The organism is Clostridium pasteurianum BC1 (assembly GCF_000389635.1).
Lineage (GTDB): Bacteria > Bacillota > Clostridia > Clostridiales > Clostridiaceae > Clostridium_I > Clostridium_I pasteurianum_A.
In genome coordinates this window covers 1326445-1557130 of sequence record NC_021182.1, presented here as the reverse complement: position 1 = coordinate 1557130, position 230686 = coordinate 1326445, and the positions used below count along the sequence as shown (strand labels likewise).

201 protein-coding genes, 21 tRNA genes, 8 pseudogenes and 1 other annotated feature (1 of these 231 cut by a window edge) are annotated in these 230686 nt (G+C 30.8%); of the genes and pseudogenes, 47 read left to right on the top strand and 183 right to left on the bottom strand.

Annotated features, from left to right (window positions below; genetic code table 11):
- The 3 genes in view from bioA to CLOPA_RS07205 are tightly spaced (at most 16 nt apart) and all read right to left on the bottom strand, a layout consistent with a single transcriptional unit that may run on beyond the window.
- On the bottom strand, nucleotides 1-466 hold the 5' portion of the coding sequence (gene bioA, locus CLOPA_RS07215; protein WP_015614782.1) for an adenosylmethionine--8-amino-7-oxononanoate transaminase. 881 nt of this gene lie to the left of the window's left edge; 466 of the gene's 1347 nt are visible here — the first part of the coding sequence; the start codon lies at nucleotides 464-466; the stop codon falls past the left edge of the window.
- A gap of 16 nt (nucleotides 467-482) precedes the next feature.
- The gene (gene bioD, locus CLOPA_RS07210) at nucleotides 483-1202 is read right to left on the bottom strand and encodes a dethiobiotin synthase (protein ID WP_015614781.1); all 720 of its coding nucleotides are present in this window, start codon (nucleotides 1200-1202) and stop codon (nucleotides 483-485) included.
- Nucleotides 1203-1217: 15 nt separating this feature from the next.
- On the bottom strand, nucleotides 1218-1772 hold the full coding sequence (locus CLOPA_RS07205; protein ID WP_015614780.1) for a biotin transporter BioY: 555 nt from the start codon (nucleotides 1770-1772) through the stop codon (nucleotides 1218-1220).
- A 244-nt stretch (nucleotides 1773-2016) separates the two neighbouring features.
- On the opposite strand from CLOPA_RS07205, the gene CLOPA_RS24235 reads away from it, so the two are divergent.
- Nucleotides 2017-2190, top strand: a complete 174-nt coding sequence (locus tag CLOPA_RS24235) for a YmaF family protein (protein ID WP_015614779.1) — start codon at nucleotides 2017-2019, stop codon at nucleotides 2188-2190.
- Nucleotides 2191-2397: 207 nt separating this feature from the next.
- Here CLOPA_RS24235 and CLOPA_RS07200 read toward each other — a convergent pair whose 3' ends face one another.
- Together CLOPA_RS07200 and CLOPA_RS07195 are read right to left on the bottom strand one after the other, a co-directional pair.
- Nucleotides 2398-2703 (bottom strand): NUDIX hydrolase, encoded by a 306-nt coding sequence (locus tag CLOPA_RS07200; protein WP_278246052.1) that lies wholly within the window; start codon nucleotides 2701-2703, stop codon nucleotides 2398-2400.
- Nucleotides 2704-2796: 93 nt separating this feature from the next.
- Entirely contained in the window at nucleotides 2797-3201 is a 405-nt protein-coding gene (locus CLOPA_RS07195; RefSeq protein ID WP_015614777.1) for an NUDIX hydrolase, read from the bottom strand.
- Nucleotides 3202-3666: 465 nt separating this feature from the next.
- Here CLOPA_RS07195 and bioF point away from each other — a divergent pair, with 465 nt between their 5' ends.
- The 4 genes from bioF to CLOPA_RS23640 all read left to right on the top strand — a co-directional run bounded on the left by bioF (nucleotide 3667) and on the right by CLOPA_RS23640 (nucleotide 8483).
- Entirely contained in the window at nucleotides 3667-4836 is a 1170-nt protein-coding gene (bioF, locus tag CLOPA_RS07190) for an 8-amino-7-oxononanoate synthase (RefSeq protein ID WP_015614776.1), read from the top strand.
- 1 nt (nucleotide 4837) lies between these two features.
- Nucleotides 4838-5572, top strand: a complete 735-nt coding sequence (locus CLOPA_RS07185; RefSeq protein WP_015614775.1) for an alpha/beta fold hydrolase — start codon at nucleotides 4838-4840, stop codon at nucleotides 5570-5572.
- A 130-nt stretch (nucleotides 5573-5702) separates the two neighbouring features.
- The gene (gene bioC, locus CLOPA_RS07180; protein WP_015614774.1) at nucleotides 5703-6539 is read left to right on the top strand and encodes a malonyl-ACP O-methyltransferase BioC; all 837 of its coding nucleotides are present in this window, start codon (nucleotides 5703-5705) and stop codon (nucleotides 6537-6539) included.
- Between the two features lie 819 nt (nucleotides 6540-7358).
- Entirely contained in the window at nucleotides 7359-8483 is a 1125-nt protein-coding gene (locus CLOPA_RS23640) for an IS4 family transposase (protein WP_015614406.1), read from the top strand.
- Nucleotides 8484-8741: 258 nt separating this feature from the next.
- Here CLOPA_RS23640 and CLOPA_RS07170 read toward each other — a convergent pair whose 3' ends face one another.
- From CLOPA_RS07170 to CLOPA_RS07155, 5 genes are all read right to left on the bottom strand, one after another.
- Nucleotides 8742-9218 carry a DNA/RNA nuclease SfsA gene (locus CLOPA_RS07170; RefSeq protein WP_015614773.1) on the bottom strand — a complete coding sequence of 159 codons (477 nt, stop codon included), beginning with the start codon at nucleotides 9216-9218 and terminating at the stop codon, nucleotides 8742-8744.
- Nucleotides 9173-9424, bottom strand: coding sequence for a hypothetical protein (locus tag CLOPA_RS24865; RefSeq protein WP_172638601.1), 252 nt, complete (start codon nucleotides 9422-9424; stop codon nucleotides 9173-9175). Before CLOPA_RS24865 ends, CLOPA_RS07170 begins: the two co-directional genes overlap by 46 nt.
- Nucleotides 9425-9492: 68 nt before the next feature.
- Nucleotides 9493-9849, bottom strand: coding sequence for a rhodanese-like domain-containing protein (locus CLOPA_RS07165; protein ID WP_015614772.1), 357 nt, complete (start codon nucleotides 9847-9849; stop codon nucleotides 9493-9495).
- A 16-nt stretch (nucleotides 9850-9865) separates the two neighbouring features.
- Entirely contained in the window at nucleotides 9866-10267 is a 402-nt protein-coding gene (locus CLOPA_RS07160) for a MarR family winged helix-turn-helix transcriptional regulator (RefSeq protein WP_041711335.1), read from the bottom strand.
- A 420-nt stretch (nucleotides 10268-10687) separates the two neighbouring features.
- Complete coding sequence (locus tag CLOPA_RS07155; protein WP_015614770.1) at nucleotides 10688-10867, bottom strand: Spo0E family sporulation regulatory protein-aspartic acid phosphatase; 180 nt, start codon at nucleotides 10865-10867, stop codon at nucleotides 10688-10690.
- Nucleotides 10868-10992: 125 nt separating this feature from the next.
- Here CLOPA_RS07155 and CLOPA_RS07150 point away from each other — a divergent pair, with 125 nt between their 5' ends.
- Entirely contained in the window at nucleotides 10993-11241 is a 249-nt protein-coding gene (locus CLOPA_RS07150; RefSeq protein ID WP_015614769.1) for a helix-turn-helix domain-containing protein, read from the top strand.
- 169 nt (nucleotides 11242-11410) lie between these two features.
- Here CLOPA_RS07150 and CLOPA_RS07145 read toward each other — a convergent pair whose 3' ends face one another.
- Together CLOPA_RS07145 and CLOPA_RS07140 are read right to left on the bottom strand one after the other, a co-directional pair.
- A complete protein-coding gene (locus CLOPA_RS07145) occupies nucleotides 11411-12592 on the bottom strand; it encodes an MFS transporter (protein ID WP_015614768.1) in 1182 nt (393 codons plus the stop codon).
- Nucleotides 12593-13056: 464 nt separating this feature from the next.
- A complete protein-coding gene (locus CLOPA_RS07140) occupies nucleotides 13057-13851 on the bottom strand; it encodes an amidohydrolase family protein (RefSeq protein WP_015614767.1) in 795 nt (264 codons plus the stop codon).
- Nucleotides 13852-14005: 154 nt separating this feature from the next.
- Here CLOPA_RS07140 and CLOPA_RS07135 point away from each other — a divergent pair, with 154 nt between their 5' ends.
- Nucleotides 14006-14335 (top strand): winged helix-turn-helix transcriptional regulator, encoded by a 330-nt coding sequence (locus CLOPA_RS07135; RefSeq protein WP_015614766.1) that lies wholly within the window; start codon nucleotides 14006-14008, stop codon nucleotides 14333-14335.
- Between the two features lie 1165 nt (nucleotides 14336-15500).
- Here CLOPA_RS07135 and CLOPA_RS07130 read toward each other — a convergent pair.
- From CLOPA_RS07130 to CLOPA_RS26625, 15 genes and pseudogenes are all read right to left on the bottom strand, one after another.
- Nucleotides 15501-15731, bottom strand: a complete 231-nt coding sequence (locus CLOPA_RS07130; RefSeq protein WP_041710825.1) for a hypothetical protein — start codon at nucleotides 15729-15731, stop codon at nucleotides 15501-15503.
- 153 nt (nucleotides 15732-15884) lie between these two features.
- The gene (locus CLOPA_RS26770; RefSeq protein ID WP_431602574.1) at nucleotides 15885-16037 is read right to left on the bottom strand and encodes a transposase; all 153 of its coding nucleotides are present in this window, start codon (nucleotides 16035-16037) and stop codon (nucleotides 15885-15887) included.
- 467 nt (nucleotides 16038-16504) lie between these two features.
- Entirely contained in the window at nucleotides 16505-17653 is a 1149-nt protein-coding gene (locus CLOPA_RS07120; RefSeq protein WP_242834313.1) for a radical SAM/SPASM domain-containing protein, read from the bottom strand.
- A 284-nt stretch (nucleotides 17654-17937) separates the two neighbouring features.
- Entirely contained in the window at nucleotides 17938-18165 is a 228-nt protein-coding gene (locus CLOPA_RS07115) for a hypothetical protein (protein WP_015614763.1), read from the bottom strand.
- Nucleotides 18166-18278: 113 nt separating this feature from the next.
- The gene (locus tag CLOPA_RS07110; protein WP_015614762.1) at nucleotides 18279-18506 is read right to left on the bottom strand and encodes a hypothetical protein; all 228 of its coding nucleotides are present in this window, start codon (nucleotides 18504-18506) and stop codon (nucleotides 18279-18281) included.
- Nucleotides 18507-18686: 180 nt separating this feature from the next.
- Nucleotides 18687-19373: pseudogene (locus tag CLOPA_RS07105) on the bottom strand (Tn3 family transposase); the annotation flags it as partial.
- Between the two features lie 27 nt (nucleotides 19374-19400).
- Nucleotides 19401-20408 (bottom strand): HoxN/HupN/NixA family nickel/cobalt transporter, encoded by a 1008-nt coding sequence (locus CLOPA_RS07100; protein WP_015614761.1) that lies wholly within the window; start codon nucleotides 20406-20408, stop codon nucleotides 19401-19403.
- Nucleotides 20409-20615: 207 nt separating this feature from the next.
- Nucleotides 20616-20735 carry a hydrogenase formation protein HypD gene (locus CLOPA_RS24220; RefSeq protein ID WP_242834312.1) on the bottom strand — a complete coding sequence of 40 codons (120 nt, stop codon included), beginning with the start codon at nucleotides 20733-20735 and terminating at the stop codon, nucleotides 20616-20618.
- A gap of 149 nt (nucleotides 20736-20884) precedes the next feature.
- Nucleotides 20885-22372 carry a 4Fe-4S dicluster domain-containing protein gene (locus CLOPA_RS07095; RefSeq protein WP_041711331.1) on the bottom strand — a complete coding sequence of 496 codons (1488 nt, stop codon included), beginning with the start codon at nucleotides 22370-22372 and terminating at the stop codon, nucleotides 20885-20887.
- Between the two features lie 100 nt (nucleotides 22373-22472).
- Nucleotides 22473-23249, bottom strand: a complete 777-nt coding sequence (locus CLOPA_RS07090) for an AAA family ATPase (protein ID WP_015614759.1) — start codon at nucleotides 23247-23249, stop codon at nucleotides 22473-22475.
- A 16-nt stretch (nucleotides 23250-23265) separates the two neighbouring features.
- Nucleotides 23266-23439 (bottom strand): hypothetical protein, encoded by a 174-nt coding sequence (locus CLOPA_RS25515; RefSeq protein WP_015614758.1) that lies wholly within the window; start codon nucleotides 23437-23439, stop codon nucleotides 23266-23268.
- Nucleotides 23439-25361 (bottom strand): anaerobic carbon-monoxide dehydrogenase catalytic subunit, encoded by a 1923-nt coding sequence (cooS, locus tag CLOPA_RS07085; RefSeq protein ID WP_015614757.1) that lies wholly within the window; start codon nucleotides 25359-25361, stop codon nucleotides 23439-23441. Before cooS ends, CLOPA_RS25515 begins: the two co-directional genes overlap by 1 nt.
- Before the next feature lie 32 nt (nucleotides 25362-25393).
- The gene (locus CLOPA_RS07080) at nucleotides 25394-25858 is read right to left on the bottom strand and encodes a 4Fe-4S dicluster domain-containing protein (RefSeq protein ID WP_015614756.1); all 465 of its coding nucleotides are present in this window, start codon (nucleotides 25856-25858) and stop codon (nucleotides 25394-25396) included.
- A 267-nt stretch (nucleotides 25859-26125) separates the two neighbouring features.
- Nucleotides 26126-28063, bottom strand: coding sequence for a sigma 54-interacting transcriptional regulator (locus CLOPA_RS07075; protein WP_015614755.1), 1938 nt, complete (start codon nucleotides 28061-28063; stop codon nucleotides 26126-26128).
- A gap of 201 nt (nucleotides 28064-28264) precedes the next feature.
- A pseudogene (locus CLOPA_RS26625) lies at nucleotides 28265-29662 on the bottom strand (Tn3 family transposase); the annotation flags it as partial.
- Between the two features lie 14 nt (nucleotides 29663-29676).
- Between CLOPA_RS26625 and CLOPA_RS07060 the strand changes: the two are divergent.
- The 3 genes from CLOPA_RS07060 (at nucleotide 29677) to CLOPA_RS24200 (ending at nucleotide 30816) form a co-directional block, all read left to right on the top strand.
- Nucleotides 29677-29856 (top strand): hypothetical protein, encoded by a 180-nt coding sequence (locus tag CLOPA_RS07060; protein ID WP_051115618.1) that lies wholly within the window; start codon nucleotides 29677-29679, stop codon nucleotides 29854-29856.
- 67 nt (nucleotides 29857-29923) lie between these two features.
- Nucleotides 29924-30178 (top strand): hypothetical protein, encoded by a 255-nt coding sequence (locus tag CLOPA_RS24205; protein ID WP_207637902.1) that lies wholly within the window; start codon nucleotides 29924-29926, stop codon nucleotides 30176-30178.
- Nucleotides 30139-30816 carry a tyrosine-type recombinase/integrase gene (locus tag CLOPA_RS24200; protein ID WP_080648286.1) on the top strand — a complete coding sequence of 226 codons (678 nt, stop codon included), beginning with the start codon at nucleotides 30139-30141 and terminating at the stop codon, nucleotides 30814-30816. The genes CLOPA_RS24205 and CLOPA_RS24200 overlap by 40 nt, the downstream gene beginning before the upstream one ends.
- 113 nt (nucleotides 30817-30929) lie before the next feature.
- Here CLOPA_RS24200 and CLOPA_RS07050 read toward each other — a convergent pair.
- From CLOPA_RS07050 to CLOPA_RS06935, 24 genes are all read right to left on the bottom strand, one after another.
- A tRNA-Arg gene (locus CLOPA_RS07050) sits at nucleotides 30930-31006 on the bottom strand.
- Between the two features lie 78 nt (nucleotides 31007-31084).
- A tRNA-Gly gene (locus tag CLOPA_RS07045) sits at nucleotides 31085-31158 on the bottom strand.
- Nucleotides 31159-31165: 7 nt separating this feature from the next.
- Nucleotides 31166-31241: transfer RNA gene (locus CLOPA_RS07040), tRNA-Pro, on the bottom strand.
- 9 nt (nucleotides 31242-31250) lie between these two features.
- Nucleotides 31251-31326, bottom strand: a tRNA-Lys gene (locus CLOPA_RS07035).
- A gap of 162 nt (nucleotides 31327-31488) precedes the next feature.
- Nucleotides 31489-31563, bottom strand: a tRNA-Gly gene (locus tag CLOPA_RS07030).
- A 63-nt stretch (nucleotides 31564-31626) separates the two neighbouring features.
- A tRNA-Leu gene (locus CLOPA_RS07025) sits at nucleotides 31627-31710 on the bottom strand.
- Between the two features lie 5 nt (nucleotides 31711-31715).
- Nucleotides 31716-31791, bottom strand: a tRNA-Lys gene (locus CLOPA_RS07020).
- 10 nt (nucleotides 31792-31801) lie between these two features.
- Nucleotides 31802-31876 (bottom strand) — tRNA-Gln (locus CLOPA_RS07015).
- 7 nt (nucleotides 31877-31883) lie between these two features.
- Nucleotides 31884-31959, bottom strand: a tRNA-His gene (locus CLOPA_RS07010).
- 5 nt (nucleotides 31960-31964) lie between these two features.
- Nucleotides 31965-32041: transfer RNA gene (locus CLOPA_RS07005), tRNA-Arg, on the bottom strand.
- A gap of 7 nt (nucleotides 32042-32048) precedes the next feature.
- A tRNA-Gly gene (locus CLOPA_RS07000) sits at nucleotides 32049-32122 on the bottom strand.
- A gap of 7 nt (nucleotides 32123-32129) precedes the next feature.
- A tRNA-Gly gene (locus tag CLOPA_RS06995) sits at nucleotides 32130-32204 on the bottom strand.
- A 65-nt stretch (nucleotides 32205-32269) separates the two neighbouring features.
- A tRNA-Leu gene (locus CLOPA_RS06990) sits at nucleotides 32270-32353 on the bottom strand.
- A gap of 5 nt (nucleotides 32354-32358) precedes the next feature.
- Nucleotides 32359-32434, bottom strand: a tRNA-Lys gene (locus CLOPA_RS06985).
- A gap of 10 nt (nucleotides 32435-32444) precedes the next feature.
- Nucleotides 32445-32519 (bottom strand) — tRNA-Gln (locus tag CLOPA_RS06980).
- 7 nt (nucleotides 32520-32526) lie between these two features.
- Nucleotides 32527-32602, bottom strand: a tRNA-His gene (locus CLOPA_RS06975).
- A gap of 5 nt (nucleotides 32603-32607) precedes the next feature.
- Nucleotides 32608-32683, bottom strand: a tRNA-Lys gene (locus tag CLOPA_RS06970).
- A gap of 13 nt (nucleotides 32684-32696) precedes the next feature.
- Nucleotides 32697-32773 (bottom strand) — tRNA-Arg (locus CLOPA_RS06965).
- 7 nt (nucleotides 32774-32780) lie between these two features.
- Nucleotides 32781-32854: transfer RNA gene (locus CLOPA_RS06960), tRNA-Gly, on the bottom strand.
- A gap of 4 nt (nucleotides 32855-32858) precedes the next feature.
- Nucleotides 32859-32934, bottom strand: a tRNA-Pro gene (locus CLOPA_RS06955).
- Between the two features lie 110 nt (nucleotides 32935-33044).
- Nucleotides 33045-33515 (bottom strand): metallophosphoesterase, encoded by a 471-nt coding sequence (locus CLOPA_RS06950; RefSeq protein WP_015614754.1) that lies wholly within the window; start codon nucleotides 33513-33515, stop codon nucleotides 33045-33047.
- 15 nt (nucleotides 33516-33530) lie between these two features.
- Nucleotides 33531-34127 carry an XTP/dITP diphosphatase gene (locus CLOPA_RS06945; protein ID WP_015614753.1) on the bottom strand — a complete coding sequence of 199 codons (597 nt, stop codon included), beginning with the start codon at nucleotides 34125-34127 and terminating at the stop codon, nucleotides 33531-33533.
- On the bottom strand, nucleotides 34124-34873 hold the full coding sequence (gene rph, locus CLOPA_RS06940; RefSeq protein ID WP_015614752.1) for a ribonuclease PH: 750 nt from the start codon (nucleotides 34871-34873) through the stop codon (nucleotides 34124-34126). Before rph ends, CLOPA_RS06945 begins: the two co-directional genes overlap by 4 nt.
- Before the next feature lie 167 nt (nucleotides 34874-35040).
- A complete protein-coding gene (locus tag CLOPA_RS06935) occupies nucleotides 35041-36021 on the bottom strand; it encodes an AIR synthase family protein (protein WP_015614751.1) in 981 nt (326 codons plus the stop codon).
- A 91-nt stretch (nucleotides 36022-36112) separates the two neighbouring features.
- Here CLOPA_RS06935 and CLOPA_RS06930 point away from each other — a divergent pair, with 91 nt between their 5' ends.
- Nucleotides 36113-37705, top strand: coding sequence for a hypothetical protein (locus CLOPA_RS06930; RefSeq protein ID WP_015614750.1), 1593 nt, complete (start codon nucleotides 36113-36115; stop codon nucleotides 37703-37705).
- 357 nt (nucleotides 37706-38062) lie between these two features.
- Here the strand turns inward: CLOPA_RS06930 and CLOPA_RS06925 are convergent, their stop codons facing one another.
- From CLOPA_RS06925 to CLOPA_RS06875, 11 genes are all read right to left on the bottom strand, one after another.
- A complete protein-coding gene (locus CLOPA_RS06925; protein WP_015614749.1) occupies nucleotides 38063-39709 on the bottom strand; it encodes a peptide ABC transporter substrate-binding protein in 1647 nt (548 codons plus the stop codon).
- Nucleotides 39710-40061: 352 nt separating this feature from the next.
- Nucleotides 40062-41492, bottom strand: a complete 1431-nt coding sequence (gene gatB, locus CLOPA_RS06920) for an Asp-tRNA(Asn)/Glu-tRNA(Gln) amidotransferase subunit GatB (protein WP_015614748.1) — start codon at nucleotides 41490-41492, stop codon at nucleotides 40062-40064.
- A 14-nt stretch (nucleotides 41493-41506) separates the two neighbouring features.
- Nucleotides 41507-42967: an Asp-tRNA(Asn)/Glu-tRNA(Gln) amidotransferase subunit GatA gene (gene gatA, locus CLOPA_RS06915; RefSeq protein ID WP_015614747.1), complete on the bottom strand. Its 1461-nt coding sequence runs from the start codon at nucleotides 42965-42967 to the stop codon at nucleotides 41507-41509.
- 101 nt (nucleotides 42968-43068) lie between these two features.
- Complete coding sequence (gene gatC, locus CLOPA_RS06910) at nucleotides 43069-43356, bottom strand: Asp-tRNA(Asn)/Glu-tRNA(Gln) amidotransferase subunit GatC (RefSeq protein ID WP_015614746.1); 288 nt, start codon at nucleotides 43354-43356, stop codon at nucleotides 43069-43071.
- A 610-nt stretch (nucleotides 43357-43966) separates the two neighbouring features.
- Complete coding sequence (locus CLOPA_RS06905; protein ID WP_015614745.1) at nucleotides 43967-44242, bottom strand: hypothetical protein; 276 nt, start codon at nucleotides 44240-44242, stop codon at nucleotides 43967-43969.
- A gap of 246 nt (nucleotides 44243-44488) precedes the next feature.
- Nucleotides 44489-46483 carry an NAD-dependent DNA ligase LigA gene (gene ligA, locus CLOPA_RS06900; RefSeq protein WP_015614744.1) on the bottom strand — a complete coding sequence of 665 codons (1995 nt, stop codon included), beginning with the start codon at nucleotides 46481-46483 and terminating at the stop codon, nucleotides 44489-44491.
- A 136-nt stretch (nucleotides 46484-46619) separates the two neighbouring features.
- Nucleotides 46620-49997, bottom strand: coding sequence for a UvrD-helicase domain-containing protein (locus CLOPA_RS06895; RefSeq protein ID WP_015614743.1), 3378 nt, complete (start codon nucleotides 49995-49997; stop codon nucleotides 46620-46622).
- Between the two features lie 260 nt (nucleotides 49998-50257).
- On the bottom strand, nucleotides 50258-50596 hold the full coding sequence (locus CLOPA_RS06890; RefSeq protein ID WP_015614742.1) for a YerC/YecD family TrpR-related protein: 339 nt from the start codon (nucleotides 50594-50596) through the stop codon (nucleotides 50258-50260).
- A 66-nt stretch (nucleotides 50597-50662) separates the two neighbouring features.
- Nucleotides 50663-51379, bottom strand: a complete 717-nt coding sequence (locus tag CLOPA_RS06885; RefSeq protein WP_015614741.1) for a pseudouridine synthase — start codon at nucleotides 51377-51379, stop codon at nucleotides 50663-50665.
- A gap of 15 nt (nucleotides 51380-51394) precedes the next feature.
- Nucleotides 51395-52102 carry a lytic transglycosylase domain-containing protein gene (locus CLOPA_RS06880; protein ID WP_015614740.1) on the bottom strand — a complete coding sequence of 236 codons (708 nt, stop codon included), beginning with the start codon at nucleotides 52100-52102 and terminating at the stop codon, nucleotides 51395-51397.
- A gap of 103 nt (nucleotides 52103-52205) precedes the next feature.
- Nucleotides 52206-54212 (bottom strand): triple tyrosine motif-containing protein, encoded by a 2007-nt coding sequence (locus tag CLOPA_RS06875; protein WP_015614739.1) that lies wholly within the window; start codon nucleotides 54210-54212, stop codon nucleotides 52206-52208.
- A gap of 166 nt (nucleotides 54213-54378) precedes the next feature.
- On the opposite strand from CLOPA_RS06875, the gene pulA reads away from it, so the two are divergent.
- A complete protein-coding gene (pulA, locus tag CLOPA_RS06870; protein ID WP_015614738.1) occupies nucleotides 54379-56532 on the top strand; it encodes a type I pullulanase in 2154 nt (717 codons plus the stop codon).
- A gap of 95 nt (nucleotides 56533-56627) precedes the next feature.
- Here the strand turns inward: pulA and CLOPA_RS06865 are convergent, their stop codons facing one another.
- The gene (locus CLOPA_RS06865; protein WP_015614737.1) at nucleotides 56628-57059 is read right to left on the bottom strand and encodes a YaiI/YqxD family protein; all 432 of its coding nucleotides are present in this window, start codon (nucleotides 57057-57059) and stop codon (nucleotides 56628-56630) included.
- Nucleotides 57060-57583: 524 nt separating this feature from the next.
- Between CLOPA_RS06865 and CLOPA_RS06860 the strand changes: the two genes are divergently transcribed.
- Together CLOPA_RS06860 and CLOPA_RS06855 are read left to right on the top strand one after the other, a co-directional pair.
- Nucleotides 57584-57856, top strand: coding sequence for an STAS-like domain-containing protein (locus CLOPA_RS06860; RefSeq protein WP_015614736.1), 273 nt, complete (start codon nucleotides 57584-57586; stop codon nucleotides 57854-57856).
- A 306-nt stretch (nucleotides 57857-58162) separates the two neighbouring features.
- The gene (locus tag CLOPA_RS06855; RefSeq protein WP_015614735.1) at nucleotides 58163-58477 is read left to right on the top strand and encodes a hypothetical protein; all 315 of its coding nucleotides are present in this window, start codon (nucleotides 58163-58165) and stop codon (nucleotides 58475-58477) included.
- Between the two features lie 248 nt (nucleotides 58478-58725).
- Here the strand turns inward: CLOPA_RS06855 and CLOPA_RS06850 are convergent, their stop codons facing one another.
- On the bottom strand, nucleotides 58726-59076 hold the full coding sequence (locus tag CLOPA_RS06850) for a nicotinamide mononucleotide transporter (RefSeq protein WP_015614734.1): 351 nt from the start codon (nucleotides 59074-59076) through the stop codon (nucleotides 58726-58728).
- Between the two features lie 517 nt (nucleotides 59077-59593).
- Between CLOPA_RS06850 and CLOPA_RS06845 the strand changes: the two genes are divergently transcribed.
- Nucleotides 59594-59773, top strand: coding sequence for a DUF1737 domain-containing protein (locus CLOPA_RS06845; protein ID WP_015614733.1), 180 nt, complete (start codon nucleotides 59594-59596; stop codon nucleotides 59771-59773).
- Nucleotides 59774-60064: 291 nt separating this feature from the next.
- On the opposite strand, the gene CLOPA_RS06840 is transcribed toward CLOPA_RS06845, so the two are convergent.
- Complete coding sequence (locus tag CLOPA_RS06840) at nucleotides 60065-60406, bottom strand: TM2 domain-containing protein (protein WP_015614732.1); 342 nt, start codon at nucleotides 60404-60406, stop codon at nucleotides 60065-60067.
- A 590-nt stretch (nucleotides 60407-60996) separates the two neighbouring features.
- Here CLOPA_RS06840 and CLOPA_RS06835 point away from each other — a divergent pair.
- Both CLOPA_RS06835 and CLOPA_RS06830 read left to right on the top strand, forming a co-directional pair.
- Nucleotides 60997-61191, top strand: a complete 195-nt coding sequence (locus CLOPA_RS06835; RefSeq protein ID WP_015614731.1) for a hypothetical protein — start codon at nucleotides 60997-60999, stop codon at nucleotides 61189-61191.
- Between the two features lie 52 nt (nucleotides 61192-61243).
- Nucleotides 61244-61528 carry a hypothetical protein gene (locus CLOPA_RS06830; protein ID WP_015614730.1) on the top strand — a complete coding sequence of 95 codons (285 nt, stop codon included), beginning with the start codon at nucleotides 61244-61246 and terminating at the stop codon, nucleotides 61526-61528.
- A gap of 215 nt (nucleotides 61529-61743) precedes the next feature.
- Here CLOPA_RS06830 and guaA read toward each other — a convergent pair whose 3' ends face one another.
- From guaA to CLOPA_RS06810, 4 genes are all read right to left on the bottom strand, one after another.
- The gene (gene guaA / locus CLOPA_RS06825) at nucleotides 61744-63276 is read right to left on the bottom strand and encodes a glutamine-hydrolyzing GMP synthase (RefSeq protein ID WP_015614729.1); all 1533 of its coding nucleotides are present in this window, start codon (nucleotides 63274-63276) and stop codon (nucleotides 61744-61746) included.
- Nucleotides 63277-63395: 119 nt separating this feature from the next.
- Nucleotides 63396-64850 (bottom strand): IMP dehydrogenase, encoded by a 1455-nt coding sequence (gene guaB, locus CLOPA_RS06820; protein ID WP_015614728.1) that lies wholly within the window; start codon nucleotides 64848-64850, stop codon nucleotides 63396-63398.
- Nucleotides 64851-65539: 689 nt separating this feature from the next.
- On the bottom strand, nucleotides 65540-67171 hold the full coding sequence (groL, locus tag CLOPA_RS06815) for a chaperonin GroEL (protein ID WP_015614727.1): 1632 nt from the start codon (nucleotides 67169-67171) through the stop codon (nucleotides 65540-65542).
- 54 nt (nucleotides 67172-67225) lie between these two features.
- On the bottom strand, nucleotides 67226-67513 hold the full coding sequence (locus CLOPA_RS06810; protein WP_015614726.1) for a co-chaperone GroES: 288 nt from the start codon (nucleotides 67511-67513) through the stop codon (nucleotides 67226-67228).
- A gap of 408 nt (nucleotides 67514-67921) precedes the next feature.
- Between CLOPA_RS06810 and CLOPA_RS06805 the strand changes: the two genes are divergently transcribed.
- Entirely contained in the window at nucleotides 67922-68590 is a 669-nt protein-coding gene (locus tag CLOPA_RS06805) for a TIGR01906 family membrane protein (RefSeq protein WP_015614725.1), read from the top strand.
- Between the two features lie 158 nt (nucleotides 68591-68748).
- Here the strand turns inward: CLOPA_RS06805 and CLOPA_RS06800 are convergent, their stop codons facing one another.
- From CLOPA_RS06800 to CLOPA_RS06755, 11 genes are all read right to left on the bottom strand, one after another.
- Entirely contained in the window at nucleotides 68749-69627 is an 879-nt protein-coding gene (locus tag CLOPA_RS06800) for a DNA-3-methyladenine glycosylase family protein (RefSeq protein ID WP_015614724.1), read from the bottom strand.
- 126 nt (nucleotides 69628-69753) lie between these two features.
- Nucleotides 69754-70155: a C-GCAxxG-C-C family (seleno)protein gene (locus CLOPA_RS06795; RefSeq protein ID WP_015614723.1), complete on the bottom strand. Its 402-nt coding sequence runs from the start codon at nucleotides 70153-70155 to the stop codon at nucleotides 69754-69756.
- A gap of 201 nt (nucleotides 70156-70356) precedes the next feature.
- The gene (gene gltA, locus CLOPA_RS06790; RefSeq protein ID WP_015614722.1) at nucleotides 70357-71739 is read right to left on the bottom strand and encodes an NADPH-dependent glutamate synthase; all 1383 of its coding nucleotides are present in this window, start codon (nucleotides 71737-71739) and stop codon (nucleotides 70357-70359) included.
- Entirely contained in the window at nucleotides 71732-72637 is a 906-nt protein-coding gene (locus CLOPA_RS06785; RefSeq protein ID WP_015614721.1) for a sulfide/dihydroorotate dehydrogenase-like FAD/NAD-binding protein, read from the bottom strand. Before CLOPA_RS06785 ends, gltA begins: the two co-directional genes overlap by 8 nt.
- A 306-nt stretch (nucleotides 72638-72943) precedes the next feature.
- Complete coding sequence (locus CLOPA_RS06780; RefSeq protein ID WP_015614720.1) at nucleotides 72944-73792, bottom strand: 3-hydroxybutyryl-CoA dehydrogenase; 849 nt, start codon at nucleotides 73790-73792, stop codon at nucleotides 72944-72946.
- A gap of 141 nt (nucleotides 73793-73933) precedes the next feature.
- Nucleotides 73934-74947: an electron transfer flavoprotein subunit alpha/FixB family protein gene (locus CLOPA_RS06775; protein WP_015614719.1), complete on the bottom strand. Its 1014-nt coding sequence runs from the start codon at nucleotides 74945-74947 to the stop codon at nucleotides 73934-73936.
- Between the two features lie 22 nt (nucleotides 74948-74969).
- Entirely contained in the window at nucleotides 74970-75752 is a 783-nt protein-coding gene (locus tag CLOPA_RS06770) for an electron transfer flavoprotein subunit beta/FixA family protein (RefSeq protein ID WP_015614718.1), read from the bottom strand.
- A gap of 18 nt (nucleotides 75753-75770) precedes the next feature.
- Nucleotides 75771-76910, bottom strand: a complete 1140-nt coding sequence (locus CLOPA_RS06765) for an acyl-CoA dehydrogenase (RefSeq protein WP_015614717.1) — start codon at nucleotides 76908-76910, stop codon at nucleotides 75771-75773.
- Between the two features lie 13 nt (nucleotides 76911-76923).
- A complete protein-coding gene (locus tag CLOPA_RS06760) occupies nucleotides 76924-77712 on the bottom strand; it encodes a short-chain-enoyl-CoA hydratase (RefSeq protein ID WP_015614716.1) in 789 nt (262 codons plus the stop codon).
- A 188-nt stretch (nucleotides 77713-77900) separates the two neighbouring features.
- Complete coding sequence (locus CLOPA_RS24860) at nucleotides 77901-78170, bottom strand: hypothetical protein (protein WP_015614715.1); 270 nt, start codon at nucleotides 78168-78170, stop codon at nucleotides 77901-77903.
- 44 nt (nucleotides 78171-78214) lie between these two features.
- Entirely contained in the window at nucleotides 78215-78847 is a 633-nt protein-coding gene (locus CLOPA_RS06755) for a redox-sensing transcriptional repressor Rex (protein ID WP_041710823.1), read from the bottom strand.
- 182 nt (nucleotides 78848-79029) lie between these two features.
- Between CLOPA_RS06755 and CLOPA_RS06750 the strand changes: the two genes are divergently transcribed.
- Nucleotides 79030-80943: an ABC-F family ATP-binding cassette domain-containing protein gene (locus CLOPA_RS06750; protein ID WP_015614713.1), complete on the top strand. Its 1914-nt coding sequence runs from the start codon at nucleotides 79030-79032 to the stop codon at nucleotides 80941-80943.
- Between the two features lie 201 nt (nucleotides 80944-81144).
- Here CLOPA_RS06750 and CLOPA_RS06745 read toward each other — a convergent pair whose 3' ends face one another.
- Both CLOPA_RS06745 and CLOPA_RS06740 read right to left on the bottom strand, forming a co-directional pair.
- Nucleotides 81145-81915, bottom strand: coding sequence for a LytR/AlgR family response regulator transcription factor (locus tag CLOPA_RS06745; protein ID WP_015614712.1), 771 nt, complete (start codon nucleotides 81913-81915; stop codon nucleotides 81145-81147).
- Nucleotides 81908-83596 (bottom strand): LytS/YhcK type 5TM receptor domain-containing protein, encoded by a 1689-nt coding sequence (locus CLOPA_RS06740; RefSeq protein ID WP_015614711.1) that lies wholly within the window; start codon nucleotides 83594-83596, stop codon nucleotides 81908-81910. The genes CLOPA_RS06745 and CLOPA_RS06740 overlap by 8 nt, the downstream gene beginning before the upstream one ends.
- 271 nt (nucleotides 83597-83867) lie before the next feature.
- Between CLOPA_RS06740 and CLOPA_RS06735 the strand changes: the two are divergent.
- A pseudogene (locus CLOPA_RS06735) lies at nucleotides 83868-85677 on the top strand (carbon starvation CstA family protein).
- Between the two features lie 161 nt (nucleotides 85678-85838).
- On the opposite strand, the gene CLOPA_RS06730 reads toward CLOPA_RS06735, so the two are convergent.
- The 4 genes from CLOPA_RS06730 to CLOPA_RS06715 form a co-directional block, all read right to left on the bottom strand.
- The gene (locus CLOPA_RS06730; protein WP_015614710.1) at nucleotides 85839-86174 is read right to left on the bottom strand and encodes a single-stranded DNA-binding protein; all 336 of its coding nucleotides are present in this window, start codon (nucleotides 86172-86174) and stop codon (nucleotides 85839-85841) included.
- 139 nt (nucleotides 86175-86313) lie between these two features.
- Nucleotides 86314-87180 (bottom strand): YitT family protein, encoded by an 867-nt coding sequence (locus CLOPA_RS06725; RefSeq protein WP_051115616.1) that lies wholly within the window; start codon nucleotides 87178-87180, stop codon nucleotides 86314-86316.
- A gap of 140 nt (nucleotides 87181-87320) precedes the next feature.
- Nucleotides 87321-88343, bottom strand: coding sequence for a tRNA (adenosine(37)-N6)-threonylcarbamoyltransferase complex transferase subunit TsaD (gene tsaD, locus CLOPA_RS06720; protein WP_015614708.1), 1023 nt, complete (start codon nucleotides 88341-88343; stop codon nucleotides 87321-87323).
- 169 nt (nucleotides 88344-88512) lie between these two features.
- Nucleotides 88513-89226, bottom strand: coding sequence for a nuclease-related domain-containing protein (locus CLOPA_RS06715; RefSeq protein WP_041711324.1), 714 nt, complete (start codon nucleotides 89224-89226; stop codon nucleotides 88513-88515).
- A gap of 500 nt (nucleotides 89227-89726) precedes the next feature.
- Here CLOPA_RS06715 and CLOPA_RS06710 point away from each other — a divergent pair, with 500 nt between their 5' ends.
- Together CLOPA_RS06710 and CLOPA_RS06705 are read left to right on the top strand one after the other, a co-directional pair.
- Complete coding sequence (locus CLOPA_RS06710; protein ID WP_015614706.1) at nucleotides 89727-90347, top strand: RusA family crossover junction endodeoxyribonuclease; 621 nt, start codon at nucleotides 89727-89729, stop codon at nucleotides 90345-90347.
- A gap of 13 nt (nucleotides 90348-90360) precedes the next feature.
- Nucleotides 90361-92163, top strand: coding sequence for a MutS-related protein (locus CLOPA_RS06705; RefSeq protein WP_015614705.1), 1803 nt, complete (start codon nucleotides 90361-90363; stop codon nucleotides 92161-92163).
- A gap of 139 nt (nucleotides 92164-92302) precedes the next feature.
- Here the strand turns inward: CLOPA_RS06705 and CLOPA_RS06700 are convergent, their stop codons facing one another.
- The 13 genes from CLOPA_RS06700 to CLOPA_RS06645 form a co-directional block, all read right to left on the bottom strand.
- Nucleotides 92303-92668 carry a PTS glucitol/sorbitol transporter subunit IIA gene (locus CLOPA_RS06700; RefSeq protein WP_015614704.1) on the bottom strand — a complete coding sequence of 122 codons (366 nt, stop codon included), beginning with the start codon at nucleotides 92666-92668 and terminating at the stop codon, nucleotides 92303-92305.
- A gap of 112 nt (nucleotides 92669-92780) precedes the next feature.
- Nucleotides 92781-93812 (bottom strand): PTS glucitol/sorbitol transporter subunit IIB, encoded by a 1032-nt coding sequence (srlE, locus tag CLOPA_RS06695; RefSeq protein ID WP_015614703.1) that lies wholly within the window; start codon nucleotides 93810-93812, stop codon nucleotides 92781-92783.
- Between the two features lie 17 nt (nucleotides 93813-93829).
- Entirely contained in the window at nucleotides 93830-94375 is a 546-nt protein-coding gene (gene srlA / locus CLOPA_RS06690) for a PTS glucitol/sorbitol transporter subunit IIC (RefSeq protein WP_015614702.1), read from the bottom strand.
- Nucleotides 94376-94427: 52 nt separating this feature from the next.
- Nucleotides 94428-94805, bottom strand: coding sequence for a transcriptional regulator GutM (locus CLOPA_RS06685; protein WP_015614701.1), 378 nt, complete (start codon nucleotides 94803-94805; stop codon nucleotides 94428-94430).
- Nucleotides 94806-95187: 382 nt separating this feature from the next.
- A complete protein-coding gene (locus tag CLOPA_RS06680) occupies nucleotides 95188-96009 on the bottom strand; it encodes an SDR family oxidoreductase (protein WP_015614700.1) in 822 nt (273 codons plus the stop codon).
- Between the two features lie 397 nt (nucleotides 96010-96406).
- Nucleotides 96407-97759 (bottom strand): glucose-6-phosphate isomerase, encoded by a 1353-nt coding sequence (locus tag CLOPA_RS06675; RefSeq protein ID WP_015614699.1) that lies wholly within the window; start codon nucleotides 97757-97759, stop codon nucleotides 96407-96409.
- A 595-nt stretch (nucleotides 97760-98354) separates the two neighbouring features.
- Complete coding sequence (adhE, locus tag CLOPA_RS06670; RefSeq protein ID WP_015614698.1) at nucleotides 98355-100961, bottom strand: bifunctional acetaldehyde-CoA/alcohol dehydrogenase; 2607 nt, start codon at nucleotides 100959-100961, stop codon at nucleotides 98355-98357.
- Between the two features lie 389 nt (nucleotides 100962-101350).
- On the bottom strand, nucleotides 101351-102505 hold the full coding sequence (locus CLOPA_RS06665; RefSeq protein WP_015614697.1) for a mannitol-1-phosphate 5-dehydrogenase: 1155 nt from the start codon (nucleotides 102503-102505) through the stop codon (nucleotides 101351-101353).
- Nucleotide 102506: 1 nt separating this feature from the next.
- The gene (locus CLOPA_RS06660) at nucleotides 102507-102947 is read right to left on the bottom strand and encodes a PTS sugar transporter subunit IIA (RefSeq protein WP_015614696.1); all 441 of its coding nucleotides are present in this window, start codon (nucleotides 102945-102947) and stop codon (nucleotides 102507-102509) included.
- Nucleotides 102944-104995, bottom strand: a complete 2052-nt coding sequence (locus CLOPA_RS06655; protein WP_015614695.1) for a BglG family transcription antiterminator — start codon at nucleotides 104993-104995, stop codon at nucleotides 102944-102946. The genes CLOPA_RS06660 and CLOPA_RS06655 overlap by 4 nt, the downstream gene beginning before the upstream one ends.
- A 15-nt stretch (nucleotides 104996-105010) precedes the next feature.
- On the bottom strand, nucleotides 105011-106783 hold the full coding sequence (locus tag CLOPA_RS06650; protein WP_015614694.1) for a PTS mannitol-specific transporter subunit IIBC: 1773 nt from the start codon (nucleotides 106781-106783) through the stop codon (nucleotides 105011-105013).
- A 306-nt stretch (nucleotides 106784-107089) separates the two neighbouring features.
- Entirely contained in the window at nucleotides 107090-107257 is a 168-nt protein-coding gene (locus CLOPA_RS24195) for an SDR family oxidoreductase (protein WP_080648285.1), read from the bottom strand.
- A gap of 21 nt (nucleotides 107258-107278) precedes the next feature.
- Nucleotides 107279-107650: a pyridoxamine 5'-phosphate oxidase family protein gene (locus CLOPA_RS06645; RefSeq protein WP_015614693.1), complete on the bottom strand. Its 372-nt coding sequence runs from the start codon at nucleotides 107648-107650 to the stop codon at nucleotides 107279-107281.
- Between the two features lie 140 nt (nucleotides 107651-107790).
- Between CLOPA_RS06645 and CLOPA_RS06640 the strand changes: the two genes are divergently transcribed.
- Together CLOPA_RS06640 and CLOPA_RS06635 are read left to right on the top strand one after the other, a co-directional pair.
- The gene (locus CLOPA_RS06640) at nucleotides 107791-109212 is read left to right on the top strand and encodes a PLP-dependent aminotransferase family protein (RefSeq protein WP_015614692.1); all 1422 of its coding nucleotides are present in this window, start codon (nucleotides 107791-107793) and stop codon (nucleotides 109210-109212) included.
- 250 nt (nucleotides 109213-109462) lie between these two features.
- Entirely contained in the window at nucleotides 109463-110518 is a 1056-nt protein-coding gene (locus CLOPA_RS06635) for an IS4 family transposase (RefSeq protein WP_051115615.1), read from the top strand.
- Between the two features lie 385 nt (nucleotides 110519-110903).
- Here the strand turns inward: CLOPA_RS06635 and CLOPA_RS06630 are convergent, their stop codons facing one another.
- Nucleotides 110904-111317: a CGGC domain-containing protein gene (locus CLOPA_RS06630; protein WP_015614691.1), complete on the bottom strand. Its 414-nt coding sequence runs from the start codon at nucleotides 111315-111317 to the stop codon at nucleotides 110904-110906.
- A gap of 242 nt (nucleotides 111318-111559) precedes the next feature.
- Entirely contained in the window at nucleotides 111560-112792 is a 1233-nt protein-coding gene (gene chrA, locus CLOPA_RS06625; RefSeq protein WP_015614690.1) for a chromate efflux transporter, read from the bottom strand.
- Between the two features lie 275 nt (nucleotides 112793-113067).
- Between chrA and CLOPA_RS06620 the strand changes: the two genes are divergently transcribed.
- Nucleotides 113068-114474, top strand: coding sequence for a PLP-dependent aminotransferase family protein (locus CLOPA_RS06620; protein ID WP_015614689.1), 1407 nt, complete (start codon nucleotides 113068-113070; stop codon nucleotides 114472-114474).
- A 502-nt stretch (nucleotides 114475-114976) separates the two neighbouring features.
- Here CLOPA_RS06620 and CLOPA_RS06615 read toward each other — a convergent pair.
- The 7 genes from CLOPA_RS06615 to CLOPA_RS06585 all read right to left on the bottom strand — a co-directional run bounded on the left by CLOPA_RS06615 (nucleotide 114977) and on the right by CLOPA_RS06585 (nucleotide 121575).
- On the bottom strand, nucleotides 114977-115378 hold the full coding sequence (locus CLOPA_RS06615) for a hypothetical protein (RefSeq protein WP_015614688.1): 402 nt from the start codon (nucleotides 115376-115378) through the stop codon (nucleotides 114977-114979).
- A 97-nt stretch (nucleotides 115379-115475) separates the two neighbouring features.
- Entirely contained in the window at nucleotides 115476-115682 is a 207-nt protein-coding gene (locus CLOPA_RS06610; protein ID WP_015614687.1) for a helix-turn-helix domain-containing protein, read from the bottom strand.
- Nucleotides 115683-115804: 122 nt separating this feature from the next.
- Complete coding sequence (locus tag CLOPA_RS06605; protein WP_015614686.1) at nucleotides 115805-116029, bottom strand: helix-turn-helix transcriptional regulator; 225 nt, start codon at nucleotides 116027-116029, stop codon at nucleotides 115805-115807.
- 221 nt (nucleotides 116030-116250) lie between these two features.
- Nucleotides 116251-116856: a response regulator gene (locus CLOPA_RS06600; protein WP_015614685.1), complete on the bottom strand. Its 606-nt coding sequence runs from the start codon at nucleotides 116854-116856 to the stop codon at nucleotides 116251-116253.
- 5 nt (nucleotides 116857-116861) lie between these two features.
- Nucleotides 116862-118694 carry an ATP-binding protein gene (locus CLOPA_RS06595; RefSeq protein ID WP_015614684.1) on the bottom strand — a complete coding sequence of 611 codons (1833 nt, stop codon included), beginning with the start codon at nucleotides 118692-118694 and terminating at the stop codon, nucleotides 116862-116864.
- Nucleotides 118695-118697: 3 nt separating this feature from the next.
- On the bottom strand, nucleotides 118698-119675 hold the full coding sequence (locus tag CLOPA_RS06590) for an alpha/beta fold hydrolase (RefSeq protein WP_015614683.1): 978 nt from the start codon (nucleotides 119673-119675) through the stop codon (nucleotides 118698-118700).
- Nucleotides 119676-120138: 463 nt separating this feature from the next.
- Nucleotides 120139-121575 carry an isoform II gene (locus tag CLOPA_RS06585; protein WP_015614682.1) on the bottom strand — a complete coding sequence of 479 codons (1437 nt, stop codon included), beginning with the start codon at nucleotides 121573-121575 and terminating at the stop codon, nucleotides 120139-120141.
- Between the two features lie 600 nt (nucleotides 121576-122175).
- Here CLOPA_RS06585 and CLOPA_RS06580 point away from each other — a divergent pair.
- Entirely contained in the window at nucleotides 122176-122745 is a 570-nt protein-coding gene (locus CLOPA_RS06580) for a transposase (RefSeq protein ID WP_051115614.1), read from the top strand.
- 60 nt (nucleotides 122746-122805) lie between these two features.
- Here the strand turns inward: CLOPA_RS06580 and CLOPA_RS06575 are convergent, their stop codons facing one another.
- Nucleotides 122806-123690 carry a LysR family transcriptional regulator gene (locus tag CLOPA_RS06575; RefSeq protein ID WP_015614680.1) on the bottom strand — a complete coding sequence of 295 codons (885 nt, stop codon included), beginning with the start codon at nucleotides 123688-123690 and terminating at the stop codon, nucleotides 122806-122808.
- A gap of 185 nt (nucleotides 123691-123875) precedes the next feature.
- On the opposite strand from CLOPA_RS06575, the gene CLOPA_RS06570 reads away from it, so the two are divergent.
- The gene (locus CLOPA_RS06570; protein ID WP_015614679.1) at nucleotides 123876-124544 is read left to right on the top strand and encodes an epoxyqueuosine reductase; all 669 of its coding nucleotides are present in this window, start codon (nucleotides 123876-123878) and stop codon (nucleotides 124542-124544) included.
- Between the two features lie 57 nt (nucleotides 124545-124601).
- Here CLOPA_RS06570 and CLOPA_RS06565 read toward each other — a convergent pair whose 3' ends face one another.
- From CLOPA_RS06565 to CLOPA_RS06555, 3 genes are all read right to left on the bottom strand, one after another.
- Nucleotides 124602-124991: a hypothetical protein gene (locus CLOPA_RS06565; RefSeq protein WP_041710822.1), complete on the bottom strand. Its 390-nt coding sequence runs from the start codon at nucleotides 124989-124991 to the stop codon at nucleotides 124602-124604.
- A 149-nt stretch (nucleotides 124992-125140) separates the two neighbouring features.
- Complete coding sequence (locus CLOPA_RS06560) at nucleotides 125141-126070, bottom strand: alpha/beta hydrolase (RefSeq protein WP_015614678.1); 930 nt, start codon at nucleotides 126068-126070, stop codon at nucleotides 125141-125143.
- Between the two features lie 26 nt (nucleotides 126071-126096).
- The gene (locus CLOPA_RS06555) at nucleotides 126097-126573 is read right to left on the bottom strand and encodes a MarR family winged helix-turn-helix transcriptional regulator (RefSeq protein WP_015614677.1); all 477 of its coding nucleotides are present in this window, start codon (nucleotides 126571-126573) and stop codon (nucleotides 126097-126099) included.
- Nucleotides 126574-126624: 51 nt separating this feature from the next.
- Here CLOPA_RS06555 and CLOPA_RS06550 point away from each other — a divergent pair, with 51 nt between their 5' ends.
- The gene (locus CLOPA_RS06550; protein ID WP_051115613.1) at nucleotides 126625-127041 is read left to right on the top strand and encodes a MarR family transcriptional regulator; all 417 of its coding nucleotides are present in this window, start codon (nucleotides 126625-126627) and stop codon (nucleotides 127039-127041) included.
- 61 nt (nucleotides 127042-127102) lie between these two features.
- Here CLOPA_RS06550 and CLOPA_RS26765 read toward each other — a convergent pair.
- From CLOPA_RS26765 to CLOPA_RS25915, 9 genes and pseudogenes are all read right to left on the bottom strand, one after another.
- A pseudogene (locus CLOPA_RS26765) lies at nucleotides 127103-127318 on the bottom strand (helix-turn-helix domain-containing protein); the annotation flags it as partial.
- A 67-nt stretch (nucleotides 127319-127385) separates the two neighbouring features.
- Nucleotides 127386-128150 (bottom strand): hypothetical protein, encoded by a 765-nt coding sequence (locus tag CLOPA_RS06540; protein ID WP_015614675.1) that lies wholly within the window; start codon nucleotides 128148-128150, stop codon nucleotides 127386-127388.
- A complete protein-coding gene (locus CLOPA_RS06535) occupies nucleotides 128147-129073 on the bottom strand; it encodes an ATP-binding cassette domain-containing protein (protein WP_431602568.1) in 927 nt (308 codons plus the stop codon). The genes CLOPA_RS06540 and CLOPA_RS06535 overlap by 4 nt, the downstream gene beginning before the upstream one ends.
- Nucleotides 129074-129092: 19 nt before the next feature.
- Entirely contained in the window at nucleotides 129093-129263 is a 171-nt protein-coding gene (locus CLOPA_RS26760; protein ID WP_431602573.1) for a PLDc N-terminal domain-containing protein, read from the bottom strand.
- Nucleotides 129264-129425: 162 nt separating this feature from the next.
- Nucleotides 129426-129623: a hypothetical protein gene (locus tag CLOPA_RS06525; protein WP_015614672.1), complete on the bottom strand. Its 198-nt coding sequence runs from the start codon at nucleotides 129621-129623 to the stop codon at nucleotides 129426-129428.
- On the bottom strand, nucleotides 129616-130068 hold the full coding sequence (locus tag CLOPA_RS06520) for a hypothetical protein (protein WP_015614671.1): 453 nt from the start codon (nucleotides 130066-130068) through the stop codon (nucleotides 129616-129618). Before CLOPA_RS06520 ends, CLOPA_RS06525 begins: the two co-directional genes overlap by 8 nt.
- Complete coding sequence (gene sigY, locus CLOPA_RS06515) at nucleotides 130061-130597, bottom strand: RNA polymerase sigma factor SigY (protein WP_015614670.1); 537 nt, start codon at nucleotides 130595-130597, stop codon at nucleotides 130061-130063. The genes CLOPA_RS06520 and sigY overlap by 8 nt, the downstream gene beginning before the upstream one ends.
- 229 nt (nucleotides 130598-130826) lie before the next feature.
- Nucleotides 130827-131252 carry a GNAT family N-acetyltransferase gene (locus tag CLOPA_RS06510; RefSeq protein ID WP_015614669.1) on the bottom strand — a complete coding sequence of 142 codons (426 nt, stop codon included), beginning with the start codon at nucleotides 131250-131252 and terminating at the stop codon, nucleotides 130827-130829.
- 275 nt (nucleotides 131253-131527) lie between these two features.
- A pseudogene (locus tag CLOPA_RS25915) lies at nucleotides 131528-131620 on the bottom strand (DUF255 domain-containing protein); the annotation flags it as partial.
- Nucleotides 131621-131692: 72 nt separating this feature from the next.
- On the opposite strand from CLOPA_RS25915, the gene CLOPA_RS26440 reads away from it, so the two are divergent.
- The gene (locus CLOPA_RS26440) at nucleotides 131693-131821 is read left to right on the top strand and encodes a hypothetical protein (protein ID WP_015614668.1); all 129 of its coding nucleotides are present in this window, start codon (nucleotides 131693-131695) and stop codon (nucleotides 131819-131821) included.
- A 188-nt stretch (nucleotides 131822-132009) separates the two neighbouring features.
- Here the strand turns inward: CLOPA_RS26440 and CLOPA_RS06505 are convergent, their stop codons facing one another.
- From CLOPA_RS06505 to CLOPA_RS06490, 4 genes are all read right to left on the bottom strand, one after another.
- Nucleotides 132010-132726, bottom strand: a complete 717-nt coding sequence (locus CLOPA_RS06505; RefSeq protein WP_015614667.1) for an ABC transporter permease — start codon at nucleotides 132724-132726, stop codon at nucleotides 132010-132012.
- Nucleotides 132723-133565, bottom strand: coding sequence for an ABC transporter ATP-binding protein (locus CLOPA_RS06500; protein WP_015614666.1), 843 nt, complete (start codon nucleotides 133563-133565; stop codon nucleotides 132723-132725). The genes CLOPA_RS06505 and CLOPA_RS06500 overlap by 4 nt, the downstream gene beginning before the upstream one ends.
- Entirely contained in the window at nucleotides 133565-134359 is a 795-nt protein-coding gene (locus CLOPA_RS06495) for a MerR family transcriptional regulator (protein ID WP_015614665.1), read from the bottom strand. The genes CLOPA_RS06500 and CLOPA_RS06495 overlap by 1 nt, the downstream gene beginning before the upstream one ends.
- Before the next feature lie 125 nt (nucleotides 134360-134484).
- Nucleotides 134485-135102, bottom strand: coding sequence for a TetR/AcrR family transcriptional regulator (locus tag CLOPA_RS06490; protein ID WP_015614664.1), 618 nt, complete (start codon nucleotides 135100-135102; stop codon nucleotides 134485-134487).
- Nucleotides 135103-135489: 387 nt separating this feature from the next.
- On the opposite strand from CLOPA_RS06490, the gene gatC (CLOPA_RS06485) reads away from it, so the two are divergent.
- Genes gatC (CLOPA_RS06485) through gatB (CLOPA_RS06475) form a run of 3 tightly spaced genes read left to right on the top strand, consistent with a single transcriptional unit; the run spans nucleotide 135490 to nucleotide 138709 of the window.
- A complete protein-coding gene (gatC, locus tag CLOPA_RS06485) occupies nucleotides 135490-135777 on the top strand; it encodes an Asp-tRNA(Asn)/Glu-tRNA(Gln) amidotransferase subunit GatC (protein WP_015614663.1) in 288 nt (95 codons plus the stop codon).
- A 26-nt stretch (nucleotides 135778-135803) separates the two neighbouring features.
- Nucleotides 135804-137264 (top strand): Asp-tRNA(Asn)/Glu-tRNA(Gln) amidotransferase subunit GatA, encoded by a 1461-nt coding sequence (gene gatA, locus CLOPA_RS06480; RefSeq protein WP_015614662.1) that lies wholly within the window; start codon nucleotides 135804-135806, stop codon nucleotides 137262-137264.
- Between the two features lie 14 nt (nucleotides 137265-137278).
- A complete protein-coding gene (gatB, locus tag CLOPA_RS06475; protein WP_015614661.1) occupies nucleotides 137279-138709 on the top strand; it encodes an Asp-tRNA(Asn)/Glu-tRNA(Gln) amidotransferase subunit GatB in 1431 nt (476 codons plus the stop codon).
- Nucleotides 138710-138913: 204 nt separating this feature from the next.
- Here the strand turns inward: gatB (CLOPA_RS06475) and CLOPA_RS06470 are convergent, their stop codons facing one another.
- Nucleotides 138914-140296 carry a L,D-transpeptidase family protein gene (locus CLOPA_RS06470; protein WP_041710819.1) on the bottom strand — a complete coding sequence of 461 codons (1383 nt, stop codon included), beginning with the start codon at nucleotides 140294-140296 and terminating at the stop codon, nucleotides 138914-138916.
- A 1330-nt stretch (nucleotides 140297-141626) separates the two neighbouring features.
- Here CLOPA_RS06470 and CLOPA_RS06460 point away from each other — a divergent pair.
- Nucleotides 141627-141977, top strand: coding sequence for a YrdB family protein (locus tag CLOPA_RS06460; RefSeq protein ID WP_015614658.1), 351 nt, complete (start codon nucleotides 141627-141629; stop codon nucleotides 141975-141977).
- A 159-nt stretch (nucleotides 141978-142136) separates the two neighbouring features.
- On the opposite strand, the gene CLOPA_RS06455 is transcribed toward CLOPA_RS06460, so the two are convergent.
- Entirely contained in the window at nucleotides 142137-143612 is a 1476-nt protein-coding gene (locus CLOPA_RS06455) for a protein adenylyltransferase SelO (protein WP_015614657.1), read from the bottom strand.
- A gap of 622 nt (nucleotides 143613-144234) precedes the next feature.
- Between CLOPA_RS06455 and CLOPA_RS24185 the strand changes: the two are divergent.
- A pseudogene (locus tag CLOPA_RS24185) lies at nucleotides 144235-144622 on the top strand (IS66 family transposase); the annotation flags it as partial.
- 145 nt (nucleotides 144623-144767) lie between these two features.
- Here the strand turns inward: CLOPA_RS24185 and CLOPA_RS06445 are convergent.
- From CLOPA_RS06445 to CLOPA_RS06320, 25 genes and pseudogenes are all read right to left on the bottom strand, one after another.
- The gene (locus tag CLOPA_RS06445) at nucleotides 144768-145826 is read right to left on the bottom strand and encodes a PDDEXK nuclease domain-containing protein (RefSeq protein ID WP_015614656.1); all 1059 of its coding nucleotides are present in this window, start codon (nucleotides 145824-145826) and stop codon (nucleotides 144768-144770) included.
- Between the two features lie 126 nt (nucleotides 145827-145952).
- Complete coding sequence (locus tag CLOPA_RS06440) at nucleotides 145953-146552, bottom strand: hypothetical protein (RefSeq protein WP_015614655.1); 600 nt, start codon at nucleotides 146550-146552, stop codon at nucleotides 145953-145955.
- A gap of 1237 nt (nucleotides 146553-147789) precedes the next feature.
- Complete coding sequence (glmS, locus tag CLOPA_RS06430) at nucleotides 147790-149619, bottom strand: glutamine--fructose-6-phosphate transaminase (isomerizing) (RefSeq protein ID WP_015614653.1); 1830 nt, start codon at nucleotides 149617-149619, stop codon at nucleotides 147790-147792.
- 577 nt (nucleotides 149620-150196) lie between these two features.
- Nucleotides 150197-152803, bottom strand: a complete 2607-nt coding sequence (adhE, locus tag CLOPA_RS06425) for a bifunctional acetaldehyde-CoA/alcohol dehydrogenase (protein WP_015614652.1) — start codon at nucleotides 152801-152803, stop codon at nucleotides 150197-150199.
- Nucleotides 152804-153250: 447 nt separating this feature from the next.
- Nucleotides 153251-154036, bottom strand: a complete 786-nt coding sequence (locus CLOPA_RS06420; RefSeq protein WP_278246050.1) for a sugar-binding transcriptional regulator — start codon at nucleotides 154034-154036, stop codon at nucleotides 153251-153253.
- Between the two features lie 153 nt (nucleotides 154037-154189).
- Entirely contained in the window at nucleotides 154190-155410 is a 1221-nt protein-coding gene (locus CLOPA_RS06415) for an IS256 family transposase (protein ID WP_015614553.1), read from the bottom strand.
- 65 nt (nucleotides 155411-155475) lie between these two features.
- Nucleotides 155476-155700, bottom strand: coding sequence for a sigma factor-like helix-turn-helix DNA-binding protein (locus CLOPA_RS06410; protein WP_051115612.1), 225 nt, complete (start codon nucleotides 155698-155700; stop codon nucleotides 155476-155478).
- A gap of 315 nt (nucleotides 155701-156015) precedes the next feature.
- Nucleotides 156016-156847, bottom strand: a pseudogene (locus CLOPA_RS06405) (MurR/RpiR family transcriptional regulator).
- Between the two features lie 357 nt (nucleotides 156848-157204).
- Nucleotides 157205-158467 (bottom strand): zinc-binding dehydrogenase, encoded by a 1263-nt coding sequence (locus CLOPA_RS06400; protein ID WP_015614651.1) that lies wholly within the window; start codon nucleotides 158465-158467, stop codon nucleotides 157205-157207.
- Between the two features lie 105 nt (nucleotides 158468-158572).
- Nucleotides 158573-159412, bottom strand: a complete 840-nt coding sequence (locus tag CLOPA_RS06395; protein WP_015614650.1) for a mannose/fructose/sorbose PTS transporter subunit IID — start codon at nucleotides 159410-159412, stop codon at nucleotides 158573-158575.
- A 29-nt stretch (nucleotides 159413-159441) separates the two neighbouring features.
- Nucleotides 159442-160275, bottom strand: a complete 834-nt coding sequence (locus CLOPA_RS06390; RefSeq protein ID WP_015614649.1) for a PTS mannose/fructose/sorbose transporter subunit IIC — start codon at nucleotides 160273-160275, stop codon at nucleotides 159442-159444.
- Between the two features lie 29 nt (nucleotides 160276-160304).
- Complete coding sequence (locus tag CLOPA_RS06385; RefSeq protein WP_015614648.1) at nucleotides 160305-160778, bottom strand: mannose/fructose/sorbose PTS transporter subunit IIB; 474 nt, start codon at nucleotides 160776-160778, stop codon at nucleotides 160305-160307.
- A gap of 1 nt (nucleotide 160779) precedes the next feature.
- Nucleotides 160780-161205, bottom strand: coding sequence for a PTS sugar transporter subunit IIA (locus CLOPA_RS06380; RefSeq protein ID WP_015614647.1), 426 nt, complete (start codon nucleotides 161203-161205; stop codon nucleotides 160780-160782).
- Nucleotides 161206-161239: 34 nt separating this feature from the next.
- Nucleotides 161240-162061, bottom strand: coding sequence for an SDR family oxidoreductase (locus tag CLOPA_RS06375; RefSeq protein ID WP_015614646.1), 822 nt, complete (start codon nucleotides 162059-162061; stop codon nucleotides 161240-161242).
- Between the two features lie 446 nt (nucleotides 162062-162507).
- Nucleotides 162508-163467, bottom strand: a complete 960-nt coding sequence (gene pfkA / locus CLOPA_RS06370) for a 6-phosphofructokinase (protein ID WP_015614645.1) — start codon at nucleotides 163465-163467, stop codon at nucleotides 162508-162510.
- A 269-nt stretch (nucleotides 163468-163736) separates the two neighbouring features.
- Nucleotides 163737-164018: a DUF503 domain-containing protein gene (locus CLOPA_RS06365; protein WP_015614644.1), complete on the bottom strand. Its 282-nt coding sequence runs from the start codon at nucleotides 164016-164018 to the stop codon at nucleotides 163737-163739.
- A 99-nt stretch (nucleotides 164019-164117) separates the two neighbouring features.
- Nucleotides 164118-164783 (bottom strand): HAD family hydrolase, encoded by a 666-nt coding sequence (locus CLOPA_RS06360; RefSeq protein ID WP_015614643.1) that lies wholly within the window; start codon nucleotides 164781-164783, stop codon nucleotides 164118-164120.
- 134 nt (nucleotides 164784-164917) lie between these two features.
- Complete coding sequence (locus CLOPA_RS06355; protein WP_015614642.1) at nucleotides 164918-165157, bottom strand: hypothetical protein; 240 nt, start codon at nucleotides 165155-165157, stop codon at nucleotides 164918-164920.
- A 97-nt stretch (nucleotides 165158-165254) separates the two neighbouring features.
- Nucleotides 165255-165497, bottom strand: coding sequence for a hypothetical protein (locus CLOPA_RS06350; protein ID WP_015614641.1), 243 nt, complete (start codon nucleotides 165495-165497; stop codon nucleotides 165255-165257).
- A 52-nt stretch (nucleotides 165498-165549) separates the two neighbouring features.
- Complete coding sequence (locus tag CLOPA_RS06345) at nucleotides 165550-165885, bottom strand: hypothetical protein (RefSeq protein ID WP_015614640.1); 336 nt, start codon at nucleotides 165883-165885, stop codon at nucleotides 165550-165552.
- Nucleotides 165886-166005: 120 nt separating this feature from the next.
- Nucleotides 166006-166371 carry a hypothetical protein gene (locus CLOPA_RS06340; protein ID WP_015614639.1) on the bottom strand — a complete coding sequence of 122 codons (366 nt, stop codon included), beginning with the start codon at nucleotides 166369-166371 and terminating at the stop codon, nucleotides 166006-166008.
- Between the two features lie 55 nt (nucleotides 166372-166426).
- On the bottom strand, nucleotides 166427-166909 hold the full coding sequence (locus CLOPA_RS06335; RefSeq protein ID WP_015614638.1) for a hypothetical protein: 483 nt from the start codon (nucleotides 166907-166909) through the stop codon (nucleotides 166427-166429).
- A gap of 161 nt (nucleotides 166910-167070) precedes the next feature.
- Nucleotides 167071-167442: a hypothetical protein gene (locus tag CLOPA_RS06330; protein ID WP_015614637.1), complete on the bottom strand. Its 372-nt coding sequence runs from the start codon at nucleotides 167440-167442 to the stop codon at nucleotides 167071-167073.
- Between the two features lie 51 nt (nucleotides 167443-167493).
- A complete protein-coding gene (locus CLOPA_RS06325; RefSeq protein WP_015614636.1) occupies nucleotides 167494-167685 on the bottom strand; it encodes a hypothetical protein in 192 nt (63 codons plus the stop codon).
- 159 nt (nucleotides 167686-167844) lie between these two features.
- Complete coding sequence (locus tag CLOPA_RS06320; protein ID WP_015614635.1) at nucleotides 167845-168174, bottom strand: hypothetical protein; 330 nt, start codon at nucleotides 168172-168174, stop codon at nucleotides 167845-167847.
- 375 nt (nucleotides 168175-168549) lie between these two features.
- Here CLOPA_RS06320 and CLOPA_RS06315 point away from each other — a divergent pair, with 375 nt between their 5' ends.
- Entirely contained in the window at nucleotides 168550-169302 is a 753-nt protein-coding gene (locus CLOPA_RS06315; RefSeq protein ID WP_015614634.1) for a YdcF family protein, read from the top strand.
- Nucleotides 169303-169528: 226 nt separating this feature from the next.
- The gene (locus CLOPA_RS06310; RefSeq protein WP_015614633.1) at nucleotides 169529-169816 is read left to right on the top strand and encodes a hypothetical protein; all 288 of its coding nucleotides are present in this window, start codon (nucleotides 169529-169531) and stop codon (nucleotides 169814-169816) included.
- Between the two features lie 151 nt (nucleotides 169817-169967).
- Here the strand turns inward: CLOPA_RS06310 and CLOPA_RS06305 are convergent, their stop codons facing one another.
- The gene (locus CLOPA_RS06305; protein WP_015614632.1) at nucleotides 169968-170717 is read right to left on the bottom strand and encodes an ATP-binding protein; all 750 of its coding nucleotides are present in this window, start codon (nucleotides 170715-170717) and stop codon (nucleotides 169968-169970) included.
- 331 nt (nucleotides 170718-171048) lie between these two features.
- On the opposite strand from CLOPA_RS06305, the gene CLOPA_RS06300 reads away from it, so the two are divergent.
- Nucleotides 171049-171729 (top strand): Crp/Fnr family transcriptional regulator, encoded by a 681-nt coding sequence (locus CLOPA_RS06300; protein ID WP_015614631.1) that lies wholly within the window; start codon nucleotides 171049-171051, stop codon nucleotides 171727-171729.
- Between the two features lie 63 nt (nucleotides 171730-171792).
- Here the strand turns inward: CLOPA_RS06300 and CLOPA_RS06295 are convergent.
- Nucleotides 171793-173384, bottom strand: a pseudogene (locus CLOPA_RS06295) (AAA family ATPase).
- A 475-nt stretch (nucleotides 173385-173859) separates the two neighbouring features.
- Between CLOPA_RS06295 and cls the strand changes: the two are divergent.
- A complete protein-coding gene (gene cls / locus CLOPA_RS06290) occupies nucleotides 173860-175320 on the top strand; it encodes a cardiolipin synthase (RefSeq protein WP_015614630.1) in 1461 nt (486 codons plus the stop codon).
- A gap of 210 nt (nucleotides 175321-175530) precedes the next feature.
- Here the strand turns inward: cls and CLOPA_RS06285 are convergent, their stop codons facing one another.
- Nucleotides 175531-176766 (bottom strand): DNA polymerase Y family protein, encoded by a 1236-nt coding sequence (locus tag CLOPA_RS06285; RefSeq protein ID WP_015614629.1) that lies wholly within the window; start codon nucleotides 176764-176766, stop codon nucleotides 175531-175533.
- 589 nt (nucleotides 176767-177355) lie between these two features.
- On the opposite strand from CLOPA_RS06285, the gene gpmA reads away from it, so the two are divergent.
- Nucleotides 177356-178165 (top strand): 2,3-diphosphoglycerate-dependent phosphoglycerate mutase, encoded by an 810-nt coding sequence (gene gpmA / locus CLOPA_RS06280; RefSeq protein ID WP_015614628.1) that lies wholly within the window; start codon nucleotides 177356-177358, stop codon nucleotides 178163-178165.
- A gap of 36 nt (nucleotides 178166-178201) precedes the next feature.
- On the opposite strand, the gene CLOPA_RS06275 is transcribed toward gpmA, so the two are convergent.
- The 8 genes from CLOPA_RS06275 to CLOPA_RS06240 all read right to left on the bottom strand — a co-directional run bounded on the left by CLOPA_RS06275 (nucleotide 178202) and on the right by CLOPA_RS06240 (nucleotide 185074).
- Nucleotides 178202-179344: an ABC transporter permease gene (locus CLOPA_RS06275; protein WP_015614627.1), complete on the bottom strand. Its 1143-nt coding sequence runs from the start codon at nucleotides 179342-179344 to the stop codon at nucleotides 178202-178204.
- Between the two features lies 1 nt (nucleotide 179345).
- Entirely contained in the window at nucleotides 179346-180464 is a 1119-nt protein-coding gene (locus tag CLOPA_RS06270; protein ID WP_015614626.1) for an ABC transporter permease, read from the bottom strand.
- 11 nt (nucleotides 180465-180475) lie between these two features.
- On the bottom strand, nucleotides 180476-181411 hold the full coding sequence (locus CLOPA_RS06265) for an ABC transporter ATP-binding protein (protein WP_015614625.1): 936 nt from the start codon (nucleotides 181409-181411) through the stop codon (nucleotides 180476-180478).
- Between the two features lie 51 nt (nucleotides 181412-181462).
- Nucleotides 181463-181978, bottom strand: a complete 516-nt coding sequence (locus tag CLOPA_RS06260) for a hypothetical protein (RefSeq protein ID WP_015614624.1) — start codon at nucleotides 181976-181978, stop codon at nucleotides 181463-181465.
- Nucleotides 181979-182461: 483 nt separating this feature from the next.
- Nucleotides 182462-183082, bottom strand: coding sequence for a response regulator transcription factor (locus CLOPA_RS06255; RefSeq protein WP_015614623.1), 621 nt, complete (start codon nucleotides 183080-183082; stop codon nucleotides 182462-182464).
- 48 nt (nucleotides 183083-183130) lie between these two features.
- Complete coding sequence (locus tag CLOPA_RS06250; RefSeq protein WP_015614622.1) at nucleotides 183131-183481, bottom strand: DUF6483 family protein; 351 nt, start codon at nucleotides 183479-183481, stop codon at nucleotides 183131-183133.
- A gap of 66 nt (nucleotides 183482-183547) precedes the next feature.
- On the bottom strand, nucleotides 183548-184651 hold the full coding sequence (locus CLOPA_RS06245) for a sensor histidine kinase (RefSeq protein WP_015614621.1): 1104 nt from the start codon (nucleotides 184649-184651) through the stop codon (nucleotides 183548-183550).
- Nucleotides 184652-184675: 24 nt separating this feature from the next.
- A complete protein-coding gene (locus CLOPA_RS06240) occupies nucleotides 184676-185074 on the bottom strand; it encodes a DUF1284 domain-containing protein (protein ID WP_015614620.1) in 399 nt (132 codons plus the stop codon).
- 230 nt (nucleotides 185075-185304) lie between these two features.
- Here CLOPA_RS06240 and CLOPA_RS06235 point away from each other — a divergent pair, with 230 nt between their 5' ends.
- From CLOPA_RS06235 to CLOPA_RS06225, 3 genes are all read left to right on the top strand, one after another.
- Nucleotides 185305-185769, top strand: a complete 465-nt coding sequence (locus CLOPA_RS06235) for a DUF4342 domain-containing protein (protein ID WP_015614619.1) — start codon at nucleotides 185305-185307, stop codon at nucleotides 185767-185769.
- 475 nt (nucleotides 185770-186244) lie between these two features.
- Nucleotides 186245-186928, top strand: coding sequence for a response regulator transcription factor (locus CLOPA_RS06230; protein WP_015614618.1), 684 nt, complete (start codon nucleotides 186245-186247; stop codon nucleotides 186926-186928).
- Entirely contained in the window at nucleotides 186921-188486 is a 1566-nt protein-coding gene (locus tag CLOPA_RS06225) for a sensor histidine kinase (protein ID WP_015614617.1), read from the top strand. Before CLOPA_RS06230 ends, CLOPA_RS06225 begins: the two co-directional genes overlap by 8 nt.
- Here the strand turns inward: CLOPA_RS06225 and CLOPA_RS06220 are convergent.
- From CLOPA_RS06220 to CLOPA_RS06195, 6 genes are all read right to left on the bottom strand, one after another.
- Complete coding sequence (locus CLOPA_RS06220; RefSeq protein WP_015614616.1) at nucleotides 188476-189186, bottom strand: 4'-phosphopantetheinyl transferase family protein; 711 nt, start codon at nucleotides 189184-189186, stop codon at nucleotides 188476-188478. The genes CLOPA_RS06225 and CLOPA_RS06220 overlap by 11 nt on opposite strands.
- Nucleotides 189187-189390: 204 nt before the next feature.
- A complete protein-coding gene (locus tag CLOPA_RS06215; protein WP_431602567.1) occupies nucleotides 189391-191154 on the bottom strand; it encodes an AMP-binding protein in 1764 nt (587 codons plus the stop codon).
- A 167-nt stretch (nucleotides 191155-191321) separates the two neighbouring features.
- The gene (locus tag CLOPA_RS06210; protein ID WP_041711316.1) at nucleotides 191322-200717 is read right to left on the bottom strand and encodes a type I polyketide synthase; all 9396 of its coding nucleotides are present in this window, start codon (nucleotides 200715-200717) and stop codon (nucleotides 191322-191324) included.
- Between the two features lie 128 nt (nucleotides 200718-200845).
- Nucleotides 200846-202006, bottom strand: coding sequence for an MFS transporter (locus CLOPA_RS06205; RefSeq protein ID WP_015614613.1), 1161 nt, complete (start codon nucleotides 202004-202006; stop codon nucleotides 200846-200848).
- 347 nt (nucleotides 202007-202353) lie between these two features.
- The gene (locus tag CLOPA_RS06200; protein WP_041710818.1) at nucleotides 202354-208188 is read right to left on the bottom strand and encodes a non-ribosomal peptide synthetase; all 5835 of its coding nucleotides are present in this window, start codon (nucleotides 208186-208188) and stop codon (nucleotides 202354-202356) included.
- Nucleotides 208189-208230: 42 nt separating this feature from the next.
- Nucleotides 208231-208935, bottom strand: a complete 705-nt coding sequence (locus CLOPA_RS06195; protein WP_015614612.1) for a thioesterase II family protein — start codon at nucleotides 208933-208935, stop codon at nucleotides 208231-208233.
- A 719-nt stretch (nucleotides 208936-209654) separates the two neighbouring features.
- Between CLOPA_RS06195 and CLOPA_RS06190 the strand changes: the two genes are divergently transcribed.
- Both CLOPA_RS06190 and CLOPA_RS06185 read left to right on the top strand, forming a co-directional pair.
- The gene (locus CLOPA_RS06190) at nucleotides 209655-210269 is read left to right on the top strand and encodes a nitroreductase family protein (RefSeq protein ID WP_015614611.1); all 615 of its coding nucleotides are present in this window, start codon (nucleotides 209655-209657) and stop codon (nucleotides 210267-210269) included.
- Nucleotides 210270-210450: 181 nt separating this feature from the next.
- Entirely contained in the window at nucleotides 210451-210870 is a 420-nt protein-coding gene (locus CLOPA_RS06185; RefSeq protein ID WP_015614610.1) for a universal stress protein, read from the top strand.
- A 211-nt stretch (nucleotides 210871-211081) separates the two neighbouring features.
- On the opposite strand, the gene ilvN is transcribed toward CLOPA_RS06185, so the two are convergent.
- From ilvN to CLOPA_RS06165, 4 genes are all read right to left on the bottom strand, one after another.
- Entirely contained in the window at nucleotides 211082-211357 is a 276-nt protein-coding gene (ilvN, locus tag CLOPA_RS06180) for an acetolactate synthase small subunit (RefSeq protein WP_015614609.1), read from the bottom strand.
- Nucleotides 211344-213026: a biosynthetic-type acetolactate synthase large subunit gene (gene ilvB / locus CLOPA_RS06175; protein ID WP_015614608.1), complete on the bottom strand. Its 1683-nt coding sequence runs from the start codon at nucleotides 213024-213026 to the stop codon at nucleotides 211344-211346. The genes ilvN and ilvB overlap by 14 nt, the downstream gene beginning before the upstream one ends.
- A gap of 156 nt (nucleotides 213027-213182) precedes the next feature.
- Nucleotides 213183-213476, bottom strand: a binding site (T-box leader).
- Nucleotides 213477-213570: 94 nt separating this feature from the next.
- Nucleotides 213571-214920: an ATP-binding protein gene (locus CLOPA_RS06170; RefSeq protein ID WP_015614607.1), complete on the bottom strand. Its 1350-nt coding sequence runs from the start codon at nucleotides 214918-214920 to the stop codon at nucleotides 213571-213573.
- Between the two features lie 390 nt (nucleotides 214921-215310).
- Entirely contained in the window at nucleotides 215311-215784 is a 474-nt protein-coding gene (locus tag CLOPA_RS06165) for a hypothetical protein (protein ID WP_015614606.1), read from the bottom strand.
- A gap of 130 nt (nucleotides 215785-215914) precedes the next feature.
- Here CLOPA_RS06165 and CLOPA_RS06160 point away from each other — a divergent pair, with 130 nt between their 5' ends.
- The gene (locus tag CLOPA_RS06160; RefSeq protein ID WP_015614605.1) at nucleotides 215915-216643 is read left to right on the top strand and encodes a BclA C-terminal domain-containing protein; all 729 of its coding nucleotides are present in this window, start codon (nucleotides 215915-215917) and stop codon (nucleotides 216641-216643) included.
- 296 nt (nucleotides 216644-216939) lie between these two features.
- Here CLOPA_RS06160 and CLOPA_RS06155 read toward each other — a convergent pair whose 3' ends face one another.
- From CLOPA_RS06155 to CLOPA_RS06145, 3 genes are read right to left on the bottom strand one after another with little or no spacing between them, the layout of a single operon-like run.
- Entirely contained in the window at nucleotides 216940-218022 is a 1083-nt protein-coding gene (locus CLOPA_RS06155; RefSeq protein ID WP_015614604.1) for an ABC transporter ATP-binding protein, read from the bottom strand.
- Nucleotides 218023-218076: 54 nt separating this feature from the next.
- A complete protein-coding gene (locus tag CLOPA_RS06150; RefSeq protein WP_015614603.1) occupies nucleotides 218077-219921 on the bottom strand; it encodes an ABC transporter permease in 1845 nt (614 codons plus the stop codon).
- The gene (locus CLOPA_RS06145) at nucleotides 219875-220948 is read right to left on the bottom strand and encodes an ABC transporter substrate-binding protein (RefSeq protein WP_015614602.1); all 1074 of its coding nucleotides are present in this window, start codon (nucleotides 220946-220948) and stop codon (nucleotides 219875-219877) included. The genes CLOPA_RS06150 and CLOPA_RS06145 overlap by 47 nt, the downstream gene beginning before the upstream one ends.
- Nucleotides 220949-221165: 217 nt before the next feature.
- Here CLOPA_RS06145 and CLOPA_RS24855 point away from each other — a divergent pair, with 217 nt between their 5' ends.
- Nucleotides 221166-221312: a hypothetical protein gene (locus CLOPA_RS24855; protein WP_155241874.1), complete on the top strand. Its 147-nt coding sequence runs from the start codon at nucleotides 221166-221168 to the stop codon at nucleotides 221310-221312.
- A 371-nt stretch (nucleotides 221313-221683) separates the two neighbouring features.
- On the opposite strand, the gene CLOPA_RS06140 is transcribed toward CLOPA_RS24855, so the two are convergent.
- The 4 genes from CLOPA_RS06140 to CLOPA_RS06125 form a co-directional block, all read right to left on the bottom strand.
- A complete protein-coding gene (locus CLOPA_RS06140; protein ID WP_015614601.1) occupies nucleotides 221684-222418 on the bottom strand; it encodes a YiiX/YebB-like N1pC/P60 family cysteine hydrolase in 735 nt (244 codons plus the stop codon).
- Between the two features lie 95 nt (nucleotides 222419-222513).
- Nucleotides 222514-223698 (bottom strand): macrolide family glycosyltransferase, encoded by a 1185-nt coding sequence (locus CLOPA_RS06135; RefSeq protein WP_015614600.1) that lies wholly within the window; start codon nucleotides 223696-223698, stop codon nucleotides 222514-222516.
- A gap of 464 nt (nucleotides 223699-224162) precedes the next feature.
- A tRNA-Leu gene (locus tag CLOPA_RS06130) sits at nucleotides 224163-224245 on the bottom strand.
- A 131-nt stretch (nucleotides 224246-224376) separates the two neighbouring features.
- Nucleotides 224377-225741 carry a VanW family protein gene (locus tag CLOPA_RS06125; protein WP_015614599.1) on the bottom strand — a complete coding sequence of 455 codons (1365 nt, stop codon included), beginning with the start codon at nucleotides 225739-225741 and terminating at the stop codon, nucleotides 224377-224379.
- Between the two features lie 205 nt (nucleotides 225742-225946).
- Here CLOPA_RS06125 and CLOPA_RS06120 point away from each other — a divergent pair, with 205 nt between their 5' ends.
- Complete coding sequence (locus tag CLOPA_RS06120) at nucleotides 225947-226990, top strand: M42 family metallopeptidase (protein WP_155241981.1); 1044 nt, start codon at nucleotides 225947-225949, stop codon at nucleotides 226988-226990.
- 207 nt (nucleotides 226991-227197) lie between these two features.
- Here the strand turns inward: CLOPA_RS06120 and CLOPA_RS06115 are convergent, their stop codons facing one another.
- The 3 genes from CLOPA_RS06115 to CLOPA_RS06105 form a co-directional block, all read right to left on the bottom strand.
- The gene (locus tag CLOPA_RS06115) at nucleotides 227198-229168 is read right to left on the bottom strand and encodes an HD domain-containing phosphohydrolase (RefSeq protein WP_015614597.1); all 1971 of its coding nucleotides are present in this window, start codon (nucleotides 229166-229168) and stop codon (nucleotides 227198-227200) included.
- A 61-nt stretch (nucleotides 229169-229229) separates the two neighbouring features.
- Complete coding sequence (locus tag CLOPA_RS06110; protein ID WP_015614596.1) at nucleotides 229230-230042, bottom strand: TPM domain-containing protein; 813 nt, start codon at nucleotides 230040-230042, stop codon at nucleotides 229230-229232.
- Between the two features lie 8 nt (nucleotides 230043-230050).
- Nucleotides 230051-230620 carry a LemA family protein gene (locus tag CLOPA_RS06105; RefSeq protein ID WP_015614595.1) on the bottom strand — a complete coding sequence of 190 codons (570 nt, stop codon included), beginning with the start codon at nucleotides 230618-230620 and terminating at the stop codon, nucleotides 230051-230053.
- Nucleotides 230621-230686 lie beyond the last annotated feature (66 nt).

Sequence of the window (230686 nt, the reverse complement as noted above, 5' to 3'; positions counted from 1 at the left end):
CAGATAAGGCTCCTATGGTTTCTCCATGATAAGCATCCGTTAAAGCTGCAAATCTTACCTTTTTACTTTTCCCTGTTTGCTGATGATACTGAAAACTCATTTTTAAGGCTATCTCCACCGCAGATGATCCATTGTCTGAAAAGAATACTTTTTTTAATCCCTCTGGTGCAACATCAGTTAACTTTTCGGACAATTCAATGGCAGGCTTATTTGAAAAGTGAGCAAAAATAACGTGTTCAATTTCATTTAATTGTTTTTCAATAGCTTTATTTATCCTAGGATTACTGTGTCCAAAAATGTTTGTCCACCATGAACTTATGCAATCCAAGTAAGATTTACCCTCTACATCATATAAATAGCATCCTTTTCCTCTCTCTATTACTATTGGAGGTAATTCCTCATAATCTTTCATTTGAGAACAGGGATGCCATATGTATTTTAAATCTTTTTTCTGAAATTCATTCATATCTTTTACCTCCATATTACCTCATACAATTAATTATTTCTTTTGTATTAAATACTTCTTCTGATAATTTTTTTACTTTTTCTTGTAATTTATCACCATTTCCATCAATGAGAGGCATAACTCCCAATACAGGAATACCTGCCATGGTTCTTATCATATAAATATTGTCATTACATAATTGTGTATCTTCATATTTATTAATTATTATGCCTTTTATTTTTATACCCACACTTTCTAAGTATTTAACAGTTAAAACAGTATGGTTTATAGTTCCTAGTTCTGCACTTGCAACCAAAATTACATCCATATCCATTGTCTTTATCAAATCATCTAGGTTATATATTTTGTTTCCTACACAACTAATGGGACAAATTATTCCCCCACTGCCTTCACATATTATATAATCATACTTACTTTTTAATTTTTTATATTTATCTTTCACTACATTTATATCAATGGGATTATTTTCAATCTTTGAAGCTAAAAAAGGTGATACTGCTGTTTTATAAATATAACCTGTTAAATCTTCATATTTCTCATTAATACCACTGATGTCACATACAAACTTTGTATCTGCTGGAATTAAAGTTTCACCCTCCACTTCAGCTCCACTTAGTGCTGCTTTATAATAACATGTATTGTATCCACTTTTGCGTAAGAGATATACTAGTGCACCTGTAACTAAAGTTTTACCTATATCTGTATCCGTTCCTACCACATATATACTTTTACTCATTTCCTCATTCCTCCATTAATATTTGAATTCTTGTCCAAATTTTACTACCCGCTTTAATTTTAGTGATACTGCGGATGCCGCCATGCTGACCAAGAGATCTCCTCCTACACAGATAACAAAACCATAAAATATAGCCCATTTAATGGTTTTTATGTTACCCATATACAAATTATAAATTATGTATAAGTGTATAACTCCAAATAAATATACAAAAAATAGTCCACTTAATACGCATAATAATACCTTTATAAAATTGATTTTTTTAATTATACTTGTTAACTTTCCTATTACATACGCAGCAACTATAAAACCTATTAAATATCCAAAAGTAGGTTTAAATATGTAGTACAATCCCCCTCCTTCAGTAAAAACTGGAACACCTATAAGTCCAATAATTACATATAAAATCTGAGATAGTGCCCCCAGTTTAGGTCCAAGTATTATTCCCGCTATGGCACAAAATAAAAATTGAAGTGTAAAGGGAACATAGGGTATTGGTATTTTTATAAATGCTCCTATAGCAGTTAAAGCGGCAAATATTGATACCATAATAATTTCACGTACTTTCAATTTCATAACCTCCTAAATTTTATATTGTCAACCATATTTTTAATATAAGTTAACAATATAAAATTACAATAGTATCTAGATTTTGTCAATGTAAAATTTTAGCTGAATCAAGCAATGATTTTAACAAATGCAAGCATCTCATATGTTGTTTTCTTTATATATTTTGAAAATTTATTAGTTATAAGTATCACAATAAATTCGCCTTCATATTATGTAGTACCTCAAATAATATGAGGTGAAGTTTATGTCTAAAAGTAAGAAAAAACAAACCCATGATCATGAATTCTTAGTAAGCACTATGTTAGCTGAATTAACCACAGATCCTCATAATCATAGATTCGCCGAAGTTTCTAGTCAAAATTTTGAATTAGAAAATGGACATCATATTCATTTGATTAAAGTAAGAACAGACTTTTAGGCCCAATACCAGCAAACGTGTCATGAAGTGAAAAGTGACTTCAATAAATTGGATAAAATAAACCTTTAATTTACTATAAAAGTTATGAAAATTATTGTTTTTTTATGATCTTTGTAATTTTAATAATAAAATTAGAATCCTGTAATGTTCTTATTAAATTATATTTACCACTTACATAATCCTTAATTTGTTCTTTTCTATGTGGAATCATAAAAAAGGTAATCTATTTAATTTAAACCAATTTATTTTACTTATTTCATCTCCAGTTTTAATTTCTTTTCCACCAGTAATACTTCCTAAAAATATATGTTGGATATCATTAAATTGTATTCTATGATATTCACCTATTTTTTTATAGATATTTATTATATAACCTGTTTCCTCAATAACTTCTCTTACGGCACACTGAGTTGGATTTTCATCATCATTTAATCTACCACCCAGTAAATCCCAAGCTGGAATATCTTCTCTTTTAACAAGTAAAATTCTATCTTTATTTTCATTAAGCATTATAGTAAATGCACCCTGTGTAATTATAATTAATCCTCATTTATTACTTATGAATTTAATATATTTCTCTACAACTTCTATATCTGGTGGATTTATTTAAATTGGTAGTTTATCAAGTGCAAAGAATTGTAAAAACATACTTTCTTTATTATCCATACATAATTGACCACTATATACGCTTGTTGTAAATACAGTGACAACATTATATACTTCATCTCTATTAGGATATACATAGTGCTGTCTTTCACCTGAAAAAACGCCAAATAATTTTAAATCTTTTAAACTTATTAACAAACCTGTTTCTTCTTTCACTTCCCTAATAGCAGTTTCTTCAACTTTTTCCCCTAATTCTATTGATCCACCAGGTAAACCCCATTTTTTATTGTCAGTTCTTAATTGAAATATAATTTTGTTGTTATCATTTATAATTATACATGCTCCACATTGTATAAGTGGCCTTTGACCGACTATTTTTCTTAGTTTAAGTATATAATTATTCATAAATCTCTCCATTTTATTTAATTCATCATATCCTACTAGTCCGTATTAACTATATATTAGATAATACCATATAATTGATTAAGCGTTAAATTATAACAATAGAAAATTTACTATCAAATTATATATTTCTAAAATTCGCTATAACTATTGATCTTACTAAATTTATCAACTATTCTCTTCTAAAAGAAACTAAATGTATCTATAACTTTTGTGGGAAAAGTGTGGGAAAATTTAGATTAGCCATTGATTAGATAAGTCAACTTTTAATTTAAATAGAGTTATGCTTAAAAATAATATATGATTAAATCTTTATTTAAAATCACCTTTCATTTCTTCGTACTTTTTATTTGTTAACTAATAATCATTTACCGGTTGACAATTCTTTAATATTAGTTTATCTTTATAAAATAGATATCATAAAAAGATTTAATAAATTATGTATTTGATTTGTAGGAGAATTAAATTATGAACTATATAACAGAAAAACTTAGAAAAATCAAAGAAAAAGGATTATATAGAGAACTTAGATACATTGAAACATCACAATCCCCTAGGGTTAAAATTGAAGGAAAAGATTTCATACTTTTAGGTTCAAATAACTATTTAGGTCTTTGTGATGATTTTAGGTTAAAAAAAGCTGCCATTAATGCAATCAATTTATATGGTGTTGGTTCGGGTGGCTCTAGGTTAACTACAGGAAGTTTCGATATACATAAAGCTTTGGAGGAAAAAATAGCATTTTTTAAAGGTGCTGAAGCAAGTTTAATTTTTAATACAGGATATATGGCTAATGTAGGTATTATTACGGCCTTATGTAATAAAAGCTGGGTAATTTTTGGTGATAGATTAAATCATGCAAGTATTATTGACGGATGCCGTTTAAGCGGTTCAAAACTTATTAGATACAAGCATTGCGATATGAACGATTTACTAAACAAAATAAATAAGTATAAAGGAAGTAACAATTTAATTGTAACAGATGGTGTATTTAGTATGGATGGAGATATAGCTCCATTGCCAGACATTGTAAAAATTGCAAAAGAACACAGTATAATGACAATGGTAGATGATGCTCATGCTACAGGTGTTTTAGGTAAAAATGGATCTGGTACATCTTCCTATTTTCAATTACATAATAAAATTGATATTATGGTGGGAACATTAAGTAAAGCTGTTGCTTCGGAAGGAGGATATGTAGCTGGTAAAAAAGATTTAATTAATTACTTAAAAAACTGCGCCAGAAGCTTTATCTATTCTACAGCTTTATCGCCTAGTACTATCGCTGTTTCTATCAAAGCATTAGAAATTATTGAAAAAGATGAGGGAAGAAGAGTTAATTTATTAAAAATGTCTAGCTGGTTTCAAAATGAACTTAAAACAGCAGGCTTTGATGTAATGAAAACAGAAACTCCCATTATTCCTATTATGATTGGTGAAGCAGATAAAGCTGTTGAATTTAGTAAAAGCTTATTAAATGAAGGTATATATATACCAGCTATTCGTCCCCCTTCTGTGCCTAAAGGTACAAGCCGTTTAAGACTCTCTTTGATGGCAACCCATACAAAGCAAGATTTAGAAGAAGTATTAATAAAAATGAAATTTATTGGGAAAAAATTAAATATTATTGGAGGTTAATATGAATAAGCCATATTTAATTATGCTGCCTGGTTGGGGAATGAAAAGTTCTGTTTTTGAAAAAATCAATGAGTTTTTATCAATGAATTTTCAATTAATATCTATTGAATGGGATAACATTCATTCAATAGATGAATTTAAACAAAGGATAATAAAAGTTATAGAACAAAAACAACTTACCTATTTTTCTTTATTAGGATGGTCATTAGGATCATTGGTCGCTCAAGAGATCGCACTGGATGCTTCTTGGAATATTAATAACGTAATTCTAATTGGAGGTACAAGCTGTTTTGTTCAACATAAAGAAGATGAATACAATATAGGTTGGAATAAAAGAATTGTAGAAAGAATGAAGTTTCAGCTTAATAGAAATCCTAAAGAAACATTACTTAATTTTAATAGTGCTATGTTTTCAAAAGTAGAAAAGCAAAAGAAATATGATATTCAATTTCTACGGATTATAAAAGATAGCATTGAAGATCAATCCATAAACTCTTTAATATTAGGACTAGATTATTTAATAGAAAAAGATTTAAGAAATAGATTAGTAGACATAAATATACCTTTATTAATAATTCATGGTGAAGAAGATAGTATATGTCCTTTAGAATCTGCCGTATATATAAAAAACATGGTAAGTCATTGCCATATAAAAATAATAAAACAGGCAGGACATATTCCATTCTTTACAAATGCTAGTGATTGTTACAATGCTATATGTGAATTTATCCTATAACTAATCGTCACAAATGTCTTTTTTATACAAACTGTAGGTATTATAACTCTTTCACTTTAACAAGTAAGAACTGTAGTATAAATCAAAAGTAATGTTAATTTTCTAAGGGAATAAAGGAAGGTAAATATATATGATTGATAAACAACAAGTAAAACTTCATTTTAGTAAAAATGCTTCAAATTATAATCAATATACTCATGTACAAAAAAATATGAGAGATATTTTAATAGATTTTATGCTGCAGAGTAATAAAGATAACCTTAAAATTAAAAATATTTTAGAAATTGGTTGTGGGACAGGATATCTAACTACTGCATTAGTAGATCTTTTCCCTCTTGCACATATAACTGCTGTTGATATTGCACCTGGAATGATTGCTGAAATAAAGTCTAAATTTAAAAATGACTCTATAGATTTTATTTGTGGAGATATAGAAGAGATAGACATTAATACTACTTATGATATTATTATTTCGAATGCCACATTTCAATGGTTTAATCATATGCCACTAACACTAAGGAAATTATATAACTCATTAAATAAAAACGGTATACTTTGCTTTTCTACATTTGGCCGTTATACCTTTAATGAATTAAATGAATGTTTTGAAAAAGCAAAACAAACAATGTCCATAAAAGAGCCCATATATTCCGGACAGTCTTTTCATAGTTTAAATGAATTGCATACAATGTGTAAAAATACTATAAGAAATAAAAATAGCAATAATGAAATTTTAGTAGAAAGCAAAGAACTATTTGAATATGAGTATTTTAATGATTGTAGAGATTTTTTTTATTCCATTAAGAAAATTGGTGCCAATAATAGTAATAAAGATGGCAGATGTACTTCACCAGCTTTTATGAGAAAAGTAATTAATCTTTATAATAAAAATTTCAGAGAAAATAATAGAGTGAAAGCTACTTACCATTGCTTATTTTATAAAATGATAAAAGAGAGTGTAAAATAATGTGTAAAAAGAATTAATCTAATCTTATCCATGATACATAAATAGGCCTACAAGTAAATATCCAATTCAAGCAAAATTAAGATAAAGAACATACTTTAAAGAAAAACACAAAAAATTAAATGATTTATTTGTATAGTTTTTTATATCTATCTATAACTTTTGTGGGAAAATAAGAATACAAGCAAATTCACATTTCTGCAAATTGGCTTGTATCAAGGCTTTTGGTGCACCCAGGGGGACTCGAACTCCCGACCTTCAGATTTGTTTTAATAGCTTTTTATTTTTCTGCACTTTCCTATAAATGTTGATATTACTACATTTCCTTACTTATACTTTCTAATCAAAACTATAGCTATCTGAAACTTTTGTGGGAAAAGTGTGGGAAAGTTTCAATAAGCTTATTGGTTGAATAAGCTAGCTTTCAATTTAAATAAAGTGATACTTGTTTTATTTGATATTTCTTCGTACTATTAGAAAAATCCGAGCTAACTTGCTCTTTAATTTAAGTCCTAAATTATAATTGGATATCGTATTTTAAGCTCAATATGATTAATAATTTTTTACATTTAGAGCCATTTATTAAGAGCTATATATATATTCGATGCCTTCAGGTCTATACATAGTAAAACAAGTCAAATAGTTTCGAAATTCATCATTATCTAAAAATTTACAGGTATGTCTCCTGACGTAAGGACAGTAAAAAGAGAAAAATTAACATGGAATAAAGTAACATGAAAAAAAGGATAGAAAAAACATAGCCAAGCCCTAAAATATAAGTTAAATTCGGACAAACAAACTTATAAAAAAGGAGAATTGGCTATGCTTAACAATCAAGAATATATTACCGCAGAATTAGGAAAAATGCTATATGAGATTTTACCCATATCATCCAAGAAACTAAAAAATTTAGTATATATTGTTTTGGGAATATTGTTATCAAAATCAGTTATAATCTCAGAAATATCAGAAAAGCTAAAGGATTACTATACAGAAGCCAATGAAGAAAGTAAAATAAAAAGAATTTATAGATTTTTTTCAAGTTCAACAATAAAGTCAGACTACCTATATTATAATTTTATCGATGAAATTATGATAAATTATATAAAAAGAAGTACCACTAATAAACTGGTTGTAATATTTGACCATACAACACTGGAAGATAAATTTTTAATACTTAAATTTTCGCTGAAAGTGGGAAAAAGAGCAGTTCCACTATGGTATAAAATATTTGAATATAATGAAAAAGATAATAAAAATTTCAAACATATAAAACAGGGAATAGAAGAGATTAAGGATCTTATAAGTTCATATAATTATGAAGTTGTATTGCTGGCAGATAGAGGTTTTAAGAGTATAGATTTATTTAAGTTTATAAATAAAATAGGATGGAAATATTGTATAAGATGTACCAATGATATGCTTGTAAATATAGAAGGGAAAGAAAAAATAAAATACCTTAGAGATATAAAAACTCTAAAAAAAGGCGTAAAAAAGTTTAATGGAATTTTACTAAGTGCTGAAAAATATAGATGCAATTTAGCAGTTTGTAAGGCAGAAGAAGCAGCGGATACCTGGTATATAGTAACCAATCTTGATAGTAAGAATGCTGTTAATGAATATAAGAAAAGATTTATTATAGAAGAAATGTTTAGAGATTTAAAATCCAGTGGCTTCAATATGGAAGATACATGGACAAACAGTCTTATATATTTTGAAAACTTATATTTATGCTTATGTATAGCATATACATGGATGATAATATTAGGAGCAGATTGTTCTAAGAATAAGAAGAGTAAGATAATAGGCGCAACTAAAAAGATAAGAAATAAAATAGTTAGAATATACAGCTTATTCAGCAGTGGATTGACATGGTTTAACAGATGTTATGATTCTAATAGAAAAAAATATGCCTTAAAATTTAATTTGATACTTTATGACATCTAATATGGCAAAAAAAGTAAATATATTCTTTAATAGTAAGGCACCAGTATACCCATTCTCTATTACATTAATTTCATGTTTATGATTATATTATCTTTATAAGCATATTATTGCATTATTACTATTTGGAAATATAATCTTGTAAATGATTTTTATGTTTATTATTCTTATTTAATGCAATTCACTGTCCGTAAGTCAGGGGTGGAGGGAGCATTCGTGTCATGTACTGAAAAGTAAATGTTATAATTTGGTATATGATATTTATAAAAATATAAAAAAAGGCAGTACTGCCTTTTTTAGTTGAGGTGTTTTTACTTCGAGGTAGGTGCTTTCTACCAAGAAATCCAGTCTTGAATTACCAAGCTTTTGTTCGCGAATAGCATTATGACCATTGGCAACAATTTTGCTTAATTGTCCGGTTTTTAAAAAATGTTCTACATATCTGTTTACCGCATTTTGATTAATGCCAATCCACGTTTTGGTCGAATCTGTCGGTAGCTCTAATGATATAGCTTCCACAGTATAGGGTGTTTTTCTCTTTTCGTCCTTCCCTCTAGACAGCAGACAAGGAATATCTTTGAATATGATGTTCCCAATGCGTCCGGTGGAAGGGCAATGACATTTATAAATCGTATTATCTATTTCAACATCCATTATAAAGCGGTTTGGTCTACTTTTTATTATTCCCTCAATTAAAGGTGTTTCAAAGATGTAGCTTTGATTATCACTAAACGACATTGTTTAACCACCACCTTAGCTTTTTTAATAACATAAAAACGTCTAAACTCCATTTCACCAAATACTGCAAGACCTGCATAAGGCGCATAAGTACCAGCATTTATAACAGCTTTAATCATAGAATCTGATGGAATGGCGGTTACTAATAATCTAATCCAGATAGCTGCTGCAATTATCATTGGAAATATTATCCGTTTGCATATCACACCAATACTAGTCATGCATGGCCAGCTCTATCGAAGCCCATTAGTTACGCTAGAGCTGGCCATGCATGTTATAATGTTGTTACAGGCAGGTTAAGAGATTGCCATGCAGCTATTCCGCCGGTTAATTCTTTTACAGTATATCCGTTCTTAACAAGTTCTACGCTTGCCTTTTTCGCCAGATTACACCAGATGTCCCAGCAGTAAACAACAATAACTTTATCTTTCGATAAATCACCAAGTCTGTTCTTAATATCCTTTTCAGGTATTTCAACTGCTCCGGCTATTTTTACTTTTTTTAAGTGTTGTGGTGCGTTGCGGACATCTACAACTATGAAACCGTCTGGCTGTGCTTTAGACGCAGCAATGAAGTCCATTGGACTTATGGTAATTTCCAAAATATTTTCTAGGTATTCGAGGTTTGTCATTATAATCATCCTTTCGTTAATTCCAAGCTTTTACCAACTTGGTAAAAATACTTTTTAAATTTTGTAATTCTTCGTCAGTTAAAGCAGAAAGAACTCCCCTTTCACAGTCAACTAATGTAGGCCAAAGCTCTCTAAGCATCTGCTCTCCTTTTGAGGTAAGTTCTAGGTTATACGTTCTGCGATCAACCGCATTTTTTACACGTGTTAAGCAACCAAGTGCTTCAAGATGGTCAACTCTTTTAACCATAGTAGTCCTATCAATGTGCAAAACTTCACCAACTTGCTGCTGAGTAGAATTAGACATAGAGGTTACAACTGTCATAAGACCAAACTCTTTTGAATCAATTTGATAGGAATTTAATTCTACATTAAACTTATCTATCATCTGTTCGGTAACTTTGCCGAATAGAAAACCCATACTATCGAAAATACTAAACAGAGTATCACCTACTTTCAAACATATAATCACCATATGATATTATATCAGTATTGTCAATTTTAAGTTATGAAATTGCTAACGTTTTATCCGTCACTTAAGGTACGTTTTACCATAGCTAATTCTATATTATGTCATAATTTCTTACAACTCCGTATCAACTATATATAAGATAATACCATATTATTGAGTGGGTGGTAAATTATAATTGCTAAAATTAAAGAATATGAATTTTACACAATTACAATTGTGTTCAGTTAACAAAATAAGCGTAAAGCCTTTATATTTTAAAGTTTTGAGCTTATTTCTTATATTTAAAACTAAATTTGCAAAAATAAGTTTAGTATATCATAAATAAATTAACATTATGTATAAAATAAGGATTTATTTAGTCTTAATAGACTATTGCTTAAATTTAAATGCTCTAATATACTGAACTATTGCAATATCAAGTTCTTCACTAATATACAAAATTTCCTCATTATTAAGATTATATAAATTATTATCAATGCATTTGTTAAGTTTTTCTTTTAAAACTTCTATTCTTCTCTTAATTTTTAATCTATATTCCAGATTTTCCACCAGATCATTCCCTAAATATATTTCTTACAATGTTTAAATGTTCATCTTTAGCAACATTATAACAATATAAAAATGTAAAATCAACTTAAAAAGTTAATCTTTAGCACATAGGATGGTGTACTACCTTGAAAATTTATTGGTATAATGGAAGTAAAAATATAATTGGCACTAGAGTTAAAAAAGCTCGGAAAATGAGTAAACCTACTTTAACTCAAGAAAATTTAGCAGCAAAACTTGACCTTATGAACATTAAACTTGATAGAATAGCTCTTTCAAGAATTGAATCAGGAGATAGATTTGTATCCGATTATGAAGTTGTAGCTCTTGCCAAAGCCTTAGGTGTTTCTTTAGATTGGCTTCTATTAGGTAAATAAGATTAATTATATTATCTAATATATTCATGATGATAACAACCTACTTAATAAGCATAGTCCACCATAAATTACATTAGTGTAATAGTTATACTCAATTCAATCTATAAGAATAGAATGAATTAACTATAAAAATTTGTCCAATATTAGTTATAATATTTTAAAGTATTCTCTAATTAAATTTAATTTTAAGAGTAATGAGATTAAATATCAATATTCCAATAAGAAAAACAATCCAAATACTTTGATATCCTCCTTTAAGAAGTAACCAACTACTAAATAAACTACCTAATCCTCCCCCTCCAAAAAGTCCTAAGCCTATTAATCCAGAAGGAAGTCCTTTATTTTCTGACATAACGTCAAAAGCCAACGTAGCTAATGTAGATTGAATGCAAATATATCCTAATCCCAAAAAAATTGTGGCTATCAAAGCAACTTGCCAGTAATGAAAAAAATATAAAAATAAAGTTGTAATTAAAGCAAATATTTCTCCTGTTAATACTACATTCTTTTCCCCAAACTTTTTACTGAACTTGCCAACTTGTGAGCCTCCAATTAAGCAAGCAAATCCATAAAACATTATTATTAATCCACATTGTAAATAATCTAAGCCTATATTTTCATGTAGAAATGAACCTAAATAAGAATATAACCCTAGTAATAAAAAACCAGAAATTAAAGCTAATGGAAAAATTACTTTTCCTTTAGATGAAAATAATGCTAATTTAACTTGAATAAAAAAATTCTGTTTTTTATTAGTTGTAGTTTTTGAATCTTTAGACAAATTTTTAAATAAGAGTATATCTGAACATATAGCTACTAAACTAAAAAAGATAAATGCCCCACGCCAGCTAATATATTTAGTAATTAATCCTCCTAAGCCTGCACTTAAGCCTTGTCCCAAGAAAACAATCCCCATAAATCTACCCACATATACTTGTCGATTTGAAGTAGGAACAGTATCACCAATTAAAGCTAATGATACAGCTATGATACCAGCAGCAAAGAACCCTGTAATTGCACGAAAAATGCATAATACTAATAGTGAATTAGCAAATGCACTTCCTACTGTTCCTATAGCAAGTCCGCACACAATAAATTTTAATACATTGACTTTACTCCAACGGTCACTAAAAAAACCATAAACAGGCTGCATAATTCCGTATGGTATCATATATGTGGTTAATACAGAACCAGCAATAGAAATTGATATGCTGAACTCTGAGGCAATTGGAGAAAGAGCGGGTGAAACAAACCAGTTATCAGCTGCCGAAACAAATCCAGCTAACCCTAATATCAAAACTAATATATTATATTTATGACCAATATTAACTTTATTACCTGTATTAATCATTATAATTTAATATCTCCCTTTTAATAACACATGATTAATTATAAAATTTACTTTTCTTAAGATTACTAGTCTGTATTAATTATATATTAAATGATACCATATAATTGATTAAGTGGTAAATTATAATAACGAAAAATTACAATCAAATTATATATTTCTAAAATTCGCTGTAACCATAGGTCTTACTAAATTTATAAGCTACTCTTCTAAAAGAAACTAAATGTATCTATAACTTTTGTGAGAAAAATGTGGAAAAATTTAAGCTAATTTATTACTTGGATAAGCTAGTTTTTAGTTTGGAATTATATCAATCCTCTTTAAATAAAGGTAAAACAAAATAGTAAAATAATATATAAAAAGAATTGATTTAACTTCAGTATTCTATCATTACTTAATATTATTTTATTTCTTCAAAGTTCTACTTGAATATAAAGATTTAGGTAAAATATTATAAAAATAATATTTTATAATTTTAACAGTTTCAGTATGTTACCACCTAGAACTTGCTCCGATACCTTTTTATCTGGACTAATCATTTCAATCATTTTTCTAAATAGTTGAGGATTACCATAAGGAGCATCTGAACTAAATAATGTACGTTCAGGTAATTCTTTAATTGCCATTGTAGGCGCTAAAATTGTATACATAGCTGATAAATCCAAATAAATATTATTATTTTCTTTAGCAAATTTTATTACATCAATCCAGTGTATACCTCCCATATGCCCCAGTATTAATGGAACTTTGGGATATTTCTTAGCTAGCTGTATGAGTTCTATAATGTCATCAAAATTTAAAGGATAAAAAGTATGGACCCATATAGGTAGATGTCCTAGTTCGTTTGAAGCTTGAAAAATTATTGCTAGATTTTTTACTTGACCAGACGCTGGTGAAAATTCTCCTAACCCATAAAAATTATTTTTAACTATATTACTATTTATCCAGTCCGATGTTTTATTATAGTTTAAAGACAATGGTACCAGTCCAAAACCTATAAACTTTGATGGATTTCTATCTATAACTTTCTTTAATATTGCTGTAGTACTTTTAATATTTTCAATTCTTTCATTTACTGAAACACTACTTCCTAATATATTGTTTAAGGTGGACAATTCTTTTTCTAATGATTTTAAATCATTAGCTTTTTCAGGATGTGGTGTTGTAGAAAACAATATAGTTTTATCTACTCCAGCTTCATCCATTATTAATATTTGTCTCTCTGTTGGTAATATTACATGAGCATGACTATCAATTATCATTTAAAACATCCCTTTCCTTATTTAGTGATTCTTTTCTGTTCTATTTGAAAGCATAGCACTAACAACAATACAGTTAAAGTACGCACAAATTTGAAATGTAGTATAGTAAATGATACTATAAAGTTAATACTTAAAAATTTTAGGGAGAGTTAAAATGACAAAATCAAAAAATTTAACAACAGAATGTCCTATGGACATAACTATAAATATATTAAGCGGTAAATGGAAAATATCAATTCTTTGGCATTTGATAAGAGGAGTAGCTAGGTTTAACGAATTACAAAGATTATTAAATGGTATTTCTCAAAAGACATTAACACTTCAATTAAGAGAATTAGAAAGAGACGGAATAATTTATAGAAAAGTTTATCCAGAAAGCCCTCCAAAAGTTGAGTATGAACTTAGTAAACTTGGTGAAAGTATAAAACCTATTCTAAATTTAATGTGTGAATGGGGAAAAAATTACAAAAAAATTTCTAACTAAATTTAACAGTCCAATACAGCAATTGTATAATACTGTTAAACTTCTGAACCTACAACCAATGGTTTTGTTTAAAAGCATATAATAGATTTCTATAATTTGCTGTAACTGTTGGTATTACTAAGTTTACTAAGTTTATTAACTATTGCTCTCTGTCAGAAACTAAAGGTTTCTAAAACTTGTGTGGGAAAAGTGTGGGAAAATTTTAATCAGTTTATTGGTTGAATAGAGTAGCTTTTTATGTCTTATATTAAGTTCAAAATATACTATCTAAATATAATGCATATGCTTAAATTTTAAATTACCCATTATGAACTAATGTGAGGTCATAATTAACGTTTATAGATTTTCAAATTTAAAAGCCTTATCTAATCCTTATCTTAATTTTTTCAACTGTTATGAATTAATTACAAAACTATAAATTTGTAATGTAGTGATAATTATTAACTGACATTAATCTCTTTAAAATACTTAAGTGTATACATAAAACTAATGCCTTATATAAGCATCTGTAACTTTAGCTACATAATCATCAATCCCCGAATTTGCTAAAACTATTATAGATTGCTTATTAGTCCCTGATATCTTCGCACAAAATTCCTCTACTCCATCTCTATTCCTAATTCCTTGGCTGTAACAAGTTGTCTTTCTAGAGATTGATCTTTACTACTTACCCTTGCATAAAAAAACTTCTCATTTTAGTTTATCCCTTTAAAATGGTTTATAATAAAATAATTATATATTTTAAATCTCTACTGAATATTTTTGAAGAGCTTGTACATAATTGTAGAAGATGTAATTAAAAAAATATTTTTAGAGAGGTAACTAAAATGAAAACGATTGTTGTTAAAACTTCAAGCAAAAAGCCAACCAAGAAAAAAAATAACGACAAATATTTAATCTGTGTTGGTAAAAACTTTTAAGCTATAGTTTTTTTAAATTTCTTACATTTTATTACTAGTTTTATTTTTTATAAAACCTTGTTTTACGCCGGCTCCACGTGTTTATTTAATTCAGCTAAATATATGATTTTATTATATTATTTGAATTCATTTTTGCAAATTTTCCTTTCCAAAATAAAAAAACAAGAGCAAAGCCTTATGTATCAATGCTTTGCTCTTATTTATTCAATTTCACGCAATTACTATTGTGTTGATTTGGCCGTGTATTAATCCTCTATTTTTGACTTTTCATATAATTTATTAAGTACATAAAAAGATGGACTAAAAAAACCTATCATTCCAATTCCAATAATTTCTGAATAACCAACTTGATTACACTGCGGACCGTTATCTGTTCTTATTACAGGCTTTTTAGATCCTTCTTCAAACAGGTTTCTTTTTATCAAACACTTTCTAGGTAATGCGGTAGCATCCTTAGTTTCGTAGTGTAAACCCATGTGGTAATCAATAATACTTCTGTCGAAGACGTCGATTAAGCTCAGTAAGTAGAAAAACTTATCCTATCCTTGAATGTAGCCGCATTTTATATCCATTTCCAATAACTGGTTTGAACCTGGTATAGTTCTCTTTATCTTAGGCTTAATAAATCTTTAGTCTTTAAGTATACCAAATTCCTTACAAAACCTATAAACTTTCTTATGATTAATTATAAGGTAATAATATTTTCTTAAATGATATGTTATTTTTATATATCCATATTTAACAGCATATCCTTCAATTGAATCCATAATAAACTCTTTGATCTCATCATCACATATCTTTTTATTTTCCTTATTTGCGCTGTATACCTTAGGCTTTCCGCCTTTAGGTTTTGTTTTTTTTGCCTTCTACACTTAAGTTATAGTAATATGTTGGCTTACCAAGCTTAACTACCTTCAGTACGAAAACTACGTTATATCCTTGTTCTATATATTTTTTAGCTATTTCTACTTTATCTTTAGTTGAGAGCTTGCTCTTTTTATTAAGTCTTTAAGAATTGCTATTTCTAAATCTTTTTCTCCTAATAATTTCTTAAGTTGATCATTTTCTTTTGTTACTTCTGTAAGCTCACCCTCAAGCTCTTTTTCTCCCTCAACTAGAGCCTTTCTTCCTTGCTTAATCTTAATCTGCTCCTTATTCTTAGATTGTTTTATCCATGTAAATTAATTTGATTTTAACCGAACTTCTTAAGCGAAAAGATAACTAGATTCCATTGACACACGATTGAAATCTAAGTTCTATTACTCTCCAGTTTTTCAATGTTAACTTCCTTAAACATATTTATAAGATTGTAAAAATATATCTGTTTATTATATTCGCAAAAATAGTCTTCCCCTAACACCTCGTTATTTAGCCAAAAACTATTGGCTCTGCAGCCTCCTCCACAAATATGACGAATATCACAATCCTTACAACCATCTATCATATCAATTTTAAGATTTCGAAATTTATTAAGTATTTCTGAAGTATGATAGATACTTTCTAAAGAATCATTTCTTACATTTCCACAACAAAAATTAGAATGATGCAACATCTGGCATGGGTAGACATCCCCGTCTGGAGAAACACTTAAGATCGATGTTCCAGCACCACATATATGGTTCTTTTCGCCAAATTTAAGAACATTACCAATAGATAAAATACTGGACTTATCAGACGAAGGCAAATCAGCTATATATTCTATAAATTCTTCTGGTGAAAATGCCAGCGATGCCAGATTTCTACCTTTTCCAATCTGAAGCATAGGAGTAAATTGAAACCCAACATCAGGAAATGTTTTCTTGATGTTTAAAATATCGTAAAAATTTTTCTTTGTAACGGTTGCTGCCAACCTCACTTTTACATTATACTTCAACAGTAAAGTCACTGCATCACTTACCGCTTTGAAATGTCCTTTTTTTCCTCTCAACCAGTCATTCATTTCTTCATTGGTAGAATCTAAACTCATTTGTATTGTGTCAAATGTACTAGCATATAATGAAGCATTATCTTTATTAATCAGTGTGCCATTTGTCTGGAGTGTATTTTTAATATTCATTTCTTTTGAATAATTTGCAATTTCTATTAGGTCTGGGAATAAACATGGTTCCCCTCCTGTATAAACAATGCTAGGATTCTTATTAGATATCTCCTTGAATGACGAGATAATTTCCATTATATAATTTTTGTTTAGGGAAACTGATGAACCATCCAGATCACGAAAACAATATAAACAATTAGAATTACATTTACTGGTTAATACAATGTATAATGTTGATACTCGAGATGGTATTTTAAGTTCTTTACTTTCAGTCGGATAATTTGAAGCAATATTTTTAGCAAATTGGATACATATTTCTCGTAGGGAATCTGGAATACAAATATCTATCTTATGTAGCAATTCATAAACTGTTGATTTCCCATCTAACAATTTAAGTGCTAAAAGCTGACTTGCAGATAATTTGAACCAAAAATTAACTTCGGGTTGGATAATAAAGTAATTATTTTCATTTTTGTATATCTTGAATGAAGTATAATGAGGTAAGATTAAATTTCCAAACTGTTTTATGATAATACATCTCCCTTTCTATCACCCGTATCGATATTTGATAAAGTAAATTAGTTCATAAAAGTAGACTTAGTATTAGTTAAAATAAACTACTAAGTCTACAAAAAGCTTTTAATTCATTCCAACTTGCTGCCGCCTCCGCCTCCACCTCCACAACTCGTTGTATCACCGCATTTGCACTTGCACTCCGATGTTAAAGCAGATTCATTTGTATTTTTATCAATCGTAAATGTAGTTAAATTACTATTTAAATCATTATGTTTTTTATCATCAGCAGTTTCATTTTTATATTCCTTCTCAAGATCTCCTACTTCTGTCATAGTGATTATTTTCTTTTTATTCATGCGTTAACCTCCATTTGTTATTTATTTTGTGTCAAAACTAAGAAAATATGTATTTTTTACATAAAAAATAAAATTTATCTGTTTTTCTGCTAAGTCTACAAAGAGCTTTTAATTCATTCTAAACTATTACCAGCAGTGCCAGTACCTGAACAATTTGAGGTAACGCCGCATGTACACGAACACTTTGGGTCTATAGCAGATTTATTTGTATTTTCATCAATCATAAATATAGTTAAATTACTATTTAAATCATTATGTTTTTTATCATCAGCAATTTGATTTTTATATTCCTTCTCAAGATCTCCTACTTCTGTCATAGTGATTATTTTCTTTTTATTCATGCGTTAACCTCCATTTGTTATTTATTTTGTGTCAAAACTAAGAAAATATGTATTTTTTACATATGAACTTTGATTTAATCACTACACGGGGTAATACCAGCGAACGTGTCACTAGGGGCAAAGTAGAAATCTACTCTAATTAAATACAGATATAAAGTAGATTTCTATATTATAATTCTATTATGATTGTACTGAGATTTTATAGGTATCTATTGGAATTCTTACATTCATATCTAGATCAAAATTTCCATATGGATTTACATGATTATAAATTAATGGAGTTAAAGCTCTAAAATCTTCTGTAGCCATCATATCGAACCATTTCTTTTCGGATAATACTTGCTGTATCATTAGTGTGTTTACATATACTAAGCAATTTTGTAAGAGATGAAGGCTTAATACTGAAAGTTCTTGATCTTCAATTCTGTTTGTTGATATTTCACCACTTTTACCATAGAAAATAAATGAATTAGCTGAGTTCCAGTTTTCAACCACATTAAGGCCCTCATGTATTTCTATTCTCAAATTCTCCGAATTTAAGTACTCACAAAGAAATATAGTCTTTATAGCTTTTCCTAATTCAGCAAGAGCAAGGTATGTAGGATGCTTTAAATTATTTCTAGTAAATCTTTTTAATATAGCTTCTGTCTCAGCAGTTCCAAGCCTTAACGCAGTTGCATATTTTATCATTTGATCGTACTGCTGTCTTATAAGTTCCCAATTTATAGGTCTTGTTAGCACTGGCTGTAAGTTAGGATATGCTTCACTCATTCCAGTATCTGGTCTATATAATTTTTGTGAATGAATTGCTTTAATTCTAGGCATTAGATTAAAACCTAACAAATGACAGAAAGCAAAAGCAATTTGGATTTTTTATGCTTACCACTCTTAAAGCTATGCATTTTCAAAACGAAACATCTTCCAAATCACGTAGGACACTCCCCATGATATAATAAATAAACCTACTAGTAAATATCCAATCCCAGCGAACTCAAGATTTTGTATCCATTTCCAAATTCCACTATTCAAGCCCAATTTAGGTGTCAATATCTGAGCTAATTCAATAAACCCTATACATAATGCTGCTACAATAGACAATCCAGTAACTGATAAATTATAATAAATTTTACGTAAAGATGTTGAAAATGCCCAATTATATGCAGTAGTCATAAATACTCCATCGGCAGTATCCATTAAGCTCATTCCTGCAGCAAAAATAATAGGTAAAGATATTATCATGGAAAATGGAACAGCTTGGGTAGCTGCATTTGCTGAAATAGCTAGAAGTGCTACCTCAGAAGCAGTATCAAATCCTAAACCAAATAGAAAACCAAGTGGATATACATGCCAACTCTTATTAATGAAGCGATACAATGATCCGAAAAAACGTGAAACAAATCCGCGTTTTAATAAAAGCTGATTCATATGTTCTTCATTAACTTCCCCCTTATGTACTCCAATAAAAAGTTTGTAAATATCAAACCATATATATAGGTTTAATATCCCTATAAGCATAAGGAAAGTACCTGATACAGTAGTACCAATCATACTACCTATCACTTTTATATGAGGGATGTTGTATTGAGCCCATTTCATTGAAAACGCAGTCAATATTGACATAATAAACACTACAGATGAATGTCCAATGGAAAAGAAAAAACCAACACCTGTAGGTTCTTCTTTTTGTTGTACTAATTTACGAACAGTATTATCAATGGAAGCAATATGATCTGCATCAAAAGCATGTCTTAATCCAAGTGTATAGGCTAAAAATGCCAATCCAACTATCTGAGGGTATTTATAGACATTAGATAATAAAAGTACTACTCCTATAATATGCAATAGTACCACTATAGTCCCATAAGGAAGCCATTTAGGATGTTTTTTTAACGGGAATTTCATTTTAAACTCCTCCTCTCTCATTAATTTATGATATTAAATTATATCAATTCTTTAGCTGCATAAGTCACAAATTTTACAATAAACTCCAAATTTCCATTAAAAAGCCTTCTCTAGTTAGATACAGCGGTTTAGCATCACTCATAGCTAAATCATTTACCGTGCTGCTAACTACAAGTTTTCCAATACTCATCCTTTAAAAATATATAGTTAACTGTTATACCTATAATAAGCCGCACAGGTGCCTTCTGAAGATACCATACAAGAACCTACAGGATTTTCTGGTGTGCACGCTTTTTTGGGGTAGTAACTGCAAAACGAGGATTTTATACGTTAAGACATATATTACCAAAACACCGATATATTCAAAGAACTTTTTAGTATTAATTCTAAGTCAGAATGTTTTGATAAAATATATTTTTGGTAATAACTGTCTTAACGTATATTTTCCGCGTTTTGCGAGCACTACCCCATATATCTTATCTTTCTAAGTTTATCCCTTTATATTCTTCTAATACTTTATTAGCTGATACACTCTTAATGGTTGATTGTTGATTTATTTTTGTAAATGGTATTTTAGCTTTCATCACTGGTACAATTTTAGCAGTTCCATTTATACACCCTCCTTCACACATCATACCTTCAATAAAGTTTCCTTGCAATTTTTGAGCCTTAGCCATAATTAAAGTCTTTTTAATCTCTGCTCCACCTGAAACTTTAACTGAATTAAAGTTTACTTCAATGCCTTTTTCTTTTACATAGCTTTCTATAGCAGCAGTTAATCCACCAGCCATAGCAAATCCTCTACCAAATATAGAACCATCCTCCACGGTTATATCTTCACAAGAAGAAGGGTCTACTTCAAATGCATCAAATAAAGCTACTAATTCTTCAAATGTTAATACATAATCAACAGCATCTTTTATTGAATCTATTATTGCTTCATTTTTCTTAGCAGTACACGGTCCTATAAATACTACTTTTGCATCCTTATCTTTAGCTTTTACATATCTACCTGTTGCTACCATTGGTGAAACAGTTCCTGAAATTCTTTCAACTTGATCTGGCATAATCTTTTCAATATAACTTAAGAAGCCTGGACAACATGAATTTGTCATATAGCAATCTCCTTTTTTCATTCTTTCTACAAATTCAATACTTTCATGTACAGTAACCGCATCTGCTCCACATGCTACTTCTTTCATATCCTTAAAACCTAGTGCTTTAATAGCATTTTTAACTTGCCCGTAAGTTGTCTTTAAACCAAATGCACCAGTTATTGCAGGTGCAACTATAGCATAAATATTTTCTTTATTCATTAATTCATAAACAACCTTAACTATTGAACTCTTGTCCTCTATAGCTCCAAACGGACATGCAGACATACAAGCACCACAATTTACACATTTACTTTCATTAATTTTAGCACTTAAATCGTTTGGATCATAATTTAATGCTCCTGTTGGACATGATTTCTTACACGGTCTCATATCTTCTGCAATAGCATTATAAGGACATACATTCTTACACATTCCACATTCCCTACATTTATCTGGTTCAATATATGCTCTTCCATCAATATATGTAATTGCATCAAAGTTACATACGCTTTGGCACTTATGAGCAACACAATTTCTGCACGCATTAGTAACTTGAAATTTCTTTGTATGACATCTATCACATGCTTCTTTTATAACATATAATATTTGCTTTTCATCTTCTACATTAATTAATTCTTGTCCATATTTACCATTTGGATTATAACCTGCTGCAAGTTTTACTCTTTCTAATATTACATCCCTTTCTTGCTCAACAGTATCTCTATATGTTGGTATATCCCCCATAATCATATCATATGGAATTTTTTCTAGTTCTTCCTTGCTAATTTTATTTTCTTTTGCTAAAACTACAATTTTAGTCAAAACTTCATGTTTTAACTTTAAAAGCTGATTTTCAAATTGAAACATTACAACATCCACTCCCATAAATAATTTTTGTATTATATTTAATATAAGATAATCAAACACATTTGCTGGTCTTACCTCCACTATGGTGTGAAGGATTTTTTTAACCCATCGGATTACTACATTTAGAGATTATAAAATCTACTGTTTTAATTAAACTATCATCAGCTAAGTCAGCTGGGGATTTACCCTTTAAGTCAGCTATAGAAATTAAATTATTATAAGGGATAGAAGAAAGTAATTCCATATCCTTAAGATAATCTTTTATAAAATCTAATTCTTCTTCGTTTCTAACCTTATTAGCAATAACATAGATATTATCTACACCAATTTCACTAGCCATTTTTTTAACATTTACTGCAGTCTCAAGGCTTCTTTGACCGGGTTCTACAACTGCAATAAATGTATCAATTCCTTGAGCAGTACCTCTAGAGAGATGTTCAAGACCTGCTTCCATATCAATAACAACACTTTCTTGTCTTTTTAATACAATATGGTTTATAAGTCTTTTCATAAGTTTATTTTCTGAACAATAACAACCAGTACCTCCTTTTCTAACTGTTCCAACAGCTAGAAAGTCTACACCTTCATGATGTATTGAAAAGCGATCTGGTATATCTCCAACAAAAGGATTTAGTGTGTAAAGTCCTTTTCCTATATCTTTACCAGTACCCATCTTTTCTTCAATTAGTGTTTCCATCTCTGCTATTGGTTTGATTTCATATTCTTTTATATTTATTCCTAAGGCAGAAGCAAAGTTTGCATCAGCATCAGCATCAATTGCTAATACCTTGTAACCTTTTTGAGCAAGTCTTCTAGCTATTAAAGCAGCTATAGTAGTTTTGCCAACTCCGCCTTTTCCAGTCATCGCTATTTTCATTGTTATATTCCTCCGTTTAAGCTCTAAACAATTTTCTTTTACATTTGCTGCAAAGTTTTAATATTTTTAAATCATCTTCAGATATATTCTCTATTCTTTTTTTTATATAATCTAGTTTTATAATTTTTATTGAATCACCGCACTGAATACATTTATCAATTTTATCGTAGTCTTTAATGTTAAAATCCATTATATATTCCCCCTAAAATTGGATGTAATGTTTAAAGCTGCTCTTTTTTCTTCTATTATATCAATTATTATATGTGCTGCTTTTAAAGGGGTCTCTTCTACAAAGAAATATCCATCAACTAAATCCTTCAATCCTGAAGTAAGAACATTGGTAACTAGTGTACTTCCACTAACAGGAGGCATAAGTCCTATATGAATTGGTATTCCAACTCCGGCTACCCAAGTTCCAATTGATATTGCTTTTTCGCTCATAAGCTCTGGAGCAGAAGCTACTAAAGGTAATTGATTAAGATCAATTTCTAGTTCATTAGCAAGAGCAACAGCTAAATCTACTCCTCGGCTATTATCAACACAAGAACCCATATGAAGTACTGGTGGTAGAGGAGCATTTAATCCAGCTTCGTTTCCAAGCAGTGTTAAAACAGCTTTTAAATTATCTCCAGCATATTTAATAGTCGCTTCAGAATTCATTAATGAATTTTTAGCAAAGGCTCCAGCACCGCAGCCTGTAGCTAATAGTAAAATATTGTTTTTCAATAATATTTTAGCCATTTCTACAAAGTTATAATCTTGAGTTACTTTGACATTATTACATCCTGCAAATAGAACAACTCCTCTGATATTTCCATTAACTATGTTATCAATTATTGGTTTCAAAGGTTTTTCGCTATCAAGTTTGCTTAAAAGATTAACTATAGATTCTGTGCTAAATCCAGCAATTATTTTATTTTTTTCATGAGGAATTAACACTTTATTAGTATCGCGCATTTTAAAGGTTCTTATAGCTTGCCTAATGATTTCTTTTGCGTTTTCTATAGCTTTATTACTTATTAAATCTGCATGTTCAGCACCAGATATTTTGGCTTCAGGCATAGTTGTATACAGTTTTGTATGATAACAGGAAGCGATTTTAGAAAGAGATGGCATGATACATTGCACATCTACAATCATTGCTTCTAGAGCTCCTGTAAGTATTACTAATTCTTGTGAAAGATAGTTAGAGGCTAGAGGTATCCCTTTTCTTAATAACACTTCATTTCCAGTACAGCAAACTCCAACAATGTTGATTCCACCTGGGATTCCAGCATTTATTGCTTCTTGCTGCATTTCGTCTGCTACATTTACTATAATTTCACTAAGCAATGGATTATGACCATGAACAGCAATATTAACAGCATCAGCTTTAAGCACTCCAAGATTAGCTTCACTGATTACTGGTTCTGGCGTACCAAATAAAATGTCAGAAAGATTTGTTGAAAGTTCCATTCCAGTAAAATCTGCAAAAGCACATCTAAGACCAGCTAGTAATAAATTAATTGGGTCTGCATCAGTGCCCATATGAGTTCTAGCCATAATATCTGTAACAGAAGATTCAATATTATTTACTGCAACACCTAAACTCTTAAGTTTATTTAATCTAGCTGTAGTTAAGTTACTAGCAAGCCAATTACAAGGGTTTTCTTCAAGACGTGAATAATCCTCTAAACTTTTATAAGCAACTTCTTTTGCTATATCATTAATACTTTTTCCATCAATACCTATATTTAATTTATGAGCAACATATTTTAATTTTTCTACATCTTTAATTTCATAGTTTTTAGTTTCTTTTTTTGCAATATGTAAGATGATTTTTGCAATTTCTTTCCCATGAAGGGAATGAGCAGCAGTACCAGATGCTATCATTCTAATTAAATTACGAGCAACAATTGTATCGGCATTAGCACCACAAATTCCTTCTTGGGGACCATTTCCAAAAGGATCAATTCTACAAGGTCCTTTCATACATATTCTACAGCAGATTCCTTGTTCACCAAATCCGCAAACTGGTTTCATCTTTTCATATCGATCCCAAACTAAATCAATTTTTTCTTCTTTAGCTTTATCAATTAGACAATTATTTGAATTGTTATAACATTTATTCATTTGTATTCCTCCTAATATTATTTGTTAATAATTTAGATAAGTTTTAAAGCTTTAGTAGGACAAGCTGAGTAACAAAGTGGATCTTCATTATTAAGTTGTCTTTCTATGCACATATCACATTTAACTGCAACTTTTTTAAGCTTAGAATTTTCAGTGTAAGAAGTCATATTTATAGCACCATAAGGACAAGCTTGTTTACAAATTCCACAACCTATGCATTTATCTTCAGTTAATTTGATTATACCTTCAACTTCTTTAATTGCTTTAGTTGGGCACATTTTTAAACAATAGGCATCCTTGCAGTGTCTACAGTAAGCAGGAAATTTAAAGTTATCATTTTCTGTAACTGTAATATTGGCAATAATATTTCTTTTATCAGACTGACCATTAGCTATATACTTGTTTAACTTTCCTGTAGCACAGGCCAATTCGCACCCTTTGCAGCCTAAACAGTGGGAAGGGTTAGAAATAACTAGTTTTTGTGGCTTATAGTTCACACAAATCACTCCTTTATCAAATATATTTAAAGAATTTATATATGTAATAAAATTATATGAAGCAAATCTCATGCCAATATATAAAATATATAAATTTTTTTATAAAAAAAACATTGTTTAAATAGAATTTAGACAATGTGTCAATGTATTATTTTATAAATAATTAATTATTAGAATGTAATTTTATTAATTAGTAATGCATACTTTATTAAGAATTTAATGTAAAAAAAATTTACAGTGTAAAATTTTTTTACACTGCAAAAGTAACTATGTATCTATATTATATCTCTTCACCTTATTATATAAAGTTTGCCGAGTGATTCCTAAAACTTGGGCAGCAATAGTTTTATTGTAGTTATATTTCTTAAGAGTATTTACTATTAGTTCTTTTTCAACAATATTAATATCTTCAGATGCATTAATAGAAGATAGATTAAGTTTTTTAACTGAATTTAACTCTTTTATAATATCATTTTTAGTAATTTTGCTATTATCAGAATTTATAATTAGTCTTTGTACAAAATTCTCGAGTTCACGTATATTTCCAGGCCAATTATAGTGAATTAATTGTGATATTCCATCTTCTTCAACTTCTTTTATATCAATGTTAGCTTCTTTACAGAAATCAGATAATATCTTAGTTACTAAACTGGGTATTTCTTCAAATCGATCACATAGAGAAGGTAATGTAATATTAATTACATTTAATCTATAGTAAAGATCTTTTCTAAAGGTACATATAGATACCATTTTTTCTAAATTTTGATTTGTTGCTGAGATTATTCTAATGTTTAATTTCTTTGTATTTATTCCACCAACTCTTTCGAATTCTTTTTCTTGTAAAAGTCGAAGTAGTTTAGATTGTGTTTCTAAAGGAATTTCTGCAATTTCATCTAAAAATACAGTTCCACCATCAGCAGCCTCTATCTTGCCAGGTTTCCCATTTTTCTTGGCGCCAGTAAATGCTCCATCTTCATATCCAAATAATTCTGCTTCAAAGAATCCTTTTGGAATGGTTGAACAATCAATGTAAACAAATGGTTTATTTTGGCGCAGACTTTCATTATGAATTACTTTAGCAAATTTACTTTTTCCTGTTCCACTTTCTCCTCTTAATAGTACAGTAGCATCAGTTTTAGCTACTTTATTTATATAAACTCTAATTTCTTTCATCTTATCACTATGGCCAATTAAATCTGTATCATCATATTTGGAGCTCAATCCCATAGACTTATGTTTATAATACTTCATTTCTTTTTCTAGAAATGACATTTTATCTAATAATAGTTTTATAAAATCAGATTCAAGAGGAATTAATTGACGAAGAACACCTTCGGATTCATTATTAACCGGACTTTCAAATATAATATAACAATTTCCATTAATGATTTCTTGCCAAATTGAAGGATTACCAGAAGATAAGACTTCTCTATATTTTGAGGTCCAACCTAAGGACTTAACACTTTTCTTTTCAATCTTATAATAATCTATATTTAAAAAAGCTTTATATTGCTTATTTATTTTGATTACTACACCATTTTTATCAATTAATGCCAAGCAATTTGTCATGCTGTCTAACATTGTTTTATTAAAATTATTGATTTCTAGAGCGTTTTGTAGGTTCTTATTTAATTGCTTATTTAGATTATACATTTGAGTTGTAGTATGTTCTATTTTATTATAGTTCTGTACCAATTTTAATGAATGAAGAGTTAGATTTAAAATATTAGTATCTTTTTTTATTAATTCAGAATTATCGCTAGAGGTATTTGGTAAGGCATATCTTTTAGTTAGTTCAAATTCACAATAACTATCTCCTAAAGCATTGCAAGATACTTCTATTGCATCCATATTTTTACCGCAAATATTGCTTACAGCACCTGCTAATATACCACCTTCAAAGAAACAAACAGGATTATTAGTATATTTCATATCTTTACAGGTAAAACATTCATATAATTGAATTATAATTTTTTCTTCAGAAATAAGGTTGACTCGAGCCTCACCTATACCAAGTTCTGAAATTTTTGTTACTAACATATCATAATCTTTAATATTAAGACGGGTACCAATATTTTTACCAGTATTATAATATAATTTTTCTCCAACTATTTTAACTTCATTTTTAGAATTGAGAATGTTTACTAAAGACTTAAGATTGGATTCTAAGTTATTTGATTTTGCAATAGTCGTTATTTTTTTCATAGGTAAATAACATCCTTTCAAAATAAAAATTATCTAGTATATTATAAAAAAAGTATATTATAAATTAATGAGAAATTAAAGTAATTTCTAGTAGCTTATGAAAGTTACTTAATGGAGTGTCGCCAACATTTCCGACAAAACCCCCTCTAAGGGATTAGTTGGATAAAATATGGCGATTTCACCCCCTTTAAGAACACAATTCTAAATACTTAAATTTAAAGGTCTTAAATCATCACTTTCATGAACGCTTCTAAGTTCAAATTTGTATTCTCCAAGAAAATTTATATGTTCCCATCCAAGTGGTGCTATATGTTCTAATAGACTTTCGTCAATACTGCTTGTATGTTTAAGGTGTTCAATTGCTTTCTGTAAGTATGCAGTATTCCAAACACTTATAGCGTTTATAATGATATTTAATGCACTAGCCCTTTGTAGCTGATACCTTACCTTCACTTATTGATTGGGTTAACCTTAAAACATCATCATAATTTTCTTTAATTATTTTTAAATTAATATTTCCTTTGATTATTTTTTCTATCTTAGAGTAGTTACTAGGTTTGTTAAATGAATAAAGCGTGAGCTCAGATATATCTCTTATTCTTGGAGCAAAATGAAATCCTAATAAATGACTTAACCCAAATATTTGATCAGTATAACCAGCAGTATCAGTATAGTGTTCATCAATACTAAGTTCTGTTTCATGATAAAGTAGCCCATCAATTACATGAACTTAGTATTTATAACTTTAGTATAAAAGCTTGAGTATTGGTCGCTAACGTGCCTATAAATTGTAGCGCCCTTTTCTGATCCATAATGGGGATTATGCTCTGCATTTAATGCTGATACTCCAACCTGTACCCTCATTCCATCTGAAGATGATGTGCTTCCATCACCCCAATATGATGATAAAAATTGCTTATGCTGATAATTAACCAAAGTTGCTTGTGCCCTTTTCATAGCATCATCATACATACGCCATTGGGCTGTATTAGCCATTTGACGATAGGTTATACCAGGAGTAGCATCTGACATTTTTACTAATCCAATGTTTGTTCCCATTGCCATTAATGCAGCCATTAAAACTGCTTTTTCTTCACTATTAGAAACATTACCTGTGGAAGCATGAACAAAATTTTCATCAAAACCTGTCCACTTGGATACTTCAATAAGAAGATCTGGAAGCTTCACTCTAGGGAGTAGCTTATATAGTCTTTCACTTAATAATTTTGCTTCCTCAGGAGTTTCTTTTTCAAGCTTCTCAACATGGATTCTATCAGTACCAATGCTTACACCATCTAATTTATCAGCATTCTTAGAAACCCATTGAAGCCGTTTATCCAAAGAATCCATCCTTTCAGTGATATAATCTTGAAAATCAAGACTTACAGCTATCTTAGGTGTAAGTAATTTCTTATCATCCCAATCATTTTTAGATAACAAGTATTCATCAAAATTTTTATGATACCTACTGCCATTAACTGCAATATCGCCAGAACGGATTCTATTTTTAAGTTCTGTATACGCTGCTATCTCATAATAGTGACGATTAATATTACCATCGGGTTCAAATACATACTTGTTCCAACGGTTAGAAAGATAATATTAATTCCTCTATGCCAGATATTCCTGCAAAATTTACTGATGCAAATCTAGCTAGAGAATATGTTTCTAAGCATCAAATATTTGGAGCAAACGGATTTGAACCAAATAAAATGTCAGATGATGAGATATTAGAATTTGCTAATGCACTGCTTGAACAAATGGAGTTACTGAGCTATAAATATAAAAAATAAATTTACAATAGCCTTTAAAGGAGGGATAATTATAAAATACAAAAATAATAACTATTCCCTTATCTCTATGAAATGGATTGATGAAATTATACTTGGACTTACTGATACATATAGTACTAATAATCCTTATGAATTATGTAGAGTATTAAATATATTAATAATAAAAGTAAATCCATTTAATCGATTATTAAACGGTGAACCATCTTTGTATATAAGAAATTTGTTTGAAATAGGTAGAGAAACGATTATTATAATGAATAATTTACATTATTCATATGAAAAATTTTATGTAATGGCGGATCAGAAAAAAAGGATAAAATAATTGAGATATTTACAGATGAAGAAATAAAAATATTAAATGTATCTTTAAAAAATCATAGGCTTAAAGCTATAATATTATTAGCTCTTGGAACAGGATTAAGGGAAGGAGAATTATTAGGGCTGAAATGGACCGATATTGATTTTGAAAATAAACAGCTTAAAGTAGAAAGAAGTGTTAAACAAGTTTATATTATTGCTGCTGATGGTAGCAAAGAGTTTAAAACAATAGAACAACTTCCAAAGTCAAAAACATCTATTAGGTCTGTCCCTATACCATCTACTCTTATTCATGTACTAAAGGAACATAAAACAATGCAAAAATGTGAAAAATTAAAAGCTGGAGCCTCTTATATTGATAATAACTATGTGTTTTCAACTGATTTAGGTAAAGTAATCAATGCTAGAAATTTAACCCGGAGCTATGAAAGATTACTAAAAAAAGCAAATATTCCTTATAGAAAATTTCACTCATTAAAACACACATATGCTACAAAATTATTTGAAAGAAAAGAACCACTAAAGACAGTTCAAATTCTATTAGGTCATAGCGATATTTCAACTACCTCAAATATTTATACTCACGTTATGCCTAAAGAAAAAGTAAATGCAGCTGAAAAATTAAATGATTTATTTATCTAGTATGGGAAATTTATATCCTTTTATTTTTTTATATTTCTAGTGTGGGAAAAGTGTGGGAAAATAAGAATACAAGCAAATTCACATTTCTGTAAACCTGCTTGTATCAAGGCTTTTGGTGCACCCAGGGGGAGTCGAACCCTCGACCTTCAGATTCGAAGTCTGCAACTCTATCCAACTGAGCTATGGGTGCATAAAATGAAAATAAACTCAAACTTAAAAGCGAAAGTTAAAAGTCAGAGCTTGCAATCTATACTTATTAATTTTTTATTGGAGCGGGTGAAGGGAATCGAACCCTCGTAACCAGCTTGGAAGGCTGACACTCTACCATTGAGTTACACCCGCTTAATAGTGGTCGGGGTGACAGGGATTGAACCTGCGACCTCATGGTCCCAAACCACGCGCGCTCCCATCTGCGCCACACCCCGATATTAAAATGGTGCGCCTTCAGGGACTCGAACCCTGGGCACCCTGATTAAGAGTCAGGTGCTCTACCAACTGAGCTAAAAACGCATATTACTTAGTTATATCTAAATACCTTATCCTTAAAACAATATATTAATTTACAAATTTGAATATATGTTTACTTTTTTAAAAGAAACATTTCATCAATCTGTTAACTATTACCAATTAAATCTACAATCCTATTTACATAATTGAACAACTAATATTTTATGGAGCGGAAGACGAGATTCGAACTCGCGACGTTCACCTTGGCAAGGTGACGCTCTACCACTGAGCCACTCCCGCTTAAGCTTCAATACCAATTTATATAAAAACATCCACAATAATATCAAATTTATTATTAAATATTGGTGCAGGTGAAGGGAGTCGAACCCCCATGCCGTAGGCGCTAGATCCTAAGTCTAGTGCGTCTGCCAATTCCGCCACACCTGCATCATTGGTGGCTTACCGGGGAATCGAACCCCGGACAACATGATTAAAAGTCATGTGCTCTACCAACTGAGCTAGTAAACCATATGTAATTTGGCTGGGATGGCAGGATTCGAACCTACGAATGCAGCAGTCAAAGTGCTGTGTCTTACCGCTTGACGACATCCCAAAATTAATGGGGTGAATAAAGGGACTCGAACCCTTGACAACCAGTACCACAAACTGGCGCTCTACCAACTGAACTATATTCACCATAATGGTGCGTCTTAAGGGATTCGAACCCCTGGCCCACGCCTTAGAAGGGCGTTGCTCTATCCAGCTGAGCTAAAGACGCATTTCATTGGAGCGGGTGAAGGGAATCGAACCCTCGTAACCAGCTTGGAAGGCTGACACTCTACCATTGAGTTACACCCGCATATATTTGGAGCGGAAGACGAGATTCGAACTCGCGACGTTCACCTTGGCAAGGTGACGCTCTACCACTGAGCCACTCCCGCCTGAGTTTTAATACCTAATTTATATGAAAACATCCATAATAATCATCAAATTTATTATTAAATATTGGTGCAGGTGAAGGGAGTCGAACCCCCATGCCGTAGGCGCTAGATCCTAAGTCTAGTGCGTCTGCCAATTCCGCCACACCTGCATCATTGGTGGCTTACCGGGGAATCGAACCCCGGACAACATGATTAAAAGTCATGTGCTCTACCAACTGAGCTAGTAAACCATATGTAATTTGGCTGGGATGGCAGGATTCGAACCTACGAATGCAGCAGTCAAAGTGCTGTGTCTTACCGCTTGACGACATCCCAAAATTAATGGGGTGAATAAAGGGACTCGAACCCTCGACAACCAGTACCACAAACTGGCGCTCTACCAACTGAACTATATTCACCATAATGGTGCGCCTTCAGGGACTCGAACCCTGGGCACCCTGATTAAGAGTCAGGTGCTCTACCAACTGAGCTAAAAGCGCATTTTATTTTTAATGGTGCGTCTTAAGGGATTCGAACCCCTGGCCCACGCCTTAGAAGGGCGTTGCTCTATCCAGCTGAGCTAAAGACGCATTTCATTGGAGCGGGTGAAGGGAATCGAACCCTCGTAACCAGCTTGGAAGGCTGACACTCTACCATTGAGTTACACCCGCTTAGTGGTCGGGGTGACAGGGATTGAACCTGCGACCTCATGGTCCCAAACCACGCGCGCTCCCATCTGCGCCACACCCCGATAACTTAATTTGCTTTCGTTTTGCTTACCACCACCGCTTGACGACAAAAATTATTCTACACTAAGTTCCCTCGTTCGTCAATAGTTTTTTGGATTTTTTTATTATATTTTTATAGGGTTTTTATATTAGCCTCTATATTTCCATTAATAATTTCTATGATGCCTATACTATTTTTTCCATTTCGCGGCATAGAAACACTACCTGGATTAACAAATAATATTCCATCTTCTTCTATTACTTCTGCCACGTGGGTATGACCAAATAATACCACATCAGCTCCTATTTCAATTGCTTTATATTTAAGGTTTATAAGGCTACTTTTTACGTTGTAATTATGTCCATGAGTTATAAAAAACTTCTTACCATCTACTATTTCGAATCTTTCACTAGGTATATTTTCTGTATAGTCACAATTGCCACTTACATTTATAATATTACCATTATAATATTGTTTTATTTCTTCTATATCATCCACATTATCGCCTAAATGTATTATTAAATCACAGTCTTTTACATATTCACAGGCATTTTTTATGTAGCCCTTTAATTTATGTGTATCGCTTAATACTCCTATTATCATATAACTATCTCCTCTCTATAACTCTTCCTCCAATTTCTTCTTTAGTCGATTTAATGCCTTTCCTCTATGACTAATACCATTTTTTTCCTTATCAGCCATTTCTGCAAAGGTCTTTTCCAATCCAGGTACATAAAACAGAGGATCGTATCCAAATCCATCTTTTCCTCTCTTCTGTTCAGTTATAAAGCCTTTTATTTCTTCCTGTACTCTAATTTCTCTATGATTATCTATGATAAGAACTAAAGCACAAACAAATTTGGCCTTTCTTTGATTTTTATCTTTGCCCTTTAGCATATTAAGCAATTTTTCATTATTTTTTTCATCATTTCCATGTTCTCCTGAAAATCTTGCTGAGAAAACTCCTGGTGCTCCATTCAAAGCATCAACCATAAGCCCTGAGTCATCCGATAACACCATATACCCTTCTGTAACATCATATACCTCTTTAGCTTTCTTATAAGCGTTATCCATGAAGGTATTTCCATCTTCTAATACATCTATATTAATATTTAATTCCCTTAAAGAAAATACTTGTAATTGAAAGTCTTTAAGAATTTCTTTTATTTCCCTAATTTTTCCTTGATTATTACTTGCAACTATAAGCTTATTCATTTCTTATCTCCTGTTCCAATCCAAAGTGCATCCATTTTAAGACTGCGTTTTTCTATTTCAATCATCTTTTTTATGCCATTTTCTCCCAAATCCATTAGTTGATTCAAATCTTTTCTTGAAAAGGGTTTTTCCTCTCCAGTGCCCTGTATTTCCACAAATTCTCCATCATCTGTCATTGCAATATTCATATCCACCTGTGCATTGGAATCTTCCGCGTAACACAGATCTAAGAGTTTTTCATTATTTACTATACCTACACTTATGGCACTCAAATATTTTCTAATAGGATATACCTTGAAATTCTTTTTCCTATGCAATTTATTTACCGCATCTACTATAGCTATAAATGCACCAGTAATAGCAGTAGTACGTGTACCGCCATCTGCCTGAATTACATCGCAATCAATCCAAAGGGTCTTTTCTCCAAGCGCCTTGAGATCAACTACTGACCTTAAAACTCTTCCTATGAGTCTTTGTATCTCCATAGTTCTTCCATCTATTTTTCCCCTTGTTATATCTCTAATTTTACGAATCTGCGTTGCTCTAGGAAGCATATTATACTCACAGGTAATCCATCCTTCTCCTTTACCTCTTAAAAATATGGGTACTTTATCCTCAATAGATACATTGCATATAACTCTAGTGTCCCCCACTTCGATATAAACTGAACCTTCAGCATATTTAGTGTAGTTTCTTATTACATTAACCGGTCTCATCTGATCAAATTTTCTTCCGTCAAAACGCATAAAATCCTCCAAAAAATTAATAACTAATTTACATTTTTATCATTATATAATGATATTAACTTGATTTAAAAAGTAATCCTCATAAGTATTAATATCCCCATATTTTAAGGGAACATTAATCCTTATCAATAGCTTGCTGGATTAACTTCCGAATTAAATATGAATCTTTAATTTATAATTTTAAATAATTCATCACTATCCGGTGGTGCTACATCTTCCTCTTTGCCATCTTTTATAATAATAGTTTTCTCTTTAGTGATATTTCCTATTATCGCAGCTTCTATACTGTTTTTCTTTAATAAATCTACTAATTTCTGTCCATCCTTGCAAGTTATAAGCATACTACCTGAGGATATAAATCTTAGAGGATCTACACAAAATTCATTGCATATCTTTCTAGTAACCTCACTTATTGGCATAGAATCATAGTTCACCTCAAAACCACATTTACTAGCACTAGATACTTCCCACAATGCACCTAGAACTCCTCCTTCTGTTATATCATGCATACTATTAACTCCAGCCTGGCCGCAAATTCTTCCTTCCTTTACCACACTTATATTTTCTATATATCCCTTAGCTTCTTCTATTTCTTCTTCTGTAAGAAATTTATTAACTCTTTCAAATTTATCATTTATTGCAATGAAAGTACCCTCCATTCCAAGTTTTTTAGTAACTATTATATGGTCCCCGGGCTTTGCATTAGCTGTGGACACTGCAGAATTTTTTTTACCCTTTCCAATGGCAGTGCAGGAGACTATCATTCTATTTACTGCACTGGTTACCTCTGTATGTCCACCTAATATCTCCAAGTTTAACTTTTTACATTCTTCACTTATTTCCTCCATAACCGTTTTTATGTCCGTAAGTGTTGAAGTTTCAGGAGCCATTATAGTTACAAGTATTCCCAGAGGTTCAACTCCACAGGAAGCAATATCATTACAATTAATATGAACCGCAAGTTTTCCTATTCCATTTTCCGAACCCGTTATAGGATCTGTAGACACTACACATTCAAAGTCACCAAATTCTATAACGCTGCAATCTTCTCCAATACCTCCTCTAATCCTTACATCCTCTCTTTTTATTCCTCTGTTACTATCAATTATTTTCTGTAATTCATAAGAATCAAGTTTACCAACCTTCATAAAAATCTTCCTTTCTAAAGTAATTATATACACAATTATAGCTATTATTTCATATTATGCTATATAGGATTACTTTTAGGCGGTGTTTATTTTGAGATATATAGGACCTTTTTTAAAGATCAATTGTTTAAATAAAGAAAATATAAAAAATCAATTATTTCACCTTGCAAAAGAAAGTGAGAAGCTGATTGTATTGTATTCTAAGTTTGGTATTTCAACCTATACTAAAGAATTCAGGCACAAAATTATTCCTAATAATGATATTAGCACATTTAATTCATTTTCTCCACTTTTATGCATATACAAAAAAGGAGATTGTGAGCTTGAAAATTTAGATAACAAATTCAAATGGGTGGAGGACAAATTTAAGAAAGAAATACCAATATCAAGTAATGCTTTTATGACATTATCCCTACTAGAACTATCTAGATATTACAAAAATTTAGAGACTATTCATTCTGATAAATCAAATTTAAGCTACGTTTACAATGACCTTGCAAAAAAACAACTTGAGTTCTATGCTACTAATCTTAGAAACTTTGAAGGCGTTTTTATAGACAAAAAAGATATATCTGACTCTTCAGACTCAGAATTGAGATTCGAAGAAAAATCTACCAATTTTAAATTTTCTGATCAAGCATTACTTATGGCTGCTTTTTATAGTTGTTCTCAGCTTTGCAATGCTAAAGATGCTCTTCAATTTAAGAACTTCGCCTTTGACATATTGAAAATGATTAAAGAATACAAGGAAAATATATATGATTTATCCTCAGATGAAATTTCAAAGGTTTGTTTAGCCTTAAATGTATTCTATGATTATTCTAAAGATAAAAGTTCACTTTCTCTTCTTTTAGATTTATATGATTATCTATCAGAAAGTTTAGAGTATAAACTTGAGGATGCAAAGGCCATTGATATAGAGCTTCAATGCTTATTGTTTATAAACTCAATACTTATATATAAGCATACAGGACTTTTAAATTATAAAGAGGATTCAGTAAAAATTTTAGATAAAATAAAAAAAACATATAATCCTGAAAATCAAATGTTCGTAAAGGATGCCGATAAAAAAGAAATAGACTATAGCTCTGAGGAAATATTATTGTATGTTGTAAGCACCTTATTATCTTCTGAGGAAGACGAGGATACAGGTATGATTTCTAACATATTTAAACATCAGATTATTGAATCAGGAATTATTAACAGCTGGCCTGAGGCTCCCAGCCTAGGAAACCCAGAAAGGTATAAAAATTTTTCTCTTCATTCTGACGATTTACTGGATGAACAAAATTTTAAAATGCCTTCTATACCAACTCCTGAGGCTTCGAAAATAGCTCCTGTATTCTTAAAATCTGTAACCTATAATAAAAAGAAAAACAACTTTATTAAAACAAAAAATAGCTTTTACAGTAATCAAAATATGTTTTTATTCTTTTTGTTCCTATATCTATTTAAGCCTGATTACAAAATAGCTTTAAATAGATTAGAAAAAGAAAAATCCTACAAAGATAATTCTAAACTAGTATTTGAAGATTATGATTACAAAAAATACAATAATGTTACTGAAAATAATAATTCTAACGTTGTTAAGAATAACAGTCCTAGAAATAGTAAAAATAATAAGCATAAAAGGCACAAAGATACTGATAAAAAAGCATATGATACTAAGGATCATAATTCTTAGATCAAGAATAAATGTATTATTTCATTTAGAGTATTGGAGAATTCCGCACATTAATATAAATGGTTCGATACCATTTATATTAATTAACTTGTATAACAATTATTATTTTAGATAAAATACAAATGTTAGTCGCTCTTTGTAAACTGAATATATAAGGTTGTAGGGAGAATACGAAAATGCGATAACCAAGCTATGCCTTCCCTACGTAAAATATTCAAGACTCATGTACGGGAGCATATAGTACAGTAAGTACCCTCGATGCAAGGGGATTTCAAGCCTGTGGAGAGTGTAGGATACAAACTCTTGGAAGCAGGAAGCTCTCACTTCTATAAGTTAGGGTAGTTCACTGGAGTTATATTATTTTTCCTGTAAATTTTCTATTAAAACATTACCAAATTTATTTAATTTTAATCCTTCTATAGAATCTTTCGAACACACTATAGTATTCTTTGAATATATAGGTATTACAGGTACATTCTTTATTAACTCATCAATACATTTATTGTATATTTCATACTTTTTACTAAGTTCCTTGGTTACATCTGCATTATACATAAGATCATCATAAGCAAGATCCTTAAAGCCATATTCATTGTAAGGAGAATTAGACTTCCAAATTTCTAAAAAAGACATAGGGCTATTATAGTTTATATTGTATTCTCCCAAATACATATCATAATCATTACTTTTAATGACTTTATCAATATCTTCACTACTATAACCTTTAAGATCAAATTTTATGTTATTAACTGCTTCTCCGTTTTTATTTGCATTATTTTTAGAAAGAGCATCATTTATCATTTGAACAATATTTTCACAAGTCTTTTTATTACTTTCATTATCCACATATATAAATTTTATTACATTATCTTTCTTGTAATTACTATTATTAAGATACTTTGAGACCTCCCCTTGTGAGTTACTGTTAACATTTGTATTTTTCACCTGTAATAAATTCATTGCATTAGGAAAATATGAAGATGTAATCTCTCCATAATCCCCAACTATATTATTTTTTAGTTCGTTTCTATTAATAGCTAAACTAACGCCCTCTCTAAAATTATAATTTGAAACTACATTATTACTTTTAAAATTAAAGAAGATCCCCTTAACTGAAAGAGTTGGAAAAATACTAGCTTCACCTTTACTTTTTAGTCTATCTATTTCTGTAGAAGGTGGATTTAAAAAAATATCAACGTTATTATAGGTTTCAAAATCCGCTAAAGAATAAGCACTTCCATTTTTATTTGTAGCGAGCATAATTTCATTACTCTTAACTGAATCTTTAAACACATAATTTTTATTTTTACTTAAAAGTATATTTCCATTACTCTCCACCTTTTTAATGGAAAATGCACCTGAATAATTTATATTTTCATAATCCTTTTTCCAATTAGCAATATTATTATCAATTTTTCTAAGACCATACATTGGTTGAGCTAATAACTCTAAAAAATATGGGCTGGGATAATTTAATCTCATTTGAACTACATTATCTTTAGGAGCTGTAATAGCCACAGCTGAAAAATCTTTATTACCAGATACAAAGTCTGATACACCGTAAATACATTTTAATTCATATCTATACACACTGTTATAATTTTGCGATAATATACCCTTAAAAAAATCTACGAAGTCCTGAGCTGTAATATCACTTCCATTACTCCATTTTATATTATCCTTTAAGGTAAAAGTATATACTAATCCATCTTTTGAGATATCACAATTTTTTGCCAATGCATAACCCACACTGCTATTACCATTGTTATCTTCTTTATCATAAATCAAACCCTGAAATAGTATTCTTTCTAGGTCTCTTACTCTAGAGGAATCCACATCAGTTTTACTTAAATCCTCTGGTAAATTTCCTATATCGTACATTAGATATGTATTCTTTTGATTAATTGTACTTATATCATTTTTCTTTTCTACGCATCCAGAAAAAATTACCATTATGCCAATAATAATTAAAATTATACTTAAATATCTCTTTAAAATCTTCATACACACATACCTTTACTAAAACATACTTTTAATCAATGTTAAGCATTAAAAATACTTTATTTAAAGTTGCCAATTCTATTTATCATGTATAAAAGCATAACTATGCCCTAAATACATAGATGCATTGCAATAGAAAATATACCCAGCTACTTATAGATTATTTATTTAAAAATGCCTTGCTATTAATTATTATTAACATTTATTACCTATTGTAAACAACATTATATATATAATAACAAAAAGAACACCAATAACTCCATATATAATGGATTATCGATGTTCCTCTCAGTTCAGTTATTACAATTATTTTTTATTCAATCTAATTAATACATTATTATTTAATTGTTAGATTTTAATAGTTTTTTATTTCTTCATTTACAAGCTTATTTACAATCTGAGGATTTGCCTTTCCCTTGGTTTCTTTCATAACAAGGCCTACAATAAATCCAAGAACTCTTTTTCTACCGTTCTTATAATCTTCTATGGATTTCTCATTATTGTCTAATATATTCTTTACAACTTTAAGAATTTCATCTTCATTGCTATTTTGAATTAAACCTTTTTCTTCAATAATAATTTTAGGATCTTTACCTGTGTTAAACATATCAACAATAATTTTTTTACCAATGGCATTAGATATAGTTCCTGAATTTATAAGTTTTATAAGCTCTGCCAGTTGCTCTGGAGTAAATTTTAAATCCTCTACCCATACAGCATTTTCCTTCATTATTTTAGATATATCACCCATAAGCCAATTTGAAGCAGCTTTGGCATCCTCACTTGCTAGGGCAGCCTTTTCAAAGAAATCTGCCATAGACATAGTGAGTGTAAGTACCCCTGCGTCATATTTAGGAATTTTAAATTGCTTAACAAATCTAGTCTCTTTTTCATAAGGAAGCTCTGGTATTGTTTTTCTGATTTCTTCAATCCATTCATCTTCTATATTTAAAGTTACAAGATCTCCTTCTGGAAAATATCTATAATCATTGGCAAACTCTTTACTTCTCATTATTGTGGTTACATTATTGTTGTCATCCCATCTTCTTGTATCCTGAGTAAGCTTTTCTCCATTTTCCAAAGCAGTTATTTGTCTTTCTATTTCATAGTTTAGAGCCTTATCTAGTGCTTTAAAAGAGTTCATATTTTTTATTTCTGTTCTTACACCAAATTTATTAGAGCCCTTCTTCATAACAGAAATATTTGCATCACATCGAAGAGATCCCTCTTCCATCTTACAATCGGAAACATCGATACACGAAAGTATGCTTTTTAATTTTTCAAGATATTGTACTGCTTCTTTAGGACTTCTAAGATCAGGTCTTGATACAATTTCTGCTAGTGGCACCCCTGCTCTATTAAAATCAACAAGAGTTCCTACTCCTGTATGTAGAAGCTTACCTGCATCTTCTTCTATATGAATTCTCTCTATTCCTATTTTCTTAGTGCTTCCATCTTCTAATTCAATCTCAATATATCCCTCCGTGCAAAGAGGCAATTCATCTTGACTTATCTGATAATTTTTAGGACAATCAGGATAAAAATAGTTTTTTCTATCCATTCTTCCATACTTAGTTATAGAGCAATTTAATGCAAGACCTGCTTTAATTCCATACTCTACTACTCTTTTATTTAAATGTGGGAGTGCACCAGGAAGACCTAAACAAACAGGACAAACATGAGTGTTAGGTTGACCTCCAAACTCTGTTGTACATCCACAATATATTTTGGTTTTTGTTGAAAGTTCAGTATGAACTTCAAGCCCTATTACAACTTCATATTCCATTCTATTCACCATCCTTATTCAACTACTGCTGTTTTCTTATGCCAATCAGTAGATGTTTCGTAGCTGTAGGCAAAATTAAACAAAACATCTTCTCTAAAATAATTTCCTATAAATTGCAAACCTACTGGTAAATCATTTACAAAGCCGCAGGGTACAGATATAGCTGGAAGTCCTGCAATATTTATTGGAACCGTATAAACGTCTGACATATACATGGAAACTACATCTTTAGTTTTTTCTCCAAACTTAAAGGCAGTTGTAGGTGATGTAGGTGAAATTAGTACATCAAATTCTTTAAATACCTTTTGAAAATCCTGTTTTATAAGATTTCTAACCTTTAGCGCCTTTTTATAATAAGCATCATAATATCCCGCAGACAATGCATATGTACCTAACATTATTCTCCTCTTAACTTCTTTTCCAAAGCCTTCACTTCTGGATTTAGAATAAATATCTACAGCATCTTGTGCATCCTTGGATCTATGTCCAAACCTTATTCCATCAAATCTTGCTAGATTTGATGAAGCCTCTGCAGAGGATATTATATAATAGGCAGCTAGAGCATACTCAGTCAGTGGAAGTGAACATTTTTTTACTTCAGCTCCATTAGCTTCAAGAACTTTTATAGCTTCTTCTATGCTCTTTCTTACATCGTCATCAAGGCCCTCACCAAAATATTCTTCAGGTATACCTATTTTTTTCCCTCTTATATCTTTTCCTAAACTCTTTTTATAGTCTTGCACAGGTGTATCAACTGTAGTAAAATCCATTTTATCAATACCAGCAATATTCTGAGTTAAAAGTGCGCAGTCTTCTACATCTCTTCCTAATGTTCCAACCTGATCCAAAGTAGAACCAAAAGCCACTACCCCGTATCTGGATATTCTTCCATAGGTAGGTTTAAGTCCCACTACCCCACAAAAGGAAGCCGGCTGCCTTACAGATCCACCTGTTTCAGTTCCAAGAGCTATAGGTGTTTCAAAGGCTGCAACTGAAGCCGCTGAAGCTCCCGAGGAACCACCTGGAACGAATTCTCTATTCCATGGATTTATTACTTTTTTATAGGCACTGTTTTCATTGGAAGATCCCATAGCAAACTCATCCATATTAAGCTTGCCAAGTATTATACCATTATTTCCCTTAATTTTTTGTGTAACAGTAGCATCATAAGGAGAAATATATCCTTCTAATATTTTAGATGCACAGGTATTCTGCATTCCCTTTACGTTTATATTATCTTTTATACCAACTGGTACTCCTCCTAGACCTTCTAGAACTTCTCCCTTTGAAATCTTTTCATCCAGTTTTTTAGCCTCACTTAATGCCTCTTCTTCAGCCTTATATAAATAAGCACCTATTTTTTCATCGGTTTTATCTATTCTATTTAAAAAGGCATTAGCTACTTCCTCTACCTTAACGTCCTTATTTTTTATCAAATCCTTTAATTCATGGGCTTTAAGCTTATGTAATTCCATATTTTTACCTCCATTATTATCTTTAAAGCAGTTCACAAGGCATCTGAAAATAAATGACAAATTAAAGATACCTAAGAATAATATAATTTTTAAAAACTAGGTTATTCTATTATTTTAGGTACCATTATATATTCTTCCAACTTTTGAGGTGCATTATCCAAAACTGATTTAAGCTCCATTGAAGGTTCTATTTCATCTTCTCTGAATTTATTTTCAATATAATAAGGATTAACAATTATATCCGTATCCTCTGTATTAAGTTCATCCAATTTTTCTATGTAGCCTAAAACTTTATTAAGATCATTTATTAATTCTTCCTTTTCTTCTTCGTTAAAGCTAAGTCTTGCAAGCTCTGCAACATATTCTACATCATTTTTTGAAACTGCCATATTATCCCTCTCTTCCTTTTAAGTATTTTTTTAATAATCTTATGATTAAGCCGCAAAAAGCTGTAAATTAATTTACACTATATTATTTGTTGAGATTTACATATGAAATTTTCACAGTATATAGCATATATTTTTTATCAAATATACTTTTTGTGAGATAATCATCTTATACTCATAAGCAGTAAAAACTGCTCTAGAATCTAATAATTCTATTTATCACCAAATTAAATTATACAATATATTATTACATAATCTCAAATAATTTAAACAAAATTATTCATAACAAATAAGGTTACCTTATAGGTAACCTTACATTTCAAAATACAATAGATTTAATACTTTAATTAAAAACATCTTAAAACTTGTAATTATTATATACTAGAAAATTTAAAAATTCAAATTATTTTTTACTATCTACAAAATCCTCATGTAAGCTATATTAACTCCTATACCTTTATTAACAATATATAAATTGCAATTTAAACCATACATTTAATAGCCAGCAGGCAACAGAGAATATTAAAAAAATAGTTGCTTATTTGCTGCATATATATTTAAGTTAATTAATGATAGATGTAATATTAAACTACAGCTTATATAAGTTTAAACACTAAAATACTCCTATGTACATGAAAAATACAGTCCCAACTGCAATAAGTGTACAAAAAATTGAATACAAAAGGTTTTGTGATCTTTCTCTTTTGTCAACAAACATCCCAACTGCCCAAATCATCATTGTTAAAGCCATACATAACTGAAATGTACTATAAGAATTAAAATAGCTTATTTGACGAACGTATAAATATGTAGTAAGCAGTGTACATGTTAAAGTAAGCATTGTTAATGAGACAAATATCCAACCAATAACGTTTATTGCTTTCTTCATTTTATTTCCTCCTAATTCGCTCTCCCAATATACGTCATATTCAAATAAATAACTAATCGGTATGCTAGCCTATTTTGCATCCTACTGCGTGAACAGAACCCTCAGATAGCTCACTATCCTGGTCACCTGTTTCCTTGTATGATTCAAAATATCCATCGCATCTTTGACTTACTATTTATTTTCATATGCCTAAATACTAATTCATTTTTTTACAATTGTAAATGTCTTTTCGTAAAAATACAGTTACTAATTGTTTAATATTTTGTAAAATTCTTCTTCAGTTATAATTTTCACTTCCAGCTCTATGGCTTTATCATATTTCGATCCTGGATTTTTCCCCGTAAGCACATAATCCGTTTTTTTGCTGACGCTGCCGGAAACCTTTGCTCCCAAGGCTTCTATTTTTTCTTTTATTTCATTTCTACTGAAATTTTCCAAAGAACCTGTAACTACTACAGTTTTATCTAAAAATGGATTATCTATAATCTTTTCTTCCTCATAATATGGTTTTACTCCTATATCAAGAAGTTCATATATTGTCTTTATTATTTTATCCTCATTGAAAAATTCTAAAACACTTTTTGCTACTATTTCACCTATATCCTGTATAGAAATTAATTCCTCATAAGTACAATTTTTAATTTTTTCTAAAGTTCTAAAATTTTTCACTATATCCTTTGCTGTTTTTTTCCCAACGTTTGCTATACCTAAAGCATATATAAAAGATGGTAATTCGCAATTTTTACTTTTTTCAATAGCTTTTACAAGTTTCTCTGCCTTTCTATCAGCAAATTTATCTAGATCTAAAAGCTGCTCTTTCTTTATTTTATATAAATCAGTTATGGTCTTTATATCCATTTTTTCAAATAATTGCTCAGCAGTTTTTTCATTAAAACCTTCAATATTCATTGCCTCTCTGCTGGCAAAATGCACTATACTCTTTACTAACTGCGGCTTGCAGGATAGCGTATTTTCACAAAAATAATGCACGCCCTCCTGCACAAGTTCACTTCCACAATAGGGACATACTCCCGGTGGTTTTATTTCCTGCTCCTCCTCATTGTCAGAAGCTACACCCATTATTTCAGGAATAACATCATTAGACCTGCGAACAAAGACATCACTTCCAATTTTTACTCCTTTTCTCTGTATATCATCCATATTGTTGAGAGTGGCTCTTTTTACTGTTACACCTGCAAGCTCCACTGGCTGCAGTATGGCTGTAGGAGTAACTCTTCCGCTTCTACCTACATTCCACTCCACTGAAAGGAGCTTAGTTGTAGCTTCTTCAGCCTCAAACTTAAAGGCTATTGCCCATTTAGGAAATTTAACTGTATAGCCTAATAGCTCTCTGGTCCTCATATCATCTATAGCAATAACTGCACCATCTATATCATAATTTAAAGTTTCTCTCAATTTTTTTACAGCTTCTACTTCTCTTTCTATCTCTTCCATAGTAGAACATTCTCTTATGTAATTATCCATTGGAAAATTTCTTTCAATTAAAAAATTCAACATTTCCATATAGGTTTTAAATGGTTTTCCTTCATTATAGCCTACGTCGTAAAAGAAGGCAGAAAGCTTTCTCCTAGCCGTTTCCTTCACATTTAAATTTCTAAGAGCCCCTGCTGCTCCATTTCTAAGGTTTTTAAGTGGTACCACCGCTGATTTATTGTATTCATCAAAAGCTTCCTTTGTCATTATGGCTTCTCCATGAACCTCTATTACAGCATTATTTTTAATTCTAAGTGGAATAGATTTTATAGTTCTTACTTGCTGGGTTACATCTTCTCCCACTTCACCGGTGCCTCTTGTAGCAGCCTTTATTAAAATTCCAGATTCATCATAGGTACAGTTTATAGTTAATCCATCAAATTTTTTAGTTACAATATACCTAATGGACGGCAATTTTTCTTCATGCAAATCATTATAACTGTTAATAAACTTCAAATTTCTGTTGTGCCATTCCTCAAGTTCATTAATGGATTGTGCCTTATCAAGGCTCCAAAGTCTAGCTATATGTGTATACTTTTGGAATTCTGGTAATACACCATCACCAACTCTAACAGTTGGTGAATAGGGATAAACTTTGCCTGTTTCCTTTTCTAAAGCTAAAAGTTCATCATATTTTGTATCATATTCCTTATCAGAAACAGTAGGGTTATCCTGTGTATAATATTCATAGGCATACCTGTTTAGTTCTTCTATGAGCCCTTCCATTCTTTTCAATTTGTCATCCATATTTTAACCTACTCCGTTCATACTATTTACTTTAAATATCTTCAAACAAAATTAAATGGCTAAATAATTATTTCTTTGAAGATTTCATAATTGGTAAAGTAATTTCAGGAACCAATTATTAATATTCAGCTTTAATCTATATAAGCTGTAATGGCGCTAAATCCAGCCTTAAATTCTTTATTCCCATATTTTTAAAGGCAATAGTTAAATTTATATTACCATCTTTTTTGCTCACGGCTACAATGGTTCCCTCTCCAAATTTAGAATGTTTTACCTTTCTCCCTGCTGCTGCTTCACTTTCTGTAAGTGGTATTAAATCCTGCTTAGCTGGAACCATATCAGCTTCCAGTATGCTTTCAGCGTATTTAGTAGAAAAGCCCTTATTAAAAACTGTATTCTTTGGAGGTATATCTCTATTATTAAAAGAAAATCCCTGCATACTGCTCTCATGATTATTTCCAGTGATAGAAAATTTATTGGCAGTACTATTCCCCTTTGTATTTATATTAACGTATTCTTTTAATTCCCTTGGAACCTCAGCTATAAAGTCTGATTCTCCGTAGGCAACAGTTCTTCCAAAAACCTTTCTGGTTTGGGCTGAGGTCATATATAACTGCTCTTTAGCCCTTGTAATACCTACATAGGCTAGCCTTCTTGATTCCTCCATTTCAGCAAAATCTGTAAATGATGCGGCACCTGGGAAAATACCATTCTCCATTCCAACCATAAATACCACAGGAAATTCAAGTCCCTTAGCACTGTGAACAGTCATCATCACAATAGAATCTGCACCCGTATCATAATTATCCACATCTGCTACTAAAGCAGTTTTTTCTAGAAAGGCAGCAAGTGTCTTATCCTCAGAATTGTTTTCAAAATCTACTGCTGCAGAAACCAATTCCTGAAGATTTTCTATTCTTGTTTCATCCTGTAAATCATTGGACTTCTTTAATTCTTCAAGATAACCCGTTTGTCCTAAAAGTTCTTCAATTAGAGTAGAGACCTTGATTTCATCCTTTCTTATGACAAAGCTGTTTATTATACTTATAAACTTATTTATTGCAGAAACATTTCTAGCTGTAAGTCCCGGTATATTCTGTATATCTAGTAAAGAACTATATATACACTCTTCAATTTCATTAGAAAACTTTTCAATTTTATCTACAGTAGTTCCACCTATACCTCTTTTAGGCACATTTATTATTCTCTTTAAGCTAATATTGTCTAAGGGATTACAAATAAGCTTTAGATAGGCCATTATATCCTTAATTTCTTTTCTATCATAGAATTTAAGTCCCCCAATTATTCTATAGGGAAGCTGCCTTTTCATAAATATATCTTCAAATAATCTGGACTGAGCATTAGTTCTGTAGAGCACTGCAAAATCCTTATAGGTTCTGTCACCTGAATCCATGGCTTTTTTTATTTCATTAGCTACAAATTCAGCCTCTTCCATATCCGAATAACTTCTATACAGCCTTATTTTATTTCCATCTTCACTTCTTGTCCTAAGGAGCTTAAAATGCTCATGGGGATTATTCTTAATAACTCCATTAGCTGCCTTTAAAATGTTTCCCTTTGATCTGTAATTTTCTTCAAGTTTTATTACCTTTGCATTAGCATAGTCCTTTTCAAAGTCCAGTATATTCCTTATATCCGCTCCTCTCCAACCGTAAATGCAGTTATGAACCACTACATTTTCACATATATATTGCCTTAAATAAGGGATAGATAAATCATAAACATAACCATCATAATACTCAAAATCAATTGTCTTTACAACATCTTCAACAATCTCTCCATTATCACATACAGCTATACTCATGGTTGGTTTTATATTTCCAAAGGGCATGAAGGAAAAGTTTTTGTCCTTAGTTAATTTTGCTTTTCTGGCTATATCAAGATCTTCTTGAGTCTGCATTATCTTTTTAGCAAAATCCTCTGTATCATCATAATTTCTTCTCTCTGTTTCAATTCTCCAGGTATCAGACTTTTCTTTTCTAACAGAAAAACCTGCACTTTCCATATTGGCCTTAACCTTTTCACCACTGGTAATTAAGCTTATTCTATGAGAATAGTAATTTGCTTCTTTTGATTTTTTACAGGAGAAAAAATTAATATTTACAGTTCTCCTTGCAGTATTTCCTCTAATGACAGCATTAGCTCTATGATGCGGATAATCTTCATTTAGATAATTTTCTTCAAAGAGCCTATCTGCTGACTCATAAGTATTTATTTCTGAAAAAAGTTTATCCAGTTGTACCTGAGATAATGTAATTTTTCTATCCTTTGAATAGAAAACAGCTGTAGGTATTCCATATTTTACCGAAAAATATTGTTCATAATATGTAGCTTCACTTTTATCTTTACATACTTTTAGTATCCACATTTTATCAGCTTTTTCTTGATTTAGTCTTACAAACATGCCATTAACGGAATCTCCAGCTTTTCTGCTTCTTACACTTTGTGTCTGACCAATCCTGTATCCCATTCCTCTTTTAAACATGAGATACACATAATAAGCTTCCTCCTGCACATTTAGTCTGGCGAAAGTAAGATGATTTGGTGTAGCCTTCACTACCTTTCCTGAGACAGTTGCCAATTTAACCATAAGCCCTCTATATGGCTTTTTTAATACTTTTTCAACTGTACCCTTTAATGTACTGCCATTTCCTCCCGCACATAGAACCTGGTCATTTTCTCTTATGGTTTCGATAGGAACCACTTTATCTCCTAGATTTACCATAGTACCCTCTGGCAGACACTGATCGTCATCTCCCACCACGCATAAATTTTTATGCTCTTTGGCTAAAAGTCTTGTCAATTCGTACTGGGCCTTATTTGTATCCTGATACTCATCTATCATTATATATCTGAATTTTCTCTGATAGAACTGAAGAACATCTTCATGCTTCTTAAATAACTCAACGGTTTTAAAGATTAAATCATCAAAGTCCAAAGCATTATTTTCTTTTAGTCTTTTCTGATATAGTAAATATACTTCTGCAATTCTGTTTAATCTAAAGTTATTTTCATTCTTTTTCTTATATTCTTCAGCAGATACAAGATTATCCTTTTCAGCTCCTATTTTAGATATTATTTCCTTATCGGTTATATCTTTATCATTAATTCCAACTTCTTTTATACATTGATTTATCAAAGTTTTTTGATCTGCACTGTCATATATAGTAAAATTTTTATTATATCCCAATTTATCTATTTCTCTTCTAAGTATTCTTACGCAGCTGGAGTGAAAGGTGGATACCCACATATTATCCGCCTCACTGCCAACAAGCTGACGAACTCTTTCCTTCATCTCCTGAGCTGCTTTGTTAGTAAAGGTTATAGCTAATATTTGTGAGGGATAAATATTTAAATTTTCAATCATATTAGCAATTCTGTAAGTGAGAACTCTAGTCTTACCAGAACCAGCCCCTGCCAAAACAAGTACAGGTCCATCTACTGCTGTTGCTGCCTCGTATTGTTCTCTATTCAATAGTTTCTTCAAATCCATCGTATTTGCCTCCTTGTGTTTCTATAACTTTTAAATAATCAACAACTATACTATTTAAATAACAGTTGCTTATTTAGAAGTTTTTCATTGGCTATTATTTATTATATCATTCTAGTATATGATTTAAACATATATTCTAAAAAGTGTTTATCCAAACATTAATAGTTTATTTTATAGTAAAGTGAAAGTAATGCTTCTCACTTTAGATAAAGAAAAGGTTCACTGTTTTCACTTCAGCAAACCTCTTTTGATATGTACAATTATTTTTCTTCGTCCTTATCATCACTATTTTCTTCTGATTTTATTATTCCAAGCCTTTTTAATACTGCAGTATATCCATCACTGCCATAATTAAGGCATCTGTTAACCCTACTTATAGTGGCGGTACTGGCCCCTGTAGCTTTACCTATATTACTGTAGGTTTGCTTTTGCACAAGCATTTTAGCAACCTGTAAGCGCTGTTCAATAGCTTTAACTTCATTTATCGTACATATGTCCTCAAAAAATCTATAGCATTCTTCTTTTGTATTTAAACTCAAAATAGCATCGCAAAAAAAATCCATATTTTCATTTTCAAGCTTTGATTCATACTTTGCCATTTAATTCACCCCTCTGCAAAGAACCTTAAGTAAATTTTATCATTATTCTTTAGATATTCTATTGTGTTAAATTTCTTTTAGAGCTTTTAATTCTTCTTCAGTTAATTCTCTATAAGATCCTTCGCTTATGCCTTCATCCAAACGAATTGCCCCAAAACTAACCCTTTTTAAATATACAACCTCTTTGTTTCTTGCTAGAAACATTCTTTTAACCTGATGGAATTTCCCCTCCTGAATAGTTACCATAACTCTAGATCCATTGGAATCAGCACTTAGTATGCTAAGTTTTGCAGGCATACATTTGTATCCATCATCTATTTCTATTCCCTCTTCAAAGGCCTTTATATCCCCATCATCCACAGCTTTATTGATCTCTGCATAATACACCTTATCCACATGCCATTTAGGTGAAATCATTCTATGGTTTAACTCTCCATCATTTGTTAAAATAATCAGCCCTACAGTATCTTTATCAAGTCTGCCTACAGGAAAAGGATTAAAAGAAGCATGATATTCTTCTAAAAGATCCACTACAGTTTCATCAAAATTGTCAAAGGTAGCAGAAACTACTCCATCCGGTTTATTCATCATTAAGTAAATATACTTTTTATATATTAAGGGCTCACCTTTAATAGTTATTTTGTTTTCATTTATATCTACTTGTATATTACTAGATTTTATTTTTTCTCCATCCACTTCTATTAAACCGCTTTTAATTAATTTCTTTACATCTTTCCTAGAACCATAACCGGAATTAGCTAAAACTTTATCTAATCTTTCCATTTTGACATTCACGTCCTACACATTTTGATAATATTTAGAAACCTTTGCTACATAATCCTGTGTTTCACTTGGCAGCTTAGCTAAATTTTCTCCACTATTCTGTACTGCCCCAGGACCTGCGTTATAGGCAGCGATAGCCATTTTGTAATTTCCAAAGTTATCAAGTAAACTCTTTAAATACTTTGTTCCGCCATCCACATTCTCATTTACATTATAAGCGTTGTCTACGCCAAGCTCCTTCGCTGTACCAGGCATTAGCTGCATAAGCCCCATAGCCCCTGCACTTGATGTAGAATTCGGGTTAAAGGAGGATTCCTGCTGTATAACAGCTAATATAAGTTTTTTATCAACCCCATATTTTTTAGAAGCATTATCCACAGCCTGATCTATACTTAAATTATTAGTTTTCATATCTGTATTAATATCATCACTTATACTATTATTATTTCCATTTGAAGCTGATCCAGTGCTTAGTTTATCTAATTTTGTTCCAGCACCATATCCAATTTTGCTCAAATCACTATTACCTAAAAAATTTAATTTATTAATATTAATATCTCCATTATTGTCTTTAGTAGCATCTAACATGCTCTGCATTAACATATTAAAGATATTTTGCTGCGCATCTGATTCACCATAAAGAGAACTATTCTGAGATATACTACTGAGCATTTGACTCATTAACTCATATTGTAAAGCACCTGTAACATCATTTGTTTGCATACTATCACCTTCAAAATCAATTTAACTAGGACATCCAAAAACACCAACAAAATACACTAGTTATTTATTTACGATACCTAAGCTAATTATACTAATAATATTATTATTTTTCTACATCAAATCCCAATATAGCATAATCTTCATAGGAAGACTTATTTATTTGACTTTTGCTTAAAACTAAAAGCTTATAGCTGCCTTTTGTAAAGGGAATAAAAGTATAAAAATTTTTTCTACTATATTTTTGTACCAAGTTCCATTCACTCTGTTCCATTAAATAGAACTCATAAATAACTTCTTTCCCACCTTCACTGCTTACGTTAAAATTAATTCCTTCATTAACCTTAGGTTTTAGCCTGTCACATTCTATTACTGTATTAGTTACAGGTAAACTTTCATGTATAATAAATCTCACAGTTTTCTTACAATCAAAAGCTTTATCACTTTTTTTATTCTTAGCAAATATGTCAATATTATAAAGTCCTGCACATTTGGGATTTACTACATATTGAGAAGCCTGTCCATAATTTGTTTCCTCAACTTTTCGATTATTGATCTTTAGCACATATTTGTTTAGAGTATCTTTCGTATTCTCAGAAATCACCATAAGCTCTATTTTATCACCAATCATGTAATAATCATTAGAAGGTACTAATATATAATCTATACTGGCAGGTATATAATCAAAAGCTTCTATATAAACAGTAGCCGAACTATCGTATTCTTTTGTAGAAAATTTATCCTTTACCCTTATTTCAACTTCGTAACTTCCAGCCTTTTCTGGAGTATAATTTACCCATTCACAAGGACCATAGTCTATTTTTTCAATCTCTTTATCCTCGCTTTTTACGATAAAGGAATATCTCAGTTCTATTCCACCTTCTGCTACTACCTTTATATTTATAGTTTCTCCTGTTAATATTTTTGTTTTTGTATCTTTAATTATCTCTTTAATAACTACGGGATCTCTATTCTCTTCATCTATTATGAATTCCATATGAACCTTGTCCTCATAGTTTTCTTCAAAGGAAGCATCTTTTACAAATAAAGTTATTTTATATGTACCAGCTGCTTTGGGTTTCCAATTAAAATTACTACTCCTTATATATCCGGAATCTTCACTGGAATTGCCATCTATTATAAATCTATATAAAAGTTTTTTCCCACCTTCTGCCAAAGCCTTGAAATTTATATCATTTCCCAAAGTTTGAGGTGATGTAACATCCGAGGTAAAACTTTTAATTGCTATAGTCTTATATTTCTTTATGCTATACAAAATTACAGCTCTATCATCATATTTATTTGGCGAATACATATCTTTAACCAGACATAAAAGCTTAAAATCACCAAAGTCATTTTCAATATAACTTACTATCCTCTTAGTAGAATAATTTTGTATGCATTCTGCGGCACCTTTCGAATCAATTTTTATAAATTTATATAAAATTAGTCTACTGTCATCATGCTCAGCATCTACTTGAAAGGTTATTTCATTACCAGTAAAAAGTTCTTCTGCAAGACATTTAAAGTCCTTAATTTGCATATTTTTTATAGGCAGTACATTAAATTCAACACTTTTTGTATCATCAAATTTTTCCTTTGAATCTATAAGCTTACACTGAACTACTACCTCTTGCTTGCCTATTTTAGTAACAGTCCAGGTTATCATATCCTCTGCACTATAGTCCTTTAAAAGATGCCATTTTCCGTTTTCTACAATACCATATCTAAATAGAACCCCTTTTCTAACTACTTCAACCTTAGCTGTTATTTTCTCCCCTACAGTTAGCTCTCTTTTGTCTAAAGCCACAGCTTTTATAATATTTTTTTCCATTTCCCCAATAACATAGTCTACTTTACCTAAATAATTAAATGGCTTTTGTTCATCTTCTCGCTTTGCTTGAACTATAATAGTGTAGATACCATTTTCTGTTGGCTTCCAGGTAGCCTGTGTATCTTTGGAAAATTCCTTTAAAATAGACCATTTGCCATTTAAGCCTATACAATATTTATATGATAAATTTTGTTCAATTTTATTTCCTATGGACATCACTATCTCATCATTTATTTTTTGAGGGCTTTCACGATTAAAATTAACTTCAAATTCATTCATACTTCTTCATCCCCTGTTTTAAAAGTATTCTTTTTACATTATACTATAATTCCATTATTTGTAACAAGTTTTTTATTTACATTTTCTCGATTATTTAATATTATAAATTAATAGTACAAACAAAATTTCCAATAGTTAGCATAGTATAATTTTATGGAGGGCTAAAATGAATATTATTAGTGTATCCGTCAAAGGTTTTAAATCATTAGAAATAATTGTTGATGATTTAAATCAGTTGGATTTATCAAAATTTAATATAAAAAATAACGATAAATTCTTAAATATAAACGCACATTATATTAATGATACTATTATTACATTAATATTATCAGAGGAAATAGACATAAAATATGAATGTTTTTTATTCTACGATAACCTTACTAAAAATTGTAATTATTTTAAATTATTTTCCTCCGAAGAATTCAATGGCAGATTTTTTGCCTTAGACGAACTTGGTGTGATGTATCATAAAAACTTTTCAGATTTCAGAGTATGGTCACCCATAGCAACTTCAATAGATTTGTTAATTTACCAAAATGGAGATCCCTCTATATATGAAATTCCAAGAAAATTTTCTATGAGTGAAGAAAATGGCCTTTGGTCGGTAACTATAAATGAAAATTTAAAAAACTACTTCTATACTTACAGCGTAAATGTTTATGGAAATACTGATGAAACTGTAGATCCCTATGCAAAATCAGTTGGAATCAATGGTTATAGAGGTTGTATACTAGATCTTAAAGAAACAGATCCTGAAAACTTTCATAAAGATATTTATCCTAATAATATTGATAATTACACTGATGCAATCATATATGAAATCAACATAAGAGACATGAGCATAAATTCTAATAGCGGTATTCAGAATAGAGGTAAATTTATAGGACTTACAGAGGAAAATTCGAAAACCCCAAATCATAGCTCTACTGGTATTGATTATTTAAAATTTCTTGGCATAACACATGTACAAATTATGCCAATATTTGATTTTTCCTATATAAGTGTAGACGAAAAAAATCCCATTAAATACAATTGGGGCTATGATCCAGAAAATTATAATGTACCTGAAGGTGTATATTCTACAGACCCTTGTGATCCAGTTTGCAGAATTAAGGAATTAAAAAAAATGGTTTACTCACTGCACAAAAACGGCATATGCATCAACATGGATGTAGTATATAATCATATATTTGATTATAAAAACAATTGCTTTGAAAAAATATTTCCTGGTTATTATTTTAGATATAATGATGACAATACTCTCTCCAATGGAAGCGGTTGTGGAAATGACACTGCCTCTGAAAAATTAATGATGAAAAGATTCATAATTGATTCAGTTATATACTGGGCTCATGAATACCACATAGATGGATTCAGATTTGATCTTATGGGTATACACGATGTGGATACAATGAATACTTTACGACATAAATTAGATAAATTCAAAAGAAAAATAATGCTTTATGGAGAAGGCTGGGATCTAAAAACATCTCTGGATAATACTAAAAAAGTAATGATACCAAATGCCACAAAGACACCTGAAATTGGCTTCTTTAACGATATCATCAGAGACGTTTTAAAAGGAAATACTTTTGACAGAAATGCTAAGGGATTTATAAGTGGAAAAGACAATCTAGAAAATAGTGTAGAATTATCTGTTGTAGGATGTACAAAGTACTCTAAAAGTTTAAATGGACCCTTTTCTTCTCCTGTACAATCAATAAATTATGTTACTTGTCATGATAATTATACTCTTTGGGATAAGCTTCAATTTACAAATAGAAATGAATCCGAGGAAATTAGAATATATAGAACAAAATTGGGCCTTGGAATTATTCTTACAAGCCAAGGGATTCCCTTTATATATTCTGGTACAGAATTTCTGAGAACTAAAGAAGGTATTGAAAATAGCTACAACTCACCTGATTATATAAATTGGATTGATTGGAATAGAAAAGATAAATATATGCATGTTGTAAATTATATAAAAGAACTTATATTTCTAAGGAAAAATCATCCTGCTTTTAGAATGAAATCCCTTGAAGATATTAAAAACAATGTGGAGTTTCTAAAAAATATGCCCCAAAATACAGTAGGCTTTTTATTAAAAAACAATGCCAACAATGACATTTGGAAAAATATATTGGTAGTGTATAATTCTAATGATAATTCTACTGAAATAAAATTTCCGGATTATGGTGACTGGAATCTGGTAGTTGATAGACATACTATTAATGAAAAAATAATTCACACATATCATCATAATGATCCCTATTATATTGATGGTATAAGTATAAATATACTTTATAGCAACTCTTAAAATTTATATTAATAAAGCTGTAGGGCCTTATTTCTCTTAACTTATAAGATATTAATCTTAAGTTTGTAAGTCATTAAATTTAAGGGCCTTGTAGCTTATTTTTCTATAATTTCTATAAGACTATTATATAATCTTTTATCATCTTCACTATTTCTTTTTTTAGCATTTATAGTCCTTCCACCACCTCTTCTTACCTTTTGACCTAAATGCCTTTCAAACAAAAGCCTTTCAATATTATCATTACTATATATATTTCCCTTTGGACTTAATGCATAGGCATTTTTACCAAGTACCATTGCAGCCACTCCAAAATCCTGAGTTATAACTATATCTCCCTTTTTAGTTTCATTTACGATTTTCATATCTACACTCTGAAAACCACTATCTACATAGACAATTTTACTGTAATCACTTTTTAAAATATGATTTATGTCGCAATACATAATTACCTCTATATAATTTTTTTGTGCCGCCTTTTCTATTATTTCTCGTCCCGGACAAGCATCCGCATCTACTATTATTCTCAATTTAATTTCTCCTCTTTATCTTTTATACAACATATATTTTATATGTATTTTAACAAATACAGTAAATAATTTAAATACATCTTTATAAAACATATATATTTTTATTTTTCTTGTACACTTTTATTCTTTCATTTCGTGCATTCACTGCTGCATTTTTATTTCTTTCTTCAGTGGTATTACACTTCTCACAGATTCAAACTCTTTCCGATAACTGCAATTCATCATCCTAGATTAAAATTAAAAAATGTAAATTTTTTTTAACATAGTATTATTTATAACAGATATATAGAAATATTATAAAATGTAATTGATAGTTTATTAATAAATTTGCAATAAACTATATAAATTCACAATAAACTATACTTTTCATTGATAAATAAATTTAATATTTCATTTTTAAAAATATTATTAAAAATTATTGTGAAAAATTTGACAAGTGCAAAAAACTGTTATATAATAGAACCATAAGATTAGTACACAAATTAAACAAAAAAAGTTTTTTAAAGTTGATAGGAGGAATAAAAATGGAAAAAGTTTTAAATGTTAAAAATATTATAGGTGGACAATTTACTTGCGAAGATGCTATCTTATTAAAAAGTAACCTTGCTAATGATAATGATACTGTAGTTCTTGATTTTGCTGGTATTAATGAGGTGCCCACAACTTTTTTCTATAATCTATTTTCTGATTTCTTGTACACTGCAGATAGAGATAAATCCTTTCAACGTATTAAAGTTAAAAATTTATCAGATATATACAATTATAATAAAGTTGTTCACGGAACAGCTATTATGTAATTTTTTATATATAACTTTCCCTTTCCTTATAGAAACAGCTAAAAGCTGAACCCTTTTAGCTGTCTTTATTTTTTTGTTTAAATTACAATAGAAAAAATATTTATTGCATTTAAGTAGCTGCTAATTAAATGTTATTTATTAAATGAACAATTTTAATTGGAACTTATATATTTAGCTAAACTAATATTTCTATGAAAACATTTACATTTTATATTCACAAAATTCTGATAATATTGTATAATATACTTAAAGGTAATTATAATATTATCTAAGTTAATTAATATAATGGGTTGAGGGGGTATTAAAATGCAATTAATAATAGATAAAACTGTTAGAGAAAAAAACATTAAGGATGTAATAGAAGAAATAAAGCAAATTAAAAATTATATATTTGACACCAAGAATGAGCTTCTTAATAGCGTTGATAATGCTTTTATAGGTTGGACTATAGGTGGTAATCACAATTTAAGAAGAAATAAAGGTAATGAAGTTTCATTAGCTAAATTTGATTATGTTTATTGCCTTGACTATGATAATAATGAAAAAAGTTCTAACTATGCAATAAAAATAGATTTAAAGAATGGTATGTATAAACTTGCTGGAGTATTTAGAATAGATTAAATTTATTAACTAAATATTGCTTATGAAAACATTTACAAACAATATTAACATATTCACAAAACTAAATACTTTAATAATTAACTTATAAACTATTTTTAAATAAAGGCACTATGAGAATGGATTTAAAATTGTATTAATCTCATAGTGTTTTTATTATTACTAATTATGTAATATAAAGATTCAATTCCAATTGAATAAAAGGTACACCCTAATTAAAGTATACCTTTTACTTGCTATTGTATTTACTTTTAATTTCTACTAAAGAACATGCCTCTAAAACTCTTTACTATAACTACAACCCAGTTGCCTAGTGAATTCAATAAATTATGCAGTCCCTCAAAAATTCCTAAGGTAAATGTAAAGAAATCAATTATAGGTATATCACTTTTTTTAATATAATACCTATATATGTACTGGGCTAATAGCAAATACACAACAGCTTTAAATATACAAAATAAAAATTCTTTACTATTAGTTGCATTTGAGACATTCTCCTCCTTATCCCTTAAAAACATAAATACCAATCCCGTGAGGGCAAATACTATTGCCAGTAACTTTTCAATAGAAAGTAATCTAGTATTTAACATAAGTTGCGACATTTTTAATACACTTCCTTCCTATATTTTATATACATTAATATTGAGCAATATTACTTCTAATTTTGACAGAGCCAAATTTATTAAAGTATTTTTCCATTTTTAAAAATTTTGTACAAATCATTTCCATTTCATCAATTACCTTCAATCTTATTTTAAAAACACCTGTATACTCCCTATACTAACAACTAAAGAAAGATTTAATATATATTCTATCTTTACTAAATGAATATCTATATAAACTTTTTTTAAAAATTTGTTAATTATAAGTGTCCTTATAACTTCACCAACCATACTTAATAGTGATACTGAGGATGTGAAGTTAATTAAAACTACACCTTTTTATAACATTGATTTATCACCATAAATATGGCAATATTGTACCTATAATCAAACTACTTGATGGTAGCTCCTCAGAGCTACCTATTTTTATATGAAAAATAAAGCCTGCTTTTAGAATTAATGATATAATTTATTTAAATAATCACTGTTATTGTATTGATTACAAGGAGGTATTTGTATGGAGAATAAACTTAGATATCGTTTAATTACTGGAAAGGATGATGCAAGTTTTTGTCAGAGAATTTCTAAATTACTTGATGAAGGCTATAAATTGCATGGATCTCCTTCATGTACATTTAATGGACAAGACGTAATTGTAGCACAAGCTGTAATTCTAAATGATTGTAAAGAGAAATAAGCTAATAATATTTTACAAGATATGACATTATTCCATAGGTTTAAATTGTATTATATTCCATTATGAACATATGTATGAAAAGTTTAGTACAATAATAAATTTTAAAATTCTAAAATTACATAAGTTTAAATAAATAAAAACTGAAAATAAAGTAATATAATTGAAAAATATATAATTTATTACAGTAAGTAGATAGCATAAAGGAATAACTGTATAAGCTACTCCTTTATATAAAATAATCTTATGAATAATTTCAATACATTTTTATAATTTGTAATTTTTACTATTTTTTTACATTATAACTTCTAAAAGTGTGTTGTAATTTTTTTCTTTAGTTCTTTTCATTGCAGTAAACCAATCAATTATAGTCCATATACCTAAGCCTCCAAAAGTTAGTAATTTAATTATTCCTAATCCGACTTGTCCTAAAATAAATCTATCCACTCCAAAATGACCAAAGAATATAGACAATATGAGAACTACTGTTGGATCTTTATAATCTAAAGATTGTAGTATCATTAGTTTACTATCGTCTAATGTCTCAATTCTACTTCTCACTGTCATTAATTTTTCATTAGGTAAATACTTAGTACCTGTACTAGCTATGAACATATCCACTTTGTTAGAATCCATTTTATCTCTCCTTATAAATCACTATAATTTCTTATATTGTAACAAATAATTCATTAATTATCAATATATTAACAAAATATATAAAAAAATGTTAAACTTCCAACAATTTTTAATATTGAATTGAATATGATTCAATTTTTTTAAAAAACGAGTAACTATAAAATCTCTCCTTTTTATTATATTTTAAAATTGTTTTAGTGAGTAATGTAATAAGTAAATTCTCCTATTGCGTATCCTAAGTTGTATAGAAAAAATATAATTACAGCTCCACGTATAAAAAACTTTTTTAAGTTAATATTATTTAGAGTTTTCAAAATTACACCTCTACATTAACAACATGATATTTCACATTATGCTATGACCATATGCCCAAATGCAATGCTATCCAATTATGAATAAAACTCTAACATATGTAAATAATTTAAATAAATCTCTTTTTACTTATTTTTTAAGGTGCGCCCCTTATTGTGGTGCATCTTTTTTATTTTGTAATAATAAAATCTGGAAGTACCATTTAATTGAAGGTATAATTATCAATATAACTTAATATAGTCCTATAATATTATGAAATAAATGCTGGAGGTATTCTTATGGAAAATAATCAAGAGTATCCAATTTGTATGTGTACAGAAATTGGTCAGGGAAGACAGATTGGTCAAGGATGTATGGTGCCAATTAAGCATATATGGACTGGTTCTGCAATAATAGCAGATATTTGTACAAATTGTGGTCATATCCTTTCTATGAGAGTGGAAAAGCCCAAAAAATTTAAAACTAAAAAATAAGGAGCACTCTTCTGTATGTCTTAATAGCAAAATAAAAAGGAGATTAAAACTTATGAAAATAGAGCTTAAAAAGAAACTACCGATTACAATTGCACTTATTATTACTTCGCTTTTAACTATTATATTTGCAGCATTATCCATTACTTATGGAAACAGCTTTACATTTCGTGTTTTGACACAGGGAAGTGTGGCTATCACTATGTTTCTATCTGGAATTAATTCACTGATTTATCAGAAGCAAAAATTAATTGCTTTATTTAGCTTTCTTGTTTCTGGATTTTTAATATTTGTAATGATTACAACAATTCATGTTGGATTGCTTAAAAATGCTTTTTAATATTAGAAAACTAAATACACTACAGATATCTGTCAATAATCTAACTACAATGAAAATTTTCTTCATTGAATCCCCTTTATAAAATATTAAAAGGTACACTGGATTAGTAGTGTACCTTTAAACTTGATGATTTATGTTAATACGTTTTTAGTACGTTTTATACTTTTCAAATTTCAAAACTGTTGATCTACAAAACGTTAACGTGATTTTATTTTTTATTCCCACTCAATTGTAGCAGGTGGCTTACTTGTTACATCATAAACAATTCTGTTTACACCTTTAACTTCGTTTACTATCCTTCTGGACACTTCATCTAAAACTTCATAGGGAATTCTTGCCCAGTCAGAAGTCATTGCATCGGAACTTGTTACAGCTCTTAGAGCTATTGTGTGGCAATAGGTTCTCTCGTCACCCATAACACCTACAGATCTTATGTTTGGAAGACATGCAAAGTACTGCCATATAGTTTCATCAAGCTTTGCTTTTGCTATTTCATCTCTGAAAATGGCATCTGCTTCTCTAACTATTTCAAGCTTTTCTTCTGTTATTTCTCCAAGCACTCTTATACCAAGACCTGGTCCTGGGAATGGCTGCCTCCAAACCAATTTATGAGGTATTCCAAGTTCTTCTCCTACAGCTCTAACTTCATCTTTGAAGAGTTCTCTAAGTGGCTCTATCAGCTTAAATTCCATATCTTCTGGAAGTCCACCTACGTTATGATGGCTTTTTATTGTTGCTGAAGTAGCAGTACCACTTTCAACTACATCTGGATAGATTGTTCCCTGAACAAGATATGCTATTTCCCCTAACTTTTTAGCTTCTTCTTCAAATACTCTTATAAATTCTTCACCTATGATTTTTCTCTTCTTCTCAGGATCACTAACCCCTGAAAGCTTAGTTAAAAATCTATCCTTTGCATTCACTCTTATAAGGTTCATATCAAATTGTTTTCTGAATATATCCTCAACCTGATCTCCTTCATCTTTCCTAAGAAGACCATGATCTACAAAAATACAGGTAAGCTGTTTGCCTATAGCTTTATGCACAAGTACTGCTGCTACTGAAGAATCAACTCCACCAGAAAGCGCACAAATAACTTTTTTATCTTTAACAACTTCCTTAATTTCCTTAATTTTTCCTTCTGCAAAAGAAGACATGGACCAGTCACCCTTTAAGTCACATAGCTTAAATAAAAAATTAGTAAACATTTCTTTTCCGAACACTGTATGCTCTACCTCAGGATGAAACTGTACCCCATATATATTCTTTTCTTCATTTACCATTGCCGCTACAGGGCACTGTTTAGTAGTCGCTGTTATGGTAAAACCAGCTGGTGGTTCTGATACATAATCTGTGTGGCTCATCCAAGCTATATTATTTTCTTCTATTTTATCAAAAATTTTGCATTCCTTAGAAAGATTAAGTTCAGTTTTTCCATATTCTCTGATTTCTGCACTTTCTACTTTACCACCTAGAGTATGAGTTATGAGCTGATGACCATAGCATATACCTAATACTGGAATTCCAAGTTCAAATAATTCCTTATCAAACTTTGGCGTATTATCTCCATAAACGCTATTTGGACCACCAGTAAGAATTATTCCCTTTGGATCCTTCTCTTTTATTTTGTCAATAGAATATGTGTATGGAACTATTTCACAATATACATTGTGTTCTCTTACTCTTCTTGCAATAAGCTGATTGTATTGTCCACCGAAATCTATAACTAAAACTAATTCTCTTTTCATATTTTCCTCCCAATTATTTATATTAACATTTTTCAATTCGTAATTTCTCACAATTACGTACTAAAGTTATCATTTAAAATAATTATACTATTAAATACATTATAATGGGCAAATAATTTTTATTGATTTACACTATAATTAGGTGCTTCTTTTGTTATAGATATATCATGAGGATGACTTTCTCTTAATCCAGCTGAAGTCTGAATTACAAAATTTGCAGTATCATACATAGTATGCAGGTCTTTAGCTCCTAAATATCCCATTCCAGAACGTATTCCTCCCACAAGCTGATAAATAGTATCCACAACAGATCCTTTAAATGGAACTCTTCCCTCTACACCTTCAGGTACAAGCTTTTTATTCCCTTCCTGAAAATATCTATCCTTACTTCCATTTGCCATAGCTGCTAAGGAACCCATACCTCTGTATACCTTATAGCTTCTACCTTGATATATTTCTATTTCTCCAGGTGCTTCTTCGCAGCCTGCAAACATTGAGCCCATCATAGCTACACTAGCTCCAGCAGCAAGTGCCTTAACTATATCTCCAGAATACTTTAATCCACCATCGGCAATTACAGGTATCCCATACTTATTGGCAACCTCAACACAATCCATTACAGCAGTAAATTGTGGTACTCCAATTCCTGAAACTACTCTAGTTGTACATATAGATCCTGGTCCTATACCTACTTTTACACAATCTACACCAGCCTCTATAAGATCCTTTACAGCTTCTCCTGTAGCTATATTTCCTGCAATAATCTGAATATCTGGATACTTAGACTTTATCCACTTAACAGCTTCTACCACACCCTTTGAGTGTCCGTGTGCAGTATCTACCACTATAACATCTACATGTACATTTACAAGCGCGTCCACTCTATCCATCATGTCCTCAGTAACGCCAACACCTGCACCACATAAAAGCCTTCCTTGTCTATCCTTTGCAGCATTTGGGAATGCCTTTACCTTTTCTATATCTTTTATAGTAATAAGTCCCTTTAAATAATTATTTTCATCAACTAAAGGAAGCTTCTCAATCTTATGCTTTTTTAATATCTCTTTAGCCTCTTCTAGTGTAGTATTTTCAACAGCAGTTATAAGCTCCTCTGAAGTCATAACTTCTGAAATAGCTTTTTTATAATCATTTTCAAATACTATATCCCTATTTGTAATTATTCCTACTAGCTTTCCCTCAACAGTTATAGGAACTCCAGAAATTCTATATCTAGACATTAATGCTAAAGCATCCTCAATTGTATTTTCAGGAGCTAAAGAAAAAGGATTAGTTATAACTCCATTTTCCTGTCTTTTTACTCTATCCACTTCAAGTGCCTGTTCTTCAATTGTCATATTTTTATGAATTATACCTATGCCACCTTCTCTTGCCATGGCAATAGCCATCTTAGACTCAGTTACAGTATCCATGCTTGCACTCATAAGAGGTATATTTAGCTTTATAGTTTTAGTAAGATTTGTACTAAGCTCAGTTTCTCTTGGTAAAATTTCAGATTTATTAGGTACTAATAACACATCATCGAAGGTATAGGCCTGTTTTAGAATTGTAGCCATTAACAACAACTTCCTTTCATCACATTTTAAGAATTATTATAATAGAACTATGCTTATTTCTCTTTAAAGCACTTTAAAAGAAATACTCAGGAGTATACTAAATATGACCTGTTATTTCTTTTCCCACGCCTAAGTAAAATCAGATATTAAAAAAATTTCATATAGGAGCTTTACCAAAAAAATAATTCATATTAAAAAATTAAAGTTTCCAGTAGAAACTCTTAAATCTGTTCAAGATATACGAATTAAATATTTAATACCGTTTCAACAATATCACTTATTTTATTTAAAATAAGCAAGTTTGTCAATTGCAAAAATTTCCACATTACAAAATTAAAACATTGCCTATTTTATAGATTTTACTAAAATAATTAAATTTACAAGTAAATTTTAAACAAATATTATTTAATCTCCAATTTAATTATTGAAATATTGAATTTTTACAAGTAAATACTAATAACTCATAAAAATAAGCTATTTCTTCAAATAATTCTTAATATCAATGATGAATCTTACTTAGTGAAAATTTGTACCATCACTAAGCTTAGATGAATTATCCAGGGACGTAGCTACTCTTTACTCCCACTTTCACAGAGTGCGATGGGAGTATTAGAGTGGGTAGTCATGGGATAAAAAAATATCCCGTAAAATTTAATTTACGAGATATTTTTAAATTGAAATTTATTAAATTAATACATTCCGTCCATTCCCATTCCAGGAGCTCCTCCTGGCATTGGAGCTGGATTCTTTTCAGGGATATCTGCAACTACACCTTCAGTTGTTAAGAAAGTTGAAGCTACAGATGCTGCATTTTGAAGTGCAGATCTTGTAACCTTAGTTGGATCTACAATACCTGCCTTTATCATGTCTACATATTTTTCGCGAAGAGCATCAAAACCAATTCCCTTTTCACTGTTTATAACCTTTTCTATTATAACAGAACCTTCAAGTCCTGCATTTGCTGCTATTTGTCTTACAGGCTCTTCAAGAGATTTTATTATTATATTAATTCCAACTTGAATATCTGGTTCTTCATCAGTAAGCGCTTTAATCTCTGGCAATATATTTAGGTAAGCAGTACCACCGCCTGGTACTATTCCCTCTTCTACAGCTGCTTTTGTTGCTGCAAGAGCATCTTCTATTCTCAATTTTCTCTCTTTAAGTTCAGTTTCAGTAGCTGCTCCTACTTTTACTACAGCAACTCCACCTGCAAGCTTTGCAAGTCTTTCTTTTAATTTTTCTGTATCAAAATCTGAAGTTGAAGCCTCAATTTGAGTTTTTATTTGAGCAATTCTATCTTTGATTTCTTCTTTGCTGCCTTTACCATTAACAATTGTAGTATTTTCTTTTGAAATTTTAACACTTTCAGCTCTTCCAAGTTCTTCTAAAGTCACATCCTTAATATCTTTTCCAAGTTCATCTGATACAACTTCTCCACCAGTTAAAATAGCTATATCCTTAAGCATATCTTTTCTTCTATCACCAAAGCCAGGAGCCTTAACACCCACACATGTAAATGTACCTCTTAATTTATTTACAACAAGTGTTGTAAGAGCTTCTCCTTCAATGTCCTCAGCTATAATTAAGAGTTTCTTTCCCTGCTGAACTATTTGCTCTAATAATGGAAGTATTTCCTGTATGTTTGATATCTTTTTATCTGTTATAAGTAAATATGGATCTTCAAGAGATGCTTCCATTTTTTCTGTATCAGTTACCATATATGCACTTAAATATCCTCTATCAAATTGCATACCTTCAACTATATCTAACTCTGTACCCATAGATTTTGATTCTTCTACAGTGATAACTCCTTCATTACCTACTTTTTCCATAGCATCTGCTATAAGCTTTCCTATGTTCTCATCACTAGCTGAAATTGCTGCAACTCTAGCTATATCTTCTTTTCCATTTATAGGTTTTGAAAGTTCTTTTAGATTTTTGATAGCTTCCTCAACTGCTTTGTTTATACCAGTTCTTATAAGCATTGGATTAGCACCAGCAGTAACATTTTTTAAGCCTTCTCTTATAATTGCCTGTGCTAATAAAGTAGCTGTTGTAGTACCATCTCCTGCTACATCGTTAGTCTTTGTAGCAACTTCCTTTACAAGCTGAGCTCCCATATTTTCATATGGATCTTCTAATTCTATTTCCCTTGCAATACTAACACCATCATTTGTTATAAGTGGTGCACCAAATTTCTTATCTAAAACTACGTTTCTACCCTTTGGTCCAAGTGTTACCTTAACTGTGTTAGCAAGTTTGTCTACACCTGCTTGCATAGATCTTCTGCCTTCTTCACCTAATAAAATACTTTTAGCCATATATAAATCCCTCCAAACAATTTTAACATTAAAATTAGATTTTATTTTAAAACATTAATCTTCAACAATTCCAAGTATATCATCTTGTTTTACAATTAAGTATTCTTCTCCATCAAGTTTAACTTCATTTCCACTATATTTTGAGAAAAATACCTTATCATTAACTTGTAATTCCATTTTAATTTCTTTACCATCTACATATCCACCAGGTCCTACTGCAACAACCTGTGCTATTTCTGGTTTTTCCTTAGCAGATCCCGGCAAAACAATTCCGCTCTTTGTTGTTGCTTCTGCTTCCAATCTTTTAATAACGACTCTGTCTCCAAGTGGTCTAATTTTCATCTTTAAACCCTCCTCAATTTATTAAAAAAATTTATTATTATTTTACCTGTTAGCACTCATCTCGCTTGAGTGCTAATACAATTATTATAATAATTAATACTATTTATATAAGCAAATTCTAAGTTTGGATTAATACGCTCAATTATGGCAGTTAATCTAAATTATCTTCTATTATGTCTTTGTATTGGTTAATTTCTCTTGTTTTCTCAATATTTCTAAAATGTTAACATAAAAATTAACTTTTAAATAATTTTAACAAATATTTTAATAAATATATATTAAAACTACGCATAAACCTATATAATTATAAATATAAATGTAGGCCTATAAAGGAAAATACAATTTTATCACATTGTGATATTTATTGCTTATTTCTTTAAAAATGCCCTATTAGAATAGGAGATACATATGCTTAAGAGAAAGTTTTTAATACTTCAATTAATTATGTCAATATTTATATTTTTAGCTACTATTATGTTTTTTACTAAAATTATTTCAAATTTTAAACCACTTTATTATTACGATGTGGTAAATTTAAATGTAGAACAAGATTCTGGCCTGGATATTGCCACTATAAAGACTAATTATAGTTATGTAATTAATTTCTTGAATGAATCTTCCCCTTCAGATTTCACCCTTCCAACGCTAACTTCATCTACTGATGCTAAAATACATTTTTTTGAAGTACATAAAATTTTTGCATTTATGAATTATTTTTTGTATTTTTCCCTATTATTTATCATCATCTCAATTATTATTACCATAAAAAACAAAACATATTTATATTTAAAAATATCAGGGATAAGTCTAATGGCTTTACCTTTAATTTTAATACCAATTCTCCTAACAAATTTCACAGAGTACTTTGATGATTTTCATAAAATATTATTTAGAAATAATTTTTGGTTATTTGATCCCAAAACCGATCCTATAATCCTAATTCTTCCAGAATCATTCTTTTTACACTGTTTAATTATAATAGTATCATTGTCCGTAATATTTGGATTAATATTATACATACTCTATAGAATTATACATAAAAAGATAAAGTATTCCTATAGTCCTAAATATAGATAATAAAATCTAGAGCTGGCATAAGCCCTTAGCTCTAGATTTTAATTCATTCATCACTATACATATGGGTACTATTCTGTACTAGTATTTTTGTAATTTTTGACGAAGCCTTTGACATATGAATAAAAGCCAGTGTTAAACCTCTGATATTTGAAGATTTTCTACTCTAGTATATTATTTTCTCTTGCGTAATAGAACAAATATTGCTGAGCAAAACCTGATAAATTTCCAAATTTATTTCTTCCAAAATCCCTTATTCTTTTCAATGAGACATCTGGTGCAACATAAAAATGCATCATTGCCCTTTTTACCCATACATCTACCGGAAACGCAGAATACTTCTGCATGGAAAATAACATTATGCAATCTGCTACTTTAGGTCCTACCCCCATAAATTTTTGCAATTCTATGTGGCATTTGTCATCATCACAACTATAGATGTACTGTAAAATATCATTATTTTCATATACTTTTTCGCAAGTATCCTTTATATACTTTGCCCTAAAACCCGTTCCACATTCTTCAAAATCTTCTATAACCTTATGCTGTAAATCTTCTACTCTAGGAAAGGTATAATAAGTTTCACCTTTATATTTTATTTCTTTACCCCATTTTTTACTTATAGCCTTTATTGCTCTCTTTATCATGGGTATTCTGTTATTTGCAGAAATAATAAAGGATAGTAATAACTCAAAGGGATCCTGTCTTAAAATCCTTATACCACTTCCAAAATCTACTGACTTTTTAAGAAGTTGATCTTTACTAAGTTCTGTTTTTATTTCGTCATAGTCTCTATTCAAATCAAAATAGTCCACCCATATATCATTGAATTCTTTTTCTGTAGTATTGTATATTAATAAATCCCTATCTTTCTTCTCAACTTCAATCACTTTACCAAAGGCAACTCCAATAAAAGTACCTTCTTTTGTTTTATTCCACCTGAAACACTGTCCACACTCAAATACGTGATCTAATTCAAAATTTTCTATACCTTTAACTATTACACACTTTTCATTACTTTCAATATCTTTAAAATCCATACTATATCCTCTTTTCAGTAAGTGCTGGAATCTATTACTGTTATAATGATTGGCCATTATAATAGCTTTTAAAGAAGCTCTCAACAGCTAAATTTAGTTTGAAAGCAAACTCACACTAGATAAGTTTTATCTATATTCCTCTATCAATTCTTCAAGAACTTTTCCAGCAGCATACACCATTTTACTACAGCGTTCTTCATTATTTGCAAACTTTTCTTTAAGCTCAATACAGTTTTTTTCTTTAAAAATAGCCTGAAATCTATTGAAGAATTCTGCAGATATCTCTTTTATTTTACCACTTTCATGAGCTCTATCTTCAACAAAAATAATTCCAAGTACAGCTAGAGAGCCTGTTATAGCACCACATACATCACCAATGCCCATTCCCCCTCCAAAGGCTGCCATTGATTTTAATGCCTTCTTATCTAAATTAAGCTCATACCTTTCATTTGCTGCATAAATTATTGTTTCCGCACAATTTAAATTATATTCTTTATCATAGTATTTTTTAACAAAATCAATAAACAAAAATAACACCCTATCTTTCTTATATTTTACTAAGTATACTTTAATATTCCAATGACACTATGTGAAAAGCATTTAAACAAATCCGAAAAATTTTAAGTTCTCTGATTTTCGTAAAGTGTGAGTAAAGTATATCTTAACACCTAGAAAGATTATTAAGCATCAATGCAAAAAACTTCATTGATGCCAATAACTCTATTTAGATTATTTGCTTAAGTCCTCATGAATAGCCTTTGCTGCCTTCTTACCTGCACCCATAGCCAGTATTACAGTAGCTGGGCCTGTTACTACATCTCCACCAGCATAAACTTTAGCTCTTGAAGTACGTCCAGTTTCTTCATCTACTGCTATAAGATTTTTTCTATTTGCTTCAAGACCCTCTGTAGTATTAATAATTAGTGGATCAGCACCTGAGCCAATAGCCATAATTACCATATCCACATCCAAAATGAACTCTGAGTTTTCCACTGGTATTGGTCTTCTTCTTCCTGAAGCATCTGCTTCCCCAAGTTCCATCTTAACGCACTTTATACCACTTACCCATCCATCTGAATCTCCTAATATTTCAATTGGATTTGTCAAAAGATGAAATTTTATTCCCTCTTTTTTCGCAAACTTTACTTCTTCAACTCTTGAAGGAAGTTCTTCCTCTGATCTTCTATATATAAGATGTGATTCTGCTCCAAGCCTTAAAGCTGCTCTCACAGCATCTATAGCTACATTTCCTCCACCTATTACTGCTACTCTTTTTCCTATTACTACAGGTGTTCTATAGTCTTCTCTGTAATCCTTCATAAGATTATTTTTAGTTAAAAACTCATTGGCAGCCACCACACCATTAAAGTTTTCACCAGGTATACTCATGAAATTAGGCACAGCTGCTCCTGTTCCGATAAATACAGCCTGAAAACCCTCTTCATTTAAAAGCTCATCTATAGTTACAGTTCTCCCTACAATGACATTTGTCTCTATTTTAACGCCAAGTCTTTTTAAATTGTCTATTTCATGTTTAACTACAGTTTCCTTTGGAAGCACAAATTCTGGTATACCCCATGCCAAAACACCACCAGCTTCATGAAGGGCTTCAAAGATTGTAACATCATATCCAAGCTTGGCCAGATCTCCTGCACAGGTAATTCCAGCAGGACCACTTCCTATAACCGCTACCTTTTTACCATTGCTCTCAGCTTTTTCACCGAATTCTATACTATTTTCCCTGCACCAATCTGCTACAAATCTTTCAAGGTTTCCTATAGATATTGGCTCTCCTTTAATACCAAGCACGCATCCGCCTTCGCATTGAATTTCTTGCGGACAAACTCTTCCGCACACTGCTGGCAAAGCACTAGTCTCAGAAATTATTCTAGCTGCTTCTTTAAAATCTCTTTCTCTTATAGATTTTATAAAAGCAGGTATTTTATTATTAACAGGGCATTTACCCACACATCTTGGGTTCTTACATTGAAGACATCTGTTAGCCTCATTTACGGCATCTTCTTCATTATATCCTAAACAAACTTCATTAAAATTTTTTATTCTAGCATTTACATCCTGTTCATGGGCAGGTGTTCTTTGTAATTTACTCATGATTTTCCTCCTCTAATCCTATAGTAACTTCATTTTCACTATGATTACAGTTTCCATGCTTCTGTCTATATTTTAATTTAGCTTCGTAGCTGCTATACAAATTTTCTCTTCTTTTAACTTCTTCAAAGTCTACAAGATGTCCATCGAATTCTGGTCCATCCTGGCATGCAAATTTTACATTTCCACCAATAGTAAGTCTACAGCCTCCACACATTCCAATTCCATCCAGCATTAATGTAGTCAAACTAACTATAGTTTTTATATTATACTCTTTAGTAATTACTGAAACCTCTCTCATTAATTCTGTTAGCCCTATTGCAACAACTATGTCATATTTCTTTTCGCCCTGTAGGATACCTTCTAGTGAATTGGAAACAGTACCCTTAATGCCTTCACTTCCATCTTTTGTAAGCACATATACTTTGTTAGCTACAGCTTCTATTCTCTCTTTAAATACTATATCTTTATAAGTATCAAAAGCAATTAAAGCATCACTTTCTACATTATTTTTATATAACCAAGACATTGCTGGATATACCCTTGCAGCAGATAGATCATCTGTTACAAAAAGTATATTCTTATTTTTAAGGTCATTTATGTTTTCACTAAATAAAAGAGATGCCTGTCCTATAGGTCCTACTAAATCTAATATGCTGTCTCCTGCCTTCAAGCCTGCAAGTTGTTCCGTTGATAGCTCTCCATTTTTTCTAAAAACAATAGTTACAGTTTCTTCCTTTACATCATAATCAGCAATTGGAAAAGGATTTCTTTCTCCTTTTTCGTCTATTCTAAGTATTACAAATTGACCTGGTTTTATGGACTTAGCAACTCTTGGTGCTATTATCTTCATAGTATAAATATCATTGACATCTTTATTGGTATCTAATATTTTAAACATCTTATCCTCCATTTTATATAATTAAATAAATTTCTATCAATATACTAATAGATTATTTTCTTAATATAACTTAATTTGTATTATATCAAATAAATATAAAATAAAAAAGGTATTATTCTAAAGAATAATACCTTTTAGGCATGTGAAAATAAATAGTAAGTCAAAGATGCGGCGTATATTTTGAATCCTACAAGGAAACAGGTGACCAGGATAGTGAGCTATCTGAGGGTTCTATTGACGCAGTAAGATTCAAAATAGACTAGCATACTGACTAGCTATTTATTTGAATATGCCATAATCCGATTACTATCTTGCGTAATCAAAGAAACCTTTACCAGATTTTCTTCCAAGCCATCCTGCTCTTACATATTTTCTAAGCAATGAATGAGCTCTGTACTTAGTATCTCCAGTTTCCTTATAAAGAACATCCATTATTGCTAAACATACATCAAGACCAATTAAATCTCCTAATGCCAAAGGTCCCATTGGGTGATTAGCACCAAGCTTCATAGCAGTATCAATATCTTCAGCTGAAGCTATTCCTTCTGCAAAGATACCAACAGCTTCATTTATCATTGGTATTAATATTCTATTTACAACAAAACCAGGAGCTTCTGCAACTTCTACAGGATCTTTTCCAATTGAAACACTTAATTCTTTTATTGCATCAAAAGTTTCCTGTGAAGTAGCCATTCCCTTTATTATTTCAACAAGCTTCATAATTGGAGCTGGATTAAAGAAATGCATACCAATAACCTTATCAGGTCTCTTAGTTGCAGCTGCAACTTCAGTTATTGAAAGTGATGATGTATTTGAAGCTAAAATAGTTTCTGGCTTACAAATACTATCTAATTCTTTAAAAATTTCTTGTTTAATTTTCATATTTTCAACTGCTGCTTCAACTACAAGATCGCAATCAGCTGCCTGATTCAGGTCAACTGTTCCAGTTATTCTTGTAAGTATTTCAGTTTTTGCTTCTTCAGTAAGTTTTCCCTTTGTAACTGATCTTGAAAGATTTTTATCTATTCCCTTTATTCCTCTTTCAACAAATTCATCTTTTATATCTCTAAGAACAACTTCAAATCCTTTTGCTGCAAAAGCTTGAGCAATTCCAGCACCCATTGTTCCAGCACCAAGTACACACACTTTTTTCATGTTATGTAGCCTCCTAAATATAAATTCTTAAACTTAAATAATTATAATCTATATACAAATTATAATTATTTAAGTTTAGTTTATAGTCTTTTAAAATTAAAATTTCCTTTTCAGGGCAGAATTATTCTACACAAATTTATACTATTTTGCGTTAGCTTTTACCTGTGCTATTAATTCTGGAACAACTTTGTTTAAATCTCCAACTATTGCAAGATCTGCTACCTGCATTATTGGTGCATTTTCGTCCTTATTTATAGCTACTATATAGTCACTGTCCTGCATTCCAGCAAGATGCTGAATAGCTCCTGAAATACCACAAGCTATGTACAGCTGTGGTCTTACAGTTTTACCAGTTTGACCAACTTGAACAGATTTGTCAATCCATTCTTTTTCTATAGCTGCTCTTGAAGCTGCAACAGTTCCACCAAGAACGTCTGCTAACTCTTGAAGTTTAGCAACATTTTCCTTGCTGCCAACACCTCTACCACCAGCTACTATAATACTAGCTTCTGCTATATCTTCTACATCTTTAGCTAATTTTACAACTTCCTGTACTTTTGTTCTTATGTCATCTGCAGTTAAATTAACATTAACTCTTTCAATTTTTGAACTATCTTCTTTAGCTGCATCTTTTTCTAATTTAGAAAAAACTCCTGGTCTTATAGTGGCCATTTGTGGTCTGTGATCAGCACACACTATTGTAGCCATTAAGTTTCCACCGAAAGCTGGTCTTGTAGCTAATAAATTCCCATTTTCTGAGTCTATATCAAGTGCTGTACAATCAGCTGTCAAACCAGTTGTAAGTCTAGCTGCTATTCTAGGACCTAAGTCTCTTCCTATGAAAGTAGCACCTATGAATATTACCTCAGGTTTTCTTTCATTTGATAATTCACAAATAACCTTTGCATATGCATCAGTTGAAAAATGTGATAAAAGTTGATTATCAGCTACTATTACTTTATCAGCACCATAAGCTAATAATTCTTTTGCCATTTCATCGGTATTGTATCCAAGTAATACTGCAACTAATTCTGTATTTAATTTGTCTGCCATTTCTCGGCCTTTTCCTAAAAGTTCTAATGAAACTTTTTGAAGTTCTCCGTCTCTTTGTTCAGCAAAGACCCATACGCCGCCTTTGTAATCTGCTATATTCATTCGAAATACCTCCTACATCACTTTAAATATAGTGTTTTTCTTTTAATTTTGAAACTACATAACTAACTGCTTCTTTAACTGGTTTATTAACAATTTCTCCTTGACCCTTAGTTTCCTTAGTTGCTGATTTTTTAACCTTTGTAGGTGATCCTTTAAGTCCAAGAAGTTCTCTATCTACATCTATATCGTCTGCACTCCATATTGTTATGTCTTTGTCAAATAATCCAAATACATTCTTAATATCCATATATCTTGGTTCATTAAGTTCTTTTATAGCAGTAAGTAATACTGGTGTATTAACTTTAACTATTTCATAACCATCTTCCCAAGCTTTTCTTACTGTTAATTCTTTATCTCCAGTTACGTCAACTTTTTCTACATAAGTAATCTGTGGAATTTGAAGATGCTCAGCTATTTCTGGTCCAACCTGTGCAGTATCTCCATCAATAGCCTGTCTTCCAGCAAATACTATGTCATAATCAAGTTTTCTAAGTGCTCCTGCAAGTGCATTTGATGTAGCTAATGTATCAGCTCCTGCAAAGGCTCTATCAGATATAAGTATTGCTTCATCTGCTCCCATAGCCATAGCTTCTCTTAATGCTGTTTGTGCCTGTGGTGGTCCCATACTCAATACAGTAACTTTGGCACCTGTATTTTCTTTTATTACTAATGCTTCTTCTAATGCATTTTTATCATCTGGATTTATTATTGATGGAACTCCTTCTCTTATAAGTGTTCCTGTCTTAGGATCTATTTTAACTTCAGTTGTATCTGGAACTTGTTTTAAACAAACAACTATATTCATAGTCTATAACCCTCCTTATTATCTAAAAACGCTTCCTGAAATAACTAATTGTTGAACTTGTGAAGTTCCCTCATATATTTCAGTTATCTTAGCATCTCTCATCATTCTTTCTACAGGATAATCTTTAGTATATCCGTATCCACCAAATAATTGAACTGCTTTAGTTGTTACATCCATTGCTACATTTGCAGCATGAAGCTTTGCTCTAGCAGCCTCAACAGTATATGGAAGTCCTTGATCTTTTGTCCAAGCAGCTTTGTAAACTAAAAGCTTAGCTGTTTCTATAGCAACTTCCATATCAGCCATCATCCAAGCAAGTCCTTGGAATTTAAATAATTCTCTTCCAAATTGCTTTCTTTCTTTCATGTATTCCTTTGCTTCATTGAAAGCACCTTCTGCTATACCAAGAGCTTGAGCAGCTATACCAATTCTTCCTCCATCAAGAGTTTTCATTGCTACGCCGAAGCCTTTTCCTTCTTTACCAATCATGTTTTCTTTTGGTACTATCATATCTTCAAATATAAGTTCTGTTGTAGATGAAGCTCTTATTCCAAGTTTATCTTCAATCTTACCAATTGAGAAACCTTTATAGCCTTTTTCAATTATAAATGCTGATATTCCTTTTGTTCCCTTACTTCTATCAGTCATTGCAAATATAACAAAGATATCTGCTACTCCACCATTTGTTATGAATATTTTTGAACCATTAATTGTATAATTATCACCATCAAGTACGGCTACAGTTTGTTGACCAGCAGCATCTGTTCCAGCATTTGGCTCAGTTAAACCAAAAGCACCTATCTTTTCACCCTTTGCAAGTGGTATTAAATATTTTTCTTTTTGTTCTGGTGTTCCAAATTGATTGATTAATGAAGCACAAAGTGAAGTATGCGCTGAAAGTATAACTCCAGTAGTACCACATACTTTAGATAATTCTTCTACAGCTATTATGTATGATAATGTATCTCCACCAGCACCACCATATTCTTTAGCGAAAGGTATACCCATCATACCATATTTAGCCATTTTCTTTACATTTTCCATAGGAAATCTTTCTGTTTCATCAATTTCTGCTGCTATTGGCTTAACATCAGTTTCAGCAAATTCTCTTACCATCTGTCTTACTAATTCCTGTTCTTTAGTCAATGAAAAATTCATGTAACTTACCTCCTTATTTGTTCTTAAAATTACCTGTTAAATATTTTTTATCATTCAAAAATGTATTCATACCTTCTTTTTGATCTTCAGTAGAGAAAGTTGCTCCAAAAACTTCTGATTCAAAAGAAAGTGCTGTATCTATATCAGTTTGAAGTCCTTTGTTTATAGCTACTTTGCTAAGTTTAACAGCTATTGGTGCATTATTCGCAATAGTATTAGCCAGGGTCTTTGCTTCTTCCAATAATGCTTCTGGCTCAACAACTTTATTTACTAATCCTAATCTGTATGCTTCATCTGCATTAATTATTTTTCCTGTAAATATAAGTTCTTTAGCAGCTCCTACTCCTATTACTCTTGAAAGTCTCTGAGTTCCACCAAAACCTGGTGTTATTCCAAGGCTTACTTCTGGTTGACCAAATTTAGCCTTAGTTGAAGCTAATCTTATATCAGCAGACAAAGCAAGTTCATTGCCTCCACCCAGTGTAAAACCATTAAGTGCTGCTATTACAGGCTTTTCAAGGTTTTCCAATCTTCTGAATACTTTATTACCTAGTATTCCAAATTTTCTACCTTCTATTACATTCTTGTCTTTCATTTCTGATATATCTGCTCCAGCTACGAAGGACTTTCCTGCTCCAGTTAGTACTACAGCTAAAACTTCATCGTCTTTTTCAATTTCATCAATTACATAATCAAGCTCAGTTAATGTTTCGCTATTTAAAGCATTAAGAGCTTTTGGTCTATTAATTGTAACTAAGGCAATTTTTCCTTCTTTTTCAAGGATAATATTTTTTAATTCCATGCCTAATCCTCCCACAATTTTAATTCATTGTTAATATTCTAACAATGAAGATTAAAAACATACTATTTGTCGCTTCAAGTTTTATTATATACTGAAATTAATTAGTTTTCAATAAAAATTAAATAATAAAAAATTATTTATTGTCTGCTATCATTTACAAGAATTAAGGCCTTAAAATTGGAATTTTGTTACGTTACTTTTGCGCCACTACAAAAAAAATACAATAGTTTTAAAAATTTATTCTTAAAACTATTGCTCTCATATAAAACCATCCAATTACTATAACATGCCTTAATTAAATAATTTTTTAACATATTTTTAAAGTTTACTATTGACTTTAGTGACATACTCCCACCACCTGAGCTGCGCTTAGAGGTAAGAGCTTCTTGGTATATACCAACACCAACTAACATCAGTATAATTACTAAGCTAACCCCGCTTGCCCAACGGTTTTTCATTTAGTATATTTATTGCAGCATTTTTATCTCTGCCATGAGTTATATCACAATTCTCCGTTCATTAAACAAGTCAATGTAAGTAAACTTTCACTAAGATGTACATTTTCTATCATAACATCATTAGAAGCTATTAAATCTACTGGTGCAAAGTTCCAAATTCCTTTAACACCGTTTTTCACTAAAATATCACATACACTTTGTGCATTTTTGGGAGGCACTGAAATAGTAGCTATGTCTATAGGATTTTTTTGTAAAAAAGACTCCAAGTAATCAATATCCTGTATTTCCACATCCCTTATCTTAAGCCCAAATAATTTTGGATTTATATCAAATATTGCATTCAGTTCAAATCCCATTTTTTGAAAATTTAGATAATTAGCTATAGCTTGACCGATATTCCCAGCTCCTACTATTATAGTTTTATATTCTTTTGTAATTCCAAGTATCTTACAAATCTGATAATGCAAATCTTTCACGTTATATCCATAACCTTGTTGTCCAAAATCACCAAAGCAATTTAAATCCTGTCTTATTTGAGAAGCAGTAAAACCTATTTTCTCACTTAATTCTTTCGATGAAATTCTATCTACTTCATTATTAACTAGTTCATTTAAATATCTATGATACTTAGGTAGTCTTTTTATTACTGCCATAGATATATTTTTTTTCTTATCCAACTGCTGCACCCCTTACATCTCAAATATATACTTATTCTATTTTACCACATATCAATAATTTTACACTTATTTTTTAATAAAAAATAAACATAACTCTGTGAAATTTAAATTATACTACAAATTTTCACATTAAAATAGTAAAATATATAATTATACTTAAATATATAAGGCTGGTGTTAATTATGATAGTTTTGAGTACAAGAAATATAACTAAAAGTTATGGTATAGATGTAATTTTAGAGGATGTAAGCTTTACTATAAATGAAAGTGAAAAAGTGGGCCTTATTGGCGCAAATGGTGCTGGAAAATCTACTTTGCTTAAGATTTTAACAAACCAACTGGAACAAGATGGTGGAGAATTATTTATAGAAAAGAATAAAAAATTGGGCTATCTTTCTCAACATTTATCCCTACATGATTCCTCTACAATATTTGAAGAGCTTTTATCAGTTTTTAAGGAATTATTAGACATGGAAAAAAAATTAAGTGAACTGGAAATTAAGATGAATGAGCCCTATAATGCTGAAAATGAGGAATACCATAGTAAAGTAATTAAAGATTATACCACTTTAACAGAACTATATGATACTAAGGGTGGTTATACCTATAAAGGCGAAATAAACAGAGTTTTAAAGGGTCTAAGTTTTTCAGAAAATGATTATAATAAACCTATAAATCTTTTGAGTGGAGGCCAAAAAACTAGAACGGCTCTCTGTAAACTTCTACTTACAAAACCAGATATTCTGCTCTTAGATGAGCCTACAAACCATCTTGATTTAGAAGCTATTGAATGGCTTGAACAATATCTTATTGCCTACAAAGGTACTGTTATTTTAATATCGCATGATAGATATTTTTTAGATGCCATTACAGAAAAGACTTTAGAAATGATAGCAGGACACATAAATGTGTACACCGGTAATTACACTGAGGCTTTAGAACTAAAAAAGAAAAATTATGAAGTTCAATTAAAAGCTTATAAATTGCAGCAAGCTGAAATAAAAAGGCAGGAAGAAGTAATTGAAAAGTATCGTTCCTTTAATAGAGAAAAAAGTATAAAGGCTGCTGAAAGCAGACAAAAAGCTCTAGACAAAATTGATCGAATAAAAGCCCCGGACAAAGATGGTAAAGCCTCACGAATACAATTTGAAACTTTAATTAAGAGTGGTAACGATGTGCTGCATATTGAGGATCTAGCTAAAAGTTTTAGTGAAAAAAAACTCTTCGAATCCTTGAATTTAGATATGAAACGTGGAGAAAAAACGGCTCTTATCGGTGAAAATGGCAGAGGCAAGACTACACTTTTCAATATATTGCTAGATAATATTAAAAGTGACCAAGGCATAAAAGTTTTAGGGAAAAATGTATTTATAGGTTATTATGATCAAGAGCAATCAAATTTAAATGATGAAAAAACTATTATTGATGAAGTATGGGATGATTTTCCCAATATGACTACCACAGAAGTTAGAAATGCACTAGCTGCCTTTCTATTTGTAGGTGACGACGTTTTTAAAAAAATAGGTAATTTAAGTGGAGGTGAAAAATGTAGAATTAACCTTCTTAAATTGATGTTATCCAAAAGTAATTTTCTCCTTTTGGATGAACCTACAAATCACCTGGATATAGTGTCCCGTGAAGCTTTAGAAGAAGCTCTTTTAGGCTATGATGGCACCGTACTTGTGATTTCCCATGACAGATATTTTTTGAACAAAGTTGTGTCTAAAATATATGAGCTTCAAATCCATGGAGCAAAAGAATATTTAGGAAATTATACCTATTACATAGAAAAAAAGAAGAATCCTACTAGATTTGAAGAAGAAGAAAAAATTTCAGGTAAAACAAAAACTCAAATAAATCTTGAGAAAAAGAAAAAAAGAGATGAGGAAAAATTACTCAAAGCAGAAAAACAAAAAATTAAAGACATTGAAGCTTCTATTTTAGAGGCTGAAACTTCAATAGAAGAACTTCAGAGTAGTTTATGTCTTGAAGAAATATATTCCGATTCAGAAAAAATGAAGGAAATAAATAACAAAATTATTAGTTTCCAAAAAAATCTAGAAAAACTCTATGAACAATGGGATGATATCACATAGTATTTATAATTAAAATTAGTGAAGTGCCAGATAACAGAGTTCTGGGCATCAGGCGTAGTTTTTGTTTATGACCTCTGATGCTTATTAACAGATTTCTAAGTATCGGTATCTATGATACTTAGAAATCGTTATCCTAGGGAGGTGGCCACTCTTTACTGCCACTTTGAAAAAAGCAGAGAAGTAAAAGCTTGGGAAGCTTAGTTAAATTTCAAAATATTCTTTTAGTCTCTTTACATTATTTCTACTTATAGGTATTTCAGATTTTTGTTCATCATCCATAACTAATTTATAGGTACCATTAAACCATGAATAGAATTCTTTTACATTATCCATATTTACAATATAGCTTCTATGGCATCTAAAAAAATTAGTCTTATCTTCTATCTGACATAAATTATATCCAACCATATACCTATCATTTTTGACTTTTACATATGTCTTATCATCTTCTATATAACAATAATAAATATCTTTTAAATCTACCAATATTATTTTTCCTTTTCTCTCACAAGGTATCTTTTTAACTATTTTTTTATCTTTATCCATTTTGTCTATTATCTTGTTTAGCATATTAGGTATTTTTTCAGTTTCCATTTTTGTTTTATTCCACTTATCTGTAAGCCTATTTAAAGTAATATTTATTCTCTTATCAACAAAGGGCTTAAGCACGTAATCAAGAGCATACATCTCAAAAGCTTTTACCGCATATTCTTCATAGGCAGTAACAAATATTATATCAATATAAGCATTGAATTCCTTTACATTTTGAGCTACTTCAATTCCACTTTTTATTGGCATATTTATATCTAAAAAAACAGCATTGGGCTTTTCTTTTTTTATAATTTCTATGCCCATCTTACCATCATAAGCAATTCCAACGACATCTATAGCTTTATTTTTTGATATTATATAATTTAATTCTTCAGCAGCAGGTATTTCATCCTCTATAATTACACATTTAATTTTATCCATTTACTGACAAAACCTCCTCTATTGGTATAAGAAAACTAATTTTAGTTCCTTTATTAAAAGATGTTTTTATACTCAATCCATAATCTTCACCATATAGCAATTTCAATCTTTCATTTACATTTTTAAGCCCTATTCCAGGCCAATTGAGTAATACTTCCTTTAGTCTATCTTCACTCATTCCCACACCTGTATCTCTTACATAAAATCTCATTTCACCATTTTCCAAAAATACCTTTAAATATACACTTCCTCCTTCTGGCTTAGGCAATATTCCATGCTTCACTGCATTCTCTACAATAGGCTGAAGTATAAATGAAGGCATTTTCATATTCATTATTGATTCTGGTATGTCAATAATAAGTTTTAATCTATTTCCAAACCTAGCTTCTTCAATAGAAAAATAAGATTGAACAAACTCCACTTCCTCCCTTAAAGTTACAAAATCCTCTTGTCTTTTTAATGTTTTTCTAAAATAATTAGATAAATCTATTATAAGTTCTTTGGCCTTTAAAGGGTTTGTCCTGCAAAATGATGCTATAGTATTCAATGCATTAAATAAGAAATGAGGTTCTATTTGAGCTCTTAAGACTCTAAATTTTGCCGTAGATGCTTCTTCTGCCAATTTATTTAATTTATATAATTCTATTTGATTTGATAGAAGATCACTAAGTTCCTCTGCAAATTGTATAAAATAAGTAGTGATATTCTTTTTAGACTTTAACCCAAGTCCCAGGACTCCTTCAAATCCCGAATCTGATACATTAAATGGAGTACATATAAAAAACATGTTAACCATTTTTATCACTTTGCGATGTGGAGATTTATAATATTCATTAAAAAAATTTTTTATATTTTTTTCATCTATATCTTCACCACGGCAAGTTAAAAATTCATCTTTATTGCCTATAAATATTCCATCTATATTTGTCATTTCATATATTATTTTAGAAATATTTTTTCCGGTTTCAATATTAAGTCCATCTTTTCTCATATATTCTAAAGTTTTCTGAGCTATATTTAAAGCTTTTTGAGCTTCTATTGCTCCAATTCTATCACATTCTTCTTTAGCATTTTTTATTATACTTATAAAAATAATTGTACCTAAAGAATTTATAATTATCATAGGTACAGCTATAATTTTAACTAGCTGCAGTGCCATTGAAAAAGGTCTAGAAAATATTAAAATTACAATCATTTGAACGCATTCCGCAATTACTGCTGCTGCACAAGCATATTTTATATTTAAATTGGTATTTTTTAGTTTCTTTCCTACAATTCCACTTACAATTCCCTCCATCACAGTAGCAATTCCACAGGCCAATGCCGTAAAGCCGCCTAAAAAATATCTATGTGTTCCTGAAATAAATCCAACTATACTTCCGACTACAGGTCCATAGATATATCCAGATACTATTGAAGCTATTGGCCTTGTATTAGCTATTGCATCGTACATGCCTAAATATCCTGTGGATATATTAGTTTTATTTATTGCATAAGGGCCTACATCTATTCCTGTATAATTACCGATGACTCCTAAAATGCTAAAAAATATAACTATTAAAATTTTATTCTTAATTTTAAAATTATTCCTAGTTAGTCTTTTTAAAACTTTTGATTGATTGTAAATGTATGCAAACAACACAATAAGTGCCATGTTCTCAAGCAATTGAATATATATCAAATTATCAACTCCTTAAAACTATACATAATAATATGCAGCGTTTCACAAAAAAATTTTCTCAATAACTAAATTATATAACAAAATTTAATATATTGTTAACATTATTTTTAATGTCAATTAGATGTGAATTTCGACTATTCATCATGCTTTTTTATCACTTTGGCAGATTTAAGTATGAAAACTCATTAATTCAACTTATAATTATTTTGTAAACGTTTTAAGGATTAACTCATAATTTAATTATCATTTAATTTTAAGAGGAGGTTTTTATATGAATTCTATAGTACTTGTAATCATAGGAGCTTTAGTATTAGCTCTTGGCTACAGATTTTACGGATGCTGGATAGCAGCAAAAGTTTTAGTTCTAGATGGTAATAGAGAAGTCCCCGCTAAAAAATTTGAAGATGGACATGACTATTTACCTACAAACAAATGGGTACTTCTAGGTCAGCATTTTGCTGCAATCGCTGGAGCAGGACCGCTTATAGGACCTGTTTTAGCTGCTCAATTTGGATATCTTCCAGGTACACTTTGGATTTTAATTGGTGGTGTACTAGCTGGTGGTGTACATGACATGGTTATACTATTTGCTTCTGTTAGACAAGATGGTCAGACCATTGCAGAAATTGCCAGAAAAAATTTAGGCGGAAGAATGGGATTAATTACTTCAGTTTCAGTTATATTTATATTGATAATAACTATGGCTGGACTTGGACTCCCAATAGTAAATTCTCTTGCCAGCAGTCCTTGGGGAAGTTTTACTGTAGGTTTTACTATTCCCGCATCAATATTCATAGGTATTTATCTTAAATTTATACGACCTGGTAAAATCGGAGAAGCTACTATAATAGGTATGGCACTTATAATGTTAGGAGTCATTCTTGGACCAACTATACAGCATTCAGCCATCGCCCCATTTTTTACTTTTAATGTAAAACAGATATCACTTATACTGGCTATATACGGTTTTTGTGGAGCTGTTCTTCCTTGTTTGGCTATTATTATTGCCAAGAGGCTATTTGAGTACTTATATGAAAGTTGGAGTTATGTTAATGCTTGTACTTGGAATTATATTTATCAGACCAACAATTCAAATGCCTGCTATGACACAATTTGTAAATGGCGGCGGACCTATAGTTCCAGGTAAAGTATTTCCATTTATATTTATAACCATAGCCTGTGGTGCATTGTCTGGCTTTCATTCACTGATAAGTACAGGTACTTCACCTAAACTTATTTCAAATGAAAAACATATACTTGCTGTTGGATATGGTTCTATGGTTATAGAATCTTTTATAGCATTGATAGCATTAATAGCCGCAACCTGTCTCCCAACGGCTGATTATTTTGCAATAAATTCTGCCCCAGCTTTATTTGCAAAACTTGGCATGGTACCAAGGGAACTTCCTATGTTATCACAGCTTGTTGGAGAAAACTTAGCAGGAAGACCCGGTGGATCAGTATCCCTTGCAGTAGGTATGTCCTATGTATTTTATAAAATTCCAGGTTTAAGTTCATTGATGTCCTACTGGTATCACTTCTGTATAATGTTTGAAGCATTATTTATACTTACAACTATAGATTCAGGTACAAGAATAGGTAGATATCTATTTCAGGATTTATTCGGAAAACTTTATAAACCTTTTAAGAGACAGGATTCTTGGCCTAATATAATATTCTTCAGTCTACTTATGACTTTCTGTTGGGGATATTTATTGTATACAGGAAATATATCTACCATATGGCCACTATTTGGTGTAGCAAATCAGAGTTTGGCAGCTATAACTTTTGCTATAGGTACTTCAGTGCTTATAAGAATGGGAAAGAAAAAATATATACCCATTACAATATTACCTATGATACTTATAAGTGTAGCTACTTTAACAGCATCAATTGAAAATATAACTGGTAATTATATACCAAATCATAAAACTACACTCACAGTATTATCATTAATACTTATAGTTATACTGGTGGTTATACTTTATGAAAGTATTAAACACTGGATTTCCGATTTAAAATCTGGAAATTTTAATAGACCAAAAGAAAACACTGAAAATGCTATTAAAAGCTTTGATTAAGTAAAAACAAAAGATTAAAGATATCGAAAACACTATGGAATCCAATTGGAATCACTTGAATTTCATAGTGTTTCTTTTACAATTATCAATGAATCTTACTCAGTGGGAATTTGTACTCCCACTGAGTTTAGATGAAAATTTATTTATTCTAAAGCAGTCTATTAGCCAACATCTTCTTTTTTAGAATCCAAGAATAACACTTCTTCACCAACCACTTCTGTTACATACTTTTTATTTCCTTCTTTTGTCTCATAACTCCTTATTTGAAGCCTTCCGCTAATGCTAATAAGTCTTCCCTTTTTCATGTAGTTGCACACCAATTCAGCGGTTTTGCCCCAAACTACTACTGGTACAAAGTCCGCTTCTCTTTCTCCCTTTGCGTTTACGAAATTTCTATTTACTGCTATAGTAAAATTACTTAGTTCCCTACCATTTGATTCAATGTGTTTTAATTCTGGATCCTTTACTAATCTGCCTACTAATAAAACTTTATTCACGCTTTTCCCTCCACAATATTTAAATTAGACATCTTCAAGAAAATATACTAGTTTATTTCTTTAAGATGCCTTAATATCTACATTATGGACACATTTTTAATTCATATACAATTAATCCAATATTTTTATTACATATTTCTTAAAATATGCTTTTAAATCCTTTGCCTTGAACTTCTGAGGTATCTAGGATTGATATGAATGCCATTGGATCTATCTTGTTTACTATATGCTTTAACTTTGGAACTTGAGTCAATGAAACTACGCAATATATCACTTTAATCTTATGTTTAGTATAATATCCCTCTGCATAAAAAAGAGTAGCGGATCTATTAAGATCTATTTTAATCCTTTCATTTATTTCTTCTTCCTTTTCTGTTATGATAAAGAGAAGTTTTTTTCTATTAAAGCCTTTAATAACCTTATCTACTGTATAAGAAGCTATATACATAGACATTAACGTATAAAGTCCCTTTTCTAATCCAAAAAATGCAGAACCTACAAATATTATTACTAAATTTATGGCAAAATTTATTTTTCCCACATCATAATCGTATTTTTTTCTCATAATTACAGAAATTATGTCTGCACCTGCCAGTGAGCCATGATTACTGAATATTATTCCCATAGCTGCTCCCTGCAGAACTCCTCCATATATACCTGACAATAAAATATCCTTTAAATGAAAATAATAAGACACATTCTTAGTTATTATTAAAAAAATAGATTGTGCTACAGTACCAAATATAGTAAATACAGTAAATTGCTTATCAACTTCCTTTATACTCAATATAAATAGGGGAATATTTAACAATATTATAAAATATCCTGCAGGAATTCCGCTAAGATATTGTATGATAAGCGAAATACCGCCTACACCACCACTTAAGAGTTTAAATGGTATAAAAAACATATTTACTGCTATTGCAGAAATAAAGCTACCTAGTAATATTAAAGCTAACCTTTTAATTGTCATAAGCTGGCTTCTTTCCAAAATCTCTTCCTCCATTTCTTTAAATAAAAATAATTAACCCATCTATCCTATATAACACTGCAACATAAAAATGCTTTCCTTTAAACACTATTGTTAAATTTTTTATATAAAATAAATCTTATGCTTTAAGCTATTATCTATTTTGAAGTTTTATGTTATCTTTCACCTAATTTTAAATTTGGTACCGCATTAAAATCCAAAGGGGAAATAGCCCCTTTAATGTATTCAAAATATGCTGCACTTCCTATCATAGCAGCATTGTCTGTACATAATACTAGTTCTGGGAACAATACCTGAATATCCTTCCTTTTTCCCGCCTCTATCATAGCTTTTCTAAGAGCAGAATTTGATGCTACTCCTCCGGCAATGGCAATCTTATCCACCTTTTTTATAGAACAGGCTTTCATTGCATTTGCAACTAAAAAATCTACTACTGCCTTTTGAAAGGATGCCGCTACATCAGCTCTATTTATTTCTTCCTTTTTCATTTCCATCTTATTCAAATAATTAAGCACAGCTGATTTTAAACCACTAAAGGAAAAATCTAGAGACTCCTCATGGAAATTTGCTCTTGGAAATTTAATTGCATTTTCATTTCCCGATTTAGAAAGTTTATCTATTTTAGGCCCGCCAGGATATCCAAGTCCTATAGCTCTTGCAACTTTATCATAGGCCTCTCCAGCAGCATCATCTCTTGTTTGGCCCATTACTTCAAATTTACCGTAATCCTTCATATACACTATAAAAGTGTGTCCACCAGATACTACTAAGCAGACAAAAGGAGGTTTTAAATCTTTATACTGAATAAAATTTGCACTTATATGACCTTCTATATGGTTTACTCCAATAAGTGGTTTACCCAATGAATAGGCAAGTCCTTTTGCATATTGCACTCCTACCAAAAGTGCGCCAACTAGTCCTGGTCCATAGGTAACCCCTATAGCATCTATATCCTTGAAAGAAACTTCTGCTTCTTTTAAAGCTTTATCTACCACCTGACTAATTACCTCAATGTGTTTTCGTGATGCAACCTCTGGCACAACTCCTCCAAATTTAGTATGTACAGCTATTTGTGATGAAATTATATTTGATAATACTTTTCTTCCGTTCACTACTACAGCTGCTGAAGTTTCATCGCAGCTGCTCTCTATGGCAAGTATTGTTATATCCTTATCCATTTTATTAACCTCTCCTAAATATATTTATTTGTCTGATTACTCCACACTGAATACTATTATACTTATTAAAATTTCTTTTTAGAAAAATTACTTATTCACAAAAGCACATAATTAATGATAAAAAAGCACTTGAGTATATCTGCTAAAGCCAAAAGAAAATATCTTAAATTTAACATATCTGCTTATCTATGATATTCTCTATTCTTCTTAATTTATCATCACTTATAAAAATTTCTTTTTTCTTATTTATAAAATCAATTAATTTATCTGACTTAATTACAGGTGTAGAATGTACCTGAACTTTTAAATTTGTATTTTTATTAGAGCTAAAGGTAACAATGGAATAAACTGGTGTATTTATAAAGTCAGAATGTCTTAAAATATTTTTTACTGCATTTGCATGACCTGCAGATTGTTTACAAGGATTATAAAATTTTTTTTCATAGTTCTTTCCTCCCTGTACACCCTTTATCTGAGTCCACTCTCTATCTTCCTCTTTACCCATAATTACACCCTTCATATTCTTTGTTTCAATACAAAATATTCCATAAGGTGATAAAACCAAATGATCTATCTGAGCGCCTCTTTCTTTTCCCCCAATTACAATATCATTGTATACTAGATATCTGTTATTTAAGCTATCCAATAATTTTGCTATTTCTTTTTCTCCTTGAATTCCAGCTTTATATATTTTTCTCTTTTTTGAAAAATGAATAATTACTGCAAAAGCTACTAAGATTATTACGAAAGATGTATATATATTTCTAAAAAAAGCATAGACAGGTATAGCTGCTATACACATCAGTATACCAATAAATTCTACAAACCAACTATTATTATTTTTTCTATTTAAAGATTTCTCCTTATTTTTTATTATTGCCACAAATATTCCCCCCAGTAAAAATTTTAAATCATCCAAAGACATACTCCTATTATTTACATCTTTATGAAATCAGGAAAAACAAAATTTATATTGTTTTTATTTACTCTGCATTTATAAAACTAACTAGGCACTAATCATCGGACAAATAAGATTATAACCCACCCTAAAAATTTTTTCACCTATAAAATATGCATTGTAATAAATTATTTCCAATTGATCCCCCACTAGCCTATGTAATAATCTCCTACACTCTTTGAAATGGATTTACACAAAATTAAAAATTTAATTTTTATACCTCGAACATATATTCTTATAAGCACACACTTATGTTATAATATTTAATATAATTTAAATTTATCCCATGACTAGCCCATATAGCACCTTTAAAAGGTTGAAATAACATGGACATGTCCCTGGATAATTCATCTAAACTCAGTGGTAATACAAACTCCAACTGAATAAGATTCATTGGATAAATAAATACAAGTAAGGAGCAGCTAATGGACAATTGTTATGCTAAGGTTATAGTGAAGGGATCTCCTATTTCAAAATCTAATTTTAAATTATTTAATATACAAGGTAGAGCTATTTTGCCCTTCAATTCTGGTAAATATCATGATAGATATGCCTTATATGAAGAAGAAATAGCCTATGCAGCAAGATCACAAAATCCAAATATTACATTATCAGAAGCTTTAATTGCAGTTTTGAAGGTTTATTATAAAAGCAAAAAAAGACATCCTGATACAAACAACATAACTAAAAGCATATTTGATGGAATTGAAAAAAGTGGACTTATAGTAAATGATGCTCAGGTAAGAAGAATTATAATTGAAGAATTTTATGATACCGAAAAACCAAGATTTGAGCTGGAACTATTTGGAGAAAGTAATTATTCTATAACTTATGATGTACTAAAGAAGGAGGTACCTGATGCTCCAACTAATTATTCTCCTCCCCCTAATAGGAAAAACGGTATAAAGCCCACCATAAATAAAAAAATATCTTCTGGAAAAACTATATGTGCCATATGCAATAAAGAAATAAAATCCTGTGATGCTATTTCTGCAAATAAGGGTAAAATAATGATATGTAAGTCCTGTTTTAAAAAATTATTCTAGAAGGAGTAGATATATGACTAACAGAGAAACCTTTATAAATCGTATTAAGTCCCTGGAGGATGAAGAAAAAAATTGCAAAAAAAACTATAATATTATTGGTACTATAAGGCTGGTAGCCTTTGTTGTGACTTTAATATATATATACCTGCTTATAAGAAGAATAAGTATATATACTTCAATAGGAACTCTTTTTTCTTTGACACTTTTTGTATTCCTAATAAAACAGCATAGTAATATATCCTATCGTCTAAATAAAATAAAAAATCTTATAACAATTAACAAAAAATATATTAAAAGAATAGATGGCAATTGGTCAGATTTTCAGGATTTAGGTCAGGATGGCATAGATTTAAATCATCCTTATTCGGCAGATTTAGATATATTTGGTAAAAATTCATTATTTCAATTGATAAATACTACAAATACTTTTTTTGGTAGAAAAAAATTGATAGATTTACTTAAAAGTAAAGGAAAAAGTATAGATAATATAGTTAATCGTCAAAATGCTGTTGAAGAACTATCTCAAAAGATTAAATTTTGTGAAGATCTTGAATCTGCAGGTAATTTTGATAAAAAAAATATGAAAGATCCCTCTGCACTTTTAAATTATTCAGAAGATGTAAATGCATTATTTGAAAAATCACCCATTAATACTATAGTATATTTTTTGCCTGTTTTTTCTATATTATTTTGTGCTGTAACTATTATATTTAAGATAAACTATCTATATTATTTTATACCCTTTATTTTTGTAATCCATGCTGCCATTAATTTTATCAGTTATAGAAATATACCTTTAATTTTAGATTCTGTGGAAGGCTTTAATGATGATTTACAATCCTATGTTAATGCTTTTAAACTTATTGAAGGTGAAAATTTTCAAGATGAATATTTAAGAGAATTAAAAAATAATCTGTTTTTTGAAGGTAAATCCTCTTCAAAGGTTATGGGAGAATTAACTACAATTATTAATAATATAAACTTAAAACACAATTTTTTAATTTATTTTTTTCTTAATCTATTAATATTTTGGGATTTCAGATGCTTATTTTCTCTCCAAAACTGGAAATCCAAGTATGGTAAATTAATAAGGAAATATATAAATGCTCTTGGAGATTTTGAGGTTATCTCAAGTCTATCCGTATTAACTCATATGGATACAGAATACAGCTTTCCTACTTTTACAACAGAAAATCTAGTACTAAAGGCTGAAAGCTTAGGCCATCCTTTAATTAATAACGGCTCCCGTGTTAGCAATAATTTTAATATGATAGACAATATATTAATTGTTACCGGTTCAAATATGTCTGGTAAAACCACTTTTCTTAGGACTGTAGGAATCAATCTTGTTTTAGCCTATGCCGGAGCACCTATTTGCGGAAAATCTATGAAATGCTCTCTTATGGATATTTTCACTTCTATGCGAATAAATGATAATTTAATGGAAGGAGCCTCTACTTTTTACGTAGAGCTTATGCGTATAAAACAAATCATTGATAATCTATTAATGAAGGAACCTATGATTTTTCTCATAGATGAGATATTCAGAGGTACTAATTCAAGAGATAGGATTATTGGAGCAAAAAGTGTATTGAAAAATCTTGATAAACCATGGCTGTGCGGCCTAATATCAACTCATGATTTTGAATTATGTGATTTAGAATACAGCAATGAGAAGAAAATAGTAAATTATCATTTTTCAGAAAGCTATACAGAAAATAAAATACATTTTGATTATAAACTTAGAGAAGGCCGCTGTGACAGTACCAATGCAAAATATCTTATGAAAATGGTTGGCATTGAAATAGAAGATTAAATAAAGATTTGAAAATTATGAATGCAGTCTTTCGATATATAGATGTTCTATAATGTCAAAAGACTGCATTCATAGTTAGAGTACATTTTGAAATTTGGAAATCTGCTAATGTTAGTATAACTGCGTAAGAAATAATATTTTATTGTGCTAATATTTCAATTTTACTTCCTAAAGAAACCTCTTTTATTTCTTTATCTTCTAAATATAGTGTTCCCTCTAATGCTGCCTTTGTACTTCCATCGAATTTTAAACAAATATGACCTAAATCTTTTAAATTTTTATTTACTACATCACCAACTGCAGTTATTTTATAATTTGTTCCATCTATCTTTAGTGTATATCCTGCCTTAATTTCTTCCTTCAAATCATTTACATCATGAAGTACACAATAGTCAGCCAATTCATCTGGTGCATTTTCCTTAAATAATATCATCATTTTTTCAGGATAAAAACCTTCTACTAAAGGTCCAATACTTGTTACTTCTGTATTATATATCAAGCTCATTTTATTACTCCTCCCATGCATATAATTGAAATTATTCTTTGAAAACATTTACTTTACAATTATTATAAACTTTTTCAATAATATATTCTACATTATTAAATTAAATTCAAACTTATTTAACATAAAGGCCAAAGCTTGCAAGCCATGCTATAAGTACCGTTGTTGGACCAGTTAAAAATCTTGAGTATAAAACTGCTGGCACACCTACTTCTACAGTTTCAGTTTCTGCTTCTGCAAGCCCAAGACCAACAGGTACAAAATCGCAACCAGCTTGTGAATTAATAGCAAATAGTGCTGGTAAAGCTAATTGTGGTGGTATATTTCCCTTTCCTATTTCAACACCAACTAGAGTTCCTATAACTTGAGCTATAACAGCTCCAGGTCCTAAAAATGGAGATAAGAATGGGAATGAACATACAAGTGACATTATTACAAGTCCTGGTACTGTTCCTGCTAAAGGTGATAATAATTTTGCAAATACATCACCTATACCTGACTTAACTATTATACCTATAAGCATACACACAAATGCCATAAATGGAAGAATAGTTTTTATTACTGTATCTATAGTTTCACGTCCGGCTTGATTTAGAACTCCAACTAAGGATCCTACTGCAATACCTATTTTAGCCATCAAACTGCTACTACCTGATTGTTGTGAAATCTTCTTACTTGTATCATACTTTGGATTTTTCTCTTCTTTTATTTCTTGCTTCGTCTCTTCCTTTACTATATTTTCCTTTGGTGATTCAGTTGTACTTTCACCCGATGCTTCATATAGCTCTATATCCTCTGGTTTTACAGATGAAACATATATGTCAGCTTTAATATATTGTGATAAAGGACCGCTTGGACCTGCTGGCATAATATTTAAAGTAGGAATTCTTTTTTTAGGATATATACCACATCTTAGAGTTCCTCCGCAATCGATTACAACACAAGCAATTTCATCATCCGGCACTTTTGTTTTAAATCCATCTACTAATTCACACCCTGATAGTTCTGCCACTCTAGTTGCCACAGGTGGTGTATGTCCTCCTGTAATATAAACTACTTTATTTTTCTTTTCTGTAGGTGTTATAATTAATGGACCTCCAAATCCACCTGAACCTGCTTTAACTATTATTGAATTATATTCACTCATTTCTTTTTCCTCCTTTCCTATACTGCTAAAGTATCTTTTAACTTAACCTTTTGCTGTTTTTCAACCATGGCTGTTGTGAAATCTGTTATCCAACCTCTAAAAAAGTTTGTAACTACACCAACTAAAAAGTATCTTAAAGCTAAATCTGTTGTGGATAAACCTAATTTAGTTATACCAGCTGCTATACCTAAGAATACAAATAACTCACTTGGGTCTACATGTGGAAATAATCCATTCATTGTATGGCAAGAAAAAGAAGCTGCTGCATAATAACTTGGCTTATATTTTTCAGGTAAAAATTTTCCTAGTGATAAGGTCATTGGATTACAGAAGAAGAATGTACCTATAACTGGCAATACAAGATATCTTGTAATGGGATTTGAAGCTGATGCTCTAGCTAATTTTTCAACTCTTTTTTCACCTACAAATTTAATGATTGCGTTCATTGCAACAAGAAGCATTATTAGTGTTGGAACAATTCCTGTAACCATTCCAACAAAAGTCTTTCCACCTTCCTGAAATAATCCTATAAATCCCTGAGCTAAATTTGTTAATATATACATAATATTTTACCTCCCTTTTTTTATACTTAATCTAATTTTTAGATTATATATACTAGTTAGTTCCTTCTAAAAGATAATTTTTATAACTTTCTATGCCATTGTCTACAGCCTTAACTGTCCACTTATCCATACCCTCCAAATTCATGGTATTTATTTGCAGAAGATTTTTATTTTCCAGAACTTTCAAAGTTCTCATTCTAGCAAATACAGATAAACCCTGCATTTTTTTAGCTTGTATAATATTAGAATCTTTATCTATTGCAATTAATACAATAACCCCAGCTCTCACCTTACCTTTATTTTTCCCTATAACTACTTTCCCTAATTTTCTCATATCCTTAAAATGCCTGTTAAAATATTTAATTTGATGATACCCAAGAATCATTTGTCCTATCCACGCTGCTCCTATTAAAATAAATAACATCCACATTACACTTATCACCTCACAAATCAATATATATTTTGTATATATCTACACTTAGCGGGAGTATAACTAGACCCATGAGGTATATCTAAGTGCCCCCCTGCTAAGTAAGATTTATTAACTTTATTTCTGTATAATTAACATATAACACGAAATTTTATACCGTTTACAAAAACTACATAAACAAAAATTTAGTTCGTTGCACTTATGTTACTATAAAAGTCATTTGTCTTATCTGTATCTTATTATATAACTAACTGTAAACTTTTTCAATGGAAATTTTATTTCTTTATCTGTTTTTTTAAAAATTTTTATTTTGTTTTTTATCTGAAGTGATTAATTTATTAATTTTCTCTCAAATAAGAATAATGACAAAAATACTATTCCACTAGCCTCTAGTTTTACCTCCAGCTACATTATAAGTTACTCCATGAACATAGCTTGCTCTATCAGAAGCAATGTAACAAACTAAATCTGCAACCTCAGTTAATTTTCCTGACCTTCCAAGAGGCGTTGTAGATGTTTTACTATATCCTGCTCTCAAATCATCTACTGTGATACTACGTGTATAAGCTAATGCTGTTTCATATTCTATTGTCCTTAAGCCTGTTGCTTCAAGAATTCCTGGTGCTACACCAACTACTCTTATTCCCTTTTTACCTAATTCCTTTGCCCAGGATCTAGTAAATGAATTAACAGCATTTTTAGTGGCTGCGTAAATACTCTGTCCTTCTGATCCTTCAAGTCCACTTTCTGATGACATATTTATTATTACTCCTGTTCCTTCTTTAATCATGTCTCTTGCTACTGCTTGAGCACAGAAGAATACACCCTTTTGATTAACGTTTACAATCTTATCAAAAATAGCTTCATTTAATTCATATTTACCCTTTGGTTCTTTTCCATCTACCAATAATCTTGGAATATTAATTCCAGCGTTATTTACCAAAATATCAACGATTCCAAAATTTTCTTTTGCTTTGGAAACCATTCCATTAACGCTGTCAAAACTTGTTACATCTGTTTTTACATATAATACTTTTCCACTGTTTTCTTTTATAACAAATTCAGGTGCATTAGAACTCATATCTCCCACTACTACATTGGCTCCATTATCTAAAAACTCTTGAACAACTGCTTTTCCTATTCCAGATGCCCCACCTGTGACAATTACTGTTTTACCTTCTAATTCTAACCATGATTTTTTCATACTTTACATCCCCCTAATATTCTTATTTATAATTTAATTGCATTCATAAAATGCATTTTAAGCTTATATTTTCATCACATTTGTGCTGTTATTAATCATTTGTCTTATGATGTATTCATTATACATCCATATGTATACTTTTACAATAGCAATTTTATTTTTTTTTATGTTTTTTTATGTTAATAATTTATAACAAAATAGTATATTACTAGTAGTAATATACGGATATTTTTAATAATCAGTTTAAATACAAATAAATAAAAACAGAGATACTAGTTATGCCATATGAACATATCATAACTAGTATCTCTGCTTTCTGATAATTACCATTTAATATATATTATCATCTAATTTTATTATCTTTTTTTGCCTTACTTGAAATTGTATAAATTAATCATTAACCCAATCTATTTTCTAATTCTTCCTTCATAGATTCATAGCCTGGTTTTCCAAGAAGTGCAAACATGTTTTTCTTATATGCTTCTACTCCTGGTTGATTAAATGGATTTATACCTGACAAATATCCACTAATCCCACAAGCTTTTTCAAAGAAGTATGCCAAATATCCAAAGTAATAAGCAGTTAGTTCAGGAACATTAACTACTATATTAGGTACCCCTCCATCATTATGTGCTAAAATAGTGCCTTCAAATGCTTTCTTATTTACGTAATCCATTGTCTGACCTGCCACGAAATTTAATCCGTCTACATTATCAGAACTTTCTTCAATTACAATGTTTTTTCTAGGTTTTTCAACGTTAACTACAGTTTCATATATATTTCTTAATCCCTCTTGGATATATTGTCCCATGGAGTGTAAATCTGTTGAAAAATCAACTGCTGCTGGAAATATACCTTTTCCATCTTTTCCTTCACTTTCACCATACAATTGCTTCCACCATTCACCAAAATAGTGTAGACATGGTTCATAGTTAACTAATATTTCTGTAGTTTTACCCTTTCTGTATAATACATTTCTAGTTACTGCATATTTATAAGCATCATTTTTTTCTAATTCAGGCACACTATATGCTTCTCTTGCTGCTGCTGCGCCACTCATCATCTCTTCTATATCTATACCAGCAGCGGCAATGGGTAATAATCCCACTGGTGTTAAAACAGTAAATCTTCCACCAACATCATCTGGAATAACAAAAGTCTCATATCCTTCTGTATCTGCTAACGATTTTAAAGCGCCCTTTGCCTTATCAGTAGTTGCATATATTCTTGATTTTGCCTCTTCCTTACCGTATTTCTTTTCTAGGTAATCTTTAAAAATTCTAAATGCTATAGCTGGCTCAGTAGTAGTACCAGATTTTGATATAACATTAACTGAAATATCTTTTCCTTCAATGGTTTCCAATAAATCTACCATATAAGTTGAACTTATGTTATTTCCAACAAAATATACATTTGGAGATTTTCTCTTATCCTTTGAAATACTGTTATAAAAAGTATGTGATAACATTTCTACAGCAGCTCTTGATCCTAAATAAGAACCACCAATTCCAATCACTATAAGTACATCTGAATCATTTCTTATTTTCTCTGCCGCTTTCTTTATTCTTGAAAATTCTTCCTTATCATAATTTACAGGAAGATCAATCCAACCTAAAAAATCGTTTCCTTGACCTGTTTTATTATGAAGCATGTCATGTGCTGCTGTTACCATTGGCTGTAGGTATGTAATTTCATGCCCATCTAAAAAAGAAGCCACTTTTGTTAAATTTAAAGATAAACCTTTAGTCATATTAGTACCTCCCAAATATATTGTTTTTAATTAAATAATTATTAATGTTATTATATTGCAAAAATGCTTGTACATTTACACATTTATGCAAAAATACCATTTGTGATGTATACGTTTTTATTATATATTATTTCATTCAGCATTTCAATAATATTTGATATTATACACAGGGTAAACGCATGAAAAATAATATTTTATTATTTTAGGAATGAAAACTAAAAATAAATGTCACTAATATTAAATTTTCACAATTTATAACATAACTCAAAAGGAAATATTTTCAAATGACTAGATAGTCCTTATTACAGGATATATCCCGTGTTTTTCTCTAAATTAGAGGCAAATCCTTATAAATCAAAGGGCTATCGCCCAAAAAAATTTAAAAGTGCTAAAGTTCTGGATATTATATGGTATATTTATTAAGATTTTAGATAAGTATATGAATTTAGTAATATTAAACTACTTAATTTATTACATATTTTTATCAAATTTCATAAGACAAAAAATTTATCAATGAAAGTCAACTATACTTTCATTGATAAATTCCGTTTTTTTATTATTTACTTTTAAGTTACTACATAAATATTGCATACACCTATTTTATTTCAGTATCTATCTCAGCCTTATCAAAAGCATTAATAAACATTTGTTTAATTTCACTTATTAATGGATACCTTGGATTAGCTCCTATACATTGGTCATCAAAAGCAAGTTCACACATCTTATCAAGTGTAGCATAGAACTTTTTATCTGAGACTCCTGCTTCCTTAATTGTCATTGGAAGATTTATTTTCTCTTTTAATTCATGAATTGCCTTAATTAAAAGTTCAACTTTTTCTTCATCTGTACTTCCGCCTAATCCTAAATAATCTGCAATTTTTCCATATCTCCATTTAGCATTTGGATATTTATATTGAGGATATGATGCTTGTTTTACTGGATTATCTGCCGAATTAAATCTGATAACTTCTTCAATTAACAGCGCATTAGCAGTTCCATGGGCTATATGGTGTTCTGCCCCTAGTTTATGTGCCATTGAATGACATACTCCGAGGAATGCGTTGGCAAAGGCCATTCCTGCCATAGTTGATGCATGAGCCATTTTTTCTCTTGCTTTTTCATTAGTGGTACCTTCTGAATAAGCCTTAGGTAAATATTTGAATATTAATCTTATGGCTTCTAATGCCAGTCCATTGGTATATTCTGATGCAAGTACTGATGTATAAGCTTCTATACCATGAATTAATGCATCTATACCTGATGCAGCTGTTAATCCTTTTGGCATATTCATCATTAATTCAGCATCTACTATTGCCATGTCTGGAGTTAATTCATAGTCTGCCAGTGGATATTTCACTCCTGTCTTTTCATCTGTTATTACAGCAAAAGGTGTAACCTCTGATCCTGTTCCAGCTGAAGTTGCTACAGCAATCATCATGGCTTTTTCACCCATCTTTGGGAAATTGTATATTCTCTTTCTTATATCCATAAATCTCATGGCAAGGTCTTCAAATCTTACTTCTGGATGCTCATATAGTACCCACATTATTTTAGCTGCATCCATTGCTGAACCTCCACCAAGGGATATTATGGTATCCGGTTTAAAGTCCATCATTTCTTCAGCCCCTTTTCTAGCTGTAGCTAGTGTTGGATCTGGTTCTACTTCAGTGAATACTTTAAAATCAACGCCTATCTCTTCAAGAACTTTTGTTATAGAATCTATATATCCTAGATCATAAAGAACTTTATCCGTTACTATAAATGCCCTCTTCTTATTTAAATCCTTTAATTCTCTTAATGCAAATTGAAGGCAGCCAAATTTGAAGTAAACCTTTTCGGGCACTCTAAACCAAAGCATATTTTCTCTCCTCTCAGCTACTCTTTTAATATTTAGCAAATGTTTAGGTCCAACATTTTCTGATACGGAATTTCCCCCCCAAGAACCACAACCTAGTGTAAAGGAAGGCGCTATTTTGAAATTATATAAGTCTCCACTTGCCCCCTGAGCTGTAGGTATATTCACAAAAGTTCTTACTGTTTTCATAGCATTGCTGAATTTATCTATCTTATCTTTTGCCTTTATTATATCTGCATATATTGCTGAAGTATGCCCTAGTCCACCTAGATTAACAAGCGTCACAGCTTTCTCAAGTGCATCATCAAAGTTTTCTGCCCTATACATAGCCAAAACCGGAGATAATTTTTCATGGGCAAAAGGTTCTTCCTTTCCTACAGAAGTAACTTCTCCTATAAGAATTCTTGCTGTTTCTGGTACCTTAATTCCTGCCATTTCAGCTATTTTATAGGCTGATTGACCTACTATTTTGGAATTTATGCCTCCATTTATAAAAATCGTATCCCTTACTTTGTCTATTTCATTTTCCTTAATTATATATGCTCCTCTTTCTTCAAATTCTTTTCTTACTTCATCGTATATAGAATCCAAAACTATTACAGATTGTTCGGAAGCGCATATGACACCGTTATCAAAAGTCTTTGAAAGAATTACTGAACTTACTGCCATTTTTATGTGTGCACTTTCATCAATTATAACAGGAGTGTTTCCTGGTCCCACACCTATAGCTGGCTTACCAGAGGAATAGGCTGATTTAACCATGGATGGTCCCCCTGTAGCAAGAGTTATATCTGCCTCCTGCATCAGTATTTGTGTTAGTTCAATTGATGGCTCATCTATCCAGCCTATTATTCCCTCTGGAGCACCTGCTTTAACTGCTGCATCAAGTATTATTTTAGCTGCTGCTATGGTTGAATTTTTTGCCCTTGGATGTGGTGATAACATTATAGCATTTCTAGTTTTTAGTGATATCAATGTCTTAAATATTGCTGTTGAGGTTGGATTAGTTGTTGGTATTACGGCTGCCACAATGCCTATGGGTTCTGCAATTTTAGTTATTCCATAGGATTCGTCTGTTTCTATTACCCCGCAGGTCTTTTCATCCTTATACTGATTGTATATATACTCAGCTGCAAAATGATTTTTTATAACTTTATCTTCAACAAGTCCCATTCCAGTTTCTTCTGCCGCCATTTTTGCAAGTGGTATTCTTGCATCCAATGCTGCCATTGCTGCCTGTCTAAAGATTTCATCTACCTGCTCCTGCGAGTATGTTGCAAATTCTCTTTGGGCTTTTCTCATTTCCTCTAACCTTACATTCAATTCATCAACACTACTAACTTTCATAATTTACACTCCTTTTCTATAGTAATAGTTTATATTTGTCTTCAATTTATTGATAATTATTTGACATTTATAATTCATACTGAAACTACATAGTTATATAATCTTTAATTCAGTAAATAATCCAATGAACTACTTATAACACTTGATTTGGTAGAAAGTTTTTACATGTGATGCCAATATATTAATTCTTAAATTATTACTTGCCTACTACAAAATAATTAATACTACAATCTATATATACCACTTCTTTAAAATTATAGTTATTTTTTTAACAATTAATTATAAAAAATAAATTGAATCTTATAGCAAATCATTCCTTTAATTCATTTTTATGGTCAAAAGGAATGATTTGTTATTTAGTTTAAATAAACTTTTAAAATTTATTTGTACTATAAATTTGACAATTCTTTATATTTATCTTCAATCATATTAACTAAGACATTATTTTCCTCCAGTCCAGTTATATTACAAATTGTAGTATGAATTCCTTCTGACAATATGCTATTCTGTATTTTTTCAGCCTTCTCATCTCCACTATAATTAAATAAGAATCCTGCTGCTACTCCATATAAAATATTATCATATTTCATATCTAGCTTATAACAAAGCTTAAGTGGTGTTATTAATCTATCATTTGAAGATAGTTTTCTCATAGGATCACGTCCTACACGAAATAGCTCATCCTGAAGATAAAAATTTTCAAATCTTTTTATTAATTTTTGAGAATATTCATTTAAAAGCTTTATATCTAGATTATGTTTTTTGCTTAACGCTTGTATAGCTTCCTTATGAAAGCCTATGGCAATATTTCTTATAAATTCATCTTTTATTGCTTCATGTATAAACTTATAACCTTTGATATATCCTATATATGCAGTGGCAGCATGTGCTCCATTCAATAAAAATAATTTTCTTTCAAGATATGGCTCTAAATTATCTACGTAAGCTGCACCTACAATATTGTTATTGATTTTTACATTATTTTTTTCAATATCCCATTCATAAAAATCTTCTACAGCCACATCTATTGGAGATTCCTTCTTGATCTTTACATTTGGAACAATTCTGTCTACTGTGCTATTTGGAAATCCCACAGATTTATCTAGGTAATCCTTAAATTCTTGAGTTGCCTCCTCTAATATTGATTCTTTTAAAATATTTGTAGCAAATAGAGCATTTTCACATGCAATTATATCCAGTAATTTATCTCCACATATTTTAAACCTTTTCATCAAAAGCTTATTTAATAATTCACCTGTACTCTTTAAGTTATTTGCGCCAATAGAAGTGGTAATTAAATCTGCTTCTAAAATAATTTTTTCTAATTTCTCTGTGTCATTTAAACTTACAGCCTTTACATTATCAATTTCTTCTTCACTCTTTGAATCACTTAAAGTTATAACTTTATATTTACCATATTCATTTATATTATCTACTAAAAAATCTGATATATCAACAAAAGTGATATCATACTCTGACTTTGATAATAAATATCCAATGAATCCTCTTCCTATATTACCTGCTCCAAAATGAACTGCTTTCATATTACATTTCCCCCTCATTTATGATTAATATAACTTCTTCTGCTGTCTTTGCTCTTCTAAGCTTTTCAACATTTTCTTCATATTGAATTGTTAAAGCTATTTTAGACAATATCTCCATATGCTCATCACCTATTCCAGCTATGCCTATTACTACATAAGCAGTATTACCAGACCCAAAATCAACCCCCTTAGGATATTGTGCAATGACTATTCCTGAATTCATTATTTCTTTCTTGTATTCATTCATTCCATGAGGTATAGCCACTCCATTTCCCATATATGTTGTAACTTCTTCTTCCCTAGCTTTCATTCCATCAATATAATTTTCTTTTACATAACCTTTTGATACCAAAAGCTTTCCTACTCTTTCTATAGCTTCATTTTTTGATTCCGAATCTACATTTAATTGAATATTTTCTACTGCTAAAACTTCTTTTTTCATTTTATTTCCCCCTCCTCATTTCCTATATTTATTAATTGTTTTCTAATATCTATTAAATTACTTGATTTTAAATTTTCTATAAATTCCTTATTTTCAATCAATGCAATACTTATTCTGCCTAAAAATTGAAGTATATAATTACTCTCTTCATTTCTTGCAACCATTACAAGAAAAGTATTTACATTTTCTTTCGAAAAACCTATACCTTGGCTTATAATTGGTTCTTCAACATGATAAACTCCTACAAAAGGAACTGTTAGCTCTTGAATTCTAGTATGCAGAAGTGCTACATTGGTTCCCTGTACTACTATATTTCCCTTCTCTTCTCTTCTTAAAATAGCATTTTTCAACACATCTTTATCTTTTATCAAGCCTAAATTCTTAATGTCATCTACTACAGAATTCACCAAACTTTCAACACTTTTGGCATTGGTAGTATTCACCTGAAAATTTTTAATTATTGTATTTACTGTCTCGTATTCGTTGTCTGTCACTGTATTTAATTGCATATCAATAAGTTCATCATTGTTTGCTTCATTAGTTACTTTTAAATTTAGAATAAATTCATTAATCTTTTCTATATCTTCCTTTATCATAAAGGGTGATACTACAATTACTTTTTTTATATCAGGTGCTAATTTAATTGGTACAGTAGATAAAATTAAATCGTATTCATTATTTTCTATATATTTATCTATATCATGTAAAGCGTTTATGGATATATTACCAATATCAGGAAATATAAATTTTATTTTACTTTCCAATATCCTTGCAGATCCAATACTTGATGGACATACAATTAATACATTTAGCTTTTTTAATAAAGTCTGTTTTCTTTGTAGTGCAACATCTATATGCAATGTTATATATCCAACCTCTTCCTTTGGAATCTTAAGATTATACCTTGAAAATACTAACTTTGATACATTATTTATAACATTAAAGAGTTCTAAATAATGCTGTTCTATCTCATCAGCAAGTGGGTTTATTACTTTTAACCCTAAATTTAATACATTAAAAGTTCGTCTAAAATGCTGTGACAAATCTTTTATAAGTTGTTTGTCATTTTCTATAGATGCGTTTATTTTTGTAGAAATTTCTTCAATAATTTCTTTTGATATTACTTCATAATCTACATAAGAAGATTCATCATCTTTATCAAACAATGACTTATAATCTGTTAAATTAAACCACATATAAATCAATTCATCTTCAATTAAATTTATATTGCTCTCTTTTAGTATTTTATCTAAGTTTATAATTTTTTTATAATCCTTCAACAATACTGTATCTTTTTTTACTTTGTCTGGTAAATGCATTTCATCTTTATTTTCTGCTTTCTTGATAGCTAATAAAATTTGAATAAATAATTTTAAATATTTTATATCATTTAAATCAAATTGTGATAGATCTGCGTTTTCCAAGATTTTTCTTCCTAAAGCAGTTATATTTTCACCAAAAATCATATTAAATAAAAGTTTTATGTTTTGGTCAAATTTTTGTTCATACAGAAAAGCAAGCAATTCCTCATAGGGTCTGTATCTAAAAATCAAATCAACTAATGCATTCCTTTTGTTCCATTCAGATCCCTCAATAATAATACCTATATTTCTATTTCTAATAAGGCATAATTTTTTAGATTCAGCCCATTTTGCAATACCATCTAAATCAAGACTTATACTTCCAAGTACTACATTAAACTTATTACTGTAATAGGATGCTTTTACAGGTTCCTTGTTAACTAGTAGTTCACAGGCAATTAGTATCTGCCGCTGTTCCCTATTAATAAGCCATTGCAGTGGAATGGAACTGAGAGATTCTCTGAGTTCTTCAATTTTTTCTTTATTTCCTGATACAGTTAAAGATGAATTATTGTCATAATATATACTTAAATGATATTTTCTAAGAAACTTATTGATAGAACTAATTTCTCTAAGAATAGTTCTTTCACTTATCTCCAATTGTTTATGAAGATCATCTAAACTAATTGCTTCCTCATTTAATATTTTATTTAGTGTAAATTGTTGTCTAGTGGTAATGCCTTCCATATAAATCACCTGTTTTTAATTTTTTAATTCATTAATAAATTCATCGTATCTTGAACGATCCAAGAAATTTTTGATTGTAATTATTCTGGAAGATTCAGCAGATTTTTTTGCTCTCTCCAATAGATTTTCCTGTGTAAAAACTACGTCAGCTCCAGCGGGTATGCTGTCTACAGATGAGTGTTTAACATCTATATCAGAAATGCCAGCATCCTTTAAAGCCTTTCTCAGTATAGATTCTCCCATGGCTGAAGAACCCATTCCAGCATCACAGGCAAATACAATTAATTTTACCTCTGTACTAACAGCTGCTTCAATATTTTCACTAGTTAGCTGTGAAGGATTTTCACCTTTACCTGAAAGTTTTAGCTCATTAATAAATTCATCATATTTTGAGCGGTCCAAGAAATTTTTGATTGTAATTATTCTGGAAGATTCAGCAGATTTTTTTGCTCTCTCTACTAGATTTTCCTGTGTGAAAACTACATCAGCTCCAGCGGGTATACTGTCTACAGATGAATGTTTAACCTCTATATCAGAAATACCAGCATCCTTTAAAGCCTTTCTCAGTATAGATTCCCCCATAGCTGAAGAACCCATTCCAGCATCGCAGGCAAATACAATTAATTTTATATCTGCACTAATTGCTGCTACGCTGCCTTCGCTAGTTGAAGGTGTAGTACTCTGACCTTTACTTGAAAGTTTCATTTCTTTCATCCTAGCTTGAGCTTCATCAAAATCACTGACTTCTTCCTTTTGTTTACTTCTTTTAAGTATTACAGAAGATACTAGAAAAGAAACCACTGCACCTACAGCAACCCCAGCTACTACTGAAAGCTGACCGCCTTTTGGTGATAAAGCTACTAATGCAAATATACTTCCTGGTGATGGTGTTGCTACCAATCCTGCATGTAATAATACAAATATTAAATCAGCAGACATGCCTCCTGCTATTACAGCTAGCAGTAGAGCTGGTTTCATTAGCACATATGGAAAATATATTTCATGTATACCACCAAGGAAATGGATTATTGCTGCTCCCGGTGCAGACTGTTTAGCAGCCCCTTTACTATATAGACAATAGGCTAAAAGTACACCTAGTCCTGGACCTGGCTCCGGTTCAAGCAGGAAAAATATTGACTTGCCAGTTGCACTTACCTCTTGTATTCCTAGAGGTGAAAAAACTCCATGATTAATTGCATTATTTAAAAATAATATTTTAGCTGGTTCTACTATTATAGCTATTAATGGAAGTAATCCGTGTTCAGTTATTATTTTTGCTCCCATCCCAAGTCCTATAGATACTCCAGCCACTACTGGTTCTATAAATTGAAATGCTGCTAGTGATAAAGCACCTCCCAAGATACCAGCTGAGAAGTTATTCACCAACATTTCAAATCCAGTTGGTACTTTTCCTTCTACAAGTTTATCAAACTTTTTTATTACAAACCCTCCAAGAGGTCCCATAATCATAGCTCCTAAAAACATTGGTATACTAGCTCCAATTATAATACCTGCGGTAGCTATTGCACCTACTACACCTCCTCTTGTATCATATACGAGCTTTCCACCCTGATATCCAATCAGTAAAGGCAGCATATAAGTTACCATAGGGCTCACAAGTTTTGCTAAAGCTTCATTGGGAAACCATCCTGTTGGTATGAATAAAGCTGTAATTAAACCCCATGCAATAAATGCTCCTATATTCGGTAAAACCATACCGCTTAGAAATGCACCAAATCTTTGAACTTTCCCTTTTATCGATGAATTTTCTTTTACTAATTCCGCCATTGCTATACCTCCTAAATTTATAATAATTACTGTTCTTGATATTATAATACAATGTCCTGTATTCGTTTTCAATTCAAACAACTTCAATTTGGTTGTAGGTTTTCAATGACAATATTGAAATAGATTTGTGTAATTCTATTATTGTTACGACTTTTCATTTCTTTTATACTAAAAATAAAAGTATACATTCCTAAAATAGATTTAAAAATACATACTTTTAATGTTTTACTGTAAAAATAAATAGCAAGTAATTTATATATATAAATTACTTGCCAAGTTCAAATTAAATGATTCACAAAAATGATATTAGATATTGAATCCTCCGTCTATATTAATAGTTGCTCCTGTAATGAAAGCAGCTTCTGGAGTTGTAAGGTAGGCATACATACTAGCAAGTTCTGTTCCTTTACCATAACGACCAACATCAAGCATACCATTCAGCACTGGGGCAAAAGGACCATCAGCTGGATTCATATCTGTATCAATTTCTAATATTTAAAGAGTTTGCTTTGCTGATGTAACTGTTATCTCTAACACTCTACTTATAAAAGGGAATTTTTGTTTCATCATATCAAATTCTGAACCTGATTCAATAAACTTTGCAGTCCCTTCAATTAAGAATCCTGTTCCCATGAACTTGTATCCCATAACCTCATTACTTCCTATAGTGACCTTAACTTTATTATTTAGCTCTACGTTTTTTTGAGTTTTTCTCATTCCTCCAGCTGGAATTAATAATCTACCATCTTCAGTGGTATTAACAGATGAGTTCCAAGTATTAACTACATGTGCTTCGTTATTACTGCAAGATACGATAGCCACTACTCCTTCATGAGAAATAACTTCAAGTAATTTTTCATTTAACATTTAAATTCCTCCCTGTATAAAAAATTATATATTAATTTGTTGACTTTCCTATGAAACGATTATACAATGAATTTGGCATGATCAAAAGTTCCAATTTTGTTTATTTATTAGGATACAGTTGTGAGGAGAATAATTTTAAGATGATAATTTTAAATAGTAATTCAAGGGTTCCTCTATATTTACAGATATATGAACAATTCAAGGAAAAAATAATTTTAGAACAAATTTCAGAAGGTAGAAAACTTCCTTCAACTCGAGCGCTTTCAACAACATTAAATGTTAGCAGAAATACAGTTGAAAACGCATATCTACAGCTTTGTTCGGAAGGATATATAGAAGGTAAAGGTGGAAGTGGGTTTATTGTTCTAAAATTGGACTATACGATAATCTCAAAGCTAAAGAAAGAACACTCTTGTTCTATTGAAGATCTCAACAAGAAATTAAAGAAAGAACATTCTACTACTACTTATAAGTACGATTTTCGATATGGAAAACTAAGTGCTCCTGATTTTCCAATGCGTATATGGCGCAAAATCTCAAATAAATCTTTAGCATCATTAACAGCTGAAGATATGACTTCATACAGTGACCGTAAAGGTGAACTAGAATTACGAATAGAAATTATGAAATATCTAAAGAAATCTAGAAGCGTCTTTTGTGATGTTGAACAAATTATTATTTGCACTGGATTTGAATACTGTTTAAATTTGTTATGTCAACTATTTAGGCTGGATTTTGACCAAATAGCCATGGAAGATCCAGGATATATTGGTGCACGAGATATTTTTATGAATAATGGATATAAAGTTACTCCAATAAGCTTAGATAAGGATGGAATAAACCTTATAGAATTGGAAAATTGCTCTGCCAAAATCCTCTATTTAACGCCATCACACCAATTTCCAACTGGATTAGTAATGCCAATTGAAAAGAAATTAGAATTATTAGATTGGGCCATAAGAAAAAATGGAATTATAATTGAAGATGATTATGACAGTGAATTACGATATAATTCAAGACCTATTCCACCAATACAAAGTATTGCTTCCAACGAAAATGTTGTATATATAGGTACATTTTCAAAAGTCTTGTCACCTAGTCTACGAGTAAATTATATGGTATTACCAGAAAAATGGTTAGATAGATATGATAAACTTTTTACAAAATATCAAGCATCCGTTCCATTAGTTCAGCAAAGAATAATTCAACAATTCATGCATTTAGGTCATTGGGATAGTCACTTACGAAAAATATGTGTAGCAAATAAACGAAAACATAATATATTAATTAATACAATTCATGAGGTAATGGGAGATAAAGTTGTTATTCATGGTAAAAATGCAGGCTTACATATCTTATTGGAACTGAATAATGGATTATGTGAAGAAGAAATAATAGAAAAAGCCAAGGAATATGATGTGCTAGTTTATCCAGTATCAATATTTTGGATTAGTAGAGATAAATATTCTAATAATATGGTATTACTTGGCTTTGGAGGCATGTCTGAAGATGAAATTATTAGTGGTATAAAAATACTTAATGAAGCATGGTTCAACAATTAGGATGAGTTTCATAAGATTTCAGCTCTTTGCCCTAACCTTCTTCATTAGTTGGGGTAACACCACATGGCCATCAAGCTAAGAAAAAATATATAAAAAATAGTACAATAATAAAAATCTAGTTTTTATAAGGGGGTTTAAAAAATAACAAAAGAAAAATTAATGATGGAAAATAGAATTAAGCATTTATCAAAACAATTACTAAAATACTTTTCAAAAGAAGAAATTGAAAAGATAGCAAGAAAGGTTTGATTTGTACAAAACAGCATTTCAAGTTCCAGAAATATATAGAAGTGTATATCCAGGTTCCGGAGGAAGTTCACAGCCTTCCGGCGTAAAGATACAGCTTGAATATGAATTAAAATCAGGAAACTTTATGCACATAGATGTAGGACCTGGAAGTGGAAATGACAATACATTTGGAAGTGAAATAAAAGATACATTTAAGGCTGGAGAACTTTCATTAAGAGATCTAGGATACTTTAATTTTAAAGATTTTGAGGATATGGAGAATAAAAAATCTTTTTATGTTTCAAGGCTTAAACCTAATATAGCTGTTTATGTAAAAAATGAAAATGTGGAGTATCTGAAAAATGGACAGCCAAGGAAATCAACTATTTATAAAAGGGTGTTTTTAAAAGACGTGGCAAATGAAATGCAAGAAGGTGAAATTAAAGAAATACCAGATGCATTTATTGGAAGAATTGAAAAGCGCAAAGTAAGGCTAGTCATTTATAGACTTACCAAAAATCAATTTAAAGAAAGGAAAGAAAAGGTTTTTAAAAATGCTAAAAAGAAAGGCATTAAGAAAAGTGCTAATACAATTGATTTAATGGGAATAACAATATATATAACTAATATATCAAAGGATATATTGTTTACAAAACAAATACATGAGATTTACTCATTAAGGTGGCAGATCGAACTAATATTTAAGATATGGAAGTCAATATTTCACATATCTAATGTAAAACCAGTAAAGATTGAGCGCTTTAAATGCCAGCTGTATGGTAAGCTTATTTTACTAGTTTTAAGTTCCATAGTAATGTTTAAAATGAGATCTGAATTTTTAGAAAAGAAGAAATTTGAGGCAAGTGAAATCAAAACTGCAGAAATAGTACATGAATATGTTGAAGAACTTTATTTTAGCTTTATGACACCTTCAAATAATTCTAAAGTTTTAATAAGAATATATAACTGCATATGTAAAAATGGACGGAAATCACACCGTAAGGACAAAAAGACCTTCTTTGACATTCTTGGAGTCTCCTACAACCATCAAGAAAGAAGATGTAAAACCGCCTCATAAAACAATTTTATTATACTATAATTTAAGGTTCGTGTCTTCAAAAAAATTATAAGTACAGGAGCTTTTTTGATGTGCAAAAAATCATATTAAAATAGCACTTATGCTAAAATTTGTAATGAAGTAACCTGGTTTTACCTTAATCTCGTACACTAATTGATTTAATACATTATTCTCGTTTCTTAGCTTGATGGCTATGGGGTACGGCAACGATTCGTGTATTAAAAACAGCCATAAGATAGTATTTTCCATAAATTAATAATAGAGTCCTGTCTTGTGGCTGTTAAGACGTTAAATAGGAAAATTGTGCCATAACCTTACATAACATATTCTTTATCTATTTGCTATCTCTTATTCTTATTATATCTTTGAATATCAAAAACTGACTTTACTCATAACAATTATATTTACCTTCTTCTCTTTTCCTTTCTGCACCACCACTTATGTAAGAACCTTCCACTACATTTTTATAACCTTTCTTTATGACTATACTCTTGATATAGTCTGCATGTGGACATCTATCGTAATGATAATTGTCAGTTACCATACAAGATGATAAGTGAACTACAACTTCATCTTTACTAATATTATTTTTCTTATATAACTTCTTTGAGAAATGTTCTAATTTGGAGGCAACTCCCTTTCCGCAACATCCACCACAAGTAAATGAAATATATCTTGTAGTATCCTCATAATCCTTAAAAACTCCATCCTTATTATAAAAAGCATTTGTACATGCAAATCCACTGCACCTTCTATGTGCAATATCGCACTGAATTATAACAACATATTTACTATTCATATTTTCCCCTCTCTATATTGGTTAATTTTAATTTACAATTATGACTTAAATATATATAACTTGATACCATATTATTGATTTTGTGGTAGATTATAATTAATAATATCGAAGATAATGAATTCCACACGATGATAACTCTGTAAAATTCAGCTCCTTGCTAAAGGTGAAACTTCTAGCGTTTCCTAAATGCCTTGAAACCCAGATGAGAACAGGACTGCGTGAATTATCTGTTCTTGCACGAATCAGATCAGCCCTTTCGCTAAGGCATTCAGTAGCCAGTAAATTGCTGTTCCTCCAATGACAACCCATATAGTATCCAGCTTGCTGAATAGCAGCATGGCGAAAACTGGCAGTATAATAAGGGCAGAAGGGATGTCCACCACTGAATGTCTCACTACTCCCACCGCAACTACAAACATCATCCCAGTAAAGGACGCAACAATTCCTTTGATGGCTGCGCTTACCCAAAGGTTATGCTTGATTTTCTGGTGGATTTCCGCGGTAGCCATAACTAAAAACAGGGAAGGTAGAAAAATGCCTAATGTAGCCACTATGGCTCCACTAACGCCTGCTACCTTATAGCCCACAAAAGTCGCAGTGATAAGGTACGGTCCCGGCGTAACCTGACCCAAGGCAATTCCAACTAAGAATTCGTCCATCGTTAACCAATTATAGTGGGTTACCACTTCCTGTTGCATAAAAGGAATCATTAAAGTTCCTCCTCCGAAAAGAAACGCCCCCATCTTGAAAAATATCGAACCAAGCAGTAATAAGAGTGGATTGAATGAAACAGCAAAAACTATGGTCACAAGCCCAGCCACAAGCATTACCATGAGTTTGATTGGTATTTTCACTAATCCGATACCTAATCGCAAGTTTCCTCCAGAATCGGTCGTCATATTCTGGCGTTTCAGCGTTGGGTAATACAGCAAAATACCGGCGACTATGGCCATAAATAGTACGGTAAAAATATTCGAGTAGTAAACCATCAATCCAGCAGCTCCTATAGCGATGATCCATCCACGGTAATCAGTCACCGTCGACTTTCTTATTTCCATGAGAGCGTAAGGCAACAGACCAGCCAGAATTAATGCCACCCCTTTGAATATAATGCTGATTTGCGTTAGCGATCCTAAATAGAAATAGATATACGAAAATAGCATCATGATTCCGAAAGGCGGCAGCAGGAAAGCGAAGAAACAGGTAAAGGCTCCAGATGTACCCCGTAACTTATAGCCGATGTATACAGTTAGCGAGACATAAGTGGCTCCAGGCAAAAGCTGTGCTAAAGCTAGGCCGTTAATAAAATCCTCTTCGCTAATCCAGCGACGATCTTTCACTAAATATTTATTTGTTTCCGTGAAAAAAGATGGACCAATTCCAGTGAGACCTATTCGCAAATACAACAGTAATAGCTGCCACAGCGAGATAGGTTGGACTTTAGTGATTGATATTTGTGGTGGAGCTTCTTTCATTGACATCTCTCCTAAATCATAAGTTTTTGTTTCATAATATCTCTACCATAACCATTCTTGATTTTTTAATAAGGTACTTTGATCCAATCCACGAAAAGGTAATCTAATAACTTAAAACGTCTTGAATATATACAAGTTTAGATAATGAATAATAATTTATTTGATATTCATAAGGCCTACTTGAATATTCTATATTTATATATTAGTATTATTATGATATCATTAAAAGTACCAGATTATTAGTTATTAATGGTATCAGATTAGGAGAATGGAAAATGATAGAAATTACGCCATACTTGGACAGTAATAAAGATGTATCATTATATATTCAACTTTATGAATACATTAAAAATGAAATCCAAATTGGAACAATTAAAGTTGGAGAAAAACTACCCTCGAAAAGAAATCTGGCAAAGCATCTATGTATTGGTCAAAATACGGTTATATCAGCTTATGAACAATTGTGTGCAGAAGGGTATTTGGAAAGCAAACAGCGCAAAGGTATATTTGTTGCAATGACAGAGCATGACTTATTTGAAACCACCCAAAATGTTGTTGAGCTTAACAAAAACAGCAAACAAAAGGATTCATATAAATACAAAATCGATTTTAGTCTGGGTAATATAGATTTGGACTACTTCCCTTACGCTCTATGGAGAAAAATGTCAATTGCTTCTTTAGATGCTGACCAAAGGGGCCTTTTTTTAAATGGTGACTCACAAGGTGAAGAGTGCTTACGAAAAAAAATATCTATGTATATTTTTCAATCAAGAGGAGTTAAATGTTTGCCTGAACAGATAGTTATTGGAGCTGGGACACAATTTCTACTTTCATTGCTGTATAAATTGATTGGAAAAGAATATGAATATGCAATTGAGGACCCTGGATTTTATAAAGCAAGAATTGCCTTAAAAGACCAAGGGGCTATAGTACATCCTATTTCTTTAGATGATGAAGGTATAAATATTAAACAATTAAGGAAGAGTGCAGCAAGAGTTGCCTATGTCACTCCTTCACACCAATTTCCTTACGGAATGGTTATGTCAATTTCACGCAGAATGGAACTTTTAAAGTGGGCTGAGGAAATAGATGGATATATTATCGAAGATGATTTTGATAGTGAATTCAGATATAAAGGAAATCCAATACCATCTCTAAAAGGTTTAGATTCAAAGGAAAGAGTTATTTATACTGGAACGTTCTCAAAATCTCTAATTCCTTCAATTAGATTAAGTTTCGTAGTTTTACCTCAGAGATTATTACAAGTGTATAATGAGCATTTTACAATATATAATCAAACAGTATCTCGATTTCATCAATATACACTATATAAATTCATGAAAGATGGATACTGGTCAAGTCATTTAAATAAAATGAGAACTTTATATCGTAAGAAACAGAAATTGCTTCTTTCTGCAATTAATAACTATATGGGAAAAAATGTTGAAATTATTGGCTTTAAATCAGGGTTACATATATTACTATGTGTTAAGAACGGTATGTCAGAGGAGGAACTCATGCAAAGTGCACACAAACTAGATATAAAAGTTTGTCCAACTTCAATTTATTATAACTTGTATGAAAATAGTCTACCTTCTAAAATTATTTTAGGATTTAGTGGTGTGAAGGAAACGCAAATTGATGAAGGTATTAAATTGTTAAAAAAGGCATGGCTAATATAATTTGTTTTTCGCTATTTATCAATAATATTGATTTGAAGGAAATAATAGATGCAAACAATTAACTCATGAAAGAAATAAAAAAGTATTGTAATAAAAATAGGTTATTGATCATAAGCAGTATATAAGTAATACGTAATTTCCAACCAATCCGACTTAACTTTTAAGAATATTATACCATTAGATACTACTTTTACAAACCTATAACTGTCACAATAAGTAGACCTTTTGTGTAGGCACTATTTAATATCACAAAACTATACATTTTATATTTTGTTACATCACAAAAGTAGTATATAGACTTATGTGATAGTATTTAGAGTTAAATATTGTCATGTGGCTGTTTTTTACATTAATCGTTGCCTTACCCCTTTTGGGTCTGCATAAACAAATTGTGTTCCGGCTGTAATAAAAGCTCCTGCACCTACTGTAATCACTGGTAATTTTTTAATATAAAAAACTGTATTGATTAATTTTTAATCAATACAGTTTCTATGCATTATTATTAATAACTTGTTGGTACTTCACGAGTTCTCACTCCTCTACTTTCATCAAATATAAATTTTTTACCCTTACCTTTTTTATAAGATTGCCTATTCCACATTAAAAATGCGTAATCGCCAATGCTCTCATTTGTATCTATTCCGTAATTCTTTTCTTCCCTAAGTTCTTTAAGATCATCTACACTTAGTAAATTACTATGTTCTAATTCAAATTCGCTATCATTTTTAATGTTTTTCTTTCTGTTTTCTCTGATTTTTTCTAACTTGTCTGAATGATTTCTCTTAAGATACATTTTTAATGTACTTTCCTTTATTCCTAGTTGAATTGCTATATCTTTTTGTTTAAAACCTTTGGTCAGTAAATCAATTGCCTTTTCAGTGTCAAAAATCGATTTTCTTCCCATACATTAGCCCCTATTTTTTGTGACTTTTTTTGTGATTTTAGAGACACTTCTAACCCCTTATATCATCTATTGCTGTATACTAGATTATTTCACTTTCTTAATTATTTTTTTTGTAATCTACTTCTTTAAGTAAATCATCTCCAAAGTAATTTAGTATTTTTTTAAGTTTTAATATAGTTTTATAAGGTGGAGTAATTTTTCCATTTTCATATGAAGATAATGTGCTTCTGCTTTTTCCTATATACGTTGCTAATTTTTCCTGTGTTAAATTTTTTTCAAGTCTTAACATTGTTAATTTTCGCATTTTTTGTTTATAATCCCTCCTTTTTCACTTATAAATTTATATTTTTTTGCATGTTCATTATTCTAAGTTCATATAAAAACAATTTTATATATATGTTTTTATATCAAGTAAATACTCTATTTTTATTTAGATAATTTTCTTTGTATATCTATATCATCGTTTATTAATTCATCTAAAGATATATTAAAAATATCAGAAAGTTTTACAAGATTTAAAATATCAGGATAAATTTTTTCTAATTCCCACTCAGAAACAGCTTGATTTGTAGCATTAAGTTTTTCAGCTAATTGCTCTTTAGATAGTTTATTTATTTTTCTTAATTTTCTTAGTTTTTCAGATAATCTCATATTAATATTTCCTTTCACATTAGCAACGTTTATATTAGTTAAACTAAATAAAAGTTCAGTTTAACTGACTTTATTGTAATTGTACGTCAGTAAAAATGGCATGTCAATAATTTTTTTCAAAAAAATAAAAAAAGAGAAAGACATTATAACAATGTCTTTCTTGACTATATGTGGTAATAAAATAAGTTTATTCGTACGCCTAATCTATTATTCTTTTAATATCATTTTTTTTCTACATCAAGTTCATAACAAAGAATATAATCTGTTGTAACATTATATAATTTAGCTAATTTTATAATGTTTGGAGTAGATGGAAGTGTCTCACCTGATTCGTATTGGCTCACAGTTGTTCTACCTATACCTAAATATTTAGCTATGTCATCTTGAGTTAAATTGTTAATTTTTCTTAATTTTTTTAATCTTTCAGCAGTTGTACAAGATTTATTATTAAAAAAATCTATAGATTTTATTACTCCCTCTATGAATGTTATTAACTTTTTAAAATCTCCACTTTTTTCAAAATAATTTTGTATATTTAGTTTTTCTAATGATTCAGTTCCTGTGATCTCTTCACCATACCCTGTAATCAAAACTATATATAAATCTTTATTTGTTTTTCTTATTTCATTAACTATGGCTTTTCCATTCATTTCATCTACATAGTAATCTAATAATAATATATCAAATTTCTTTTTTTGCAATTGCTTAATAGCCTCTTTAGAGCTTGTAAAACCTTCTATATAATATTTATCTTCAAAGCTATCTTTTATAGCTTCAATAAGTGCTTCGTCATCATCAATTATAATTATTTTTATTCCTTGATTCATTTTTTTCATCCCTCCATGTCCTTTAAAGGTATTTCTACATAAAAAATTGTTTCCTCATCACCTGTATTAAAATATATTTTCCCTTCGAACATAACTTTTACTATTAATTTAGATATATATAATCCAAGTCCAGTACCGTTCTTACCCTTAGTTGTAATCATCTTTTTAAATATTTTTTTCTGTACATTTTCAGGTATTTTATCGCCATTATTTTTTATGTAAAAAATAACATTATTTATTTCTTTATATATTCCGAAAATTACAGTACCATTTTCTTTAACTGAAACTGATTCTATAGCATTAGATATGAGATTATTTAAAACTTGGACCAGAGAGTTAATATCACCCTTAATTTTAATATTTCTTTCTATGTTTATTTTTTTTATAAATTTACATTTACTTTTTCTAATCTGAAAATCCATTAATATCATAATCTTTTTTTCTATTTCTTTTATAGTAAAATAATCCTCATTATCTTTATCATAAGGAGTAACTTGACCTTTAACTACATCTATTACATTAGAAATATAAATCAAATTTTCTGTAATTCTATCACTCCATTTATTAACCTCATCTATTGTTTTTCTTATATTAATATCATTTTGACTATTATCTTTAGTATATTGGTTTATTCTTTCTATATCCCTTTTTATGATTTCAATTCCGCCAGCTGAACTCATTAAGGGTGTTTTTAAATTATGTGCTACACCTCCTATAAGCTGATTTAAGGATAGGAGACGTTCCTTCTCAATTAATTGCATTTGATTTTCTTTTATAAGCCTTAAATTTTTTTTATGGACACTAATATCTTTGAATACAAGTACAGTGCCATGGTATTCATCATATAATATTACTGGATTAGCCTGAACTGCGAAATATTTAATTCCATTATTAGTCTTTATTAGTATTTCCACAGCTTTAATATTGTTAATTTTTGATTCATTTATTATATTTATCAATCTATCTTTATATTTAGATATTTTACTAGAACTTATAATTTCCTTGAAATTTTTATATTTTTTATCTTCTAATAAAAAAGATTTTCTAAATTCATTGTTGAATTCTATAACATTAAGATTTTTATCTAATGTTAAAATTGAATCTGATACAAAATCCATTATATTTTCAAATGCGAAATTGTATTTAGTGAACTTAAATCTAACCCCAAATATTCCATATTTGAATGAAAAATATAAAAATCCCAAAAACATAATAGGCATTATTATAGAATAAATTTCCCAGCTATTTTCTATTCCAAGTGCTCTAAATAGTATTGTAGACAGTGCAAGATAAAGAAAGCAAGGAACAAGTATAAGTAAAGATTTAAATTTATACTTTTTCATCAAGTATGATTTTTCTTTAAAATACGAATAAATCAAAAAAATAATTCCTGCAAAAATATAAGTTACAGACCATGTTGACAATATTTTAAAATATGTCATACGTTCTAAAGGCGTTTTCATAAAATTACTTTTAATTGGAACTAATACAAAATTTAAAAATGGTGGTAGAAACAGCACAAAATATATTATTTTCTTTTTGTATTTATTAAATATATTCGTATGTAATAATCCATAAACCAATATACCATAAGGAGTTAAAAAATAATCAAGTGACATATAGACAGCTGCTATATGATATACTAAATCAACTGTGTTTTGGGTAAGTTTATATTTTGGAATAAGATATATTCTAAAATACGTTTCAAAAACGACAACCAATGTTCCAAGCCCAAGCAAAAAAAACACACCTGATAGCCAAAGACTTGATTTTGTTTTATGATCTTTTATAAAAATTATTACTGCTACCAATAATATTATTATGCCTACAGTTGTCATAAACTACACTCTCTTATCTATAAATTTTAAAACATCTCTTCTAAGTCTATTTTTACAAAGTGCCGTTCCCGAATGACCGCATTTATATATATATCTTTCTGAATTTTGCCAGTTTTGCCATACCAAACTTGTATTTTTATTCAAAACAACTTTATCATCTTTACCAGATATAAGCAGTATTTTATCAATATCTATCACGGGTTTCCTTAAGCTTGGATTGATGATACTCCAATTTTTTTTTAATAAATTATATTCAAATTTATTTTTCAAGAAATCTTTTTTTATATATTTTCCAACCTCAGATTCAAATACTGTAAATGATAAATCATTACCGTAAAACAGTGATACTAACCCGTCAATATTTTCTTCAGTTTCAGCTAACAAATTAGAAACTATTCCCCCTAAGCTTAAACCTATGATTATAATTTTTTCTTCTTTTTCAGTTTTAATATAATTTATTAAAGCTCTAATATCACTTACAGATTGTTGCACAGACTTTAGTGTTCTGTTTACATCTGCACTTATATAATATTCTCCACTATATGATGATGTATCTGGAGTTCTTTCCATATGAAAAGGTTGTACATAATTATAAATGTTATACCTTCTTCCAATAAAACTATCTAGAAAAAGTTTATCTAATCTATGAAGAGTTTCAGATTTCCAACCATGTATAAAAATAATATTTATATTATTACCTGTGCCCAAATATTTTCTATAGTGAAATAACGCTTCTTTATTAGTGTCTTCATTCTCCACTTCACTTAAAAATTTCATTTTTCCTATTTCGTAATTATTTTCAGTTGTATCTTTTTCATAATGTATTTTTGGTAATATAGGCTTTTTATAAAACTTCGAGAAGTCACTATTAAGTTTATTGACTTCCTCCTCATTATAATTAAACTGATCCTTTTTACTGTATTTTTTATGAAAATTATGTAAAGCATAATTATCTGCTATAGTTGATAGTATTTTCATCATAGCAAGTTTCACATCCTTTATTGTGTATTTAAAAATATAATATTCTTCAATTATAACGTATTAAGTATTAAAACATAACTAAATTTATAAAAATAGAAAATGTAATTCAAAATTTTAAGCTGCCATGACTGATCTTTCACTCTGCAGGATTTTTTTGTATTACATTCTCCTAAATCTTTTTTTACATCTACTTTGCCCCTGGTGACACGGATACTCCCTCCACCCCAAATAAATGTAGCAAATAATTTAACCCCCATACCAATGCTATTTGTTGATGAAACATATAGGGGTTTGACCACATAGCCATCAAGCTAAGAGAATTCTATAAGAATAAAGCCATCCATTTAGAATAAAACTAAAATTTCACAAAAGATAGCACCTGGAATTAACCAAATGCTAAACAAATATATTTAAAAGGGATAATCATTACCTGTTATAATTATATATCAAACTATATATAGTCTCATCTTGATTGTACACTAACTTCAGGATATTTAGAAATCATTTCATCAATCAAAGGCTGCTTCATTCCCTTAAGGTGTTTGTTAAAAAATGAAAGTACATAATCATTCATAATTTTCTCCTGCCTACTTCCATCAATAGTACCAAGTATTGAGAGTAATTTTAATGCTGGTACAGTAACAGTGTAATCTGTAAAATCAATATGTTTTGCTCCATTTATCGATATAATAAGATAGTTTTTTTGATCTTTAGAGTATCCTGATGCTAGATAGTTTTTACTATTTCCCTCAGTTAAAATCATAAAAGGCTGCTTAACTTTATTATTTACAGTATCACCAAATGGAGTGCCATCCATATTAATAAATGCTTTGAATCTACTATCTGTAAGGCTTGCTTGTCCTGCTGTAGCACCACCGAATGAGTGCCCGAATAGTCCTAAATTTGACATATCCAATTTATCCTTGAATATGCTCTTAATTTCTCCATTATTAAGCTTTTCTATCTCATCAGCAACAAAACTAGTATCATCACTCCATATATGTACACTCTTTTCTGCTACTTTAGAATTTTGTATCATATATTTCTCAAATTCAGTACTTGTTTTATCTCCTTTAAATTGTTTTGCTACATTGTTAGCGTCATCATTAAATATTTTTATTTGTTTAGCACTGAAAGGTACAATTTTCCCTTGTGGAAATGTACTAGAAGAAGCTTCATAGGTATGTGATATGCTGAATACTACATATCCATGACTAGCCAATTCCTCCATTTGTACTGTGTTTTGTCCACTAAATAGTTCATATCCGTGTGAAAATACTATTACTGGATACTTTTGTTCTTTATTCGAAATCCCTGTATTAAGAAAACTGTTTGTTTTATCTAATTCAAGCTGATTCAATATGTTGGGATATCCTGAAATTTTGCATATATATGCGCTAACTTTGCTGTCTGAAATGTAAGGTTGAACTTTTTTGTCTTTTACTACATTGGCCGGATACCAAACTTGTACTGCAAGTTCCCTAGGCGTATCAGCGTTTGTAAAAATACCCTTTCTTGATTTGTCAGTAAAAGCCATAATCCTTGTTCCTACGGAATATTCCCCATCTGGCTTAGGAAGATTTATAACAGGAAACAGCATTGGAAATGCAATTGATATTATTAATGACATCATAAGAAAAGTTATGCCTACAATTTTAAATACCTTTTTCACTTTATAAATTCCTGAATATATATTAATAATACCTATAACAAGTAGAACTATAGATAAACAATATGCTGGAACCATTTGCAGTCTATATCCCTCAAAAATCAAGCTTAATATGCATGCTGCAACAGCTAATATAGGTAATGTAATCCTTAATTTTTTATACTTTATAAAAACAAAATTGATAATGGAAGCAACTAATGCAATAATTATCAGTACTTCAAAAATTCTCATAAAATCACTCCTTAAAATTCAAAAATTTATCAATACGTTATTTAGAAAAATCACTTACTTTTTTAACGAATTTGGTATTGATAAATATCTTTCTCCAGTATGTTGAAATGTTAATCTTGATTTTGACAAGACCGCTTTCCCCCTTTACAAAACCGAACTTTATAAATTTTACAATTTTTATTATCTAACAACAATTAACACATATTTTATCATTATAGCACAATACTGGATATATTTTTATTTTAATTCAGTTTTGTAATATTGCTTATAAAGGGTAATGACACATAGCCATCAAACTAAGAGGATTTTATAAAACTAGAACCCTCTATTTGTAAAAATGTTATCATTTGAAAGATAATAAAAAACACTGCTGGGGGAACTAATAAATGATAGCAGAAAAAGAATTAAGATTGGATGAAGATATAAAGCTTTTGCAGATGAACTTAAAATATGTTTTTCAAAAGAGGAGATTGAAGAAATAGCGAAAGAAACAGGTTTTGTGAAAAGAAAGGGTAAAATTAAAGCTAGCGAATTCGTTTGTTTATGCTGTTTTATGGATGTAGAAGTAGGAGCTAGCTCAGGAAGTGATAATCTGACATCATGAAACAGATGATTCATGGGGAACGTTATGAAATTAAGGATGTCTATATCGGTAAGGAAAAGAAGCTCAAAACCAGAGTTGTTTTATATAAACTAACAGAAGAGCAGTTGAAAAAAAGATCAGAAAAATGTGAGAAGAATTCTAAAAAGAAAGGTATAGAAAAGAGTGAAAATACAATTGAATTATTAGGGATATCTATTTATATAACTAATATTAAGGGAGACGTTTTAGGTGCAGAACAAGTCCATGAGTTTTACTCCTTAAGATGGCAAATAGAACTAATTTTTAAAACGTGGAAGTCTATATTTCATATACAGGTTGTAAAGCCAGTTAAGATAGAACGGTTTCAATGTCAGCTTTATGGAAAACTTATTCTACTACTCGTGAGCTCTGCTGTAATATTTAAGATGAGGGCTTTAGTTTTAGAAAATAAAGAGCTTGAAGCCAGTGAAATGAAAGTTTCAGAGATAGTTCATGAATATATTGACAGACTATACTTTGAACTTATAAAATTTCCTAATGAGACTTTCAATACATTAAAGTTAGTATTTAAAAATGTAGTTGAGTAACTTTAGACTTTGAACGATCAATTCCTTCACGTATTTCTTTCATAAATTAAATTCTTGAAGTTACAGTTTCATTTCATGTATTAATTCTATGAATGCTTTTAGTGGTGCTGAAATCCATTTGTTTTTATGATAGATTACTTGTGTTAGAATTTCAAAAGCTGGTCCTTTCCAGTTCAATTTTATCAATCGTTGCTGAATGCACTCTTCTTCTACTGCAACTAGTGGTAATAACGTTATACCTAGTCCACTCATTGCAAGCTGTTTAATTGATTGTACATTTCCAGTTTCAATAACAGAACGAGGTTTTATTCCATATTGAGTCAGGATATTCTCAAAAAGTGCTCTATAGCTGCAGCCTGTTTCTGTTAAAATAAGTGATTCACCAGCTAAATCTTCTGGGAAGACACTTTCTTTTTGAGCAAGAGGATGTTCTGGTAAAGACAAAAGTGCCAATGGCTCCGGAAACTCGATTTCTGTAATAAAATCTTCTTCTCTTATTTTCTTCTCAAGAAAAAATGCGACATCAATTGTATTTTCCTTAAGAAAGCGAAAAAAATCAGTACAATTTCCAAATTTTAATGCAATCTCAACATTTGGATACCTTAATCGATATTCTTTTAATATTTTAGGAAGCCACATTACACACAAAGATTCAACTGCACCGATTGATAAAGTTCCACTTATTAAATCTGAATTGCTTATAGCACCTTTAGCATCATTTGAAAGCTTTAATATTTGTTCCGCAAACGGTAACAGCCTCTTCCCCTGCGGTGTTAATGTAATACAATGCCCTAATCGCTCAAATAATCTTACTCCTAATTCTTTTTCTAATAATTTAATCTTCGTGGTTACAGTAGATTGAGCATAATTTAGATTTTGTGCTGTCAATGTAAAACTTTGTAATCTTGCAATAGTTAAAAAGATTTTTAATTGTTTATTATCCAACTTTTTCACACTCCAATTATCAATTTTATTGAATATTTCTTTCAATATTATCAATTTTACTGTTAGATAACTATATGATATCATACTATTAAGCAATAATAAATTCCATTATGTTAAGTTAAAGTAAGATGTAGTTTCAAAAAATATCACTGAGGTGATAACATCAGTTGTGGAGGTTGAGTATCATGGAAGATCGAATTAAAGAAATATTTACCGAGTTAGGAGCAGATATTTGTGGAATTGCAAATGCTGAAAGATTCAAAGATGCACCATTAGGTTTCCATCCGACTGATATATATACGGATTGTAAATCAGTTATTGTATTTGCAAAGTGTATGCCGAAAGGACTCACTTATGTCAACCCACGATTAGCTTATGCTAAGGCAACGGACATGAATGTTGATGAATTAGACCGCATAAGTTATGTAGCCTCTGTAGAAATTGAAAAATTAGGAGGAATAGCAGTTCCTGTACCATCAGATTCTCCCTATGAATATTGTAGTGAAAATATGGAAGGTAGGGGATTGCTATCAATGCGGCATGCAGCAATGCTTGCTGGTATAGGAAGCATGGGCAAGAACACTCTTATAATAAATAAAAAATACGGCAATATGATTAATATTGGAGCAGTATTAACAAATTTAGACTTGAAATCAGATTCTTTCTCTGAAAAGATGTGTATTGAGGGCTGTCATCTATGCCTGGATAACTGCCCACAGAAGGCACTTAATGGACAAACAGTAAATCAAAAGTTGTGTAGAGAATATACTTACAGTAAAAATGGAAAGGGTTTCTCATTATGTAATTGTAATAAATGTAGGGTTATCTGCCCAAAATCATTAGGTGAGATATAATATAATTTAATATTTTTAATAACATCTTATTACCTTTTCCCCTTTCCCTTACTAAAATTAATTGTTTTCTAGAGCATGGATGGATTTGCTTCTGAAGGTGATAAGGGCCAATATCACCACGAAAACTCCAGAAATCATAAATAGCAAACCAATACCCCTGCCCTGCCCTGTACCAATAATCTTTCCCACTGTAGGAACAAGAAATCCTCCATCACTTAATAAGGGGTTAAATACATAGTCGGCCAATAACGCAGCAATACTGTAAGCTACAACAAAACCCAGTTGTGATAATATTCCCACAATACCCCACACTCGACCCTGTTTATCATTAGCAATGTTTTTCCGAACCAAGACATCAGCACTGATATTGACAAATGTCAGGGGATAGAAAAACAGGAATCCAGCCCCGCCGATAAAGTAAATGTTGGCTTTCGTGATCCACGGCATTTTTATAAGTGCTCAAACTTTATTATATACAACAATAAGTCGGCTATGACCTACTTTAAACGAGGGAATAATTTTAATGCATTATCCCGGTAAATAGCACGACATTGTTCATTTTTCTCCTTAACCGTTAATTATTGTATTTGATGAATTTATTTACTAAAAACTTCACTCAATTTTGTACATACTAAATCAAGGGCATCACGTGCTTCTTCCAGTGTTCTCTGCATATTAAAGAAGCCGTGGATAATTCCATCATATCTCTTAAGGCATACTTCAATCCCAGACTCAGATAAACGCTGTGCATAATGCTCGCCCTCATCTCTTAACGGGTCATATTCTGACGTAATAATGCATGCAGCAGGAAGACCCTCAAAGTTATCTGCAAGCAATGGTGAAGCTAATGGATTTTTAGCCTCGCTTAAATTTCTTAAATACTGTTGAACAAACCATTCAATGCCTTTAGTTGTAAGCCTATATCCCTTAGCGTTTTCCACTCTGGATTTAGGCTTCGTTTGCCCAAGTAAATCTAACATCGCATTAATAATCACCTGATAAGTAATCGAGAATTCTTTCCTTTCCCTTGAAAGTTGGCAAATTACTGCACTAAGAGTTCCGCCTACACTATCACCTCCAATAGCAATTTTATCAGAATTTATATTTAGCTCTTTGGCATTTTCAAATATCCATTTTACAACTTGGTAACATTCTTCTACCGGCTCCGGAAATTTATGTTCTGGTGAAAGACCATAATCTATAGATATTACAGTGCAGTTTACATTATTTGCTATTTTACGGCATATAGAATCGTAAACTTCAATATTTCCAAGTACAAATCCACCACCATGAATCCAAATAAATACAGGATGGATACCTTTGACTTCTGAATAATAAACTCTTATTGGGGTATCTCTTTTAGAAGTTTTAACGACACGGTTTACTACAGTACCAACCTCTAGCACATCTCCTTTAAAGTCATCCCAACTCTTACCATACCATTCTCTTAACTTATCAACTCCTAGAGAATACATGTTATCAAAATCTGTGTCTAATAATTTTTGAAATTTTGGATTTAACGGCATTATTAATTCCCTCTTTCATGTATATTTTATTGTTTATCTTTATTACTATCATCTATTTTATCTTCTAATAATTCATTAAAAACAGCATTTCCAGCTCTTCCTGCCATGGATTGCAGTCCTTTAAAAACAATATTTTTGGTTTCTTTATCCATTCCTTCTGTAAGAAAATCTATCCATTTTCTCAAAGATGAAAAAATTTGTTCTTTGCAATCTTTTCCTTTGCCAGTTAAATAGAGCTTCTTAGCTCTTTTATCTTCTTTAGAAATTTTTCTCATTAAAAATCCTTTTTTTTCAAGTGATTTTATAGACCTTGCAGTTGCTGCTTTATCAATTAATAGCATTGATGATAGCTTCTCTTGATTGATTCCTTCATTGCCATATAGATTCAGTAAAAAGATACATTCTGAAAAACTTATGCCTATGCTCTTATAAGCAATAGTCATATAATCTTGAGATTGTCTGTTCAATATTCCAACAAGTCTTGCAAAATTTATAAGTTCCATATTTACCTCCTTAGTTGATTCACTCAACTAAATTATAAGCATAATGGTTGAGTGTGTCAACTACTCTTGAATTTTTCCTTGAAAATCACTATACTTGCCAATATTACTCCTAATCAGAGTGAAGTATTAATGATTTTATCTAAAAAAGAGCCCTTATCTCTTAAGGAGTTGGGAGAACTTTTGATTTGTGAAAGCAAGAGTCCTAGCCGATTGGTACAAAGACTTGTGGATAATGGCTTTGTCTATAAAAGTAAGGAAATCGATGATAATCGTAAGTCCGTTTTACATTTGACGCAAGAAGGACGGAGGCTAATTCCATTAATAACTGAAAAGAAAATGATTTTTAATCAAGTACTATCTGACTCTATTGCGGATAAGATTGATATTAGTGTATTAAACGATGTCTTACGTACTCAAATTAAGGATACAAACAGCGAAGAAAAGATAGAAATTCGAAAAGATATCTAGGAAAAAACAAATTCAGACCACACTATTTATGGTCTGAATTTAGAATTGAGTCTCTATTGCTTTACCTATCCGATTCTCTTATATATTTCTGTCTGAACTCACTGGGTGTTTCATTTCGGCATTTTTTAAAAAATCTACTAAAGTAATTACTGTCATTGAACCCTGTATCCATTGCAATTTCAGCTATGGTTTTGTCGGTTCCCAGCAAGAGTTGTGTTGCCTTCTGAACACGCATGCGATCCAGAAATTCCATTGGCGGCAGCCCAGACACTGTCTTGAAAACTCTCGAATTGTGCTATTAATTGAATAAATAGTCCATGCAACTGAAATTCTCTCATAGTATACTAAATTATTTCAACATGATTCATTCTATACACAGTTGCTATTAAAAAAACACCTGTAAGAATAGCAGTAAAAAAAACAGTAAAGGTGGTGTCATTAAATGTTAAAGCTGAACTGTCATTAATTAATTTGTAAGGAATAAATTTATCTATTTGAGGTAGTTTTATAATCACAGCACTGGCATAGCCTATAACTAGAGTTACTATTCCAGCAGGTAAACTTTTTTTAATAAAGCTGCTAAAAAATAGAACAAGTGCTATATTAAAAATAAAATATAAACTTACTAACAGTGAAACAGTAAATAATTTGCTGGTTGTCACATCTGAGCTTTTAAATAGAATTCCTGCATAATAATGATTAATAAATATACCGACAGTAGTTAGTACTAAAACAGATATGGAATAATTTATAAACTTACTGATTACTATGAACAGTGGTGATGCTCCCTTGGAATATGGAAAAACCAGCTTTTGAAGAGTAATTTCTTCTGCTATGCTAGTACATACAGTAAAAACAATGAACATAATGCTTATTTGATATAAACTTGAAATAAAGCTTTGCAAACAGTATTGTATAGTCATAAGTTTGTCAGCGTTAATAGCATTAGCATCTATACCTGACTGGGATTTCAGGATTATTGGCATAAGCTTTAGCATAATAGGTCCTGAAACAGCAAAGAGAATTATGCCAACAGCAATTATTAAATATTTGTACTGTCGTAAGGCTTCTAATATTTCTTTTTTTATATATGCTTTAAAAGTATTCATTCCTTTATCACCATCCTCATAAATATGTCTTCAAGATTGGATTTTCTAATATTGTAAGATAGAACTGTGCAATCGGTAGCTAATATAAGCTTCAAAAGTTGTTTTTTACCTTCATCTATATTCTTCACGTAAATAGACAGCAGATTATTGCTGCTTTTAATATTTTCAATTAAAGGCTGACGAAACAAAGTTTCTGTAAGAGTACTAATATCTCCTTCAACTTCTACATCAAAAATAGGTTGTATATATTTTTTTTCTAATTCCTTAAGATTATCAGATATTAGTATTTTACCCTTATCTAAAATACTTACTTCATCACAGACTCTTTCTATATCATTTAATATGTGTGAGGACAAAAATACAGTTATTCCTTCTGCTTTCAATTTTTCTATTAAAGATAAAACTTCCATTCTTCCTTCAGGATCGAGAGCTGAAGTGGGCTCATCCAAAAATAATATTTCTGGATGATTAAATAGAGCTACTGCTAGTCCAAAACGTTGTTTCATACCACCAGAATAACCAGAAAGTTTTCGCTTAGCAGCACTTTTAAGTTGGACTATCTCTAGAACTTCATCCGCTCTTATAGATACTTCTTTAGGTGACATTCCACTTAAGCTACCTATAAATTTCAGATATTCATATCCAGTCATATAGCCATAAAATACTGGTGCTTGAGGCAGGTAACCTATAGTTTTTAATAGTTGTCTTTTATTAGTGTTAAAATCTTTTCCATTTATAAATATATTTCCAGAGTTATAGTTTATAAGCCCTGTAAGTATATTCATAGTAGTAGTTTTCCCAGTACCGTTCTTACCAAGAAAGCCGTATATACATCCCTTTGAAACCTCAAAGCTAATGCCCTTAAGCACTTCAAAATCGCCATATTTTTTTATTAAGTTTTCAACCTTTAGCAAATTAATCACTTCCTTCCAAGAAATACTGCTAGTCTTTTTTTCTGCCTATTAATAGATAACCTAAAGGACCTATAGTGCTAATGACTAATATTATTATGAACCATATATATTTTGGGAAAAATTTGACTTTGTCTTTATACAGTCTGTAAAAACAAAATATTTTCAAGCAAAATTCCAGTATAATAAGAGGAGAAAGCATTTTTACAATTTCAATTACAGTCATTCCATTAAACATAATTATCATCCCTTTCTTGTAGTTTTAAATAATAATTTTTTATTCTACAAATATAACGATAAAGGAAACAAAAAGTTCACTGAAAATAAAAAAATCTTTTCTTTTTCGGAAAAGATTTTTTATATATTATTTTTCTTTATGCCTATCAATTATTACTCTGGTTACAATTAAATATATAATTAAATTACTAGGAACATTTAGTAGTCCAAATATACCCCAAAGCCAGTAGTATTTTTCCCCTCTTTTTTTTGCATCATTATATATCCAAAAGCCTTGAGTAAGTAAAATTATGGCTAAAGCTATAATTAATAGTATTTTATTCATTATGATTCCTCCTCAAGCTGTATTTCGTAAGAGGAATCAAGGACCAAGGCATAATGAAAGCAAGTACTATTTGGAAATAAATCACAAACTTTATACCAAGTTTTAAGAAAACAATGCTGAATGCAGATAATATTAAAATTGAAGTTATTATAAAATATATATTTTCCTTAAATGAATTTTTCTTAGCTCCTATTTGCTCAGCTTGTTCTATTATTTTTAAAGTATCTATATTAATATTAAAATCGATATTATCAACTAAATCTATTTTTTCCAATGCTGAATTCATTTTATCTTCAAAAGCTTCTAAATTAACTGATTTATCTAAAGTATCATTATTTTCATTTATCTGTTCTTCATTTTTTGCTTTATTTAACAGGTTTATATCATAGGCTTCGTTATATCGCTTGTCAATAAGCGTATTTATAAGCTTTTCTTTTTCATTCATTTATCATACCCCTTCTTTCTAACTCAAGGATTATATATTTAACACTGTAATGTAACCTGGAGCGAACAGTGCCTACAGGGCAATTAAGTATTTTGGAAATCTCCTCATAACTATAATTGTAGAAATGTTTTAGTATGAATACTGCTCTTTTTTCATAGGGCAGACACTTAATAACTTGAAGAATTTCTACGTATTCAAGTTTTGAAATTGCGGCATCTTCAGGATTGCCTGAATCAGAAATCATATTTTCATCAAGTATGGCTAAGTGCTTATCTTTTCTTAAGTTATCCCTGTATAGATTAGTTGCTATGGTAATAAGCCAAGTGGAAAATTTTGCTTTAGGAGAAAATTTTTTTATATTTAACACTGCTTTTAGCATGGTTTCCTGCAAAATATCCTGAGACAGCGTAGGGTCACCAGTCATTTTAATAATATAGCCCTTTACAAGATTATAGTTTTCAGTGAGCAGCAGATTTAAAGCAGACTTATTTCCTTGCTTAGCTTTTTCTATTAAAACTAGTTCATCCAATAATTCACCTTCTTTGCTAATAATATAACGTTTAAGTAAGGCAAAAAGTTCATTTGTGTTTAAAAAATATAAATATTTATAAGTGCTAATATCTATAATATAATTGAAGATACATCAGTTCAATATAGCAGTAGTTAAGTAAAATTAAGGTAGCTATTTAATTCAGTTTGCTTAGTCCTGTGAGAACATTGTGAACTATATGTACTAAAGGTCTTATTGATGTTACTTATTATATTTTTATTTTTATCATCATTCCGTTACCTTCTTTTTCATTAGGACGGATTCGAAATCCTAACTTTTGATAGAATCCTTCTTTACCTTTTGCTGCCATTAACCCGGCCGTAACGGTTGAATTTGCTATACTATTATTTTTAATATAATCAAGTAACTTTTCAACAACCAATTTTCCAACTCCTTTTCTTTGAAACTCTGGCTTGATGCAAACATCTTGTATATAAAATATCCTCGCACCATCACCAACTAATCTACCCATTCCAATAACTTCTCCTCCTACACTTATAGAAATTAAATATATACTATTTTCAATAGCCTTCTCAGTTTGTCTAGTGTTTGGCCTTCCAAAACCTACCGCTTCCTGCAAATTACAAAATTGTTCTGCAGTTAATTTATTTTCTAATAATACAATATTGTCCATTTTATTTAGACCTCCTATTGAAAAAGTATTGATTATCCTTGCTTCGCTTTATTTTACAAGTGTATACTAATTTATAGTTTATTTATATGACAATTATATCATCAATTTCAATATAATGTATATAATTAAACAAGCCTTCTTTACAAGCTATAGAGGACTTTAATAAAATGGGTTATTATTTAATTAAGAAGACAAAAGATAATAATATAGAAAATAAAAGCTCAATACAAAAAACAGCTTAAAACATTGATTCCCAATATCTTTTGTTTTTATATAAATTGCAGTAATTGGGTTACATGACACCAGTGATAGGTAGAATATCCTATACTTAAAAATATTGGTTTATCTTCTTCTTTTGCTTTTGCAAATATTTTTTATTATATTTGTTAAAAATATAGCTGATAAGTTACTATATTTTTATGAATAGGAGGAGTAAAAAAATGAATAGAAATAAAAAGACTAAAAATGTCAAACAAAATAAAGCCATAAATAACATTACTGAAAAGACTATGGATATGAATGTCACAAAAACAACTTTTCATGATGGTTCTCCTGCTAAAAACAAGTAGTTACTTTTAGCTAAAAAGGTAGTTATATTATTGAAAAATAAGAGAAGGAATATATTATATATGTATAGTATATTCCTTCTTTATATGTTATATGGATAACCTGTTAATACTTTTGTTTATAACTTTTAGTTCAGGAAATTAGAATATTATGAATTACATTAACCAAAGATTATGCTCATTAGTTTATATTATTCTAAACCAATTTTTGATAGCTTATACCCACTGATACAAATTGATACAAACATGATAACAACAAGCGGTATTAGAAGTCTGACATCAAGAACTTCACTTGTCATAAGCTTAAAACCCCATCTAGCAGGGAAAATCATACCTACAGTTTCAAGTACCTTTGGGAGCATATTTACAGGGAACATAATGCCAGACAGCATAATTGAAGGTAAAAATATAAACTGTGATACCATTGTGAGCTTTGATGTGCTTTTGATAAGCAGTCCGAGTACCGTTCCGACTGCCAAACAGACTATGATGAAAATTGTAAGAGATAGCAAATAAAGAGCTAAATTTACAGGAATTTTTGCATCAAAAGCCAGTGGTGCTATAAAAAATATCACAATACTTATAATAAAAAGATGAACAAAAGCCGAGATGAAGTTGTTGATTAACGCTACCCATAAGGGCATACCACCCACCTTGTATGCCTTTTTTATTTCACTGCCATACAACTCCACCAGTGGTGTTGGTGCTCCTAAAATAGCTCCCATTGTCACCCCGAATACCGTCATAGATTGGATTAATGTATCCTTTGCAGTAGGGTTTATTGATGAAAAAATTCCACCCATAAAAACAAAGAATACAAGCGGTACTACATAATAGGTGAGCAGTACGCCTTTGTTTCTAAAGTCAAGTTTCCACTGTAGGACTACTCCATATAAAAATGCACTCATGATTTACCCTCCCTTGCTATGTCCATAAATCTTTGTTCAAGTGTGGCTCTTTCAATTTTTACATCAAGAACGGTATTTTGTGTTTGCTTGCAAATTTGAAGCAATTCAAGCAAGGTATCCCCAATATTTACAGAAGTAAATACCCAATATCCTTGTTCGTAGTCAGCGTTTTTCAATGGTCTTTCAGTTTTGATGTGAATTCTACATTGATCTTCCATTTCACTGGTCAGTTCGGTTGTTGTGCCTATAAAAGCAATTTTTCCATCTTTGAGGATAGTAATTCTATCGCAAAGACTTTCTACCTCTGCCATATCATGACTTGCCATAATAATGGTTTTTCCTTGCTCTTTCAATTTCCGGATTTGTGCATGGAGGAATACCCTGCCCTCTACATCAAGTCCCGCAGTCGGTTCATCAAGGAATATGATGTCGGGATTACCAATGAGTGCAAGTGCTAAATGCAGCCGCCTTTTTTGCCCTGTAGACATTTCTTTGTATTGCTTGTTTTTTAGCTGTGCAAGTTTAAAAACATTAAATAACTCAAGATTTGCTTGTGCTTTGTTCCACTTGCAAACCAATTGATACGCCTCTATTGCCTTAATATTTGCAGGGAGTGATGAGGATTGAAGCTGCACCCCTATATTTCCGTTTACCGTAATATTTCCGCTGTCATATTTTCGAATACCCTCAATACATTCAAGGATGGTGGTTTTTCCTGCTCCATTTGTACCAAGCAAGGCAAAAATTTCACCACAATTTACAGCAAAAGAAATGTCTTTGATGACGGTATTTACTCCATAGCTTTTTATTAAATTATCAATTTGAATAGCTATACCCATTACTCCACCACCTCCATATTTGGAATTACTATCCCTTGATTTTGAAAGTAAACAGGCAATGCTTTCCCGATAAACTCATCGGCTATTGCCTGTTTTTCTTTCCACTCGTTGTTGCTCCAATCTTTTTTGTTTTCATTGAACTTTTCAAGCGCTGGTAGCATACTCATATCGCCACCTGTAAACTCCATTATCATGTTCCACCACTCTTTAGCAATCTCTTGCCCCTTGTCACTTTCGGGGGGTTCACCACCAATTTTAAGCTGCGCAGTTTCGTCACACAAGCTCTTCCATTTTGCAAAAAGTGCTTTTCCGAATTCCTCTGTAAAATGGTTTCTAATGTGTATCATGAGTTTGTCATCAAACAATTTAACAATCCAATAGTTTTCATTTTTTAGCTGTAATAACTTGATAATATCGGCGTACTTGTTAAAGTCCACCGTCTGCATTTGTTCAACTTCATCTTGCAGAGCCTCTATTGCTGATAGTTCCTCGGTTAGATTTGCAATTTTTTCCTTGATGATTTGTGCTTGCTCACTCAAAACATTTGCAACCTCTTGTGGTGTATCAAGAGATATTAAGTGATTTTTGATATCGTCAAGCGAAAAGCCCAAAAATTTCATAGATAAAATCTGATGAAGCTTTACCATATCCTTATTAGTATAAAGTCTCCTGCCGCCCTCGCTTTGTGCAGACGGTTTCAGCAAACCCTCTTTGTCGTAGTATTGCAGTGTGCGAACGGTGGTATCCATTTTTTTAGCAAGATCGCCCACAGTCATAAGCTCTTTGTTTTGCATTATAAATCACCTCTACTTATATAGTACTATATGACGTAGCGTAACAAGCAAATGTTTTTTAAATTTAGTAAAATTTTTTTACTAAATAAATTCGTATTATATAAAATAATCCTTTAGAACAAAGTTTAATCAAAAGTATCCAAATTTAATAAATTTAATATAGTTTCTATAAGGAGCTCTTTCATAACATCATAGTTGATTACATCACGTTTATTTAAGACTACTGAATCAGAGTACTGGTCTATCATGTGATATATCATATCTACCTTTTCATGAGGATGGGAAATAGAAAAACCAAGTGATGGTAAGGCACCTGCAATTGCAGATAAAAACTGATTTTTAAACTGATTCATATATTCTGCCACATCCGGATCGGAATGACGCATAGCTTGAAATTCTTCATGGACCGCCTTAGATATTGTGTGAAGCTGAATATCCTTGTCAATAATGTCAGACAAAAAAGCTTCTAATTCTTTTCTATCTTTGGATAAATGTAATTGTTTTATCATTTCAGCGTCAAACTTGGGAACAACCTGGTCCATGACTGCTAAAAGAATTGCTTTCTTATCTTGAAAATAATGATACACAATGCCGGTGGAGACACCGGCTTCTTTTGCGATTTCATTCGTATTGGTATGATGGAAACCTTTTTCGCAGAAAAGCTTAAATCCTGCTTTTGCAATTTTCTTTTTCTTTTCTATGGAACGTGTCTGACGTGGTTCTCTGATTTTTGCTTTAGCCATAATATAACTTCCCTTTGTACATTTTCTTTTTCTTTTCCTATCGTGCTTGTGCAAGTTCATTATAAAGGAGATTTTTTATTTGGTCAACAAAATATGAGAAAAATATCACATTTTTGTTGACAGGCATATAACGCTGTGATAAGATTCAAGTTAAATATGATATTTATATCATATTATAATCTTTAGAATAGAGATAAAAACTATACATGTAATACATAACGGATTAAGGAATGTGGTATATTGGCTGACTAAAATGGAAGGAGAAATCAATATACAATCTTATGCATTAATTAAACAAGTGGAGGCGGTATTATGTAATTAGTAACTTATCGTATTGGAGAAATTGAATAGTTTGCAAATATAAGTTAAAAGAAAGAGAGGAATAATATGTCAGTTTCCAAAAAAGATGTTGAGTATGTTGCAGAACTAGCAAGATTAAGTTTTTCTCAAGAAGAAAAAGAAAACCTAATTGGAGATTTAAATAGTGTACTTGGGTATGTGGAAAAATTAAATGAATTAGACACAGATGATGTGGAAATCATAGTAAATCCATATTATATTGAAAATAAATTTAGGGAAGATGAGATAGAACCTTCTATGGAACTTAGTTCAGTATTAGATAACGCGCCAGATAAATTAGAAGAATATGTAGTTGTTCCTAAAATAATAGAATAGTGGTTTTAGATAAGGAGGTTTTTTCAATGGAATTGCATAAGCTTAAAGCTCATGAGTTAAAAAGTATGATAAAAAATAAAGAAGTTAAAGTAGAAGAAGTTACAAAGGAATTTTTAAATAGAATACATAAAACTGACCAAAAAATAGGTGCATATCTATATAAAGCAAAAGAGGAAGCTATAAGTTCTGCAAAAACTTTAGATGAAAAAATAGCAAAAGGAGAGATATTAGAAGGTTTAGGCGGAGTTCCTGTTGCTATTAAAGATAATATAAGTGTAAAAGGAATGCAAAATACTTGTGCTTCAAAAATTTTACAAGGTTACACATCTCCTTATGATGCTACTGTAACTGAAAAAATTAGAGAGAACAACGGAATCATACTTGGTAAGCTGAACATGGATGAATTTGCTATGGGTTCATCTAATGAAAACAGTGCATTTAAGAAGGTGGTAAATCCATGGAATGAAGAGTTTGTTCCTGGGGGTTCTTCTGGTGCTTCAGCAGCTTCTGTTGCCGCTTTTGAAACTCCACTTTCTCTTGGAACAGAAACAGGGGGGTCTGTTAGACAGCCAGCATCCTTTTGTTCTGTTGTAGGACTTAAACCTACTTATGGAAGAATATCAAGATATGGAGTAATTGCTTTTGGTTCAACTTTGGATCAAGTGGGCACTATTGCAAGAGATGTAGAAGATTGTGCCCTATTAACTCAAAATATTGCAGGTGTAGATGATAAAGATTTCACAACAGTAAATATCCCTGTTCAAGATTATACAAAGAGTCTTACAAAAGATTTAAAAGGTAGAAAGATCGGTATACCAGTAGAATATTTTAGTGAAGGCTTAGATGATGTTGTAAGAAAAATAATTGATGAAGCAATTAAAGTATTAAGAGATAGTGGTGCTGAAGTTAAAGAATGTTCACTTCCTTTGTCTGAATATGCTCTTGCTACATACTATATAATATCCTCTGCAGAGGCATCTTCAAATCTTGCTAGATTTGATGGTATAAGATTTGGTCACAGATCTAAAGAAGCTAAAGATGCAATAGATATATACTTTAAATCTAGAAGTGAAGGTTTTGGAAGAGAAGTAAAAAGAAGAATAATGCTTGGAACTTATGTGCTTTCAGCTGGTTATTATGATGCTTATTATAAAAAAGCTTTGAAGGTTAGAAATTTAATAAAACAAGATTTTGAAAGAGTACTTAAAGAATTTGATGCGGTGATTTCTCCTGTATCACCAACTACTGCTTTTAAGTTCGGGGAAAAAACTAAAGATGTTCTTTCTATGTACTTATCAGATATTTATACTGTACCTGTAAATATTGCAGGATTACCAGCAATATCTGTACCATGTGGCTTTGTAAATAATCTTCCTGTTGGACTTCAATTTATTGGTAACTATTTTAGAGAAGATACATTATTTAATTTAGCTTATGGATATGAATCTGCAACAGAATGGCATAAAAAAAGTGCTGTAATTGAGTAAGGAGGATTAGTGCAATGGAATATGAAGTTGTTATAGGACTTGAAGCTCATACTGAACTTTCAACAAAAACTAAAATATACTGCGGATGTAAAACTGAATTTGGAGGGCAGCCAAATACTCATGCTTGTCCTGTATGTATGGGACTTCCAGGTTCTTTACCACATTTAAATAAAAAGGTTGTAGAATATGGTATAAAGGCAGGTCTCGCTTTAAACTGTTCTATTACCAAGTATGGAAGAATGGATAGAAAAAGTATTTTTTACCCAGACTGTCCTAAAAACTATCAAATAACACAGGATGAACTTCCTCTTTGCAGAGATGGTTTTATAGAAATAGAATTAGAAGATGGAAGTAAAAAGAAAATAGGAATAGAAAGAATACATATTGAAGAAGATGCTGCTAAACTACTGCATACTACAGTGGGAACTTTAGTAGATTTTAATAGGTCAGGCGTTCCTCTTACAGAAATAGTTTCAAAACCAGACCTTAGAAGTCCAGAGGAAGCAGTTCAATATCTTGAAAGATTAAAGAGCATTATTTCTTGTGTAGGTGTTTCTGACTGTAAAATGGAAGAAGGATCTTTAAGATGTGATGCTAACGTTTCTGTTATGAAAAAGGGTTCTAACGTTTTTGGTGTAAGAACAGAAATTAAAAATATGAATTCTTTTAAGGCATTAGAAAAAGCTATAAATTTTGAAGTTAATAGACAGATAGCTGCAATAGAAACAGGAGAAAAGCTTTCTCAAGATACAAGAAGATGGGATGATGCAAGTAATGTTACTGTAGTTATGAGAAGTAAAGAATTTGCAAATGACTATAGATATTTTCCAGAGGGAGACCTTGCTACATTAAATATAGATGATAAGTGGATTGAAGAAATAAGAGAAACTATACCTGAACTTCCATATGAAAAAGAACAAAGATTTGTAGAACAATTTAAGATTCCTAAGTATGATGCAGGAGTATTAACTCTTACAATGTCAATGGCAGATTTCTTTGAAAAAACAGCAGAAATCAGTGGTGATGCTAAGTCTGCATCAAATTGGCTAATGGGAGATATTTCAAAGATAATGAAAGAAAATGCTGTTTGGGTTGAAGATTTAAAATTTACCCCAGAACAATTAGCGGAGCTTATAAAGCTTATTAATGCTAGTACAATTTCAAATGCTATTGGTAAAAAAGTTATAGTAGATATGTTTAACACGGGTAAATCACCTAAAACAATAGTAAAGGAAAAAGGGTTAATACAAAATAGTGATGAAGGTGCTATACTAGAGGTCGTTAAGAAAGTATTAGATAGTAATGCTAAATCTATTGAAGATTATAAAAACGGTAAAACTAAAGTACTTGGTTTCCTTGTAGGTATAGTAATGAAAGAGACAAAAGGAAAAGCTAATCCTCAAATTGTAAATAAACTAATGAATGAAGAAATAAAAAAATATTAAAGGTTTTGGGGCTGCTGCATTAGCGATTTTTCAAATCGCTATCAACAGCTCTTTTTATATAGTATAGCAAGATTTAAGTTAATTAATTCCATTTACTTTTCAGTACATGGCATGGATGCTCCCATTACCCCTAAAAAAGGTAAAATATTTTTCATTCAATTGTTCAACCATATTATTAAATTAATTTAATTTTTCATTAGCTCCCTAATAATAACACACAACAGGAATACCTACATCAATATTATCAAATATTGTCTGTGCTAAATTGTATGGTGAATTTACACAACCGTGAGAGCCATTTGCCTTGTATATCTCTCCTCCGAACACACTTCTCCATGTTGCATCATGTATTCCAATTCCTCCATTAAACGGCATCCAGTAACTAACAGGAGCACTGTAACCTTGACCTTTTAGAGTGGCATTTCTTTCTTTATCTTTTAATCTGTAAATTCCTGCAGGTGTTGCGTCATTTAGGCGTACGTTACCTGTAACAACATTTCCTTCCACTACCAGTGAACCATTTTTATAAAACCATAGATGTTGCTTTGTCATATCTATTTCTACATATGTATTTCCAATATCACTGCTACCATGAGATACAGCAGTTTGACTGTATGCCGGTTCTTTTGTTATCGTTTTTCCTTCTTTTATCGCTTCACTTAAATCTTGTACTTCTTTATCAATATTAATTTGCCTGCCATAGTCACCACCGCTAATATTTATAGTATTTCCTGATGATGTATGAAAACTTCTTGTCTTACCAGCAGTATTATAAGTATTAGCAAGTGACTGTACATATTCTTTTACCTTTCCCTCATCAAGTATAACATTAAAATTACCATCAACTGTAAGCCACTTATTTATTGTTGAGCCATCTAAAATTTCCTTATTGTCTCCAAAAGTATAGGTGACTTTTGAAGATACATATTTATTGAGCATGTTCCTAGTTTCGATAACTTTTTGAGATTTTGAAGTATACTTCGGAGTTATATAACAATTAGCAGACTCCAGATCTATTGTTGATTCCTGCTTAGATATTGCATCTGCTGCACGTTCAAGTAAAATATTCTTATCTATTTTGTTACCTTTAATTTCGTCTACAATCATAAAAGCATTGCCTACATATTTAAAGCTGGGTTCTTTAGGTTCAATTATATTTTTATCAGCAAAACAAGATAAATTATCTACTTGTTTTGTGAACCTTCCTTTATCATATGAAATTTCTGCTGTTATGTTGGAATTTTTTATATTAAAAAACGATGAAGGCCATTTCAAAGGATTCTGTTCATCTTTAAGCTTCTTAAATTGTTCGTCGGATTTATACTTTAAATTAATATCACCTGTCTTAATTTGTTCCTTCTTACCATCTCGCTCTTTTATATTCAAAGAATATGTATGCAGCTCAGATGTCATTTGTGCTTTAATTTCTTCCACTGTTTTACCTGATACATCAATACCGTTAATTTTAGAACCAAAATATAAATGCTTCATGAAATATATTGAAGTGACAAAATATACAACAAATAAAGTGCAAAAAGAAATTGTTATTCCTGCTATAATTTTATTATGTTTACTTATAATTTTCATAGTATACTCCCCTTCATACCCCAGTCTTTTATAGTTGTTTTCCGCACCACCTTTTCTAAATATTACTACCATATGTATTTTTTATTAACTAAGAAAAAATCCTTTTAGATTTATTATTCAAGTTTATAAATTTAGTTCTGTAAAATTTATTACGAGGTTGTACAACTCTAAAACCATAATTAGTACAACCGTTAATAATATTGTTCAGTAATTGTCTATACAGATCATACTCATTAATACTAACTAAAGAATTTTTCTTTTACTATTTAGAAGCTTTTATGTTTCTTTTTTGAAATATATAACCATTATTAAAATAAGCAATGAGATTATTAATATATGTAGAATTATATTATATGTATTAGCAAAATATTCATTATAACCTTTTAATTTTCTTTCAGTTGCACCAAAGATTGTATAATTCCAATGTGAAGTATATTGAATTATAGCCCAATCTATGAGAAATATTGATAATATATATTTCCCTTGTTTTTCTTTTAATAAAAATAATATAGAACAAACCACAAAGATTATACACCAAACAGTGTCAACACTCAGAATACCAAGACTTTCAACTAAGTCAAATTTCCCCAAAGAAAATCCTGTAATGTATAGCGTAAACTAGAAAAGTAAATCACCTAATAGTATATTTATATTCTTCAATAAGTTAATTAATTCTTAATTTCACAAGGTATTCTATATCATTATAAAATGTTCAACTTTGAAGTTCCCATTATAGACATTATATTCAATTCTTTAAAACACTTTCCTTAATACCATTATTCTACAAATAAACTTAATTTCCTTCAAAAGTAGAATTTTTACTAATCCCCATCCATTGCTCTTTTCTTTATTTTTATATTTACAATAATATGATAAAGCTTACCATATTAAATATTTATGAATATAACTTTATCAATCAAATGTAGCCTTGTAAAAAAGATTGAACAAAATAATGATTAAAGGTGCCTTAAATTCATAAATCTAATAAATAACTTTTCAAATAAAGTTTGATTAAAATTCCATTGTGCTAGGAGCAACAATATAATACTTTTGTAAAAAAGTTTGTTCAAAAACTGAATATATCCCGAATTAGATAGGTAGATAAAATTGTACTTTGAAAATTGAATAATACGGTATTTGTAAAATAAATCTATAATATATTTTATCTTTAATAATGGATTATATAGAGTAATATGGTATACTTTCTATATAGATTAAGTCAAAATTGTAAATTATTGCGCAGTAGCAGGGAGACACTAAAAGGAGAAAAAATCATAGAAGAGGATAGCATAAGAGTTGGTTCATTTATGTATAGAGGAGGCTTCGCAAAATGGCTATCTTGATTTGGATAAATATTATTCTAAGGGGTATTATGGAGTTCGGTATAATTGCCGCATTTGCACTATGGGGATACTGGATTGGCAATCGTACAACTCAAAAGATTTTGTTTTGTATATTTGCACCGATATTAGTGTTTACATTTTGGGGTTTTTTTGATTTTCGTAAGATAGTTCCTAATCCTGAGTTATTTCGTTTAGTTCAAGAGTTATTCATTTGTGCAATAGCCGTTATAGCATTAAATGTTTCTGGACATCGAACATTATCAATAATAATGATTGTAATTTCAAGTATTCATTACATATTAGTTTATACATTGGGACAAACGCTTATAAAAAAATAACAAATTTTGTGTTTCTGAGAAACGACTTTATCAAACATTTTAGATAACCCTTTGAAAAATATACGGAATAGAAAAAGGGCTATTAAATATGCCCTTTTTCATATAACAGTTATTTTTAATTTTCACTTTACATCAGTTAGCTAGCCTAATGCTTCTATATCAAGTACCGCAAAAGGTTCGGTAAGGACGCTTTGATTTCGCAGACAGTTTGGAGTAATCAGCCTGTTCAGGAGAGTGCGCGTAGGGGCACGAAAGAACATCAAGAAGCCTCTCCATCACGCTGTAGTCTCCATGTTTCACCGCGGCTTCTAGTGCCTCTTCTACCCGGTGGTTGCGAGGGATTAGTGCAGGATTGCTGCTTTGCATCAACTGATGGGAGGAGATTTTTGGTTCCTGCTGCCTGCCTAGTCTCGCCTGCCACAGCTCATGCCACTGAGCAAATGACCTGGTGCCAAACAGCACCGTATCCGACCACTTATCAAAAGTTAATGCGCGGAAGGTATTGGTATAGTCCGCACCATAATTCTGCATCATGCTGAGGAGGCCTTCAATAAGGGTTTCATCCTGCAGCTCTTCGTTAAAAATTCCCAGTTTTCCTCTCATCCCTGCCAGCCAATTACTGTGATACAACTCAGTAAAATCTGAAATCGCATCCTGGGCCAGTTTGACAGCCTGCACCTGGTTGTCATGCAGTAGCGGCAATATGGTTTCAGCAAATCTCGCCAGATTCCACTCGGCAATATGCGGCTGATTGCCATAGGCATAGCGGCCATGAATGTCAATGGAACTGAATACCGTTGCCGGGTCATAGGCATCCATGAATGCGCAAGGGCCATAATCAATGGTTTCTCCACTAAGGGTCATGTTGTCGGTATTCATTACCCCGTGAATAAAGCCAACCAGCTGCCATTTAGCAATAAGCATGGCCTGACGCTTGATCACTTCCTGAAGCAGGAAAAGATAGCGGTTCTCATCAGCGTCAACTTCTGGGAAATGTCTCTGCAATGTGTAATCAGCCAGGGCCCGAAGCTCCTCAACAGTGCCCCATTTTGAAACGTATTGAAAGGTGCCCACACGCAGATGACTGGCAGCCACGCGGGTAAGAATTGCACCAAACTGCTCGGTTTCTCGGATTACTGACTCACCGGTTGTCACCACCGCTAGGCTGCGGGCGGTAGGAATATCAAGCCTATGCATTGCTTCGCTGATGATGTATTCACGAAGCATTGGTCCAAGTGCCGCTCGACCATCGCCTCCGCGGGAATATTGCGTTTTACCTGAACCTTTGAGCTGAATATCAATCCGCTCACCTTTGGGAGTAACCTGTTCGCCGAGCAGCAGAGCCCGGCCGTCCCCTAACATGGTAAAATGCCCGAATTGATGCCCTGCGTAAGCTTGAGCAAGAGGCAAAGCGCCTTCGGGAATCTGGTTGCCAGCAAGCACCGCTACGCCATCATTGCTTTGCAGCGCCTGGACGTTCAACCCTAAGGATGTTGCCAACGGATAATTGAGAATGATCAACTTCGGTGAGCGTACAGGGGTTGGGTTGAGGCTGGTAAAAAATGATTTCGGCAGACGAGCATAACTGTTGTCTAAATTCCATCCTGTTTCTATTATTTTTTTTATCTCTGGCATCGTATCTCCTTTTCTTCTTCTATCTTTTTATATCCTAGCTTTTTCTTTTACATAAAACAAAAGTCATAGGTATTCTATGATATTTTTAGTTATATACTTTCTATATCAACACAACGCAACCCCTTTTAGTGTCTGCTTCTGCCAATTTATTATACCCTTTTCACACAAAGATGCGCCCTTTAAATATTTTTTAGGTATGTACTGATAATTCTTTGCCCTGCAGGCATGTCTAATAAAGCTATTTCAATGCTTTAGCAAATAGACTTTTATCCACTCCACTTCAAATAAAATATACTTAAAAATAAAACCCGGTCAAGGTAAAATTCATCTCAACCGGTGCATTTACAATATATTTTAATTCCACACACTAAGGTTTTTACGCTTAAGTATGACCCCGCGGGGCACATATTCCCTTAAAATATGTTTCCATATACTGTGGATTTGTAATAAAGTTTGATTAAAGTATACTTAATAAATGAATTAAAATCGTTAGTGTCAAAATTGGTTTTTAAAATAAAGTTTGAACAAAAACAACATTTTGAAAGCATTTTATTATAATATTTATAATAAGTCTTGATAAATATTCAATGGTACGCCGGATGAGCGAAAAAATAGGCGTCTTGAAACAGAAAAGCCGATTCTAGATGCCTTTTGGGCGTGGATCGATTCTATAAAACATAGTTATCTTCCTAAGTCAAAGCTAGGAAGGGCTGTAGATTACGCAGTGAATAATAAAGAAGGCTTTATGAACTATTTGCTGGACGGCAACTGCGCTATTTCTAATAACTTATCTGAAAATAGTATAAGACCCTTCACTCTTGGAAGAAAAAATTGGTTGTTTTCCGGAAGTCCTAAAGGAGCTGAAGCCAGTGCAGCAGTCTATAGGTATAATTGAAACAGCAAAAGCTAATGGATTGGAAGCATATAGTTACCTTGAATTTTTGTTTAAAAATCTACCCGGTGTCCAATTCGAAGCACATCCTGAATTTTTACAAGAATACCTACCTTGAGATCCATGGGTTAAATCTTCCTGTAAAAAGTATAAGTAATAAAAATTACGACCACTCTAAGGAATGGTCGTTTATTTTGTCCCTACACCCAGTAGTTTACCACTTACTTTACAAAGTAGATTTAAGGATTAAGATAGTTTTTAATTTAAATTTCACTATCATTGTTTCTTTGCTCCAATTGTAATCTTGCCTTTACTATTGCCTTATGAAGCTTTTCCTCAAATATTTCTTTAGGAGGAAGTTGTGTTATATATTGTGCCACATGGATTCCACTTTTATCTAATTCCAAAAGTTCTACTGTTTCCTGTGATTTCTTTGCACAAAGTATTAGTCCTATTGGTGCTTCTTCCCCTTCGTTTCTTTCATGCTTATTTAGCCACCTTAGATATAGTTCTACCTGTCCTTTGTGTTCTGGTTTAAATTTATCTAATTTTAGTTCAACTGCTACAAGCCTTCTCATTTTCCTATGATAAAATAGTAAGTCTATATAATAGTCTTCATCATCTATGGTAATTCTTTTTTGTCTCCCCAAAAAAGCAAAATCAGAACCCATTTCCAATATAAATTTTTCAAGCTCTGCAAGTATTGCATTTTCTAAATCTTTCTCACTATATGTATCTTCAAGTCCTAAAAAATCCGATACATAAGGGTCCTTAAAAAATAAATCTGGTGTCATTCTATTTTCTTCTCTAAGTAGCTTCAAATCATTTGCTATTGTTTCTTCTGGTTTTTTAGATATAGCTGTTCTTTCATACATCATTGAACCCATTCGTTCTCTTAAAGTTCTCACACTCCATCTTTCAGTATTGCACATAGTTGCATAAAACTCTCTTTTTAAATTATCTTCCAAGGATATAAGTTCCTTTATATGAGACCATGTCAATTGTGCAGACAGTGTATGCACAATTTCAAAATCCCCAAAAGCTTCATAAAAAGAAACCATATTAAACAAATTTCTTCTTCCATATCCTCTACCATAATTCGCAATTAACTCTTTGCTTAAATTATCTATTATCTTCTTTCCATAATCGGCTCTTTCTTTTTTTATAATATCTTCTTTTATTGTTCTCCCAATATTCCAATATAAATTTATAAGTTCAGTATTAACAGACCTATAAACTTTTTGTTTAGTGTTATCTATTAACCCAGCTATATCATTATAAAGTAATTTTATTTCTTTACTATCTACTAACTTATCATACATATCTCTAACACCTTCTTTATATGCGTTTACCCTTATTACTTAATCCTAATAATTCTATTAGTGTTCTTTAATATTTTCTCTTTGATTGAAGTCATAATTAGACCTAACAATTTTCCATTTTAAAATTTATTCTATCTCAATTACACTTCCACCAAAACACTGATTATTATTAATAAATTCCTCCCTCAATTTGGAGAATTCTTTTGAATCAGCATTATCTTTAATCAATCTAAATATCTTCCCTAATTCTTCACTCCAATAAGTTATTTTTAATTTTGATAGTATTACTATAATATCATTTCTTACACTTTTATATACTTCAGAAAAATATACAAATTGATCTTTTGTTTCAAAATTTCTACACAACCAATTAAAATATGGATTAAGTAAAGAGAATACAATATCTAACAATTCTGATACATACAGAACATTACTATTTTCACTATCTGAATCTGCAATTTCACCAGTTATCATACAATTGTAAGAATAATCTATACATTTATATAAATCTATATAGTTTTTTCTTAACTTATTTAATTTTCCCGAGTACTTTCCAGAATTAACAAGTGAACTTTGATTTATATCTATTTTATTAAGCTCAGCTAATAATGATTCTTTTGAGCCTAAAGATTCTACTATTATTTTGCTTATATATGATCTATAACCAACCTCAAATGATTTTATTAATTCATCTAAATCTAGTGTACTTTTATTTGATAAAAACATATAATCCTCCACAAATTGCCTGTATTCTATAAAATTTTACAGGAATTTACTTTATTTATCAATACAAGCAATGTTATTAAAATATAATTTTAAACTATTAATAGAATACTTTTGTTAAAATCTATTGTGTTAAATCCATCCTTGTTTAGCTCTAATGAAACCCCTACTCTACTGAAAAAACATCATTATCATAAACTGAAATTTTACCAATTTATTGAAGTTACTTTTTCACTTCATAACACACAGATGCTACAATTGCACTATATTATAAGTAACTAATTAAAATATTATTTTCTTATTGTCAGTTCTAAGTATTCAGTTTCTATAAATACTATTGTTATTATCGATAATAATATACTAACTATTAAATTCAATATAGGAACGACAGATAATATCCATATTATTGATATTAAAAAAATATAATATAACAGCTTTAAATCTTTCGATAGGATTATTTTATGAGTTGTATTATCTTTTTCTTGTATTATTACGCAGTGTTTTAATAAAAATAAAATATCAATAAATATTATGCTATAACTAAATATTAAAGTTTTTATATAAAAAAGCATAAATTCTTAATCTCTCCTTAAATATATATCAAAATAATTAGTTTCTTTATTTAGTGTAATAAACAATAATTTACAAATACATCATATCCATTTCTAATAAAATAAATCAAATATATAAAATACTTTTTCAAAATGTTTAACTATGAAATTAACATTATAGACATTATCTTCAGTTTTTTAGAATGCTTCCTTTAATACCATTATTCTGCAAATAAACTTAATTTCCTTCAAAATTTAGATGCTTTATTTACTAAAAATAGTTTATTATAAAATACCCTTGCTTTACTATTAAATACCTTACTTCTTTAGTGTTAATCCTACTATTTTAATATAATAAAAAATTAGGAACCCCTAATCATTTTCAGATTAAAAGTTCCTAACTCTTAATATAAGCTTTTATATTAACACATATCTATCATATTTGATAGCAATTACTAGTATTAGTTGCCCGAATTTTTTTATTCATAGACAAACTTTATTGTTTTTCACAACATGCAACAATTTATTCTGTTCATGAATAAACCAGATTGTATACCACATATACTACAATGAAAATTGCAAGAATTCCTTCAAAAAAAATAACCACTTATTCATCAACTTAAAAACTTTTTTAGATGCTTAAAGACTTTTTTAGAATACCTACAAAAAATTTCCCATACTAATAAGCTCTATTCCACCGTAACAGATTTTGCCAAATTCCTAGGCTTGTCAATATCGCATCCTTTTGCAGCTGCAATATAGTATGCTAGTAATTGCAATGATATAACTGTAATTACAGGCAATAAAACACTGTTTACCTGTGGCACATACAGTGCTGAATCCACAGTTTTTTCTATACTGTTATTTCCTTCAACTGTTAAACCAAGTACCTTAGCACCTCTTGTTGTTACTTCTCTAACATTACTTAACATCTTTTCATACAAATCATTTTGAGTAGCAAGTGCAATTACTATAGTTCCTTTTTCTATCAAAGCTATTGTACCATGCTTCAATTCTCCACCTGCATAGGCTTCTGAGTGTATATATGAAATTTCCTTTACTTTTAATGCACCTTCCATTGCTACAGCATAATCAATTCCTCTTCCTAGGAAAAACATATCTTTATGCATATAGGTGTTTTCAGCAAACTTTTGTAATACTTCTTTTTGCTTTAATATTTCTTCTGCCTTTTCTGGTAAAGTTAACATACTATTTTTTATATCTTCAATTTCAGCACTCGTCATTGTGTTCTTATTTTGTGCAAAAAATAATCCTAATATATACATTGTAATAAGCTGAGTTGTATAAGCTTTTGTAGATGCAACAGCAATCTCAGGACCTGCCCAAGTATATAGGACATCGTCAGCTTCTCTTGATACAGAACTTCCTACTACGTTTGTAATAGCTACTACTCTTACTCCTTTAGCTTTTGCTTCCCTTAATGCTGCTAAGGTGTCTGCAGTTTCTCCTGACTGACTCATTACAATTAATAATGTTTTATCAGAAAAAATTGGATCTCTATATCTGAACTCAGATGCAATATCTACTTCCACTGGTATTCTTGCCATTTTTTCAATTACATATTTTCCTATAATACCTGCATGATATGCAGTTCCACAAGCTACTATATATATTTTTTCTATATTTTTTATCTGCTCTTTTGTTAGGGCAATATTGTCTATACTTATTGGTTTTCCTGGTATAATTCTTGATGCCATAGTATCTCTTATTGCTCTTGGTTGTTCATGAATTTCCTTTATCATGAAATGCTCAAATCCACCTTTTTCAGCTGCATCAGCATTCCATGTTACATGATGAATATCTTTTTCTAATTTCTTTCCCTCTTTAGAATAGAAGCTGATTTCTTCCTTTGTCATTTCTACAAATTCTTTATCATTCAAATATACTACATCTCTTGTATGATTTAAAATTGCAGGAACATCAGAGGCAATGAAATACTCACCTTTTCCAATACCTACAATAAGAGGACTATCTTTTCTCACTGCAACCACTTTTCCAGGTTCATCAACTGACGTAATTCCTAATGCATAGCTTCCTTCAATTTTAGAAGTAGCTTCCATAACTGCTTCTAATAGATTGCCTTTATAATAGTAATCAATAAGATTAGGAATTACCTCTGTATCAGTTTCTGAATAAAATTCATATCCCTTTGAAATAAGATATTCTTTAAGCTCTAGATAATTTTCAATTATACCATTGTGAACAACACTAATTGTCTTTTTTTGATTAGTATGTGGGTGACAATTTAAATCTGATGGTTCTCCATGAGTAGCCCATCTTGTATGACCTATACCCACACTGCCCTCTAATGGATTTTGTTTTAACTTATCTTCTAAGTTTGCCAATCTTCCTTTGCTTTTAGCCAGGTTCATTTCACCTTTCTTATTGATAATTGCTACTCCCGCTGAGTCATACCCTCTGTACTCCAATTTTCTTAAACCATTTAATAGAATAGATTCCGCATTTTTTTCTCCGACATAACCAACTATTCCACACATAAAATTATACCTACCTTTCAACTTTTAGTTTCAAGGCTTTCAGGCACCTTATTGATATTGTCCCAAAAATTACTTCTTGGTTTTGTCAATATTTTCGGTAGTGCCATACCGCAAGGTATCCGCCGAATTTTCGATACTCCTTGTCCTCGTCAACTTAAGTAAGATATTTTCCAGAAATTTTATTTATTAAATTTCTGGAAAATATCTAATCGATTACGCTTGCACATTCTTAAGTTCTGGCGCTTAATATAAAATTTTTAAAAGCCTTACACTATATATTATACATAAAACCTAATCTTGTGCAACTTAAGATTAAATTTTATCTATAATATATTAATATAAAAAATAAAGATATATATTCCATTAATCACAATTTTTTCGAAAGCAATATTAACTCTTGCAGAATAACTACTAAGCAAAATATTCTTTTCCATTTATTGATCATCATATAAATTAGATTATTACAATTTAATATTTCCAAAATCAATGCCTCTAAAATCATATGACAAATAAATGTAGAAAGTCCTAAAAAGAACTTTCTACTCCAGAAGTCAAGATTCTCAAATATTTTATACCCCTATTTTACTTCATCATCTATCTCAGCCTTATCAAAAGCATTAATAAACATCTGTTTAATTTCACTTATTAATGGATATCTTGGATTAGCCCCTGTACATTGGTCATCAAAAGCAAGTTCGCACATTTTATCAAGTGTAGCATAGAACTTTTTATCTGAGACTCCAGCTTCCTTAATTGTCATTGGAAGATTTATTTTCTCTTTTAATTCATGGATTGCCTTAATTAAAAGTTCAACTTTTTCTTCATCTGTGCTTCCACCTAATCCTAAATAATCTGCAATTTTTCCATACCTCCATTTAGCATTTGGATATTTATATTGAGGATATGCTGCTTGTTTTACTGGGTTATCTGCCGAATTGAATCTAATAACTCCTTCAATTAACAGTGCATTAGCAGTTCCATGTGCTATATGATGTTCTGCCCCTAGTTTATGTGCCATGGAATGACATACTCCGAGGAATGCATTGGCAAAGGCCATTCCTGCCATAGTTGATGCATGTGCCATTTTTTCTCTTGCCTTTTCATTAGTGGTACCTTCTGAATAAGCCTGTGGTAAGTATTTAAATATTAATCTTATAGCTTCTAATGCCAATCCATTGGTATATTCTGATGCAAGCACTGATGTATAAGCTTCTATACCGTGGATTAATGCATCTATACCTGATGCAGCTGTTAATCCTTTTGGCATATTCATCATTAATTCAGCATCTACTATTGCCATGTCTGGAGTTAATTCATAGTCTGCCAGTGGATATTTCACTCCTGTTTTCTCATCTGTTATTACAGCAAAAGGTGTAACCTCTGAGCCTGTTCCAGCGGTAGTTGCTACAGCAATCATCATTGCCTTTTCTCCAAGCTTTGGGAAATTGTATATTCTCTTTCTTATGTCCATGAACCTCATGGCAAGATCTTCAAATCTTACCTCTGGATGTTCATACATTACCCACATTATTTTGGCCGCATCCATTGCTGAACCCCCACCAAGAGATATTATTGTGTCCGGTTTAAAGTCTATCATTTCTTCTGTACCTTTTCTAGCTGTATATAGAGTTGGATCCGGTTCTACTTCTGTAAATACTTTAAAATCAACACCTATTTCTTCAAGAACTTTTGTGATAGAATCTGCATATCCAAGATCATAAAGAACTTTATCTGTCACTATAAATGCTCTCTTTTTATTTAAATCTTTCAATTCTCTTAATGCAAATTGAAGACATCCAAATTTGAAGTAAACCTTTTCTGGCACTCTAAACCAAAGCATATTTTCTCTCCTCTCAGCTACACGTTTAATATTTAACAGATGTTTAGGTCCAACATTTTCTGATACTGAATTTCCTCCCCAAGATCCACATCCTAATGTAAAGGAAGGAGCTATTTTAAAATTATATAAGTCTCCACTTGCACCCTGTGCTGTAGGTATATTTACAAAGGTTCTCACTGTTTTCATGGCATTGCTGAATTTATCTATCTTATCTTTTGCCTTTGTTATATCTGCATATATTGCTGAAGTATGTCCAAGTCCTCCTAGATTAACAAGCGTCACAGCTTTCTCAAGTGCATCATCAAAGTTTTCTGCCCTATACATAGCCAAAACCGGAGATAATTTTTCATGGGCAAAAGGTTCTTCCTTTCCTACAGAAGTGACTTCTCCTATAAGAATTCTTGCTGTTTCTGGTACCTTAATTCCTGCCATTTCAGCTATTTTATATGCTGATTGACCTACTATTTTGGAGTTTATGCCTCCATTTATAAAAATTGTTTTTCTTACTTTGTCTATTTCATTTTCCTTAATTATATATGCTCCTCTTTCTTCAAATTCTTTTCTTACTTCATCGTATATAGAATCCAAAACTATTACAGATTGTTCGGAAGCGCATATGACACCGTTATCAAAAGTCTTTGAAAGAATTACTGAACTTACTGCCATTTTTATGTGTGCACTTTCATCAATTATAACAGGAGTGTTTCCTGGTCCCACACCTATAGCTGGCTTACCAGAGGAATAGGCTGATTTAACCATGGATGGTCCCCCTGTAGCAAGAGTTATATCTGCCTCCTGCATCAGTATTTGTGTTAGTTCAATTGATGGCTGGTCTATCCAGCCTATTATTCCCTCTGGAGCACCTGCTTTCACTGCTGCATCAAGTATTATTTTAGCTGCTGCTATAGTTGAATTTTTTGCTCTTGGATGTGGTGATAACATTATGGCATTTCTTGTTTTTAGTGATATCAAGGTTTTAAATATTGCTGTTGAGGTTGGATTAGTTGTTGGTATTACAGCTGCCACAATGCCTATGGGTTCTGCAATTTTAGTTATACCATAGGATTCATCTGTTTCTACTACGCCACAAGTCTTTTCATCTTTATATTGATTGTATATATACTCAGCTGCAAAATGATTTTTTATAACTTTATCTTCAACAAGTCCCATACCTGTTTCTTCTACTGTCATTTTTGCCAGTGGTATTCTTGCATCCAGCGCCGCCATAGCTGCCTGCCTAAAGATTTCATCTACCTGCTTTTGTGAGTATTCTGCAAACTTTCTTTGGGCTTTTCTCATTTCCTCTAACCTTACATTTAATTCATCAACATTACTAACTTTCATAAGTTACACCTCTTTCTTAATTTTAATACATAGCAATTTCAAATCATATTAGTTACATATATTTTTCAAAAATACATTGCACTAATGTGCAATGTAGCACTAATGTCTATATATATTATCTGTCATTGTTTGTTAAATGTCAATCAATTTTTAAATATTTTTTCTTCATAAATCATTATATTTTAATATACGTATCTATACTAACTATTTATTCATGTATTTTTTAATAATTAATTGTTAAATATTTAACTATCATATGCATAATATAAGCATAAATATTATTAACATTCATTGTTGTTAATAATATAACAACAAACAGAATAGCTATTAAAATTATAAATTTTATCTTAACACAAATTATTTTCTAGTACTTAACAGTTTCCATAAAAATAAAAGGATATCATTTTTCTTATGATATCTTTTATATTTAATAGTTCCTATTTAAAATTATTTTTTAATCTCTACTCTTTTAATCTGACTATCTAGCTCTAAAAGTAATCTAGCAGTTTCATCTGTAGTAATTAGCACATTAATAACCCTTGCTTTTAATGCACTTAATATTGATGGAACTTTCTCATGTGACTCTGCTACTCCTACAGAATATTTTAAATTTTTTAACCTATCTAATTCTATAGCAATAGTTCTGTCATTGAGTTCATTATTAACTATATTCCCATTTATGTCATAGAATCTTGAGCATATTTCTCCTATAGCATCATTATTGTTTACATCTATAGTACTACCATCTCTATACTCACTATTCCATAATAAATTAGATGATCTACTTTGTGCTCCTATGCCTACAAAAGCTATATTTACTATTTCCCAAAGCTGAGATATATTTTTATAGTTTGTATCCTTTACTATTGCATCTTTTATAATTTTGTCAGAAGTTATAGCTGGCGCATAGAGATAATGTGCTTTTGCTTTAAACTCATTTGCCACTTTAGAGACTATGGTACTTACATGGTTTTCGCTATCGCTATCACTAAATCCGCCAACTAATGGTACAATATTAGCAGATATCGGTTTACAATTTGTTAATTCCCTTGCCATAGAAGCTAAAGTAGTTCCCCATGCAAACCCGATAGCATCGCCATCTTTAGCTATTCTTTTTAAATATTCTGCTGCTGCATATCCAAGAGCTTGAGACCTTACAACATTAGTTTGCTTAGGCTCCGATGGTATTATGCAAGCCTCTTTCACCCCAAAGATTTTTTCGAGTCTGTCAATAATTTTGTGTAAACTGCCATAAGAAATTTTAAATTAGATGTTTTTATGAGAAACTAGGTTTGGTATTAGAAATATAAAAACCTAGTTTTTTATATTTATTATATATTTTTACAGTAAAGCATTATAGCTATGACTAGAAGATTATAGGTAAATTTAAAAAATTACAGTTTCAAGCCTATCACTAAAATATATAGATAATTGAGCTAGTATTTGAGCCCATCCACGTATAGATTGGGTCCACTTTTTGCTTATATCCATTGTTGCTAGATAAAGCATTTTAAGTAAAGCATCATCTGAAGGAAATACGCTTTTACTCTTGGTTACTTTTCTTAATTGTCTATTATAGCTTTCCATTGCATTGGTAGTATATATTATTTTTCGTATCTCTGGCGGGTATTTGAAGAATGTAGAAAGTTCTTCCCAATTAGCTTTCCATGAGCGGATAGCAATAAGATATTTATCTCCCCATTTTTCTTCAAATTTAGCTAGCTCCGCTAAGGCTGCATCTTCTGTTGCAGATGTATATACTAGTTTTAAATCTGCATTGAATGCTTTTAAATCTTTATAAGATACATATTTAGAAGAGTTTCTAATTTGATGTATTATGCATCTCTGAATCTCAGTACGAGGATAAATCGCTTTAATAGCTTCTTTAAATCCATTAAGACCATCAACACAAGCTATAAGTATATCATTAACCCCTCTATTTTTAAGTTCATTTAATACTAAGAGCCAGTATTTTGATGTTTCATTAGCTCCAATCCAAATTCCCAAAACTTCTTTAATACCATCTAAGTTTACTCCAATAACTGCGTAAGCAGCCTTGTTTATGACTCTATTATCCTGTTTAACTTTATAATGTATGGCATCCATAAAGATTATAGGATAAACGGCTTCTAATGGTCTATTTTGCCATTCTTTAGCTATAGGAGTAATTTTATCTGTTATACCAGATATTAGTGTAGGCGAAGCCTCAAAACCATATATGTTTTCTAAGTGAGTAGCAATATCTCTGGTAGTCATTCCTTTTGCATACATACCAATAACTTGATCTTCAATTCCAGATATATCTGTTTGATTTTTCTTAACAACCTCCGGTTCAAAACTACTGTTTCTATCTCTTGGTACATCAAGTTGAAATTCTCCAAGATCTGAAATTACCTTTTTAGAGCTTCGTCCATTTCTACTATTAGATGTATTTTTATTTTTGTAGTCATATTTAGAATATCCCAGATGGTCATCAAGCTCCGCTTCTAACATTTCTTTAAGCGTATCGGCGAATAGATCTTTCAATGTTTCTTGAACATCTTTTGCACTTGTAGGCTTTGTTTCCTTAATAAGTTGTTTAATAAGTTCCTTTCTTGAAAAAGACATAATCTGTGCACCCTCCATTTAATAAGAATAATTATATCATCTTTATGGAGTTTACACAGATTATTTTACACTCTCATTTTTTCTATCTGCTTTTCTAGTTCAAAGCATTGATTGTAGTCACTTTTTATAGTAATACTTACTATACCATCATCCTTAGCTTTTTTCAAAAGTCTACTTATGGTAGTTCTATAAATACCTAATTTCTTAGATATTTCACTTTGTGTCATATTATCTATATAATATAATTGTGCTATTTTTACTAACATTCTTGTTTCATCCCATTTTGACATATGCCTCCCTACTTTCTTAAATGAAATATTGGATTTGCTTTATCACGCTTTCCACTGGTATTCAATAATTGCTCATTAGTAAATACCAGTGGTCACTTTTATTATAATATATATTTGCACATCTGTGAATACACTCACATTTATGTTGTTAAATATCATAAAAAATTTTAAACAAATAAGAAATTGAAGTCTTAATTATCTCATGTTCTAAAAAGATAAGATAGCTAAGACTTCTGATTGCTAATCAAATTAATAAATTATATATAATAGATATGAATAGATTTTTTAATAGAAATTCCAATTTCCATTTATCATTTAAATTTTATCATCTACCATAGATTCCTCATGTTCACTAACCCAATTATATGCATCTCCCTTTTCTGAAACTAATAATAAAAATAATACCTCTACAACAACCATAGCAGATACTCTAGTAAAACTAAATTCATCAAAAAATAGTTTTTCCCTTGTAGCTGTATTTATTTTATATTGACATTTATTGGCTAAAGGAGACTTTTCATGATTTGTTATACAAATTGTTGTAGCATGTTTTTTATTTGCAACATCAATTAAAGTTATAAGTCTCTTAGATGCTCCAGAATTAGATACAGCTATCACCACATCCTTTTCAGTTAATGTATATGCAAAAGCAAGCTGATTTTCCCAAATAGTATTTGCCACAGTGGATATCCCTATTTGACTAAATTTATATGCCCCATCTAAAATTACAGGTATAGTATTACCTAATGCTGCGAATTGAACAATTCTTGCATTTTTAATTACATTTAATATTTTCTTGATGTCATTTTCATCCATCATGGATATAGTTTGTTTTATTTCTATTTTTAAGTGATTGACCTATATTATTAGAATTCAAGTCATTTGATATATTCTTTTCTTCTGAAGTCACCATTTCCTTTGCCATTTCTATCTTTAAATGATGGAAACCCTTAAAATCACACTTTTTACAAAATCTAATTATAGTAGCTTCACTGACACCACTTTCAAAAGATAATTCTGAAACTGTCATATCAATGACCTTTTGCTGATTGTCTATAACATAATCTGCAATCTTTTTTTCTGCTTCGTACAAGGTTCCATATACTGAAAGAATTTTATCCAATACATTTTTTTCTTTATTTAACAATTTTATTGCCCCTTTACTAAATTCGTTAAAAAACAAATAATCATAAATTTTTAGTGGTACTTATTTTTTATCAGAATTAACGGTTTTTAACAACGTAACTTATCATAGATAATTTATTAATAAATTTTTATATATTACATTAAGAATTTTCTTCTCAACTTAACATAATAAACAAAACATTTTTTTCGTCAATACTATTATACAAAAAATAATTTTTTATAATACTAAATTTATTCTCATTCTTGTCTTGAAATCTATATTTAAAAAAATTTTATTTAATAAAAAACAGACGAACTTATTGAAGTTCAGTCTGCTTTCATTACCAATTTATTCTTTATTCAGTACAAAATATATTTTTTATATTTCTGGAGCATATTTTATTAAATATTCCTCAGCTTCTGCATTCCATAATCCACCATGATTATCTACTATTTTATTCAATTCTTTAATAAAATTATCATTATTTATATTCTTCATATTTTCTATTTCTGTTAATTCTAATGATTTATGAGTATATACTACCTTTTTACCACCAGGTATGTTTGGAAGATTTAATGTAGTTTTTGCCACATCATTCAGGCCAAGGATATGTGTAGCAATCTTTGCCACATTTACATCTCCATTTTCAATCAATCTAAGTGCTTGTTTCATATCCTTTGTATTTCCTCCACTTGTACCTACTACATGAGTTGAATTGTAATGTACGTCATAAAAATTAAATTCAGCTGAAAATTTATTATCTACTGGACCAGCAAAGAAATTCAAGCAGCCATCATAAGCTAATAGGCCCGAAGCAGATTTTGCTAAAGGTTTTACTGGTGCAAAAACAAATACATCGTCGTAACCATAATTATCTTTTGTAAGTCCTCTTAAATATTCTACATCATTTTCTATGCCACTAGTATTGACATATTTCAGGTTAATCCCCTGTTTTTTTGCTTCTTCTTCTGTATATAATTTATTGGCCAAATCTATTTTATCTTGAACAATTCCGGTAACGACAAGATTTTTAGGCTTTTTAGGACCATGTAAAGCAAGGTCGATAGCTAGGAATCCCATTGGTCCAGTTGCCCCTAGTAATATTAGATTTCCACCTTCATGAATTCCCATCTTGTGCTCATAATCCTCACCATCTGCCATATGGAAATTAGCATTGAATGCACCAATAACACAAGATAATGGTTCAACTAAAGAACCTTCAAAATATGACTTTCCATTATATTCTAATAAGCAATCATTTTCCATAACTACATTTTGAATAAGAATTTTAGTAGCATCTCCACCTATATATTTATATGAATATCCAGGTGCTAATCCTCCTTCTACTCCAAGATTAGGTTGTATTACAAATTTATCTCCTTCTTTATATTTATGAGACCACTTTTTCCCTACTTTTAGAATTTTTCCACAGAATTCATGTCCTATAATTACTGGATTTTCATGTACATTATTAGGTACTTTTTTGTGATCTCCTCCTAGTTCTGATGCTTTATAACTTGACATACATAAACTATCACTAATTACTTCAGCTATAATTTCATCATCTTGCATTTCTGGCAATTCAAACTCTTCTAATCTTAAATCTTCTTTTCCATATAATCTTACTGCTTTAGTTTTCATTTATAAATCCACTCCTTAAATATTTAATATTTTTTCAGAATCCTAACTCATTCGAATTCTTCTCTACTTCTTACGAGCATCTATACTTGTACATATTATTGAGAATTACTTTAATATACCTAACCAATAACCAACTATTCCCACACCAAATAATATAAATATCAATAAAATTGGGCTCATTTTCTTTTTAAGTAATTTACATATTATTAATGTGAGTATCAATGCCAATAAACCAGGTAATAATTGATCCAAAATATTTTGTACAGTTGTTATTACTTGCTTGCCATCTGGCCCAGTTGTTTTTGACACTACCAATGGCACATCAATTCTAGTCCATTTAGAAACTAGAGCGCCCATAACAAATAATCCAAGAATTGAAGCACCCTCTGTTAGTTTTTGTAACGTATTGCCAGCCAAATCTTTTACTACATCCAGTCCTTTCCTATATCCATAGTCAAGTCCAAACCATAACAATGCCAATCTTACCAAATTAAATCCAATAAAGAATATAAGTGGACCCAATAAATTTCCTGTTAATGCTATAGATGCTCCAAGTGCCGCCATAATAGGACGTAAAGTTCCCCACATTACAGGATCTCCTACCCCTGCTAAAGGCCCCATCAATCCAACTTTTAAACTGTTTATTGATGCTTCCTCTATATCTGCTCCATTAGCTTTAGTTTCTTCCATTGCAGCAGTTATTCCTAAAATTGGTCCTACAAGTCCTGGCGTAACATTAAAGAATACTAAATGTGACTTTAGAGCCCTTATTCTTTCCTCCTTAGTAGCATATAGTCTTTTTATGGCAGGAACCATATCAAAACAAAAACCTAATCCATGAATTCTTTCAAAATTAAAGGATGCTTGCTGTAAATTACTACGTAAAAACATATTTATAAGATCCGCTTTTGTAAGTTTCTTTTCATTATTATTTTTATCAGTCATATTAAATACCCCCTATCTTATTTATAATTTTAATCGTCCAGTTCATCATCTAGTTCGTCATCTAATGAAATTTTTGTTCCACCAGCTGCTTCAACAACATTTTGATTTCCACTAAATTTAGGTGCAGAGAACTTAGGATTTAGCTGAATATATATAACTGCTGCTATTGCTCCTATAACTCCAAAAGAAACTAAATTGAAAGTAGTGAAGCCTGCTACTACAAATCCTAGATAAAAAAATGGCATTAAGTGTTTTGCACCCATCATGTTTAAAACCATAGCATATCCAACAGCTACTATAAATCCACTAGCTACCTGTAGACCGCCTGTAACTACAGGAGGTATCATACCTAAAAGACTACTTACTCCTGCTGGACTTACGAAAAGTGAAACTATCAGTGCTGGAATTGCTACACGTAAAGCTTGAATTACCAATGCAGAAATATGACAGAAATCTATTCCTCTAAAATTGCCTTTTTCTGCATATCTATCTGCTGCATGCTGAAAGGCAACTGTAATAGTTCTTGCAAATACTGTTAAGACCTGTCCAGCGGCTGCTACTGGTAACGCAACAGCTATTCCTGCTGAAATTGATTGATGTCCCACTATTACCAATATTGTAGAAATTATACTTGCCAAAGCTGAATCTGGGGATTGTGCTGCTCCTATATTCATCCATCCAAGAGCTATAAGTTCCAGAGTACCACCCAATATAATTCCAGTTTTAATATCACCTAATACTAACCCTATTAACGTACATGCAATAAGCGGACGATGGGTTTGAAATGAATCTAAAACACTTCCCATACCAACAACACAGGATATAATAAATATCAATATAACTTGAACTACACCTATTTCCATAGAAATCCCTCCTATTTTTATTATAAATTTTATAATTTATCCATAATATTAGTTTTAGAATCTGTGGCTACTGTTCTAATTTCCAGCTCGATTCCTAAGTCATTTAATTTTTTAAAGGCTTCTCTATCTGAATCATCTACTGAAACAGCCTTTGTTATCTGTTTTTTGCCTTCTCTAAATGCCATTCCTCCGATATTGACACTTTTAATATCCACCCCTCCTTCAACCATTCTTACAATATCTTGAGGACATGTAAACAAATAAAACACATGATCATTTTCATATTTAGGATTCTTATAAACACGTATGGCCTTATCAATCCCAATAACATTTACACTGATTCCTGGTGGTGCTACTTGAAGTAATAAAGATTTTCTAATTTGATCATTTGCTACCTGATCACTGCAAACAATTATTCTCTCTGCTTTTGCTTCCTTTGCCCATACTGTAGCAACTTGTCCATGAATTAATCTATCATCTATTCTAACTAAATTAATTATCATCTTATAATTCCTCCTCTTCTATACTTGCTTGTAATTGTTTACATGAACGAATGTAAGAATTTGCGCTGTCATTTATAGTTTTTATAATGTCTTGAATTTTAATATTTTCACCATCTCTAACAGATAAAACTTCTAATAACATTGGTAAACTTGCTCCCGTTAAAATGTCAATATTTTCATTTATAATTGCAATTTCAAAGGCTGCATTGTATGGACTTCCACCAAATAAATCCACTATAATTAATACTTCTTTTGAATCTTTAAAATGTTCCAGTTTCTCTCTATATTTAATTTTTAAATCTTCTGTATTTTCTCCTGGTACAAATAATATTGTTTCTATATTTTCCTGCTTACCAAAAATCATTTCAGCCGAATTTAGTAGTTCACCTGCCAATTTACCATGAGCAGCTATAATAATAGGTATCATTTTAAAATCCTCCCTTTCAATAATTAATTAATCTTTAACCTCTAGTTTTACCCCCTGCTACATTGTAGGTTACTCCATGAACATAATTTGCTCTGTCAGAAGCAAGATAACAAACTAAATCTGCAACTTCTGTTAATTTTCCTGATCTTCCAAGAGGTGTTGTAGATGTTTTACTATATCCCGCTCTTAAGTCTTCTACAGTAATTCCACGAGTGTACGCTAATGCTGTTTCATATTCTATTGTTCTTAAACCTGTTGCCTCAAGAATTCCTGGCGCTACACCAACGACTCTTATTCCCTTTTTGCCTAATTCTTTTGCCCAGGATCTAGTAAATGAATTAACAGCATTCTTAGTTGCTGCATAAATGCTTTGCCCTTCAGACCCTTCAAGTCCACTTTCTGAAGACATATTTATTATTACCCCTCTTCCTTCTTTGAGCATATCTCTTGCTACTGCTTGAGCACAAAAGAATACGCCCTTTTGGTTAACGTTTACAATCTTATCAAAAATAGCTTCATCTAATTCATATTTACCCTTTGGTTCTTTGCCATCTACCAATAATCTTGGAATATTAATTCCAGCATTATTTATCAAAATATCAACGTCTCCAAAATTTTCTTTTGCTTTGAAAACCATTTTATTCACACTGTGAAAATTTGTTACGTCTGTTTTTACATATAATACTTTACCACTATTTTCCTTTATCTCAAATTCAGGTGCTTCAGAGCTCATATCCCCTACTACTACATTAGCTCCATTATCCAAAAACTCTTGGGCAACAGCTTTGCCTATTCCAGATGCTCCTCCTGTAACAATTACTGTTTTACCTTCTAATTCCAACCATGATTTATTCATACTTTACATCCCCCTTTTACTTATAGTGATAAAAATATTTTTCCATATACAAAATATTTTTTCTCATTTGCTACATTTTAAAAAATTTTATTTCGTATCATGTTTTTATAATACTTCAAAAGTTTTATTTTGTCAACATATCTATTGAGAAAAATAAATTTTATTTCTTGTTAAATTATCTTATGAAGTTTTATTTCTAGTATAAAGAAATAAAAAATGAAGGAAAGCAGATAATTATTCCTGCATTTCCTTCATTTTAGTGTAATTAAGATTGAAATATTGGAAACCCCATAATTAGTGAGAATTTAGGTGTAAATTACTCACTCGTAAATGTTTACATAATATAGTAACATTTACGAGTGTAGCATCTTTATATAATTCTGTATAAGTAATGAAATATTTTACCCCTAATTTCTTCATAAGATCCATTCTAGTTTTAATGAAAGCTACCTTGAAAGCATCTCTGATATCTCATATAGTCTTTCATCAAATTTCCTTGGCATAGCTAAAGCTTCATCTATGTCATCATCAGTTATCTTATTTTCTCTTATTCCTATAACTATTGATGTTTTTCCTTCAATTAGAACTTCTACAGCTCTCACACCCATTTTTGAAGCAAGCATTCTATCAAAGGCTGACGGACTTCCACCTCTTTGAATATGCCCTAAAATAGTAGCCCTTGTTTCAATACCTGTAATATCTTCAACTTTTTTTGCCAACTCAATTGAACCGCCAATTCCCTCTGCAACTATAATCAGACTATGCATTTTTCCTTTCAATTTTCCTTCAAGAATAGTTTTGCATAATTCATCAAAGTCGTAACCCTTTTCAGGTATTACAACACTTTCTGCTCCTCCAGCTATACCTGAATAAAGAGCAATATCACCACAGTCTCTTCCCATTACTTCAACTATACTTACTCTTTCATGGGAAGTAGAAGTGTCTCTTAATTTATTTATAGCATCTAATACTGTATTTAAGGTAGTATCAAAACCCAATGTATAATCTGTATATGACAAATCATTGTCTATAGTTCCAGGAATACCAACTGTAGCAATTCCAAGCTTTGAAAGTTTTTGAGCTCCCATAAATGAGCCATTTCCACCTATAACAACTAGTCCATCTATGCCAAATACCTTTAAGACACCTGCTGCTTTCTTTCTTCCTTCCTCAGTCATAAATTCAGCACAACGAGCAGTTCTTAAAATAGTACCACCTCTTTGAATTATATCTGCTACATCCTTTCTTTTCATTTCAAAGAGCTCACCATTTATTAGTCCACTATACCCTCTTTCAATTCCCATAACCTTAATGCCCTTATCAAGAGCAGTTCTTACTACTGCTCTTATGGCAGCATTCATTCCAGGTGCATCTCCACCACTAGTTAATACAGCTATCGTTTTCATATACATACCTCCCGCGACCATGAGGGACTAAATATGTCCCGTATGATTTATAAAATCTATTACTTTAGAATATTTATGTGTAATTAAAAATTACTTACTCCGTCTTTAATTCTAATAAGAATAGAGAAAAAATTCAATACTTTATGATAAAATAATGTAAATTTTATTGCAATATGACAAACTAAAAATTATTAACTTTATTTTGCATCAATTTTATTCTATTTTACACAAAATTCTTATATATGTTCTCTTATTTCAAAATTATTCCACTACAATATCTCTACGTTTATATCTTCTAAAACTGCTTCTGTATTACCTTCAATAAAATTTATTACATGCTGAATCATTTCATCTGCATGTTTTCTTTCACTGCTAACACAGGCTATACCCAGACTTATAGTTTGATGATAATCTTGATTATCTACTTCTGCTATGGATACGTTAAATTTATTTTTAACTTTTCCAATAATACTTTTTACAATCATTCTTTTTTCTTTTAATGAATGAACCCAATTTGCTCCTAGTTTTATTTGCGCAGTACCAATAATCATTTTATCTCCTCCAACATAGTAACTATTAGCCTTGTGATAAAAACTATCAATTCAGATATAATAGCATACTAACTTCTTTCTCCCTTTATTTACTATATCTTATTCTACAAACAACTTTTTTAACTCCTCTAGCTGTACTTTATTAAAAGAATCTATTATTAAATCTGCTGATGATATATCCTGATTTGCTGAGTTAATATTTTTGTATCCAACACATTTCATTCCTGCTCTCTTGGCAGCAATGGAACCATTATGTGAATCCTCCACCACTAAACAATTTTCTGGATTTATTTCAAGTTTTTCTGCTGCATATAAAAATATATCTGGATTTGGCTTACTTCTTTTCACATAATCTCCACTTACTAATACATCAAAATATTTTTCCAGACCAATGCATTTAGCCACAGTCTCTATTACATTTATAGGTGATGATGATGCAACTGCTAATTTCAATCTATCATTATGTATATTTTTTACAAGTTTATCAACTCCAGATATTGCCTCTACTATTGCATCCTCAGATGTTATATATTTAAAATAATTATTTCTATTTATATCAACTAACTCCTGAACAGAATAACTCAAATCATATTTGCTCTTTATATCACTCCATTTATAATTAGTAGTAACTCCAACATATTTTGAATGATCAATTGATGACGGCTCTATGCCTAGAGACTCTAGCATTTTTTCGTGTATTCTTAAATGATCTGGTTCACTATCAATTAGAACACCATCCATATCAAAAATTACTGCTTTTAACATATACACATCTCTCCTCAAAAAATTTTAAATTATATGTTCATAATACAATAATAATTTTATAACACTGAAGTATAAAATACAAATGCTTTGTATCAAGTTAGTAAAAATAAAGAGGGCTATAAGCCCTCTATTTTTTAGTATAAACCGTTTTTACATGGATTAGCACAAGATAGATAGAATAAAGCTATTATAAATAATATGCCTTTGTCTATTTTCTTATGAGTTCCGCCTTTTTTAGAGAATTGAAGTATTATTAATATTAAAACAATTAATGCTGGTAAACTGCAGGCACAAGAACTTCCGCCTCCAACTCCAACTGGTACTCCAATAATTTCTCTATGCTCTATTTCTTCATGTTTTTTACATTTACTCATACTATATACCCCCCTTTTTTGGGCTGTGGTCAATGTTACATTTTTTTACATCTTTTGTTTTCTAATATATATTATTCATATTTCTTGAAATGGTGTATTATTTTTTATTCTTTGATAGTGAATTTATAATATTAATTATAAACGCAAGCTGCTTAACATCTATATTTTTTAATGAATTCTGTATTTCATTCATATCTACATTACCTAATACCTTTTGTATTTCTCGCATATCAACATTTTTAAGCATATTTTGTATTTCATTAGGATTTAAATTTTGTTCAGCCTGATTTGAATTATCATTTTTTTCCTCTTTATGATGATCTGGTCTTCTACTAGACATTAAATCACCTCTTTATTTAAAGGATGGGCATATGCCCATCCCTTTAAAACAATTAGTAACCTCTCTTACAAAGATTGCTGCAAGATAAATAGAATAAAGCGATTATAAATAATATACTGTTATCTACTAATTTTCCATGGCTTGAAGAACGTGAACTTGAACTTGAACTTGTTCTTGAACTTGAGCTTGTGCAAGAGCTTGTTCTTCTCTTTTTACTAAATTGAAGTATTATCAATATTAATATTATCAAAGTAGGTAAGCTACAAGCACAGTTTTTACCCCCACCAAATATGCCACCTGGGAATCCTCCCATTGGATATCCTGCATTAGGATATCCTGGATTTGCATATCCTCCGTCGCAACATTCTGTTTCATATCTTCTACTCATTAATAACCCTCCTCTGGCTAATAATGCACTGTATCATATTTTCCATCTTTTGTTTTCTAATATATATTATTCATTATTCTATAAAGTGTGATATCATAAATTATATTTTAATTTATGTTTTTACTTAGCCTTAGTTTTGCTTGCCCCGTATATTTCCATTACTATTCTTAACAATTCTGATTTATCAGAATTTACAAGAGTGTTTATAGCTCTTATTATTTCTTCTCTGCCTGTATTTCTTGCACCATTGCCTTGATTAATAGTGTTAATATTACTAACCGCTTCACCTATTTGGTTATTATCTGTCTGTGAATTATTAACTTTCCCTAATAACGATGAAACTTGATTAATGTCTATATTGCTTAATAGCTGGGCTATATTTCCAAAATTGAAGGAACCACCACTATTTTTATTAATGCTATTACCATTATTATTATCCTGTGAACTTATGATCTTATGATGATGATTTCTACTATGTCTGGACATACTTTTGCCTCCTTAACCTATAAATTATTTAAAAATAAAGTTTTTATTATAAACCCTAGGGTGCAGTATTATATTCTTCTCCATATTCTTCTCTATCTTCTATATCTTCTCTTATATCTTCCTCTCTAGCTTCCTCTCTAGCTTCCTCTCTAGCTTCCTCTCTAGCCTCTTCTCTCTCCTCTTTTTCCTTACAAAAGAAAATTACTGCCACTATTACTATAATAAATAAAGCATTGCCCCCCAATATTTTCCCAAGTCCCTTACTATTACCACCAAAGCTAGCTCCAAGATTGGAAAACATATCATTATTGAAAGGATTATTCTTGAAAGCCTCTTCTGTAATGTGTCTTTTTTTACGATGTTGTGACGCATATTTGCCTTTTGGTGATTCTGATGCAGAATAATGCTGTTTTTTAAAATTAAAATTACTGAATTTTTTTCCTTTACCAAAGCCAAATGCAATAACTAAAACTAATGCCCAGACTATTAATTTATTGGAACCATTACGTGCACCCCCTAATATATCTCCTATTCCCATAATACTCACTCCTCCCATATTGTTAAAAGCTCTATAATATATTATTCTAAATTTATAATTTTGCTCTCATCTCATTTACTCCCATTAATAAGTTTCATAAATACACATAATTTATCTTGTACATTTAAAAATGGTGCATTTTCACCAAATGCACCAAATGATTACCTCAATATTTTACTTATAGTATAAATTTGCAGGATTATATCTATGAGGTCGCCTCTCTCAGGGCTCACCATAGGCTTTATCGCATTTAGAACCTCAAATTCTCTACCTCTGCCTCCAGAATATCTAGCGGAATTTGCAGCATTTGCAGTATTTCCATTATTTCCAGCATTACCGCCGCCGCCAGACATTGATCCAAATAAAGATGACATTTGATTCATATCAACAGAGCCCATCAAATTCATTATTTGGCTCATATCTACATTTTTTAGCATTCCAGCCAAGTTCCCAAAATCCATATTACCAAATCCTGCATTTTTGCCATCTATTACTTCTTCGCCTTCTAAAGGTTCATCTTCATTTATTGCCATAATATCACCTCTTAACACAAAATAACTTTAACTTACGCTCTTCTAGATTAGCTAAAAACAATTTCTTCTACGGGAATTATAGCAGCATAAATAAAATAATGTGATGATAAATAATACACCATCATCTACTAGCTGCTTATCTTTACATCCCTCTGTACTTGACTTTTTTCCCTTATTACCAAATTGAAGAATTATTAAAATCAGTATTGTAAGTGTGTTTAAGCTGCAGCAATTTCTATACATATTATCTCTCCCCTTAAGGACTTACGTCAAACATTATCAATGAATCTTACTCAGTGGGAGTTTGTATTCCCAGTGAGTTTAGATGAATTATCCAGGGACGTGCCAGTGTTATCTCCACCTTAGGAGTTGGAGTATTACAATGGCTAGTCATCGGATAAACTAATAATCACAAGATGAAAATTCTGTAGATTCTCTTTCTCCTCGAACATCTGATGGGTCTGTATTAACTTTAATTATATTTGTATTTCCACCTCTATTATTTCCAAGTCCAAGTACTATAGCAAGAACTATCACTATTGGTATTAATGAAGATCCACCAAAACCTGAACGTCTTCTTCTTCTTCTCCTACAGCAAGGATCTGGACAGCATCCTTCTCCCCCTCGATTAGCTCCACAGCCACAAAATAAAACAAATATCAGTATTATGATTATCAGTTTGTTATTTTTTCCTCCTAAACCTAAAAAATCACTACTAGATTTTAAACCCATAAAATCACATCCTCCTATATATAATTTTTTCATCTTTTGTTTTTTACCTACTATATACTATTCAACCTATTACAAATTGACACATATAACTTGTACATACTATGAATTTAATGGCAGTAAAAACTTTTCAATGCTTTAATTCCATATTTTTTATGTACTAATATAATAGTTTTTCAAATTTTCCTTTGATATTATTTACTGCTCTATTTATAACTTATGCTCCTAAAACTATTTTGACTTAAACTTTTCTTATAAATACTGTTGTAATCAATTGATAGTTATATTAAATTATCTTGTATTTATTAGCTTTACTGTAACAGCAATGTTATAATGTTTTGCATAAGATATATTACTATGCAAGGAGTGATTTTAGACTTGATTTATTTTATAAAATTTTTATATTCAACTTTTATTCTACCTCCAGGAATCTTCATATTATTTCTTATAATATTTAGTATTAAACTATTTAAACACAAAGCTAAACTTGGCAAAAATTTATTGTTATTAACTTTTATTTTTTATATTTTTACTATACCTCTTGTAGATAATTCTATAATAGGATTATTAGAAAATAAGTACCCTGTATCAAAAAATCCAAAAGGAGATGTAATTATAATGCTTGGTGGTGGAGCAACTCTAGATACTCCAAATCTAGGCTTTAATGGTCATCTATCTGGTTTTGCTGCAAATCGACTTATCACCACTGTGGAATTATATCAAAAATTAAATGTGCCCATAATAATTTCAGGTGGTAAAGTATTTAAATCTACAGGAACTGAATCTGAAATATCAAAAAACATATTAATTACCATGGGAATACCTGAAAATAAAATAATTATTGAAAACCAAAGTATCAACACTACAGAAAATGCTAAATATACAAAGAAAATTTTAGATAAATACAATTTGAAAAATCCCATACTAGTTACGTCAGCTTTCCATATGCCTAGAGCTGTTCTACAATTTAAAAAATTCAATACCACTGTATTACCTTTTCCAACGGATTATCAAACTAATATCAAAGGCAGCTTTGAATTAAATGATTTTGTACCTTCCAGCAATGCACTTTTAGAATTGAGTTTATCTGTAAAAGAATTTATAGGAATATTAGCATCAAAATCTTATTAAGTATGTAAACATAAAATAGTTTTATAAGCAGGTGAATATGATATTTAGTATATCTACTATACACGTAAAACTCATTTTAAAACATTAATGTAAATTGATACCAATAAAGAGGAATTTCTTATTTGACTATAGAATTATTTTATAAAATAAGTTTACCTAGTAAATTCTATTTATAAAAATAAACAAAAATAGAATTATTATTAAAATCAATTTTAGAGGTGATTTTATGGCTTCATACATTGTAGTTACAAGTGTAGATAAAAATTCTAAAGACTTTGGTGATTTTTTAGAGGTTATTGAAAATTGTTCAAGCTTTTCCTGGCACTTTCCCCGATCTTCTGTATGGTTTATTAAGTCTAGCCTCTCTACAGAAGATATAACGGATAGAATAGCTGATTCCTTCAACACTGATGACGAAAGTTTTATCGTAGTGGAAATAAAGAATAATATACAGGGCTGGCTTACTGATGATGAGTGGGATGTTATAAACAACAACATTCTTACAGGCAAGTAACTATGCAGCAATCTGAAAAATATGTACTTTCCTCATTTATTAAATCTATTTTAATAACTACTTTTAATAACTGAACAGACAAAAAGCTGTGCAACAATGCATACATTGTTACACAGCCATCTAACTTTAATTTTAGGCCATTACAAACGTTTTATTTACTGGATAATATATTTCCCTCTGTACCTATAATAACTTCTCTATAAGGAACAATAATCTGTGAATTTAGCATAGCTGACTTTACTGCATTGACAATTCCTCCACAGCAAGGTACTTCCATTCTTACAACTGTTATACTTTTAATATCATTAATTTTCAAAATCTCTGCTAATTTTTCTTCATAGAATTTAACATCATCTAATTTCGGGCATCCTATGACAGTAATGTGATCCTTTATAAAATCCTTATGGAAATCAGCATAAGCATAGGCTGTACAATCTGCTGCCACTAAAAGATCTGCTCCTTTTAAATATGGTGCTCTCGTATTTATAAGCTTTAATTGAACAGGCCATTGTCTTAATTCTGAGGCATTAGAACTACTTTCTTCTAGAGACTCATGTTTAATTTTTATATTGCTTGCAGCAGGTGCCTTTCTAACTATAGCTTTTGCAGCAGTTCCAGGGCATCCACAAGGCATAGCTTGTACTTCTTGGCTTTTAGCAATTTTCTCTTCTTTTAGTTTTTGTACTGCATCTTCACTATAATCCACTGCTTCTCTTTCTATTATTTCTATAGCTCCTTCAGGACAGCCTGGTAAACAATCTCCTAACCCGTCACAGTACTCATCACTTATAAGTCTTGCTTTACCATCAACAATTTTTATAGCTCCCTCATGACAGGCATTTACACATATTCCACATCCGTTACATTTTTCTTCATGTATTTTAACTATTTTTCTATTCATTTTAATATCCTCCGTTTTTGATTATTATTTAATTCATAATTTCTTACTATTATAAATTGAAGTCTAATAGATTCATTCTCTTGCTTCTATGATTCTATTATAGTAACATATTAATATAAAATCCGTAACCTAGGTTACTAAATTAAATATATTTATTAATTTTTTAAAAGATAATTGATTGTTATAAATAATTTGATATATTACTTACAGAATTGAAGTTTAATAAAGATGGAGAAACATAAAAAATAATTTTATTTTAAAATTTTATCAAATTAAGTGTGCCTAAAAAGGCAATTAATAAAATATAATTTATTGATGGGATTGATGTACTATGAATAATTTAACTGATATACTTAAGAACTGTGTTATATTTAAAAATTTTAATGGAGAAGCTATTAAAATACTTTTAGATAAAATAAATTATAAAATGTATTCTTATTTAAAAGATGAAACTATAGCTATGGAAGGTGACAATTGTTCCAATATCGGTGTAATAGTAAATGGTTCAATAGAAATCAAGAAATTTTTTGCCTCTGGTAAAACTGTTACTATAGCAAAATTTTTATCAGGCGATATTTTCGGTGAAGTTATAATTTTTTCAGATATAAATAAATACCCTTCTACAATTGTAGCCTCTGAAAATTCTCAAATACTATTTATATCAAAAGAAGATATTGTTACTCTTTGTAGTATGAACGTGTCTATTTTAAATAATTTTATGGGGTTATTATCTAACAAAATTCTAATGTTAAATAATAAATTAAAAAATCTATCCTATGAAACCCTAAGGCAGAAAATTACAAGCCTTCTACTTGAAAGCTATCATATAGATAGGAAAACACTCTTTCAAATAAATTCCTCTCGAAAAGAAATGGCAGAGTCATTGGGAGTTCCCCGCCCTTCCCTGTCAAGAGAACTTATAAACATGAAAAAAGATGGACTTATTGATTTTCATAAAAATGCCTTTAAGATTTTAAATTTGGAGGCTATGGAAGATATACTCATGAATTAGATTTTTCTTTTTTTACTAATAATCATCAGTGTACGAAAGTTGCAAGTGCTATACATCCGCCTTCTAGCAATAAACCTCAACTATACTTTTTTCTTTATTATCTATTTTAATATTAACTTCTTCTACTTTTCCAGATAATCCACTTTTTCTAAAGTCAAATATTAAAAGATATCCTTCTTTAATTCCATATTGCTCAAGATATTCTCCTAATTGTATAAGACCTTTTCTATGATATTCTTCTCCTCTCCACATTTTTAGCTCCAGTATGTATAGTTTCTTTTCATAGGTGACTACTATATCAAATCTCTTTTCTTCTCCACCGGTTACTTCCTTAAATGCAAAGCCTATTCCATTTATTATAGGACTTACAAAGGCTAAAAATATCAATCTTCCATCATCTTCCAAAAACTTTCTCTTTTCTCTGAGTATTCATGCTTCATAAAATCCTGAAATTTTACAAATACTTTCTTTATATCAAGGCTTCCATCCTCTTTTATAAAATTTGCTCTGTAGTTATATTCTGACATTTTAGAGGATTTATCCTTTCTTATTATCTTCATCATCATGTGATTATATATAAGCTGTTCATATATTTTATTATTTACTTTACAATTATTATTTTCTTCCTTTAAGATTCCATATATAGTTCCTAGATTTACTACTTCATCTGTATTAACATAAATTATATTTTCTCCATCTACAATTATGCGTTTTATGAAATCATATAGTTTTCTGTTGTTTTCCAAATTCTTTATAACACTATCAAAGTTTGTGCTGCTCTCTTTTAAAAGTTCCTTTACTGCCAAATCCATAAATTCATTTTCCCACAAAAGCTTATCTTTATCCATAATTCTTTCATCTATCAACTTACAGAGCTTACTTACAAAGAAAGGGTAGCCTGAAGTATAAAAATGGAGTTTTTCTGAAAAATATTTTTTATCTAATTTTACTCTTGTGCAGTTTATATAATCATCCAGCATAGTTTTTATTTCTTCCTCCGAAAAGCTCATATCCACATTAAAATCTGAAGCTATATTCCAAGGGCTATTATATTTATGTTCTTCATCAGGTCTTATTTTTAGCTTTAAGCTTTTCACATCATGAACTCCTGCCAATATTACACTGTGAAAAGTATAATCTTTTCCCTCATTTCGCAAAAGATATTTATTCCTGAGCATTCCTAAAAAATCTAAAAGCAACTGATTGTTGCTGCTTTTATCAACTTCATCTATAATTAAAATCACTCTTTTTTTTGTAAATTCAACTAGTGTGGTTATAAACTCACTAAAATCATCCATAGTATTAATTTTATCATTGTATTTATTTATAAATTTATATACTTCTTTATTATTAGAAAATCTGAAAAAATTCCTAATTTGTATCATTACGCTTCCTAGAAATTTTTTTACTTCCTTATAACTTTCTGTATCAATAGACTCAAAACTTATTCTTATAGGTAAATACTCTTCTATATTCTTTAATTTCTTTTCCAGCATATATAATGTCGTAGTTTTCCCATACTGTCTAGGTCTATTTATAATGAAATACTCTTCATTCTCTATTAATTCCATTATCTTTTCTATCTTCTTAGATGTATCCACCATATAGTGCTTCTCAGGTATACAAGTACCTGTAATATTAAACCTTTTTCCCATATTCTCACATCCTTTTACGTGCTTCTTACCTTATGTATATTCTATCATTTTAACTACTATTTTAAAATAAATACATTTTTATTGGATCCATAAATTATTTTAAAATTGATATTTTCTCAATTAGTATATATAATTTGTATAGTGAGTATTTTTATCTTAAAAAAGTTTATCCGATGACTAGTCGCTGTAGCACTCCACCGCACGCTGTGAAAGCGATCAAATACAAAATAAAATTTTGTTTTGCCTGCTTGCACACAGCGAAAGCGATTCACGCAAAATCTAAGATTTTGGTTCTCTGCTTTTCTAAAGCTGGAGATAACAGCGACACGTCCATGGATAATTCATCTAGATTTAGTGTGAGTACAAACTCCCACTAAATAAGATTCATTGATATTAAATGTTACAATGGTTAGTCAAAAGATAAATGGTAATACTAATTCTGTATTAAAAAATCAACCTAAGAGGAGATGAAGTTTTGAGTTTTTCAATATTGCTTTACGTAGTAATATGCACTTATTTAGCTAATATTTTCTGTGTTCTTATAACACTTTATATAGAAAGAAGAAAACCTATGATGGGTATTGTGTGGATAATTATAATGAATTTTTTACCCATAATAGGATTTATAGTATATCTGGTCTTCGGAAGAAATGTACATGTGAATAAAAAAATAACAAGAATAAAAAAAGATTTTGAAGCTCTTTACAACAAATATCTTATTAGAGAAAAATATTTAATAAATAGTGAAAGTGTAATATTTACAGATAAAAATACAATTAACTACATTAATATTATAAAATTAAACATTAATGCAAATAAGAGTATTTATTCACAAGATAACGATATATCCATGTTTACTAACGGTGCAGATAAATATAATGCTCTTATAGAAGATATAAAAAACGCTAAAGATACTATAAATATTTTATACTTTATAATAAGGAATGATAACATAGGAAAAAAGATAGTATCTCTATTAACTGAAAAAGCAAAAAATGGTGTTGAAGTACGTATTCTTTACGATCAGGTAGGAAGCATTCTTACTCCCTTTAAAATGTTTAAAGAATTAATAAAGGCTGGTGGAAAAGTTTGCAAATTTTTTCCTGTAACTATTGGACATCATATCAGTTTAAATTACAGAAATCATAGAAAGATAATAACAATTGATGGTAAAATTGGCTATGTAGGCGGAATGAACATCGGTGATGAATACATGGGCCTTGGGAAACGCAAGCTTCCCTGGAGAGACACTCATTTGAGAATTACAGGCAGTTCCGTTTACTTCCTTCAGGAAATATTCTTAACTGACTGGTATTATGCTTCAAAAGAAAAAGAAACTCATGAAAGACTGTTTATAGAACGTTTATTTCCAGATATAAAACCTCAGGGTTCCATTGGCATTCAGGTAGTCTCCAGTGGACCAGATTCAAACAAAGAGCAAATAAAGAGAAGCTTTATAAAAATGATTTCTTCTGCGAAGAAAAAGATATATATTCAAACTCCTTATTTTATCCCAGATGGTCCCTTTTTAGAAGCACTGCAAACAGCAGCCATGTGCAACATAGACGTAAGGATTATGCTGCCTAAAATACCTGATAAACAATTTGTATATAAAGCTACCACATCTTATATAAATGATCTTTTGGAGTATGGAATAAAAGTTTACCTATATCCTGGCTTTTTACATGCCAAAATGATATTAATAGATGATAATGTCTGTTCTTTGGGGACTTCAAACATAGATATACGAAGCTTTGCTCTAGATTTTGAAGTAAATGTGTTTGTATACAATACAGCCTTCTTATCAAAATGCATAAATATATTTGAAAATGATATGAAAGATTCTGAGTTTGTTACTAAAGAATGGTATTATTCTAGAGGTATCATTACTAGAGTTTTACAGGGAATAAGCAGGCTTTTTTCACCGCTGATGTAAAATTAATATAAATAAGTCTTAATTTGTTTTGTATTTGTTAATTTTCTTTTTAATGATACTGCAATTCGTAATTTAAACACATATAAAGAATATTTTAACGAAACAATGCGGTTTTAGAGTATCATATAGAAGAATTTCATAATCTCAGAATATATGAGATTATGGAATTCTTGTCTTATATACTAAAAAATCACTGGTTTTTTAGTATTGTCAATCATCCTTTTTTAATCTTCCACTCATAGGCTTAATTTCAGATTGAACAAATACCCCTCTCATAGCGGCCTTAGAGCCATACTTAATTCTTATACTATCTAAAGCAGTATCCAATTTTTTATTTTTAATCTTATCCTTATTATCAAATAAAGACATCTGATATGATTCATCAGAGGATAAATGGGATACAGCTACTCCAAGTAATCTTATTTTGTCCCCTCTCCATGCCTTATCAAATGCTTCGTAAGCTGTTTTTATAATTTCTTTTGTAGAATCCGTGGCACTGCAGAGCTGCTTTTGTTTGGAATAACTTATAAATTCACTGTTCTTTATTACTACAGTTACTACTTTACAAAGATTTTGTGAATTTCTAAGTCTCATGGCAACAGTTTCACATAATGACAGCAGAACCATATGGGCAGAATTTCTATCTTTTATATCAGCAGCCAGCGTAGTAGAATTACCTATACTTTTGGCATTTATAAGTCTATTATCATATACCTGTGAAGTCTCAATACCATTTGCATAATTCCAAATTAAAGCACCATAGCTCTTAAATTCACTTTTTAAGATATTTAAATCACAATTGGCAAGTTCCCCTATGGTCTTTATGTGCAATTTATGAAGCTTGGGAACTGTGGCTCTTCCTACCATAAACAAATTTTCCACAGGCAGAGACCACATTTTTTCCTTTATCTCCTCTGAATAGAGGGTATGTATTCTATCAGGTTTTTTAAAATCAGAAGCCATTTTAGCTAGGAGTTTATTATAAGCTATACCTACATTAACAGTAAAGCCAAGTTCTCTTTTTATTCTCTCTTTTATAATATAAGCAAAATTTATAGGATCTTCATAGGCCTTTTTTACACCGGTAAAATCCATAAAGCATTCATCAATAGAAAATCTCTCTATGATAGGCGTATACTCCTGAAGAATCTTCATCATAGCATTGCTATATTTTCCATATAAATCATGCTGAGGCGGAATAACTTTTAGTTCAGGGCATTTCTTTTTTGCAGAAAATAGAGATTCTCCAGTTTTTACATTATATTTTTTTGCAGGAATAGATTTTGCCAATACCACTCCATGGCGGCTTTTAGAGTCTCCACCAATAACAGATGGTATTTCTCTGAAATCTATAGTTCCACCCTGTTTAAGATTATAAACTGCACTCCAGGATAAAAATGCAGAATTTACATCAATGTGAAATATAATTCTATTACTATTTTTCATAATTAAAACTTAAGTCCCCTTTTATATCAATACGCCTTACTAGGTTAGAACTTATTTGTCTCACTGAGTTTTGATAAATTATCTATAGAAGTGCCAATATTATCATCATATTAAAAAACAAATCAACAGGGTATTTATTAACTTTCCCTTTAGTCCTAAAAAAGTATTCAACAGATAGCCATAAGATAAACGAAGTTATTCGCTTAGATTCATAAATACTATTTTTAAACACTACCTTATATTTCATTATATACGAACAAATGTTCTGAGTAAAGTATTATTAATGCATAAAATATATTAAAAACTCTTATAATATATTTAGTGTACTTGTGTGTAATAATCCTTTAATGAAAGAAAAATAGAGAAAAAAAGCATTACATGTTGTTAAATCTCTAGATAATAATGAATATCATTAGCAGTACTATATTCCACAAATGCCTGAAATTTATTATAATATAAGTATAGATAAATAATCATGCTATATATTAATGAAATTGAAAAATTTTGAAAATTAAGTACTGTATATAAATTTAGTGTTATGAATAATTTAATTCTGAAATTTTCTCTATTAGAAAAAGGAAGTGATTTTATGATAAAGTTAGTTTTAATAAGACACGGTCAAAGTGAATGGAATAAAGAGAATAGATTCACCGGCTGGGCAGATGTAGATTTATCCTCACAAGGTATGGAAGAAGCCAGAACAGCAGGAAAAATTCTAAAAAATAATGACTACAATTTTGATATTGCTTATACATCAGTATTAAAAAGAGCAATAAAAACTCTTGATATTATATTGGATGAAATGAATCTTATGTGGATTCCTGTAAATAAATGCTGGAAGTTAAATGAGAGACACTATGGTGCTCTACAGGGTTTAAATAAGGCCGAAACTGCTAAAAAATATGGTGAAGAACAGGTTCATACCTGGAGACGTTCTGTAGATGTAAGACCACCAGCTTTAGATAAAAATGATAAAAGATATTCTGGCAATGAAGCTAAATATAATGGATTAAAAGAAAGTGAAATTCCACTTACGGAAAATCTGGAGGATACAGAAAAAAGAGTACTGGAATACTGGCATGAAGTTATTGTACCAGAAATTAAAGCAAATAAAAAAGTTATAATAGCTGCTCACGGTAACACTCTTAGAGCACTAGTAAGATATCTAGATAAAATCCCAGCAAACGGAATTGTAAATTTAAATATTCCAACAGGTACTCCTCTTGTTTATGAACTGAATGAAAACTTAAAACCTATAAGGAATTACTATTTGGGATTAAGTAGTGAATTGCCTGATGGCGCAGTTTCCTTAAATATTCCTGTAGTGGATGCTAAGGAAAAAGAAGATACTTTCAAAACCTTAAGTGAAAAAGCAAAGGAAATGCAACATAGTAATTAAAAAAAGGCTCAAATTTTTGAGCCTTTTTTTTAACATCTACACAAAATTCTTTATATTCTCATCTCTGCTGAATCTATAGGCTGCTACTATGAAGAAAGTAAAGGCAAAACCCAATATAATTAGAAGATGAAGATATATACTGGAAAAACCGCTATTAGCTTGAAGCTTCTCTATAGCTGCTATTGCCCACCTTTGAGGTAGAAAATCTGCAATCTTTCTTGCGGTTTCAGGCATAAAATCTATTGGCCAAAAGCATCCACTAAGCATACAGGTTGGCGTTATTATTAGATTCATTAATACATTTGATTGTGTAGAATCCTTTGAGAAAGCCACCAAAAGTAACCCAAGTCCTATCGCTACAAAGCCAAAACATAAGAGTATTATATACATCTGCCAAAAGGGTACATAGGTTTGAATTTTAAAAAGCTTTGTCATAGCAAGTAAAGTGATCAGTGATTGAATTGCCACAATTACAAAACTGGAAATTACATTGCTGAATATATATATTTTAGAGCTTACAGGTGCAGAACATATTCTAAAATAGGTTCTATTTTTCTTTTCCTTGAGAATAATTTCTGTAAAGGAACTGGCTCCTATCATCATAAACATAATTATAAATCCAATACTTTGTGAGGTCATTCCCTTACCTCTTGACGTATCCTGAACTGCTGTGGATTTAAAAGACAGACTGTTTTCTAAACCGTCATACATTTTATTGAATACCTGTTTATCTCCCTTAGAGGCTTTCCAGATGTCCAGCAGATTTCTTAAATATATATTAGAATAATTATTTATCCAAGCAGTAGAAGACTCTCCTTTTAGAGACAATATTTCCGGTTTTCGTAAAGAATTATTGTACACACTTTCTTCAAAACCCTGAGGAATAGTAATAACACAATCTACCTTTCCTGCAGCGATGTCTCCTTTAGGATTTTCAATATTTATATTTGTTACCTTTAGACTATCCTGTTTTTCAATAGCCTTTGCAAAATCGCTGGATAAGGTACTTTTATCCTTGTCAATCACCCCTATCTTTACAGAACCATTACCTGCATTTCCATATAAAATTACTGGAATTAATATAAAAAGCACAGGTAACACAAAATATGAAATTATACTTTTTTTCTTTCCTAAGGTTACTTTTAAATTGTTCATAGCCAGCCAAATTACATTTTTCATTTTACACTGCCTCCTTTCTATATCCAAGTGATGAAATTCCAATAAAAATAGCAGATATTAATACACTTATACCTATAGCAATACCTACAGAACTGAAATCATTGCTGTATATTACCTGAAACATTGCCTGATTAATCCATTTCACTGGAGAAATATTAGTTATCATCTGCATAGTTTTACCCATACCATCCAAAGGGAAATACCCTCCCCCTAAAAATGCCAGTATAGAACTAAACATGCTTAATAATCCACTTAATACTCCAGTGTCTTTTATTATAAAGGACAGTCCTGCCCCAATGCTTACAGTCATTACAGCTTCTGCTAATGCAATAATAAATACCGTTCCTATATGCTCTCCCCAGTAAGCATGAAATACAAATTTGCTAAAGGTTATAATTATTACAATCTGCAGGGCTGAATAAATAATATCACCTAATATCTTTCCCATTAATGTCTTATATTTACTTACAGGAGCACAAAACAAACGATCTTGCGTTTTGGCTGTTCTTTCACCAGCTATTGAATACATTCCATTCATGGAAGAATAGAGTATTATAAGTGTCAGCATAGTTACTGCATAATAATCCATAGCTTCTGGTTTTGCCTTATTATTCAATGAAATATTAGTAACTAATCCTTCATAGCTGGTGTTATTATTAATTTCATTTAAAGCTCCCGGATTAACCCTAGCTATTTCCATTACAGCGCCATATCTTTGAAGGAATGATTGCATCAGGGATTCCACAACACTGCCTTGAATACCAGCCAGGTCACTTTTATATAATTTCATTCCCTTATCATTTATTTCAAGAAAACCAGTAGACTTACCATTTTTAACAGCTTTTAAGCCTTCCTCCTCTGTGATTACCTTTGAATATTTTATTCCAATAGAATTTCCTTTATCTATAAAACCATCAAAGCCCTTTGATAAATAACCGCTGTCCTGCTCTAAATATGCTACACTTATATTTTTAAAGGTAGAGGAATCACTAAAAGCACCAGATAACACTGTGCCCAATATAAAAATTAATACTATTGGAAATAAAAGTCCCATGACAAGTGCTTGCTTATTTCTAAAAGTTTGCTTTATACCTTTAAATGCTATAATTAAAACACTCATAAAATTCCCTCCTAATCTCTAAGCTTTCTACCAGTAAGAGTAAGAAATACAGTTTCCAAATCAGGTGTCTTTGTCTCTACATTTTTTATATGGATATTCTTTCCAGTAAAAAGCAAAATTATTTTATCCAGATTATTTACATCCTGTGAACTGCTTATCTTAACAATATTATCATCCAATTCAGCACCTATAACTCCATTAATCTCCTTTAATTCATCTAATTGAAAATCGTTTAAAGATTGTACAGTTACCCAAATTGTATTTGTATCAGAAATGCTGCTTTTCAATTCATCCTTTGTACCCTCTGCTATAAGCTTTCCATGATCTACTATACCTATTCTTGTGCATATCTCCTCTATTTCTTCCATATAATGACTAGTATATATGATTGTGCTTCCCATTTCATTTAATTTCTTAACAGACTGAAGTATATGATTTCTTGACTGTGGATCAATTCCAACGGTAGGTTCATCCATTATTATGACCTTAGGTCTGTGGGCAATGGCACAGGCAATATTCAATCTTCTCTTCATACCACCAGAAAATCTTTTTGGAAAGCTTTTAGCCTTATCTAAAAGTCCAACAAATTCTAGTGCTTTTTCTACTCTTGTCTTTAGTTCTTTTCCTCTAAAACCATATAACCCTGTAAAAAAATTTACATTTTCATAAGCAGTGAGATCTTCATATATAGCTATATCCTGAGGAACTATTCCTATATTTCTCTTTGCAAATATTTTATTCTTTCTTATGTCTTTTCCCAGTATTTCAATAGTGCCTTCATTAGGTGAGAGTAACCCGCAGATCATATTTATAGTTGTACTCTTTCCGGCTCCATTAGGACCTAAAAGTCCATATATCTCGCCTTCTTCAATGCCCAGTGTGATTTTATCTACAGCTGCCGTATTTCCAAACTTTTTCACTAAATTTTCAATTTTTACTATCTTCATAAAATTCACTCCTCCTTGTAAATTATATCCTTCAAATAACCTTTAAAATATTTAAAATTTTTCTATAATCTCTACATCACTAAAAGCTACATCAACCTTTATATAAAAACAAGGCAATCCACTTTTATATCCTGCTGTAGCATAACTTTGTTTACCGAAAGTAATCCTTGTATTATTAGGAAGTGTTACATTGGCAAAGCTGCTATCTATTCTTATGAAAGCTGGTATATTGGGATTAATCTTTATTACACATTTAGAAAAGGTTACATCAATTTTAATATTTTTATCCTGCAGTGGTGTTAATAATTCAGTACAGTTTAATATGGCACTTGAAAAGGTAAAATCATATTTATTGTGAAGATCCGTGGCTTTCACTCCCCCACTCATAAATATTCCGTCCATTTTGTTATATCCATTTTCATTACCATACTTTTTTAATATAAATAAGATAAAGGCAATAATCATTAATACAAAGACTGCTGAAAATACAAATTTTAATAAATATGGTGCTATAATAACAACTACGATTATAATTAATAAAATTGTCCAAGTGTCATACTTTCTCATGGATAACTCCTCCTTCTTTAATATTTTAACCTTGCTATATGTCTGATCAAATTTATCCGATGACTAGTCGCTGTAATACTCCACATACCAAAGGTGGAGATAACGGCAGCAAGTCTCTGGATAATTCATCCAAACTTTCTATTTACAATTTAATTATAAAAAAAATAGCAAGTTTATACCAGTACAAAAACTCACTATTTTAATATGATAATATTCATTTTTTATATATGAGAAAAGTCATATTCCTTTATCCGATGACTACCCTCTCTAATACTCCCACCGCACTCTGTGAAAGCGATTCACACAAAATCTAAGATTTTGGTTCTCTGCTTTTCTTCAAAGTGGAAGTAAAGAGCGGCTACGTCCCTGGATAACGATTTACCCTAAAGGACAACGATTTCTAAGTATCACAAACCGATACTAAGAACTCTGTTAGTAAGCATCAGATGGAATAAAGACTCCACCTGATGCCAAGAACTCTGTTTATGTCAAATAATAAATTGCTATTTGAGTTCTGTGTTCTAGACCAGTTTTATCTAATATAGAAGTTATATAATTTGCCACTGTGCCCTCTGATATATACAGTTCTTTAGCTATTTGTCTATTAGATAATCCTCTTGATATACTTTCAATTATCTCAATTTCTCTTTTTGAAAAAAGATTTTTATCCAACTTATTATTCTTAGTATTCCCAAGGCCCTCTTTAATTCTATCAAACACTATATCCTGAATAACTGTATTTCCTGATTTCACCATTCTTATGGCATCTTTTATTTTATCTGGTGGGTTGCTCTTTAAAAGATATCCTTTAGCTCCATTTTTAATAGCATCCATTATAAATTCATCATCATCAAAGGTAGTAAGAATGAGAACTTTAGTAGCCGTATTGCTGCAAATTTCCTTAGCAGCCTCTACTCCATTTTTTACAGGCATTCTTACATCTAATAATGCCACATCCACTTCATGTTCCCTGCAGTACTTTGAAGCTTCCTCTCCATTCTCTGCACAATACAAGACTTCATAGTCTTCATCCATACTGAGAATCATTTTAAAGCCTTCTCTTACTATAGCATCATCGTCTGCTATTATGAGTTTAATTGGCATATTCATCCTCCTATCCTGCCCTATTTATATAATATAATGTATCTATAGTTATTTTAAAGCCCTTTTCAAATCATCTAAGCCTTGAAATATCTCTTTTTTAGAGAATTTTCCTTTTGTAAGCTCTTCGTCACTTTTTAACAATAATTGATTATAAAACTCTTTTCCAATATTAACAATATCCTGTGAAGGGGTTCTTTCCATTTGCTCAAATAATATATTTTCTGCTTTATCATATTTACCTTCTATGAACAGTTTTTTTAATAATATACATAATATATCTTTTTCATTCATAGCTTCAATATTTATACTCTCCGCTTCTTCTTGATCTTTATTGAAAATAAGCTTTCCAGCAGCCTTTCCCATAGATTCTGCAATTCTTAATATATAGTCATCATTCATAATATTCTCCCTTTTATTCGTTTTATATTTAGCTATAACTCATCACTTGCTTTTTAAAAATAACCTCTACTCCACCGGCAAAAGATTTATTACAGAAAACCCATTGGACCCATCAATTATCAATTTACCCCCTACACTGCTGCACCGTTCCTCCATACCTATTATACCAAGACCCTTTTTTATATTATCTGCACCTACTCCATTATCCTTTATTTCAGCTTTTATAAATTTAGGAAGTACTTGTATATTTATTGAGATTAAAGATGCCTTGGAATACTTTAGAGCATTGGTAAGTGCTTCACCTACATTATCACATATTATTTTCCACTGAACTATAGATATAACATCTAGATTTCCTGAATGTACTAAAGTAGTTTTTATATTATTATTTACTGAAAACTCCTCCAGTAAAATTTTAAGTCTGTTAATTCCTATTTGCTCCTGAGGAGGTTTTATATTTTTTAGAGATGCTCTTATACTTTCTGTACCAGATCTTAATATTCCTATGACTCTTTCAATTATTTCCTCCGATTTTTTGTTATCCTTATTTAAAAATAATTTTGCTGCCTCCAGCTGTATTATGCTTCCTGACATAGCGTGGCCTATTTTATCATGTATTTCCTGGGAAAGCTTATTTCTTTCCTCAAGCCTTGAAAGATATTTTATATGCTGCTCATAGTTTGAATTCTTATTTAATTTCATAGACAATAAATGAATTTTCTCTCTCATATAATCATTTTCTTCTAATATACTATCTATTCTCTTGGTATACTTATGGGATGATAAATATATTATATAACTTATAAGCATCATAGTAATATAATCCATCTTCATATATATATTTAAAAAATATATAGGCGTTAATACTATAAGAAATGGAATAAGTATTATATTCGTTAAATCAAAAAATAATTCAAATATACTTATAGGTAAAAGCAGTGTAAATATTGGGTCTAAATAATACAAATATCTAACTATTACTATAATAAGCACAAATAATAATGCCTTTTTTAATCTATTTTTCTTAACCAGATATATACCTGCATTGGCAGATATGTAGATTAAAATAAATAAAACCACCTGAGGAATAGATTTAGTCCCGCTGCTGGAATATCTCAAAACACAATAAAGTAAAATTACAAGTTTACTCACACTAAGCCACTGTTCCATTAAAATTATAAGCTCCTTAATTTTTTAGAGAATATGTGTTAGACGCCATAAACACTTTTCTGTCCATCTGCAATTTCCACATATATCTTTTATATCTTCTTCAGTTTTTAATTTTCTATTTACCAGTTTAATTACATCCGCCGCATTTATTGTACAGCCTTCTTTAAGTCCTAATTTAATAAGCACTGCATTATCCATGTTATCAACTTCCTTATTGCAGCAATATTGCTCCTTATTATTACTGCAAGCACTGCAAATATCATCGCAGCTACTAATCAAATTTATTTTACAATCTGAATTTTCTCTTATATATTTTATTATTCCAGTCATATTACGAACAAAATCCTCACTGTAACCATAGCCTTGAAACCCCTGAATACATAGAAAATGATGCGCTCTTATACTTAATATCTTTTTATCCATAAATTCTCCTCTTCACCATTCATTTTACACTGTAATTTAGATAATTGGAATAATAAGTATATAGATTTCTAATGAAATTCTAATCTTTCATTAATTCTTCTCTAATCTTCCCTTTCTATAATAAAAGTATAGATTAAGCATACGAAAAATAACAAGTTAAAGCTAGAAAATATTTCAGTGTACGAACTGGTTATTTATTAGGAAATGCTAAAATTAAGGGAGGAATTAAAATGTCAGTTAAAGTAGAGTTGATTGATGAATTGAGAAAAAGAGCTAATGTAAGTTATGAAGAGGCAAAGGAAGCACTGGAAAAGTGCAATGGAGATTTAGTGGAAGCATTAATATACCTTGAAAAACAAAATAAGGTAAAAAGCGATGAAGGCAGCAGTTTCTTTAACATCATTAAAAAGATCATCAAGAAAGGCAACACCACAAAATTTATTATTAAGAAAAAAGATAATATAATATTGAGCTTGCCAGTAACTATAGTAGTAATAATTACTGTATTTGCTCCTTATGTTGCTGTACCTGGTTTAATACTTGCTTTAATTACCGGTCACAGATTTAGATTTAAAGGCAAAAATGGAGAACCTGCAAAAGTTAACGAAACTCTAGATAAAATATCTAATGTGGTAGACACTGCAAAAAAGAAATTTAATGAGGATACTGATTCCCAAAGCAGCAAGCAAGTTTAAGTTAATGACATTAATGAGTCAAATTACACCCCTACGGTAAATAAATTAACATCACTTGAGTAAATTACACCCTTGGGTTGAACCTGAAATTTGGTAAACTTGAAAGATAACACTATCAAATCTATTGTAGCTCAATAATTTGATAGTGTTAAATTTTAGTACAGCACATATTTTCTCTATATTACCTTAAAGCTATTTATTGTATAATTGAATTAGACTAATGAAGTTCTAAAATAATTAATCTGTAAAAATATAATTATTTTAATATCTACTATAAAAATATTGATGTTTAAAAACATTAATTCTCAATGACAAATTTATCCGATGACTAGTGGCTGTAATACTCCACCCTTCTAAAGGTGGAGATAACAGCCACACGTCCCTGGATAATTCATCTAAACTTGGTGGGAATACAAACTCCTACCAAATAAGATTCATTAATATTTATCAATATATTAGTATAAGGAGTGTATCTATGTCAGGCAAAAAAATTCTTATAATTGAAGATGAGCTAAAAATTGCAAGATTCTTAGAATTAGAGCTAAAATATGAAGGCTATGAAATTGAACAATGCCATGATGGAAGAAGTGGTTTGCAAAAATCTCTGGCAAAAGAATTTGATTTAATATTACTGGATATAATGCTGCCTTCCATGAATGGCATAGAGGTGCTTAGAAAATTAAGACAAAGCACTGGAGTTCCTGTAATAATGCTTACTGCTAAAGATGAAGTTATAGATAAAGTAATGGGTCTTGATATGGGAGCCAACGATTATGTAACAAAACCTTTTGCCATAGAGGAATTACTTGCACGAATAAGAGCAGCCTTGAAAAATAGTTCAGCTAAAATTGAAAGTTCAAAAGTTTTAAGTCTCAATAAGCTTAAATTGGATTTAGAAAAATACACTGTTTCCTTTGATAATAATGCTGTGGATTTGACAAAAAGAGAATTTGATTTATTAAAATATCTTTTAGAAAATAAAAATATTGTACTTTCCAGAGAAAAGCTCCTTGAAACAGTGTGGGGTTATGATTATACTGGTGATACTAATGTAGTTGACGTATACATAAGATATTTGAGAAGTAAAATTGATGATAAGTATAATAAAAAATTAATTCATACCGTTAGAGGGGTGGGATATGTTTTAAAAGATGATTAATATAAAAAATGCTTTTAAAATATTTATAAATTCATTAAAATTTATATTTTTAATACAAGTTATAGCAATTAAAACTACTATTATATTATTCAACAAAATGAGAAAGACAATACTTAAAAGACTTCATTTTTCAATAACTTTTAAAATAACCACTACCTATGCTGCAATTTTTACACTGCTGCTTTTATTATTGAGCACAAGTTTATTAGTTAGCTTTTCAATATACATGATAAAAAACACAGAAGATATCATGTATAAAAATCTTCAAATAGTTTCATCAAATATAAAAAATGAAGCAGATATACCCCGAAATATTATTACTGAAATTTCCTCTTTAGACAACATGGATATAACTATCTTTGATGCACAGAAAAAGATTATCTACACTACAGAAAAGAACAATAATTCTGTAGCTTTTTATAATAATTACAATATGAAAAATGTCTATACTTTAAATAATAAGTATTTATTGAGTATACCTTACAGTGTAACAAAAAATACAAGCAATGCTTTAAATTTTAATAATGAAACCAATAGCACTAATAATAATTTATATTTGATTTTAAATGATACAGCTCAATGGAATTCTCAAAATATTTATATTCAAATCAGCCATAATTTATATAAAGAATCTCTTAGTCTATTGATTCTATTTTTCATTTTATTTGCCATCAATTTAACCTTTATAATAACCATAACAATTATTGGAGCTACGACCAGTAAAAAATTACTTAGGCCTGTGGAAAATATGACTGAAACGGTAAAAAATATTACTGTAAATGCTCTAAATACAAGACTTGATGTAAGTGGCTCTCAGGATGAACTAAAAGAGCTAGCTGAAACCTTTAATAAAATGTTAGATGGGCTGCAGGATTCCTATGAACGTCAAAATCAGTTTGTTTCAGACGCTTCCCATGAACTTAGAACACCAATTTCAGTAATACAAGGTTATTCGAATCTATTATCAAGATGGGGCAAGGATGACAAAGCAGTTCTTGAAGAATCTATAGAGTCAATTAAAACTGAAGCTGAAAACATGAAGGATTTAATTGAGAAACTTCTCTTTTTAGCTCGGGGAGATAAAAAAACTCAGAAAATAGAATTAAAAGACTTTTATATTAATGAATTAATTGAAGAACTTGTAAAAGAAACAAAATTAATTGACACTTCTCATGAAATAAAAAATATGAGGAACGATAAACTAATGGTGAATGCTGATGCCAAATTAATTAAGGAAGCTTTAAGAATATTTGTAGATAACAGTATAAAATACACTCTTGAGGGAGGTACAATAACATTAAATTCTTTTTCTCAGGGTAATGAGGTAATAATTACAATTGAAGATACAGGCATGGGTATTTCAAAGGAAGATCTTCCAAATATATTTAATAGATTTTACAGAGCAGATAAATCAAGAACAAAAAAAACTGGAGGAACCGGTCTTGGCCTCTCCATTGCAAAGTGGATTATATTATCCCATAAAGGTACAATAGATGTATATAGTAAACTTAATTCAGGCACTAAAATAACATTGCATTTGCCTATACTTAAACTTTAACACCCTTGGATTGTAATACAGACTGAAAAAGACTATAAAATTCCTCAAAACTATAAAATTGAATATTATCTGGAAAAGCTTTTAATTTAGAACAAATTGATAATTTATATTCTTCCATACTGTACTCTTTAAAATAGTATTTAGAATTATCATATAGGCAGTATACATCTTTTGGTGAGTTCCTATTTACAGTGAAGGAGTTCATTGGAATATACATTCCTAAGCCCTTTGCTTTTATAAGGCTTTCCTTCAATGTCCAAATTGAATAGAAATAATCAAGTCTTCTATATACAGGAATATGACTGTATTCTTCATATTCCTGTGGTGAAAAAACATAGTTTGCTGTATCAAAATCTATATTTTTTATATATTCTACATCTATTCCTACTTCATAGTCCCCTATGGCACAAACAACTAATTCATTTGAGTGAGATATATTATATTCTAAGCCAATATAATCCTTAAGAAAGGGCTTACCATATCTGTTTGTAGTAAACTCGATTTCATTATTTTTTATTTTAAGTTTACTACATATTAAATATCTTACCAGCAGTTCACCTAATATACCTCTTTTTTTATCCTCAGCTATTTTAAAGTTTGATAATCTCTGTGCCTTTTCAGCAGATACATATTCAAAGAACTTGTCTAGCATTTTTTCATCTTTGAAGTCTTTAATATTTACAGCATATATTTCAAACATTTTTGTTCTCCTTAAAATTACATTTTTATCAATATATTGTTTCCAATTTAACAAATACTAATCAGTATGCTGGCATATTTTGTATCCTACTGCCTCCATAAATCCCTGAGATACATTACTTCAAAGTCACCTATCTCCTTGTGTAATTGAAAATAGACCTCACATCCTTGACTTACTATTTACTTTCACATAGCTTATCCGATTCTACTCCTTCGCAGCAGCAATTGTATCCATAACTTTTCTGCTAAGAACTTCAGAAACATTATTAATGGACTCTTCAAATTCACCTTTTTTATACATCTCCACCAGCTTAAATCTCTGCACTTTTCCACTGGTAGTCTTTGGAATAGACTTTACTGGAATGACTTCATCTACACTTATGTTAATCTGTTCCCCTATTAATTTTTTTACTCTCTCTGCAAAATCTATAAAGTCTTCCATTCTCCTTTTGAAGAGCAAAAATATAATCAATCTGTCCCTCTCAATTAATTTATCCTCTAGTGCGCAGGCGACTATTCTTCCGGTGGAAATTCCCTCTATATCTTCACACTTCTTTTCTATATAATGTGGATAATAGGTTATTCCATTGATACGTATTACATCCTTTGATCTTCCTATAACAACTATTCTGCCACCCTTTATAAAACCTAAGTCGCCAGTGGCAAGCCATCCATCTTCACTGATTATACTTTTAGTAAGTTCCGGATTGTTATAATATTCTTTTGTAACATTATCCCCGCTAATTTCAATATTACCAAGCCTTCCCTCCTCTAAAATGTTTAAATTATCATCAACTATTCTTATATTGCAGTGCTTTACACTATAACCTTCTATTACCAATTCCATACTAAGATTCGATTCTTCGCCTTTTTTTAATTCCACAATAGGCTGTCCAACATTTAATGAATCTCTTCTAACATATATACAAGAGAATTCCTCATCTGAAGGAGGAAAAGCCACAGCTAAACTGGCATCTGCCATACCATACACGGTATACATGGTATCTCTTTTTAATCTGTATATAGCTAATTTATACAAAAACTCTTTAATTATATCCACAGCTATGGGTTCAGCTCCATTAAATACCTTTCTTATACAGCTTAAATCCCATTCATGATATTCTGTATCTTTAAGTTTGTCTAAAAAATATCTTAAACCAAAATTTGAAGCTGCTGTAATTGTAACTCTATGTTCATTAATTTTCTTTATCCATAGTACAGGATTCTTTACAAATAATGAAGTTGGCATTAAGTACTGATTAATGTTAAAAACTAAAGGCAGCATATGAAGACCTATTATTCCCATATCATGAGTTAAAGGCATCCAGCTATAAGTGCTATCTCTTTCACTGCCATTAAAGCCTTCAATAATGTCCCCTATATTAGTCAATAAATTTTTATGAGTGAGAACTACTCCTTTAGGATCTCCCGTAGAGCCCGAGGAAAATTGTATAAAGGCTATATCCTCCTGCTTTATCAATTCTACTTTTCCCATTCCCCTATCTTTTGTTATTTCATCTATGGGAATTGAACTTGCCTCCAGCTTCTCTAAGCTTTCTGAAAAGCTCGTTCCTATAATAAATTTTTCTAAGTCTTCCAAACATTTTTCATTTACAATTGCTTTTGGATTTTTTAATTGTCTAAATATCTTTAGAACCTTTGATGCATTTTCTCTATGAGTTACACTGACAGGAACTGGTATTATCTTTCCCAATATACATGCCCAGAATATGTGTATAAATAGTTTATTATCTGTATCTCTAATTTGAATTATGAGTTCATCTCCCGCTTTTAACCCTTGAAGCTGAAGATTATATAAAACCTTCAAAGCTCCTAAGTATACCTGCTTATAAGAAATAAATTCCTCTTTATCTTCTCCTTTTATGAAAAAGATTCCCTTTTCACTACTGTTACTGGCCGATTTAATTAATCCTTCAGCTAAAGTTAGTATATTATCCAAACCCTTCACCCCTCATTTTAATGCATCTGAAATAAATAATTATCCAGTCCACTGGCGGCAGTTATTTATTTCAGATATATGGTATTCTCTAGTCTTTATTTAGGCATCATCAAAGAAATAACTAGTCACTGTAATATTCTCATTTCTCCAAAAATAAGATAGACATAAATTTTGATTTATTGTTCCTCAAATATCTGATTAATCTTAAAATCATCACTAAGACTTTCATAAGATTCCTGCTTTTCATTCCTGCTAAGCTCTGTGCTGTCAATAATTTTCATTAAATTTAGAGAATCTGCAGACTCCATTGCAATTTTATAATTCATGATTTTGTCATCCCTTACATCTTCTTCTGTAATAATATTCTTACTTCCCATTTCATTAATTTCATCATACTGCTCCAGATTTTCCTGGAAGGATACCTTATAGGTGGAATTTTCAAAGGGATAAGTTGGTAAGGCAGCCTTAGGAACATATGCTGGGTAAACATTTCTAGGATTATATGCTGCACCAAAGGTATATATTTTAGCTAGTAAGGTTAAGATTTCTTTCTCTGTGTCTTCAGTATGTGCTTTAATATTTAATTGTAAAAATACTTCTCCAATATTTAGCTTAGAAATTTCTTTTTTCATTAATTCGTAACTTCCCAAATATAGTATTACTTCATTTCTTTTTAGAATGTTATTTAGTTTATCATATACTTTGTTTGTACTTAATATGGTTTTTATAAATGAAAATTTATCCTCATTATTATTAAATATCCCTAAAGAAGTCACCACAGCACAGTTAAAATATACCTTTCTATTATCATTATCAGTGCTAAATTTATCTTCATAATTAAAATTATTCACTATTAAAATCATAGCCTCTTTAATACTAAGCTCTCCTATTAATACTGCACTGCTTAATATTCCAGCTCCCTTTGCAATTATACTTTCAATGTTCATTTGCAAATCTGCAAAAACACAGCCTAGGGTATATTCAATAGAAAATATCTTTATTTTTTCTTTTATTTCTTCATTTATATCTTTTGTAATTTCTATGTTTTTAAATTCTCTCTCACATTCACCATAACATTTATTAAAAGCTTCAAATCTATTTTTCAATTTTTCAATTTCAGCTTCACTTATAAACAGAGTGCCATCTAATAATAAGTGACAGGTAGTTTCTCTATTAGGATTGGCTTTCCCATTATAAATTCCCTCTTCTTCTTTCCCCTGTTGAACATTACTTAATAATTTCAACAAAATTTCTTTGGACTCTGCTACTAAAGCACTTTTATGTGCTAATTGTTTTTGACTGTCATTCATAGTAACACATATAGAAGAGAGATCTATCTCTGGATTTGTTTCTATATGCTGCTTCAGTCTTTTTGCAATATCCTTTATTACAGCTTCATTTCTTCCTGTGAGCTGAAGAAGATGGAAATTAACATTTTTATCTTCTGGCCTCTTGTACTCACTTACCGGTGCTTCCTCAAGAACAATATGTGCATTTGTTCCACCAAAGCCAAAGGCATTTACTCCTGCTCTTAAAGGATTTTTACCATCCGACTGCCACTGTCTGGTTTCTCCACCTACCACAAAGAAAGGTGTTTCCTTGAAATTAATATTTGCATTTGGAGCTTCATAATTAACAGTGTAAGGCAATTTTTTATTCTTCATGGCAAGCACTACTTTAATTAAGCTTACAAGGCCAGAGGCTGCTAACATATGACCTAGGGAAGATTTCACAGAACCTATGCCGCAAAAGTCTTTTTTATCAGTAAATAACCTGAAGGCCTTTGTCATTCCCTCAACTTCTATAGGATCTCCCAGAGGTGTACCTGTTCCATGAGTTTCTATATAGGATACTGTCTCAGGATTAACTCCTGAATTTCTATATGCATTTTCTACGGCTTTAGCTTGTCCTTGTGGCCTTGGAGCCGTTATTCCCTGAGAATGTCCATCATTGTTAATTGCAGATCCCTTTATGGTTGCGTAGATATTATCTCCATCCTTTAAAGCCTTTTGCAGAGGCTTAATGACTATGGCACTTACTCCTTCGGATAAAATCATTCCATCTGCCCCTTTATCAAAAGGACGACATTCACCTGAGGTGGATATGGCACTTAATCGGCTCATGGATATAAATGGTATGGAGCTTAAGTTGAGATTTACTCCACCTACAATGGCCATATCACTTTGTTTTGTTTTTATACTTTCGCAGGCCATATGCAGTGCTACCAGAGAAGATGAGCAGGCTGTATTAATTACAAGACTTGGTCCCATAATGTTAAGACAATGACTTACTCTGGCTGCTATTTCGTTTAATCCATTTCCAGGCACTGCGTCTGCCTTTAATTCTGCTGGTTTCAATACCTTTATCAAAGTATCTATTACATTTTTCTTATCTCTTGAAGGCATACCGCTGAACCATTTACTTTTTTCAAATTTGTCTTTTAATATTTCATAGTTTCTGTAGTTGCTAAAATGCTCCATATAGTTATTCTGCTCTGCTCCTACAAAAACTCCTATGTTCTCCGTTCTATATTTTCCACCATAACCAGCTTCCTGAAGGGCTTCAAAGGCCACTTCCAAAAACAGTCTTTGCTGTGGATCCATAGCCTCTGCTTCCTTTGGAGAAATACCAAAGAATACAGGGTCAAAGTCATAGACTTTATCAATAAATCCTCCATATTTAGAATAGGAAGTATTTGAAACGTCTTTGTCTGGACTATATTCATCTTCAATCGACCAGCGTTCTTCAGGAACCTGCCCTATAGTTACTATGCCCTTTTCTAAAATATTCCAATATTTTTCTAAAGTGTCTGCCCCAGGTATTCTCAGTGAAATTCCTATAATAGCTATATCCTCTATTTTTTTATCTTCTGCTTCATTAATATTTTTTACCCTGCTGGTATGATCAATTTTAAAATAGGAATTCTCTATATAATTTCCAAGTGCCTCTGGAGTTTGATATTCAAAAATAATTGTAGGATATAACTCCACCTTTAATGCCTTGCTGAGCTTTTCTATTACCTTTATAGCTCCTAATGAATCTAAACCAAGTTCTAGAAAGTTTGTACCTATATCAAGCTCCTCCGCTGGTATCTCTAATTGTTTGCCTATAACCTGATAAACAGTATTCTTCACTTCCTTAGCTTCTAAATAGGATACCTCTCTGTGTTCAGCTGCTGTAACCTGTTCAGATCTATCTGTGTTCTGAACCTTTTCTACAATATTTTCTTTTAATAAGTCTATTATATGAATATTACTTTCTCCCTTTACAGCAATAGCTTCTATAAAAGCCTTAGCTGCTTTTTCTGGTGAAAGTGGCTTTAATCCCTGTGCCTTTATAGCACTTGCAGTTGATTCTCCAAACACAGCTCCCATTCCCTTGTTATCCCAAAGAGAATAGTTGATGGCTATAGTTTTGCCCTCTGCTCCTATACTATTTCTGTAATTTGTATAAGCATTGAGAAAGGAATTGGCAGCTGCATATTCACCAAGACCTTGTGACCATTTCTTTTTGGAAGCGGATACAGAAGATATCATAGTAAAGAATTTTAGAGGTTCTTTTCTTGTAACTAAATCTGTTATAACTGTACCCTGTACCTTTGGAGCAAATACTTTTTTCAGTATATCTACATTTTTATTCAGTAATTTAAATGAGGAATAATCAAGTACTCCTGCTGCATGAACTACACCTTGTATATTTCCATACTGATCGTTAATTTTACTTACTAACTTTTCCATTTCAGCTTTGTTGGTTACATCTACAGAAGCATATAATACCTTTGCTCCAAGCTTTTCTAAATCCAATATTAAGTTAATTTTTTCCTTTATCTCATTACTGTGAACATTTTCTTCCCACTGCTCTCTTTCTGGCAGGGCACTTCTTCCTGTTAATATTAAATTTATATTGGCCTGTTTTGCCAATTCCTTGGCAAGATCACCACCTAGTGGACTCGTTCCTCCAGTTATTAAATAGGTTTCTCCTTGATTTATCTTTAATTTATCTCCAGAAGCTTTAAAGCGTTCTAATTTACGCACAAAACTTTTATTATCTCTTATTACTGAAATTCCCTCTGGATCTACTTTTTTATTAAATTCAATAAAAAGTTTATCTCCAATTTCTAGAGTATTTATATATTCCTTAATATCTATATCAATTATCTGAGAATTAATATTTGTATTATCTTCATCTATAGCTTGTGCCAATACTGCTGCTAAGCTTTGATGTGGCCCCATAGCAGCATGTTTTTCATTAATTAACTGAGCTCTATCCGTAACTACAATGAAGCTTATATTATTTTTTACTTCTGCTTTAACAGCCTGTGCAATGTTAAATACGCTGTATAAGCTTTCATATAGGAAGTTATCCTTTGAAGAAGTAATAGCTTCCTCATTAAAATCACTATAAGGTAAGTTCCAAAGATGTATAATAAGAGATAGCTTGTGAGATAAATTTTTTATGATGTTATCATAATCATCTTTTTTGCTTGGATTTATAACAAAATTATTTTTACCATCATATTTAAATTCTTCTCCTGCTTCTACAAAATAAACAGGATTAACAGCCTCACTAAACCTCTTTGACAGCTCACTGCCTATACCCTTAGGGTCATTAAAAATTATTACTGCTCCCTCTTCTATTTTCTCCTGTGGTATATTTACCTCTTCCTGCCACTGCCATTTATAAAACCATTTATCTGCCATACCATAATTTGAGCTTCTATTCCCAAATTTAGGGCCGTAACTCTTTCCTTGGAAAGGATACCCAGGTAATTTAACTCTTTTGTGAGTAAAATTCTTATAAAATAATTCCCAATTTATTTTCACACCTATAGAATACAATTTTCCAATAGTTTCAAGCAGCACTTCCCAATTATCTTTTTTTCGGTTAACCATAGGTAAAATATTGGAGCTACTTCCCAATAGAACCGCACTAGCCATACCTGTTAAGGTTTTATCCGGTCCTGCCTCCACAAAAGTGTTTATTCCTTTACTTTTAATAAATTTAATACTCTGCTCGAATTTAACGGGACTCAATATATGCTTTAGCCAATACTGAATTTCTACAGGCTTTTCCATAAATCCAGCAGTTATATTGGATACTATGGGTATACTAGGCTCTTTAAACTCTATACCTTCCAGTTCAGCTTGAAACTCTCTAAGCATAGGCCTCATAAGTGGTGTATGAAAGGCCTGTGAAACCTTAAGCTTTTTGCACACAATATTATTCTTTTCCAGTATGCCTATAAATTCATCTACACTTTCTGCAGTTCCAGATATGACCTGATGATTTCCGTTGTAGGCTGCTATCCAAACCTCTTTATTAAAATTCTTTATTAAAGCTTCAAGCTTATCTCCAGTAATAAATACTGCTGCCATAGCCCCAGGTATTTTTAAATCATTCATTAATTTACCTCTGGCAGAAACTATTTTTGCTGCAGCTTTAAGTTCCACAACTCCTGCAATACATGCAGCCGCCCATTCTCCCACGCTATGTCCAAGGACACAGGCCGGTTTAACTCCTAGGTCCATGAGAAGTCTTCCAATGGAATAATCAAGAGTAAATACTACTGGCTGAGTAATATTAGTCTGTGCCAGGATTTTCTCATCTGCATTTTGTCCATATATTAAATCTGTTATTTTTTCACCAACATAAGGATAAAAAGCTTCTGAACACATATCCACATATTTTTTAAGCTCTGGAATTACACTATACAACGCTCTTGCCATTCCAACATATTGGCAGCCCTGACCTGTAAACATTAATGCCACCTTAGGTGATTTTTCTACAGCACTATTTTCTAAAATAAGTTTATCTAATTTTTCAATTAATTCCTTCACAGAAGCTGAAATAACACTGCATCTATGTTTTAAAGCCGTATTTCTGCTATTTTCCGTATAGCAAATATCCTCCAAAGAATAGTCTTCATGCTCTTTTAAAAATGCAGATAAATCTGATATTCTTTCTCTTAGAGCTTCTTCTGTATGAGCTGTTAAACATAAAACCTGTTTAGGTAGATGAGTTTCCACTACTAAATCAGCTTCCAAGCTCTCAGGAGCTTCTTCCATAAGCATATGACAATTTGTACCGCCGAAACCAAAGGAATTAATTGCAGCTCTCCTGGTACCTTCTTCACTTACCTTCCACTCCCTTGAATTTTCTGTTAAGTAAAAAGGTGTGTCAGCAAATTTAATCATTGGATTAGGTTTATGCAGATTAACATTAGGTGGTATTGTCTTATTCTTTAATGCTAAAACTACCTTTATAAAACTGGCAATTCCTGCTGCATTTAAAAGGTGTCCAATATTAGCTTTTACAGAACCAATTGCAATGGATTGATTTTCAGGTTTCCATTTGCTGAAGGCCTGAGCAATAGCTCTAACTTCACTAGGATCTCCTATCTTAGTACCTGTACCATGGGCTTCTACATATTGTATTTCTTTAGGATCTATAGCATTTTTTCTATAAAAGGCTTCTATTACACTTCTCTGCCCATCAGGGTTTGGTGCCATAACTCCTATGGAATGGCCATCATTGTTCACTGCACTGCCTTTAATAACTGCCAAAATATTGTCCTTGTCTTCTATAGCTCTATTCAGTGGTTTTAAAAGTACTAGGCCGCCCCCTTCTCCTGGGACAAATCCATCTGCTTCTGCATCAAAGACCTTTGACTGGCCTGTTTTGGACAACGCCCCTGCACTGCTGAAATATATATAGGGTGTAGGAGTCAATAAAAGATTTATGCCTCCTGCTATAGCCATTTCACATTCCCTTCTCTTTATAGCATCGCAAGCCATATGAATTGTAACTAGGGAAGATGAGCAGGCAGTATCTATGGTGAGGCTTGGTCCCTTTAAATTAAATTCATGGGAGGCCCTTGCAGCTACCATATTTAAAATATTATCTACTAATAGATTTGGGTGATCTTCAGTATAACCAAAGCTATTTTTCCATTCCTCCATGAAGGAACTTCTCTGCTCCTTTGAAAGATTGTTAAAACTGCTGAATTCCTTTATATTATTCATGTTCAAGGTATTAAGATGATACTCAAAATAATTATTGGTGCCTGTACCTGCAAATATACCTATATTTTTTCCGTCTACAGCTTCTTTGGAATAGCCTGCATTTTCAAAAACTTCATAAATAAGTTCCAGCATAATACGCTGCTGAGGGTCCATAATCTCTGCCTCTTCCCTGGAGATGTTAAAAAATTCAGCGTCAAAGGCATAGGGATCATCTATAAAGCCTCCTGCATAGCAGTAGGTTTTACCTTGTTTTTCATCAGGACTATAATATTTATTTACATCCCACCTGTTATCAGGTATTTCAGTAATACTGCTTTTTCCATTAGCTAAATTATTCCAGAATTCCTCCGAATTTTTTGCTCCTGGAAAACGACAAGCTATTGATACTACAGCTATATCTTGAGCATTTAAATCATTATTTTGCTGTAAATTTATTTCCTTCTCTGTATTTTTATTTTCTGATATTGAGTCTTTTGAATTGTTATCTTTAAGGAATACAATTAAATATTCATTCATCTCATTAATAGTAGAACATTTAATCAATATGTCATGACTGAGAGTAATGTTAAACTCCTCTTCAAGATAATTTAGTAATTGTATTGCCTTAATTGAATTTCCCCCTAGTGCAAGGAATGGTTTATCAAAGGGAATAATTTCCTCAGGCATTTCCAGTACTTTAGCCCAAATATTCCTTATAGCTTTTAGATAATTATCTTTTTCTAAAGTTATTTCTTTTTCTTCAATTTTATTTTTACTTTTATTGTCATCATTTTTATTTTCATTAATGAGTAAGTCCTTAGCAGAATGTACATTATCATCATATTGGTTATTTCTAAAGTTTTCCAGCAGCGCAAAACGCTTAATTTTTCCACTGGATGTTTTTGGAATGTCCTTAACTAAGATTAAATAATCTATATTTATTCCCATTATTTCATTTACAAATGCAATAATTTTAGAATGGAATTCAAGCTTAGCAGTTAGCCCTGAAAAAAGAGCTACCTTTTCGCTGTTTTCTTTTTCATCCTGCCATGCACAAATAGCTATTTTCCCAGGCTCTACTCCTTCTAAAGCTTCAATTCTGTTTTCTAGATCATGAGCATAAAAATTTTGACCATTGACAAATATAATATCCTTCATTCTTCCTGTAATGCTGAGACGATTATTTACCACAAATCCCATATCTCCGGTATTAAACCAGCCCTCTTTAAAAACTTCACTGTTTAACTGCGGATTATTTAGATATCCAGGTGTTATGTTTCTACCTTTAATTTGTATTTCCCCTATAGTTCTCTCAGGAACAATCTCACCTTCAGAATTAATAATTCTAAGTTCCATCCCATCTACTACATAACCTAAATCTGCAATGAGAATTGAATCATGATCACCTTCCTTATTTACTACTGCTTTTGATTCTTTTCCCATAATTTTTCTGCTCAAATTGTGATGCATTGGATCTTTATCTAAAGGTGAAAGGCTTATTGTGAGAGAAGCTTCCGCCATACCGTAGGCCTGAACCATGCTGGTTCTCTTTAAACCACAGCCCGAAAGCCTATCTAAGAATACATTGACTAATGAAGTAGAAATTGGCTCAGCACCATTTATAATAACTCTTAAAGAGGTTAAATCCCAGGAATCTAAATGCTCTTTCTTTATTCTGCTAAGTAACAGCTTATACCCAAAATTAGGAGAACAGGTTACTGTACCCTTATGCTTTGAAATCAAATCCATCCATAAAATAGGATTCTTAATAAAGCTCAATGTAGTCATATTAATAATTTTTGCCACTACAGCAACCTCTAAAATATGAAAACCTATTAGACCCATATCATGACTAAAGGGCATCCAGCTCACTATGGTATCCTCAGCGCATAATTTAACTCCCTTTACCATGGATTCAACATTTATGAGTACATTTTCATGGGTTAACACCACTCCCTTTGGAGTATTTGTGCTTCCTGAACTAAATTGTATAAAAGCTGGTGATTTAACCTCAGCCAGATTAAGCCTGCCTTTTTTATCACCTTTATTTATCTCTCCTGTCCCTAGTATCCTCATAGATTTCAGTTCCAAGGAGTTCTTAAATGAATTATAGTTTTCCTTCATCTTTTCATCTACAATAAGCACTGGTTCTTTAAGCTGTTTCCATATGTTTATTATCTTATCTGCAGCTGCATTTCCCTCAGTAAAAACTGCTGGATGGGTAAGGGGAACAGGTATAATTCCACCTAATATGCATCCCCAAAAATTTATTACAAAATCTATATTCCCATCTATAACGAATATGGCATATTCACCTTTTTTAATTCCTGATTTTTCTAGAACTCCCAATGCCTTATAAGCTCTTTCTAGAATTTCCTTATAAGACAGGTAAACTTCACTATAATCATCATTTACAAATAAAATGCCATTATTAATTTTACTTTCTGCTGCTTCAATGAGCAGATTTCCCAGATTATGCTTTTTGTAATATATATCTTCTATAGGTTTTCCCTTTAGAATTGATAGTTTGGCATCAATCTTTTCATTCTTTTCAATCGCTTTTTTACTCATAATTTCTTCCTCCAAATTAAATTTCATTTATCTGGCCACCAACTGCCGTAATACTAAAGAAAAATAAACATAATTTATCTAAATCAAGTGAGATAAACACCTACTTAGTAAGATATTAATAACTGTAATTAAGCATCCTGCACCTGTGCTCTAGTTACTTTTAAAAATAAGTGAGGCAGCAATGTCAATAGCAGTATTAAGCATATACTAAATAAATAATTATTACCCAGCTTATTCATGACCACAGAAGATAAGGCCGGTCCTGCTGCACATCCAAAGCTATAAAAAAAGGTAAAATTTGAGGCAGCAGATATAATTTCTTCCTTATTCAAACCTTGAACTCCAAGAGCCATTGAAACAGGATATATTGCTCCTATACCTATACCTGCCATAAATGAGAAGATAAATCTATATATTAATCCATGAAACTGAATTATTCCTATAAAAGCTGCTATTGATATAAATACACTTATTATAAGACTCTTTTCTCGCCCTATCCTATCTCCAATATAAGTAATTGGTATTGTTCCAACTATGCCTCCAATGACAAACATCCCCAGTGCATATCCTATTTGTGAAAGTGTAAAATTGTGTTTTAGTAAAAAGACTGGATATATTGCTACAATGGTATTTTCTATAAAGCCATAGGAAAATGCTCCCTGAAGGGAAAGAGCTATTTTTTTAGCTACATCTTCCTTGGGTCTCGCTGATATATAAAGTTTCACTTTTATTTTTAAACTGAGGATAAGTGCTGCTAAAAGCAGGCAAGCTGCAGCAACTATGAAAGATAAGTATACACTAAATTCATAAATTCTAGGTCCTCCAATAGTACCGGCAGCAAATCCAAAGGCAAAGAAAAGAGTATACACACCACTTATAACCCCTCTATTAGAATCATCAGAAAAGCTGTGAAGGGCTGTTTGAGTACCGACCAGATGGAAGCTTACCCCAAAACCCATTATTGCCATAAGAACAAACCAGCCTGTTCCTCCAAAAATCAGAGGAAAAACTATGGTACATATAGAGCTTATAATTAATCCTAATATAATAAGCTTCTTTAAATCTCTATTTCTCATTTTTTTATTAATAAATACTGTACCAATAGCAAGAGTCAAAAAGTATACTGATTCAATAACCCCAATTAATAACTCATTAACATGATTTCTTGACATATGGGTAGAAGTAAGAAGAATTATTATACCTATTGCACTTCCAATAAGCAAAGCCATTAAATAAATTACCCATTTGCTATTATTGAATATCTTAGCTATTTTCACATTTTCACTCATTCACATAACCCCTTATTATAGACATCTTAAATAAACAGAATTCTTTGCATCAGGTGGAGTTTTTATTCCACCTGATGCTTACTAACATAGTTCTTAGTATCAGTATTTTTGATACTTAGAAATCGTTGTCCTTTAGGGTAAGTCGTTATCCAGGGACGTAGCCACTCTTTACTCACACTTTGAATAATATGGGAGTATTAGAGTGGGTAGTCATCGGACAAATGATAAGCCAGCATGTCAGGCATCTTTGCGCTGTTACTTGTTTTCAGATACCTGACTTATTGTTACTTTTCATCTATTTTATACGCCTTTATTTACTTAAGTCATACGCATGTTTGACTTACTATTTATTTTCGTATGCCTAAACCCAAGGCTCCCTCCAGCATAGTCATCTGCTGTGAACCAAACCAATGCATATCCTGTTTTCCATATACCTGAATAGTTTCTCCAGTTATGCAGTCTGAAGCCTTTGAAGCTAAAAACATAACTACCCCTGCTACCTTCTCAGGTGCTATAGCCTTTGACTTAAGAGCTGCAGGAGCCATATCTGTATCTACCAAAGCAGGACAAACTGCATTAACTTGAATATTGTGAAGCTTTAATTCTTCAGACAAGGCTTTAGTAAGTCCCAAAACTCCATGCTTAGAAGCTGCATAAGCTGTCATAAGAGGATACCCTATTAAAGAGGAATCAGAACCTATATTTATTATTTTTCCACATTTTTTATTTATCATAAATGGTGCTGCAGCATAGCAAAGATTATAGCTGCCAAATAAATTTGTATTTATGATTTCCTTCCATTCCTCTGGATCTGTATCCACTAAAGAAGACATTTTTGTAATACCTGCATTGTTTACTAAAATATCAATTTTTCCAAACTTCTCTATCACTGAATTTATTTCTCTCTTTACTTCTTCCAAATCAGTAATATCAGTTTCTACAGCATAAGCCTCTCCACCAAAACTTCTAATTTCCCTTGTAACCTGCTGCAGCTTTGAACTTGTTCTTCCCATTATAATTACAGCGGCACCTTCCTTTGCCATATTTAAAGCAATAGCTCTACCTATGCCCGTTCCTCCTCCAGTTATAACTGCCACCTTATTGGATAACTGACCCTCAGCCTGATGCTCTAGCAAGCTTCGATTAGGCCTTTCATTGTTTAAAGGAACAGCTGAAAGCATTGTTGCTAAAGTAGAAATATATTTATCTCCCAATTCCTTAATAGCTGAAGCCTTAAATAAATTATCTGAGTACTCTAGCTCTACTACTAAATTTCCATCAACTATAGAAAAGAAAAATTCCAATATAGATATCCTCTTTTGATGAGGCATAGAAAATCTTCTATCCATATTCTGTCTTGAAAATTCAATTGATTTAAATTCTGGAAGTTTTCTATTTCCCAGGTAATTTGCCCTTACTGGAGTTAATTTTAAATCCGGATACATATAAAAAGGCAGATTTTCTGAAATAAGATCGTAACTTACCCCTTTCAAAGGAACTTCATCAAATTCATTTCTTATTTTTTCTACTATAGTTTTTAATTCCTCTTTTTCTTCTATGTTTATTCCCAAAGGAAAATTCACAGCAAAATCACCAGCAGCCTCAAAGAAATAATTATTGCTAAAATCTCTTCCATTAACTCTGTGGCTTATAATAACTTTGGAACCATTAGAGTTTTTGCTTAAAATTTTATATAGTGGTGCAAGTAAAATAGAATATACATTAGAATTAAAATATTTTTTTGCTCTTCCTAAAAGTACTGAGGACAATTCTTTACTTAGTGTAAATTTCTCTGTAACTGATGAAGCTTCATCATTAGGCCCTTTGTTAAAATCATAGGGTATATTGAATACAGAATTTTCTGCTGGGAATTTATTTTTCCAGTAATTCACAAATTTTGAACCATTAACTTCTTTTTCCTTTTCCATAGCAGCTATAAAATCTGTATAAGATTTTCTGTCACTTTCTTCTATTGATAAATTTTTTCCAGAAATAAGCTGTGCATAGATCTTCCAAATATCCTGAAACAATATTCCGTTGGTAATTATATCTGACATAAGATGATGCCCTATCACTGATATGTCATAGGAGCTCTCTGAAATTTTAACTACTATAACCTTCCATAGTGGCCATTTGTCTACTTTTAATTCTTTAACAGTTTTTACTATTATATCTTCTACATTTCTATCTCTCTGATTTTTTGAAAGCTGTGAGCCATCGTAAAAATCAGCATTTACAGTTAAATCCTCTGAAAGAATTTTTTGTACCCATTTATTTTTTTCTCTAGTAAGTTCACATCTCAATACTTCATGTTTCTTTGTGAGCAGTGTAAGTGCTCTGTTAAAATCCTTAAAATCCAACGGTTGTTTAAAGGTAAACCTTGTAAATCCTGCCCACTGATAAGGATAGTCAAAATAATTCATAAGCCATTTTTGAGCTGGTGCTAAAGGCATTATCCTTTCTCCAGATGTAAATGCGTTGGCTACATCTGTACTCAATTCCAAAACTGTATTACTATTATTCTCCATATATTTTACATTTTCCACCTTTTGGGTGTGAATATTGGAAGGAGTGCCAATCATCTTCATCAGAGCTTTTCTATCAGTTTTACCATTTGGAGTTTTAGGCAAATTTTCCAGCCATTTAATCTGGTGGGGCACCATGTATTCAGGTAGTTTGCTCCCTACAAGTGACTTTATTTCCATTTCCTCTACCTTAGATCCTGATATACAACCTACCAGCCTCTTTTGTCCATCACCATAATCCAAAGCCACTACTGCTGCTTCCTTTACCCCTGGATGACTATGAATTACTGCTTCTATTTCTCCCAGTTCCACTCTAAAGCCTCTTATTTTTATCTGATTGTCTATGCGCCCGTGATATTCATACTCTCCCTGAGCATTTTTAGTAGTTAAATCACCAGTTCTGTACAGGTAATCTCCTGGTACATATTTAAAAGGATTGGTTTTAAAGGCCTCAGAAGTTTTTTCATTATTATTTAAATAGCCTTTAGCGAGCTGTATGCCGCCAATCCAAAGCTCTCCCACTTCACCTTCTGGAAGTTCCCTCATATTTTCATCCAAATTCAGTATATATACATTATCAATAGCCTTCCCTATTGGAATGCTGATTTCTCCGCTAGCTCCTGGCCTTCTCTTTATCACATGGCAAGTTACATCAATTGAAGCTTCTGTAGGTCCATATAAATTAGCCAATCCAACCTCCATTCCATACTTATCTATCCACTTTTGCATAAAGGACATTGGCAGCGCTTCTCCACTGTAAATGAGCCATCTTAAATCATTAAACTGATAATTTTCATCTTCTATGGCATGAATAAATTCTCCAAATAATGAAGGTACAAAATGCATAATATTAATTTTATTTTCTATAATCCATTCAGCCAGCCTCCAAGGATTTTTAACAATTTCCTTCCTTACAGGACATACCGTTCCACCATACATTAATGGCCAGAATAGCTCCCAAATAGATATATCAAAGCAGCAGGAGGTCTTTTGTGCAACTCTTTCTCCAGGCTTTAAATTAAACATCTTCTGATGCCAGGTAAGTCTGTTCATATAACCTACATGACTTAACATAACTCCCTTAGGTTTTCCCGTAGAACCTGAAGTATAAATGATTAACATTAAATCTTCCGGGCTGCTTATATAATCAGGTGCTTCTTCTGATGCCTCTTCCCAAATATCTCTTTCTACCTGCACAAAATTTACCTTATCTTTAATAATTTCACCTTCATCTAAAAATACAAGTCCCTGAATATTTTCATTATCCTCCAGTATTTTTGATAAATCCTCTTTTAAAGCCTGCTCAGTAAGAAGTATTTGTATCTTGGCATGATTTAATATATATTTAATACGATCTGATGGATAAGCTGCATCCAAAGGTACATAGGCAGCCCCAGCCTTAAGTATTCCAAGCATGCCTATTAACATATTTGGTCCAGGCAAAGTCATAATTCCAATTAATGAACCAGTTGTAACCCCCTGTTCTCTCAAATAATTAGCAATTTTGTTAGACAAAAGCTCCAGTTCTCTGTAGGTAACTGACTGCTGTTCATAGCTTATAGCAACAGCATCTGGTGTATTTCTGCACTGATCTATTATCTTCATATAGGGTATTAGCTGTTCACCCTGCACATATTCCTTTGGTCTTTGATTTTTCCTAGAATTGTTATTTTCATATGAATTGATACCCTTATGAATGCTTGAAATTATTTCTCTCAGGGTTCTACATTCAAATAGTGAATTTCTGTCTACAGTTTTATAATTTTTCACAAGTCTTGTAATAATACGTATACGTTGTAATGAGTCCATTCCCATTTCAGCTTCTAAATCCTTATCCATATCCCTACTGCAAATTGATGTGGAGCATACTTCATTAAATACATTGGAAACTTCGTCAATTACATCAGCTGCATAGCTTGCAGTATTATTAACAATTTTTTGTGGCTTTATTTCATATTGTGCCAATTCTTTAATATTGCCTATAAAATTATTAATAAGCTTATCTATGTCCTCTCTATCAAAAAGAGAACTATCATAATTGGAAGATATGAAAAGTCTGCCTTGGAATATCTCTATGAGATTGTCAATAGCTCCCGCATTTGTAGAAGTATAAGCCTCATAATCATATACATTTATATCTCCATAATAGCTATTTATATTTGTATTTCCCACAAAGGATAAATATAAATTGGACTTTAAACTTGCTCTTATAAATCCTTCAGTAATAGGAGACATTTTCCCATTATTCAGCATTTCCTTATGCTTTATCTCCCCTGCTGCTTCAAAAATCTGTGCTCTGTCAAAGCCAGCTGCTATTGCATTTTTTATTTGTGCATCAATCTTTTTCACAAGAGTTTCCAATGGTTCATTGTCTATATTTGAATTATTAAAGGTCAATGCTAAATTCTGAGCAAAGCACCCTAACATTCCCGTTGCATCAGCATTAGGATATATTTTTCCCCCTGTAGGCAAGTTAAGTATTATACTATTAGATTCTGAAGACTGCTCTCTAATTGTCTTTAAATAGGCACTAACAAGCAGTGTAAATACAGATACTCTCCATTTTTTTGTAGACATCAAAAGCCTATCCATGGTATCCTTGTCAATGCTGTATTTTATGCTTTTTACCTTAGCATAGGAATTATAAACTTTTTTATTATTATAAGGATTAAAGAAATATTTATTTTTCCCCTGGCTTTTTAAATATTCCTTAAGTTTATTTATTTCCTGCTGGTCTTTCCATAAATTAATTTTTTCAACTGTTTCATTGTAATGTGAAGTAGATATTTCTTGCTGGTAATTATATTCTCTTCCTGATACTTTTGATTCATATATCTGAAGAAGTTCCCTTATAATCTCCTGATTTCCCAGCCCATCAGAAATAAGATGGCTATTGGAGAATATTATTTCATATTCTAACTCCTGTGTTTGAATAACTTCAATATTGTGCAGCGGCCATTCAAAAATATCAAATCTTTCATTTATTATCTCTTCAAATTTACTATTAACATACTGCTCTTGATCACACTGCTTAAAATGTCTAATATCATGAACAAGAATTTCCGGAGGTGTAATATAATCTGCTAATAAAAACTTATATTCTCTAAAGGCTTTTGCTCCTTCTGCTACCTTAAAATAGGCTTGCAGTACTATATGCCTATGTATCAGTTCTCTCCAGCTTTCCCATAAATAATTTATATTTAGCCTTCCTCTTATCTTTATTCCATTGCAAATTGTTATAGTACCCACAGCAAAATAAGATGCTAAAAATGGATATTGTGCGTTTAATATTTCTAAACTTCTCTCTTCCCCATTATCTCTATTCTGTAAATATTCCTGTTTTTCTATTATCTCATTAACTTCTCTGCTAATATTTTCTCTAGAAGAATTCCAGATTTCAAAAACCTCTATTATATCACCTATAGTATCCAAAATCATAAGAGAATTCACTGGGTTTTCCTTCATGAAGTCCTCCAGCTGATCTTTAGGAATTAATTTCATTAGCTCATTCATTAAAGTTACCATTTTTATTGAATCAAAGCCCAAATCACTTTCCAGATACATATCCATCTCTAAATCTTCACTGTTATGACCAGTAACTTCTGAAATTATTGTCAAAATATCCTGAGCCATTTTACTCAATTCGCTATTTATCATATTAATCACCTCTCAAATTTATTTAAAACTTTTGTTAGTTGTTTATTTAAATATTCCTAAAGTTGAATTTATAATAGAAGCTAAATTTTCCATATTGTCATCTATATAAAAGTGTCCTCCTTTAAAAAAATATATATAACATGCTTTGGAAGTATGCTGTTTCCAAAAGGCAATGTGATTTATTTTTATGTCATCTCTGTTTCCATTTAAAATGGTAATATTACAATTCAGTTTTGGATATTCATTCTTATAGGTATACAATTCACAAATTTTAAAATCCTGCCTTAAAATCTTTAGAAAAACCTTACACATATGTTCATTATCCAGGACTTCCTTGGGAGTTCCTGAAAATTCCAACAATTTGTTTTTTAAATTCTCCTCTGACAATTTATGAATAGAATTATTTTCATATATAACATTAGGTGCTTTTCTTCCAGAAAAGAAGATATGTTCAGGTGGTTTATTTTCCAACTGCATAATATAATGTGTTAATTCATAGGCTATTAAGCTGCCCATACTATGCCCGAAAAATGCATACTCCCTATCTAAATCTTTTTTTATAATATTGTAAATATCTTCTACAGCTTCACCAATATTATTATATGGTTCTTCTTTAAACCTCTTTCCTCTTCCAGCCAGTTCTATTGGACAAATCTCAATAGATGGATTTATATAATTTTGCCATTTTGAATAGGAAGCAGCTGATCCACCGGCGTGAGGTATACAAAACAATTTTATTTTACTCATACAGTCACCTTGCCTAATACATGCCGAAAAAATAATTAGTTACTCAATTTTCAACCTAAATCCAACAAGTAATATTTATAATTCATCATAATTTATATTTGTCTGCAAAAAATTTTCACAAACAAAGCACTAATTATCAACACTTTATTGATTACTTATAGAATTGCAGTTTAACTTATTATTTATCTCTACATATCAGAATAAATTTTAATTTACAATAGAACATTTACTACTCATTAAGATTATATATAACTATTTACAAGTTTACTAGCGGATTTTAGTAAATTAATGTTATCTTATGTTATTATTTTGTAATATTATATTAATTTTTATTAATTATATTTAACTTTTTATTAATGCATTGGTGTAAATATTGAAACTATATTAATATTTATATGTTAATATTTATATATTATCAAATATTTGTAAATGCCTTTTACATTTAATTTAGGCAAATATTATTGTGAAATTTAAAATAAAAAATTTATTTCATTATTTTTAGAATTAACCTCTCATTACGGCTGCACCTCAATCACAGATGAAAATGTTGGGCAGGCTTTTATGGACATGCATTTTCTAACTAACTTTTATAAATTTTAAAATTTACAATTATTTATTACTATAGGTTCTTGATTTATGTATTATAAGGTTTATAATTATTATTAAAGGATAATAATTAACCTCTGTAATTTTTAATTTATTACGTGGAGGACATATATATGACAAATTTAAAAGAAATATACGAAAACAGAAGAGCAGTTAATTTTTTTGATAAAGATAAAAAGCTGGATAATAATACTTTAGAAAATATTATAAATTTGGCTGTATTAGCTCCATCAGCTTTCAATCTGCAGCCCTGGAAAATTATCGCTGTAAAATCAGAGGAAGCTAAAAAAAGACTTCATCCTCTAGCTTTTAATCAGCCAAAAATTTTAGAAGCACCTGTAACTTTAATAATTGCAGGAGACAAAGCTGGTTACCTACCTGATAAAGAAGCTTGGTCAACCTTTGCAGCACAGGCAGGTAAGGAAGGTACTGAAGGAGCAAAACAATTTGCACAAATACTTTATGATACTACTGAAGAAAGAAAAATAAAATTTGCTGAAAGCAATGGTGGATTACTAGGAATGTCTATTATGTATGCAGCACAATATTATGGAGTAGATTCTCATCCAATCAACGGTATTGATTTTGATGGTATACAAAAAGAATTTAAACTGGATGAAAATCAAAATGTAGTTATGTTAATTGCACTAGGTTATTTTGATAAATCCCATGAATTATATCCAAGACTTAAAAGATACAATTATTCAGAAATAGTATCTGAAATATAAACATATTATATAGTGAGTAATAAAATTTAGGCTGTTTAACAAATACTGTGTAATATGAAATAATTGAAATTTATTATTACATAGTAATGTAATATTTTAAATATTATATTACCACATATAAAAACTAGCTAAAATTTATTATCAGTAATAATTGGCTAAATAATTAAAAGGATGTGTTATTATGACCACAGATAAGAAAAAAATTCTAATCCCCTTAGATGGAACTGACAGAAGTATGCATTCACTTGATTATGTAAAACAATTATTTAGAAAAGATGAAGTAACTATTACTCTATTAAACGTTTTGGAAATAGTCATAATAAATGACATGATGCTATCAGACACTGTGGTAACCAATTCAGAAAATGAAAGTAAAGCTATTCTTGAAGGTGCAAAAGCACAGCTTCAGGACTATACCGTTGAAGCAATTAGTACTTTTGGTTATGCTTCAGATGAGATACTGAGAAAAGCAAGAGAAGATAAATTTGATGCTATAATTATGACTAAATCCTCAAAAAAGGGTTTGGCTAGAATGATTGGTTCTGTAACTAGAAAAGTTCTTCAGGACACTCGTACTCTACTGATAATTGTTCCTGAATAAAAACTAAATTAAAAAGCACTATGAAATTCTTACAATTTATTTGTATTGATTTTCATAGTGTTTTTATTATTTTCAATGTAATTATCAATAAACCTTACTTAGTGGACATTTGTACCGCCACTAAATTTAGATGAATTATCCGGAGACCTGCCGCCGTTATCTCAAGCTTTAAAAAGTAGCGTGTCACGGTGGCTAATCATGGCATAAATATCTACACAAATTTATTAAATACAGGATACTCCTCTTCTGTGTGCAGAGAAACCTTTAATACATCGTATAATTTTTCAAGCTGCTTTAAAATCTGTTCTGTACGTTCATCATTCTTAATAAGCAGGTACATTTCACTAGTATTTCCTTCCTCAAGTCTTAAGCATATTATACCTTCAAGATTAAATGCCCTCCTTGAAAAGAGACCTACTATATGTGACATAACTCCTGGATGATTATTCACTATTAGCTTAATTACATAATTATCATTTTCCTTCACACTGCTCACCACCTATCATTTCTGAAATCCCCCCGCCTGGCGGTACCATTGGATATACATTTTTAAAGCTTTCAATAGATATATTTATTAAGCAAGGCTCCTCCGAGCTAAAGGCTTCATTAAGTACTTCATTTAAATTATCAGTATCCTTGCTAATGTTATAACCTTTAACATTAAAACCTTCACTTATCTTTGCAAAATCTGGATTGGTAATAAACCTTGATGCCATATAGTGCTCATTATAAAATAGCTGCTGCTGCTGTCTTACAAGTCCAAGATGACCATTATTTAATATTATTATTTTTAAATTTAATTTTAAATCTGCTAAAGTTGCCAGCTCTTGAATATTCATTAAAAATGATCCGTCTCCTGAAAAACAGACTACTTGCTTATCTGGATTTGCAACGGCTGCACCAATAGCTGTAGGCAACCCAAAGCCCATAGTTCCAAGACCTCCGGAAGTTAAAAAAGTTCTAGGCTTTTTAACAGGATAGGCCTGAGCCGTCCACATCTGATGCTGACCTACATCCGTAGTAATTATAGTATCTTCCTTAACTAATTTGCTTACAGTTTTAATTATATTAATAGGATGAAAAGAATCTTTTTCATCAGGGAATATCATAGGTTTTTCCCTTTTAATACTTTCAATATAATTTATCCAATCCTTTCGTTCATTTTTCTCAACAAGAGGAATAATTTTATTTAACACAACCCCTACATTTTCACAAATTGAAAGATTGGATTTTTTAATTTTATCAATTTCCGCATCATCTATATCTACATGAATTATCCTAGCATCAGGACAAAACTTATTTACATTTCCTATGGCTCTATCATCAAATCTTACCCCAAAGGCTAAAAGTAAATCTGCCTTATTTAACAATAAATTAGTATACCTTGCTCCATGCATACCAAGCATACCCATAAATAAAGGATCTTCAATAGGAAAATTGCCAAATCCCATTAATGTTGAGGTAACAGGTATATTATTTTTCTTTGCAAATTCATACAATGCTTTACCAGAATCAGAATTAGTTATTCCTCCTCCTATATAGAGAATAGGTCTTTCAGCTTTATTTATCATCTCTGCAGCTTTACTGACTAAAGATTCATCAAGAAAGTTTTCTGCTTCGTAACTGTTTATATCCGGCCACTTATCAAACTCAAATTCCTCACTCTGTATATTCTTCGGTATATCAACTAGTACTGGGCCCTGTCGTCCACTTTCCGCTATTTTAAAAGCTTCAGGTATAACTGTAAATAGTTCTTCTACAGAACGTACTAAAAAATTATGTTTTGTTATAGGTATTGTAAGTCCATAAATATCTACCTCTTGAAAAGAATCCGTTCCAACATAAGAATAGGGAACCTGGCCTGTTATAGCAATAATAGGCACAGAATCCAGTTTTGCATCAGCAATAGCCGTTAATAAATTTGTAGCACCTGGACCAGAAGTGGCAAAACACACTGCTGCCTTACCTGTAGAACGTGCTATGCCTTGAGCTATAAAGGCAGCCCCTTGTTCATGTCTAGCCAAAATATGTTTGATATCACTGCTTAGCAGAGAATCATATAATGGAAGATTAGTTCCTCCAGGAATTCCAGCAATAATTTTAATTCCATATCTCTCTAATAATTTTATAGTAATATCAGCCCCAGTTAATTTCATATAAATACCCTCCATAAATTTGAACAATTTCTATTGTAATCTTTAATACTCACTAAAAAATCACACTTGATAATTTAAAATTCAATTTGAGAAATCCAAGTTGAAAATAGACAATAGTTTAAATCTTACTTTTTAAATACAAAAAAACCCCGTCCAACTAAGGACGAAGTTGTAAACTCCGCGGTACCACCTTTTTTCGTACAAAAACTGTACACACTTTAAAAAGTATATAGCATACTTTAGCTCCCTTTAACGATGGGATCTCGTCAAACTCTACTCTCTATATAGATTTCTATTTGAAGCTCCAGGGCTACCTTCTACACATCTATCATGGAAAACTCTCACCTAAGGCATTGTAATAAATAACTAGTCTATTTCATGTTGCATATGCCTAATTTCCCTCTCTTTATTTCAAGAATAATATATACTCTTCCCCTTCAATGCTTTTAATATAATATATTTTACACTGTTACAAAATTTTATTACTTAATTTCAATATTGTCAAGTACTTTTTAGTCATCTGTTTTTAATACATCTTCTCTTATTAGAGCTCATTCATAGCCAATTTGCCTTCTATCCAATCAATAAACTGTCTTGCAGTTCTAGCTGAGCGTCCATTATACCAAAGTTCCCATTTTAAAGCTTCACTATGTAATAATTCTCTATCAATATTAAGATTCCTCTTATCCGCTATACCATCTACAATGCTTAAATATTCATTTTTATTTGGAGATGAGAACACCACATTAATACCAAATCTGTCTGCAAGAGAAAGTTTTTCCTGAACACTATCTCCTCCACGCACTTCGTCATTGGACCTCTCGCTAAAGTATTCCTTTACCAAATGTCTTCTATTTGAAGTAGCATATATTATTATATTGGAGGATTTGTGTTCAAGACCACCGTCAAGCATTGCTTTAAGTGCAGTATAACTTCCTTCATCATCTGCAAATACCAAATCATCTATAAATATAATAAATTTTTGAGGTCTATCCTTTAAACTTCTTATTATATCAGGAAAATCTGTAAGATATGCTTTAGGTACTTCAATCATACGCAATCCTTCTGTATAATATTTATTTAATATAGCTTTAACTGTGGAAGATTTACCTGTTCCGCGATCTCCATGAAGCAGTGCATTGTTAGCAGAAAATCCTTTTAAGAATTGCTCTGTATTTTCTAGTACAACTTCACGCTCTTTTTCATAGCCAATAAGATCAGAAAGAGTAATGGGATCAGGTTTTTTAATTCCTTTACAATAACCATTATCATTTTCACGTTCCCAAACAAAGGCTTTATACATTGCAAAAATCCCACAACCATAATTTTCATGGAATTTTCTAAGTTTCTCTATACATTCACCCCATTGACTGCTGGAGTATAAGGTTTGTTTTATCTCACTTATATGATTAGGACAATCCTCTGAAGTAAAATCACCTTCCACTTCCCACTCTGGAAGCTTTTCTATTATGTATTTAAACTCACTTTCATCAAAATATCTTATCAATTGATTTTTTATAATATACGGATTTAGTTTAGCTATCAGCTGAAGATTTACTAAATCATTTGCTGCTGCCTTTTCAATTAAATTTCCACTTTTATTCACAATGTTACTCTGTGACTTCAGTGAAAATGGATTTTCATCAAAAATAATCTTATCCACTACATACGCTTCTAAGGTGTTTGTACCACTTTCCGCTAAAGCAAAGAAAAAATTATTGTACAAATTGGTAAAGCAAGACAACTCAACTTTACCCATATTTATGTAATCAAGAAGTAACCGTAAGCTGCTTATGACGTTATCATCAAGTAATTTTCTGTAAATAGACATAGAATCCAGTGCCAATTTTGCACTTCTTATTTCAAAACTTACTGAAAAAGTTGCATTTTCCATAAAAAGTCCTCCTAATAAAATATAATATAATTTCTCACTTTATCATACTAAAATACATAATACTCCATATGTATAAAAAAATCAAATTGCTGCAATGGCATCCACTAGATATTTATTTATAGTTTCTTAAAATATACATAGAATTGATAGCTTAATAGTAAAAAACGATTTTGTGGCATCATAGTTTTACTGTAAATTAAAAATTTATCCGATGACTACCCGCTCTAATACTTCTGCCTTATTCAAAGTAGGAGTAAAGAGTGGCTACGTCCCTGGATAACGATTTCTAAGTATCAAAAATACCGATACTAAGAACTCTGTTTATCAATCATTAAAATTTTTGCTCTCAATTCTATGCTAGAAATTAATTCTAAAATTCTCTATATATTATTATAAGCATTGAAAACTTCTTATATCTCTTAAGTCCATTCCAAAGTATATCCATCGAAAGCCATTCCATCTAAATCCTGAAACAGATCTCCTTCCAACAAAAGTAAGCCATGCCCAAAATCCATTTCCCCTTCTAGGCCAGATGTATACAAATCTATGGAGACATGGCCTTATTGCACCTGGATCTACAGCAAAAGTCTGCGGCCCACCAGGTCCACCAGTTTGAAATTGCTGTGGCTGTGTTGGCACAGAGGATGGTGGCGGTCCTGGAGGTGCCCCGGGATTAAATTGTCTCGTATCATACTGAGAATATTCCCAAGGATCTGGTTGAGTATTTCTATAGGAATAGTAAGCTGGTTCTTCAAAATACTGAAAAGAATCATCATCCTCTAAGCCGTCAAATTCCTCTCTATCTCCATTTTGAGGATCTTCCGGTTCTTCTGGTTCCTGATATCTATTATAGGTATAGTACATAATTACACTCCTATTTTTTTGATTGCACTATAATATATGCACACAAATAAAAAAGGTAACATAGTTTAAAAAAATTACATAAATTATACTATAATAAAAATTTAAACTTTAATATGGGAGGCAATATTCTATGAGAATTCGCAGAGCAATTAGATATTTAAGAAGAGCCCCAAGACCAAAGGCTAACAACCTTCATAAAACTGGATCTAATATAGTATTAAATACTGAAAAAACAAAAAAAAGCTATATATATTTTGATACCATTTCTGAAAAAAGTACTAATACTTTTTCTAGAAAACATAATAATTCTGTTGAAGAAATTACACATAATTTTAATGATATAGATAATAATATAAAATTCTTAAATACTGCAGAAAATAAAATTAATTTTGCCAATGATAAAGACTCAACTAAAAATACTATTACTGAAAATAAAATTTCCAGCTTAATTAATTCCAGCTTAAACTCATCCATATTTGCTTCTAATAATTCAGGTAAGGAAGAAATTACTATACACATTCATGATTCAGTACCTTTTAATCATTTAGTTGGAAAGTATGGTTCTAATATAAGTCAGCTAAATGATACTACCTTTGAAATAAATACACCAGGTATTTTTAAAATTACATTTATACTATATACAACTAAATCCTCTCCTCTTGGAAGAGCTGATATAGTTATAAATAATATTCCCCTTGATAGTCCAACTACTTTAATAACTCCAGGAACTCCTCTAATTGGTAACGGAATTTTCAACATACAAAAAAATAATACTACAATTAAAATAGTTGTTTCTGGTTTGGATTTATCTCTGTGTGCCTGGAAAAATGCAAATATAATTATCGAGCAGCTAAATTGAAGATATGAAAGGCTTCCAGTGAGTTTACTGGAAGCCTTATAAATTTTAACTTTATATTTAATGACATTTTCATCTCTAGCTACTTTTACTTTAACAATACTAAATATAGACGACAAAACCAAGGGTAGAAAACTGAAAATTGCAGTTAATATAATCACTATTTTATATGAATTCTTGTTAAAATTATAAGATAAAATTAATATTTGCAATAATACATTTATTATAAAAACTAAACAAAAACACCGCTCTACACTGATATCTTATATTGAGTGTAAGAGGTGTTTTTCAACTCCAAGCTATGCTTTAACTGCATGACAAATCGAAGCTGGTAGGCACAACATAATCTCTGAATTATCATACCTTTCCATTTTACTACATACATCAAGAAATATATTATTTGTACCATGTATTTCTACTTTATACTGCCAGGAAGTTCCCTGAAATGCCCTTTGGCAAATCCTGCCTTTTAACTTTGTAGCCACTCCATCATAATCAGTATCAACAAGTATATCTGTTGGGCGTATCATGACACTAATCTTATTTTTAACATCTCGTATTGGTGAAGCCAAAATGTTAAATCCCGAGCATTCAATTAGCATATCGCTACCTGAATAGCTTATAAAATTACCTTCAAGAAAATTAGAAGCACCCAAAAAAGATGCAGTAAATGCAGATTGTGGTTTTTGATATAGAGCCACTGGATCATCCTCCTGCTCTATATGACCATTATTCAATAAAATTACATTGTCAGACATACTTAAGGCTTCGATCTGATCATGAGTAACATATATAGTAGTTATACCCGCATTTTTAACAATCTGTAGTAATTCCCATCGCATTTTTTCTCTCATTTTTGCATCAAGACTTGATAATGGCTCATCCATAAGTAAGAAAAAAGGATTGGGAGCAAGTGCACGTGCAACTGCAATTCTCTGTTTTTGACCCCCTGAAAGCTGATGAGGATAATAGTGCTGGAATCCATTCATTTGGACAACTTCAAGCACTTCACTGACCCTTGATTTTATCTCTGATCTACTCATCTTTTTTCCTTTTTTAAGTTTTAACACAAATGCTATATTCTCAAATATTGACATATGAGGCCATAAAGCAAAATCTTGGAATACCATGCCGATATTACGATACTCAGGTGACATGGTGAAATTATTTGATGACCAAACTGATCCATTTACTCTAATTGATCCACTATCAATATTAGTCAAACCTGCAATTGTATTGAGTAGTGTAGTTTTACCACATCCTGAAGAGCCAAGTAATGTAACAAATTGACCTTTTTCAACTTTCATGGAAATATGATCCAAGATAAGTCTTGAACCATATGATTTTGAAATATTATCAATCTCAATAAAAATAAAAATCACCTTACTTATAAAATATTTTAGATCATCTACACCAGCCTCAGAATCAACCTAACATTAAAATTCCTTAATATCTTCCACAGTTTGTACTGGATTACTTTCAGAAGTCACATTTGTTGTATCAATTATTTTTTCTGCTGAAAGATGTAGTTTTGTATGTCCCATAAACCAAATTACACTTCTAGTAAGTAGAAATACTAAAAACACAATTAATATACCGATTATCGTAAGGGCTGAACCATTAGACCAATCCGAACTATTAAATCTAGACTGAACCACTACAGAAAATGGTGGTTGTCCTGGCGGATATAGCAGCGAAGCTGCCGGTAATTCGAACATTATACCTGCAAAAGACATAAAAAATGTAGATATTGTAGTTGTACTTACTAATGGCACTATTATCTTAAAAATTATTTGCATATTGTTAGCTCCAAAAGCTTTAGCTGATTTCAATAAATTTGGTGGAAGCGTGCTCAACGCTCCAGTTTGTAATCTGATAGAATATGGCAACGCACCTGCAAGATAAGCCATTGCAAGACATATGGGAGTTCCATAAAGTACTAGATTTAATGGTATAAGCCATACTGCATTCCAAGCAAACACAAATCCTGCTGCCAGTACAACTCCAGGTATTGCAAGTGTTGACATGTTTAGAATATTTAAAAATTTACTTGTAAGTGAATGCTTAAATATCAACTGATATGCTAAGATAACTGCAAAAGGGACAGCTACAATAGCAACTATAGCTGAATAAGTAATTGAGCGTAATAGTGAAGCATACCCATCGCCATTAATTTGAATGGCATCTCTATAATGTGCAAAAGTCCAATTTGAGCTATTGATGCCATTACTCCATACCTTCCATAAAGATGCACATATATTAGACATAAGCGGAAGAACAAATGATAAAATTATTATTATTACCATACCTACAAAAAATATTGAATAATACCTGCATTTATTACCATATTTTTCTGAACTGTTATCTGTCTTCTTAAACGATGGAGTGGTAACATATGATTTCTTCCTCATTATCATAAACTGTAAACCAATTGCAGCAGATGTAACAAGAACTTCAATTACTGATAAACTAGCTGCCACAGAATAATTAACTGGATCTTGGTTTAATGATGAATATATTTGGTACGTTAAAAGTGGAATATGGGAATTTGGTGTTATTGCAGCAGCAATACCAAAATCCCCAAAACCTTCTGCAAATGCAATTGAAGCTCCCGCAAGTAATGCTGGTGTCAAAAGTGGAAGTGTAACCTTAAAAAATAATTGACTTCTAGTGGCACCACCTATTTTTCCTGCATTTAGCAATTCCGTTCCAATATTTTTTAGAGCCTGGTGCATACTAAAATATACATACGTAAAAAAACGCAGCCCCATTATTAATGCAAGCCCATACCTGGTAAAAAACCATGCAGACCAGCCAAAAGGTAAACCGAATATTTGACTAAGTATTCCTCCATCTTGCATAAGCAGCATCCATCCTTCTGCAATGACATATGAAGGCATAAAAAATGCTATCCAAATAAGTGAGTTAAATATATTTGCAGCAGCATCTGGCATATGATGTATTGCTATAGACGAAAAAGTCCCCAATATTACAGCAATCACTGCTGCCAAAAGCCCAATAATTATTGAATTAGATAGAGCTAAAAAGTTTGACTTATCAGTGAATACACTCAGTAAATTTGCAAGAGACGGAGTGATGCTCGATATCTTGTCAAAAATATGAGGAAATATTGATTGCAGCAATAAAGCTGCTAACGGATATACGACAATTACCGTCATTGCAATAATACCAAATACCTCTCCGAACTTCTCACCAAATCTTACAAACAATTTTTTATTGGAGGATATTATCATGGAACCACTTCTTAATATCTTTTTCATTTTTAGCAGCAGCTATTGGATCTGTCGTTATCCACTTAACATCAGTTGTCAGGGCTTCTTTATTAGCTTGTACACCCTTTATGACTGGGTTAAAATATGAATCACCGCCACCATTTTTAGGATCAAGCATTACAGATTGTCCCTCAGGAGAAAGGCAGTATTCAACAAATTGTTTGGCTGCGTCCATATCAGGAGCATTCTTGTTTATTGAAATGACACCTGGAAGTGTAAATACCCCAGAAGAAGGATATATTATATCCACTGGATCCCCACTTTTCTTAGCATTAATAAGTGCTGAATTCTGTATAGTTATAACTTTAACCTGACCAGATACCAAAGCCTTTAATGTATTGTCATTTGTAGGGAATACTTTAAGTCCATTAGTCTTAAGATTCTGATAGAAATTCTTACCTTGTGTATCTCCCATGCTTTGAAGCATTCCGCTAACATAAGGATATGTAGGTCCTGATGTACTAGGATCATTCATAGCTATTCCATTCTTGAACTTAGAATCGGTTAAATCCTTCCAATCTTTAGGATAATCTGCTGGTTTCATTAATTTTGTATTAACACCAATTGCAGCTGCAGCTGTAACTGTAACCGGGAAATAAGACTTATTTGATGGTATAAGTGATTTACCTAAATCGGTAAAATTCTGCATATCCGATGGAGTCCAATCATGAAGAAGCATTTGCTCATTATCAATTGCTTGCATAGTAGCATTACCATCAAACCAGGCAACATCCCAATGAGGATTTGAACGTTCAGCCTCCATTTTTGCTGTTATCATACCTGTAGAATCATCTACCAGCTTCACATTTATACCAGTTTTTTTCTGGAATGCTTCAGCAACAGCTTTATCGTAACCCTGAGCTGAATACAATACAAGCTGTTTCTTACTGGGACTTGAAGCAGAGTTGGAATTTGAGGCAGATGCTGTGTTTTGCTTACCACACGCTGACATAGTAAGTATAAGAAACGAAAGTGTCCCCATGACAATTATAGACTTTAATCTTTTGGATTTCATAAAATCACTCCTATTAAAAATTATTAAAGTATTGCTATTAGCCAAAAGTTTAAATTTATCTCTAATTTAACAAATCTGCTCATAGCTTACATTAAATGTATCAATATGTAACACATGTTACAAGATATTACTTGTTAATTCCTCATTAATGTTTGTTAAGAAACATGGCACAAAATTTAACACATTAATGGATAAGAAGCATTAAAAACACAATACAATGAAAAATAGTGGAATGTTATATGGTTGTGCATTAGGAATAGTTTTTGGTGTTGTCTTTAATCATATTGTATGGGGTATGATTATTGGTATTGGAAGTGCTATAGACCTTACGAATTATTCCCGTAAATCAAAGCGTAATGAATAAACAACTGCCAAATTAGTTAATGAACAATCTTCAAATATTGTTCATTAACTAAAAAGGGATAAACTGCCTTTTTTATTTCTACTTTGCCCCTGGTAACACGGCTGCTGGTATTACCCCATATACGTTATAAAAGTAAAAAATCGTTGTTAAAATAAAGCCTAACAACGATTTTTTATATTTATCCATATATTGACAGATAGTCTGCAGTAATAGCAGCAATGCTGTTATTACCCCGAGTACTATGATTACTACGTATTTTTATAGTGTAGTTAATTGCGCAGATGCTCCCTCAACCAAAAAAAACTACAATGAGTTTTTGCGAATTTACACAAAACTCATTATAGTATCTTTTTTTATTGATTTCTAAGTCACTACTCTCCCTGTTTATATACAATTGTAGTTTTATGACTTATAAAATCATATGGGAAAACAGCTAGTCCACCATTTCTGTCTAAATCTAGGCCATTGTTAAAGTAACATCTCCATACAAATTGTGAACAATAGAATTTATCAGTTGTAGTTTTATTGAATAAATCATAATTAAAAGGTGTATTTATTTTGGTATGTCCATATTCAATGGCACCTTTAATAGTTTCTTCATTAGTCTTTGGACGTAGAATAAGAATTTTTTTATATCTAGTTCTCCAATCATTTTCACGGTTTTGAACACCGTCTGGGAATACTTCAAGAACTTTTGTTGGATCGGAATCTACCATAGCAGCATGGGTAGTAATTGAGCCCATCGTAATTGCATTAATATCAGTATTGTCATCATCAAATACTGCTATTAATATGTCGCCAGGTTTTCCAATAGATTTTCCTGTAGAATTATACAAGTCCATATCCTTGTCTACTTTTAAATTATCCCAATTTTCATCTATTTTTATTTGAAATTGTAAAGTATCTACTATTTCTTTTTCAATTCCATCAGATATGTTTAAACTCTTTTTTACATCATCAATAGTAATTTGGGCATCTGGTTTGGTTATAGTATAACCAGAGTTAACAGATCTGATTGGTAAAGTGAGCGCATCTACACTTGAATAGTTGATATTAGCAGATATTAACACTGCACTAAGTAAAGATAAAATTAATCTTTTTTTCATAATAAAATCCTCCTATAAAATAAATATATTTAATTTACATATTAAAATTAATGTTTATATATAAGTTGAATTTTTCATACACTTGTCCTATTAAATTATGTAAATAGACTTGATTTTTTATTTATTAAATTAAGTATTTCATCAACCCCCTTTTTATACCCCCCTGCTTCTCTGAGCGATTTCCCAATCTTTTTACTGTTTATTTTAAAATTGTTATCTGAAAGAATCATAATTACTGACTGCTTCAATACCTCTGGAGTAACCTTATCTTTTTCAATAACAATACCTGCACCTAATTCAGCTACTCTATTAGCTACAGCAGGCTGATCAATAAATTGAGGAATAAGAATCAATGGAACATCATAATACAAACCCTCATTTGTACTGTTCATGCCGCCATGGGTAATGAACACATCTGCATGTTTTAAAATTTCAAGCTGAGGTACATAATTACGAATAATAAAATTTGATGGAATAGATTTAAATATATTAATATCTATGTTTTTACCTACAGACATAATAATCTTTGCATCCATATCATCAAAAGCTTTAAAGCAATTTTCATAAAACTCAATAGAATTGTTAAATACAGTACCTAAAGATATATAAATAACTTTCTTCTTATCATTAGTTTCCAAAGGAAAGTTTGTATCTTCCTTTCTATCTGATATTGATGGGCCAATGAATTTATAGCTTTCATCAAAACTTCCACCACAAAGTTGAAAATACTTAGAAGTATATACAATACTAATTATGCCTTTTCCAAAAATTGCATCAGAAGCACTAGGACACTTTATACTATACTTTTCTTGTAAATATTCAACAAAGTTTATATATTCCGAACTATTTAGAATTTCCTGTATCTTAGGTTCAATTTTATTTAATAGTGATGATAAACAATTTGTTCTTTCATTTGCTGCAAAAGTAGTAATAGAACAAATTGCAGGTATTTTTAATACTCTTCCTACTTCATTACCTAGGATAAATACTGAATCATAAATAATGTAATCAAATTTTTCCTTTGAATTAAATAAAATTTCCATTATTTTTTTAAAGATATCAATGAATTTTAACAACGACTCACTATTTTGTAAATTTGTTATATCAATTGAATTATTATAGCCTTTAAATTTAGCTCCTGTCTTTTCTATTTTATCTCTAAACTCTTCACCGGCAATATAAGTAACCTGTTCTCCTCTATTCATTAATTCATTAATGAGACCTATAGTAGGGTTAACGTGTCCATGACCGCACATATTTATAAATAATATTTTTTTCATTTAAGATCCCCCTTATTTATACAAAAACCACACCATATTATACCATATTATTCTATAAATGAGCAAATTTAATTCAATAAATTATTATTAGGGGTAGTAGTGGGAGCATCCGTGTCATATACTGAAAAGTAGATACCATTAATTGGATTAAGGAATATGAATCAAATTAATAGATAACAAAACCGGTAATGATGTTGAAAATTTCCATCAAGTTACCGGTTTTTACACGTATCTCGGTATCTACCCTAATTAAGCTAATACATGGTATTTTTAGTTCGCCATCTTCAAATTAAACGAAGTAAATATTGTAGAGATTGTAACTACGGTATAAAAATAGTCTTGAAGACTCTAAATTTCATTTATTTCAATAAAAAAACTCATGTTAGCAAAATGTTAGCAAACACCCAAAAATAAAAAACTCAAGGCTTCCAGTAAACTCACTGGAAGCCTTATAAATTCTAATTTGGTGCGGATAACAGGACTCGAACCTGCATGGTTTCCCACTAATACCTGAAACTAGCGCGTCTGCCAATTCCGCCATATCCGCAACTTACTTTTATATTATATCACAATTTATATTTTTGTAAACTGCACTATCACTCATTTCTAATTGTTCTAAAATGGTGTTCTTGATGTAATATTTGCATTTTAAAGTGCTTTCAGTCAATATTAGAAAATCTACTTCTTTGTTCCCCTTCTTATCACCTGATCAACAGCATTATATGTATCGTTAGCTATCATATCCTGTGAAATCATCTGTCCATTTTGGTATGTCTGTAAAAATACTTTTACTCTATGGCCTTCTGAAGGATTTTGGTCAATTCTTGTAGTTCCTGCTGGCAAAGTAGGGTCATCAATATAAGATACCTTTGGCTGAATAGTTTCATAAACATTATTTACCACCTTATAAGTTTTACTAGTCAAGCTATTGTCTGAATATATATTGAAGGTTTCTATTCCATTATCTGAATTTCCTTCAATGTATATTGGGAAATCTAAAGTGTTTTTAAATTGATAGTCTAAATTGCCATAATCTACGGTAGCGTCAAATCCTAAAGGTACATAGGCAGAAGGTATAGTATGATGTAATCTGTCAGTTGCTTTTATCCCAGCTTGTAATACTGCATTATAAAGTGTAGTAGAAACCTGACATATTCCTCCACCAAGTCCCATTCCAGTAGAGTATCCAATATCTACTGGTGCAGCTTGATACCCTTTTGCTGCCGTTCTTTCACCTACCACTCCATTAAAGCTAAAGGATTCTCCTGGCATGAGAACCAGGCCATTTATAGCTTTTGTGGCAAGCTGAATATTAATTGCTCTTCCCGGACTTGATATAGGCCCATAGCTTGTATTAAATGTAGATACTAATGTATTAATCTTTTGAAGCTTTTCCTTAGACCTAGCTGCTTTTACAGTTTCTACAGTAGCTTGTACATTTGTATCTGAAGTAATGGTTCCACCTATAGCATCTATGGCTGCTGTTATTTTATTTTTGAGTTCAGCATCATTTAATTTATATCCATCTGTATCTGGTGTAATTTGAAATCCCGAACCAGATTTAGTAATAGTAGCATTAACAGCATCCTTATTGACATCTTTCTTTATATTATTTACAAATTCATCTAAGGGCTTTTTATCATAAGTAAAAGAAAGTTTAATATCCTTTTGCTGAGGCTTTTTTATAAGCTTATACTTATCATAAATACTAAGATTTCTCCCATAATTGAAAGCTTCTGCTGTAACCTTATCTATATTATACCTGGCGTCTAATTTAGAATAAGAAATGCTATAATTCTTTCCCTGTGCTTGTACATTTACCTTCTTGTCTCCAACTACAGCCTGGTATTTATCAGAAACCATTTTTTTAGCTTCATCTACACTTTTACCAGAAACATCTACATCCTGAATCTTTACTCCTGGATAAATAATATTGTCGAAGCTTTTAACCTTTGAATAAACATTATATGCTGGTATTGAAATACCCATAATTACTATAATAGCACAGGCAATGCCTATAATAATTATATTTTTTTTCTTCATAAACAATCTCCTCGTCTTTCACACTATATGCTATTTATTATACTATAAAATAGTAGCTATTTATACATTGTACCTTATTTACAAAATATTAAATTTTTCTTACATATAGAATAAGATCATTAACTTTTATTAAAACTAAAGTAGACATATTTAAGTTCAAAAAAATTATATATTATGATAAAATTATGTGAAAGGAAGTGATATGATGTATAATGCTGACAAAATCAAATATTATCTTAATAATATTCTTGCTATCCCCAGTCCAAGTGGTTTTACTTGTAATATAATGGACTATATAAAGGAAGAATTACATTTATTAAATGTGTTTTATTATACCACAAATAAGGGCTCAGTTGTGGCAAAAATAGATGGTAAAAAGAAAGACTATATAAAAACCTTTTCCTGTCATGTGGACACTTTGGGTGCCATGGTCAAAGAAATTAAAGCTAAAGGAACTCTCTCTCTATCTCCTATAGGTGGCTTTATGATGAATTCAATTGAAGGTGAAAATTGTACAGTTGAAACTCTGGAAGGTAAAAGTTTTAGTGGTACTATACAAACTATAAAACCATCAGTCCATATCCATAGTGATGCAAAAGATTTAAAGAGAGATCCCTCCAATATGGAAATAGTGCTGGATGAAAAGGTTAATACAAATGAAGATGTAGAAAACTTAGGTATAGACATAGGTGACTTCATTACCTTTGATCCTAGAATAAAATTTACCGATAGCGGATTTATAAAAAGTAGGCATTTAGATGATAAAGCAAGTACTGCTATATTACTTTATGCCATAAAATATATTACGGAAAACAATATAAAACTTCCTCATACTGTTAATTTTTTGTTTACCAATTATGAGGAGGTGGGCCATGGCGGTTCCCGTATTCCTGAAGATACAAAAGAGTTTATTGCAGTGGATATGGGTGCACCGGGTACCGGCCAGAATTCTTCTGAATACAGTGTTTGTATTTGCGCAAAAGATTCTTCTGGTCCCTATGATTTAGAACTTAGAAAAAAGCTTACCAATATATGCAAAAGCAAAAATATATCCTACAAAACAGATATTTATCCTAACTATGGTTCCGATGCTTCTGCAGCCTTAAGAGCTGGCTGGGACATAAAAACTGCTCTCATAGGCACTGGTGTTTATGCATCTCACGGTTATGAGAGAACACATATTGATGGTATATTATCTACATTGGATTTAATAATTAATTATTGTACAGAGTGCGGAGAACCAACTTAACTTTGATAAATCTTAATTCTCCTTACAAGATTTTCAAAACAAAAATCATCTCAATACTTAGTTAGATGAACATACTTTTCCAAACTCAAATATAAAAGACTACTGTAACACACCCTTAACTAAATGCTATAGTAGTCTTTCTATTAATTTCATTCTGAACAGTAGCTATATATATTAAAAATAAATAATAATACTTATACAAAAAACTTATTGATGATGTCTATTAAATCTTTTATATCTAACCCTAAATTTATCGATATTTTTAAAGAATACTTCTGTAATATATGGATCAAAATGCTTACCTGTATCTTGAGCTATAATTTCTATGGAATCCTCAAAAGAAAATGCCTTTTTATATGGTCTTTTACTTGTTAATGCATCAAATACATCTGCTATAGAAACTATTCTTGCGCTAAGTGGAATTTCTTCACCGTTTCTCCCATAAGGATAGCCTGTACCATTCCACCATTCATGATGTCCCTCTGCTATTTCGATGGCCATTTTAAATACACTTCTACCTTTTTTCATCAGATTTTCATCTGCCAGTCTTAATACTTTTCCACCATAAGTAGTATGAGTTTTCATTATTTTAAATTCTTCTTCAGTTAATTTACCAGGCTTTAGCAATATGTCATCCCTTATAGCTACCTTTCCTATATCATGAAGGGGACTAAATCTTTCTATGGAATTTATATAAGTCATATCAATTGTATCCTTATATTTGTCCTCCTTAGATAAATATTCAGCTAACATTCTCGAATAAATTTTCATTCTATCCAAATGTTCTCCTGTTTCTGGATCTCTTTCTTCTGTTAGTACTGCCAGAGCTAAAGTCGAGCTTACAACCATATCTTCAATTAAAATATCTTCTTCAAGACTTAACATAATACTATTAGCAACTATTTTAAGAAATTCTATATGTTCTTTTTTGTATATGTTTTTTTGGTTACTGGAAAAAAATATTATTCCTATAGGCTTATCATTATTTATTAGCGGAAAAGTTATTGAGGACTTTATACCTTCTTCCAATAATATTTTATTGTATTCACGTATATTTTTTCCCTTCACATATTCCTCTAAATCATTTATAAGCCTTGCTTTTTTGTCTTTTAATATTTTGTGAAGGCTTGTACTAATAATTTTTGCCTTTATACCTAACATTCTTTTAGATAGATTTTCATGTTCTTTTCCTGCTGAAGCGTAAGAAGCTTTTATAAACTGACCATCATCTTCAATAAGTGCTACTCCTATATATGTATAGGGAACATATTCTTGAAAAGAATTAAAAATTTTATCCAATATATCTTTAAAAGGTAAATTTTTGCTCAAATCTTCAATTATATTAATTAAGCTTTTCAACTTATCAAATACAGTCTGCACCTCATAAAATACAGGTTTTAATTCCTCTCTCTTAAATTTAGGTATGGCTACATTAAGATCATTAATTCCTATATTAGTCATTCCCCTGTAAAATTGATTCATAGGTAGGAATAGATTTATATATGTATTTGTCATAAATACAGCTAATATTATTAATATTAATATTCCAACGGCAGTTAGAATATTTATGTAAACCTGTGTTTTATTATTGTCATATTCTTTAATTAAATTTGCCATTTTTTCATTATAATCTAAAAGCATCTGATTATTTTCGTTTATATATCTTGTAGCTTTCAATAATTCCGTAAGATTACTTTTGTTATTAAAAACTATATTTATACTTTCATAATATTGCGGCCAAATTTTATCATGCCTAATAAAGATATTATTTAAATTATCATTATGCATTCCCTTAAAACTTACTATAGCATTATCTTGAACTATGTATCCCTGTTTTATAAGGTTATACTGTTTAATATAACTATTCTCTGCCTGTTTTAAATCTTCTAAAGTTTCATTTACCTTATTTTGTAATGATTCCTTCGATTCGCCATTACCGTTGTATACTTGCAGTAAAGATTCTATTTCAAAAACTCTATTGGAATCCTTTGCCATAATCTGCGTCAATGTTATTTGCTCTGAAAGTGAATTAGAAAGAATGGTACCTTGATGATTTCTATGTATATTCACCATTAGTAAAGAGAAAAAAACGATTATTGCTGAAGTAAGTAATATAACAATTATTGCAAGCTGCTCTCTGTAAAGCCTTAGAATAGATTTATTTTTCTGTGTGTACATATTTTTTACCCTCTCTATGAAATAATACTAGGTTAAATTACTAAGGCTATCACTTATTTTACTACCAACCTCCAGAAGATCCGCCGCCGCCAGAATCTCCACCTCCAAAACCACCGAAGTCACTTCCACCAGAAGATCCTCCACTTGAACCACCGAATCCACCGAAGCCTCCGCCCCCGAATCCGCCAAAGCCTCCGCCACCAAACCCGCTTCCACCCCTTGGTCCCTTTCTAAAAGACCTAAAGATTAAAATTATAAAAATCAAAATTATAAAGGCAGCTGGTATTAAGCTTACTATCCCTTTGGTATTTTTATCACCATTTTCATTTACTTTTATGTGTGAATTCTTTTCTAGTTTTACATTATAAGATTTTGCTATATCATCCGCAAATACAGAATAAGCATCTTTTATACCCTGATTAAAATTTCCAGTTGAAAACTTAGGTGCAGCCACAGAATCCATAATTCTTGCAGAATAAATGTCAGTTATAGTGCCCTCTAGTCCTTTTCCTACTTCCACTCTCCATTTTTTATCTTTCATGGAAATGAGTATAAGCAAACCATTATTTTTGTCCTTTTGACCTATACCCCATTCTCTGAAAAGTCCATTAGCATAACTCTCTATATCCCTGCCATCTAATGAATTAATTATAACCACCACTGACTGGGCACCGGTTTTATTCTCAAGTTCATTTCCTACAGATACAATATACTGCTTTGTACTATCATCCATTATACCAGCGTAGTCATTTACATATTTAAGACTTGTAGGTGAAAGAGTTTGTGTTTGTGCTTTTATATTCAACACTGGTACTATAATTACTAATATTAATATCATCAATATTAATATCAATTTACCTTTAATTTTATTCATAATAATCCCTACTTTGTAAAATCAACTTTAGGTACCTGAGAAGCTCCTGCATCAGCTTTATAATAAGGTTTAGAAGTAAATCCAAAAATTCTAGCTACAATATTGCTTGGAAACTTCACTATAGATGTATTATAATCATTTACAGCATTATTATAATCCTGCCTTGCTACAGAAATTCTATTTTCGCTGCCTTCAAGAGCTACGGATAAATCTCTAAAATTCTGGTTAGACTTTAAATCCGGATAATTTTCTACTATAACTAGAAGTCTTGACAATGATTGAGATAGTTGATTATCTGCATCTGCTTTTTCCTGTATTCCCTGAGCACTACCGAGCTTCACTCTTGCGTTGGCGATATCAGTAAAAATATTTTTTTCCTGAGAAGCATATCCTTTTACTGTAGCCACAAGATTAGGAATTAAATCAGATCTTCTCTGCAGCTGAGTATCTATATTTGAAGATGAACTAATCACCTTTTGATTCAAAGCCGCCATAGAATTGTATGTACTTATAATTGGCACAATAATAATTAATGCAATTACTATGATGATTATTATTGTTTTTAAAGTTTTACTCATATAATTACCGTTGACAGAATATTATAAAAATTCATTTCTTATTTATTAAGAGGTATTTTAGCTAGT

Bases quoted from the DNA above. Each gene is read 5' to 3' on its own strand.
- CLOPA_RS06705 (WP_015614705.1), top strand. From the start codon at position 90,361: ATGACTAACAGAGAAACCTTTATAAATCGTATTAAGTCCCTGGAGGAT.
- CLOPA_RS06805 (WP_015614725.1), top strand. From the start codon at position 67,922: ATGCTTAAGAGAAAGTTTTTAATACTTCAATTAATTATGTCAATATTT.
- CLOPA_RS06655 (WP_015614695.1), bottom strand. From the start codon at position 104,995: ATGGAAGGCATTACCACTAGACAACAATTTACACTAAATAAAATATTA.
- CLOPA_RS06195 (WP_015614612.1), bottom strand. From the start codon at position 208,935: ATGAGTAAAATAAAATTGTTTTGTATACCTCACGCCGGTGGATCAGCT.
- CLOPA_RS25515 (WP_015614758.1), bottom strand. From the start codon at position 23,439: ATGGATTTTAACATTAAAGACTACGATAAAATTGATAAATGTATTCAG.
- CLOPA_RS07160 (WP_041711335.1), bottom strand. From the start codon at position 10,267: ATGGGTTTTCTATTCGGCAAAGTTACCGAACAGATGATAGATAAGTTT.
- gpmA (WP_015614628.1), top strand. From the start codon at position 177,356: ATGATAAAGTTAGTTTTAATAAGACACGGTCAAAGTGAATGGAATAAA.
- CLOPA_RS06780 (WP_015614720.1), bottom strand. From the start codon at position 73,792: ATGAAAAAAGTGTGTGTACTTGGTGCTGGAACAATGGGTGCTGGAATT.
- CLOPA_RS06800 (WP_015614724.1), bottom strand. From the start codon at position 69,627: ATGGATTTTAAAGATATTGAAAGTAATGAAAAGTGTGTAATAGTTAAA.
- bioC (WP_015614774.1), top strand. From the start codon at position 5,703: ATGATTGATAAACAACAAGTAAAACTTCATTTTAGTAAAAATGCTTCA.
- CLOPA_RS06360 (WP_015614643.1), bottom strand. From the start codon at position 164,783: ATGTTAAAAGCAGTAATTTTTGATATGGATGGTGTTCTAATTGATAGT.
- cooS (WP_015614757.1), bottom strand. From the start codon at position 25,361: ATGAATAAATGTTATAACAATTCAAATAATTGTCTAATTGATAAAGCT.
- CLOPA_RS06710 (WP_015614706.1), top strand. From the start codon at position 89,727: ATGGACAATTGTTATGCTAAGGTTATAGTGAAGGGATCTCCTATTTCA.
- CLOPA_RS06935 (WP_015614751.1), bottom strand. From the start codon at position 36,021: ATGAAGGTTGGTAAACTTGATTCTTATGAATTACAGAAAATAATTGAT.
- CLOPA_RS06330 (WP_015614637.1), bottom strand. From the start codon at position 167,442: ATGGCAATAAATGAAGATGAACCTTTAGAAGGCGAAGAAGTAATAGAT.
- CLOPA_RS06220 (WP_015614616.1), bottom strand. From the start codon at position 189,186: ATGTTTGAAATATATGCTGTAAATATTAAAGACTTCAAAGATGAAAAA.
- CLOPA_RS06555 (WP_015614677.1), bottom strand. From the start codon at position 126,573: ATGGAACTTATAAATTTTGCAAGACTTGTTGGAATATTGAACAGACAA.
- CLOPA_RS07130 (WP_041710825.1), bottom strand. From the start codon at position 15,731: ATGGGTTTACACTACGAAACTAAGGATGCTACCGCATTACCTAGAAAG.
- gatC (WP_015614746.1), bottom strand. From the start codon at position 43,356: ATGGCAGTTTCAAAAAATGATGTAGAATATGTTGCAGAGCTTGCAAGA.
- srlE (WP_015614703.1), bottom strand. From the start codon at position 93,812: ATGAGTGAATATAATTCAATAATAGTTAAAGCAGGTTCAGGTGGATTT.
- CLOPA_RS06390 (WP_015614649.1), bottom strand. From the start codon at position 160,275: ATGGAAATAGGTGTAGTTCAAGTTATATTGATATTTATTATATCCTGT.
- CLOPA_RS06785 (WP_015614721.1), bottom strand. From the start codon at position 72,637: ATGTTTAAAATATTAGATACCAATAAAGATGTCAATGATATTTATACT.
- CLOPA_RS06500 (WP_015614666.1), bottom strand. From the start codon at position 133,565: ATGGGTATAGCTATTCAAATTGATAATTTAATAAAAAGCTATGGAGTA.
- rph (WP_015614752.1), bottom strand. From the start codon at position 34,873: ATGCGTTTTGACGGAAGAAAATTTGATCAGATGAGACCGGTTAATGTA.
- CLOPA_RS06830 (WP_015614730.1), top strand. From the start codon at position 61,244: ATGAAAATAGAGCTTAAAAAGAAACTACCGATTACAATTGCACTTATT.
- CLOPA_RS06540 (WP_015614675.1), bottom strand. From the start codon at position 128,150: ATGAATACTTTTAAAGCATATATAAAAAAAGAAATATTAGAAGCCTTA.
- CLOPA_RS06775 (WP_015614719.1), bottom strand. From the start codon at position 74,947: ATGAATATAGCAGATTACAAAGGCGGCGTATGGGTCTTTGCTGAACAA.
- CLOPA_RS06770 (WP_015614718.1), bottom strand. From the start codon at position 75,752: ATGAATATAGTTGTTTGTTTAAAACAAGTTCCAGATACAACTGAAGTT.
- CLOPA_RS07110 (WP_015614762.1), bottom strand. From the start codon at position 18,506: ATGAATAAAAAGAAAATAATCACTATGACAGAAGTAGGAGATCTTGAG.
- CLOPA_RS06570 (WP_015614679.1), top strand. From the start codon at position 123,876: ATGGAAGATCGAATTAAAGAAATATTTACCGAGTTAGGAGCAGATATT.
- CLOPA_RS06365 (WP_015614644.1), bottom strand. From the start codon at position 164,018: ATGATTATTGGTACTGCGCAAATAAAACTAGGAGCAAATTGGGTTCAT.
- CLOPA_RS06445 (WP_015614656.1), bottom strand. From the start codon at position 145,826: ATGTATGATAAGTTAGTAGATAGTAAAGAAATAAAATTACTTTATAAT.
- CLOPA_RS06665 (WP_015614697.1), bottom strand. From the start codon at position 102,505: ATGAAAGCAGTTCATTTTGGAGCAGGTAATATAGGAAGAGGATTCATT.
- CLOPA_RS06265 (WP_015614625.1), bottom strand. From the start codon at position 181,411: ATGAAGATAGTAAAAATTGAAAATTTAGTGAAAAAGTTTGGAAATACG.
- CLOPA_RS06490 (WP_015614664.1), bottom strand. From the start codon at position 135,102: ATGGCTAAAGCAAAAATCAGAGAACCACGTCAGACACGTTCCATAGAA.
- gltA (WP_015614722.1), bottom strand. From the start codon at position 71,739: ATGAGTAAATTACAAAGAACACCTGCCCATGAACAGGATGTAAATGCT.
- CLOPA_RS06320 (WP_015614635.1), bottom strand. From the start codon at position 168,174: ATGGGTTTAAAATCTAGTAGTGATTTTTTAGGTTTAGGAGGAAAAAAT.
- guaA (WP_015614729.1), bottom strand. From the start codon at position 63,276: ATGAAAAGAGAATTAGTTTTAGTTATAGATTTCGGTGGACAATACAAT.
- CLOPA_RS06520 (WP_015614671.1), bottom strand. From the start codon at position 130,068: ATGAATGAAAAAGAAAAGCTTATAAATACGCTTATTGACAAGCGATAT.
- CLOPA_RS23640 (WP_015614406.1), top strand. From the start codon at position 7,359: ATGCTTAACAATCAAGAATATATTACCGCAGAATTAGGAAAAATGCTA.
- gatA (WP_015614747.1), bottom strand. From the start codon at position 42,967: ATGGAATTACATAAGCTTAAAGCCCATGAATTAAAGGATTTGATAAAA.
- CLOPA_RS06350 (WP_015614641.1), bottom strand. From the start codon at position 165,497: ATGTCTAGTAGAAGACCAGATCATCATAAAGAGGAAAAAAATGATAAT.
- CLOPA_RS06380 (WP_015614647.1), bottom strand. From the start codon at position 161,205: ATGATACCTATTATTATAGCTGCTCATGGTAAATTGGCAGGTGAACTA.
- CLOPA_RS06925 (WP_015614749.1), bottom strand. From the start codon at position 39,709: ATGAAGATTTTAAAGAGATATTTAAGTATAATTTTAATTATTATTGGC.
- CLOPA_RS07100 (WP_015614761.1), bottom strand. From the start codon at position 20,408: ATGAAATTCCCGTTAAAAAAACATCCTAAATGGCTTCCTTATGGGACT.
- CLOPA_RS06765 (WP_015614717.1), bottom strand. From the start codon at position 76,910: ATGAATTTTTCATTGACTAAAGAACAGGAATTAGTAAGACAGATGGTA.
- CLOPA_RS06440 (WP_015614655.1), bottom strand. From the start codon at position 146,552: ATGTTTTTATCAAATAAAAGTACACTAGATTTAGATGAATTAATAAAA.
- CLOPA_RS06170 (WP_015614607.1), bottom strand. From the start codon at position 214,920: ATGGAAAATGCAACTTTTTCAGTAAGTTTTGAAATAAGAAGTGCAAAA.
- CLOPA_RS06115 (WP_015614597.1), bottom strand. From the start codon at position 229,168: ATGTACACACAGAAAAATAAATCTATTCTAAGGCTTTACAGAGAGCAG.
- CLOPA_RS06660 (WP_015614696.1), bottom strand. From the start codon at position 102,947: ATGAAAAAAGAAGTTTTAGCAGTAGAAAATATTCAATTAAATGTAGAT.
- CLOPA_RS06400 (WP_015614651.1), bottom strand. From the start codon at position 158,467: ATGAAAACTAAAGCAGTAAGATTATATGGAAAAGAAGATTTAAGATTA.
- CLOPA_RS06335 (WP_015614638.1), bottom strand. From the start codon at position 166,909: ATGGGAATAGGAGATATATTAGGGGGTGCACGTAATGGTTCCAATAAA.
- CLOPA_RS06460 (WP_015614658.1), top strand. From the start codon at position 141,627: ATGGCTATCTTGATTTGGATAAATATTATTCTAAGGGGTATTATGGAG.
- CLOPA_RS06310 (WP_015614633.1), top strand. From the start codon at position 169,529: ATGGCTTCATACATTGTAGTTACAAGTGTAGATAAAAATTCTAAAGAC.
- gatB (WP_015614748.1), bottom strand. From the start codon at position 41,492: ATGGAATATGAAGTTGTAATAGGGCTTGAAGTTCATACTGAACTTTCA.
- CLOPA_RS07165 (WP_015614772.1), bottom strand. From the start codon at position 9,849: ATGACAAACCTCGAATACCTAGAAAATATTTTGGAAATTACCATAAGT.
- CLOPA_RS06945 (WP_015614753.1), bottom strand. From the start codon at position 34,127: ATGAATAAGCTTATAGTTGCAAGTAATAATCAAGGAAAAATTAGGGAA.
- CLOPA_RS06140 (WP_015614601.1), bottom strand. From the start codon at position 222,418: ATGAAAAAAAGATTAATTTTATCTTTACTTAGTGCAGTGTTAATATCT.
- CLOPA_RS07185 (WP_015614775.1), top strand. From the start codon at position 4,838: ATGAATAAGCCATATTTAATTATGCTGCCTGGTTGGGGAATGAAAAGT.
- CLOPA_RS26760 (WP_431602573.1), bottom strand. From the start codon at position 129,263: ATGCTTTCTCCTCTTATTATACTGGAATTTTGCTTGAAAATATTTTGT.
- CLOPA_RS06860 (WP_015614736.1), top strand. From the start codon at position 57,584: ATGGAAAAAGTTTTAAATGTTAAAAATATTATAGGTGGACAATTTACT.
- CLOPA_RS06680 (WP_015614700.1), bottom strand. From the start codon at position 96,009: ATGAAAAAATCATGGTTAGAATTAGAAGGTAAAACAGTAATTGTCACA.
- CLOPA_RS06495 (WP_015614665.1), bottom strand. From the start codon at position 134,359: ATGCAAAACAAAGAGCTTATGACTGTGGGCGATCTTGCTAAAAAAATG.
- pulA (WP_015614738.1), top strand. From the start codon at position 54,379: ATGAATATTATTAGTGTATCCGTCAAAGGTTTTAAATCATTAGAAATA.
- ilvB (WP_015614608.1), bottom strand. From the start codon at position 213,026: ATGAAATTAACTGGGGCTGATATTACTATAAAATTATTAGAGAGATAT.
- CLOPA_RS06585 (WP_015614682.1), bottom strand. From the start codon at position 121,575: ATGAGAATTTTTGAAGTACTGATAATTATTGCATTAGTTGCTTCCATT.
- CLOPA_RS06605 (WP_015614686.1), bottom strand. From the start codon at position 116,029: ATGAGATTATCTGAAAAACTAAGAAAATTAAGAAAAATAAATAAACTA.
- CLOPA_RS06240 (WP_015614620.1), bottom strand. From the start codon at position 185,074: ATGGATAAAAAGATATTAAGTATAAGAGCGCATCATTTTCTATGTATT.
- CLOPA_RS06185 (WP_015614610.1), top strand. From the start codon at position 210,451: ATGACCACAGATAAGAAAAAAATTCTAATCCCCTTAGATGGAACTGAC.
- CLOPA_RS06885 (WP_015614741.1), bottom strand. From the start codon at position 51,379: ATGGAAAGATTAGATAAAGTTTTAGCTAATTCCGGTTATGGTTCTAGG.
- CLOPA_RS06510 (WP_015614669.1), bottom strand. From the start codon at position 131,252: ATGGACAATATTGTATTATTAGAAAATAAATTAACTGCAGAACAATTT.
- CLOPA_RS06325 (WP_015614636.1), bottom strand. From the start codon at position 167,685: ATGTATAGAAATTGCTGCAGCTTAAACACACTTACAATACTGATTTTA.
- CLOPA_RS06345 (WP_015614640.1), bottom strand. From the start codon at position 165,885: ATGAGTAGAAGATATGAAACAGAATGTTGCGACGGAGGATATGCAAAT.
- CLOPA_RS06210 (WP_041711316.1), bottom strand. From the start codon at position 200,717: ATGAGTAAAAAAGCGATTGAAAAGAATGAAAAGATTGATGCCAAACTA.
- bioD (WP_015614781.1), bottom strand. From the start codon at position 1,202: ATGAGTAAAAGTATATATGTGGTAGGAACGGATACAGATATAGGTAAA.
- CLOPA_RS07095 (WP_041711331.1), bottom strand. From the start codon at position 22,372: ATGTTTCAATTTGAAAATCAGCTTTTAAAGTTAAAACATGAAGTTTTG.
- CLOPA_RS06300 (WP_015614631.1), top strand. From the start codon at position 171,049: ATGAATAATTTAACTGATATACTTAAGAACTGTGTTATATTTAAAAAT.
- CLOPA_RS06675 (WP_015614699.1), bottom strand. From the start codon at position 97,759: ATGACTAAAGGTTTATCTTTAAATTTAACAAAAGTGGCTTCTTTTTTA.
- CLOPA_RS06565 (WP_041710822.1), bottom strand. From the start codon at position 124,991: ATGCCGTGGATCACGAAAGCCAACATTTACTTTATCGGCGGGGCTGGA.
- CLOPA_RS06255 (WP_015614623.1), bottom strand. From the start codon at position 183,082: ATGCCAATTAAACTCATAATAGCAGACGATGATGCTATAGTAAGAGAA.
- CLOPA_RS06385 (WP_015614648.1), bottom strand. From the start codon at position 160,778: ATGATAATTAATTTAGTTAGAATAGATGATAGATTAATTCATGGACAA.
- CLOPA_RS06525 (WP_015614672.1), bottom strand. From the start codon at position 129,623: ATGAATAAAATACTATTAATTATAGCTTTAGCCATAATTTTACTTACT.
- CLOPA_RS06840 (WP_015614732.1), bottom strand. From the start codon at position 60,406: ATGGATTCTAACAAAGTGGATATGTTCATAGCTAGTACAGGTACTAAG.
- CLOPA_RS06200 (WP_041710818.1), bottom strand. From the start codon at position 208,188: ATGATAAATAGCGAATTGAGTAAAATGGCTCAGGATATTTTGACAATA.
- srlA (WP_015614702.1), bottom strand. From the start codon at position 94,375: ATGTATATATTAACAAATTTAGCTCAGGGATTTATAGGATTATTTCAG.
- CLOPA_RS06455 (WP_015614657.1), bottom strand. From the start codon at position 143,612: ATGCCAGAGATAAAAAAAATAATAGAAACAGGATGGAATTTAGACAAC.
- CLOPA_RS06190 (WP_015614611.1), top strand. From the start codon at position 209,655: ATGACAAATTTAAAAGAAATATACGAAAACAGAAGAGCAGTTAATTTT.
- adhE (WP_015614698.1), bottom strand. From the start codon at position 100,961: ATGAAAGTTAGTAGTGTTGATGAATTGAATGTAAGGTTAGAGGAAATG.
- CLOPA_RS06470 (WP_041710819.1), bottom strand. From the start codon at position 140,296: ATGAAAATTATAAGTAAACATAATAAAATTATAGCAGGAATAACAATT.
- CLOPA_RS06595 (WP_015614684.1), bottom strand. From the start codon at position 118,694: ATGACAACTGTAGGCATAATAATATTATTGGTAGCAGTAATAATTTTT.
- CLOPA_RS06205 (WP_015614613.1), bottom strand. From the start codon at position 202,006: ATGAGTGAAAATGTGAAAATAGCTAAGATATTCAATAATAGCAAATGG.
- glmS (WP_015614653.1), bottom strand. From the start codon at position 149,619: ATGTGTGGAATAGTTGGTTATGTCGGAGAAAAAAATGCGGAATCTATT.
- CLOPA_RS07060 (WP_051115618.1), top strand. From the start codon at position 29,677: ATGCCAGATATTCCTGCAAAATTTACTGATGCAAATCTAGCTAGAGAA.
- CLOPA_RS06620 (WP_015614689.1), top strand. From the start codon at position 113,068: ATGATAGAAATTACGCCATACTTGGACAGTAATAAAGATGTATCATTA.
- CLOPA_RS06135 (WP_015614600.1), bottom strand. From the start codon at position 223,698: ATGAAAAAAATATTATTTATAAATATGTGCGGTCATGGACACGTTAAC.
- CLOPA_RS07135 (WP_015614766.1), top strand. From the start codon at position 14,006: ATGACAAAATCAAAAAATTTAACAACAGAATGTCCTATGGACATAACT.
- CLOPA_RS06590 (WP_015614683.1), bottom strand. From the start codon at position 119,675: ATGATGAAAATACTATCAACTATAGCAGATAATTATGCTTTACATAAT.
- CLOPA_RS06250 (WP_015614622.1), bottom strand. From the start codon at position 183,481: ATGAATGATGACTATATATTAAGAATTGCAGAATCTATGGGAAAGGCT.
- CLOPA_RS07170 (WP_015614773.1), bottom strand. From the start codon at position 9,218: ATGTCGTTTAGTGATAATCAAAGCTACATCTTTGAAACACCTTTAATT.
- CLOPA_RS06230 (WP_015614618.1), top strand. From the start codon at position 186,245: ATGTCAGGCAAAAAAATTCTTATAATTGAAGATGAGCTAAAAATTGCA.
- CLOPA_RS06395 (WP_015614650.1), bottom strand. From the start codon at position 159,412: ATGACTGATAAAAATAATAATGAAAAGAAACTTACAAAAGCGGATCTT.
- chrA (WP_015614690.1), bottom strand. From the start codon at position 112,792: ATGAAAGAAGCTCCACCACAAATATCAATCACTAAAGTCCAACCTATC.
- CLOPA_RS24235 (WP_015614779.1), top strand. From the start codon at position 2,017: ATGTCTAAAAGTAAGAAAAAACAAACCCATGATCATGAATTCTTAGTA.
- CLOPA_RS24855 (WP_155241874.1), top strand. From the start codon at position 221,166: ATGAAAAATAGTGGAATGTTATATGGTTGTGCATTAGGAATAGTTTTT.
- CLOPA_RS06835 (WP_015614731.1), top strand. From the start codon at position 60,997: ATGGAAAATAATCAAGAGTATCCAATTTGTATGTGTACAGAAATTGGT.
- gatA (WP_015614662.1), top strand. From the start codon at position 135,804: ATGGAATTGCATAAGCTTAAAGCTCATGAGTTAAAAAGTATGATAAAA.
- CLOPA_RS06580 (WP_051115614.1), top strand. From the start codon at position 122,176: ATGAAACAGATGATTCATGGGGAACGTTATGAAATTAAGGATGTCTAT.
- CLOPA_RS06305 (WP_015614632.1), bottom strand. From the start codon at position 170,717: ATGAATAGAAAAATAGTTAAAATACATGAAGAAAAATGTAACGGATGT.
- CLOPA_RS06560 (WP_015614678.1), bottom strand. From the start codon at position 126,070: ATGCCGTTAAATCCAAAATTTCAAAAATTATTAGACACAGATTTTGAT.
- CLOPA_RS06610 (WP_015614687.1), bottom strand. From the start codon at position 115,682: ATGCGAAAATTAACAATGTTAAGACTTGAAAAAAATTTAACACAGGAA.
- CLOPA_RS06245 (WP_015614621.1), bottom strand. From the start codon at position 184,651: ATGGAACAGTGGCTTAGTGTGAGTAAACTTGTAATTTTACTTTATTGT.
- CLOPA_RS06110 (WP_015614596.1), bottom strand. From the start codon at position 230,042: ATGAATAAAATTAAAGGTAAATTGATATTAATATTGATGATATTAATA.
- CLOPA_RS06160 (WP_015614605.1), top strand. From the start codon at position 215,915: ATGAGAATTCGCAGAGCAATTAGATATTTAAGAAGAGCCCCAAGACCA.
- CLOPA_RS06645 (WP_015614693.1), bottom strand. From the start codon at position 107,650: ATGTTAAATGAAAAATTACTTGAAGTTATTTCTCATGAAGGAGTAGTG.
- CLOPA_RS06225 (WP_015614617.1), top strand. From the start codon at position 186,921: ATGATTAATATAAAAAATGCTTTTAAAATATTTATAAATTCATTAAAA.
- CLOPA_RS06270 (WP_015614626.1), bottom strand. From the start codon at position 180,464: ATGAGTGTTTTAATTATAGCATTTAAAGGTATAAAGCAAACTTTTAGA.
- CLOPA_RS06340 (WP_015614639.1), bottom strand. From the start codon at position 166,371: ATGTCCAGACATAGTAGAAATCATCATCATAAGATCATAAGTTCACAG.
- CLOPA_RS06285 (WP_015614629.1), bottom strand. From the start codon at position 176,766: ATGAAAAATAGTAATAGAATTATATTTCACATTGATGTAAATTCTGCA.
- CLOPA_RS24205 (WP_207637902.1), top strand. From the start codon at position 29,924: ATGAAATGGATTGATGAAATTATACTTGGACTTACTGATACATATAGT.
- CLOPA_RS06630 (WP_015614691.1), bottom strand. From the start codon at position 111,317: ATGAATAGTAAATATGTTGTTATAATTCAGTGCGATATTGCACATAGA.
- CLOPA_RS06950 (WP_015614754.1), bottom strand. From the start codon at position 33,515: ATGATAATAGGAGTATTAAGCGATACACATAAATTAAAGGGCTACATA.
- CLOPA_RS06685 (WP_015614701.1), bottom strand. From the start codon at position 94,805: ATGTGGATGTTATTTATTTTAATAGGAGCAGCGTGGATAGGACAAATG.
- CLOPA_RS06235 (WP_015614619.1), top strand. From the start codon at position 185,305: ATGTCAGTTAAAGTAGAGTTGATTGATGAATTGAGAAAAAGAGCTAAT.
- CLOPA_RS07140 (WP_015614767.1), bottom strand. From the start codon at position 13,851: ATGATAATTGATAGTCATGCTCATGTAATATTACCAACAGAGAGACAA.
- CLOPA_RS06810 (WP_015614726.1), bottom strand. From the start codon at position 67,513: ATGAAAATTAGACCACTTGGAGACAGAGTCGTTATTAAAAGATTGGAA.
- guaB (WP_015614728.1), bottom strand. From the start codon at position 64,850: ATGGCTACAATTCTAAAACAGGCCTATACCTTCGATGATGTGTTATTA.
- CLOPA_RS07145 (WP_015614768.1), bottom strand. From the start codon at position 12,592: ATGATTAATACAGGTAATAAAGTTAATATTGGTCATAAATATAATATA.
- CLOPA_RS07115 (WP_015614763.1), bottom strand. From the start codon at position 18,165: ATGAATAAAAAGAAAATAATCACTATGACAGAAGTAGGAGATCTTGAG.
- CLOPA_RS26440 (WP_015614668.1), top strand. From the start codon at position 131,693: ATGAATAGAAATAAAAAGACTAAAAATGTCAAACAAAATAAAGCCATA.
- CLOPA_RS07090 (WP_015614759.1), bottom strand. From the start codon at position 23,249: ATGAAAATAGCGATGACTGGAAAAGGCGGAGTTGGCAAAACTACTATA.
- CLOPA_RS06505 (WP_015614667.1), bottom strand. From the start codon at position 132,726: ATGAGTGCATTTTTATATGGAGTAGTCCTACAGTGGAAACTTGACTTT.
- CLOPA_RS06905 (WP_015614745.1), bottom strand. From the start codon at position 44,242: ATGAAGAAAGCAATAAACGTTATTGGTTGGATATTTGTCTCATTAACA.
- CLOPA_RS06260 (WP_015614624.1), bottom strand. From the start codon at position 181,978: ATGAGAAAGTATGACACTTGGACAATTTTATTAATTATAATCGTAGTT.
- gatB (WP_015614661.1), top strand. From the start codon at position 137,279: ATGGAATATGAAGTTGTTATAGGACTTGAAGCTCATACTGAACTTTCA.
- CLOPA_RS06125 (WP_015614599.1), bottom strand. From the start codon at position 225,741: ATGAAGAAAAAAAATATAATTATTATAGGCATTGCCTGTGCTATTATA.
- CLOPA_RS06120 (WP_155241981.1), top strand. From the start codon at position 225,947: ATGTATAATGCTGACAAAATCAAATATTATCTTAATAATATTCTTGCT.
- CLOPA_RS06415 (WP_015614553.1), bottom strand. From the start codon at position 155,410: ATGTCTTTTTCAAGAAAGGAACTTATTAAACAACTTATTAAGGAAACA.
- tsaD (WP_015614708.1), bottom strand. From the start codon at position 88,343: ATGGATAAGGATATAACAATACTTGCCATAGAGAGCAGCTGCGATGAA.
- pfkA (WP_015614645.1), bottom strand. From the start codon at position 163,467: ATGAAAACGATAGCTGTATTAACTAGTGGTGGAGATGCACCTGGAATG.
- CLOPA_RS06410 (WP_051115612.1), bottom strand. From the start codon at position 155,700: ATGTCAAAATGGGATGAAACAAGAATGTTAGTAAAAATAGCACAATTA.
- CLOPA_RS07075 (WP_015614755.1), bottom strand. From the start codon at position 28,063: ATGAAAAAAATAACGACTATTGCAAAATCAAATAACTTAGAATCCAAT.
- CLOPA_RS06760 (WP_015614716.1), bottom strand. From the start codon at position 77,712: ATGGAATTAAAAAATATTATCCTTGAAAAAGAAGGAAAAATTGCCTTA.
- groL (WP_015614727.1), bottom strand. From the start codon at position 67,171: ATGGCTAAAAGTATTTTATTAGGTGAAGAAGGCAGAAGATCTATGCAA.
- CLOPA_RS06850 (WP_015614734.1), bottom strand. From the start codon at position 59,076: ATGTCGCAACTTATGTTAAATACTAGATTACTTTCTATTGAAAAGTTA.
- CLOPA_RS06165 (WP_015614606.1), bottom strand. From the start codon at position 215,784: ATGTACTATACCTATAATAGATATCAGGAACCAGAAGAACCGGAAGAT.
- CLOPA_RS07195 (WP_015614777.1), bottom strand. From the start codon at position 3,201: ATGAATAATTATATACTTAAACTAAGAAAAATAGTCGGTCAAAGGCCA.
- CLOPA_RS24860 (WP_015614715.1), bottom strand. From the start codon at position 78,170: ATGAAAAACCGTTGGGCAAGCGGGGTTAGCTTAGTAATTATACTGATG.
- adhE (WP_015614652.1), bottom strand. From the start codon at position 152,803: ATGAAAGTTAGTAATGTTGATGAATTAAATGTAAGGTTAGAGGAAATG.
- CLOPA_RS06750 (WP_015614713.1), top strand. From the start codon at position 79,030: ATGATAGTTTTGAGTACAAGAAATATAACTAAAAGTTATGGTATAGAT.
- CLOPA_RS06650 (WP_015614694.1), bottom strand. From the start codon at position 106,783: ATGGCGGAATTAGTAAAAGAAAATTCATCGATAAAAGGGAAAGTTCAA.
- CLOPA_RS06105 (WP_015614595.1), bottom strand. From the start codon at position 230,620: ATGAGTAAAACTTTAAAAACAATAATAATCATCATAGTAATTGCATTA.
- CLOPA_RS24195 (WP_080648285.1), bottom strand. From the start codon at position 107,257: ATGAATCCAGCTGATGGTCCTTTTGCCCCAGTGCTGAATGGTATGCTT.
- CLOPA_RS06890 (WP_015614742.1), bottom strand. From the start codon at position 50,596: ATGGCAAAGTATGAATCAAAGCTTGAAAATGAAAATATGGATTTTTTT.
- CLOPA_RS06615 (WP_015614688.1), bottom strand. From the start codon at position 115,378: ATGGGAAGAAAATCGATTTTTGACACTGAAAAGGCAATTGATTTACTG.
- CLOPA_RS06150 (WP_015614603.1), bottom strand. From the start codon at position 219,921: ATGAAAAAGATATTAAGAAGTGGTTCCATGATAATATCCTCCAATAAA.
- CLOPA_RS06640 (WP_015614692.1), top strand. From the start codon at position 107,791: ATGATAATTTTAAATAGTAATTCAAGGGTTCCTCTATATTTACAGATA.
- ligA (WP_015614744.1), bottom strand. From the start codon at position 46,483: ATGGATGACAAATTGAAAAGAATGGAAGGGCTCATAGAAGAACTAAAC.
- CLOPA_RS06725 (WP_051115616.1), bottom strand. From the start codon at position 87,180: ATGGAGGAAGAGATTTTGGAAAGAAGCCAGCTTATGACAATTAAAAGG.
- CLOPA_RS06855 (WP_015614735.1), top strand. From the start codon at position 58,163: ATGCAATTAATAATAGATAAAACTGTTAGAGAAAAAAACATTAAGGAT.
- CLOPA_RS06880 (WP_015614740.1), bottom strand. From the start codon at position 52,102: ATGCAAACAAATGATGTTACAGGTGCTTTACAATATGAGTTAATGAGT.
- CLOPA_RS06895 (WP_015614743.1), bottom strand. From the start codon at position 49,997: ATGGATTTGAAGAAACTATTGAATAGAGAACAATACGAGGCAGCAACA.
- CLOPA_RS06145 (WP_015614602.1), bottom strand. From the start codon at position 220,948: ATGAAATCCAAAAGATTAAAGTCTATAATTGTCATGGGGACACTTTCG.
- CLOPA_RS06600 (WP_015614685.1), bottom strand. From the start codon at position 116,856: ATGAATCAAGGAATAAAAATAATTATAATTGATGATGACGAAGCACTT.
- gatC (WP_015614663.1), top strand. From the start codon at position 135,490: ATGTCAGTTTCCAAAAAAGATGTTGAGTATGTTGCAGAACTAGCAAGA.
- CLOPA_RS06275 (WP_015614627.1), bottom strand. From the start codon at position 179,344: ATGAAAAATGTAATTTGGCTGGCTATGAACAATTTAAAAGTAACCTTA.
- CLOPA_RS06355 (WP_015614642.1), bottom strand. From the start codon at position 165,157: ATGAGTAAATGTAAAAAACATGAAGAAATAGAGCATAGAGAAATTATT.
- bioF (WP_015614776.1), top strand. From the start codon at position 3,667: ATGAACTATATAACAGAAAAACTTAGAAAAATCAAAGAAAAAGGATTA.
- CLOPA_RS06845 (WP_015614733.1), top strand. From the start codon at position 59,594: ATGGAGAATAAACTTAGATATCGTTTAATTACTGGAAAGGATGATGCA.
- CLOPA_RS06875 (WP_015614739.1), bottom strand. From the start codon at position 54,212: ATGAATGAATTTGAAGTTAATTTTAATCGTGAAAGCCCTCAAAAAATA.
- CLOPA_RS06700 (WP_015614704.1), bottom strand. From the start codon at position 92,668: ATGAGCTTGATATATAATACAGAAGTAACAAGTATTGGACCTTTAGTA.
- CLOPA_RS06375 (WP_015614646.1), bottom strand. From the start codon at position 162,061: ATGAATAAATCATGGTTGGAATTAGAAGGTAAAACAGTAATTGTTACA.
- CLOPA_RS06745 (WP_015614712.1), bottom strand. From the start codon at position 81,915: ATGGATAAAATTAAATGTGTAATTATAGAGGATGAAATACCTGCTGCT.